Source organism: Spiribacter aquaticus, from assembly GCF_007625215.1.
Taxonomy (GTDB): Bacteria; Pseudomonadota; Gammaproteobacteria; order Nitrococcales; family Nitrococcaceae; genus Spiribacter; species Spiribacter roseus.
Genome location: NZ_VMKP01000002.1, coordinates 1 through 221,833 on the forward strand (window position 1 = coordinate 1; position 221,833 = coordinate 221,833).

General features: G+C 66.1%; 220 protein-coding genes, 6 tRNA genes and 3 pseudogenes (1 of these 229 cut by a window edge). 112 read left to right on the forward strand and 117 right to left on the reverse strand.

Annotation, left to right across the window (positions count from 1 at the left end; genetic code table 11):
- Positions 1-225: 225 nt before the first annotated feature.
- Positions 226-804: a hypothetical protein gene (locus FPL11_RS03280; RefSeq protein WP_144347286.1), complete on the reverse strand. Its 579-nt coding sequence runs from the start codon at positions 802-804 to the stop codon at positions 226-228.
- Positions 805-897: 93 nt separating this feature from the next.
- Here FPL11_RS03280 and FPL11_RS03285 point away from each other — a divergent pair, with 93 nt between their 5' ends.
- Positions 898-1,881, forward strand: coding sequence for a L,D-transpeptidase family protein (locus tag FPL11_RS03285; RefSeq protein ID WP_235011877.1), 984 nt, complete (start codon positions 898-900; stop codon positions 1,879-1,881).
- A gap of 46 nt (positions 1,882-1,927) precedes the next feature.
- Here the strand turns inward: FPL11_RS03285 and FPL11_RS03290 are convergent, their stop codons facing one another.
- The 3 genes from FPL11_RS03290 to FPL11_RS03300 all read right to left on the reverse strand — a co-directional run bounded on the left by FPL11_RS03290 (position 1,928) and on the right by FPL11_RS03300 (position 3,122).
- The gene (locus FPL11_RS03290; RefSeq protein WP_157809086.1) at positions 1,928-2,197 is read right to left on the reverse strand and encodes an Lpp/OprI family alanine-zipper lipoprotein; all 270 of its coding nucleotides are present in this window, start codon (positions 2,195-2,197) and stop codon (positions 1,928-1,930) included.
- Between the two features lie 120 nt (positions 2,198-2,317).
- Positions 2,318-2,527, reverse strand: a complete 210-nt coding sequence (locus tag FPL11_RS10275) for a L,D-transpeptidase family protein (RefSeq protein ID WP_144347289.1) — start codon at positions 2,525-2,527, stop codon at positions 2,318-2,320.
- A 367-nt stretch (positions 2,528-2,894) separates the two neighbouring features.
- Complete coding sequence (locus FPL11_RS03300; RefSeq protein ID WP_246085264.1) at positions 2,895-3,122, reverse strand: glutaredoxin family protein; 228 nt, start codon at positions 3,120-3,122, stop codon at positions 2,895-2,897.
- 62 nt (positions 3,123-3,184) lie between these two features.
- Between FPL11_RS03300 and dusA the strand changes: the two genes are divergently transcribed.
- Positions 3,185-4,192 carry a tRNA dihydrouridine(20/20a) synthase DusA gene (gene dusA, locus FPL11_RS03305; protein ID WP_144347888.1) on the forward strand — a complete coding sequence of 336 codons (1,008 nt, stop codon included), beginning with the start codon at positions 3,185-3,187 and terminating at the stop codon, positions 4,190-4,192.
- Here dusA and FPL11_RS03310 read toward each other — a convergent pair.
- Positions 4,128-4,976, reverse strand: coding sequence for a TatD family hydrolase (locus FPL11_RS03310; RefSeq protein ID WP_186295088.1), 849 nt, complete (start codon positions 4,974-4,976; stop codon positions 4,128-4,130). The two genes, dusA and FPL11_RS03310, sit on opposite strands and share 65 nt — an antisense overlap.
- Between FPL11_RS03310 and FPL11_RS03315 the strand changes: the two genes are divergently transcribed.
- The 4 genes from FPL11_RS03315 to fdxA are packed head-to-tail and all read left to right on the forward strand — an operon-like array spanning position 4,932 to position 8,221.
- Positions 4,932-6,584 carry a class I adenylate-forming enzyme family protein gene (locus FPL11_RS03315; RefSeq protein ID WP_235013444.1) on the forward strand — a complete coding sequence of 551 codons (1,653 nt, stop codon included), beginning with the start codon at positions 4,932-4,934 and terminating at the stop codon, positions 6,582-6,584. The two genes, FPL11_RS03310 and FPL11_RS03315, sit on opposite strands and share 45 nt — an antisense overlap.
- Entirely contained in the window at positions 6,581-7,402 is an 822-nt protein-coding gene (thiD, locus tag FPL11_RS03320; RefSeq protein ID WP_144347291.1) for a bifunctional hydroxymethylpyrimidine kinase/phosphomethylpyrimidine kinase, read from the forward strand. The genes FPL11_RS03315 and thiD overlap by 4 nt, the downstream gene beginning before the upstream one ends.
- Positions 7,403-7,418: 16 nt before the next feature.
- Positions 7,419-7,901, forward strand: coding sequence for an Rrf2 family transcriptional regulator (locus FPL11_RS03325; RefSeq protein ID WP_144347293.1), 483 nt, complete (start codon positions 7,419-7,421; stop codon positions 7,899-7,901).
- Positions 7,898-8,221 carry a ferredoxin FdxA gene (fdxA, locus tag FPL11_RS03330; RefSeq protein ID WP_144347295.1) on the forward strand — a complete coding sequence of 108 codons (324 nt, stop codon included), beginning with the start codon at positions 7,898-7,900 and terminating at the stop codon, positions 8,219-8,221. The genes FPL11_RS03325 and fdxA overlap by 4 nt, the downstream gene beginning before the upstream one ends.
- A gap of 14 nt (positions 8,222-8,235) precedes the next feature.
- Here the strand turns inward: fdxA and ispG are convergent, their stop codons facing one another.
- The gene (gene ispG / locus FPL11_RS03335; protein ID WP_144347298.1) at positions 8,236-9,477 is read right to left on the reverse strand and encodes a flavodoxin-dependent (E)-4-hydroxy-3-methylbut-2-enyl-diphosphate synthase; all 1,242 of its coding nucleotides are present in this window, start codon (positions 9,475-9,477) and stop codon (positions 8,236-8,238) included.
- 27 nt (positions 9,478-9,504) lie between these two features.
- Here ispG and FPL11_RS03340 point away from each other — a divergent pair, with 27 nt between their 5' ends.
- The 3 genes from FPL11_RS03340 to FPL11_RS03350 all read left to right on the forward strand — a co-directional run bounded on the left by FPL11_RS03340 (position 9,505) and on the right by FPL11_RS03350 (position 11,435).
- Entirely contained in the window at positions 9,505-10,197 is a 693-nt protein-coding gene (locus tag FPL11_RS03340; RefSeq protein ID WP_144347300.1) for a glutathione binding-like protein, read from the forward strand.
- Positions 10,194-11,018, forward strand: coding sequence for a nucleoside triphosphate pyrophosphohydrolase (mazG, locus tag FPL11_RS03345; RefSeq protein WP_144347302.1), 825 nt, complete (start codon positions 10,194-10,196; stop codon positions 11,016-11,018). The genes FPL11_RS03340 and mazG overlap by 4 nt, the downstream gene beginning before the upstream one ends.
- Before the next feature lie 84 nt (positions 11,019-11,102).
- Entirely contained in the window at positions 11,103-11,435 is a 333-nt protein-coding gene (locus tag FPL11_RS03350; protein ID WP_144347304.1) for a 4a-hydroxytetrahydrobiopterin dehydratase, read from the forward strand.
- Here the strand turns inward: FPL11_RS03350 and moaC are convergent.
- Positions 11,432-11,905: a cyclic pyranopterin monophosphate synthase MoaC gene (gene moaC, locus FPL11_RS03355; protein WP_144347306.1), complete on the reverse strand. Its 474-nt coding sequence runs from the start codon at positions 11,903-11,905 to the stop codon at positions 11,432-11,434. The genes FPL11_RS03350 and moaC overlap by 4 nt on opposite strands.
- Positions 11,902-12,600, reverse strand: coding sequence for a 2,3-diphosphoglycerate-dependent phosphoglycerate mutase (gene gpmA / locus FPL11_RS03360; protein WP_144347309.1), 699 nt, complete (start codon positions 12,598-12,600; stop codon positions 11,902-11,904). The genes moaC and gpmA overlap by 4 nt, the downstream gene beginning before the upstream one ends.
- A gap of 76 nt (positions 12,601-12,676) precedes the next feature.
- Here gpmA and FPL11_RS03365 point away from each other — a divergent pair, with 76 nt between their 5' ends.
- Genes FPL11_RS03365 through FPL11_RS03375 form a run of 3 tightly spaced genes read left to right on the forward strand, consistent with a single transcriptional unit; the run spans position 12,677 to position 14,790 of the window.
- On the forward strand, positions 12,677-13,162 hold the full coding sequence (locus FPL11_RS03365) for a L,D-transpeptidase (protein ID WP_110882837.1): 486 nt from the start codon (positions 12,677-12,679) through the stop codon (positions 13,160-13,162).
- Positions 13,162-14,169, forward strand: a complete 1,008-nt coding sequence (gene nagZ, locus FPL11_RS03370) for a beta-N-acetylhexosaminidase (RefSeq protein WP_144347311.1) — start codon at positions 13,162-13,164, stop codon at positions 14,167-14,169. Before FPL11_RS03365 ends, nagZ begins: the two co-directional genes overlap by 1 nt.
- 45 nt (positions 14,170-14,214) lie before the next feature.
- A complete protein-coding gene (locus FPL11_RS03375) occupies positions 14,215-14,790 on the forward strand; it encodes a hypoxanthine-guanine phosphoribosyltransferase (protein ID WP_144347313.1) in 576 nt (191 codons plus the stop codon).
- Here FPL11_RS03375 and FPL11_RS03380 read toward each other — a convergent pair.
- Both FPL11_RS03380 and mfd read right to left on the reverse strand, forming a co-directional pair.
- Positions 14,787-15,386: a CsiV family protein gene (locus tag FPL11_RS03380; RefSeq protein ID WP_144347314.1), complete on the reverse strand. Its 600-nt coding sequence runs from the start codon at positions 15,384-15,386 to the stop codon at positions 14,787-14,789. The genes FPL11_RS03375 and FPL11_RS03380 overlap by 4 nt on opposite strands.
- A complete protein-coding gene (gene mfd, locus FPL11_RS03385) occupies positions 15,383-18,853 on the reverse strand; it encodes a transcription-repair coupling factor (protein WP_144347316.1) in 3,471 nt (1,156 codons plus the stop codon). Before mfd ends, FPL11_RS03380 begins: the two co-directional genes overlap by 4 nt.
- 99 nt (positions 18,854-18,952) lie before the next feature.
- Between mfd and sfsA the strand changes: the two genes are divergently transcribed.
- From sfsA to FPL11_RS03435, 10 genes are read left to right on the forward strand one after another with little or no spacing between them, the layout of a single operon-like run.
- Positions 18,953-19,654 carry a DNA/RNA nuclease SfsA gene (sfsA, locus tag FPL11_RS03390; protein WP_144347318.1) on the forward strand — a complete coding sequence of 234 codons (702 nt, stop codon included), beginning with the start codon at positions 18,953-18,955 and terminating at the stop codon, positions 19,652-19,654.
- Positions 19,651-20,898 (forward strand): lipoprotein-releasing ABC transporter permease subunit, encoded by a 1,248-nt coding sequence (locus tag FPL11_RS03395; RefSeq protein ID WP_144347320.1) that lies wholly within the window; start codon positions 19,651-19,653, stop codon positions 20,896-20,898. The genes sfsA and FPL11_RS03395 overlap by 4 nt, the downstream gene beginning before the upstream one ends.
- Positions 20,891-21,577, forward strand: a complete 687-nt coding sequence (gene lolD, locus FPL11_RS03400) for a lipoprotein-releasing ABC transporter ATP-binding protein LolD (RefSeq protein WP_110882842.1) — start codon at positions 20,891-20,893, stop codon at positions 21,575-21,577. Before FPL11_RS03395 ends, lolD begins: the two co-directional genes overlap by 8 nt.
- A 46-nt stretch (positions 21,578-21,623) precedes the next feature.
- On the forward strand, positions 21,624-23,984 hold the full coding sequence (locus tag FPL11_RS03405; RefSeq protein WP_144347322.1) for a DNA internalization-related competence protein ComEC/Rec2: 2,361 nt from the start codon (positions 21,624-21,626) through the stop codon (positions 23,982-23,984).
- Positions 23,972-24,595, forward strand: a complete 624-nt coding sequence (locus tag FPL11_RS03410; protein WP_110882844.1) for a MotA/TolQ/ExbB proton channel family protein — start codon at positions 23,972-23,974, stop codon at positions 24,593-24,595. The genes FPL11_RS03405 and FPL11_RS03410 overlap by 13 nt, the downstream gene beginning before the upstream one ends.
- A complete protein-coding gene (locus FPL11_RS03415) occupies positions 24,592-25,014 on the forward strand; it encodes an ExbD/TolR family protein (protein WP_144347324.1) in 423 nt (140 codons plus the stop codon). Before FPL11_RS03410 ends, FPL11_RS03415 begins: the two co-directional genes overlap by 4 nt.
- The gene (msbA, locus tag FPL11_RS03420; protein ID WP_144347326.1) at positions 25,011-26,795 is read left to right on the forward strand and encodes a lipid A export permease/ATP-binding protein MsbA; all 1,785 of its coding nucleotides are present in this window, start codon (positions 25,011-25,013) and stop codon (positions 26,793-26,795) included. Before FPL11_RS03415 ends, msbA begins: the two co-directional genes overlap by 4 nt.
- Positions 26,788-27,780 carry a tetraacyldisaccharide 4'-kinase gene (gene lpxK, locus FPL11_RS03425; RefSeq protein WP_144347328.1) on the forward strand — a complete coding sequence of 331 codons (993 nt, stop codon included), beginning with the start codon at positions 26,788-26,790 and terminating at the stop codon, positions 27,778-27,780. Before msbA ends, lpxK begins: the two co-directional genes overlap by 8 nt.
- Entirely contained in the window at positions 27,777-28,544 is a 768-nt protein-coding gene (gene kdsB, locus FPL11_RS03430; protein ID WP_144347330.1) for a 3-deoxy-manno-octulosonate cytidylyltransferase, read from the forward strand. The genes lpxK and kdsB overlap by 4 nt, the downstream gene beginning before the upstream one ends.
- Positions 28,541-29,020, forward strand: coding sequence for a low molecular weight protein-tyrosine-phosphatase (locus FPL11_RS03435; RefSeq protein WP_144347332.1), 480 nt, complete (start codon positions 28,541-28,543; stop codon positions 29,018-29,020). Before kdsB ends, FPL11_RS03435 begins: the two co-directional genes overlap by 4 nt.
- Here the strand turns inward: FPL11_RS03435 and rne are convergent.
- The gene (gene rne, locus FPL11_RS03440; protein WP_186295089.1) at positions 29,017-31,632 is read right to left on the reverse strand and encodes a ribonuclease E; all 2,616 of its coding nucleotides are present in this window, start codon (positions 31,630-31,632) and stop codon (positions 29,017-29,019) included. The two genes, FPL11_RS03435 and rne, sit on opposite strands and share 4 nt — an antisense overlap.
- Positions 31,633-32,001: 369 nt before the next feature.
- On the opposite strand from rne, the gene FPL11_RS03445 reads away from it, so the two are divergent.
- Positions 32,002-32,934 carry an RluA family pseudouridine synthase gene (locus FPL11_RS03445; RefSeq protein WP_144347334.1) on the forward strand — a complete coding sequence of 311 codons (933 nt, stop codon included), beginning with the start codon at positions 32,002-32,004 and terminating at the stop codon, positions 32,932-32,934.
- Between the two features lie 34 nt (positions 32,935-32,968).
- A complete protein-coding gene (locus tag FPL11_RS03450) occupies positions 32,969-33,913 on the forward strand; it encodes a S49 family peptidase (protein ID WP_144347336.1) in 945 nt (314 codons plus the stop codon).
- A gap of 1 nt (position 33,914) precedes the next feature.
- Here the strand turns inward: FPL11_RS03450 and FPL11_RS03455 are convergent, their stop codons facing one another.
- Positions 33,915-34,493, reverse strand: a complete 579-nt coding sequence (locus tag FPL11_RS03455; protein ID WP_144347338.1) for a Maf family protein — start codon at positions 34,491-34,493, stop codon at positions 33,915-33,917.
- Between the two features lie 125 nt (positions 34,494-34,618).
- On the opposite strand from FPL11_RS03455, the gene FPL11_RS03460 reads away from it, so the two are divergent.
- From FPL11_RS03460 to FPL11_RS03520, 13 genes are all read left to right on the forward strand, one after another.
- On the forward strand, positions 34,619-35,146 hold the full coding sequence (locus FPL11_RS03460; protein WP_144347340.1) for a YceD family protein: 528 nt from the start codon (positions 34,619-34,621) through the stop codon (positions 35,144-35,146).
- A 27-nt stretch (positions 35,147-35,173) separates the two neighbouring features.
- A complete protein-coding gene (gene rpmF / locus FPL11_RS03465) occupies positions 35,174-35,353 on the forward strand; it encodes a 50S ribosomal protein L32 (protein ID WP_110882854.1) in 180 nt (59 codons plus the stop codon).
- An 81-nt stretch (positions 35,354-35,434) separates the two neighbouring features.
- A complete protein-coding gene (plsX, locus tag FPL11_RS03470; protein ID WP_144347342.1) occupies positions 35,435-36,463 on the forward strand; it encodes a phosphate acyltransferase PlsX in 1,029 nt (342 codons plus the stop codon).
- Positions 36,460-37,431: a beta-ketoacyl-ACP synthase III gene (locus FPL11_RS03475; protein WP_144347344.1), complete on the forward strand. Its 972-nt coding sequence runs from the start codon at positions 36,460-36,462 to the stop codon at positions 37,429-37,431. Before plsX ends, FPL11_RS03475 begins: the two co-directional genes overlap by 4 nt.
- 12 nt (positions 37,432-37,443) lie before the next feature.
- On the forward strand, positions 37,444-38,391 hold the full coding sequence (gene fabD, locus FPL11_RS03480; RefSeq protein WP_144347346.1) for an ACP S-malonyltransferase: 948 nt from the start codon (positions 37,444-37,446) through the stop codon (positions 38,389-38,391).
- Between the two features lie 2 nt (positions 38,392-38,393).
- Positions 38,394-39,137, forward strand: a complete 744-nt coding sequence (fabG, locus tag FPL11_RS03485) for a 3-oxoacyl-ACP reductase FabG (RefSeq protein ID WP_144347892.1) — start codon at positions 38,394-38,396, stop codon at positions 39,135-39,137.
- Positions 39,138-39,228: 91 nt separating this feature from the next.
- On the forward strand, positions 39,229-39,468 hold the full coding sequence (gene acpP, locus FPL11_RS03490; protein WP_023366518.1) for an acyl carrier protein: 240 nt from the start codon (positions 39,229-39,231) through the stop codon (positions 39,466-39,468).
- 17 nt (positions 39,469-39,485) lie between these two features.
- A complete protein-coding gene (fabF, locus tag FPL11_RS03495) occupies positions 39,486-40,730 on the forward strand; it encodes a beta-ketoacyl-ACP synthase II (RefSeq protein WP_144347348.1) in 1,245 nt (414 codons plus the stop codon).
- On the forward strand, positions 40,727-41,581 hold the full coding sequence (gene pabC, locus FPL11_RS03500; RefSeq protein ID WP_144347350.1) for an aminodeoxychorismate lyase: 855 nt from the start codon (positions 40,727-40,729) through the stop codon (positions 41,579-41,581). Before fabF ends, pabC begins: the two co-directional genes overlap by 4 nt.
- Complete coding sequence (gene mltG, locus FPL11_RS03505) at positions 41,578-42,597, forward strand: endolytic transglycosylase MltG (protein WP_144347352.1); 1,020 nt, start codon at positions 41,578-41,580, stop codon at positions 42,595-42,597. Before pabC ends, mltG begins: the two co-directional genes overlap by 4 nt.
- Before the next feature lie 3 nt (positions 42,598-42,600).
- A complete protein-coding gene (gene tmk, locus FPL11_RS03510) occupies positions 42,601-43,227 on the forward strand; it encodes a dTMP kinase (RefSeq protein ID WP_144347353.1) in 627 nt (208 codons plus the stop codon).
- The gene (holB, locus tag FPL11_RS03515) at positions 43,220-44,206 is read left to right on the forward strand and encodes a DNA polymerase III subunit delta' (RefSeq protein WP_159308475.1); all 987 of its coding nucleotides are present in this window, start codon (positions 43,220-43,222) and stop codon (positions 44,204-44,206) included. Before tmk ends, holB begins: the two co-directional genes overlap by 8 nt.
- A complete protein-coding gene (locus tag FPL11_RS03520; RefSeq protein WP_144347357.1) occupies positions 44,203-44,970 on the forward strand; it encodes a TatD family hydrolase in 768 nt (255 codons plus the stop codon). The genes holB and FPL11_RS03520 overlap by 4 nt, the downstream gene beginning before the upstream one ends.
- On the opposite strand, the gene FPL11_RS03525 is transcribed toward FPL11_RS03520, so the two are convergent.
- Positions 44,951-46,153, reverse strand: coding sequence for a TraB/GumN family protein (locus tag FPL11_RS03525; RefSeq protein WP_144347893.1), 1,203 nt, complete (start codon positions 46,151-46,153; stop codon positions 44,951-44,953). The genes FPL11_RS03520 and FPL11_RS03525 overlap by 20 nt on opposite strands.
- A gap of 153 nt (positions 46,154-46,306) precedes the next feature.
- On the opposite strand from FPL11_RS03525, the gene arsB reads away from it, so the two are divergent.
- The gene (gene arsB / locus FPL11_RS03530; protein ID WP_200833590.1) at positions 46,307-47,404 is read left to right on the forward strand and encodes an ACR3 family arsenite efflux transporter; all 1,098 of its coding nucleotides are present in this window, start codon (positions 46,307-46,309) and stop codon (positions 47,402-47,404) included.
- A 3-nt stretch (positions 47,405-47,407) separates the two neighbouring features.
- On the forward strand, positions 47,408-47,737 hold the full coding sequence (locus FPL11_RS03535; RefSeq protein WP_144347359.1) for a CC/Se motif family (seleno)protein: 330 nt from the start codon (positions 47,408-47,410) through the stop codon (positions 47,735-47,737).
- Here the strand turns inward: FPL11_RS03535 and FPL11_RS03540 are convergent.
- From FPL11_RS03540 to FPL11_RS03560, 5 genes are all read right to left on the reverse strand, one after another.
- Complete coding sequence (locus FPL11_RS03540; protein WP_144347361.1) at positions 47,725-49,101, reverse strand: GTPase/DUF3482 domain-containing protein; 1,377 nt, start codon at positions 49,099-49,101, stop codon at positions 47,725-47,727. The two genes, FPL11_RS03535 and FPL11_RS03540, sit on opposite strands and share 13 nt — an antisense overlap.
- A complete protein-coding gene (locus FPL11_RS03545) occupies positions 49,098-50,363 on the reverse strand; it encodes a DUF2868 domain-containing protein (protein WP_159308474.1) in 1,266 nt (421 codons plus the stop codon). Before FPL11_RS03545 ends, FPL11_RS03540 begins: the two co-directional genes overlap by 4 nt.
- A 140-nt stretch (positions 50,364-50,503) precedes the next feature.
- Complete coding sequence (locus FPL11_RS03550; RefSeq protein ID WP_235013442.1) at positions 50,504-51,268, reverse strand: SDR family NAD(P)-dependent oxidoreductase; 765 nt, start codon at positions 51,266-51,268, stop codon at positions 50,504-50,506.
- Positions 51,265-52,224 carry a D-2-hydroxyacid dehydrogenase gene (locus tag FPL11_RS03555; RefSeq protein ID WP_144347365.1) on the reverse strand — a complete coding sequence of 320 codons (960 nt, stop codon included), beginning with the start codon at positions 52,222-52,224 and terminating at the stop codon, positions 51,265-51,267. The genes FPL11_RS03550 and FPL11_RS03555 overlap by 4 nt, the downstream gene beginning before the upstream one ends.
- A 268-nt stretch (positions 52,225-52,492) precedes the next feature.
- Positions 52,493-53,155: a rhomboid family intramembrane serine protease gene (locus FPL11_RS03560; RefSeq protein WP_144347367.1), complete on the reverse strand. Its 663-nt coding sequence runs from the start codon at positions 53,153-53,155 to the stop codon at positions 52,493-52,495.
- Between the two features lie 98 nt (positions 53,156-53,253).
- Between FPL11_RS03560 and FPL11_RS03565 the strand changes: the two genes are divergently transcribed.
- Genes FPL11_RS03565 through FPL11_RS03575 form a run of 3 tightly spaced genes read left to right on the forward strand, consistent with a single transcriptional unit; the run spans position 53,254 to position 56,323 of the window.
- On the forward strand, positions 53,254-54,558 hold the full coding sequence (locus FPL11_RS03565) for a DUF3422 family protein (RefSeq protein WP_144347369.1): 1,305 nt from the start codon (positions 53,254-53,256) through the stop codon (positions 54,556-54,558).
- Positions 54,542-55,270: a TVP38/TMEM64 family protein gene (locus tag FPL11_RS03570; protein WP_159308473.1), complete on the forward strand. Its 729-nt coding sequence runs from the start codon at positions 54,542-54,544 to the stop codon at positions 55,268-55,270. The genes FPL11_RS03565 and FPL11_RS03570 overlap by 17 nt, the downstream gene beginning before the upstream one ends.
- A gap of 27 nt (positions 55,271-55,297) precedes the next feature.
- Positions 55,298-56,323 (forward strand): class I fructose-bisphosphate aldolase, encoded by a 1,026-nt coding sequence (locus FPL11_RS03575; protein ID WP_144347373.1) that lies wholly within the window; start codon positions 55,298-55,300, stop codon positions 56,321-56,323.
- Positions 56,324-56,404: 81 nt separating this feature from the next.
- On the opposite strand, the gene FPL11_RS03580 is transcribed toward FPL11_RS03575, so the two are convergent.
- The 3 genes from FPL11_RS03580 to FPL11_RS03590 all read right to left on the reverse strand — a co-directional run bounded on the left by FPL11_RS03580 (position 56,405) and on the right by FPL11_RS03590 (position 60,371).
- Positions 56,405-57,754, reverse strand: coding sequence for a DegQ family serine endoprotease (locus tag FPL11_RS03580; RefSeq protein ID WP_144347375.1), 1,350 nt, complete (start codon positions 57,752-57,754; stop codon positions 56,405-56,407).
- Positions 57,755-57,818: 64 nt separating this feature from the next.
- Positions 57,819-59,405, reverse strand: coding sequence for a peptide chain release factor 3 (locus FPL11_RS03585; protein WP_144347377.1), 1,587 nt, complete (start codon positions 59,403-59,405; stop codon positions 57,819-57,821).
- 81 nt (positions 59,406-59,486) lie between these two features.
- A complete protein-coding gene (locus tag FPL11_RS03590) occupies positions 59,487-60,371 on the reverse strand; it encodes a hypothetical protein (RefSeq protein ID WP_144347379.1) in 885 nt (294 codons plus the stop codon).
- A 380-nt stretch (positions 60,372-60,751) separates the two neighbouring features.
- Between FPL11_RS03590 and FPL11_RS03595 the strand changes: the two genes are divergently transcribed.
- The 4 genes from FPL11_RS03595 (at position 60,752) to fabB (ending at position 64,935) form a co-directional block, all read left to right on the forward strand.
- Positions 60,752-61,207 carry a YcgN family cysteine cluster protein gene (locus tag FPL11_RS03595; protein ID WP_200833589.1) on the forward strand — a complete coding sequence of 152 codons (456 nt, stop codon included), beginning with the start codon at positions 60,752-60,754 and terminating at the stop codon, positions 61,205-61,207.
- Positions 61,198-63,087, forward strand: coding sequence for a 1-deoxy-D-xylulose-5-phosphate synthase (dxs, locus tag FPL11_RS03600; RefSeq protein WP_200833588.1), 1,890 nt, complete (start codon positions 61,198-61,200; stop codon positions 63,085-63,087). Before FPL11_RS03595 ends, dxs begins: the two co-directional genes overlap by 10 nt.
- A gap of 90 nt (positions 63,088-63,177) precedes the next feature.
- The gene (fabA, locus tag FPL11_RS03605) at positions 63,178-63,696 is read left to right on the forward strand and encodes a bifunctional 3-hydroxydecanoyl-ACP dehydratase/trans-2-decenoyl-ACP isomerase (protein ID WP_069134433.1); all 519 of its coding nucleotides are present in this window, start codon (positions 63,178-63,180) and stop codon (positions 63,694-63,696) included.
- 12 nt (positions 63,697-63,708) lie between these two features.
- Positions 63,709-64,935 carry a beta-ketoacyl-ACP synthase I gene (gene fabB, locus FPL11_RS03610; RefSeq protein WP_144347383.1) on the forward strand — a complete coding sequence of 409 codons (1,227 nt, stop codon included), beginning with the start codon at positions 63,709-63,711 and terminating at the stop codon, positions 64,933-64,935.
- Here the strand turns inward: fabB and prpR are convergent.
- Complete coding sequence (prpR, locus tag FPL11_RS03615) at positions 64,930-66,837, reverse strand: propionate catabolism operon regulatory protein PrpR (RefSeq protein WP_144347385.1); 1,908 nt, start codon at positions 66,835-66,837, stop codon at positions 64,930-64,932. The genes fabB and prpR overlap by 6 nt on opposite strands.
- Before the next feature lie 215 nt (positions 66,838-67,052).
- Between prpR and prpB the strand changes: the two genes are divergently transcribed.
- The 4 genes and pseudogenes from prpB to FPL11_RS10180 form a co-directional block, all read left to right on the forward strand.
- On the forward strand, positions 67,053-67,946 hold the full coding sequence (gene prpB, locus FPL11_RS03620; protein WP_144347387.1) for a methylisocitrate lyase: 894 nt from the start codon (positions 67,053-67,055) through the stop codon (positions 67,944-67,946).
- Positions 67,943-69,094, forward strand: a complete 1,152-nt coding sequence (gene prpC / locus FPL11_RS03625; RefSeq protein ID WP_144347389.1) for a bifunctional 2-methylcitrate synthase/citrate synthase — start codon at positions 67,943-67,945, stop codon at positions 69,092-69,094. The genes prpB and prpC overlap by 4 nt, the downstream gene beginning before the upstream one ends.
- Before the next feature lie 24 nt (positions 69,095-69,118).
- Positions 69,119-70,546: a bifunctional 2-methylcitrate dehydratase/aconitate hydratase gene (locus FPL11_RS03630; RefSeq protein WP_069134429.1), complete on the forward strand. Its 1,428-nt coding sequence runs from the start codon at positions 69,119-69,121 to the stop codon at positions 70,544-70,546.
- A gap of 49 nt (positions 70,547-70,595) precedes the next feature.
- Positions 70,596-70,703, forward strand: a pseudogene (locus FPL11_RS10180) (acetyl-coenzyme A synthetase N-terminal domain-containing protein); the annotation flags it as partial.
- 119 nt (positions 70,704-70,822) lie between these two features.
- On the opposite strand, the gene folM reads toward FPL11_RS10180, so the two are convergent.
- The 6 genes from folM to uvrC all read right to left on the reverse strand — a co-directional run bounded on the left by folM (position 70,823) and on the right by uvrC (position 74,285).
- Positions 70,823-71,530 carry a dihydromonapterin reductase gene (gene folM / locus FPL11_RS03640; protein WP_144347410.1) on the reverse strand — a complete coding sequence of 236 codons (708 nt, stop codon included), beginning with the start codon at positions 71,528-71,530 and terminating at the stop codon, positions 70,823-70,825.
- A gap of 22 nt (positions 71,531-71,552) precedes the next feature.
- Positions 71,553-71,637 (reverse strand) — tRNA-Leu (locus FPL11_RS03645).
- A 7-nt stretch (positions 71,638-71,644) separates the two neighbouring features.
- A tRNA-Cys gene (locus FPL11_RS03650) sits at positions 71,645-71,718 on the reverse strand.
- 39 nt (positions 71,719-71,757) lie between these two features.
- Positions 71,758-71,833, reverse strand: a tRNA-Gly gene (locus tag FPL11_RS03655).
- 37 nt (positions 71,834-71,870) lie between these two features.
- Entirely contained in the window at positions 71,871-72,437 is a 567-nt protein-coding gene (gene pgsA / locus FPL11_RS03660; protein ID WP_144347412.1) for a CDP-diacylglycerol--glycerol-3-phosphate 3-phosphatidyltransferase, read from the reverse strand.
- Positions 72,438-72,464: 27 nt separating this feature from the next.
- On the reverse strand, positions 72,465-74,285 hold the full coding sequence (uvrC, locus tag FPL11_RS03665; protein ID WP_144347414.1) for an excinuclease ABC subunit UvrC: 1,821 nt from the start codon (positions 74,283-74,285) through the stop codon (positions 72,465-72,467).
- 48 nt (positions 74,286-74,333) lie between these two features.
- Here uvrC and FPL11_RS03670 point away from each other — a divergent pair, with 48 nt between their 5' ends.
- Positions 74,334-75,167, forward strand: coding sequence for a RibD family protein (locus tag FPL11_RS03670; RefSeq protein WP_144347416.1), 834 nt, complete (start codon positions 74,334-74,336; stop codon positions 75,165-75,167).
- Here the strand turns inward: FPL11_RS03670 and FPL11_RS03675 are convergent.
- Entirely contained in the window at positions 75,164-76,558 is a 1,395-nt protein-coding gene (locus FPL11_RS03675) for a class II fumarate hydratase (protein WP_144347418.1), read from the reverse strand. The genes FPL11_RS03670 and FPL11_RS03675 overlap by 4 nt on opposite strands.
- A gap of 56 nt (positions 76,559-76,614) precedes the next feature.
- Between FPL11_RS03675 and purB the strand changes: the two genes are divergently transcribed.
- Positions 76,615-77,997, forward strand: a complete 1,383-nt coding sequence (gene purB / locus FPL11_RS03680; RefSeq protein WP_144347420.1) for an adenylosuccinate lyase — start codon at positions 76,615-76,617, stop codon at positions 77,995-77,997.
- Here purB and FPL11_RS03685 read toward each other — a convergent pair.
- The 4 genes from FPL11_RS03685 to cysM are packed head-to-tail and all read right to left on the reverse strand — an operon-like array spanning position 77,921 to position 81,582.
- The gene (locus tag FPL11_RS03685; RefSeq protein ID WP_144347422.1) at positions 77,921-78,562 is read right to left on the reverse strand and encodes an NUDIX domain-containing protein; all 642 of its coding nucleotides are present in this window, start codon (positions 78,560-78,562) and stop codon (positions 77,921-77,923) included. The genes purB and FPL11_RS03685 overlap by 77 nt on opposite strands.
- A 22-nt stretch (positions 78,563-78,584) precedes the next feature.
- Positions 78,585-79,916: a 23S rRNA (uracil(1939)-C(5))-methyltransferase RlmD gene (rlmD, locus tag FPL11_RS03690; RefSeq protein WP_144347897.1), complete on the reverse strand. Its 1,332-nt coding sequence runs from the start codon at positions 79,914-79,916 to the stop codon at positions 78,585-78,587.
- Positions 79,917-79,921: 5 nt separating this feature from the next.
- The gene (locus FPL11_RS03695) at positions 79,922-80,692 is read right to left on the reverse strand and encodes a 3'-5' exonuclease (protein ID WP_144347424.1); all 771 of its coding nucleotides are present in this window, start codon (positions 80,690-80,692) and stop codon (positions 79,922-79,924) included.
- The gene (cysM, locus tag FPL11_RS03700; RefSeq protein WP_110883451.1) at positions 80,689-81,582 is read right to left on the reverse strand and encodes a cysteine synthase CysM; all 894 of its coding nucleotides are present in this window, start codon (positions 81,580-81,582) and stop codon (positions 80,689-80,691) included. Before cysM ends, FPL11_RS03695 begins: the two co-directional genes overlap by 4 nt.
- A 30-nt stretch (positions 81,583-81,612) precedes the next feature.
- On the opposite strand from cysM, the gene tsaA reads away from it, so the two are divergent.
- Complete coding sequence (gene tsaA, locus FPL11_RS03705) at positions 81,613-82,314, forward strand: tRNA (N6-threonylcarbamoyladenosine(37)-N6)-methyltransferase TrmO (RefSeq protein WP_144347426.1); 702 nt, start codon at positions 81,613-81,615, stop codon at positions 82,312-82,314.
- Here the strand turns inward: tsaA and FPL11_RS03710 are convergent.
- Both FPL11_RS03710 and FPL11_RS03715 read right to left on the reverse strand, forming a co-directional pair.
- The gene (locus tag FPL11_RS03710) at positions 82,311-84,311 is read right to left on the reverse strand and encodes a CocE/NonD family hydrolase (RefSeq protein ID WP_144347428.1); all 2,001 of its coding nucleotides are present in this window, start codon (positions 84,309-84,311) and stop codon (positions 82,311-82,313) included. The two genes, tsaA and FPL11_RS03710, sit on opposite strands and share 4 nt — an antisense overlap.
- Entirely contained in the window at positions 84,308-86,227 is a 1,920-nt protein-coding gene (locus tag FPL11_RS03715; RefSeq protein ID WP_144347430.1) for a mechanosensitive ion channel domain-containing protein, read from the reverse strand. Before FPL11_RS03715 ends, FPL11_RS03710 begins: the two co-directional genes overlap by 4 nt.
- 145 nt (positions 86,228-86,372) lie before the next feature.
- On the opposite strand from FPL11_RS03715, the gene FPL11_RS03720 reads away from it, so the two are divergent.
- From FPL11_RS03720 to FPL11_RS03730, 3 genes are all read left to right on the forward strand, one after another.
- Positions 86,373-86,741, forward strand: coding sequence for a phasin family protein (locus FPL11_RS03720; protein ID WP_110883447.1), 369 nt, complete (start codon positions 86,373-86,375; stop codon positions 86,739-86,741).
- Between the two features lie 107 nt (positions 86,742-86,848).
- Entirely contained in the window at positions 86,849-87,919 is a 1,071-nt protein-coding gene (locus tag FPL11_RS03725; RefSeq protein WP_144347432.1) for an efflux RND transporter periplasmic adaptor subunit, read from the forward strand.
- Complete coding sequence (locus FPL11_RS03730) at positions 87,916-91,059, forward strand: efflux RND transporter permease subunit (protein ID WP_144347434.1); 3,144 nt, start codon at positions 87,916-87,918, stop codon at positions 91,057-91,059. The genes FPL11_RS03725 and FPL11_RS03730 overlap by 4 nt, the downstream gene beginning before the upstream one ends.
- On the opposite strand, the gene FPL11_RS03735 is transcribed toward FPL11_RS03730, so the two are convergent.
- Together FPL11_RS03735 and FPL11_RS03740 are read right to left on the reverse strand one after the other, a co-directional pair.
- Positions 91,008-91,907, reverse strand: a complete 900-nt coding sequence (locus FPL11_RS03735; protein ID WP_159299894.1) for an AEC family transporter — start codon at positions 91,905-91,907, stop codon at positions 91,008-91,010. The genes FPL11_RS03730 and FPL11_RS03735 overlap by 52 nt on opposite strands.
- Before the next feature lie 51 nt (positions 91,908-91,958).
- Positions 91,959-92,426: an FxsA family protein gene (locus FPL11_RS03740; RefSeq protein ID WP_186295090.1), complete on the reverse strand. Its 468-nt coding sequence runs from the start codon at positions 92,424-92,426 to the stop codon at positions 91,959-91,961.
- Between the two features lie 78 nt (positions 92,427-92,504).
- Here FPL11_RS03740 and FPL11_RS03745 point away from each other — a divergent pair, with 78 nt between their 5' ends.
- From FPL11_RS03745 to FPL11_RS03755, 3 genes are all read left to right on the forward strand, one after another.
- A complete protein-coding gene (locus FPL11_RS03745; protein ID WP_144347439.1) occupies positions 92,505-93,716 on the forward strand; it encodes a lytic murein transglycosylase in 1,212 nt (403 codons plus the stop codon).
- A gap of 4 nt (positions 93,717-93,720) precedes the next feature.
- Positions 93,721-94,056, forward strand: a complete 336-nt coding sequence (locus tag FPL11_RS03750) for a helix-hairpin-helix domain-containing protein (RefSeq protein ID WP_159308472.1) — start codon at positions 93,721-93,723, stop codon at positions 94,054-94,056.
- Positions 94,057-94,143: 87 nt separating this feature from the next.
- Positions 94,144-94,869: a DUF3581 family protein gene (locus FPL11_RS03755; protein ID WP_144347443.1), complete on the forward strand. Its 726-nt coding sequence runs from the start codon at positions 94,144-94,146 to the stop codon at positions 94,867-94,869.
- On the opposite strand, the gene FPL11_RS03760 is transcribed toward FPL11_RS03755, so the two are convergent.
- Together FPL11_RS03760 and FPL11_RS03765 are read right to left on the reverse strand one after the other, a co-directional pair.
- The gene (locus FPL11_RS03760; protein WP_144347445.1) at positions 94,835-95,602 is read right to left on the reverse strand and encodes an FkbM family methyltransferase; all 768 of its coding nucleotides are present in this window, start codon (positions 95,600-95,602) and stop codon (positions 94,835-94,837) included. The two genes, FPL11_RS03755 and FPL11_RS03760, sit on opposite strands and share 35 nt — an antisense overlap.
- On the reverse strand, positions 95,599-96,864 hold the full coding sequence (locus FPL11_RS03765; RefSeq protein WP_144347447.1) for an MgtC/SapB family protein: 1,266 nt from the start codon (positions 96,862-96,864) through the stop codon (positions 95,599-95,601). Before FPL11_RS03765 ends, FPL11_RS03760 begins: the two co-directional genes overlap by 4 nt.
- A gap of 40 nt (positions 96,865-96,904) precedes the next feature.
- Here FPL11_RS03765 and FPL11_RS03770 point away from each other — a divergent pair, with 40 nt between their 5' ends.
- Positions 96,905-97,528 carry an NYN domain-containing protein gene (locus tag FPL11_RS03770; RefSeq protein WP_144347449.1) on the forward strand — a complete coding sequence of 208 codons (624 nt, stop codon included), beginning with the start codon at positions 96,905-96,907 and terminating at the stop codon, positions 97,526-97,528.
- On the opposite strand, the gene FPL11_RS03775 is transcribed toward FPL11_RS03770, so the two are convergent.
- On the reverse strand, positions 97,525-98,766 hold the full coding sequence (locus FPL11_RS03775) for a M28 family peptidase (protein WP_144347451.1): 1,242 nt from the start codon (positions 98,764-98,766) through the stop codon (positions 97,525-97,527). The genes FPL11_RS03770 and FPL11_RS03775 overlap by 4 nt on opposite strands.
- Before the next feature lie 78 nt (positions 98,767-98,844).
- On the opposite strand from FPL11_RS03775, the gene FPL11_RS10135 reads away from it, so the two are divergent.
- The 4 genes from FPL11_RS10135 to aceK are packed head-to-tail and all read left to right on the forward strand — an operon-like array spanning position 98,845 to position 103,700.
- A complete protein-coding gene (locus FPL11_RS10135; protein WP_200833587.1) occupies positions 98,845-99,348 on the forward strand; it encodes a methylated-DNA--[protein]-cysteine S-methyltransferase in 504 nt (167 codons plus the stop codon).
- A complete protein-coding gene (locus FPL11_RS03785) occupies positions 99,329-100,573 on the forward strand; it encodes an FAD-binding domain-containing protein (RefSeq protein ID WP_144347453.1) in 1,245 nt (414 codons plus the stop codon). The genes FPL11_RS10135 and FPL11_RS03785 overlap by 20 nt, the downstream gene beginning before the upstream one ends.
- Before the next feature lie 56 nt (positions 100,574-100,629).
- Positions 100,630-101,928 carry an NADP-dependent isocitrate dehydrogenase gene (gene icd / locus FPL11_RS03790; protein WP_144347455.1) on the forward strand — a complete coding sequence of 433 codons (1,299 nt, stop codon included), beginning with the start codon at positions 100,630-100,632 and terminating at the stop codon, positions 101,926-101,928.
- A 38-nt stretch (positions 101,929-101,966) separates the two neighbouring features.
- Complete coding sequence (aceK, locus tag FPL11_RS03795; RefSeq protein WP_144347457.1) at positions 101,967-103,700, forward strand: bifunctional isocitrate dehydrogenase kinase/phosphatase; 1,734 nt, start codon at positions 101,967-101,969, stop codon at positions 103,698-103,700.
- Here the strand turns inward: aceK and FPL11_RS03800 are convergent.
- A pseudogene (locus FPL11_RS03800) lies at positions 103,697-104,083 on the reverse strand (ATPase, T2SS/T4P/T4SS family); the annotation flags it as partial. The gene aceK and the pseudogene FPL11_RS03800 overlap by 4 nt on opposite strands.
- Positions 104,084-104,336: 253 nt before the next feature.
- Between FPL11_RS03800 and mshL the strand changes: the two are divergent.
- The 10 genes from mshL to FPL11_RS03850 all read left to right on the forward strand — a co-directional run bounded on the left by mshL (position 104,337) and on the right by FPL11_RS03850 (position 114,343).
- The gene (gene mshL, locus FPL11_RS03805) at positions 104,337-105,635 is read left to right on the forward strand and encodes a pilus (MSHA type) biogenesis protein MshL (RefSeq protein ID WP_235013480.1); all 1,299 of its coding nucleotides are present in this window, start codon (positions 104,337-104,339) and stop codon (positions 105,633-105,635) included.
- A complete protein-coding gene (locus FPL11_RS03810; RefSeq protein WP_144347463.1) occupies positions 105,632-106,342 on the forward strand; it encodes a tetratricopeptide repeat protein in 711 nt (236 codons plus the stop codon). Before mshL ends, FPL11_RS03810 begins: the two co-directional genes overlap by 4 nt.
- Positions 106,343-106,347: 5 nt before the next feature.
- Positions 106,348-108,072, forward strand: coding sequence for a GspE/PulE family protein (locus FPL11_RS03815; RefSeq protein ID WP_144347465.1), 1,725 nt, complete (start codon positions 106,348-106,350; stop codon positions 108,070-108,072).
- A 2-nt stretch (positions 108,073-108,074) separates the two neighbouring features.
- Entirely contained in the window at positions 108,075-109,304 is a 1,230-nt protein-coding gene (locus FPL11_RS03820) for a type II secretion system F family protein (protein WP_144347467.1), read from the forward strand.
- Positions 109,304-109,705: a pilus assembly FimT family protein gene (locus FPL11_RS03825; protein WP_144347469.1), complete on the forward strand. Its 402-nt coding sequence runs from the start codon at positions 109,304-109,306 to the stop codon at positions 109,703-109,705. Before FPL11_RS03820 ends, FPL11_RS03825 begins: the two co-directional genes overlap by 1 nt.
- Positions 109,702-110,337, forward strand: a complete 636-nt coding sequence (locus FPL11_RS10060; RefSeq protein WP_159308470.1) for a prepilin-type N-terminal cleavage/methylation domain-containing protein — start codon at positions 109,702-109,704, stop codon at positions 110,335-110,337. The genes FPL11_RS03825 and FPL11_RS10060 overlap by 4 nt, the downstream gene beginning before the upstream one ends.
- An 18-nt stretch (positions 110,338-110,355) precedes the next feature.
- Positions 110,356-110,793, forward strand: a complete 438-nt coding sequence (locus FPL11_RS03835) for a PulJ/GspJ family protein (RefSeq protein WP_186295091.1) — start codon at positions 110,356-110,358, stop codon at positions 110,791-110,793.
- A 6-nt stretch (positions 110,794-110,799) separates the two neighbouring features.
- Positions 110,800-111,519 (forward strand): hypothetical protein, encoded by a 720-nt coding sequence (locus FPL11_RS03840; protein WP_144347473.1) that lies wholly within the window; start codon positions 110,800-110,802, stop codon positions 111,517-111,519.
- A gap of 12 nt (positions 111,520-111,531) precedes the next feature.
- On the forward strand, positions 111,532-112,362 hold the full coding sequence (locus FPL11_RS03845; RefSeq protein WP_144347475.1) for a prepilin peptidase: 831 nt from the start codon (positions 111,532-111,534) through the stop codon (positions 112,360-112,362).
- Positions 112,363-112,432: 70 nt separating this feature from the next.
- Positions 112,433-114,343: a bifunctional diguanylate cyclase/phosphodiesterase gene (locus FPL11_RS03850; protein ID WP_159308469.1), complete on the forward strand. Its 1,911-nt coding sequence runs from the start codon at positions 112,433-112,435 to the stop codon at positions 114,341-114,343.
- Between the two features lie 63 nt (positions 114,344-114,406).
- On the opposite strand, the gene FPL11_RS03855 is transcribed toward FPL11_RS03850, so the two are convergent.
- From FPL11_RS03855 to FPL11_RS10070, 11 genes are all read right to left on the reverse strand, one after another.
- Positions 114,407-114,498: transfer RNA gene (locus FPL11_RS03855), tRNA-Ser, on the reverse strand.
- 59 nt (positions 114,499-114,557) lie between these two features.
- Entirely contained in the window at positions 114,558-114,764 is a 207-nt protein-coding gene (csrA, locus tag FPL11_RS03860) for a carbon storage regulator CsrA (RefSeq protein WP_144347479.1), read from the reverse strand.
- A gap of 135 nt (positions 114,765-114,899) precedes the next feature.
- Complete coding sequence (locus FPL11_RS03865; RefSeq protein ID WP_144347481.1) at positions 114,900-116,174, reverse strand: aspartate kinase; 1,275 nt, start codon at positions 116,172-116,174, stop codon at positions 114,900-114,902.
- 12 nt (positions 116,175-116,186) lie between these two features.
- Entirely contained in the window at positions 116,187-118,793 is a 2,607-nt protein-coding gene (alaS, locus tag FPL11_RS03870) for an alanine--tRNA ligase (protein WP_144347483.1), read from the reverse strand.
- Positions 118,794-118,805: 12 nt separating this feature from the next.
- Positions 118,806-119,288, reverse strand: a complete 483-nt coding sequence (locus FPL11_RS03875; protein WP_144347485.1) for a regulatory protein RecX — start codon at positions 119,286-119,288, stop codon at positions 118,806-118,808.
- Between the two features lie 5 nt (positions 119,289-119,293).
- Positions 119,294-120,337, reverse strand: a complete 1,044-nt coding sequence (gene recA, locus FPL11_RS03880) for a recombinase RecA (RefSeq protein WP_144347487.1) — start codon at positions 120,335-120,337, stop codon at positions 119,294-119,296.
- Between the two features lie 94 nt (positions 120,338-120,431).
- Positions 120,432-120,935, reverse strand: coding sequence for a CinA family protein (locus FPL11_RS03885; RefSeq protein WP_144347489.1), 504 nt, complete (start codon positions 120,933-120,935; stop codon positions 120,432-120,434).
- 6 nt (positions 120,936-120,941) lie between these two features.
- A complete protein-coding gene (locus FPL11_RS03890; RefSeq protein WP_110883281.1) occupies positions 120,942-121,409 on the reverse strand; it encodes a universal stress protein in 468 nt (155 codons plus the stop codon).
- A 20-nt stretch (positions 121,410-121,429) separates the two neighbouring features.
- Positions 121,430-122,188 carry a VIT1/CCC1 transporter family protein gene (locus FPL11_RS03895; protein WP_110883282.1) on the reverse strand — a complete coding sequence of 253 codons (759 nt, stop codon included), beginning with the start codon at positions 122,186-122,188 and terminating at the stop codon, positions 121,430-121,432.
- Between the two features lies 1 nt (position 122,189).
- Complete coding sequence (locus tag FPL11_RS10065; RefSeq protein ID WP_157809069.1) at positions 122,190-122,441, reverse strand: DUF2249 domain-containing protein; 252 nt, start codon at positions 122,439-122,441, stop codon at positions 122,190-122,192.
- A 4-nt stretch (positions 122,442-122,445) separates the two neighbouring features.
- Positions 122,446-122,685, reverse strand: a complete 240-nt coding sequence (locus FPL11_RS10070; RefSeq protein ID WP_159308468.1) for a hypothetical protein — start codon at positions 122,683-122,685, stop codon at positions 122,446-122,448.
- A gap of 60 nt (positions 122,686-122,745) precedes the next feature.
- Here FPL11_RS10070 and FPL11_RS03905 point away from each other — a divergent pair, with 60 nt between their 5' ends.
- Entirely contained in the window at positions 122,746-123,924 is a 1,179-nt protein-coding gene (locus FPL11_RS03905) for an MFS transporter (RefSeq protein ID WP_198515250.1), read from the forward strand.
- Here the strand turns inward: FPL11_RS03905 and FPL11_RS03910 are convergent.
- Positions 123,858-124,460, reverse strand: coding sequence for a class I SAM-dependent methyltransferase (locus FPL11_RS03910; RefSeq protein ID WP_235012800.1), 603 nt, complete (start codon positions 124,458-124,460; stop codon positions 123,858-123,860). The two genes, FPL11_RS03905 and FPL11_RS03910, sit on opposite strands and share 67 nt — an antisense overlap.
- 59 nt (positions 124,461-124,519) lie before the next feature.
- On the opposite strand from FPL11_RS03910, the gene FPL11_RS03915 reads away from it, so the two are divergent.
- Positions 124,520-124,816, forward strand: a complete 297-nt coding sequence (locus tag FPL11_RS03915) for an HlyU family transcriptional regulator (RefSeq protein ID WP_110883285.1) — start codon at positions 124,520-124,522, stop codon at positions 124,814-124,816.
- Between the two features lie 5 nt (positions 124,817-124,821).
- Here the strand turns inward: FPL11_RS03915 and phbB are convergent, their stop codons facing one another.
- Positions 124,822-125,544, reverse strand: coding sequence for an acetoacetyl-CoA reductase (gene phbB / locus FPL11_RS03920; RefSeq protein WP_144347497.1), 723 nt, complete (start codon positions 125,542-125,544; stop codon positions 124,822-124,824).
- A gap of 146 nt (positions 125,545-125,690) precedes the next feature.
- Between phbB and gshA the strand changes: the two genes are divergently transcribed.
- The 14 genes from gshA to FPL11_RS03985 are packed head-to-tail and all read left to right on the forward strand — an operon-like array spanning position 125,691 to position 138,420.
- Positions 125,691-127,277, forward strand: coding sequence for a glutamate--cysteine ligase (gene gshA / locus FPL11_RS03925; protein ID WP_144347499.1), 1,587 nt, complete (start codon positions 125,691-125,693; stop codon positions 127,275-127,277).
- A gap of 32 nt (positions 127,278-127,309) precedes the next feature.
- Positions 127,310-128,161, forward strand: coding sequence for a type II secretion system F family protein (locus tag FPL11_RS03930; RefSeq protein ID WP_144347501.1), 852 nt, complete (start codon positions 127,310-127,312; stop codon positions 128,159-128,161).
- On the forward strand, positions 128,151-129,044 hold the full coding sequence (locus FPL11_RS03935) for a type II secretion system F family protein (protein WP_144347503.1): 894 nt from the start codon (positions 128,151-128,153) through the stop codon (positions 129,042-129,044). The genes FPL11_RS03930 and FPL11_RS03935 overlap by 11 nt, the downstream gene beginning before the upstream one ends.
- On the forward strand, positions 129,041-129,415 hold the full coding sequence (locus FPL11_RS03940) for a DUF192 domain-containing protein (protein WP_200833586.1): 375 nt from the start codon (positions 129,041-129,043) through the stop codon (positions 129,413-129,415). The genes FPL11_RS03935 and FPL11_RS03940 overlap by 4 nt, the downstream gene beginning before the upstream one ends.
- Complete coding sequence (locus tag FPL11_RS03945) at positions 129,412-129,867, forward strand: tetratricopeptide repeat protein (RefSeq protein WP_144347505.1); 456 nt, start codon at positions 129,412-129,414, stop codon at positions 129,865-129,867. Before FPL11_RS03940 ends, FPL11_RS03945 begins: the two co-directional genes overlap by 4 nt.
- A 7-nt stretch (positions 129,868-129,874) precedes the next feature.
- On the forward strand, positions 129,875-131,491 hold the full coding sequence (locus tag FPL11_RS03950; RefSeq protein WP_144347507.1) for a hypothetical protein: 1,617 nt from the start codon (positions 129,875-129,877) through the stop codon (positions 131,489-131,491).
- 55 nt (positions 131,492-131,546) lie between these two features.
- The gene (locus FPL11_RS03955; protein WP_144347509.1) at positions 131,547-131,840 is read left to right on the forward strand and encodes a Flp family type IVb pilin; all 294 of its coding nucleotides are present in this window, start codon (positions 131,547-131,549) and stop codon (positions 131,838-131,840) included.
- Positions 131,827-133,053 carry a hypothetical protein gene (locus tag FPL11_RS03960; protein WP_144347510.1) on the forward strand — a complete coding sequence of 409 codons (1,227 nt, stop codon included), beginning with the start codon at positions 131,827-131,829 and terminating at the stop codon, positions 133,051-133,053. The genes FPL11_RS03955 and FPL11_RS03960 overlap by 14 nt, the downstream gene beginning before the upstream one ends.
- Positions 133,050-133,802: a hypothetical protein gene (locus FPL11_RS03965; protein WP_144347511.1), complete on the forward strand. Its 753-nt coding sequence runs from the start codon at positions 133,050-133,052 to the stop codon at positions 133,800-133,802. Before FPL11_RS03960 ends, FPL11_RS03965 begins: the two co-directional genes overlap by 4 nt.
- Entirely contained in the window at positions 133,747-134,517 is a 771-nt protein-coding gene (locus FPL11_RS03970) for a hypothetical protein (protein ID WP_144347512.1), read from the forward strand. Before FPL11_RS03965 ends, FPL11_RS03970 begins: the two co-directional genes overlap by 56 nt.
- Complete coding sequence (locus tag FPL11_RS10230; protein ID WP_255425104.1) at positions 134,514-134,642, forward strand: hypothetical protein; 129 nt, start codon at positions 134,514-134,516, stop codon at positions 134,640-134,642. Before FPL11_RS03970 ends, FPL11_RS10230 begins: the two co-directional genes overlap by 4 nt.
- Before the next feature lie 19 nt (positions 134,643-134,661).
- Positions 134,662-135,444, forward strand: a complete 783-nt coding sequence (gene cpaB / locus FPL11_RS03975; protein WP_144347513.1) for a Flp pilus assembly protein CpaB — start codon at positions 134,662-134,664, stop codon at positions 135,442-135,444.
- On the forward strand, positions 135,441-136,727 hold the full coding sequence (locus FPL11_RS03980; RefSeq protein ID WP_144347514.1) for a type II and III secretion system protein family protein: 1,287 nt from the start codon (positions 135,441-135,443) through the stop codon (positions 136,725-136,727). The genes cpaB and FPL11_RS03980 overlap by 4 nt, the downstream gene beginning before the upstream one ends.
- Positions 136,720-138,420 carry a TadA family conjugal transfer-associated ATPase gene (locus FPL11_RS03985; protein WP_144347515.1) on the forward strand — a complete coding sequence of 567 codons (1,701 nt, stop codon included), beginning with the start codon at positions 136,720-136,722 and terminating at the stop codon, positions 138,418-138,420. Before FPL11_RS03980 ends, FPL11_RS03985 begins: the two co-directional genes overlap by 8 nt.
- On the opposite strand, the gene FPL11_RS03990 is transcribed toward FPL11_RS03985, so the two are convergent.
- The 9 genes from FPL11_RS03990 to edd all read right to left on the reverse strand — a co-directional run bounded on the left by FPL11_RS03990 (position 138,413) and on the right by edd (position 147,142).
- Complete coding sequence (locus FPL11_RS03990; RefSeq protein WP_144347516.1) at positions 138,413-138,736, reverse strand: SUF system Fe-S cluster assembly protein; 324 nt, start codon at positions 138,734-138,736, stop codon at positions 138,413-138,415. The genes FPL11_RS03985 and FPL11_RS03990 overlap by 8 nt on opposite strands.
- A gap of 3 nt (positions 138,737-138,739) precedes the next feature.
- Positions 138,740-139,198, reverse strand: a complete 459-nt coding sequence (gene sufU / locus FPL11_RS03995; RefSeq protein WP_144347517.1) for a Fe-S cluster assembly sulfur transfer protein SufU — start codon at positions 139,196-139,198, stop codon at positions 138,740-138,742.
- 2 nt (positions 139,199-139,200) lie between these two features.
- A complete protein-coding gene (locus FPL11_RS04000; protein WP_327437315.1) occupies positions 139,201-140,451 on the reverse strand; it encodes an aminotransferase class V-fold PLP-dependent enzyme in 1,251 nt (416 codons plus the stop codon).
- Positions 140,448-141,776, reverse strand: a complete 1,329-nt coding sequence (gene sufD, locus FPL11_RS04005; RefSeq protein ID WP_144347518.1) for a Fe-S cluster assembly protein SufD — start codon at positions 141,774-141,776, stop codon at positions 140,448-140,450. Before sufD ends, FPL11_RS04000 begins: the two co-directional genes overlap by 4 nt.
- A 20-nt stretch (positions 141,777-141,796) precedes the next feature.
- Positions 141,797-142,552, reverse strand: a complete 756-nt coding sequence (gene sufC / locus FPL11_RS04010; RefSeq protein WP_144347519.1) for a Fe-S cluster assembly ATPase SufC — start codon at positions 142,550-142,552, stop codon at positions 141,797-141,799.
- A 62-nt stretch (positions 142,553-142,614) separates the two neighbouring features.
- Positions 142,615-144,072, reverse strand: a complete 1,458-nt coding sequence (gene sufB, locus FPL11_RS04015; RefSeq protein WP_110883304.1) for a Fe-S cluster assembly protein SufB — start codon at positions 144,070-144,072, stop codon at positions 142,615-142,617.
- On the reverse strand, positions 144,056-144,529 hold the full coding sequence (locus tag FPL11_RS04020; RefSeq protein WP_144347520.1) for an SUF system Fe-S cluster assembly regulator: 474 nt from the start codon (positions 144,527-144,529) through the stop codon (positions 144,056-144,058). Before FPL11_RS04020 ends, sufB begins: the two co-directional genes overlap by 17 nt.
- Positions 144,530-144,584: 55 nt before the next feature.
- Entirely contained in the window at positions 144,585-145,304 is a 720-nt protein-coding gene (eda, locus tag FPL11_RS04025) for a bifunctional 4-hydroxy-2-oxoglutarate aldolase/2-dehydro-3-deoxy-phosphogluconate aldolase (protein WP_144347521.1), read from the reverse strand.
- Entirely contained in the window at positions 145,301-147,142 is a 1,842-nt protein-coding gene (edd, locus tag FPL11_RS04030; protein WP_144347522.1) for a phosphogluconate dehydratase, read from the reverse strand. Before edd ends, eda begins: the two co-directional genes overlap by 4 nt.
- A gap of 129 nt (positions 147,143-147,271) precedes the next feature.
- On the opposite strand from edd, the gene zwf reads away from it, so the two are divergent.
- The 3 genes from zwf to FPL11_RS04045 are packed head-to-tail and all read left to right on the forward strand — an operon-like array spanning position 147,272 to position 150,402.
- The gene (gene zwf / locus FPL11_RS04035; protein WP_144347523.1) at positions 147,272-148,735 is read left to right on the forward strand and encodes a glucose-6-phosphate dehydrogenase; all 1,464 of its coding nucleotides are present in this window, start codon (positions 147,272-147,274) and stop codon (positions 148,733-148,735) included.
- Positions 148,722-149,447 carry a 6-phosphogluconolactonase gene (gene pgl / locus FPL11_RS04040; RefSeq protein ID WP_157809065.1) on the forward strand — a complete coding sequence of 242 codons (726 nt, stop codon included), beginning with the start codon at positions 148,722-148,724 and terminating at the stop codon, positions 149,445-149,447. Before zwf ends, pgl begins: the two co-directional genes overlap by 14 nt.
- A complete protein-coding gene (locus FPL11_RS04045) occupies positions 149,428-150,402 on the forward strand; it encodes a glucokinase (RefSeq protein ID WP_144347525.1) in 975 nt (324 codons plus the stop codon). Before pgl ends, FPL11_RS04045 begins: the two co-directional genes overlap by 20 nt.
- Here the strand turns inward: FPL11_RS04045 and FPL11_RS04050 are convergent.
- The 19 genes from FPL11_RS04050 to FPL11_RS10075 all read right to left on the reverse strand — a co-directional run bounded on the left by FPL11_RS04050 (position 150,399) and on the right by FPL11_RS10075 (position 165,883).
- A complete protein-coding gene (locus FPL11_RS04050; protein WP_144347526.1) occupies positions 150,399-151,112 on the reverse strand; it encodes a type 1 glutamine amidotransferase in 714 nt (237 codons plus the stop codon). The two genes, FPL11_RS04045 and FPL11_RS04050, sit on opposite strands and share 4 nt — an antisense overlap.
- Positions 151,113-151,155: 43 nt before the next feature.
- Positions 151,156-152,544 (reverse strand): SLC13 family permease, encoded by a 1,389-nt coding sequence (locus tag FPL11_RS04055; protein ID WP_159308466.1) that lies wholly within the window; start codon positions 152,542-152,544, stop codon positions 151,156-151,158.
- Positions 152,534-153,448 (reverse strand): histone deacetylase family protein, encoded by a 915-nt coding sequence (locus FPL11_RS04060; protein WP_144347528.1) that lies wholly within the window; start codon positions 153,446-153,448, stop codon positions 152,534-152,536. Before FPL11_RS04060 ends, FPL11_RS04055 begins: the two co-directional genes overlap by 11 nt.
- A 16-nt stretch (positions 153,449-153,464) precedes the next feature.
- Positions 153,465-154,823 (reverse strand): diguanylate cyclase domain-containing protein, encoded by a 1,359-nt coding sequence (locus FPL11_RS04065; protein ID WP_144347529.1) that lies wholly within the window; start codon positions 154,821-154,823, stop codon positions 153,465-153,467.
- A gap of 35 nt (positions 154,824-154,858) precedes the next feature.
- A complete protein-coding gene (locus FPL11_RS04070) occupies positions 154,859-155,905 on the reverse strand; it encodes a homocysteine S-methyltransferase family protein (RefSeq protein WP_144347530.1) in 1,047 nt (348 codons plus the stop codon).
- 72 nt (positions 155,906-155,977) lie between these two features.
- Positions 155,978-156,054 (reverse strand) — tRNA-Pro (locus FPL11_RS04075).
- A gap of 68 nt (positions 156,055-156,122) precedes the next feature.
- Complete coding sequence (locus FPL11_RS04080) at positions 156,123-156,479, reverse strand: MerR family transcriptional regulator (RefSeq protein WP_110883315.1); 357 nt, start codon at positions 156,477-156,479, stop codon at positions 156,123-156,125.
- Positions 156,460-156,759, reverse strand: coding sequence for an integration host factor subunit alpha (gene ihfA, locus FPL11_RS04085; RefSeq protein WP_110883316.1), 300 nt, complete (start codon positions 156,757-156,759; stop codon positions 156,460-156,462). Before ihfA ends, FPL11_RS04080 begins: the two co-directional genes overlap by 20 nt.
- Positions 156,760-156,765: 6 nt before the next feature.
- Entirely contained in the window at positions 156,766-159,144 is a 2,379-nt protein-coding gene (gene pheT, locus FPL11_RS04090) for a phenylalanine--tRNA ligase subunit beta (protein WP_144347531.1), read from the reverse strand.
- A gap of 9 nt (positions 159,145-159,153) precedes the next feature.
- Positions 159,154-160,173 (reverse strand): phenylalanine--tRNA ligase subunit alpha, encoded by a 1,020-nt coding sequence (gene pheS / locus FPL11_RS04095; protein ID WP_144347532.1) that lies wholly within the window; start codon positions 160,171-160,173, stop codon positions 159,154-159,156.
- Positions 160,174-160,250: 77 nt separating this feature from the next.
- Positions 160,251-160,607 carry a 50S ribosomal protein L20 gene (rplT, locus tag FPL11_RS04100; RefSeq protein ID WP_110883319.1) on the reverse strand — a complete coding sequence of 119 codons (357 nt, stop codon included), beginning with the start codon at positions 160,605-160,607 and terminating at the stop codon, positions 160,251-160,253.
- A 29-nt stretch (positions 160,608-160,636) separates the two neighbouring features.
- Positions 160,637-160,834 carry a 50S ribosomal protein L35 gene (rpmI, locus tag FPL11_RS04105; protein ID WP_110883380.1) on the reverse strand — a complete coding sequence of 66 codons (198 nt, stop codon included), beginning with the start codon at positions 160,832-160,834 and terminating at the stop codon, positions 160,637-160,639.
- A 76-nt stretch (positions 160,835-160,910) separates the two neighbouring features.
- Complete coding sequence (gene infC, locus FPL11_RS04110; RefSeq protein WP_425473427.1) at positions 160,911-161,471, reverse strand: translation initiation factor IF-3; 561 nt, start codon at positions 161,469-161,471, stop codon at positions 160,911-160,913.
- Positions 161,472-161,474: 3 nt separating this feature from the next.
- Entirely contained in the window at positions 161,475-163,400 is a 1,926-nt protein-coding gene (gene thrS / locus FPL11_RS04115; RefSeq protein ID WP_144347533.1) for a threonine--tRNA ligase, read from the reverse strand.
- Positions 163,401-163,461: 61 nt separating this feature from the next.
- A tRNA-Val gene (locus FPL11_RS04120) sits at positions 163,462-163,538 on the reverse strand.
- Between the two features lie 354 nt (positions 163,539-163,892).
- Positions 163,893-164,351 (reverse strand): DUF6998 domain-containing protein, encoded by a 459-nt coding sequence (locus FPL11_RS04125; protein WP_144347534.1) that lies wholly within the window; start codon positions 164,349-164,351, stop codon positions 163,893-163,895.
- A gap of 132 nt (positions 164,352-164,483) precedes the next feature.
- Positions 164,484-164,999 (reverse strand): PIN domain-containing protein, encoded by a 516-nt coding sequence (locus FPL11_RS04130; protein WP_144347535.1) that lies wholly within the window; start codon positions 164,997-164,999, stop codon positions 164,484-164,486.
- Positions 165,000-165,048: 49 nt separating this feature from the next.
- A complete protein-coding gene (locus FPL11_RS04135; RefSeq protein WP_144347536.1) occupies positions 165,049-165,501 on the reverse strand; it encodes a helix-turn-helix domain-containing protein in 453 nt (150 codons plus the stop codon).
- Positions 165,502-165,538: 37 nt separating this feature from the next.
- On the reverse strand, positions 165,539-165,883 hold the full coding sequence (locus FPL11_RS10075; RefSeq protein WP_159308465.1) for a hypothetical protein: 345 nt from the start codon (positions 165,881-165,883) through the stop codon (positions 165,539-165,541).
- Between FPL11_RS10075 and FPL11_RS10255 the strand changes: the two are divergent.
- A pseudogene (locus FPL11_RS10255) lies at positions 165,824-165,985 on the forward strand (integrase); the annotation flags it as partial. The gene FPL11_RS10075 and the pseudogene FPL11_RS10255 overlap by 60 nt on opposite strands.
- Before the next feature lie 521 nt (positions 165,986-166,506).
- On the opposite strand, the gene FPL11_RS04145 reads toward FPL11_RS10255, so the two are convergent.
- From FPL11_RS04145 to FPL11_RS04190, 10 genes are all read right to left on the reverse strand, one after another.
- Positions 166,507-166,809 carry a type II toxin-antitoxin system RelE/ParE family toxin gene (locus FPL11_RS04145; RefSeq protein WP_144347537.1) on the reverse strand — a complete coding sequence of 101 codons (303 nt, stop codon included), beginning with the start codon at positions 166,807-166,809 and terminating at the stop codon, positions 166,507-166,509.
- Positions 166,797-167,054, reverse strand: a complete 258-nt coding sequence (locus FPL11_RS04150; RefSeq protein WP_144347538.1) for a type II toxin-antitoxin system Phd/YefM family antitoxin — start codon at positions 167,052-167,054, stop codon at positions 166,797-166,799. The genes FPL11_RS04145 and FPL11_RS04150 overlap by 13 nt, the downstream gene beginning before the upstream one ends.
- Positions 167,055-167,495: 441 nt before the next feature.
- Positions 167,496-167,777 carry a type IV toxin-antitoxin system AbiEi family antitoxin domain-containing protein gene (locus FPL11_RS10080; RefSeq protein WP_222103841.1) on the reverse strand — a complete coding sequence of 94 codons (282 nt, stop codon included), beginning with the start codon at positions 167,775-167,777 and terminating at the stop codon, positions 167,496-167,498.
- Positions 167,761-168,801 carry a patatin-like phospholipase family protein gene (locus FPL11_RS04160; RefSeq protein WP_235013441.1) on the reverse strand — a complete coding sequence of 347 codons (1,041 nt, stop codon included), beginning with the start codon at positions 168,799-168,801 and terminating at the stop codon, positions 167,761-167,763. Before FPL11_RS04160 ends, FPL11_RS10080 begins: the two co-directional genes overlap by 17 nt.
- 59 nt (positions 168,802-168,860) lie before the next feature.
- Positions 168,861-169,421 carry a TlpA family protein disulfide reductase gene (locus FPL11_RS04165; RefSeq protein WP_144347540.1) on the reverse strand — a complete coding sequence of 187 codons (561 nt, stop codon included), beginning with the start codon at positions 169,419-169,421 and terminating at the stop codon, positions 168,861-168,863.
- The gene (locus FPL11_RS04170; RefSeq protein ID WP_144347541.1) at positions 169,418-169,912 is read right to left on the reverse strand and encodes a copper chaperone PCu(A)C; all 495 of its coding nucleotides are present in this window, start codon (positions 169,910-169,912) and stop codon (positions 169,418-169,420) included. Before FPL11_RS04170 ends, FPL11_RS04165 begins: the two co-directional genes overlap by 4 nt.
- Positions 169,913-169,930: 18 nt before the next feature.
- Positions 169,931-171,250 (reverse strand): FtsX-like permease family protein, encoded by a 1,320-nt coding sequence (locus FPL11_RS04175; protein WP_144347542.1) that lies wholly within the window; start codon positions 171,248-171,250, stop codon positions 169,931-169,933.
- The gene (locus FPL11_RS04180) at positions 171,243-171,935 is read right to left on the reverse strand and encodes an ABC transporter ATP-binding protein (RefSeq protein WP_144347543.1); all 693 of its coding nucleotides are present in this window, start codon (positions 171,933-171,935) and stop codon (positions 171,243-171,245) included. The genes FPL11_RS04175 and FPL11_RS04180 overlap by 8 nt, the downstream gene beginning before the upstream one ends.
- The gene (locus tag FPL11_RS04185; protein ID WP_144347544.1) at positions 171,932-172,369 is read right to left on the reverse strand and encodes a hypothetical protein; all 438 of its coding nucleotides are present in this window, start codon (positions 172,367-172,369) and stop codon (positions 171,932-171,934) included. Before FPL11_RS04185 ends, FPL11_RS04180 begins: the two co-directional genes overlap by 4 nt.
- Positions 172,370-172,453: 84 nt before the next feature.
- Entirely contained in the window at positions 172,454-173,947 is a 1,494-nt protein-coding gene (locus tag FPL11_RS04190) for an alkaline phosphatase (RefSeq protein WP_144347545.1), read from the reverse strand.
- A gap of 185 nt (positions 173,948-174,132) precedes the next feature.
- On the opposite strand from FPL11_RS04190, the gene FPL11_RS04195 reads away from it, so the two are divergent.
- From FPL11_RS04195 to FPL11_RS04225, 7 genes are read left to right on the forward strand one after another with little or no spacing between them, the layout of a single operon-like run.
- Positions 174,133-176,022: a putative bifunctional diguanylate cyclase/phosphodiesterase gene (locus FPL11_RS04195; RefSeq protein ID WP_159308464.1), complete on the forward strand. Its 1,890-nt coding sequence runs from the start codon at positions 174,133-174,135 to the stop codon at positions 176,020-176,022.
- Positions 176,019-176,669, forward strand: coding sequence for a DUF3047 domain-containing protein (locus FPL11_RS04200; RefSeq protein WP_144347547.1), 651 nt, complete (start codon positions 176,019-176,021; stop codon positions 176,667-176,669). The genes FPL11_RS04195 and FPL11_RS04200 overlap by 4 nt, the downstream gene beginning before the upstream one ends.
- A gap of 3 nt (positions 176,670-176,672) precedes the next feature.
- On the forward strand, positions 176,673-178,100 hold the full coding sequence (locus FPL11_RS04205) for a dihydrolipoyl dehydrogenase family protein (protein ID WP_144347548.1): 1,428 nt from the start codon (positions 176,673-176,675) through the stop codon (positions 178,098-178,100).
- A complete protein-coding gene (locus FPL11_RS04210; RefSeq protein ID WP_235011830.1) occupies positions 178,097-178,774 on the forward strand; it encodes a TVP38/TMEM64 family protein in 678 nt (225 codons plus the stop codon). The genes FPL11_RS04205 and FPL11_RS04210 overlap by 4 nt, the downstream gene beginning before the upstream one ends.
- 15 nt (positions 178,775-178,789) lie before the next feature.
- Positions 178,790-180,028: a bifunctional alpha/beta hydrolase/OsmC family protein gene (locus FPL11_RS04215; RefSeq protein WP_144347550.1), complete on the forward strand. Its 1,239-nt coding sequence runs from the start codon at positions 178,790-178,792 to the stop codon at positions 180,026-180,028.
- 4 nt (positions 180,029-180,032) lie between these two features.
- Entirely contained in the window at positions 180,033-181,928 is a 1,896-nt protein-coding gene (locus FPL11_RS04220) for a sensor domain-containing diguanylate cyclase (RefSeq protein ID WP_144347551.1), read from the forward strand.
- Positions 181,929-181,937: 9 nt separating this feature from the next.
- Positions 181,938-183,017 carry a sensor domain-containing diguanylate cyclase gene (locus tag FPL11_RS04225; RefSeq protein WP_144347552.1) on the forward strand — a complete coding sequence of 360 codons (1,080 nt, stop codon included), beginning with the start codon at positions 181,938-181,940 and terminating at the stop codon, positions 183,015-183,017.
- A 3-nt stretch (positions 183,018-183,020) separates the two neighbouring features.
- Here FPL11_RS04225 and FPL11_RS04230 read toward each other — a convergent pair whose 3' ends face one another.
- From FPL11_RS04230 to FPL11_RS04255, 6 genes are all read right to left on the reverse strand, one after another.
- Positions 183,021-184,094, reverse strand: coding sequence for an ABC transporter ATP-binding protein (locus FPL11_RS04230; RefSeq protein WP_144347553.1), 1,074 nt, complete (start codon positions 184,092-184,094; stop codon positions 183,021-183,023).
- A gap of 5 nt (positions 184,095-184,099) precedes the next feature.
- Positions 184,100-185,221 (reverse strand): ABC transporter ATP-binding protein, encoded by a 1,122-nt coding sequence (locus tag FPL11_RS04235; RefSeq protein WP_144347554.1) that lies wholly within the window; start codon positions 185,219-185,221, stop codon positions 184,100-184,102.
- 4 nt (positions 185,222-185,225) lie between these two features.
- Positions 185,226-186,068 carry a carbohydrate ABC transporter permease gene (locus FPL11_RS04240; protein WP_110883346.1) on the reverse strand — a complete coding sequence of 281 codons (843 nt, stop codon included), beginning with the start codon at positions 186,066-186,068 and terminating at the stop codon, positions 185,226-185,228.
- Positions 186,065-186,931 (reverse strand): carbohydrate ABC transporter permease, encoded by an 867-nt coding sequence (locus FPL11_RS04245; RefSeq protein WP_144347555.1) that lies wholly within the window; start codon positions 186,929-186,931, stop codon positions 186,065-186,067. Before FPL11_RS04245 ends, FPL11_RS04240 begins: the two co-directional genes overlap by 4 nt.
- Before the next feature lie 86 nt (positions 186,932-187,017).
- Complete coding sequence (locus tag FPL11_RS04250; protein WP_144347556.1) at positions 187,018-188,559, reverse strand: ABC transporter substrate-binding protein; 1,542 nt, start codon at positions 188,557-188,559, stop codon at positions 187,018-187,020.
- A gap of 41 nt (positions 188,560-188,600) precedes the next feature.
- Entirely contained in the window at positions 188,601-189,356 is a 756-nt protein-coding gene (locus FPL11_RS04255; protein WP_144347557.1) for an SDR family NAD(P)-dependent oxidoreductase, read from the reverse strand.
- A gap of 263 nt (positions 189,357-189,619) precedes the next feature.
- Here FPL11_RS04255 and FPL11_RS04260 point away from each other — a divergent pair, with 263 nt between their 5' ends.
- Both FPL11_RS04260 and FPL11_RS04265 read left to right on the forward strand, forming a co-directional pair.
- Complete coding sequence (locus FPL11_RS04260; RefSeq protein ID WP_159308463.1) at positions 189,620-191,425, forward strand: sigma-54-dependent Fis family transcriptional regulator; 1,806 nt, start codon at positions 189,620-189,622, stop codon at positions 191,423-191,425.
- Between the two features lie 18 nt (positions 191,426-191,443).
- Positions 191,444-192,394, forward strand: a complete 951-nt coding sequence (locus FPL11_RS04265) for an acetamidase/formamidase family protein (RefSeq protein ID WP_144347559.1) — start codon at positions 191,444-191,446, stop codon at positions 192,392-192,394.
- Here FPL11_RS04265 and FPL11_RS04270 read toward each other — a convergent pair.
- Complete coding sequence (locus tag FPL11_RS04270) at positions 192,364-193,410, reverse strand: serine hydrolase domain-containing protein (RefSeq protein ID WP_144347560.1); 1,047 nt, start codon at positions 193,408-193,410, stop codon at positions 192,364-192,366. The two genes, FPL11_RS04265 and FPL11_RS04270, sit on opposite strands and share 31 nt — an antisense overlap.
- A 106-nt stretch (positions 193,411-193,516) precedes the next feature.
- On the opposite strand from FPL11_RS04270, the gene FPL11_RS04275 reads away from it, so the two are divergent.
- Positions 193,517-194,404, forward strand: a complete 888-nt coding sequence (locus FPL11_RS04275) for a homocysteine S-methyltransferase family protein (RefSeq protein WP_144347561.1) — start codon at positions 193,517-193,519, stop codon at positions 194,402-194,404.
- A 20-nt stretch (positions 194,405-194,424) separates the two neighbouring features.
- Here the strand turns inward: FPL11_RS04275 and FPL11_RS04280 are convergent, their stop codons facing one another.
- The gene (locus tag FPL11_RS04280) at positions 194,425-194,922 is read right to left on the reverse strand and encodes a beta-class carbonic anhydrase (RefSeq protein WP_144347562.1); all 498 of its coding nucleotides are present in this window, start codon (positions 194,920-194,922) and stop codon (positions 194,425-194,427) included.
- 110 nt (positions 194,923-195,032) lie between these two features.
- Between FPL11_RS04280 and FPL11_RS04285 the strand changes: the two genes are divergently transcribed.
- Positions 195,033-195,701, forward strand: coding sequence for a DsbA family oxidoreductase (locus FPL11_RS04285; RefSeq protein WP_144347563.1), 669 nt, complete (start codon positions 195,033-195,035; stop codon positions 195,699-195,701).
- Between the two features lie 25 nt (positions 195,702-195,726).
- Here FPL11_RS04285 and FPL11_RS04290 read toward each other — a convergent pair whose 3' ends face one another.
- The 12 genes from FPL11_RS04290 to FPL11_RS04345 all read right to left on the reverse strand — a co-directional run bounded on the left by FPL11_RS04290 (position 195,727) and on the right by FPL11_RS04345 (position 207,604).
- The gene (locus FPL11_RS04290; protein ID WP_144347564.1) at positions 195,727-197,703 is read right to left on the reverse strand and encodes a dipeptide ABC transporter ATP-binding protein; all 1,977 of its coding nucleotides are present in this window, start codon (positions 197,701-197,703) and stop codon (positions 195,727-195,729) included.
- Entirely contained in the window at positions 197,700-198,518 is an 819-nt protein-coding gene (locus FPL11_RS04295) for an ABC transporter permease (protein ID WP_144347565.1), read from the reverse strand. Before FPL11_RS04295 ends, FPL11_RS04290 begins: the two co-directional genes overlap by 4 nt.
- Positions 198,502-199,455, reverse strand: a complete 954-nt coding sequence (locus FPL11_RS04300; protein ID WP_144347566.1) for an ABC transporter permease — start codon at positions 199,453-199,455, stop codon at positions 198,502-198,504. Before FPL11_RS04300 ends, FPL11_RS04295 begins: the two co-directional genes overlap by 17 nt.
- An 8-nt stretch (positions 199,456-199,463) precedes the next feature.
- Positions 199,464-200,864, reverse strand: a complete 1,401-nt coding sequence (locus FPL11_RS04305; RefSeq protein WP_235013439.1) for an ABC transporter substrate-binding protein — start codon at positions 200,862-200,864, stop codon at positions 199,464-199,466.
- Positions 200,865-201,014: 150 nt separating this feature from the next.
- Positions 201,015-201,464 (reverse strand): YaiI/YqxD family protein, encoded by a 450-nt coding sequence (locus FPL11_RS04310; RefSeq protein WP_144347568.1) that lies wholly within the window; start codon positions 201,462-201,464, stop codon positions 201,015-201,017.
- Positions 201,465-202,136 carry a haloacid dehalogenase type II gene (locus tag FPL11_RS04315; protein WP_144347569.1) on the reverse strand — a complete coding sequence of 224 codons (672 nt, stop codon included), beginning with the start codon at positions 202,134-202,136 and terminating at the stop codon, positions 201,465-201,467.
- 17 nt (positions 202,137-202,153) lie between these two features.
- The gene (locus FPL11_RS04320; protein ID WP_144347570.1) at positions 202,154-203,056 is read right to left on the reverse strand and encodes a cation diffusion facilitator family transporter; all 903 of its coding nucleotides are present in this window, start codon (positions 203,054-203,056) and stop codon (positions 202,154-202,156) included.
- Positions 203,040-203,768: a DUF3320 domain-containing protein gene (locus tag FPL11_RS04325; RefSeq protein WP_144347571.1), complete on the reverse strand. Its 729-nt coding sequence runs from the start codon at positions 203,766-203,768 to the stop codon at positions 203,040-203,042. Before FPL11_RS04325 ends, FPL11_RS04320 begins: the two co-directional genes overlap by 17 nt.
- Positions 203,765-204,769, reverse strand: coding sequence for a hypothetical protein (locus FPL11_RS04330; protein WP_144347572.1), 1,005 nt, complete (start codon positions 204,767-204,769; stop codon positions 203,765-203,767). Before FPL11_RS04330 ends, FPL11_RS04325 begins: the two co-directional genes overlap by 4 nt.
- Entirely contained in the window at positions 204,766-205,665 is a 900-nt protein-coding gene (locus tag FPL11_RS04335) for a Fic family protein (RefSeq protein WP_144347573.1), read from the reverse strand. The genes FPL11_RS04330 and FPL11_RS04335 overlap by 4 nt, the downstream gene beginning before the upstream one ends.
- A 104-nt stretch (positions 205,666-205,769) precedes the next feature.
- On the reverse strand, positions 205,770-206,687 hold the full coding sequence (locus FPL11_RS04340) for a VOC family protein (RefSeq protein WP_144347574.1): 918 nt from the start codon (positions 206,685-206,687) through the stop codon (positions 205,770-205,772).
- A 26-nt stretch (positions 206,688-206,713) separates the two neighbouring features.
- Entirely contained in the window at positions 206,714-207,604 is an 891-nt protein-coding gene (locus FPL11_RS04345) for an MBL fold metallo-hydrolase (protein WP_144347575.1), read from the reverse strand.
- A gap of 89 nt (positions 207,605-207,693) precedes the next feature.
- Between FPL11_RS04345 and tenA the strand changes: the two genes are divergently transcribed.
- The 7 genes from tenA to FPL11_RS04380 all read left to right on the forward strand — a co-directional run bounded on the left by tenA (position 207,694) and on the right by FPL11_RS04380 (position 213,743).
- Positions 207,694-208,374 (forward strand): thiaminase II, encoded by a 681-nt coding sequence (gene tenA, locus FPL11_RS04350; RefSeq protein ID WP_144347576.1) that lies wholly within the window; start codon positions 207,694-207,696, stop codon positions 208,372-208,374.
- A 23-nt stretch (positions 208,375-208,397) separates the two neighbouring features.
- Positions 208,398-208,664: a DksA/TraR family C4-type zinc finger protein gene (locus FPL11_RS04355; protein ID WP_144347577.1), complete on the forward strand. Its 267-nt coding sequence runs from the start codon at positions 208,398-208,400 to the stop codon at positions 208,662-208,664.
- 112 nt (positions 208,665-208,776) lie between these two features.
- Positions 208,777-209,712 (forward strand): sulfurtransferase, encoded by a 936-nt coding sequence (locus FPL11_RS04360; RefSeq protein WP_144347578.1) that lies wholly within the window; start codon positions 208,777-208,779, stop codon positions 209,710-209,712.
- Between the two features lie 14 nt (positions 209,713-209,726).
- Positions 209,727-210,920 carry a YeeE/YedE family protein gene (locus tag FPL11_RS04365; RefSeq protein ID WP_144347579.1) on the forward strand — a complete coding sequence of 398 codons (1,194 nt, stop codon included), beginning with the start codon at positions 209,727-209,729 and terminating at the stop codon, positions 210,918-210,920.
- 55 nt (positions 210,921-210,975) lie between these two features.
- Positions 210,976-211,983: a TRAP transporter substrate-binding protein gene (locus tag FPL11_RS04370; protein WP_144347580.1), complete on the forward strand. Its 1,008-nt coding sequence runs from the start codon at positions 210,976-210,978 to the stop codon at positions 211,981-211,983.
- A gap of 3 nt (positions 211,984-211,986) precedes the next feature.
- Positions 211,987-212,490 (forward strand): TRAP transporter small permease, encoded by a 504-nt coding sequence (locus FPL11_RS04375; RefSeq protein WP_200833585.1) that lies wholly within the window; start codon positions 211,987-211,989, stop codon positions 212,488-212,490.
- Positions 212,487-213,743, forward strand: a complete 1,257-nt coding sequence (locus FPL11_RS04380; RefSeq protein ID WP_144347581.1) for a TRAP transporter large permease — start codon at positions 212,487-212,489, stop codon at positions 213,741-213,743. Before FPL11_RS04375 ends, FPL11_RS04380 begins: the two co-directional genes overlap by 4 nt.
- Positions 213,744-213,924: 181 nt before the next feature.
- Here the strand turns inward: FPL11_RS04380 and FPL11_RS04385 are convergent, their stop codons facing one another.
- From FPL11_RS04385 to FPL11_RS04405, 5 genes are all read right to left on the reverse strand, one after another.
- Positions 213,925-215,499 (reverse strand): alpha/beta fold hydrolase, encoded by a 1,575-nt coding sequence (locus tag FPL11_RS04385; protein ID WP_144347582.1) that lies wholly within the window; start codon positions 215,497-215,499, stop codon positions 213,925-213,927.
- Positions 215,500-215,625: 126 nt separating this feature from the next.
- Entirely contained in the window at positions 215,626-216,789 is a 1,164-nt protein-coding gene (locus FPL11_RS04390; protein ID WP_144347583.1) for an ABC transporter substrate-binding protein, read from the reverse strand.
- Positions 216,790-218,988 (reverse strand): NHLP bacteriocin export ABC transporter permease/ATPase subunit, encoded by a 2,199-nt coding sequence (locus tag FPL11_RS04395; RefSeq protein ID WP_144347584.1) that lies wholly within the window; start codon positions 218,986-218,988, stop codon positions 216,790-216,792.
- 2 nt (positions 218,989-218,990) lie between these two features.
- Complete coding sequence (locus FPL11_RS04400) at positions 218,991-221,186, reverse strand: NHLP family bacteriocin export ABC transporter peptidase/permease/ATPase subunit (protein ID WP_144347585.1); 2,196 nt, start codon at positions 221,184-221,186, stop codon at positions 218,991-218,993.
- On the reverse strand, positions 221,186-221,833 hold the 3' portion of the coding sequence (locus FPL11_RS04405; protein ID WP_144347586.1) for an NHLP bacteriocin system secretion protein. 579 nt of this gene lie beyond the right edge of the window; the window shows 648 of its 1,227 coding nt (coding positions 580-1,227); its start codon lies beyond the right edge, outside the window; it ends in the stop codon at positions 221,186-221,188. Before FPL11_RS04405 ends, FPL11_RS04400 begins: the two co-directional genes overlap by 1 nt.

Genomic DNA, 221,833 nt, shown 5'->3' on the forward strand with positions numbered 1-221,833 from the left:
AATCCCTCCCTCTCCGCCAGACATAAAACAGGGGCCATCGGCCCCTTTTTTGTGTCTGATGCAGTGCTGGGGTTCGAGACCCCCGGAGCCAAGCAGATGTGGTTCGACCAATCGCCGGTAAGCGATTGGGACGCGTCGCGAAGCGATGCGCCCGAAGGGTGAGGCCCGGAGGGCCGAATCAATCCCTCCCTCTCCGCCAGACATAAAACAGGGGTCGTCGGGTAATCAGAAGCGGTATTCGAGTCCCGCCGATACGCTCGGGGTGTAGCGAAGGCTCTCGAACATGCTGCCCAGTCCGGTCTGATCGGAAAGATTCCGGGGCGTGTCGCCCTCCACCGTGTCGGTGCCGCGGACACTTTCAAAGGCAAGCCCCATGTCCAGCGATAATCCGAAACGCTCGTCGTCGGTGAAGTTGCTGTCCCAGCCAACCCCCAGATAAGTCTGGATGTTTTCTCGCTCGATCGCGGAGAACTGCCAGCTATCCTTTGCCGGATCCTGGTCGCCGTAGCGAGCGCCGCCGCGCATGCGCAGGCCCTCGTCGCTGAATGACCAGTCCACCAGTGCCGAGAAGGCGAACTCGTCGCTGAGGGCACCGAACCCGGATGAGGCGGGGCGCTCTGATGGCGTGCCGGAGTGGGTCACGCCAAACTGGATATCGAGTCGCTCATTGAGATGCGCAGTCAGCTCCTGACCGGCCGATGGCGCCAACTGCCAGTCGACGGGTTGCGCATAGGCTGGAGCCGCCATGGCAATGCATAGCGCCAATGCTCCGAATCCCCGCATTGTCATGGACTTGCCCGTCATGTCTCCATTATCACTCAATCGTCGGGCAAAGCGAACCCCTGTAGGCCTTCTTCCTACGGTAGACTGCCACTGAATTAACTGAGGATGACCGCAATGAGGCGTGTGCGCTCAATCGTCAAGGCAGGCTGCATGCTGGGATGCCTGGTGCTCTCCCCGGCGGTCACCGGCTTGACCTTCCCGCTGCCACCGGCCGGTACCGACGTCGTTGGACAGGTCCAGCGCATCGAAGCCGAAGCCGGCGATACGCTGCTGTCGCTTGGGCGGGAACACGGCATCGGGTATGAGGAGATGCGCCGTGCCAACCCCTCGGTGGATGTCTGGCTGCCCGGTGAGGGCACCGAGGTGGTCATCCCCAGTCGCTATATTCTTCCCCGCGGTGAGCGCGACGGGGTGGTGGTGAATGTCGCCGAGATGCGTCTCTACTACTATCCTGATGCCGAAGAGGCGGAGCAGGCGGTGGTGGAAACCTATCCCATCAGTGTCGGGCGGATGGACTGGAGCACACCGCTCGGCGAATCCCGGATCACCGAGAAAACCGAAGACCCGTACTGGTTTCCGCCGCAGTCGATTCTCACCGAGCGCCGGGAGCAGGGACGTCCTCTGCCGGATGCCGTGCCGCCAGGCCCGGATAATCCGCTGGGTCGGCACAAGATGCGCCTCGACATCCCCGGCGGCGCGTATCTCATCCATGGCACCAATGAGCCGCGCGGCATCGGCATGCGTGTGACCCATGGCTGCATTCGGATGTTTCCCGAGGACGTGGAATCGCTGTTCAATCGACTGCCGTCGGGTGCCTCGGTGCGCATCGTCAATCAACCGGTGAAAGCGGGCTGGGCGGCCGACGGATTGCTCATCGAGGCCCATCCGGTCCTGCCGGCGGAGGCCGAAAACGCCTACGACCCCATGAAACCCCCGCCGATGGAAAAGGCCGTGGAGGCGATTGCCCCGGTGCTCGATCGGCGGGCTGACCGCGTTGACCATCAGCGGCTGGCGCGTGCCATTGAAACGGCCGACGGAATGCCGGCACGGATTTCGCGCCGTGACGAAGTCGCTGGCTTTAATCTGAAGCGGCCATAAAAAACCCCGCATTAGCGGGGTTTGGTTCAGTCCGTTGCGAACGGGCTTACTTGTACATCGACTCCTCGAACATGCGATCGATCTTCTCGCTGTTCTCGTCGGCCTTGCGGTTGGCGTTGGCGGCGGAGGTCTCGGCACCCTCGGCGGTCATCATGGCCGTGCTGGCCTCATCCATCGCCGTGTCGGCGAGGCCGCGGACGTCGTCGATCTCGGCCTGCAGGTCGTCAATCGAGGTCTGCGACGCACAGCCCACCAGCAGGCCCATCGATGCGGCGGCGGCACTGAGTTTGAGCATGGTCTTCAGGGTCTGGCTCATTGGAAAACTCCTTCGTTTTTGTACAGTCATCATTCCGGTCGCGACATCACCAGCGATTTCGCGCCTCGAATGTCATCCGCATGATTGCGCGCCGTTCATCGACTTTCAACCCCCGGCGATTCACTCGATGATGACGGGGGTGCCGACGCGCACCCAATCCATGAGCGTTTCGATCTGCGCATTGGTCATGGCAACGCAGCCCTGGGTCCAATTGAATGCCTGGTGCACGCGGTGATCGCCGTTACCGATTCCGTGAAAACCGATGTGCCCCCGAGCGGCCCGTCCTGGGGGAACCGCCCCATCCGCAGACCGGCATCCAGGGTGTCCCAATAGGCCTCATCGCTGATCCTGCCCCGGGCGCGGGCCCGGTCGAGATGGCGCAGTGTCGGATAGTTGATGCCGATGAAACGGTGGAAACGGCTTTCCCGGTTGAAGTGCGTGATGCGGTATTCGCCGCGGGGTGTCGTCCCATCGCCATTCAGATGCAGGTCGGATACCCCACCGCGGCCGAACGCGATCTCCTCGAGTCGCAGGATGGACTCGTCGCCGCGCCGGATCTCGGTGATCCCGTCGCGGGTATCCACGTGCACCCAGATCCCCGAATGGGGTGCGGACGAGGCACCGGCAGCACTGCACGTCACAAGACCGAAAACCAGCAACAGGGTCATGGCGCGCCGCCGTGGCCCGGGTAATGCGATCATGGGAGATACCGGTAGAGCGAGGCGGTATCGAAGGGCCACCGGAGCACACCCTCGCGGGCATCGCACGCCACCACCGGGATGGCCGTTGCGTAGGCGGCCTCGGCGGCGGGGTCGTCCATGATGTCGATGCACTCGATGCGCAGGCCACGGCGCCGGGCCACTGGATCGAGTAGCGCCAGGGCCTGGTCGCAGAGATGACAGCCAGAAGTCGTGTAAAATCGCACCAATGACATCGCGTATCCGCAATCCTGAAGTCAGTGTCGATCATAGCGCGTCGCGCCCGGCGATGCGCACTACGCCGGGTCGAGCGCTCAGCGTGGCGCCAATGATGGACTGGACTGACCCCGCCTGTCGCTACCTGCTGCGGTTGATCACGCGGCGGACGCTTCTTTACACCGAGATGGTCCCCGCCCAGGCCCTCTGGTACGGGCGTGCCGAGCGCTTTCTCAAGGGTCATCCGACTGAGGCGCCGGTCGCGCTGCAGCTCGGTGGCAGCGACCCTGCGCAGCTCGCTTACGGCGCGGCACTGGCCAGCGAGTGGGGCTATGACGAGGTCAACCTGAACGTCGGCTGCCCGAGCGACCGCGTCCAGTCAGGGCGCTTTGGCGCCTGTCTGATGCGCGAGCCGCAGTTGGTCGGTGAGCTGGTCGCCGCCATGCGCGAGGCCACGCAGCTACCCGTGACCGTCAAATCGCGGATCGGGGTCGATGACATGGATGACTACGCGGCCCTGCAGGGGTTCGTCGCCGCGATTGTCGCGGCGGGCTGTGATGGACTCACGGTGCATGCCCGAAAGGCCTGGCTGCAGGGCCTGTCGCCCAAACAGAACCGCGAAGTGCCGCCGCTGCGCTATGCCCGGGTGAGCGCGCTCAAAGACGATTTCCCGGCGCTGCCGATTGTGCTCAACGGCGGCATCCGTGACCTGGATACGGCGGTTTCGTGGCTGGACCGGCTGGATGGGGTCATGATCGGGCGCGAGGCCTACCACAATCCCTGGCTGCTGGCGGCGGCCGATGCCCGGGTTTTCGGCGAGGCGGGGACCCCACCGCCCGAACGCGAAGCGGTGGCGCGCGCCTACCGGGACTACGTCGCCCGACACTGGCGCGACGGGGTGCCGGTCACGCGCTTCACCCGTCACCTGTCGGGGCTGTTCCAGGGGCTGCCGGGGGCGCGGATCTGGCGACGGGCGCTGAGTGAGGGGGGCGCGGTGACGGGTGCCGGCCCCGAGGTCATCGATCAGGCGCTGGCGGCGCGGCATCGGGCGGTGGGTGAGACGCCGGTGTCGGCAGGCTGAAAAAGCGCCGGGCGTTCGCGCTGGTCCAGGCCGCGAGGCAGGCGGGCGACTCATCGCGAAGCGCGGCGACCGCGTCCACCACATGGGGCAGATAAGCCGGTTCATTGCGTCGTTTGACCGCCGGCTGGCGCACCGGCTTCGGCAGGAGGAAGGGCGCGTCGGTCTCGACCATCAGGCGATTGGCGGGGATCTCCGCCACCCCCTCGCGCAGGGCCGCGCCGCGTCGCTCGTCGCTGATCCAGCCGGTGATGCCGAAATGCAGATCCAGCGCGCAGCAGGCTTCGATCATGGCGACGTCACCGGTAAAGCAGTGCAGCACCGCGCCCGGCAGGGCGGAACGGTGGTCTCTCAGGATGGCGAGAAAGTCGGCCTCGGCATCGCGCTGGTGTAGAAACACCGGGCGCTGGTGATCCACCGCCAGGCGCAGCTGTGCTTCGAAGGCGGCGCGCTGGTCGGTGCGGGGTGAAAAGTCGCGGTTATAATCCAGCCCGGTCTCACCGACCGCGACCGTGGCCGGGGCATCCAGCAGCGTCGCCAGCGCCTGACTGCTGGCATGGGACCAGTCTCGGGCATGATGGGGGTGAACACCGGCGGTCGCGGCCATGAAGCCCGGGTGGCGGGCGGCCAGCGCCGTCGCGGCGCGGGACTCGTCGAGGCTGACGCCGGTGAGGACCATGCCGCTCACGCCGGCGCCGATGGCGCGCTCGATCACTGCATCGCGATCGGTATCAAAGCGGGCGTGGGTGAGGTTGACGCCGATATCAATCAGGTCACTGTACTGCATGGCCGCATTCTGCTGGAATTTCGGGTGATGATGAACATGGATGAAGGGATGGACCGTCGGCCGATGAGCTGGGTCGGCGACTGGAGTGGACGCCGCCGCGCCCTGACGCCGGAACGGACTGCGCTGATCGACCCCGGCAGTGGCCGTCGGTTGAGCTATCAGCAGCTCGACGATCGCGCCCGCCTGTGGGCACGCTGGATGCGGGATGAAGCCGGGCTGGATGGCGGCGACACCGTCGTGCTGATCACCCGCAATCGGCTCGAAGCCGTAGAGCTGTTTCTGGCGGCGGGCAAGATCGGAGTGATCATTGCCCCGGTCAGTCATCGCCTGACCGCCGGCGAGGCCACCGCGCTGGTCGACCGGCTCGACCCGGCGTGGCTGGTGGTGGACGAGGCGCTGGCCGACTTCGCCGCTACGCTGGAAGGACGGGCTCAGCAGCGTCCCTGGCTGCGCTTTGGGGCCGCCAGCGGCCCAGCCGAGCAGGCCCTGGCCCGGCAGCGCTCGGAACCCGTCAATCGCCCCCTGGCACTGGCCGACCCCTGCCTGCGCGTGCACACCGGCGGCAGCACCGGGCTGCCCAAGATCTGCGAGGTCAGTCATCGGCAGATGGTCTGGAACGCCGTGGAACTGATGGTGGCTGCGGATGGCGCGCTGGCGCAGCGCCGCGAGCTGGTGCTGTTCCCGCTTTTCCATATTGGTGGCTGGAATACGGTTCTACCCATTCTCTATGCCGGCGGCTGCGTCGTGATGCCGGATGCCTTCGATCCGCCGGCGGTCCTGCGCGCCATCGACGAGCAGCGCATCAACCATTTCGGTGCCGTCGAGGCCATGCTCCAGGCACTCGCGGCCAGTCCCGGTTTTGCCGACCACCCGCTCACTTCGCTGGAGGCCATCACCACGGCGGGCGCCGCCTGTTCGGAATCCAGCATGACGCCGTTTCTCGAGCGTGGCATCACCGTGCGCCAGTCCTACGGCCTGACCGAGGCGGGGCCCTCCAATTTCGTCAATGCCGATGGCCGCGCCGACGAGATGACCGCCACTGACCGCGCCAGTATCGGGACCGCTTTCTTTCACACCGACTACCGCATCGTCGACCCCGAGCGTCTGACGCCGGTGGCGGTGGATACACCGGGCGAGCTGCAGTTGCGCAGTCCCCACGATTTCGATGGCTACCTCGACGACCCGGCCGCCACGGCAGCGCGCTGGACCCCGGATGGCTGGATCCGCAGCGGCGATCTGGCCCGCGAGGATGCCGCGGGGCGTGTGTTCATCGTCGGTCGGATGGACAACGTCATCGTCAGTGGCGGCGAGAACATCGCGGCCGAGGAGGTCGAGAGCACTCTGCTGCAGCACCCCGCGGTCACCGCTGCGCTGGTGTTCGGCGTGCCCGATCCGCACTGGGGCGCACGGCCGGTGGCGTGGGTGACCGGTCCCGGTCGCGTGCCCACCGATGAAGTCGGTGAATGGCTGCACGGCCGGCTTGCCCGGTTCAAGCACCCGGCCCTCATCGAGGCCGTCGGTGAGCTGCCGCGGACTGGCGCCGGCAAACTCGATCGTCAGGCCGCTCGACACCAATACGACCAGCAGACCCCGGGAGCCCTTTCATGAATCCATCGCGCATCCTGATCATCGCCGGCTCGGACGCCGGTGGAGGGGCGGGCATCCAGGCCGATATCAAGACCGTCACGGCGTTGGGCGGTTATGCGATGACCGCCGTCACGGCACTGACGGCGCAGAACACCTGTGGCGTTCAGGGTGTGGTCGGTGTCGAGCCGGCCTTCATCCGCGAGCAGATCCGCTCGGTGGTATCGGATCTGGGGGTGGATTGTGTGAAAACCGGGATGCTCCACGATGCCGCCGTCATTGATGCGGTGGCCGACGAGCTGCAGCGCGGCGCGGCGCATGTCCCATGGGTCGTCGACCCGGTGATGGTGGCGCAGAGCGGTGCGCGGCTGGTGGGCGAGGGGGCCATGGCCCGCCTGCGCAGCGCGATCATGCCGCAGGCGCGGCTCATCACCCCGAATCTGCCCGAGGCGGCGGCGTTGCTGGGCAGGCCCATCGACCACGTCGGCGATATGGAAGATGCCGCGCGGGCGCTGCTGGCGTTTGGGCCCAAGGCCGTGCTGCTCAAAGGGGGGCATCTTGGCGGCGGGCAGCTGACCGATGTGCTGGCCACCGCCGATGGCTGCGAGCGCCTCGAGCATGCCCGCATCGACACCCGCAGCGACCACGGCACCGGTTGCACGCTGGCGTCGGCCATCGCCGAAGGCCTGGGTCGGGAACTCCCGCTGGCCCATGCCGTCCATCGAGGCAGGAATTACCTGCAGCGGGCCCTGGCCACTGCCACGCCGCTGGGAGCAGGGCATGGACCGGTCAATCACGCCCACACCGTGGCGGCCTTCGGGCTGACCCCAACAGGACGATAGCGGTTACCATGGCGCCATGATCAGACTCTCCGCAAAAAGCCGTTATGCCGTCAGCGCCCTGTTGCACCTGGCGGTGCACAACCAAGCGGGGGCGGTTCCGCTGGCTGAGATCTCGGTCTGCCAGGGCATTTCCATGTCCTACATTGACCAGATCTTCTGGAAACTGCGCCGGGCCGGTTTGGTTCGCGGGACACCCGGACCGGGGGGCGGTTATCGCCTGGGTCGGTCACCTGAGTCGATCGCCATGGGCGAGGTCATTACGCTGATGGACGGGCAGGGCGGCCCCCGACGGGCTACCTCGGCGCTCGATGAGCGTCTCTGGGCGGGACTGGCCGAGCGCATCGAGACCTTCCTCAATGGCATCACCCTGGCGGACTTTGCGGCCCGCCCGGACGTCCGTGAAGCGCTGCTTGACCAGTATGCGGGTGGCAGCTGGCGCTGTGACGTCTGCGGTGCGCTCTCCACGCGCCAGCAGCCCATCGGGGGGTCGCAGGCATGACCTACGTGGTCACCGAATCCTGTGTGCGTTGCCGCTACACCGACTGTGTCGAGGTCTGTCCGGTGGATTGCTTTCATGGCGGGCCGACGATGCTGGTCATCGACCCGCAGGAGTGTATCGACTGCGCGGTTTGTGTCGCGGAGTGCCCGGTGGATGCCATCTATCCGGATGATGAGGTACCCGCCGATCAGCAGGACTTCATCGCCCTCAATGCCCGCCTGGCCCAGCAGTGGCCGGTCATCAACCGTCGTGAGGAGGCGCCCGCCGACGCCGCAGACTGGGAGTCGGTGACCGACAAGCGCGACCAGATCGAGGAGTAGGCCGTCGGGCGGGCCTAGCGATCCTCCGTCGTCAGGCCGTAGCGCCGTTCGACGTAGTCCTCGACGATCTTCTTGAACTCATCGGCGATGGCGTCGCCCTTGAGCGTGACCGTCTTCTCGCCATCGATATAGACCGGCGCTACCGGTTTTTCGCCGGTGCCCGGCAGGCTGATGCCGATGTCCGCCTGACGGCTCTCGCCGGGCCCATTCACCACGCAGCCCATCACCGCCAGGCTCATCGACTCGACGCCCGGATAGCGATCGCGCCATTCGGGCATGCGATCGCGGACGTGGGTCTGGATTTCGTCGGCCAGTTCCTGGAAGTAAGTACTGGTGGTGCGGCCACAGCCCGGGCATGCCGCGACCAGCGGGGTGAAGCTGCGCAGCCCCATGGTCTGGAGGATCTCCTGGGCGACCACCACCTCCTGGGTCCGGTCGCCACCCGGCTCGGGGGTGAGCGAAATGCGGATCGTATCGCCAATACCCTGCTGCAGGAGGACGGACAGCGCGGCGGTGGATGCGACGATGCCCTTGGAGCCCATTCCCGCTTCGGTGAGGCCCAGATGCAGCGGGTAGTCGCAGCGCGCGCCCAGGTCCTGGTACACGCTGATCAGGTCCTGCACCCGACTCATCTTGCAGGAGATGATGATGGCGTCGTGGGGCAGGCCAATGGCCTCGGCCCGCTCGGCACTCTCCAGCGACGAGACCACGACTGCGTCGCGGGTGACCGTCTCCGGGGGCTTGGGCTCGGCGCGGCGGGCGTTTTCGTCCATCAGCCGCGAGAGCAGGTCCTGGTCGAGGCTGCCCCAGTTCACACCGATCCGCACCGGCCGATTCATGTCGCGCGCCAGCTCTATGATCTCGGTGAACTGCGGGTCGCGACGGCTGCCCTTGCCGACGTTGCCGGGGTTGATGCGCCACTTGCCCAGCGCTTCGCCGCAGGCGGGCACGGCGCGCAGCAGACGATGACCATTGAAGTGGAAATCGCCCACCAGGGGCACGTCGATGCCCATGTCGTCGAGCCGCTCGCGGATCCGCGGGACGGCGCGCGCGGCGTCCTCGTTGTTCACGGTGATGCGCACCAGCTCGGAACCCGCGCGTGCCAGATCCGCCACCTGGATGGCCGTACGGATCTCGTCCACCGTGTCGGTATTGGTCATGGACTGCACCACCACCGGGGCATCGCCGCCGACCGTGACGTTGCCGACCTTGACCGGCACACTGTAGCGCCTGTGATATCCGGGTATCTCGTTCATATCGCCATCATAAAGGAAGGAAACCGCATGATCGACGTCTATAGCTGGCCGACACCGAATGGTCACAAAGTCCATATCGCCCTCGAGGAGATGGGGCTCGATTACACGGTCCACGGGATCAATATCGGTCAGGGTGACCAGTTCACCGAGGACTTCCTGGCCATCAGCCCCAACAACAAGATCCCGGCCATCGTCGACGCGCAGGGCCCGGACGGCGATTCGATCTCCGTGTTTGAGTCGGGAGCGATCCTGATGTATCTGGCCGAAAAGACCGGCATGCTTTTACCGACCGAGCCAAGAGCCCGCTATAACACACTGGAATGGTTGATGTTTCAGATGGGCGGGCTGGGGCCGATGCTGGGCCAGGCCCATCACTTCCGGCAGTACGCGCCGGAGCGGATCGATTACGGCATCAACCGGTACACCCAGGAAGCCAGCCGCCTGTACGCGGTCATGGACCGCCGTCTCGCCGACCACGAGTGGCTGGCGGCGGACACCTACACCATTGCCGATATCGCGAGCTATCCGTGGATCCGCCCGCACGACAACCAGGGCCAGTCGCTGACTGACTATCCCCACCTCAAGCGCTGGTATGACGCCATCAGCGAACGCCCGGCGGTACAGCGGGGGGTGGCGGTGCTCGCCGATTCCCGGCCTGCCCAACTGGATGACGCCGCCAAGGAGCAGCTCTTCGGCGCCAGCCAGTACCAGCGACGGTGAGGGGGATCGACGCACTGCTGGCGGTCATGGCGCAGCTGCGCGACCCGGTGGCGGGCTGCCCCTGGGATCGTGAGCAGGATCTGCGCAGCCTCGTGCCGCATACCCTGGAGGAGGCCTACGAGGTGGCCGATGCCATCGAACGGGACGATCCGGCGGCGATCCCCGATGAACTGGGGGATCTGTTGTTCCAGGTGGTGTTCTGCGCCGAGATCGGCCGCGAGACGGGACGGTTCGACTTCGACTCGATTGCCCGGGGCATGACCGACAAGCTCGTCCGCCGGCACCCGCATGTCTTTGCCGGACGCCAGGAGACCACCGCCAGCGGCCAGCGTGCCACCTGGGAGGCGATCAAGGCCGATGAGCGATCCGCCCGCGCCGCGGGTGAGGCGCCTCCCGGCGCTCTGGACGATGTCCCACTGGCCCTGCCGGCGCTCACGCGCAGTCGCAAGCTCCAGTCCCGGGCGGCTCGGGTGGGCTTCGACTGGCCCGAGCCGCACCAGGTCATCGACAAGCTGCGCGAGGAGCTCGCCGAGCTGGAGGAGGCACTTGACCACCAACCCCCGGATCAGCGCCATATCCACGAGGAAATGGGTGATCTGCTCCTCGCCTGCGTCAATCTCTCGCGGCGCATCGGTGTCGATGCCGAGCAGGCCTTGCGGGATGGCAACGCCAAGTTCGAGCGCCGCTTCCGCGGGCTTGAAGCGATCCTGGCGGCGGCGGACGAGCGGCCCGAGACCGTCGGGTTTGATCGACTGGAATCGGCCTATCAGCAGGCGAAGGCGCAGGACGGGCCCGGCCCGGGTGTCGCGGACGCCGACTGAACAGGGCCCGAGCGGTTGTTGTCAGGGTTGATAGCCGGGTCGGATCCCTGATCCGCTAAACATGAGCGAAACAAAGGAGTCATCATGAGTTTGACCGAAAAACACTGCACGCCCTGTCAGGGGGGGATCGACCCCATGACCCGTGAGGCCGCCGAGCGTTATCTGGCGGATGTGCCGGGCTGGACGCTCAACGACGATGCCACCCGGATCACCCGGTTGTTCAAGACCGGTGATTTCGCCAAGGCCCAGGCGGTGGCCAATAAGGCGGGTGACGTGGCCGAGCAGGAGGACCACCACCCCAACATCCGATTCGGCTATGGCTGGTGTGAGGTCGAAATCCACACCCACGCCATCGGCGGGCTGCATGAAAACGACTTCATCTACGCCGCCAAGGTCAACGAGGCGGTCGACGGCTAACGTGACCAGTCGCCGGACCGTCCACCGCGTTTGTGGATGAGTCGGACGCCCTCGATCGTCATGCCGCGATCGAGGGCCTTGCACATGTCGTAGACCGCCAGCAGTGCGACCTGCACCGCGGTCAGTGCCTCCATTTCGACGCCGGTCGCGCCCCGCGTGGCGGTTGTGGCCTCGGCACGGACCGCCGCTGCTTCGGTGTCGACGTCAAGCGCAACTTCGACGCGCGAGAGTGACAGCGGATGGCACAGCGGTATCAGCTCCGCCGTGCGCTTGGCCGCCATGATCCCGGCGATTCGTGCGGTGGCCAGTGCATCGCCCTTGGCCAGTTCGCCCTGCTGCAGCGCGGCGAGCGCCGGAGCGGCCATCCGGATCCAACCCTCGGCGATGGCCACCCGGTCGCTGGCGGCCTTCTCGCCGATATCCACCATGTGCGCCTCACCGTGGGCGTTGAGATGAGGCAGCTCGCTCACGCCGGCGCTCTCAGCGAGTACTTGCGCGAGACGCCCAGGTCATCGTCCAGCTCGTAGACCAGCGGATCGCCGGTGGCGATTTCGACGCCGGTGATGGCCTCGTCGGAGATCCCCTCCAGGTGCTTGACCAGGGCGCGCAGGCTGTTGCCATGCGCGGCGATCAGCAGCGTCGGGTACTGCTGCAGTGCGGGTACCAGATCGCTGCGCCAGTACGGCAGCACCCGGGCGAGGGTGTCCTTGAGGGACTCGGTGGCGGGCAGTCGACTCGGATCCAGATCGGCATAGCGGGGATCGTGGCGGGGATGGCGCTCGTCGTCGACCGCCAGTGCCGGCGGTGGCGTGGCAAAGCTGCGCCGCCAGACATGCACCTGCTCATCGCCGTACTGCTCGGCGGTCTCCGCCTTATCGAGGCCGGTGAGCGCGCCGTAGTGGCGCTCATTGAGACGCCAGTCCTTGACCATCGGGATCCACAGCCGCTCGAGCACATCCAGACTCATGAAGCCGGTGCGGATGGCGCGGGTGAGCACCGAGGTATACACCGCATCAGGCAGGATCCCGGCGTCGCGCATCAAGCTGCCGGCGGCGGTGGCCTCGTCGCGGCCCTTATCGCTCAGGTCGACATCATGCCAGCCGGTGAAGCGGTTCTCGAGATTCCAGACACTCTGGCCGTGGCGCAGCAGAATGAGACGTCGCATGGTCGGTTTGCCCCCGTTCGTCGTTGTCGTTGGCCGGGTAGGGTAGCATTGCAGACAGGGCAGAGAGGGATCCGCGATGCGTGAAGGGATAGCGATTTCGTTGCCGCAGCAGCAGCTCGTGGTACAGCGTGATGGCCGTACCCGACTGACGCTGCCGGTTTCCACGGCGGCGGCCGGCGCCGATGAGCGTGAGGGCAGCGGCGGCACACCGCGGGGCTGGCATCGCATCCGGGCCATGATCGGCGCCGACGCGGCCCCGGGAAGCGTATTCGTCGGGCGGCGGCCCACCGGCGAGTGTTATAGCGAGGCGCTGCGCCGCGCCCATCCCCGGCGTGACTGGATCCTGACCCGCATCCTCTGGCTGTGCGGCGAGGAGCCCGGCCGCAATCGCGGGGGCAACGTCGACACCCAGCGCCGCCTGATCTACATCCATGGCACGCCGGATTCCGAGCCCATGGGCGTGCCGCGCTCGCACGGTTGCATCCGGCTGCACAGCGCCGCCGTGATGACCCTGTTCGATCTCTGCCGGCCCGGCATGCCGGTGTGGATCGGGGCGCAGTGATGCGCGGGCCACTGATGCTCGGCGTTGAAGGCCTGGAGTTGCTCGGTGAGGAGCGCGAGCGACTCCGCCACCCGGCGGTGGGGGGCGTCCTGCTGTTCAGCCGTAACTTTGATAACCCCGCCCAGGTTACTGATTTGACGCGCTCCATCCGTGCGCTCCGCAGCCCCCCGCTGGTCATCGCCGTTGATCAGGAGGGCGGTCGGGTACAGCGCTTTCGGGAGGGCTTGACGCCGTTGCCCGCCATCGGCCGCCTCGGTCGCGCCGCCGCGGACGCCCCGGCTCTGGCGCGCGAGACCGCCCGCGCCGCTGGCTGGGTGATGGCGGCCGAGCTCCGCGCGCTGGGTGTCGATTTCAGCTTTGCCCCGGTGCTCGATCTGGACCGGGGCGTCAGTCAGGTCATCGGCGACCGGGCCTTTGGGGCGGATCCGGCGACGGTGGCGGCCCTCGGGCTTGCCTGGCAGCGCGGTGTGCGCGCGGCGGGATCGGTGTGTGTGGGCAAGCACTTCCCCGGTCATGGTGGTACCGCGCCGGACTCCCACGAACAGACCGTCGATGACCCGCGCCCGCTGCCGGACCTGGTGCATGCCGACCTGCTGCCGTTTCGCCGCCTGATCGACAACGGACTGGCGGCGGTCATGATGGCGCATGTGCGGTTTCCGGCCTTCGACGCCGAGCCGGCGGGGTTTTCGGCGGCCTGGATCGATTACCTGCGGCGTTCGCTGGGTTTTCAGGGGGCCATTTTCACCGATGATCTCGAAATGGCGGCGGCAGCGGCCGTCGGCGACCGGCTCGAGCGGGCGCGGCGCGCCATGGCGGCCGGGTGTGACATGGTGATGTTCGGCAACGCCGGCCGGGCGATCGACCCGATCCTCGAGCGTCTGCCGCGCCCCGATCCGCTCACGGCCCTTCGCCTGGCGCGTCTGCAGGGGCGCGATGGCCCCGATCTGGCGGGTTTTCATGCCAGCGCCGAGTACCGTCAGGCACGATCGTTGCTGGCGGCCCTGTAGGGGGCCCGCTATACTGGCGGGTTATCAATCACTGGAGCGATGACGATGACGCAGGGCGTGGAACTGACAGCGGAACAGTTGGCCGGGGTGCTCGAGCGGGCGGAATGCCTGCATGATGCCGCCGCCATCGAGACGGCACTGAACCATCTGGGTGAGCGGATCAGTGCCGATCTGGCCGACGCCCGGCCGCTGGTGCTGGGCGTGATGACGGGCGCTATCGTGCCCATGGGGCGTCTGCTCAACCGCCTCGACTTCCCGCTGGAGATCGACTATATCCACGCGACGCGCTATCACAAGACCACCACCGGGCGGGAACTGGTCTGGCTCGCGCGGCCGCAGACGCCATTGCGCGATCGGCACGTCCTGCTGGTGGACGACATCCTCGACGAAGGCCACACCTTCCGCGGCCTGATCGACGAATGCCGCGAGCATGGCGCGGCATCGGTTCACACGGCCGTTCTCGCCGACAAACCGAACGCCGCCCGGGTGCCGGGACTGGCCGCGGATTATGTCGGACTCACCGTGCCCGAGCGCTACGTGTTCGGCTCGGGAATGGACTACAAGGGTTATCTGCGCAACGTCGACGCAATCTATGCCGCCCATCCCGAGGATGAGGATTAATCCGCTTCGATGCGCTCGACGCGGACGATCACCCCAAGCGCCGGATGATCGAAGTAGTGCGGGTTGTCGCCGCGCAGGCGCTGACTCTGGCTGAGTGTCCAGTGCGTCTCGGGGTCGGGCGTCTGACGCAGTTCAACCCGGGCATGGAGAAAGCGCTCGCGATAGACCTGGATGATGCCATCGAATCCGGGCATTGAATCAATCCGCGGAAGGGCCACCCATTGGGCCGAATCCTCGCCGACTCCGGGCTGATCCCAGCCGCCATGCCAGAGGACCTTGTAGCCCGGCGTCCCATCAATGCGCCGCGCGGCGGCGCCGAGGGTCTCATCCGCGACGGGCAGGCGTGGATACCCCAGCTGCCCGACATCGGGATCGCGCAGCGGCCACGCCATTGCCGGGGGCAGGGGCGTCGGGTCACTGGCGGGCGCCTCGACCCGCTCCCCGTCCACCGGCGGCTGACTGAATACGACGACCTCCACCGCGTAGCGTGGCGGCTCGTCAGCGGCCTCCGCCGGGGCCTGTGACTGCGCCAGCACGGTGGGACCGGGCAGCGCCAGGGCGGCTGCCAGGGTCAGTGCACGCAGTGATCGATTCATGCCGCTTCCTTCATGGCCATGGCCTCCAGCAGCCAGTCCACCAGCTCGATCCGTGCCGCGGCGGTTTCGGTTTCGCGCTTGAAGCGTAGCCGCTCCTGGCCCTCCAGCCGGTAGATGGCGGGCTGCTCCTGGACCAACCGCACCAGGGCGCCGGCATCCACCTGCGGCGCATCGCCGAACTGCACCACACCGCCGCCGGGGCCCACTTCAAAGCGGGTGATGCCCATCGCCTGTACCTGCTGGCGGATTCGGGCGATCTCCATCAGGTTGCGCGCGGGTTCGGGCAGCAGCCCGAAACGATCGATCATTTCCACCTGCAGTTCGCGCAGCGCCTCGCCGGTCTCGGCATTGGCAATGCGTTTGTACATCACCAGCCGGGTATGCACATCCGGGAGGTAGTCCTCGGGGAGCAGGGCGGGGATATGCAGCTCCACATCGGCACTCTGCTCTAGGGGGGCTTCCAGGGCCGGTTCTTTGCCGGCCTTGAGGGACTTCACGGCGCGGTCGAGCAGATCACTGTAGAGGTTGAAGCCCACCTCGTGGATCTGTCCGCTCTGGCCTTCGCCGAGCAGTTCACCGGCGCCGCGGATTTCCAGATCATGGCTGGCGAGGGCAAAGCCGATGCCCAGGTCTTCGAGCGACGCGATCGCGTCGAGGCGCTTCACCGCATCGGCGGTCTGGCTACGCCGCGGGGGCGCGATCAGATAGGCGTAGGCCCGATGGTGGGATCGACCCACCCGGCCACGCAGCTGATGCAGCTGAGCCAGACCCAGACGATCGGCGCGATTGATGATGATGGTGTTGGCGGTGGGTACATCGATGCCGCTTTCGATGATTGTGCTGCACACCAGGATATTGAAGCGCTGGTGGTAGAAGTCGAGCATCACCCGCTCGAGGTCACGCTCGGGCATCTGTCCGTGGGCGATCGCGACGCGCGCTTCGGGCAGGAGCTCGCCGAGGGTCTCGGCAGCCCGTTGAATGCTCTCGACATCGTTGTGCAGGAAGTACACCTGCCCCCCACGATGCAGCTCGCGCAGGCAGGCCTCCCGGATCGTGGTGTCATCCCATTCGTTGACGAAGGTCTTGACCGCCAGCCGCCGCGCCGGCGGTGTCGCGATGATCGACAGGTCCCGCAGCCCCGCCAGCGACATGTTCAGAGTGCGGGGAATGGGCGTGGCGGTGAGGGTGAGGACGTCCACGTTGGCGCGCAGCCGCTTGAGTGCCTCCTTCTGACGCACCCCGAAGCGATGTTCCTCGTCAATGATCATCAGCCCCAGGCGCTTGAAGCGCACGGACTGCTGGAGCAGTTTATGGGTACCAATGACCACATCGACCCGACCCTCGTTGAGCGCTTCAAGGGTCTTCGCCTGCGCCTTGGCGGACTGAAACCGCGAGAGCTGCTCGATGCGGACCGGCCAGTCCGCGAATCGATCGATGAAGTTCTGATAATGCTGCTGGCAGAGCAGCGTCGTGGGCACCAGCACGGCCACCTGGCGGCCTGACTGGATGCCCGCGAACGCCGCGCGCATGGCGACTTCAGTCTTGCCAAAGCCCACATCACCACAGACCACGCGGTCCATCGGCCGGGACTGCTGGAGATCCTGCAGGACAGCATGAATCGCGGTCTGCTGATCGGGGGTCTCTTCAAAGGGAAACTGCGCGGCGAACTGCGCGTAATCGTCCGCTGGCACGACATGCGGCTCGCCCTGCTGCGCCTCACGCCGGGCATAGATGTCGAGCAGTTCGGCAGCCACATCACGGGCCTTCTGGGCGGCGCGCCGGCGGGCCTTCTCCCACTGCCCGCTGCCGAGTCGGTGGACGGGCGCCGCCTCGTCATCCGCGCCGGTGTAGCGGCTGATCAGATGCAGCGACGCCACCGGGACATAGAGCTTGTCGCCCCCCGAGTACTCAAGGGTGAGGAATTCGGTCTGCACGCCATCCACCGCCAGTGTCTGGAGCCCTTGGTAGCGGCCAATGCCATGCTGTTCGTGGACTACCGGTGCGCCGATCGACAGATCGGTGAGGTCGCGGATGATGGCGTCGGGGTCGCGGTCCGGGGAATGCTTGCGCCGTCGGCGCTGTTCCGCACGCTCACCGAGCAGGGCGGTTTCGGGGACGACGGCGAGGCCCGCATCGGGCAGGCTGAAGCCCTCGTCCAGCGGCGCGACGGTCAACGCCAGGGCGGGCTGCTCGGCGACAAAGGCGGACCAGTCACCGACTTCCCGGGGCTGCAGCCCGGCGGCCTGAAGACGCTCGCGAAAGGCCTCGCGCCGGCCGGCGGTCTCGGCGGTCAGGAGCACGCCACCCTCGAACCGCTCGATGAACGCCCGCAGTGCGGCCATCCCGCTGTCATCCCCGGGCGTGCTGCGCAGATCCGGCAACGCCCGGGCGGGCAGCGCACGATCGCGGCCATGCGTGGCCGTCCGCCCGGTCTCCACCGGCAGCGCCACCTGCGCGCGGTGATTCAGCCCCTCGCGCACGGCATCCGGGGACAGATAGAGCTCGTCCGGGGTGAGCAGCGGGCGCTCGCGATCATGCCGGCGCTGCTCGTAGCGCTCGCCAATCTGCGACCATTCCGACTCGAGCTGGTCATCCACCGAGCCCACGCGCATGGCCAGCGTGCCGGCCGGCAGGTAGTCAAACAGCGTCGCCGTCGACTCGAAGAAAAGCGGCAGGTAGGCCTCAATGCCGTTGGGGATGTGACCGTCACTGACCGACTGGTAGATGGGACTCGCTGTCGGGTCGCCCTCGAAGCGGGCTCGATATTCGCGCCGGAAGTGCCGGATACCCGCCTCATCGGTGGGGAATTCATGGGCGGGCAGCAGCTCGACATTTTCGAGCCGGTCGATGCTGCGCTGCGTCTCCGGATCGAAGCGGCGGATTGTGTCGATTTCGTCATCGAACAGATCGACGCGATAGGGGGCTTCGGCCCCCATCGGATAGAGGTCGAGAATCGCCCCGCGAACGGCGAACTCACCATGCTCGAGCACCTCGGAGACACAGCGATAGCCACTTGCCTGCAGCGATGTGCGCATCGCCTCGAGGTTGAGGGACTGGCCGGTGGCGAGCCGGATCACGGTCGCCTCGAGGAAGGTCGGCGGCGCGATGCGCTGCATGAGCGTCGCCGCCGGCACGATCACCACACCCTGGGTTTTGCGGGGCAGACGGTGCAGGGCCCGCAGGCGCTCGGAGGTAATGTCCTGATGGGGCGAGAAGATGTCGTAGGGGAGGACTTCCCAGTCGGGCATCAGCTCAATGTCATCGACACCGAAAAACCGCAGTCCGCGGCGCAGTTCCTCGGCCTCGACCATGCCGGGCGTGATCAGCAGCAAGGCGCTGTCATGCCGCTGGGCGGTCTCGGCGATGGCGAGTGCCCGCGCATCACCGGCCAGACCCAGCCAGTCCTGGCGGTCGCCGGCGCGCACGGGTCGGTCGTTGTGGATGAGCAGCGGATCGGTTAGGGCCATGAATATGCGGGTCACTGACGGTCGAATGCGAAGTCTACCCAATGCGGCGATCGCGGGAAACGGGATGATCGCCGGGCAGGCAGGGGTTAGACTGCCAACATGGAGTATCAAGCGCCGCTTATCGCCGGCACCCTGCAGCGTCGCTACAAGCGCTTCCTGGCGGATATCAGCCTCGACAGCGGCGAGTCGATCACCGCCCATTGTCCGAACACGGGGTCGATGCTCGGCTGCGCCGAGCCCGGCATGCGGGTGTGGGTGTCGCATACCGATCGGCGTGGCCGTAAGTACGCGCACACCTGGGAGCAGGTGGAACTGGGCGGGGGACTGCGGGTTGGCATCCACACCGGACGGACCAATCGCCTGGTGGCCGAGGCGCTGCTCGACCCGGCACTGATCCCGGAGGTGGCCGATGGCGGATCCCTGCGGGCCGAGGTGAATGTGCCGGACGAGCCCATGCGCGCCGATTTCCAGCTCGAGGGCGACGGCCGGTTCATTGAAGTGAAGAACGTCACCGCCGCCGTTGAGGCCGGCGTGGCGGTGTTCCCGGATGCACCCAGCAGCCGGGGCGTGCGCCATCTCGAAGTGCTGCAACGTCTGGCTGAACGCGGCACCGGCGGCATGCTGGTGTTCTGCGCGCAGCGCAGCGATGTCAGCGAGATCCGTCCCGCCGATGCCATTGATCCGGCCTACGGCCGCGCCCTGCGATCCGCACAGCACGCCGGTGTCGCGGTCATCGGTGTCGGCGCGAGTCCCGATGCCACGGGCATTCGCGTCAACCGGCGTATTCCGGTGGTGACATGATCTGGCCGCTGCCGCTGTTCATCGGCGTTCGCTACACCCGTGCCCGGCGGCGTAACGGCTTCGTCTCGTTCATTTCGGCCAGCTCCATGCTGGGTATTGCCGTTGGGGTGATGGCCCTGATCACGGTGCTATCGGTCATGAACGGCTTCGAAAAAGAGCTGCGCGAGCGCATCCTTGGCATGGTGTCGCATGCCACCGTGCAGGGCGGCGCCGATGGTCTCGAGGACTGGCAGTCGCTGCTGCCCACGCTGGACGAGCGCCCGGCGGTGATCGGTGCGGCGCCGTTCGTCAACGGCGAGGTCATGCTCACCCGGGGCTCGGCGGTGACCGGTGCGCTGGTGCGCGGTATCGACCCCGAGCGCGAGCCGGCCGTCTCGCGGATCGCCAACAACCTGGTCAGCGGCCAGCTGAGTGATCTCACCGACGGGGCGTATCAGATCATCCTGGGCAGTCGGCTGGCGGATGAGCTGGGCGTTGGGCGCGGCGATGCCGTCAACCTGATCACCCCCGAGGTGCGGGTGTCCGCGGCGGGGATCCTGCCGCGACTGCGGCGTTTTGAGGTCGCGGGGACCTTTGAGGTGGACATGGCGCAGTACGACAGCTCGCTGGCGCTGATCCATCTGGCCGATGCGCAGCGACTCCAGCGTCTCGGCGACGCGGTCACCGGGATCCGGCTCGAGTTCGACGATCTCATGACCGCGCCCAAGCGCGTGCGCACGATCGCCGGGGAGCTGCCGGGGCGCTATCGGGTCAGCGACTGGACCATGCAGCATCGCAATTTCTTCCGCGCCGTGGCGATGGAGAAAACCGTCATGTTCATCATCCTGATGCTGATCGTCGGGGTGGCCGCATTCAATATCGTCTCGACACTGGTCATGGCGGTCCAGGACAAGCGCTCGGACATCGCGATCCTGCGCACCCTGGGCGCGCGGCCGGCGACGGTGATGGGCATTTTCATCATCCAGGGCAGCCTGCTGGGCATTGTCGGCACGCTGATCGGCACCGGCGCGGGCGTCGCCCTGGCGCTGAATGTCGAGACGATCGTCCCCGCCATCGAGCAGCTCTTCAACGTCCAGTTCCTGTCCGGCGATATCTATCTGATCAGTGATCTGCCATCGGATCTGCGCGCCGGCGATGTCTGGCGGATCAGCCTCTCGGCGATCGGGCTGAGCCTGCTTGCCACGTTGTACCCGGCCTGGCGTGCCGCGCGCACCGCGCCGGCGGAGGCGCTGCGGCATGAGTGAGCGCGAAGCGGTGCTGGAATGCCGCGCGGTCGGCAAGGGATTCCACGAAGGGGGCCTGGATGTCGAGGTATTGCGGGGCCTCGACTTCCGCGTCGCCGCCGGCGAACAGATCGCCATCCTGGGGCGTTCGGGATCGGGCAAGAGCACACTGCTGCAGCTGCTTGGTGGGCTCGAGGACCCGGATGCCGGCGAGGTACGCATCGGCGGGCAGCCCGTGCACCGGCTGCGGGCCGCGGCGCGCGGGCGGCTGCGCAATCGGATGCTGGGCTTTGTCTATCAGTTTCATCACCTGCTCGGTGAGTTCACGGCACTCGAGAACGTGGCCATGCCGCTGCTCATCCGTGGCAGCGCGCTGGGTGAAGCGCGTGATTCGGCGGCGGCCATGCTCGAGTCAGTCGGCCTTGGTCATCGTCTGGGTCATAAACCGGGCGAACTCTCCGGGGGCGAGCGTCAGCGGGTCGCCATCGCCCGGGCGCTGGTGACCCGACCGGCCTGTCTGCTTGCCGACGAGCCCACCGGCAACCTCGACAATCAGACCGCCGAGTCGGTCCTGGCGCTGTTCCAGTCCCTCAACCGCGCCCATGGCACCAGCGTCGTGCTGGTCACTCACGATCAGGACGTGGCGGCACGGATGGATCGGCGGATGAACCTCGCCGACGGTCGGCTCCAGCAGGTCTGAGCGGCGCTGATAATCTGGCGTCTGACCCTCATCGGGAGACAGGCGCATGCCGCGCAGCGTGGGCGATGGGCTGGGAGCGCTGCTCGCGGGATTGATTCTGGCCGTGATGCTGCCGGTGGGTATGGCCCCCGCGCTGGCGATAGCGATCGTCCTGCTGCCCTGTCTGGCTTTACCGGGTCGGGGCCAGCTGCCCGGCTGGCTGGCGCTTGGCGTACTGGTGGCACTGCTCAGTCAAGCCGCAGCGCTTGAGCGCCGCCCGGCGGTGGATCGCGCCGAGACCGTGAATGCGGTGGGTCGCGTGGTAAGCCTGCCGCGGGCCAGCGACGGGCGCCAGCGTTTTCTCCTGCGGCCTGAATCCGTCGCCGGCGTATCCCGGGGACTGCCGCGGCGCATCCGCATCAGCCTCTACGCCGATGAGCCGGCAATCGGGGCCGGTGAGCGCTGGGAGCTGCCGCTTCGTCTGCGTCGACCCCGCGGGTTCATGAACCCGGTGCGTTTCGATTACGAACAGTGGCTCGCCAGCGAGCATATCGACGGCACCGCCTATGTGACCGAGCCGGATCAGGCGCGGCGCCTCGCTCCCGGGCGCGGACTGGTGGCCTGGCGGGCCTGGATGGCCGCGCATCTGAGCGAGCTGGCTGCCACCCCCGGGCCCGGCGGGGCGCTGCTGCGTGGGCTTGTCGTGGGCGATCGGCGCGGATTCAGCGAGACCACCTGGGATGTCCTCCAGGCGACGGGGACCAGTCACCTGATGGCCATTTCCGGCCTGCACATCGGCCTGGTGGCGGGCTTTGGCTACTGGCTGGGCCGCTGGCTCTGGGCGTTGGCCCGGCTGCCCGGCGAGCGCCGCCTCACCGCCTCGCTGATCGGGGTGGGCGCGGCCCTCGGTTATGCCGCCATGGCAGGCTTCGCCCTGCCCACCCAGCGCGCCCTGATGATGCTCGCGGTGCTGGCGCTGGCGGCACTGCTCGGCCGCCGCGTCGGCGCGGGACGGCTGCTATTGATCGCCGCCACCGGTGTGGTGCTGATCGATCCGTCGGCGTTGCTGGGCGCGGGCTTCTGGCTGTCGTTCGTGGCGGTCGCGGTGATCATCCTCGTGGTCCGGGGACGACGCACCGGGGCGGTGAGTGGACTGTGGCGCATCCAGCTGGCGCTGCTGATCGGCCTGGCGCCCCTGTCGGGGCTTTTCTTTGGCAGCTGGAGTCCGGCCGGGCTGCTCGTCAACCTGCTGGTACTGCCGCTTTTCTCGCTACTGATCGTCCCGCTCGCACTGCCCGCGGCGGTGATCAGTATTGGATTGCCCGGTCCGGGCGGTGCTGTCCTGCACGGGCTGGCCCGACTGCTGGATGCTCTGGTCGGGGCCGGCGAGTGGCTGCTGGACGCCGGCCTCGGCCCATGGTCCCTCAATCCGGTTGATCCGCTGACCGGGCTCGGCCTGGCCACTGGCCTTGCCCTGTGGATGGTCCCCGCGGGCCGGGCGCTGCGATTGCTGGGGGCCTGCCTGATCGGGGGCTTTTTCCTTGCGGGTCCCGAGCCGCCCGCTCCGGGGGCGGTGACGGTGACCTGGCTGGAGGTGGGGCAGGGCAATGCCGCGGTAATCCACACCCGGCGCCATACCCTGGTGGTGGACACCGGACCCGCCTGGTCCGGGGGCAGCAATGCCGCGGCGTTTTCGCTGATTCCGTATCTCGAACAAAGGGGCATCGAGCGTATCGACCGGCTGATCGTCACGCATGCCGATCGCGACCACCGCGGCGGGGTCCCTGCGCTCAGACAGGCGGTGCGCATCGACCGGGTGGATGCCGGCGAGCCACTGGCCGAGTTCGCTGAGGTGCGGCGCTGCCGGCGCGGGCAGTCCTGGGCGCTCGATGGCGTGCGGTTCGAATACCTCTGGCCGGATGCGCCGGGTGATGCGAGCGGGAATGCCGCCTCCTGCGTGCTGCACATGCGCTCGGCCGGCGGCGATGTCCTGTTCACCGGCGACATCGACCAGGCCATTGAGCGGCGCATTGCGCCGCGCATCGATGCTCCGGTGGTCGCGCTCGAGGCGCCCCACCACGGCAGTCGCACCGGCAGCAGTGCGGCACTGCTCGAGCGGGCGTCGCCGCGGCTCGCGGTCCTTGCCGCCGGCTACCGCAATGCCTACGGCATGCCTCACCCGGCGGTCATCCGCCGCCTGCGCTGTCGCGGCATACCGCTGCATGATACCGGTCGCCACGGCGCATTGACGCTCGAACTGCACCCGCAGCGCGCGCCCCGCTGGCGGGCGGCGCGGGGCCCCGGGCGGCGCCTGCTTCACGACTCGCCCCGGCGGCGTCGCTTTCCGGATGACCCGTCAATCCATTACCATCCACTGCCTTATCCCTTGTTACCGATGGAGTCGCGCCAACCAACGTGTGGGAACTGATGCGTATCGGTGGTTGGGTGATGGTGCCCATCGTGGGCTGCTCCATCCTGGCCATCGCCATTATGCTCGAGCGGGCGTGGATCCTGCGCGAGCCCCGGGTCGCGCCCGCGGATCTGGTCCCCGAGGTCTGGCGGCTGGTGGCCACTGACGCGCTGGGGCCGGTCAATCTGCGTCGACTGCGCGCCGGCTCGCCCCTCGGCCGGGTCATCGCCGCGGGGCTGACGCATGCCGGGCTTTCGCGGGCCGACCGGCTGGAGCGGATCGAAGAAACCGGGCGCGTCGAGGCCCTGCAGCTCGAACGCCACCTCACCACCCTGGGCACCATCGCCGCCGTCACGCCGCTGCTCGGTCTGCTGGGTACCGTGATCGGCATGATCGATGTTTTCGCCGGCATTGACGCCGAAGGACTGAGTGACCACCGGGCGCTTGCCGGCGGTATCGGCGAGGCCCTGATCACCACCGGGGCAGGGTTGACCGTGGCCATCCCCACGGTGGCTGCCCATCGCTATCTGCGTGGCCGCGCCAACCGCCTGATCGTCGCCATCGAGCGGGAAGCCCTCAAACTGGCCGATGTCCTCGACCGCAACCCGATGCCGGCGGGAAAGGCATGAAGCTGCCCACCCGCGAGTCCGAAGCGCCCGAGATCAACCTCACGCCATTGATTGACGTGGTTTTTCTCATGCTGGTGTTTTTCATCATCACCACCACATTCAGCGAGCGCGACGCGCTGGACGTAACGCTCCCCACTGCGGAGACCGCCGAGCCCATGGAGACCGCCCCCGTTGAGATCGTCATCGACGCCGCGGGCGCCATCCAGGTCGACGGGGAGACCGTGGCCGGCGGCGCGGCGGCACTGCGCCGGGTACTGACCGAGGCGCGCCGCGGGCGCCCCGCCGAGGCCCGGCAGGTGCTGATCCGGGCCGATCATCGCGTTCCCCATGGGCAGGTGCTGACCGTGATGGACCAGGCCGGGCGGAACGGTTTCACCGAGGTGGGGATCGCCACCACCGGCACGGATGACGGGTCATGAGTGCGACAGGACCCGGGAGTCAGTCGGCGAGCGGTCTGCAGATTTACCGCCGGCTGATCAGTTATGTGCTCATCCACTGGCGTGTCGCGGCACTGGCCGTTGTCGGCATGCTGATTACCGGCGCCAGCGAGGCGGGTTTTGCGTGGCTGATCAAGCCCATGCTCGACTCCGGCTTTGTCGAGCGTGACCCGGCCACGCTGCGGCTGATTCCGCTGGGGGTGCTGGGCATCTTCCTCGTGCGGGGCATCAGCAGTTTTGCCGCCCAGTACGGCACCGCCTGGGTGAGTCGACGGGTCATCGCGCAGTTGCGCGGCGAGGTGTTCGCCCGGCTGCTGACCCTGCCGCGCCGGTATTTCGATGATGTGTCCTCGGGCATGCTGCTGTCGCGGCTCACCTACAACGTCGAGCAGGTGGCCCAGGCCGGGACCAATGCCATGGTGATCATCATCCGTGACACCGCCACCGTGGTGTTCCTGCTCGCCTATATGGCCTGGCTCAGCGTCTCGTTGACCCTCACGTTCATGCTGCTCGGGCCGGTGGTCATCGGGGTCGTGCTCTACGTCAGCAAGCGCTTCCGGCGCCTCAGCCATACCATCCAGCAATCGGTGGGGAGCATCGCCTATGTGGCCGAGGAGGCCATCGAGGGCAGTGACGAGGTCCGCATGCACGGAGCGCAGGCGGTGGAGCGTGAGCGCTTCGAGGCGGCCAACCGCCGCAACACCGAGCAGTTCATGAAATTCGCCAGCACGCAGGCGTTGAGCACCCCGGTGGTCCAGTTCTGCGCGGCATTGGCGCTGTCCATCGTCGTCTGGCTGGCGACCCTCCAGGGCAGTGTGACCACCGTCAGTGTCGGCACATTCGTGTCCTTCATCACCGCCATGATGCTTTTGCTCCAGCCGCTCAAGCGGCTGACTCGCGTTCATGCCGAGATCCAGCGTGGCATCGCCGCCGGCGAGAGCATTTTCGAGATCATCGATGAACCCCCGGAGCCGGATACCGGCGGCTATGCGCCGGCCCGCGTTGAAGGCAGCCTGTGCTTTGACGATGTGAGCTTTCGTTATGCGAGCGGCGCTGACAGTGTCCTGGACGGCATCAACCTGGATATCCCGGCCGGTGAGACGGTGGCGATCGTCGGCCGATCGGGCAGCGGAAAGACCACGCTGGTCAATCTGCTGCCGCGTTTCTATCAGCCATCGGCCGGCGAGATCCGCCTGGATGGCGTATCCCTGAGCGATTATCGACTGGATGCGCTACGCCGGCAGCTGGCGCTGGTCGGTCAGCAGGTGGTGCTGTTCAACACCAGTGTCGCCGAGAATATCGCCTACGGTCAGGATCCCATGCCGTCGCGCGAATCCATCATGGCGGCGGCCGAGGCGGCCAATGCGCGGACGTTCATCGAAGCACTGCCGGCGGGATTCGATACGCTGATCGGCGCCGACGGCGTACAGCTCTCCGGGGGGCAGCGCCAGCGTCTGGCCATCGCCCGGGCGCTGCTCAAGGATGCCCCGGTGCTGATCCTCGACGAGGCCACCTCGGCGCTCGATTCGGAGTCGGAGCAGCATATCCAGTCGGCGCTGGAGCGCCTCATCCGTGGCCGCACCACGCTGGTCATTGCCCATCGGCTGTCGACCATCGAGCGCGCCGACCGGATCGTCGTGCTCGATGCAGGACGTGTCGTCGAGCAGGGAACCCATCGCGAGCTGATTGCCCGGGGCGGGCACTATGCCGCCCTGCATCGGCTGCAGTTCCGCCGCGAGACACCGCCGGCGGCCGATGACTAGGCAATGGCCGGCGTTCTGGTCGCGGACCGGGGGGCTGGCCACGCTGCTCCTTCCACTGGAGTGGCTGTTCCGTCAGGCGGCGGCCTGGCGGCGCCGGCGGCTGCAGCGCAACCCACCGTTCATCGCTGCGCCGGTGGTGGTGGTGGGCAACCTGATTGTGGGCGGTAGCGGCAAGACGCCGCTGGTGATCTGGCTGGTGGATCGGGCAGCGGCCCGTGGCTGGCGGCCCGGTGTGGTGATGCGCGGCTATGGGGGACACGCCAAGGGCATCGAGCGGGTCGGCCCCGAGACGGATCCCGAGCGGGTCGGGGATGAGGCCGTCCTCATCGCCCGGCGCACGGGTGTGCCGGTGATGGTGGGTCGCGATCGCCCCGCCGCCGCCCGGGCGCTGGTGAGCGGGGAGGGCGTCGATCTGGTCATCAGCGATGACGGCCTGCAGCACTACCGGCTGGTGCGCGATGCCGAAGTGGCGGTGGTGGATGTCCGACGGGGGCAGGGCAATGGGCATTGCCTGCCGGCGGGGCCGTTACGCGAACCGCTCAGCCGGCTGCGCGAGGTGGACTGTGTCATCGGCCGGGGCGGCGCGGCCGGCCCCCACGGGGACCGCTTTGACCTGCTCGCCGATCCGCTGGAGCCGCTGGGCGAGACGGCCGGTGTGGCGCCCGTTGCCGGAGACCGCGTCCATGCGGTCGCGGGGATTGGCGAGCCTGAGCGGTTTTTCGAGAGCCTGCGCGAATCGGGCCTCGAGGTGATCCCCCATGCGTTTGGCGACCACCATCACTACCGGGCCGGGGATCTGCCTGACAGTCGCGGCTATCCCCTTGTGGTCACGCAGAAGGATGCGGTGAAACTGAGTGGCCTCGCGCCGGCCGGTAGCTGGCAGCTGCCGGTGAGCGCCCGGCCCGACGCCGCCAGTGCAGAGCGTCTGGAAGGCCTGCTCGAGATTGCCCGGCACCGGTTTGAGCAACGCAGGAGAACGCCATGAACGCTTTTACGGTCGTCATTCCGGCGCGCTACTCGTCCACGCGGCTGCCCGGTAAGCCATTGCTGCCGCTGGGCGGGCGGCCGGTCATCGAGCATGTCTGGCAGCGCGCCACGGAAAGCGGTGCGCGCCGCGTGATCATCGCCACTGACCACGCCGATATCGCCGGATGTGCCCGCGCACTGGGCGCGGAGTGCTGCCTGACGGACCCCGGCCATGCCAGCGGCACTGAGCGGATTGCCGAGGTGGTGGCGACCTGCGCACTGGACCCCGCGGAGATCGTGGTCAATCTGCAGGGCGACGAGCCTTTGATGCCGCCCGCGCTGCTGGCACAGGTCGCCCACACCCTGGCAGGCAACCCGGCGGCGTCCATGGCCACACTGGCAACGGCCCTCCACGACAGCGACGAACTGCATGACCCGCATGCGGTCAAGCTCGTGGCGGATCACAGCGGGCGGGCGCTTTACTTCAGCCGGGCGGCCATTCCCTGGGACCGCGAGGGCCAGGGGGACCGGCTGCGCCGAGTGGCGCGCCGGCATCTGGGGATCTATGCCTACCGCGCGGGGTTTCTGCGCGAGTATGCCGCACTGCCGGTCAGTGCCCTGGAGGGCATTGAGCAGCTCGAACAACTGCGGGCGCTCGAGGCGGGCGTCCACATTCAGGTGGCCGACGCCGATGAGCCGCCGGGGCCGGGAATCGATACCGCCGCGGATCTGGCAATGGCCGAGGCCGCGATCGGTTCAACAGCAACAGGAGATCGCCAATGACGCGCCTGCTTTTTGTGTGCATGGGCAATATCTGCCGCTCACCGATCGCCGAGGGGATTGTCCGCGAACGCCTCCGCACGCGGGGACTGGCGGCGCACATCAGCACCGATTCCGCCGGCACCCACGACTATCACGTTGGCAGGGCACCGGACCGGCGCGCCCAGCGGCTGATGGCCGGGGAGGGGATCGACATCAGTGACCTGCGTGCCCGGCAGGTGGACGGATTCGATTTCGAGTTCTTTGACCACATCCTCGCCATGGACGAGGGCAACTACGCCTGGCTGCGGGCTGAGGCGCCCAGCGCCCATCGGGATAAGATCCAGCCAATGCTGAGCCATGCCGCGGCCCCGGGCGTGGACTGGGTGCCCGATCCCTATTATGGCGGCGATTCAGGCTTTCGCCGCGTTCATTCACTGATCGATGACGCGGCGAATGGCCTGATTGACGCGATCGCGGCGCGACCGGCCGACGACTAGTCGCCGGCGTTGTCGCCAGGCGAGGCCGCATCGGCCTCATTGGCGGGAAGCCGCGGACGCCCGGACCAGCGGCGCGGATCGTCCGTGCGCCCGGCGCCACCGGTTTCGGCAGCCGCGCCATTGCTCGGAGCCGATTCAGTTTCCTGCGCGTTGGTCTTGGCCTCGCCCTTGTCGGCCTTCCTGGATCGGGAGGCCGCCTTGGCCTTGGGCGCAGGCTTCTCCCCATCGCCCGGCGCTGCGGAGTCCGCTGTTTCAGTATCAGCACTATTCTCGGCGCCCGAACCTGTATCCTCAGCGCCTCCGCCGTTGCCGCCGTTACGACGCCGGCGGCGGCCGCCGCGGCGTCCCCGGCGGCTACGGGTGCTGCCACTGGCCGCCTCATTGGCGTCGCTGCCTTCCTCGCCATTGCCGTCTTTGCGCGCCTCGGTCTGCTTGGCACCGCCGGTCGCGGTGGATTCTGCCGCCGGCGTCTCATCCTTCGCGGCGGGTTTCGCCGCCGGCTTCGACGCGGGTTTTTTCGCGGCCGGCTTGTCTTCGGCAGCCTTTTTCTTGCGGGTGTTGCGGGCAGGCTCAGAGGCGTCTGACTCAGTGCTTGCCGCACTTGTCTCGGCGCCGCGCGGGGTGGCGTCGTCGTCACTGCCGTTGCCCCCGCTGCGACTGCGTCGCTGACCGCCCCGACGGTTGCCGGAGGATGACTGACCCCCGCCGCCGCTGCGGCGACGTCGGCCATTGCCACTGCGGTTACGCTGCCCCGTGCCCTCGCTGGTTTCGGTCTCGTCCGACTCCGTGCTCCGGGTGCCCGCCTCGCTCCGGTTCGAGTCGGTCATCGGTGAGTGTCGTGTGCCGTCATCATCACCACTGACCAGGCGTTTCAGCCAGCCGATCAGTCCGGGCGCACGCGGTGTGCCGGGCTCGGGCGTGGGGGCAACGGCGGCCGGTGTCGACTCGGCCGCGGGGCTCGCCGCCGGTGGTGCTTCAGCGGCGGGCTGCTGCGGGGTGGGTGCCGGGCGCCCGGCGCTGACCCCGCTGACGACGGGGCGTTCGGCGCGGGGCCGCTCGGCGGTGAGCAGCTCTTCGGCCCGGCTCGGGGCGGTGTCTTCGCTGCTCAGGTCGTAGCTGTTCTCCGCCGGCAGATCCTCGTCGGTGCGCACGCGCTGGAGTTCGTAGTGCGGCGTTTCGAACGCCCGGTTGGGAATGAGGATGACGCCGATCCCGTTGCGGGTCTCGATGGTCTCGAGGATGCCGCGCTTTTCATTGAGCAGGAAGGTCGCCACGTCCACCGGAAGCTGGGCGACCACCTTGCCCGTCTTGTCCTTCATCGCCTCTTCTTCGATGATCCGCAGCACCGACAGGGCGAGGGATTCGACGCTGCGCACGGTGCCCTGGCCGCTGCAGCGACTGCAGACCTCGAGCGCCGCTTCACCCAGCGACGAGCGCAGTCGCTGGCGCGACATTTCCAGCAGGCCAAACCGCGAGATGCGCCCCAGCTGGACGCGGGCGCGGTCCTGCTTGACCGAATCACGGACCCGGTTCTCGACCTCGCGCTGGTTGCGGTTGGGGCCCATGTCGATGAAATCGATGACGATCAGACCGCCGAGATCCCGCAGCCGCAGCTGTCGGGCGATCTCGTCGGCGGCCTCCAGATTGGTCTTGAGCGCTGTTTCCTCGATGTCCGCACCCTTCGTGGCGCGTGCCGAGTTGATGTCGATAGAGATCAGCGCCTCGGTGTGGTCGATGACGATCACGCCCCCGCTGGGCAGGCGCACCTCGCGCTGGAAGGCCGACTCGATCTGGCTTTCGATCTGATAGCGGCTGAACAGCGGCACACGGTCGTCGTAGAACTTGAGCTTCTGCAGGTTATGGGGCATGACCTGCTCGACGAACTCGCGGGCCCGCTCGTAGACATCCCGATCGTCGATGAGGATCTCGCCGATGTCGGCGCGCAGATAGTCGCGCAGGGCACGGATGATGACATTGCTTTCCTGATAGATCAGGAAAGGCGCCGCCCGGGTCTCCGCGGCCTTGCCCACCGCCGACCAGAGGTTACGCAGATAGTCCAGATCCCATTGCAGTTCTTCGGCGCTGCGGCCGACACCGGCGGTGCGCACGATCACCCCCATGCCGTCGGGGACTTCAAGCGCTTTCAAAGCATCCCGGATCTCGTTGCGCTCATTGCCCTCGATGCGCCGGGATACACCGCCCGCGCGGGGATTGTTGGGCATCAGGACCAGGTAGCGGCCGGCGAGGCTGACGAAGGTGGTCAGCGCGGCGCCCTTGGTGCCACGCTCCTCCTTTTCGACCTGCACCACGACTTCAAGGCCTTCGGCGATGACATCGGCGATGGAGACTTTGGCGGGATCAACGTCGCTGTCGCCAGAGAAGTACTCGCGTGCGATCTCCTTGAATGGCAGAAAGCCGTGGCGCTCGGCACCATATTGAACAAAGGCGGCCTCGAGGCTGGGCTCGACCCGGGTGATCCGGCCTTTGTAGATGTTGGCTTTTTTACGCTCCCGTGCAGGGGTCTCGATGTCGAGGTCGTAGAGGGACTGGCCGTCCACCAGCGCAACCCGCAGCTCTTCGGGCTGGGTTGCATTGACGAGCATTCTTTTCATGCGGTCTTAGTCTCCGGCGCCGGTCCGTGGCGTCCGCACACGCGTTACGCTGGCCGGCGCACCGCCAGAAAAATCTGGCGAGCGTCAACGGCAGGCAGCGGATTCGCAGGATCAAGAGACCCATCATGGGGCATCCATTATTGCGGGCGCCCGGGCAGGCGCGTTGTCAGTATTGATTGTTGGTTCCATCGGGCGCCAGTCCACGACTCGCGCCCACTCAGCATTCGTTTCCGGCTGGCGGGGAGCGCACCGATTCGCGCCTCTCTCACCCGTGACAGCTCTTGCACTATAGCAACCGGGCGGCAGGGCGTCCAAAAACCGGCGGGATCTGTGGCACTCTTGGGGTCTTTTCCACAGCGGAGACGCGGATTGCCCGGAGCAACGATTCACACGGTGGCGGCGGAACTGGCCGGCCAGCGCATCGATAATTTCCTGCTGCGTGAGCTCAAGGGCGTCCCGCGCACCCGCGTCTACCGGCTGCTGCGGCGGGGTGAAGTGCGCGTCAACGGCGGTCGCATCCGGCCCACTTATCGGCTCGCGGAAGGCGATCGGGTGCGACTGCCCCCGGTGCGCCAGGCAGCGGCGGGCGAGGCCATGGCGCCGTCGTCCGCCGTCATGGCGCGGCTGGAGTCAGCAATCATTCATGAAGACGACCGCCTGCTGATCATCGATAAACCGTCGGGTATGGCCGTGCATGGCGGCTCGGGCATCGCCTACGGCGTGGTCGAGGCACTGCGCCTGATGCGCCCGCGGGCGCCTTTCCTGGATCTCGCCCATCGGCTTGACCGGGATACCAGTGGCTGTCTGGTCCTGGCAAAACGACGCTCGGCGCTGCGGGCCCTGCACAGCGAGTTCCGCGACAACCGCGTCGACAAGCACTACCTGGCCCTGCTGCGGGGCCCATTGTCGCCGCCGCAACAGCGCATCGACGCCCCGCTGCGGGCGGAGGCCGGCAAGGGGGGTGAGCGGGTGATGCGCGTCCACCCAGCGGGTCAATCGGCGCGAACTGACGTCGCCCTGCTCGAGTCGTATGACGGGTGGAGCCAGGTTCGGGCCACGCTCCACACCGGGCGTACCCATCAGATCCGCGCCCATGCGGCCTCCATCGGTCATCCGGTGGCGATGGATGCGCGCTACGGCGACGATCGGGCTGACCGGGGGCTCCGCACCCTCGGGCTCAGGCGGCTGTTTCTACACGCCGAGCACCTGGGCTTCGAGCTGCCCGGTCATGGCCGGATCGATGTGACGGCGCCGTTACCCGACGATCTACAGGCGCTGCTATCGCGCCTCGAGCACCAATAACCGGCCGGAAGGCCGTGATGAACGGGAGTGAACGATGAGTGATGATGAGTCCTGGGCGCGTGAAACCCTTCGCGAGGTTGCCCTTGAGAGCGTTCGGGAGCGTCGGCGTACCCGCCGCTGGGGGATCTTCCTGCGCATCGTATTCCTGTTGATCATCGGCACGGCGGTTTTCTCGACTCTGGGTCCGCTGCTGACACTGGGAGAGTCCCAGCCCACCGGGCCCCATACCGCTGTGGTGCAGGTCAACGGACCGATCCTGGCCAGTCGCCCGGCGAATGCCGAGCGCCTCATCGAGGGTCTGGAGCGCGCCTTCGAGGCGGAGAACGCCGAGGGCGTCCTGCTGCAGATCAACAGCCCCGGCGGCTCGCCGGTGGCCTCGAGCCGCGTCTACCAGGCCATTGAACGGCTCCGCTCGGCTCACCCGGAGACACCGGTGCATGCGGTGGCCGGCGACATCATGGCCTCCGGTGCCTACTACATCGCCGCCGCGGCGGACGAGATCCATGTCAATGGCGCGTCACTGATCGGCTCCATCGGGGTGATCAATCGGGGGTTCGGTTTCTCAGAAGCCATCAATCGGCTGGGTATCGAGCGCCGTGTCTACACCGCCGGCGACGAGAAGGCCGGGCTGGATCCGTTCATGCCACCCGACTCTGATCAGATAGAGGAAATGCAGGGCATGCTCGACGCCATTCACGAGCAGTTCATCGAGGCGGTCGAGGCCGGCCGCGGCGATCGGCTGACCGGCGACCCGTCGTCCCTCTACTCGGGACGTATCTGGACCGGCGGCGAGGGCATCGAGATCGGGCTCGCGGACGCCTATGGCAGCCCCGAGAGTGTGGCCCGCTCGGTGATCGGTGCGCCCCGACGGGTCGACTACACGCCGCGCCGGCGGCTGCTCGACCGGGCGCTTGAGCAGGTCGGCAGCGCCATGGCCACCACCCTGAATCGCATGCAGGGCCCGACGCTGCGCCCCTGAATCAGGGGCGGATGATGCCGATCCGCCCGAGCAGCTGATTCAGCGCGATCAGCGGCAGGCCGATCAGGGCGTTGGGGTCGTCGGTGCGGATCGACTCGAACAGGCTGATTCCGAGCCCTTCGGCGCGGAATGCCCCGGCGCAGTCGAGCGGCTGATCGGTGTGCACATAGCGCTCGATGGCGGCGCGCGCCAGGCGTCGGAAGCGGACGTCCGTCGTCACGGCGTCGACTTCAATATGGCCGCTGGCGGGGTCATTGACCGCGACGGCGGTGGTCAGTGTCACCGGCTGGCCGGATGCGGCCAGCAACTGATCGATGGCCCGCTCCACCGTGCCCGGCTTGCCGAGGATCTCCCCCCGGCATTCGCTGCACTGATCCGAGCCGATGACCACGGCCCGGGGATGATCGGCGGCAACGGCCGCGGCCTTTTCCCGGGCCAGACGGCGGACGTAGGTCTCGGGGGTTTCCCCCGGGCGACGGGTCTCGTCGATATTCGGGGCAATCGTCGTGAAATCGATCTGCAGACGGCGCAGCAGCTCGGCGCGATAGGGGGAGCTTGAGGCGAGGATGATGGAGGCCATGCGCGGATCCCGGGTTGAAGGTCGATGGAATATGGTCGACGACGGCGCGGGCGGACGCAAACTGTTGTGGGCCGGTGTCAGCGCTTTTTGACAGCTTCCCCATGGCCCCCTAACATTCAACGGTTATGCACGGAAATGGCTTACCGCATCGCGTCGACATCGCCCGTCTGGGCGAGGGCGAGCACTCGTGGGCCGGGGCGCTGGCGGGCTGTCCGCTGCCACGCATGGATGCCCTGGATGCCCGGGTGGGCGATGTCAGCGCCACGCTGACGCTGACCATCGATCGCGGGCGGCCCCGGCTTCAGGGCAACTGCTCGGCCGTGGTCACACTGGTCTGCGAGCGTTGTCTGGCGCCGGTCGCGCTGGATACGGCGGGGGCGTTCGATCTGGTCGTCGTCGATCGGATTGAAGAGGCGGATGGCTACGGGGCCGATCAGCCCGTGGTGGTGGCGCCCAAGGGGCAGCTCGACATCGCCGCGCTGATCGAAGACGAGCTGATACTGGCGCTGCCGGTGATCCCGACCCATGACGATGCGGACTGCGACGGCGGACAACGGCAGTTCGGACCGGCGGGCGAGGCCGCCCCCGCGCGCGACAACCCATTTCAGGCACTCGAATCACTCAAGCGGGACGATTCGGGTGAGGTACACTGACCGACTCAGCAACAGGCAGGATCAACAATGGCCGTACAGAAATCGAAAAAATCCCCTTCGCGCCGTGGCATGCGCCGCAGCCACCACGCCCTCGAAAACCCCACGCTCAGTGTGGAGCCGACGACCGGGGAAACCCATCGCCGCCATCACATCTCCGCCGACGGCTACTATCGTGGACGCAAGGTGACCACCGGCAAGGACGACTAGCTGGGTGAGCAGTGAACCCATCGGCCGCGTCGGCGCTGCGCTGACGCGGTCATTTCGTTGTGGCGATGTGAAGCGGCACCCATGAGTGATACCTGTACCCTGGCCATCGACGCCATGGGCGGCGATCACGGCCCGGCGGTCACCCTGCCGGCGGCCGCCGCCATGCTGGGCCGTCACCCGTCGCTGTCGCTGATCCTGGTCGGGGATCAGGAGCGCCTTGAGTCCGCCGCCGCCTCGCTCGACCCGCCGGTCCGCCAGCGCCTGACCATCCAACCCGCCAGCCAGGTCGTCGACATGGACGAGTCGCCCTCCCAGGCACTCCGCTTCAAGCGCGACTCATCGATGCGGGTCGCCATTGATCTGGTGCGCAGCGGCGAAGCCGATGCCTGCGTCAGCGCCGGAAATACCGGCGCATTGATGGCTACCGCGCGCTATCGGCTGAAGACTCTGCCGGGCATCGACCGGCCGGCGATCTGCACGACCATTCCCTGCCGCGGCGGGCGGTTCCGGATGCTCGATCTGGGCGCCAATGTCGACTGCACCGCCGAGCACCTGTTCCAGTTCGCCGTCATGGGGTCGGTGCTTGTCGAAGCGGCCGGTGACAGCGACCATCCCCGCATCGGGTTGCTCAACCTGGGCGAGGAGGAGATCAAGGGCAATGATCAGGTCAAGCAGGCGGCCCAGCTGCTGCAGTCGAGCGGCCTCAACTACGTCGGTTACGTCGAGGGCGACCGCATGTTCCACAATGTCGCCGACCTGGTGGTCTGCGACGGTTTCACCGGCAACGTGGCGCTCAAGAGCAGCGAAGGGGTGGCGGCGATGATTTCGCAGTACCTGCGCGATGAGTTCCGGCGCAACGGCTTCACCCGCCTGGCGGGGCTTGTGGCGCTCCCGGTGCTCAAGGCCCTGCGCCGGCGCCTCGATCATCGCCAATACAATGGCGCCAGTCTCCTGGGGCTGCGCGGTGTGGTGGTCAAAAGCCACGGCAGCGCCGACGCGTGGGCGTTCGAGCAGGCCATCGAGACCGGATTCATCGAGGCCTCCGAGGCCATCCCTCAGCGGATCGACGCGCGTCTCGGTGAGATCTTCGGCGCGGGTCCGACGCAATGAGCCATTCCCGGATCAGTGGTACCGGCGGTTACCTGCCCGAGCGGGTGGTGACCAATGCCGAACTCGAGACCCTGGTTGAGACCTCCGATCGCTGGATCGTCGAGCGCACGGGCATCGCCCAGCGCCACGTCGCCGCCCCCGATCAGATCTGCTCGGACCTGGCCGAGGCGGCGGCCCTCGAGGCGCTTGCCAATGCCGGGATCGGCGCCGACGCCATCGACCTGGTGCTGGTCGCCACCTCGACGCCGGATCATGTCTTCCCCAGCACCGCCTGTCGACTGATCGAGCGCCTCGGTATCGCCTCCGGCGCCATCGCTTTCGATCTGGGGGCCGCCTGCTCCGGGTTCGTTTATGGTCTGGATGTGGCCGACCGGTTCATCCGCACAGGCGGTGCCCGCCGCGCGCTGGTGATCGGTGCCGAGGTGTTCTCGCGCATCCTCGACTGGTCCGACCGAAGCACCTGTGTGCTGTTCGGCGATGGCGCCGGAGCGGTGGTGCTCGAGGCCGGCGAGGCGCCGGGCATCCTCTCCACCCACCTGCATGCCGACGGACGGCAGACACCACTACTCAACGTGCCCTGGGGCGTCGCCCAGGGTTACGAGTCACTGCAGGGCAGTCATGGCAAGGTCAGTATGCGCGGCAATGAGGTGTTCCGCGTGGCGGTGCGCACCCTCGGCGCGCTGGTTGATGAAACGCTTGAAGCCAACGGGCTGGCCCGTGGCGACGTTGACTGGCTGGTGCCGCACCAGGCCAACATCCGCATCATGACAGCGACGGCGCGTAAGCTCGGACTGTCCACCGACCGGATGGTGAGCACCGTCGCCGAGCAGGGCAACACATCGGCGGCGTCGATCCCGCTCGCCCTGCACACGGCGGTGAGCGATGGCCGTATCCAGCGCGGTGATCTGCTGCTGCTTGAAGCCTTCGGGGCCGGTTTCACCTGGGGCTCCGCCCTGATCCGCTACTGAACGGAAATGACTATGCCGACGCGTACCGATCTTGCCTTCGTGTTTCCCGGTCAGGGCTCCCAATCACTGGGGATGCTCGCGGACCTGGCCGAGCGCCATGCCGTGGTCCAGAAAACCTTCATCGAAGCCTCATCCGCCATGGGCGAAGACCTGTGGGCACTGGCCAGCGAGGGGCCCGAGACGCTGCTCAACCGCACCGACCATACCCAGCCGCTGATGCTCACGGCCGGCGTCGCGGTCTGGCGGGCGTGGCGTGAGGGCGGCGGGGCGCTGCCGGCGCTGATGGCCGGGCACAGCCTGGGCGAATACACCGCGCTGGTCGCCGCCGGGGCGTTGGACTTTCCCGTCGCCGTTGAACTGGTGCGCGATCGTGGCCGCTACATGCAGGACGCCGTACCGGAGGGCGAGGGGGCAATGGCGGCGGTCCTGGGACTGGATGAGTCCACCCTCGCTGCGCTGTGTGAGCAGGCGGGCGATGGGGTGGTCGAGCCGGTCAACTACAACGCCCCGGGGCAGATCGTGATAGCCGGGCACCGCGCCGCGGTCGACCGCACCCTCGAGGCGGCCCGCGAGGCCGGGGCCAAACGGGCAGTGATGCTGCCGATGAGCGTGCCGGCACACTGCTCGCTGATGGCGCCCGCGGCTGAGCGACTCGCCGGGCGTCTGGCGGATGTGCCGGTCCATGCGCCGGCCATCCCCGTGGTTCACAATGTTGATCTGAGTCTGGGGACGGCGCCCGAGGCCATCCGCGAGCGCCTCGTCGAGCAGGTGCGCTCGCCGGTGCACTGGACCGGCTGCATCGAGACGCTCGCCGGCCAGGGTATCGAGCAGGTGGTCGAGTGCGGGCCGGGACGGGTCCTCGCCGGGCTCAACCGCCGAATCGACCGCCGGATGGGCATTCAGGCGATCCACGATCCGGATTCGCTGGCCAAGGCACTGAACACACTGGAGCTGACATGAATCTGCAACTCGACGGCGAGATCGCCCTGGTGACCGGCGCCAGCCGCGGCATTGGGGCGGCGATCGCCGAACAGCTCGGCCGCAGCGGGGCGACGGTGATCGGCACCGCGACCCGCGAGGTGGGGGCCGATCGCATCAGCGCCCATCTCGAGACGTTGGGCATCGCCGGTCGCGGAGTGGCGCTTGACGTCCAGGACCGCGCGGCCATTGATGCCTGCGTGCGCGATATCGCCGCCAACGAGGGCACGCCCGGGATTCTGGTCAACAATGCCGGCATCACCCGCGACAACCTCGCCATGCGCCTGAGTGACGAGGACTGGGATCAGGTCATCGACACGAACCTCAGTGCGGTGTTCCGCGTCTCGCGGGCGGTGCTCCGCGGGATGATGAAGGCCCGCCACGGGCGCATCATCAATATCGGCTCGGTGGTGGGGCTGATGGGCAATGCCGGTCAGACCAACTACGCCGCGGCCAAGGCCGGGCTGCTGGGCATGACCCGTTCGCTGGCCCGCGAGGTCGGGGCCCGCAATATCACGGTCAACGCCATCGCCCCCGGGTTCATCGAAACCGATATGACCGACGCGCTGGACGATGATCAGCGCGCGGCGCTGACCGCGCAGACACCCCTGCAGCGGCTGGGCCAGCCCGCGGATATCGCGGCGGCGGCCTGCTTTCTGGCATCCCCCGCCGGTGGCTATATCACCGGTGAAACCCTTAACGTCAACGGCGGGCTGCTGATGCCGTAGCCGGTTGCTGGCGCATTGTCACCGTATTCCATAGAATACGCCCCGGTTCGGGCCATAGCCCCACAATTGCAATCCGAGAGGTAGGAGCGAGATGAGTAGCATCGAGGAAAGAGTCAAGAAAATCGTGGTCGAGCAGCTCGGCGTCAAGGAAGACGAAGTGACCGCCGAGGCGTCGTTCGTCGACGACCTGGGCGCGGATTCGCTCGACACCGTTGAGCTGGTGATGGCGCTCGAGGAAGAGTTCGAGTGCGAGATCCCGGACGAGGAAGCCGAGAAGATCACCACGGTCCGGCACGCGTTCGACTACATCAACCGTCACCTCGAAGAGTAACGGCAGGGGGTTCGCGGGTGATCGGACGCAGGGTCGTAGTCACCGGGCTGGGTATCGTGTCGCCGGTGGGCAACACCACTGACAGCGCCTGGCAGAGCATTCGTGAGGGGCGCAGCGGCATTCAGCCGATCCAGCGCTTTGATACGACGCCGTTCGCGGTTCGCTTCGGGGGCGAGGTGCGTGACTTTGACGTCACGCAGTACCTCAGTCGCAAGGAAGCCCGCAAGATGGACCCCTTCATCCATTACGGAATCGCTGCGGCGGTGGATGCGCTGCGGGATTCCGGGCTTACAATCGACTCGGAGAACGCCGACCGGGTGGGCGTCTCCGTGGGCTCCGGCATCGGTGGCATTCACTCCATCGAGGAAGGTCACAAGACCTATCTTGAATCCGGCCCGCGCCGGATATCGCCGTTTTTCATCCCCAGTGCGATCATCAACATGGTCTCGGGCAACCTGTCGATCCTGCTAGGCGCCAAGGGGCCCAACGTCGCGACAGTGACCGCCTGCACCAGTGCCACCCACAACATCGGCCAGAGCGCGCGCATGATCGCCTACGGGGATGCTGATGCGATGATCGCCGGTGGGGCCGAGTTCTCCACCACGCCCACCGGGCTGGGCGGTTTCGCGGCGGCCCGGGCACTGTCCACCCGCAATGACGATCCCCAGGGCGCCAGTCGGCCCTGGGATCAGGGCCGGGACGGCTTTGTGCTGGGCGACGGGGCGGCGGTGCTGATTCTCGAGGAATACGAGCAGGCACGCCGGCGAGGGGCGCCCATTTATGCCGAAATCGCCGGCTTTGGGATGAGCGGGGACGCCCATCACATGACCCTGCCCGCCGAGACGGGCGAGGGGGCGCAGCGCTGCATGGACCGGGCGCTGGAAGACGCCGGCATGAACCCGGATGAGATCGACTACGTCAACGCCCACGGCACCTCCACCCAGGCCGGCGACCGCGCCGAGCTGCGGGCGGTGCAGGGCACCTTCGGCGAGCACGCGCGGCGCCTGCCGGTGAGCTCCACCAAATCGATGACCGGGCATCTGCTGGGCGCCGCGGGTGGGGTCGAGGCGGTCTTCACGCTGCTCGCCATGCGCGACGGCATCCTGCCGCCCACCATCAATCTCGAAACACCGGACGAGGATCTCGACATGGACCTTGTCCCCAATGTCGCGCGTGACCAACCGATCCGGGCCGCCCTGTCCAATTCATTCGGTTTTGGTGGCACCAACGGGACGGTGATCTTTCGCGCGCTTGACGCGTGAACGCCGCCCGCGACGCCTGTCGGGTCAACGGCGAGCCGGGCACCGTTGCCGGCATCGATGATCGCGGTCTGCGTTACGGGGATGGCGTCTTCGAGACTCTCGCCATCGTCGGGCATCAGCCACAGCTTTGGACACGGCATCTTGACCGGCTCGAGACCGGCTGCCGCCGACTCGGTCTGCCGGTTCCGTCCCGCGGGCGTTGGCAGGCCGATCTGGCAGCGCTGGCCCTGCCACGATTCGGCACGCTCCGACTGACCGTTACCCGGGGTGAAGGGGGGCGCGGCTATGCGCCGCCGACGGCGCCACAGACGACGACGATCACTCAATGCGGCGCGGTGCCCGAGCGCCCCGATGACTGGTGGCAGACGGGCGTCGCCGTGCGATTCTGTGAGACCCGGCTCGCGGTCCAGCCGGCGCTGGCCGGGATCAAGCATCTCAATCGGCTTGAGCAGGTCCTCGCGCGGGGCGAGTGGAGCGATCCGGGCACTGCCGAGGGCGTCATGGAGGCGATGGATGGACGCATCATCGAGGCGACCAGCAGCAATCTCATCATCGATCAGGGGGATCACCTCTGCGCGCCCGCTACCGATGACTGCGGCGTGGACGGTGTGATGCAGGGCTGGCTGCTCGATCGGGCGGCGGCCAGCGGCGCGTCGGTCAAGCGGACCGCCGTGCGGCGGGCGGATCTCTGGCAGGCCCGGGGCGTCATGCTGGTGAACAGCCTCGTCGGCCTGTGGCCCGTACGGACACTGGCCGGTCACCCCCTCCCGCGCAGTCCCTGGGCGGATCGACTCCAGGATGAGCTGGTCCGCGCAGGCACGGCGCTGCTGCCGGCGGTGGTCAGATCATGAGCCGGCGGCGTGTGGGCTTGATCGCGGCGGCACTGATGGCGACGCTGGCGGTGGTCGTCGTGGTTGTCGTGACCAGCAGCGTTCGACACCTCGAGACCGCCCCCATGGTCCGCAGCGATGCGGCGCCGCTCACCGTTGAACGGGGCAGCAGCTTTGCCCGGGTGGCCGATGAGCTGGCCGAGCGGGACCTCATCGACCATCCGCTGGCGCTGCGGCTTTACGCGCGCTGGCAGGATCTGGCCAATCGCATCCAGGCCGGGGAGTACGCCATCAGCGCCGGCCTGACCGCAGCCGGGCTGGTCCAGCGCATGGTCCACGGCCGGGTCATCGAGTACGAAATCACACTGGTTGAGGGCTGGCGCGTGGACGAAGTGCTCGCCGCCATCCGCCGCCACCCGCAGATCCGCCAGACACTGCCCGCCGGTGTCACCCATGCGGCGCTGATGAGCGCCATCGGTCGCCCCGGCGAGGCCGCGGAAGGCCGCTTCCTGCCCGAGACCTACCGCTTTCCGCGCGGCGAGACCGATGTCGAGATATTGCGACGCGCCAATCGGGATCTGGAATCGACCCTCGCATCGATCTGGGCGCAACGCGCGCAGCCAACGCCCCTGGACAGCCCCGATGAGCTGCTGACGCTTGCCTCGATCATTGAAAAGGAAACCGGACAGGCCGCGGAGCGTCGCCGCATTGCCGGTGTCTTCGTGCGTCGGCTGCGCCAGGGCATGCGCCTGCAGACGGACCCAACCGTGATCTACGGACTGGGCGAGCGATTCGACGGCGATCTCCTGCGGCGTCATCTGCGCACCGACAATCCGTATAACACCTACACTCGTCACGGTCTGCCGCCCACACCGATCGCCCTCGCCGGACGGGCGGCCATCGAGGCGGCGGCGGATCCGGCCGCCGGCGACAGCCTGTATTTCGTCAGCCGCGGCGACGGCAGCCACGTCTTCTCGGACACCCTCAAGGCGCATAATCGGGCGGTGCGCCGCTACCAGCTCGGGGAGGGCGACTGACCCATGGACACGGGCCGCCTGATCACCGTCGAGGGGACCGAAGGTGCCGGCAAGAGCTCGGCACTGGCGGTCATCCGTGATTGGGTGACCGCGCACGGGGGGGAGCCGGTGGTCACGCGGGAGCCCGGCGGGACCGCGCTGGGCGAGGAGCTGCGCGAGGTGCTGCTGGGCCATCGGGAGGCCGGGATGAGTGCCGAGGCGGAGGTGCTGTTGATGTTCGCCGCCCGCGCCGAGCATGTACGGACCGTCATCCAGCCGGCTCTGCAGGCCGGGCAGTGGGTGATCTGCGATCGATTCACCGATGCCAGTCTGGCCTATCAGGGCGGCGGGCGTGGTCTGGGCATCGAGCGGGTGAGGGCGCTGGCCGACTGGCTGCTCGGCGACCTGCAACCGGGACTGACCCTGTGGCTGGACCTGCCTGTGGCGACCGGGCTGGCACGGGCGGCGGGGCGCAGCGCGCCCGACCGGTTCGAGTCCGAACGGGCGCGTTTTTTTGAGGCGGTGCGGGCGGCCTATGCCGAGCTCGCGAACGCCGATCCCGCCCGCATCGCTCGGGTGGATGCCACGCAATCGCTGGCCCGGGTGGGCGCGGCCATCGAGACCCTCCTCGACGAGCACTATGATGACTGAGCCCGCTGGCGTTGATGCCCATACAACCCGCCCCATGCCCTGGCAGCAGCGCGCCTGGGAGCGATTCGCGGCGAGCATCGAGGCCAATCGCGTGCCCCATGCCGTGCTGCTCGGTGGGCCGGCGGGGACCGGCAAACGGGGGCTGGCCGAAGCCATGGCGGCGCGGCTGCTCTGCAGTCAGCCGGTGGACACCCGCGCCTGTGATGACTGCCGGGACTGCCGGCTGCGGCGGGCCGGCAGTCATCCCGACTATCAGATTGTCGAGCCCGCCGAGGGGGGCAGCGGCATCCTCAAGATCGAAGCCACCCGGGCGCTGACGGAATTCAGTCATCACACCAGTCAGCACAACCGCCGCCGGGTGGTGGTCCTGACCCCGGCTGAGGCGATGAACCGCCACGCGGCCAACGCGCTGCTCAAGACCCTCGAGGAACCGCCGGCTGGCATGGTGCTCATCCTGGTCAGCCATCAACCCGGGCGCCTGAGTGCGACCATCCGCAGCCGCTGCCAGTACGAGCGCCTCGGCATTCCGCCACAGGCAAGCGCCCGGGCTTGGTTGCAGGCGCAGGGCGTGAGCGCGCCGGAGGCATTGCTTGCATTGGCGGGCGGCAGCCCGCTCACCGCCCGCCAGCTGGCGGCCGAGAAGGGCATGCAACGCTTCGAGGCGCTGGCCGCTGCGCTGGCTGCCGTCATCCAGGGGCACCAGAGTGCGGTGGCGGCCGCCACTGACTGGCGCCCGGTGGGCGCGCTCGAGACCACACGGCTCATGCAGCAGCTCGCCATTCAATTGATGCGTGGCGCGACCGATCCCCGTCAGCGGCTGAGTGGTCACCCGGCGCTCGAGGGGCTTCAGACGCTGCTCGACAGCACACGTCTCGCCCGCATCCAGGGGGATCTCCTGCCACTGCGTGAAGCCGCCGAACAACCGCTCAGCCGCGAACTGTCCATCGAGGCCCTGTTCCTGACCTGGAGGCGACCATGATTGTGGATTCACATTGCCACTTCCATCTGCTCGAGCGACCGGAGAGCGCCGATGCCGCGCTGGCCGAGGCCCGGGCAGCGGGCGTGGATGCGTTCCTGAATGTGGCGGTCGCGGTGGAGGAACGCGACCGATTGACGGCCTTCAGCGAGCGCCATAATGACGTCTACACCTCGGTAGGGGTGCATCCCTGCGGCCGCGGCGAGGATCCGGATGCCCCGGCACTGGCCGCCATGGCCGATCACCCACGGGTGGTGGCGATCGGCGAGACGGGGCTCGATTATGGCGATGGCCCGGGGGACTACACCTGGCAGCAGGACCGGTTTCGCCGGCATATCGAGGCGGCGCGCCTCTCGGGCCGACCGATCATCGTCCACAGCCGCCAGGCGCCCGCGGATACGCTCGCCATTCTGCGCGAGAGCGGAGCGGAGACGGTGGGTGGCGTCATCCACTGCTTTGTCGAGGATGAAGCCACGGCCCGCGGGCTGCTTGATCTGGGGTTCTATCTCTCGCTATCGGGGATTCTGACCTTCCGGCGCGCGGAGTCGCTGCGCGCCACCGCCCGGGCACTGCCCATGGACCGACTGCTGGTGGAAACCGACTGCCCCTACCTGGCCCCGGTGCCGCACCGCGGCCAGGAGAACCGGCCCGCTTGGGTGCACTCAGTGATCGAATGCCTGGCCGAGCTCAAGGGCCTGTCGCCGGCGGCAGTGGCCGATCAGACCGCCGAGAACTTCTTCGCGTGCTTCACACGAGCTGCCCGATGATCCGAAAGCCCGCCAGATAGGTGCCCGCCGCCGAGCCGAGCGTTGCGAACAGAAAAACCAGCAGCGTCCGCGCGACCCGGTTGCGCCACCAGCCGCGCCAGTCCGCCACCGCTTCGCGCAGCCCACGAAAGTCCTCCACCCGCGGTCGGCGGCTCATCAGCTCAATCGCCGCGGCCACGAAACCCGCCCCGATGGTGGGGTTGAGCGATGTCAGCGGCGCGGCGACAAACGAACCGATCACCGTAAACGGATGACCCCGGGCGAGGGCGGTGCCCAACGCGCAGAGGCTGCCATTGATCAGCACCCAGTCGCCGACCAGTTGCCAGCCCAGTTCGCTGCTGCGGCCAAAGCCGATGGCGAAGCCGGTGAGAATGATCGCCACCACCACCCAGGGCAGGACCTTGGGCCAGCGTGACCGGGGCGGGACCTGCTCGAGTCGTCGGGATTCCGCGGCCGGATCGTCGATGTCGTCACTGAGCGCCTGCTCGAGCCCGCTCAGATGGCCCGCGCCCACCACCACCAGGACCGAGCGGGGTGTCGTCTCCGCGGCCTGGATGTTGGCCAGCAGCTGCGCGGCCATGTACCGGTCGCGCTCGCTGATGAGCGGCTCGAACAGGCGCGCCGAGCCGGCCGCGAACTCGCTGAAGGTCGACTCCAGCATGTCGCCCTGCTTGAGTCGCTCGATGTCATCCGCGCTGACCTGATCGCGCGAGAGCAGGCTGCCGATCAGACCCGTGAACAGCGACGGCCGCTGCCACCAGGGGACGTTGCGGTAAACCCGCTTGAGGGTCGTCCCGATGTCGCGATCGATGCGCCAGACCGGCAGGCGGCGACGGCGGCCACCGTGAATGGCGGCCTCGAGCTCAGCGCCGGGGCGGATATCAAACTGATCGGCGAGACGCTGCTGATAGGCCCCCAACGCCAGACTCGCGATCACCATGCCGGCCTTGCCGCTGCGCAGGATCTCAAACAGATCCATCTGCTCGACGGCCTGTGGGTCCATGAGGTTCTGATAGCGACTGTCGCAGAGTTCGACGGCGATCGTATCGTAGTCACCGCGGTCCACCTCGCGGCGCACATCCGCGATACTCTGTGGCGAGACATGGGCGGTCCCGAGCAGGGTGAAAGTCGTGCCGCCGACCCGCACGGTGCGGATCAGCGTGGTGTCGTCATTACTGGCCATGGGCGTCTCGGGCTGCATCAGCGGTGCATTATCGCGGGGTCGGCGGCCATTGGCCAGTCACGTCGGTCGGTCCGACGGGGTTTGCGATGACAGCGGCGCAGCGCTTAGACTTATCCGGACATACGCATACCAGCATATAAGGATAATTCCCGCATGAGTGCTGATCCGCAGGCGACGCCGTCGGCGCCGGATATCCGCGAGGGCATGGGTTTTTTCGAGCGCTACCTGTCGGTCTGGGTGGCGCTCGCGATCGCCGCGGGCGTGGCCCTCGGCCAGCTCGCACCCGCGGTGCCGGCCACGCTGTCGCAGTTCGAATACGCCCAGGTCTCGATCTCCATCGCAGTGCTGATCTGGGCGATGATCTTTCCCATGATGGTGCAGATCGATTTTTCGTCGATTCTGGGCGTGCGGCGCCAACCGCGCGGGTTGATCATCACCACCACCGTCAACTGGCTGATCAAACCGTTCAGCATGTTCCTGATTGCCGGTCTTTTTCTGCTGATCCTGTTCGAGCCGTTCATTGCCGCGGAGCGCGCCCGGGAGTATCTGGCGGGAGCCATCCTGCTGGGCGCCGCACCGTGTACGGCGATGGTGTTCGTCTGGAGCTACCTGACCCGCGGGGACCCGGCCTATACGCTCGTGCAGGTCTCGCTCAACGATCTGATCATGCTGGTGGCGTTCGCACCCATCGTGATGCTGCTGCTGGGCCTTTCAAGCATCGAGGTGCCCTGGGCGACGATGCTGCTCTCGGTGCTGATGTACATCGTCATCCCGCTGGCCGCCGGCTACCTGACCCGGGTGATGGTGATCCGGCGGCGGGGCCAGGCCTGGTTTGATGAGACATTCATGCGCCGGCTCGCGCCGGTCACACCCATCGGCCTGATCGCCACGCTGGTGCTGCTGTTCGCCTTCCAGGGTGAAGTCATCCTCCAGAACCCCCTGCATATCGCCCTGATCGCCGTCCCGCTAATCGTCCAGACCGTGCTGATCTTCGCCATCGCCTATCTGTGGGCGCAGCGCTGGGGTGTGCCGCATGCCATCGCCGCACCGGGGGCGATGATCGGCGCGAGCAATTTCTTTGAACTGGCGGTGGCCGCCGCCATCGGCCTGTTCGGCGTCCATTCGGGGGCGGCGCTCGCGACCGTCGTCGGGGTGCTTGTCGAGGTGCCGCTGATGCTGGCGCTGGTCAAGGTCGCCAACCGGACCCGGCCGATGTTCGAGCGTGCGGCGCCCGCCACGGCGACGTCCTAGGGAATGGACTCGGCAGGCGTTCGCATCGACCCGCGCGCCCGGCGCTGGCTGGCGGGGCACGGGGGCGCCGTCACGCTCCGGTCCGCGCCGCGGCATGGTTGCTGCGGCGGCACGGCACGGCTGCCGGTGGCCGAACCCGGGCCACCGGCAGCGGCCGACGCCGACGCCTACCGCCTGAAGACGGTGGACGGGATCCATGTTTACCTCGCGGCGCCCCTTGCGGAGGGCGTGCAAACGCTGACGGTGCGCCTCGAGGGCCTGCTCGGCTGGCACCGATTGTTCGTCGAAACACCGGATGCCGGCGGCCAGCCGCCGGACGGTCAATCGATGTAGAAGTCGGGCAGGCTCGCGCTGATCCGCGCGATCACCTCGTTGCGTCGCGCGGTATCGCGGAAGGCCGCATTCAGCGATGACCATTCCGGATGACGGCGCGCCTCGCGCAACAGTGCCACCCGCTCGCTGTTCTCGAAAAGCGCCGACTGCGCGCCGGCGAGGGTATCGGTGGTGGCATGCCCGCGGTGGTTGAGGGCGCTGATCAGATGCAGCTGGCGGGCGGTGAGCCGCTCGAGTGTCTCATCACTCACGCAGACCGGCTGCTGACCGTAGGACCGTCGCCATAACGGCGGGCCAAAGGCCACGGCCGCGCCGACCCCGGTGCCCACCAGCAGCCCCAGCAACAGCCCGGTCCGGGTGCCCATCAGGCCGGTGGCGAGCCCCAGGGCGCCACCCAGTACCACGCCAATACCCGCATAGATGGCGGTCTGGCGGGCGTAGCGCTTGAGCGAGTCGGCATTGAAGACATCATCCGGCCAGTAACCACTCGCCAGTGGCCAGTCCTGATCCTCATAGTCCTCGTCGGCGAACGCGTAGAGGCCCAGCAGCGTTTCGCTGCAGACCTGTTCGCGGGCCCGAATGGCCTCGCGGAGGGCCTCCAGCGAGGGGTCCGGGCCGTTGGGGTCAGTGGGCTGGATGGCGCGCTGGGCCGCGGCGGCATCCACCAACAGGGTGGCGATGGTCTCGCGGGCGGCGGCCCGGCAATGGGCTTCCTCGCTCTCACGGTGGGCGATCCAGGCCTCGATCGTCGGTTCAAAATCATTGAGTTGGCTGGCAATCTTACGGTAGAGCTGCAACTCGGTTTCAAAGCTCCGCACCCGCGCATCAAAAGCGACGACGGTGTGCAGCGTCACGCGGGCGAGGGCGTCGCGCCATTCCGACTCACGGCTGTCATCCGCCGCCACGAAGTTGAGCACGGCGATGATCGGACGCGCGCTGGCGGCGAGGACCGCGAGCTCGTCCTTGTACTTCTCGAGCACGGGTTCGCGGACGTCAATCACATAGAGCAGGCCATCGCAGCTCAGGGTCAGCTCGAGGACCCGGGTTTCCTCGGGAAACCGACGGACGATATCGGCATCGTCGAGTAGCCGGCGCAGGGCGGCCAGCCCGTCATGGCGCTCGGTGCTTGATTCATCGAGATGCTCGAGCAGCGCCGGCGCGTTCTCCAGACCCGGCGAATCCCACAGCCGCAGGCGGGTGGCCTCGCCATCATCCAGCGTTGCCGCCGACACCCGGCGGGTGGTGCCACCGCGGTCCTCGACCTCGCCGAAATTGCGGTTACGCGTGAGCGTGCGCACCAGTGAGGTCTTGCCGGCGTTGGTGTGCCCGACGATTCCGATGTCGAGGGGGTCGGCGTCGGTCATGAGGCCTCCGCGTCATGGGTCCATTGGCGAATGGAGGCAATCGCCGCCGGATCCGGTTGATGATGATCGAATACGACACAATCGGCGCCGATGGAATCAGCGAGCCGGTGCCAGTCGGCGATACGGGCGTCGGGATCGCCGCCGCGCTCCAGAAGCGCAAGGCGGTCGTGCAGCACAAGAATGAGCGGCGCGCCGGCCGTCTCGGCCATGTCGCCGAGGATCTGCGCCGTGCCGGTGTCGGGCGTGCGCAGCACCGAGCAGGTGGCGAGCAGCCCGGGTGGCGGGTGCGGGCGCTCACGCAACGCCGAGGCGAGGGCGCGGCGCTCGGATCGGGTATCCACCGATCCCAGGACCGCAGCGTCGAGATCGGGCACGGCGGCCTGAAGATCATCGGCGGTGCGCTCAGCGGCAAATACCCCCACTGGGCCGCTGGCGGTTTCATCGGCCTGACGCGGGGCGCGCGGCAGGGTCGCCATCGGCGCCTCGGACTGATTGGCCGGGACCGAGCCGGCATGCACCCGGTCGCGCAGCTGCAGGTAGCCCGGCAGCGTGACATCCAGCGTCATGCGCTGACTGTGATAGCCCGCGACAGCGGTGTAGCCCAGCATCAGGAGCAACCGCGGCAGCGCCGCGTAGAGCGCGATCTGAGTGGTCGGTGCCAGCCCGGAGCCGGCGCTGAGTAAAGCCGCGACGGCCGCGCCCGTATAAGCGAGCCATGTCGCATGCACCGCCGCCGCCAGGCACGCCTGACCGCCACGCGTTCGCAGCAGATAGACCCCGGCACGGGTCACATCCGCCGCCAGATCACCGCGCAGCCATCGTGGACCAAGGGATTCAAGGGCGATGCGCGCAACAGCCCCCGCAAGACCGCCGTTAAGGCCCCGTAGGCGACGAACGGTCGTCGCCGCAAGCCACCCCAGCAGGGCAAGGGTGGGAAGGCCCACAAGCGCCAGCTCGGCCGTCTGAGTGTCGATGCCTTCCGGCTGGAGACTGGATCGGGCAACCAGCATCCCCGCGAAGGCGGCGCCGATGATCACCAGGCTGACGGCGCCAGCGGCGCCAAGCTGCAGGCGCCGGACATCCGCGGCGGTACCCGATGCCAGCGGCAGTGTCGACGCGCGGGCCGCCAGCTGATCGGTCATTGCGCCATGGGTCGAGCGTGCCACGGCGTTGGCCGTTTCATCGTCGCGGCGGCGACCGTGCTGCTGCTCATGAAGTCGCACTGATTCGGTGAGCAGCCATTCGTGAAAATTGAGCGCCATGGCAGAACAGGTTAACAAGGTCGGGGCCGGCTCAGAAGCGGGCGAGGTTTTATCCCAGCCAACCATTAATGCGCATAATATATATTATGTTAAATATATGACACACCGGTAATGGCTCAACCCCCGTGCGACCGCCACTTTCAACCATCGACCACCTGATCCCAGTGCTCCCGGATGTCCCACTCCTGTTCGCTGAAACGCTCGCCCGGCAGCGCCAGGACCGCCGCCATGAACGTGGCCACCTGCGCGGGCGCCGTCAGGGCATCGTTGGCCTTGAGCGCGCGAAAGTTCTCTACCGCTGGAAAGTCATCGACGGATTGCGAGCGGATCAGCGACTGCATCGGCGTATCCACCACGCCCGGGCGCAGACTCCCGACATGCACCGCGGCGTTGCCCATCTCGGCCTTGAGCACCTGATAGGCCATATGCAGCGCGGCCTTGCTGATGCAGTACGCGCCCCAACCCGGCATGGCCCGGTGCGCGGCGCCCGATGACACGTGCAGGATGCGGCCATTGTTGGCCATTCGCCCCCGCAACGCCCGACTGAGCGCAATCGGGCCTTCCAGATTGATGGCCAGATGGCTGCGGAGCGCCTCGGCCGACTGCTCGAGCAGCGGACCCACCGGCTCCAGGACCCCGGCGTTATGAACCAGTGCGCGGATCGGCTGATCGCCCAGCGCCTCGATGATTGCCGCGCGGCCGGCATCGCTGGCCACATCCGCCGGCACGGCGCGGACCAGCGGATATTCATCCGCCAATGCCTGCAGCGGCGCCTCGCGCCGGCCGATGGCAAGCACCGGCTGGGCCCTGGCCGCGTAATGTATGGCCAGCGCCCGGCCGATCCCCGTGCCGGCGCCCGTGATCACGACAACGCCTTCGTGCATGTCGGCTCCTTTTGGGTTCATGTCACACACCTTATGGGCGCACCGGCCATCCAGGCGCGCAGGTTCTCGATACTCTGCTCGACGATCCGCTGACGGGCGCGCCGGCTGCCCCACGCACTGTGCGGCGTGATGATCAGGTTCGGCAGCCCGGGCGCGAGCAATGGATTGCCATTGACCGGTGGTTCAGCGGATAGAACGTCCAGCCCTGCCCCGCCGATCCCGCCCGTGCGCAGCGCATGCGCCAGTGCCGGCTCGTCAATCAGCCCACCGCGGGCGGTATTGATCAGAAGCGCGGTGGATTTCATGCGCCCGAGGACGCGGGCGTCGATCATCCGGTGAGTGGCGTCAGTCAGCGGACAGTGCAGCGTCAGGACATCGGCGCACTCGACCCCCGCCTCGAACGACAGCCGGCCCGGGCGCGGGTCCGCGACGCCCGGGCGTTCGGCAAGCTGGACGGTCATGCCCAGGGCTTCGGCCTTATGGGCCACCTCCGCCCCCAGATCGCCATAACCCACCACCACCAGCGTCTGCCCGGCAAGCTCGCGGATCGGGTAGTCAAGCAGGCAGAAGTCCGGCGACTGGGCCCAGCGTCCGCGCTGGACGGCCTGGTGGTAGTCCACCAGCCGGGTGGATAGCGCCAGCATGAGTGTGATCGCGTGCTGACTCACCGCTTCGGTGCCATAACCGCGGCAATGGGTCACGGTGACGCCGCGGGCCCGGGCGGCCTCGACGTCGATGTTGTTCACGCCAGTCGCCACCACATTGATCAGCGCAAGCTGCGGGCAGGCATCCAACGTGGGCGCACCAATCACACACTTATTGGTGATGGCGATGCGCGCCTCACCGATGGTCTCACTGAGCGCATCGGGCGCGGTACGGCCGACCGGGCGCCAGGCGTCGCTGAGGTCCGCCAGGGCACTCAGATCGAGGTCGCCGCGATCCAGCGTATCCCGGTCGAGGAAGACCGTTTCGCTCATGAGCGCCCCACCCCGCCGGCTTTTATGCACAGATCGCCGGGGCCGTCAAAGCCGATTGCAAACGGCTGGGCAAGACGGGAGGTTGCGGGATTGTGACGAGACGGATTCATCGGTTTATCCGGTAACTTACTGATATAAATGGAAAATGCAGTACTGGTGAATATTCAATCAATTTGTCGTGACACCGCATCTTACAAGGGGTTCCGACCGCTTATCGCGAAATCATCCACAGTCTTATCCACAGGTACTGTGGAAAACCGTCACGGGCTCAGCGCATGAGCCGACGCTGCGGTTTGATGGGCAATCGCCCCCGCCAGTAGGTGATCATGAGAAAGCCGAACGCCATGCCCCCAAGGTGCGCGAAATGCGCCACACCCGACATCGATCCGGTGACGCCGGCGTAGAGTTCGAACGCCCCATAAAACAGGACAAAGTACTTCGCCTTGATGGGGATGGGCGGGAACAGCAGCATCAACTGCTGCTCCGGGAACATCATGGCAAAACCGAGGAGGATGCCGAACACCGCGCCGGAGGCGCCGATGGTCGGATAGAGGTTGCCTGAGTCGGCCGCCAGCGTCGCGACCACCAGCTGAATCAGCCCCGCGCCGACCAGGCACACCAGATAGAACCCGAGAAACGGCCGCGATCCCCAGAAGCGCTCGAGGCTGGTCCCGAACATCCACAGCGCGAACATGTTCACGAACAGATGCAGCAGACCGCCATGCAGAAAGCCATAGGTCACGAGCTGCCAGATCTGAAAGCCGGGTACGCCGCCGACGTACTGCGCACTGAGCGCCTCGGTGCCGAGCGGCCACAGGCCGAGCCCGGCGATCATTCCCGGCCCGAACAGCATGGTCGCGAGAAAACCGACGCCATTGGCGACGAGCATCGACAGTACAACCGGGTTATCATTGAAGTTTGTGGGTCCCATGGCGTAAGGATACGTCGAGCGCCGGGGCCGACGCCACTTGCTTGTGACGCCGCTCGGCGCTAGCGTGCGCGCAGCTGCAGAAAAGGCCTCCGTCCAGCATGGTCAGTCAAACCGGCATCACCACGCACACCCTTCGGGACACCCTGCTCAAAGAGGCGCATGCGCGGCCGTTCGAGAGCCTGGAGGCCCCCCTTCGCGTCTCACACCTGCTGATGCATACCGGCACCAGCGGCCGCAGCGAGGAAGTCGCCCACCTCACCGCACTCTGCGAGCGGCTGCGGATCGACCCACCGGATGCCGAAGCGGGCCACTTCACCCTGGAAGCCCGGGGCTTTCGCCTGCGCTGGGAGCGGCACACCGAGTTTTCCACCTACACCATCTTTGTCAGCGGTGCGGAGTCCGAGCCATTCGCCGAGCCGGCGAGCACACAGCTGCCCACCCAGTGGCTGCCGCAACTGCCCGGCGAGCTGCTGGCGGCGACCCACGTCACCCTGGTGGGCGCCGATGGGGTGTCCACGAATATCGATTCACTGGGGCGGTACTTTCAGGCGGATAGCCTTGCCGGCAGTTACTGCAGTGGCGGTGCCGCATCGGTATGGACCGATTTCATGGCCGATCGCGACGGTTTTCTGCGCTTTCTGGTGGTCGACGAAAGCCTCAACCCCATGCAGGCCGGGCGGCTTGTCCAGCGCCTGCTCGAGCTGGAAACCTACCGTTTCATGGCGCTGCTCGGCTTCCCGCTGGCGCGGGAGCTCTCCCCGGAGATCACCGAGATGGAGACCCAGCTCGGGACGCTGATGGATCAGCTATCCGATGTCTCGGATCTGGCGGACGAACGCGACCTGCTGTCGGCCCTGTCGGATCTGTCCGCGCGGGTCGAGCGGCTCATGGCCCGGACCAACTTCCGCTTCAGCGCGACGGCGGCCTACGGCATGCTGGTCAGACGCCGCCTGCAGGTCCTGCGCGAGCAGCGCATCGAAGGGGTCAGCACCCTCGATGAGTTCATGGAGCGCCGCCTGGCGCCCGCCCTGGATACCTGTGTGCACATCGGCGATCGCCTTGAGCGCATCTCCAAGCGGGTCAGCCGCGGTGCCAATCTGCTGCGAACCCGGGTGGATGTGGCGCTGGAAGCGCAGAACCGGGATCTGCTGGAGTCAATGAACCGACGCGCCCGGCTGCAATTGCGCCTCCAGGAGACCGTCGAGGGGCTCTCGGTGGTCATCCTCAGCTACTACACGGTGTCATTGATCAGCTACGCCTTTGACGGGCTGGCCGGGGCCGGCATTCTCGCCAACGGGCGCATCGCCACGGCCGTGGCCATTCCCATCGTGATTGCCCTGGTGGCCTTCGGGATCCGGCGCTCTCGGGGCCGTATCCTGCGCGATGATGCCGACGCGGGCTGAATGGCGGGCAGCCATCCGGCGCCGCTGGCCACTGCTATGGCGGGCGATGGTGGCCGTCCTGATCCTGATCGGCGTGGCGGTTGCCTGGCAGGTCGGCGATCTCAGCGCCTACACCCAACTCGATCAACTGCTGCGCCTGGGCGCCGAGCTGCGCGCCCAGCCATGGGCGATCCCCGCCATTCTACTGTTATACATCGCCGCCGGCGTCGCCTTTGTGCCGCTGACCGTCATGGTGGTCGCAACGATCGTCATCTACGGGCCCTGGGGCGGGTTTGCGCTGGCAACGGCGGGCACCCTGTCGACGGCGCTTTTCAGCTACCTGCTGGGGCATCTGCTGGGCGCCGAGCCCATGCGGCGGCTGGGCGGGCGTACGCTCCGGCGCCTCAACGCCCAGGCAGGCCAGCACGGCACCATGATCGTGACGGCCCTGCGCGTACTGCCGGTGGCGCACTTCCATGCCGTCAGCCTGGTGGCCGGGGCCTCGTCCATCCGCTTCGGGGCGTATCTGAATGGGACACTGATCGGTACCGTCCCGGGCATTGCCGCCATCGCCGCGGTGGGCAATCAGACCAAGCGGTTTCTGATCGACCCGGATCTCACCGGTCTGATCGTACTAGCGGGGCTTGGCGTGCTCACGCTGGTGATGTTTGCGATGATCCGCCGGTGGATGCGCCGCTACGCCGGAACAGGCGATAATCACGATAATCTTTAGACTTGCCCCAAAAGGAGGATTGAGACCATGGATCGAATCGGACAGATGCAACACACCATCGAGCGGTTGACCCGCCCCGGACGCGGCATTCTGGCGGCGGATGAAAGCTACCCCACCATCACCAAGCGACTGTCCGATTTCGGCATCGAGTCCACCGAAGAGACCCGACGGTTCTACCGCAGCCTGCTCGCCACCACCCCGGGCATCGGCGAGTACGTCGGCGGCATCATCTTTTTCGAGGAAACCCTCGGCCAGCGCACCGATGAGGGCCAGCTCATCCCCGCCGCCTGCGAGGCGCAGGACATCGTCCCCGGGATCAAGGTGGATAAGGGCGCGGTTGAACTCGCCGGCAGCGATGGCGAGAAAGTGACCCAGGGCCTGGATAACCTGGGCGACCGGCTGGATGGCTATGTCGAACAGGGGGCGCTTTTTACCAAGTGGCGCAACCTCTATCAGATCACGCCGGAACTGCCGAGCCGCCAGGCCCTCGAGGCGAATGCCGAGGTGCTGGCCCGCTATGCCGCCATCGCCCAGTCGCGCGGGATGGTGCCGATCGTCGAGCCCGAGGTGCTGATGGACGGTGACCATGACCTGGCGCGCTGTGCGGCGGTCACCGAGGCCGCTCAGGCCACGCTGTTCGAGGCGCTGCGCCGTCATCGCGTGCTGCTCGAAGCCATCATCCTCAAGCCCAACATGGTCCTGCCGGGCAAGGGTCAGCCACGCCCGGCGGTGGAGACCTGCGCCGAGGAGACCCTGCGAGTGTTGCGACGGACGGTGCCGGCGGCGGTGCCGAGCATCAACTTCCTCTCCGGCGGGCAGACCAGCGAAGAAGCAACCGCCCATCTCAATGCGATGAATCAGGCCGAGGGGCCCAAACCCTGGGTGATGAGCTTTTCGTTCAGCCGTGCCCTGCAGAACCCGGTCCAGGCCGCCTGGGCCGGCGTCGCGCAGAATAAGGAGGCCGCCCAGCAGGCCTTCCTGCACCGCGCCAGACTCAATTCGCTGGCGCGGGAGGGGCGCTATTCCGCCACCATGGAGACCGATCAGGCCTAGGGCGGGTCGCCACCCTGGGCCCACAAAAAAGGCGGGTGCCCTGTGGGGCCCCGCCTTTTTCAGTGCCGGATCGTCGCCGGCTCAGCGGATCAGGACAAAGAATGCCCCGTTATTGCGGCGGACATTGAGCAGCAGCCGCTCGCTGCCCTCGACCTGCGCGCGGAATGCAGCCATGGAATCCACGGCCTCACGGTTGACCGATGTGATGACATCGCCCGGCTGCAGGTACTCCGCGGCGCGGCTGCCCTGGGCGACGTCGGTCACCAGCACGCCCTCGACCTGACCGAACAGCGGCGAGCGCTCGTCAAGCTCGCTGAACGTGGCACCGGCCAGACCCGGGTGCAGCGCATCGGCACTCACCTCCCCCGACTGGGGATCCGCCACGGTGGCCGTGGTGGTCTGCGTTTCCCCGTCGCGGACGTAGGTCATGCTGACCGCATCACCGATCCTGAGCAGTCCAATCGCGTTGGCCATGGCATTGGCATCGGGGATGCTCGTGCCATTCACCTCAATGACAATGTCGCCGGCCTGCAGGCCGGCCTCGGCCGCGGGCGAATTGGGGGTCACCTGGCTGATCAGGGCACCGTCGTTGCGGTCGATGTCAAAGGCCTCGGCCATCTCGGCGGTCAGGTCCTGGACGCGCACGCCCAGAATGCCGCGCCGTACCTCGCCATATTCAATGATCTGGTCCATGACCTGACGGGCCATGTTCATAGGCACGGCGAAGCCGATGCCGATATTGCCGCCGCTGCGCGAGAGAATCGCGGTATTGATGCCCACCAGCTCGCCGCGCAGATTGATCAACGCACCGCCGGAGTTGCCCGGATTGATGGACGCATCGGTCTGGATGAAGCTCTGCAGGCGCGCCCCGTTGTTGCCCGGCAGCGTCCGGTCAAGGCCGCTTACCACACCGGTGGTCACGGTGTGATCAAGGCCGAAGGGGTTGCCGATGGCCATGGTGTAGTCGCCCACCCGCAGGCTGTCCGAGTCCGCCATGGGCAGCGCGGTCAACTCCTCCGCGTCGATCTGCAGCACGGCGATATCCGTCTCCGGATCGGAGCCGACGATTTCCGCCGACAGCTCGCGGCCGTCATTGAACGCCACGGTAATCTCATCGGCCTGGGCGATCACATGATGGTTGGTCAGCACATAGCCCTGATCGGCATTGACCACCACACCCGAGCCCAGCGACTGCACTTCGCGCTGGCGCGGCTGTTCGGGGGCGTCAAAGAACCGCCGGAAGAATGGGTCGTTGAGAAGCGGGTTGGATTCGGCCTCGACCGTGCCGGATGTGGCGATGTTCACCACCGCCGGCGAGACCTCCTCGACCAGAGGCGCGAGGCTTGGCGTGTTGCCGTTCTCATCGACAATCTGTGTCTGGCCGGCCATTGGCAGCGCCAGCAGTAACAACATCAGCAGTGCACGTCGCATGTCGTTCTCCACGTTTTTGGTAACGCTTTAGACATGGCGGCATACCACCGCGATTTTCAAGGCCTTAGTGCTCGCGGGTTGCGCGGAACTCGATATCCGGCCAGCGTTCCTCGGTGAGCTGCAGGTTGACCCGCGATGGCGCGATGTAGGCCAGCGCCCCGGAGACATCCTCCGCCAGGTGCTCCAGCTGGCGCTCCTGAAAACGCGCCAGCTGGCGTGGGTCATCGCTATAGACCCAGCGCGCCGTGGACACATTCACCGGCTCGAACTGGCAGTCCACGCCATACTCCGTGCGCAGGCGATGAGCCACCACATCGAACTGCAGCGCACCGACCGCCCCGACGATCAGGTCGTTGCCCATCAGCGGGCGGAAGAGCTGTGATGCCCCTTCCTCGCAGAGCTCCACCAACCCTTTCTGCAGCGCTTTCATGCGCATGGGGTCCTTGAGCACCGCCCGGCGGAACAACTCCGGGGCAAAGTTGGGAATGCCCTCGAACTTCAGTGACTCACCCTGGGTGAACGTATCGCCGATGCGGATGGTGCCGTGGTTGTGCAGGCCGATGATGTCCCCCGGATAGGCGGTCTCAACATGCTCACGGTCCGAGGCCAGAAAAGTGATGGCGTTGGCGATTTTCACGTCCTTGCCGATCCGCGCATGGCGGACCTTCATGCCCCGCTCGAACGCCCCCGAGCAGACGCGCATGAACGCGATGCGATCACGATGATTGGGGTCCATATTGGCCTGGATCTTGAAAACAAACCCGGTCAGCGGTGTTTCCTCCGGGGCCACCGTGCGGGTTTCGGCGGCGCGGGGTTGCGGCGGTGGGGCATGCTCGACAAACCGGTCCAGCAGTTCCTGGAGTCCGAAGTTGTTGACCGCCGAGCCAAAGAAAACCGGGGTCAGCTCACCGGCGAGGTAGGCCTCACGATCAAATTCATTCCCCGCCTCGCGGACCAGTTCCACCTCGTCGCGAAGCTCCTCGGCCTGCTCGCCCAGGGCCTCATCAAGACGCGGATTATCAATCCCCTCGATGGTCTCCCCGGCCTCGATGCCGCCGGCATGCTGAGCGCCGAACAGGTGTACGCGGTCATCGAGCAGATTGAACACGCCACGAAACCGCTTACCCATGCCGATGGGCCAGGTGACCGGCGCGCAGCGCATGCGCAGGATCCGCTCGACCTCGTCCATCAGGTCCATGGGGTCGCGCCCCTCGCGGTCGAGCTTGTTCATGAACGTCATGATCGGTGTCGTGCGCAGGCGGCAGACTTCCATCAGCTTGATGGTGCGCTCCTCAACGCCCTTGGCGGCATCGATCACCATCAACGCCGAATCCACCGCGGTCAGCGTGCGGTAGGTGTCCTCGGAGAAGTCGGCATGGCCCGGCGTGTCGAGCAGATTCACCATGCGATCCCGATAGGCGAACTGCATGACCGATGAGGTCACGGAAATCCCGCGTTCCTTTTCCATCTCCATCCAGTCGGAGGTCGCATGACGACTGGACTTGCGCCCTTTCACCGTCCCCGCCAGCTGAATGGCACCGCCAAACAGCAGCAGCTTTTCAGTGACCGTGGTTTTACCCGCATCGGGGTGCGAGATGATGGCAAAGGTCCGGCGGCGGGCCGCCTCGGCGGCAATGGTCTTGTCTGGCATTCGTATCCGCGTTGTCTGAATTGAAAAGGCGCACGGGGCGTGATGTCCGCCGTGCGCCTCAAAAGATCGGATTGCGTTCGGCTAGTCGAGCGAGCGGATTTCCAGATCCCCCGAGGGGGCTCGATTGACTGCTTCAACGGGGCCGACGGTGCTCGAGAGAACCGTGCCGGTATTGCCGAAGTCATCGACAACGTTGGCGCGCGCCCGGATCTGCTGACCCGCAAGCTGTCGATCAAGGGGCAGCGAGCGCGTCGCTGATTCCGCCGCCTGACGCCATGTTCGACCGTCTTCCGAGGCCTCCCAGACCAATGAGATGTCAGCGATACCGTCGCGATCGCTGATGCGACTGGTGTCGGCACGCAACGTGTCTCCGACCCGGGTGGGTCCGTCAATCAAAAGTTCGCCTTGGACCGGATCATTGACGTTTCGAATCGGGTCAGTGGCCGCGCTCTCGATGCGCTCTTCGGCGCCGAAACCGTCGACATAGCTGACGACTGCACGCAGGTACCGACCAACCTCGTCCTGGGTCAGCGTAATGGTGTCGCCCCGCCAGTCATTCCCCCGGTAGCGCTGCCACGTGCTGCCGTCGCTGGAAATTTCCCAGCGGTAATTCAGCGGACCAATCCCATCAACGTCACGGATCGCGCTGATGTCGGCGCGCAAGGTCTCATTCTGCGCCTGAATGCCCCGCAGCTGCAGTTGCCCGGTCGGCACGTCGTTTACGTTACGGACCGGTGAGGTGGGCTGGGTAGTGATCGATTCGAGCGTACCGCCGCCATCAACGTACTCGATCATGACGCGCAGGCGGCTGCCCACATGGGTTTGGCGGGGGGTGAAGGTCTGGCGCGTAGCGCCATCGATTTTCCGCCAGCTACCCCGCTCCGCATTAAAGGCCTGCCACTGGATCGATGGGGTGCCGAGCCCATCCGGGTCGCTGAGGTCGGATAGGTCAATGACCAGGGGCACATTTTGTAGAGGGCCATCAGCGCGGGAGCTCACCGAGCCACTATCGCCTGCCGCGGGCTGGGCAGTCTGCGAGGCCTCAGACGTCGTCTCCCTATCCATCCGCGTCTCGGCTGTCATCCCTGAAGACGGCTCGGCGACGTCGTCGGGGTTGCCCCCGGCGAGCGTGACGCACGCCGTTAATAATGGGACCAACGCAAATGCCCGGCCCACCGTCCTTGTCGTTCTCATAATTCCCATCCAATCGGCCAAATGCGGAATTCCACTCATAACTGCCGTTGGCTGGAGCATAATCACATTAGGATGACGCCGCCACCCCTGGGGCTGCATTGGTGCGGTGGCTGGCATCGCCGTCGCCGGGCCAGTCGCGGTACACTCAAGGAATGACAGTGTTCACAACACCGTTCTGGCAGCGCAAGTCCCTCGCCGAGATGTCCTGGCCCGAGTGGGAGGCCCTCTGCGACGGTTGCGGGCAGTGCTGCCGCCATAAGCTGGAGGACGCCGATTCGGGCGAGGTCTACCCCACCCGGGTGGCCTGTCAGCTGCTTGACTCTCACAGTTGTCAGTGCAGTGATTACGCCGATCGCCACGCAACGGTTCCGGACTGCATACAGCTGACGCTTGCCAAGGTGGCAGCCTACGAGTGGCTGCCCACAACCTGCGCCTATCGCCGGCTTTACCACGGCGAGGACCTGGACTGGTGGCACCCGCTGGTCTCAGGCGACCCAGAAACCGTGCATGCTGCGGGGATATCGGTGCGCGGTCAGCTGGTCAATGAAAAAGAACTACCCGCCAGTGCCGAGCTGGAAGACTATCTCGAGGAGAGCCCATGGACATGAGTGCTTACCCGCTGCTGGAAGGGATTGATGAGCCGGCCCATCTGCGCGAGCTGCCCCAGACGCAGCTGCCGCGCCTGAGCGAGCAGTTAAGGGATTACCTGCTCAACAGCGTGGCGCGCTCGGGTGGTCACCTCGCCGCCGGTCTGGGGGCGGTGGAGCTCACCGTCGCCCTGCACTATGTGCTCAACACCCCCTATGACCGGCTGGTCTGGGATGTCGGGCATCAGTGCTATCCCCACAAGATCCTCACCGGCCGGCGGCAGGAGATCAGCCGGGTGCGAAAGATCGACGGGCCCGCCGGTTTTCCGGTGCGCGATGAGAGCCCCTACGACACGTTTGGTGTCGGGCATTCCAGCACCGCGATCAGCGCGGCCCTCGGCATGGCCCTTGGCAGCCGCAACCGCGATGACGGGCGCAAGACCTGTGCGGTGATCGGCGATGGCGGCCTGACCGCCGGCGAGGCGTTCGAGGCCCTCAACCATGCCGGCGACGTGCGCCCCGATCTGCTGGTGGTGCTCAACGACAATGAGATGTCCATCTCGGAGAACGTCGGCGCGCTCAACAAGACCTTCGCGCGACTGCTCGCCGGGGGGGTGTACGGCAACATGCGCGCCGAGGCCAAGAATGTGCTCGAGCGCATGCCGGGTCCGATGCGCGACTTCGCCAAACTCGCGGAGGAGCACGTCAAAGGCATGCTGGTGCCCGGCACGTTCTTCGAAGAGCTCGGCTTTCAGTACTTCGGACCGGTGGACGGTCACGATGTCGACGAACTGGTCACCGTCCTCGGCCGGCTGCGTGAGATGGACGGCCCGCGCATCCTTCACTGCGTGACCCGCAAGGGCAAGGGCTACGCCAAGGCCGAAGCCAATCCCATTGCCTACCATGGCGTGAAGGCATTCGACCCGGCCGCCGGTCTCAAGGCCGCCACCGAGGCCGCGCCGCTCACCTACACCGATGTGTTCAGCCAGTGGCTCTGCGACATGGCCGAACAGGAGCCGCGGCTGTGGGGCGTAACCCCCGCCATGCGCGAGGGCTCCGGGCTGGTGGCCTTCGCCGAGCGCTTCCCCGATCGTTATCTCGACACCGCAATTGCCGAGCAGCACGCCGTGACGCTATGTGGCGGGCTGGCCTGCGAGGGCGAGAAGCCGGTGCTCGCCATCTACTCGACCTTCCTCCAGCGCGGTTATGATCAGCTGATTCACGACATCGCGCTGCAGAACCTGCCGGTGGTCTTTGCCCTGGATCGGGCCGGATTGGTGGGCGCCGACGGGGCCACCCATCACGGCATGTTCGACTTCAGCTACATGCGCTGCCTGCCCAATGTCACCGTTATGGCACCGGCGGACGAGCGCGAGTGCCGGCAGATGCTCTCCACGGCCCTGGCCATCGAAGGCCCGGCCTCGGTGCGCTACCCGCGCGGACGTGGCCCGGGCACAGTCCCCGAGACCACCCTCGAGACCCTGCCGGTGGGGCAGGCGCAGATCCGGCGCTGGGGTCAGGGCATCGCCCTGCTCGCCTTCGGCACGATGGTGGCCCCGGCAGAGACGGTGGCTGAAGAGCTCGATGCCACGCTGGTCAACATGCGCTTCGTCAAACCGCTGGATGAGGCGTGCATCCGCGAAATGGCCGAAACCCACGACGCCATCGTGATCCTCGAGGAGAACATGGTGGCCGGTGGCGCCGGCTCGGCCGTCGCCGAGACGCTGGCGCGCCTGGACCTCAGGCCTCGCCTGCTGCAGATCGGTCTCGCCGATCACTTCGTCGATCATGGCGAGCGTGATGAGCAGCTCGCGCTGGTGGGGTTGGATACCGACGGCATCCGTCAGCGGATTCACGATTGGCGTGATCGCACGGTTGCGAGTCCGGCCACCAGTGAGTAGTGTCAGGCGGCTGGAACAGCCCTTTCCCCAACGCCGCCGCGCTTCGACATGTCAGGGCCATGTCACCGAAGCTGCGGCTTGCGGATATTCATGAATCAGAAATCCAGTTATAGCTACGATGAACTCCTTGCCTGCGGCCACGGCGAGCTGTTTGGCCCGGGCAACCCGCAGCTGCCGGTCCCGAACATGCTCATGTTCGATGCGATCACGCACATCGATGATCACGGCGGTGGTTATGAAAAGGGCCAGGTCGAGGCCGAACTGGCCGTCAAGCCCGATCTATGGTTTTTCGGCTGCCACTTCCCCGGCGATCCGGTCATGCCGGGCTGCCTCGGCCTGGATGCGCTCTGGCAGCTGCTGGGCTTTTACCTGGGCTGGATCGGCGGCGAGGGCAAAGGCCGGGCATTGGGCTGCGGCGAGGTGAAGTTCACCGGCCAGATCCTGCCGGACAACGCGCTGGTCCACTACCGGCTTGACGTCAAACGCATCATCCGGCGGCGGCTCAACATGGGCATCGCCGATGGCTTTGTGACCGTTGATGGCGAGGAGATCTACCGCGCCATGGACCTGCGCGTCGGTCTGTTCCAGAATCCGCAGAGCAATCTCTAAGGGAGTCGAAACGTGCGGCGAGTGGTAGTCACCGGCATGGGCATCGTCTCTTGCCTGGGCAACGATGCGGCAACCGTCACCGAGGCCCTGCGAAACGGGCGCTCGGGGATCCGTTTCAGTGATGAATACGCCGAGCGTGGCCTGCGCAGCCAGATCGCGGGGCAGCCTGATATCGATCTGGAGGCCGCCATCCCACGGCGCGCGCGGCGCTTCATGGGCGATGCCGCGGGCTTCGCCTATGTCGCCATGCAGCAGGCCATCGATCAGGCCGAACTGCCCGACTCGGTGGTGTCGAACCCGCGCACCGGCCTGATCGTCGGCTCCGGCGGTGCTTCCACGGAAAACGTCGTGCGCTCGGCGGATATCCTGCGCGAGCGTGGCGTGCGCAAGATCGGCGCCTTCGCCGTGCCCAAGGTCATGGGCAGCACGACCTCCGCCTGTCTGGCGACGCCGTTCGCCATCAAGGGCATCAACTACAGCATCTCCTCGGCCTGCGCGACCAGCGCCCACTGCATCGGCGCAGCCATGGAGCAGATCCAGCTTGGCAAGCAGGACGTCATGTTCGCCGGCGGGGGCGAGGAAGAGCACTGGTCGCTGACCATGCTGTTCGATGCCATGGGCGCGCTGTCCACCGGCTACAACGACACCCCTGAGCGTGCCTCGCGGCCCTTCGACCGGGATCGCGATGGGTTCGTGATCGCCGGCGGGGGCGGCATGCTGGTGCTCGAATCGCTCGAGCATGCCGAGGCGCGCGGCGCCCCGATCCTTGCCGAGCTGGTGGGCTACGCCGCCACTTCGGATGGCTATGACATGGTGGCGCCCTCCGGCGAAGGCGCCGAACGCTGCCTGGGTCAGACACTGGAGATGGCGGGCATCAATGCGGACCGGCCCGTGGATTACGTCAACGCCCACGGCACCAGCACCCCGGCCGGGGACATCACCGAGCTGCGGGCGCTGGAAGCGGTCTTCGGCGCCGAGCGCCCGCCGGTGAGCTCCACCAAGTCGCTGACGGGTCACTCCCTGGGGGCCGCCGGCGTGCAGGAGGCCATCTACTCGCTGCTGATGATGCAGGCCGGCTTCATCGCCGGGACCCTCAACGTCGATCACCTCGACGCCGAGGCCGGCGACTACCCCGTGGTCACCGAGACCCTCGAGAATCGCCGCCTCGACCGGGTGGTCAGCAACAGCTTTGGGTTTGGTGGTACCAACGCCAGTCTGGCCTTCGAGCGCTTTTCATGACGCGCCGGACAGGCGTCGCCAGAGCGTACTGCGGCTGATCCCCAGCTGACGGCAGGCGGCACTCCGATTGCCGTCGCATTGGGCAAGCACCCGATGGATCGCGTCGATGTCATCAACGGCGGCCCGGGGCGGCGTCGTATCGCTGAAAAGCTCCGGGACCAGGCGCTCGAGCCGCTGCTGATCCATGGGCCCGGATTCAAATCCCGGGGCAAAGATCGCCAGGCGCTCGATCAGGTTTTCCAGTTCGCGGATATTGCCCGGCCAGTGATAGGCTCGGCAGTACGGTATCACCTGCTCGAGCATCGCCGGCATGGCGCTGGTCCGGCCCTGGCGGGCAAGTGCCCGGCCGGCAATGCTGCGCGCCAGTGCGGGCAGATCATCAAGCCGCTCGCGCAGCGGCGGCACGTCGAGCCGCAGGATGTTGATGCGGTAGTAGAGATCCTGCCGGAAGGCCCCCTCCGCCACCGCGGCCGCCAGGTCGCGATGGGTGGCGGCAATGACGCGCACATCCACCGGTGTCGGTTGGGTGGCGCCCAGCCGGATCACCTCATGTTCCTGTAGGACCCGCAATAGCCGGGTCTGGAGCGTAAGCGGCATCTCCCCGATCTCATCAAGAAAGATCGTGCCGGTGTGGGCCGATTCAAACAGCCCGGGTTTGCCGCCGCGCCGCGAGCCGGTGAAAGCGCCCTCCTCAAACCCGAACAGTTCGCTCTCCAGCAGGCTCTCGGGGAAGGCCCCGCAGTTGAGGGCGACAAATGCATGCCCCCGCCGGGCACTGGCGTTGTGGATGCCCTGGGCGAGCAGCTCCTTGCCGGTGCCACTTTCGCCGAGGATCAGCACGGTGGTATCGGTGGCGGCATACTGGGCCGCCAGCGTGCACGCCTCGCGCAGTGGCTGCGAGTCGCCGATGATCCCGTCGAGCTCGTAGCGGGCGGCGAACTGCCGGGGCTTGTTGGTGGAGCGCAGGCTCCGGTCCACCCGCTGGATGGTCGCCGAGTCCTGAACCGTGACGACCGCCCCGGTCTGCACACCCTGCTCGCGGATCGGGATGCGGTTGGTGACAACGGTCCGGTTGCCGATGCGCTGGACGCCCCCCAGCTCCGTCACCCCGTGCGCCAGGGTGTCATGCAGGGCCAGCTGGCTTGCCACCTGGCTCAGCCGCCGCCCCTCGACCGCGTCGGCATCCACCCCCAGCAACCGGGCCATGGCGGGATTGAACGACTGCACCCGCTCATCCATGTCCACCGCCACCACGCCCTCCTCGAGCTGCTGGAGGATGGTATCGAGACGCTCACGGCGCGCCGCCTCGATCCGCCCGATACGGCTGATCTCAATGGCGCTGTCGAGCGCCTGCTCCACGGAGGCGCGCGAGTAAACGAAAATGCCCGCGAGGCCCGCCTGTTCGGCCAGGTCGGTGACCAGCCCCGGTCCGATGATCGCCCCCACCCCGCGGCCCGCCAGGGCACTGACGCGGCGTTCGGCATCGGCGGCCGTCTCGTAGGCGTAGTGCTCCAGTTCAAGTCCAAAATGCTGTTTGAATTCAATCAGTTCAGGATGAGTGGTGCCATGGCTTATCAAGGCGATGCGGCGGGCCGATCGGCGCGCCGTCGCCAGTGCGTTGAGCACATCAAAGCCGGTGAGGGTCACGAGTATCACCGGCAGGGCCAGGTGCCGCCGCAGAAACGCCCCGTTCGAGCCCGCGGCCACCACCGCGTCCACGCCGCGGGTCTGTTGATAGCGGCGGATTTCGGCCAGCGCGTCGTCAAAACCGCGATCGACGATATGCACATCGGCCTGCGCGGCGTAACTCGGGACGATCACCCGAAACACCTCCTTGAGGCGGCTGAAGCCCACCGCAAGGATCACCGGCCGATCCTCGCCCCGCACTGATTGATCCGCCATCGCCCCTCCCCGATCGCCCGGTCCCGAGCGTTTCATTATTCGTTTCAGGGTAGTTCACTGCGACACGCAATGAAACACTGCGGGCCGGGGCCGAACCCATCCAATCGCCCCCAACGCCCGCGAAAACCGCGCGTTGGACCCGATGTCAGGCGATTCCCGGCGCGCTGGCACGCGGCTTGCAGTAAGTTTAATAACAACGAGGAGGAGACCCCGCCATGTCGACATCATCCGAGTCGCCCGGTCGGCGCTTTCGCGCCGCGGTCGAAAACGAAAACCCCCTGCAGGTCATCGGCGCCATCAACGCCTATCACGCGGTCATGGCGACCCAGGTGGGCTATAACGCCCTGTATGTCTCCGGTGGCGGTGTGGCGGCCGGGTCCATGGGCCTGCCGGATCTGGGCATCACCACGCTCGACGATGTCGTCACCGACGTCAATCGCATCACCGATGCCGTCGATACCCCGCTGTTGGTGGACGCGGATACCGGCTTTGGCGGCGCGTTCAACATCGCCCGGACGGTGCGCTCGCTGATCAAGGCGCGGGCCGCCGCCTGCCATATCGAAGACCAGGTCCAGACCAAGCGCTGCGGCCACCGACCGGGTAAGGCCATTGTCTCGAAGCAGGAGATGGTCGATCGCATCAAAGCGGCGGTGGACGCCCGGACCGATCCCGACTTCGTCATTATGGCCCGCACCGATGCCCTCGCGGTGGAGGGCCTGGACGCCGCCGTCGACCGCGCCGGCGCCTACATCGAAGCCGGTGCCGATATGCTGTTCCCCGAGGCCATCACCGAGCTCGGCATGTATCGCGCCTTCAGCCAGGCGGTGGATGTGCCGGTGCTCGCCAATATCACCGAGTTTGGTTCGACGCCACTGTTCGACCGCGACGCGCTGGGCGGTGCCGGCGTGGGGCTGGTGCTCTATCCGCTCTCGGCGTTCCGGGCGATGAATGCCGCGGCACTCGATGTCTATCGCCGTGTGCGCGCCGACGGCACCCAGGCCGGTGTGGTCGATCGCATGCAGACCCGCGCGGAACTGTATGAATTTCTTGACTATCACGCCTATGAGGCGAAGCTCGATCAACTGTTCAGCATGGAGAACGGACAATGAGTGACACCCCGTCAGCCCCCAAGCCCAAGAAATCCGTTGCCCTTTCCGGTGTCACGGCCGGCAATACCGCGCTCTGCACCGTCGGCCTGACCGGCAATGACCTGCACTACCGCGGCTACGACATTCTCGATCTCGCCGAGGGCTGCGATTTCGAGGAGACCGCCTATCTGCTGGTGTACGGGCATCTGCCCAATGCCGGCGAACTGCGCCGCTACAAGACCGATCTCAGGCGCCTGCGGGGCCTGCCGGCGCCGGTCAGGGCCGCCCTCGAGCAGCTCCCCGCCGCCACCCATCCCATGGACGTCATGCGCACCGGTGTGTCCCTGCTCGGTTGCTGCCTGCCCGAAAAAGACGACCACGCCGAGGCGGGTGCCCGCACCATCGCCGATCGACTGCTCGCCTCGCTGGGCTCGGTCCTGCTCTACTGGTATCACTTCAGTCACAACGGCCGGCGCATTGATGTGGAAACCGATGACGATTCCATTGGCGGCCATTTCCTGCACCTCCTGCATGGCGAAGCGCCGTCGGCGGCCTGGGAACGCTCGATGCATACCGCGCTCACCCTCTACGCGGAGCACGAATTCAATGCCTCGACGTTCACCGCCCGGGTGGTCGCGGGCACCGGGTCGGACATGTACTCGGCGGTGACCGGGGCGATCGGCGCACTGCGCGGGCCCAAGCATGGCGGCGCCAACGAGGCGGCGTTCGAGATCCAGCAGCGCTATCGCAGCGCCGATGAGGCCGAGGCCGACATCCGCGAGCGCATCGCCAACAAAGAGGTGGTCATCGGCTTCGGTCATCCCGTCTACACCATCAGCGACCCGCGGAACGAGGTCATCAAGCGCATCGCCCGCGATCTCACCGACCGCAATGGCAACACCCGCCTTTTCCAGGTGGCCGAGCGCATCGAGTCGGTGATGGCCGACGCCAAGAAGATGTTCCCCAACCTGGACTGGTTCTCGGCGGTGGCCTTCAACGCCATGGACGTCCCCACCGCCCTGTTCACCCCGCTGTTCGTCATCGCACGCACCAGTGGCTGGGCGGCGCATGTCATCGAGCAGCGCCAGGACAACAAGATCATCCGCCCGAGTGCCAACTACATCGGCCCCGACAATCTGAAATTCGTGCCGCTGGATGCGCGCGACTGATCCATGACCCACGGAGAACAGCCCATGAACAACGCCGATACCGTCCTCACTGACATCGTCGACTATGTCAGGGACTACCCCATCGACCGCGATGTGGCCCTTGAAACCGCCCGCAACTGCCTGATCGACACCCTCGGCTGCGGCCTTGAGGCACTGGAGTATCCGGCCTGCACCAAGCTGCTGGGCCCCGTCGTGTACGGCACCACGGTCCCCAACGGCACCCGGGTACCGGGCACCCAGTTCCAGCTCGATCCCGTCCAGGGCGCGTTCAATATCGGCGCCATCATCCGCTGGCTCGATTTCAACGACACCTGGCTGGCCGCCGAGTGGGGGCACCCTTCGGATAATCTGGGCGGCATCCTCGCCACCGCCGACTGGCTGTCGCGCACGGCCGTCGCCGAAGGCCGCGCACCGCTGACCATGCGCGAGGTGCTGATCGCCATGGTCAAGGCCCACGAGATCCAGGGCGTGATCGCGCTTGAGAACTCTTTCAACCGCGTCGGCCTGGATCATGTGGTGCTGGTCAAGGTGGCGACCACGGCGGTGGTGGCCGACATGCTGGGCCTCTCCCGCGAGGAGATCCTCAACGCCGTGTCACTGGCCTGGGTGGACGGTCAATCGCTGCGCACCTACCGCCACTATCCCAACGCCGGCAGCCGGAAGTCCTGGGCGGCCGGTGATGCCACCGCCCGCGGCGTGCGCCTGGCGTTGATGGCCAGAACCGGCGAGATGGGCTATCCCACTGCGCTGAGCGCGCCGACCTGGGGGTTCTATGACGTCCTCTTCAATGGCGAGCCGTTCTCGTTCCAGCGCGGCTATGGCAGCTATGTCATGGAAAACGTGCTCTTCAAGATCAGTTTTCCCGCGGAGTTCCACGCCCAGACCGCGGTGGAGGCGGCCGTCACGCTGCATCGCCGGCTGGCCGAAATGGGCCGCTCGGCGGCGGATATCAAGCGCATCAGTATCCGCACCCACGAGGCCTGCATCCGCATCATCGACAAGCAGGGGCCGCTCAACAACCCCGCGGACCGCGATCACTGCGTGCAGTACATGGTGGCCGTGCCGTTGATCTTCGGTCATCTCACCGCCCGCGACTACGAGGACAGTGCCGCCGCCGATCCGCGCATCGACGCCCTGCGCGAGAAGATCGTCTGCGTTGAGGATGCCGGTTTCACCGCCGACTATCACGACCCGGCCAAGCGCTCGATCCCCAACGCCCTGACCGTCGAGCTCAATGACGGCACGGTCCTTGACGAGGAGGTCGTGGAATACCCCATCGGCCACAAGCGCCGGCGCGAAGAAGGCATCCCGCTGCTCGAGGACAAGTTCCGGACCAATCTGGCGCGGCGTTTCCCGGCCCGTCAGCAGCGGGCCATCCTTGATGTCTCGCTGGATCAGGCGCGTCTCGAATCAATGCCGGTGCACGAGTATGTCGATCTGTATGTGATCTGAGCGGCGCGCACACCGCGTCGCGACAATAATAATCCGGGAGGAGAGTCCCATGAATTACGCAGCGATTTATCAGCGATCCATCGATGATCCCGCCGGCTTCTGGCGCGATCAGGCCGCCGAGCTCGACTGGTACCGGTTTCCCGAGACCATCCTCGGCCGCGACGAAGCGGGCCACGACCGCTGGTTTACCGACGGCGAGCTTAACCTGTCGCATCTGGCCCTCGACCATCACGTTGAACAACGCCAGACGCTAGCACGATCGCGGGGGCGGTCGACTCAGACCAGGTTCCGCCCCCCATCAAGGCCAATGCGCCGACCGGTGATGTACGGATTATCCAGCAGAAACTGCAGGGTCTGCACCGCCGCCGTCTCGCCCGGGGCGATTCCGAGCAGCGATTTCTTCAGGGTTTTCTCGCGATACGCCTCGCTGTCGCCCTCGTTGAACATGATCAGCGACGGGGCGATGCTGTTGACCTTGACCCCGGGTGACAGCAGCCGGGCAAAGGACAGGGTCAGATTGTCCAGCGCGGCTTTGCTGGCGGCATAGGCGATGTGCTTGGCACTGCCCTTTTCCACCACATAGTCGGTCATATGGACGATATCGGTGGGGGTGTCGCTGTTCTCAAGCAGATCCCGGCAGGCCAGGTTGATGCGGTAGGGCGTCGTGCTGTGGATCTGCATCATGGCCGCCATGACATCCGCCGGATCCGTATCCGGGCTCTCCGGAAGCCAGTCCGAGGCATTGTGGATGATCGCCCGCAGCGTGGGGGTCTGCGCCCTGAGGGTATCAATGAACGCGTCGACGCCGGCGTTACTCGCGAAGTCGGCGTGAAGGCACGTCGCGCCGGCCTGCACCAGGTCATCCACCGCGGGTCGATGGGTGCGATAGGTGGCGATGATCGGGACGTCGCGCTCGAGACAGTGCTTGGCGAACGCAAGCCCGATACGCTGACTGGCACCGGTGATGAGGATGGGCGCGGTCATTACATGCTCCGGCTGATGGAGATGGTGCCCGGAGTGGGACTCGAACCCACACGGCCAAAGCCCCGGGATTTTAAGTCCCGTGCGTCTACCAGTTCCGCCATCCGGGCGGATAGATGGAGGCTAGGGCCGGAATCGAACCGGCGTTCACGGCTTTGCAGGCCGCTGCATCACCATTCTGCCACCTAGCCATAAAAAACCCCGACCGTGACCGGTCGGGGTCGCCTGTTTGGAGCGGGAAACGAGATTCGAACTCGCGACCCCAACCTTGGCAAGGTTGTGCTCTACCAGCTGAGCTATTCCCGCGTCACAGCCCGTTATTCTAGTCAGGGCGCTGTATGTGTCAACCCTGCTCGACCCGGTCGAGGGTCCGCAGCGCCGCCGACAGATAAAGCACCATGGAGTACAGCGTAAGCCCGGCGGCGGCATAAAGCATCACGAGCCCCACCGGCCAGGTGGGGATGCCCTCGATCTGATGGCGATAAAGCAGGAACACGATAGCGATCATCTGCAGCGCCGTCTTGACCTTGCCGGTCATGCCCACCGCCACGCTGGCGCGCTGGCCCAGCTCGGCCATCCACTCGCGCAGTGCCGACACGGCGATCTCGCGGCCGATGATCACCGCCACCGGGATGGCCACAAGGGCGGTGGGCGACTCGACGAGCACGATGATCAGCGCGATCGCCACGATCAGCTTATCGGCCACCGGGTCCAGGAATGCGCCAAACGGCGATGCCTGGTCCCAGCGCCGCGCCAGAAAGCCATCCAGCCAGTCGGTCACGCTTGCAAGGGCGAACACGAAGGCGGCCGCGCCGTTGGACCAGGGGGCCGGCAGCAGGAACAGCAGACCCAGCACCGGGATCATGACGATCCGCAGCCAGGTCAGGATATTAGGGAGCGTCATTTCCATGATTGCGAGCCTACCATCGCCTGATTGTCAGCCATTCAAATGCCCGTGGATCCGCTCCGCCAGCGCGGTGCTGATGCCCTGCACGCGACTCAGGTCCTCGACCCCCGCGCGCTTGATGCCCTTCAGCCCGCCGAACTGCTTCATCAGTGCCTGACGCCGCTTCGCGCCCAGTCCCGGGATTTCCTCCAGACTGGACTGCTGACGCGACTTGCCACGCCGGTTGCGATGCCCGGTGATGGCAAACCGATGGGCCTCGTCGCGGACCTGCTGGAGAAGATGCAGCCCCGGTGACTCGGGTGCAAGCCGGATCTCAGCCGATCGACCCGACACCAGCAGTACTTCCTCGCCGGGCTTGCGGCGTGGCCCCTTCGAGATCCCCACCGCCAGGACGCCCTCGATGTCGAGCGCCTCAAGGACCGCCTCGGCCTGCCGGAGCTGGCCCAGACCACCGTCGATCAGCAGCACATCGGGCGCGGTGCCCTCGCCGTCGCGCAGGCGCTGAAAGCGACGGGTCAGTGCCTGGTGCATGGCGGCGTAGTCGTCACCGTCGGTGATGCCGTCAATGTTGAAGCGTCGATAGTCGTCCTTGATCGGCCCTTCGCGCCCCATGACCACGCACGACGCCACGGTGGCCTCGCCGCGGGTATGACTGATGTCAAAGCACTCGATGCGCTCGGGGATCGCCTCGAGCGACAGCGCCTGCTGGATATCGTCAAAGCGCCGCTCCATCAGCGCCTCGCCGCTCATGCGGGCACTCAGGGCGTGATCGGCGTTGCGCTGTGCCATCTCCATCCAGCGCCGCCGCTCGCCGCGCAGCCGGGCACTGATCCGCACCCGATGGCCGGCATCATTGCTCATCGCTTCTTCGAGCACCTCGCCGTCTTCAAGCTCATGGCTGACCAGCAGTTCCGCCGGCGGCGACTGACCCAGATAGTGCCGCGCGATGAATCCATAGAGGATTTCCTCTGGTCCCGTCTCGGGGGGCACGCGCGGAAAATACGTCTGATTACCGAGATTCTGACCGTCACGGATGACGAAGACCTGGACACAGGCCAGGTTTTCGCGCAGCCGGCAGGCGATCACGTCGACATCACCGCGCGCCCCCGAGACGTACTGGCGCTCCTGGATACGCCGCAGGCTGGTGATGCGGTCGCGCAACCGCGCCGCCTGTTCAAAATCCTGATCCTCGGCCGCCGCCTCCATGCGGCGGACCAGTTCGTCGACCACCTCGTTGCTCTGCCCCGAGAGGAACATCTCGACGTGGCGGACATCGTTCGCATAGTCCTCCTCGCTGATATAGCCCACGCAGGGTGCCGTACAGCGGCCGATCTGGTATTGCAGGCAGGGCCGCGTGCGATGCCGGTAGAAGCTGTCACGGCACTGCCGCACCGGGAAAACCTTCTGCAGGTGGTTGAGGGTCTCGCGCACCGCACCGGAGGAAGGAAACGGGCCAAAATAGCGCCCCTCGCCGCGGCGCTGGCCGCGGTGGAAACCCAGACGCGGGAAGTCCTGCTGGGTCGAGAGGTAAATGAACGGATAGGTCTTGTCGTCACGCAGCAGGACGTTGTAGCGCGGCCGATGCTCCTTGATCAGGTTGTTCTCAAGGATGAGCGCCTCGGCCTCGGTGTGCGTGACGGTCACCTGAAGGTCGGCCACCTGCCCCACCAGGGCCTGGGTCTTGGCATTATGCGCGCCCTTGCGGAAGTAGCTGCTCACGCGGCGCTTGAGATTGCGGGCCTTGCCCACGTAAATCACCGCCCCCGCGTCATCGAACATGCGATAGACGCCGGGCGCCGTTGGCAGGGTCTTGAGGACCGGATCCGGGTCGAAGGGCTTGGTCTGGCTCATGCCCCCATTCTAGCGCGCCTGAGGGCTTTGCCGTATCGTCCCGCGGGCATGAACGCACCCATTACTGCCTGTTACCCCGACCCCGGAACGGCGCGCCCGCTCACCGGCCTTTATCTGGACCATGCCCTGCCCGACCGCGGTCGTCATGGGCCGTTCATCTACGCCAACTACATCGCAAGCCTGGATGGGCGCATCAGCGTCCCCGCAGACACAGGCGGCCAGGGGGTGCCGGAGAGCATCGCCAATGCCCGGGACTGGCGGCTGTTCCAGGAGCTCGCCGGGCAGGCGGACCTGCTGCTGAGCTCGGGCCGATATCTGCGCGACCTCGAGGCCGGCACCGCCCAGGACAGCCTGCCCATCGGCATCGATGACGCATTCAGCGACATCCGCGCCTGGCGCGTTCGCCACGGGCTGGCTCCGCAGCCGGACGTCGCGGTACTCAGCGCCGGACTCGATTTTGCCGTTCCGAGGCGTCTGCTCGACCAGGGCCGACGGGTGATTGTGATCACCGGCGAATCCGTGCCTGACAGCCGCGTGCAGGCCCATGAGCGGGCTGGCACTGAAGTGATCGTTCTGCCAAATGTCGCGCGCCCGGGCGGCGCCGCGCTGGTCACCGCCCTCCAGGCACTGGCCTATCGGCGCATTTACACCGTGGCCGGCCCGTTCGTCCTGCATACCCTGCTGAGCGCGAATCTTCTCGACTCGCTATTCCTGACCACCGTGCATCGGCTGATCGGCGGCCAGCCGTTCGCGAGCCTCTGCGAGGGCGATCTGCTGGCCGAGACCGGCGATTTCCAGTTGGCGTCGATGCATCTCGACGCCCACGGCCCCGGCGGCTGCACGCAGACGTTCAGCCGCTACGACAGGACGCCCGGCCCTTAATCCGCGCCCGGGATGCCCCCGGCGGTCAATGCCCGGGGATCGAGCAGCCGTTCAAGCTCATCGTCGGAGAGATCCGTCATCTCCCGGGCAAGGTCCATCAGCGGCCGACCCTCGGCGTAGGCGCGCTTGGCGATCTTCGCACCCAGTTCATAGCCAATCTCGGTGTTCAGCGCCGTCACCAGGATGGGGTTGCGGCCGAGCGCCGCTTCAAGCCGCTCGCGATTGACACTGAATCCGGCCACCGCCCGATCCGCCAGCGCAGTGGACGCATTGGCCAGCAGCGAGATGCTCTCGAGCAGATTATGGGCCACCACCGGCAGCATCACATTGAGCTGGAAATTCCCCGACTGGCCGGCAATGGTGATGGTGGTGTCGTTACCGATCACCTGGGCGCAGACCTGCGCGACCGCCTCCGGGATCACCGGATTGACCTTGCCCGGCATGATGCTGCTGCCCGGCTGCAGCGCCGGCAGGGCGATCTCGCCCAGTCCCGCCAGTGGCCCGGAGTTCATCCAGCGCAGGTCGTTGCTGATCTTCATCAGGCTGACGGCCACGGTCTTGAGCTGCCCGGAGAGCTCCACGGCGGCGTCCTGGGTGCTCAGGCCCTCGAACCGGTTGGGCGTGGGGTAAAAGCTGACGCCGCTCCGCTCGGTGAGCGCCGCCGCCACCGCATCGGCAAACTTCGGGCGGGCGTTGATGCCCGTGCCCACCGCCGTGCCGCCCTGGGCCAGGGCACGCACCCGTTCCATCGCCGAACGGATCCGCACCTCACCCTGACGGATCTGAAACGCCCAGCCGCCGATCGACTGGCCGAGTGTCACCGGCATGGCGTCCATGAGATGCGTGCGGCCGGTGGTGGTCACGTCATTGAGGTCTTCGGCGCGGCGCTCAAGCGTCGCGGCCAGGTGATCCAGCGCCGGCAGCAGCTCCTCGGCACAGGCAAGGGTGGCGGCGACGTGAATGGCGGTGGGGATCACGTCATTGCTGCTCTGGCTCATGTTGACGTGATCGTTGGGGTGCACGGGCGAGCCCAGCGATTCGGTGGCGAGGCGCGCGATCACCTCGTTGGCGTTCATGTTGCTGCTGGTCCCGGAACCGGTCTGGAACACATCCACCGGGAACTGGGCGTCGTGTTCGCCCTCGGCTACGCGCTCCGCGGCCTGGGTGATGGCCCCGGCGATGGCCGCATCAAGATCCCCCAGGGACTGGTTGGCCTGCGCGGTCGAGGCCTTGACCCGCCCCAGCGCCTGGATGAACCGCCGCGGCATGGGCAGCCCGCTGATGGCGAAGTTATCGACGGCCCGCTGGGTCTGGGCGCCATAAAGGGCCTCGGCGGGCACCTGCAGCTCGCCCATGCTGTCCGATTCGGTCCGAAATCCCTGCTCACTCATCATCGTCTCTCCGGTTCTTGTAAACTATGTGCTCAATTTCAAGCGCGTTGGAGCCCATGGAACTCAGTCAGCTTACCGCCATTTCCCCCATCGACGGTCGCTATGGCCGCAAGACCCAGGCCCTGCGCTCGCTGGTCAGTGAGTATGGGTTGATCCGCCATCGCGTGCTGGTCGAAGTCGAATGGCTCAAGGCGCTCGCCGCCGAGGATGCCATCGCCGAGGTGCCGCCCCTGTCGGACAGCGCGGCGCGGGCGCTGACCCGCATCGCCACGGATTTCGACGAAGCGGATGCCGAACGGGTCAAGGCCATCGAGGCCACCACCAACCACGACGTCAAGGCGGTGGAGTACTTCATCAAGACCGCCATGGCCGGGCATGCGGAGCTGGCTGCGATCACCGAGTTCGTGCATTTCGCCTGTACATCCGAGGACATCAACAACCTGGCCTACGCGCTCATGCTGCGCCGTGCGCGCAATGATGTATTGCTGCCGGATGCGGATCAAATCATCCAGCGTCTGCGCGCGCTCGCCCACGAGCACGCCGATGTGGCGATGCTGGCCCGCACCCATGGTCAGCCCGCCTCGCCGACCACCCTCGGCAAGGAATTCGCCAACGTCGCCGCCCGCCTTCAGCGCCAGCGCGACCAGTTGGCGGCGGTGCCGATCCTCGGCAAGATCAATGGCGCGGTGGGCAACTTCAACGCCCACCTGAGCGCCTATCCGACGGTGGATTGGCCCCGTTTTTCAAAGCATTACGTCGAAAACCTGGGACTGGACTACAACGCCTACACCACCCAGATCGAACCCCACGACGGCATCGCCGAACTGTTCGACACACTGGCGCGGTTCAACACCGTGGGCATCGATCTGGTGCGCGATCTGTGGGGCTATATCGCCTTTGGCTATTTCCGCCAGCGCACCGTCGAGGGCGAGATCGGCTCGTCGACCATGCCGCACAAGGTCAACCCCATCGACTTCGAGAACGCTGAGGGCAACTACGGCATCGCCAACGCCCTGCTCGAGCATCTCGCCCGCAAGCTGCCGGTGTCGCGCTGGCAGCGGGACCTGACCGACTCCACGGTGCTGCGCAACGTCGGCGTGGGGCTTGCCCAGACGGGTGTCGCCAATGCCTCGCTGATCCGTGGCCTGGACAAGATCGCGGTCAACCACGCGCGCATCGCCGCCGATCTGGACGATAACTGGGAGGTCCTCGCCGAGGCGATCCAGACGGTGATGCGGCGCTACGGGATCGACGAGCCCTACGAAAAGCTCAAGGCCCTGACCCGCGGCAAGCGCGTGGACAGCGCCGCCCTACAGGCGTTCGTCGACGAGCTGGCACTGCCTGAGGCCGTGCGCGACGAGCTCAGGGCGTTGACGCCGGCCCGTTATACGGGGCTCGCGGCATCGCTTGCCAGCGATCTCGGACAACCGCGCGATTGAGCGCAAGCCACTGCAGGGCAATGATCGGCATGGCGGCGGTGAGCGCGCCGCTGTCGAGCATGGCAATCGCCTCGTCCGCCGGCACCACATGGACCCGGATGTCCTCGCCCTCGTCGGGATGGCCATGGCCTTCGCGGCGCAGATCGCGGCTGTCCACCGGCGCACAGTAGACCCGGGCCGTCTGGGAACTGCCCCCGGGGCTGACCAGATAGTGGGCGATGGGCATCAGCTCGCCCAGGGCGCAGTCCGCCTCCTCGCGGGTCTCCCGGTGGGCGACATCCTCGTCCCGTTCGCCCGGCTCGATGATGCCGGCGATGGTCTCGAGCACCCAGGGGCCAAACCCCGTCTCGAGGGCGCCGACCCGGAACTGCTCGACCAGCACCACCTGATCGAGCCACGGGTCATAGGGCAGGACGGCGACGGCGTTGCCCCGTTCAAGGCGCTCACGCACCAGGACCTCGCTCTGCCCGCCGGCGAACAGGGCATGGCGCAGGGTGAAGCGGCTCACCTGAAAGAACCCGTCATGGACGGTCTCGCGAGCGATGATTTCGTAGTCTCGGGGCATGACGATGGCTCCAGGACGGGGGTCAGCGGCTGAAAACCGCCATTGCCTCGGCGTGGCCGGTATGCGGGAACATGTCCATCAGCCCGGCCGCCTCAAGCCGATAGCCATAGCGGTGCACCAGTTCACCGGCATCGCGGGCAAGGGTCGACGGCCCGCAGGATACGTAGACGATGCGCGACGGGCCGAGCGCGTCCAGGCTGGGCAGCACTTCGAGGGCGCCCGAGCGGGGCGGATCAAGCAGGGCCCGATCAATGCCCTCGCCCAGCCAGTCGGCATCCGGCGGGATACGGGTCAGGTCGGTGGCGGCGAAGCGCGCATTATCAATGCCGTTGATCGCGGCGTTCTCACGGCCCCGCTCGACCAGCGGCTCATCGCCCTCGACACCGATCACCGCCGCAGCATTCTGGGCGATGGGCAGGGTGAAGTTGCCCAACCCGCAGAACAGATCCAGCACCCGGCTGTCCGGCTCGAGAGCGAGCTGCTCGATGGCCTGCGGGACCATCTGTCGGTTGATCGCGGCGTTGATCTGCGTGAAGTCGGTGGGCGCAAAGGCGAACCGCAGATCGAATTCCGGCAGCCGGTATTCAAGTCGTGACTGATCATGTCCCAGCGGCGCCACGGTGGACTCATTGCCGGGCTGCTCAAAGATCAGCACATCGTGGGCGTTGCCAAACGCGATCAGCGCTTCGCGGTCTTCCGGCGTCAGGGCGCGCAGGTTGCGGAACACCAGCCCCACCGCCTCATCACCGGCGGCCACTTCGATCTGGGCAATGCGATCGGGCATGCTCAGTGCCCGGATCAGCTGCGCCAGTGCGGGGATCAGGGGGCCGACCCGCACATCCAGAACATGGCAGGATTCAATGTCGGCGACAAACGGGCTGAAGCGCTCCCGAAACCCCACCAGCACCCGGTCGCCCTTGCGCGGTACATACTTCACCCCCAGCCGGGCCCGCCGTCGATAGCCGGCAGTGGGTCCGGTGAGCGGTGGCAGCCAGCGCGCCGGCGACACCCGACCGGTGTGCTCGAGCAGCTCAGCGAGGGTGCATTCCTTATGCCGGACCTGGGCGGCGGGATCCATATGCTGCAGGCTGCAGCCGCCGCAGACGCCGAAGAACTCGCACGGCGGGGTCACGCGATCGGTCGCCGGCGGGCCGACCACCGAGACGGCCTGACCCTCCTGCTGGCGGCGGCGCTGGCGGCGGATATCCGCCGTGACCCGCTCGCCGGGCAGTGCGCCCTGGATGAACGCGGTCCGGCCGTCGTTGACACCGATGCCGCGCCCCTCGTGGCTGATGCGATCGATATCCAGCTCGACCGGGGTCTGGGGCAAGCGTCGGCCGCGTCGTCCTCCCATGCCGGTCAGCCCGTCCACGCGTTGAGAAACTGCTCGAGATGGGGCTTGTCGGCCTCGGTCAGCGCCTCGCGGACGCGGGCACACTCCCGATCGTAGTCGGTGGCGTCGAGCTCACCGCGCAGGCGCCGGAACCGCAGCCAGAGCAGGTAGGTGTTCAGCACATCGTGCTCGCAGTAGTCCCGCACGGCGGCGAAGTGGCCGGCATCGATCTGGTGGCGCACGTCCGCGCCGCTCATCCCGAGTTTGCCGGGCAGTCCGCAGAGCGTGGCGACCTGATCCAGTGGCGCCACCGCCCGCCCCGAATAGCCGGCCAGCACATCCATCAGATCGGTGTGCCGGTCGTGAAAGCGGTTGTGGTAGTTGTTGAAGCGGAAGTCGCGGTCGGTGGCCCCCGTCTCCCAGTAGCGCGGCGCGCTCAGGCCGTGCATCAGCGCCCGGTAGTGCAGGACCGGCAGATCGAATCCGCTGCCATTCCAGCTGATCAGACGTGGCACATAGCGCTCGATCCCATCGAAGAACCGGTCGATCAGGCGCGCCTCATCATCGCCGCCCTCGCCCAGCGAGAACACGGTGAACCGGTCACCAATCAGCGCCGCCACCGAGATCACCACCACACGGTGCAGCGGCAGGCGCAGAAAATCCGAACCGGTCTCTTCGCGGCGCATGGCGAGCAGCGCCTCGGCGGCATCGTGGTCATCCAGCCCGTCCAGGCCGTGCAGGCGACGGCCACCGGCCACATCCGGCACGGTCTCGATATCAAAGGCGAAGACGTTCATTGATCGGGGAACACGCCGCTCGACAGATAGCGGTCTCCGCGATCGCAGACGATGCTCACGATGGTCGCGTTCTCGACCTCTTGCGCGATCTGCAGCGCGGCCCACAGGGTGCCACCGCTGGAAATCCCGGCGAAAATGCCTTCCTCGGCGGCCAGGCGGCGGGTCATCGTCTCGGCCTCGTCCTGCGCCACCTCGACCACCCGATCGACGCGGTGTGACTCGAAGATCGCCGGCAGATACGCCTCGGGCCATTTGCGGATGCCGGGGATGCTCGCCCCCTCGCGGGGCTGGGCGCCGACGATCTGTACCCCGGGGTTCTGCTCCTTGAGATACCGCGATACCCCCATGGTCGTGCCGGTCGTGCCCATGGAGGCCACGAAATGGGTCACCGCGCCGCCGGTGTCACGCCACACCTCAGGGCCGGTGCCATTGTAGTGAGCGCCCCAGTTATCGGGGTTGGAGAACTGATCAAGGACCCGGCCCTTGCCCTCGGCCTGCATGCGCAGCGCCACGTCGCGGGCGCCCTCCATGCCCTCGGCCTGGGTGACCAGCACCAGTTCGGCCCCGTAGGCACGCATCGAAGCGCGCCGCTCGACGGTCATGTTCTCGGGCATGATCAGCACCATGCGATAGCCCTTGACCGCCGCCGCCATGGCCAGCGCGATGCCGGTGTTGCCGCTGGTGGCCTCGATCAGGGTATCGCCGGGGCGGATCTCGCCCCGTCGCTCGGCCTGGGTGATCATGTTCATGGCCGGCCGGTCCTTGACCGAGCCGGCCGGGTTGTTGCCCTCGAGCTTGAGCAGCACCGTGTTCGAACCGGTATCCGCAAGCCGCTGGAGGCGCACCAGCGGGGTGTTACCGACGCATTGATCAACGCTTGGATATGTCATGCCCGGATTGTAACGCAGTATCCTTGCCGCATGGATATCCACCCCATCGCCTATCTGCGCAGTGATTTCGAGGGCCGCTTCGGCACGCCGCGTCAGCCCGGTCTGGTCCCCGCCGCGCGCGCCGAGCTGCGCCTCGAGCCGCCTTACAACGACGCCAGCGCGCTGCGCGGCCTCGAGACCTGCTCGCATTGCTGGCTGGTGTTCGGCTTCCATGCCATCCGCCCGGGGCCCTGGCGACCGACGGTCCGCCCTCCCCGACTGGGCGGCAATCAACGCCTTGGGGTGTTCGCGACGCGCTCGCCGTTTCGGCCCAACGGGCTGGGTCTGTCGCTGGCGCGCATCGAGGCATTGCTGAGCCCACCCGGTCGGGGGCTCGCCCTGAGGGGCTGTGACCTGATGGACGGCACCCCGATTTTCGATATCAAGCCCTACCTGCCCGCCATCGAGTCACGGCCCGACGCCCGACCGCCGGCGGGTCTGGGCGAGACGGGCCCGGGCTTGCCGGTGGAATGGGAGGCCGAGGCCCAGGCGGCGCTGGCGAACGCCCCGGCGCACCTCGGTGCGCTGATCGAGCAGACCCTGGCGGCGGATCCGCGACCGGCCTACCACCAGCAGCGCGGGCGCGGCAGCTATGGCATGCGCCTGTCAGGCCACGAAGTGCGCTGGACGGTGACGGACGCCTACGCGCGGGTGATCGCCGTCACGCCGCTTGAGGAGCGTGGGGGCGATTAGCCGTCGCGACGCGGGATCCGCCGCTGCCAGTTGCGGGAGAACACCCGGCGGTCCGACTCCCAGGCATCCAGCTCGGCGCTCAGATAAAAGGCCTCGGCGTCGGCCTCGAGCCGGGTCCGGGTGCGCGTGGCGACCTGCCAGTCACCGCGGCCGAGCTGAAAGTCGGCCACCACCTCGCCACTGACCCGGGCCGGATCGCCTTCCACCTGGTGATAGACCTCGCGGGTCGCGTCACCCAGGGTCAGATCGACGTCCTCCAGCGTGCGCGTGCCATTGTCCTGGATCACCTCGAGGCTCGCCGCGTTGCCGCCCAGTTCGTGATGCACCCGCCAGGCCTGCGTGGGAGCGACCCGCTGGACGGCGCGCAGGGGGGCATAGTCGGGCGCCGCTGGGAACACCGGCGAATGGTCCGGGCCGGTCGGCGCCCGCACCGGCAGCTCGAGGCCCGTCGCGGCGGGATCGATCGAGAGCGGGCCGGCCTCGGGCTCGGGCCAGATGAGCGGCCAGTAGGCCGTCGACAGCGCCATCTGCAGCCGATGACCGACGGCGAACCGGTGGCCGAGGTGGTTCAGCGGCACACTCACGTCATAGTCACTGCCCGCCACCAGGTCCTGCGGCCGATCGTGGCCCTCGCGGTGACGCAGGTTGAGCACCCCATAGCTCACCCGGGTGGTTGCGCCATCCGGCGCCGTGTCACAGAGCCGCACGATGATCTGGCCGCATGGCTGTTCGGCGCGCAGGCGGATCCGCAGCCGTGGCGCGCCCAGCAGCTCCAGTGGCGCCTCCAGGGGCTCGGTCTCAAACACCAGCCCGCCGCTCATCTCCTTGCGCTGATCATCGGGTAGGTCCGGTCCATCGGCGTAGCTGCACCATTTGCCCGCGAACAGCCCCAGTCCCAGCGGCGAGTCAAGGCGCAGGCGCCCGGCGCTGTCGTTGGCGGGCGTCTGCGCCAGCGATCCGTCGCCGTGGGGGTGGAGCGTGCGGACCTGCACCGCGGGCGTCGGCCAGTGCGCCTCGGCCACCCAGCGCCCGGGGCGCTCGCCATAGGCCGTCGCCGGCGGGTCGGCATCCTGGATCCAGGCGCGCAGCCGCGGCGCCTCATCGACGCCGTTGCGCTCGCCTTTCAGCCAGCGATCCCACCAGTCCGTGACCAGCGACTGAAACCCGATCGCCGGGCCGGGCTCGCCGAGGTGCGGATAGCGATGACTCCAGGGGCCGACGATGCCCTGACACGGCACTTCGAGATTGGCCAGCAGACGGAACACGGCATTCGTATAACCATCCGCCCAGCCACTCACCGCCAGCACCGGGCAGCGGATCGCCGCATAGTCTTCGCACACCGAGCCATGCCGCCAGTAATCATCGCGCTGCGGGTGTTCGAGCCACTCCATCAGCCAGGGCGCATTGGCCTCGAGCCGTTGCTGCCAGATCGATCGCCACGCCTGCCCCCTAAGCTGAGGATCCGGCGGCAGGCTGTTGAACGCGAACATCACCGATGACCAGGACAGATTGTCACTCAGCAGGCACCCGCCCATGGTGTGAATGTCATCGGCGTAGCGGTCATCGGTGGAGCAGACGGTAATCACCGCCTTGAGCGCGGGCGGCTGCATGGCGGCGACCTGCAGACCGTTGAACCCTCCCCAGGAGATGCCGATCATCCCCACCCCGCCGTCACACCAGGCTTGGGCGGCGAGCCACTCGATGAGCGCGTAGCCGTCCTCGAGCTCACGGGCCAGATACTCGTTTTCGAGCACGCCACCGGACTCGCCACTGCCACGGATGTCCACCCGCACGCTGGCATAGCCCCGTTCGGCCAGCCAGCGATGCAGCGTCTCATCACGCGGGCGGGTGTGATCGCGCTTGCGGTAGGGAATGGTCTCGAGAACGACCGGTACGGGCTGACCGTCGGAGCTCAGCGGCCGCCAGATTCGGGCCGAGAGCGTGACCCCGTCACTCATCGGGATGCGCACATCCTCGTCGATACGGATGTCGGTCATTGCTCGCCCGCCCCGAAGTAAACCGTGCGGTGCGGATAGGGGATCTCGATGCCGGCAGCGTCGAACTGCTCTTTCACGCACCGGTTGTAGGCCCGACCCACGGCATACTGCATGCCGGCGGTGGTGCGGATGCGCACGCGGATCAGCACGGCGCTGTCCGCCAGCGCGCTGACTCCGTCGACTTCCAGCGGGCCGGTCACCTCGGCGCCGATCTCCGGCATTGCCTGCAGTCGGGCGTAGGCGCTGTGCAGCGCATCGATGGCATCGCCGACGCTCTCACGATAGGCCATCCCGTACTCACCGAGGTGATAGCCGAAGTCGCGGGTGTAGTTGGAGACGGTATCCACCGAGGAAAACGGCACCACATGCAGGACGCCTGAGAGGTCGCGCAACCCGAGCGAGCGGATGCTCAGCCGCTCCACCGTGCCGCTGATCCCCGCGGCGGTCACGAAGTCGTCCTGATGGATCGCGTCCTCGAGCTGGATGAACACGCCGGTGATGATGTCCTGGACGAGCTTCTGCGCGCCAAACCCGATGGCCAGACCGATGACACCGGCGCCGGCGAGCAGTGGGCCGATATCAATACCGACCTCTGAGAGCGCGACCATCCCCGCGAGCACCAGAATGGCAATGGCCACGGCATTGCGGAACAGCGCCAGCAGCGTCTTCTCGCGGGCACCCGGCTCGCCGGTCCCGGTATCGGGATTGAGCCGATCCTCGATCCAGCTGGCCGCGATCAGCCAGCCACTGACCGCAAGAATGCCAATGGCAAGCAGGGCGACGATGGAGTGGATCAGCGTCTGACCGCCGGGCGTGCCCAGCCAGTCACCGACCTCGACGACCCCCCAGATATCCAGCAGTGATCCCACCAGCGCGGCCACCAGAAGCCAGTGGATGACACCCACAAACCGCGGCACCCAGGCATCGATCCGCCCGGCGAGCATGGGCAGGCGCGCCCGCAGGCGCTGGGGCAGGTAGCGCCCGACCCGGCGCAGGCTCGCGAGTGACGTGCCGATGAAGCCGGCCGCCAGAATGATCAGCAGGCTCAGCCCACTGGCCTGGCTGACAAAGATCAGCGCGCTGGCGGGCCCGGTGACGATCAGCACGGCATAGGCGGTGACGAAAGCGCCGGCGAGCCCATGCCAGATGCCGGCCAACGGCCCCAGCACCGGGCCATAGAAACTGCCCGGGTGATGGGCGGCGCGACCCAGCATCCACTGCTGCACCGGCCGGCGGGCCGCCCGGATCACCTTGAGCACGCCCAGCAGGACGATCACGGTGATGATGGCCTGCGCCAGCCCGGCCAGCGCCGGGGCGACGCTGGCGAGCGTCGGTGTCACCCAGAGCAGGCCATAGATGGCGACCTGAACCAGGCGCGAGAGCTGTGCCTCCCAGCGCCGGGCCGCGGCATCGGCGACCGGCAGTAGACGCGCCGCGCTGGCCCGGGGTTCAAGAAAGGCATTCACCACCAGGCGCAGCGACTCGGCGATCACGAACGCCAGCACAAACCGCCCGGCAATGGCGGATGCCTCGGGGCCGGTGGCGATGCCCAGGACGATGGCGGCATAGCCGACGGCGGCCACCAGCGCTACTTTGATGCCATGCAGGCCGATCACCAGCGCGATCACCACCAGGCGCCGCAGCGGACCCAGCCCCGGGGCGGCCCGCTGTTGCCAGTCCGCCAGCCGCTCAATCAGCGCCCCGCCACGATCACGGATCAGGCGCCTGACCACCAGCATCAGAACAACAAGCAGCGCGATGCGGCCCGCCGCGATGGCATTCTCCGGCGTCGCCGCCGCGACCATCGCGGCGGGCATCGCGGACAGCTCCGCGGCAAGCTGTACGGCCCACGCCGTCACCGCCTCCCGCGCCCCCGCGATCCAGTCCAGCAGCCCGAAACGGTTGACACTCAGCATTGATAGTTCCTTTGATGGCAATGCGCGCACGATAACAAACGTCGTTGCGAAAATTTTTGTTGCAATGCACCAAGGGCATTGCTATATTGCACTGCAACAAGGCCAGAATGCCTTGGATTGAAACGGCAACCAGAGGAACGACACCATGGCGAACGACAACTTTGACAAGATGAACGACCAGGCCGAGAAGCTTTTCATGGGCCCGACCCGTGACTACGCCAAGCTGGCCATGGACTATGCCGAGAAGATGATCGACGCGCAGATGGAAGCGGCGAAGACCTACACCGACATCGGTATGCAGCAGGCCCGCGCGGCCCTCGAGGTCAAGGACACCGAGGCGCTCAAGACCTATGCTGAAGAGCAGCAGAAGGTCGCCCGTGAGATGACCGAGCGCGCCAAAAATGATGCCGAGAAGGTGGCCGCGATGAATCAGGACTTCGTCAACGAAGCCCGCAAGCTCGTCGAGACCAACGTCAAGTCGGCGTCCGAGGCGGCCACCAAGTCGACCAAGTAAGGTCGATCGCCGTCGCAACGGATCAAAAGGCCGTCGGTGCGGAACCGGCGGCCTTTTTCTGTGTCGACGTGCCAGCAATAGCGCGTAAGACACGATACCCTCATTGAATGAACGCAATCCCCCGGATTTTCGGCCGACTGACTGTCTGCCTCATGATGCTACCCGCCGTGGCGTGGGCCCAGTCCGATGCGGCACCGGTGCGCCTGAGCGCGGTCGAGGCCGGCCAGCAGCGTGACCGCATCGAGGCGGTGGGCGAGGCGCGCGCCGCCCGCTCGGTGACGCTCTACCCTGAGAGCACCGGCATCGTGACCCGCCTCAACGTCGCCGCCGGTGAGCGGGTGGAAGCCGGTGAGACACTGGTCGAGCTCGAGTCCGCTCAGGCACGGAACGCGCTTGAGCGCGCGAGCGCCGAGCTGCGGGATGCCCGCAACCGCCTCGAGCGTTACGAATCCGGCAAGGGCGCGGGCACCTTCTCGCCGACCACCCTGGAAAACGTCCGCCGCGAGGTCGAGATCGCCCGCCTGACCCGCGAACAGGCGCAACTCGACCTGGCTGACCGCTCCCGTCAGGCGCCCTTTGCGGGGCATCTTGGCCTGACCGATCTGGAGGTGGGCCAGCGCGTCGATCCCGACACGCCCATCACCACGCTGGATGACCGCCAGACCCTGCGGGTGCGCTTCCGGCTCGCGGGCCACTACCACGGCCAGCTGGCCGTCGGCGACCGCATCACCCTGACCGCCTGGGCCCGGCCCGAGAGCCCGGTCAGCGCAACCATCCAGGCCATCGACAGCCGCATCGACCGCGATACCGGCACATTCCAGCTCGAGGCGCGACTGGATAACCGCGATGACCGCTTTCGACCGGGCATGCGCTTTCGCATCATCCGCGAGCTGGCCGGCCCGCGCCACGCCTCAATCCCGGCCACCGCCCTGCAGTGGGGGGATAACGGCGCCTACGTCTGGCGCGTCGAGGCGGGCACCGCCGAGCGCGTGAACGTGACGCTGGTCGCGCGCCAGGCCGATCAGGTACTGGTGGACGGCCCACTCGAGATCGGCGATGACGTCGTCAGCGAGGGTGCTCAGCGGATGCGCCCGGGCATCGAGGTGCGGATCATCGACCCCGCCACGCTTGATGACTATCCGCGCATCGACGCGGTCCGGGACACCCCGGCGCAATGAGGGAATCGCCCCGCGGCCTGCCCGCCCTCGGCATCCGTCGCCCGGTGCTGGTGGCGGTGATCAACCTGATCATCGCGATTGCCGGCACCGCCGCACTGCTGGGCGTTGAGGTGCGCGAACTGCCGGATATCGACCGCCCGCGCATCACCGTCAGCGCCCAGTACCCGGGGGCGGCGCCCGAGACCATGGACGCCGAGGTGACCCGTGAGATCGAGGGGGCTGTCGCCCGCGTCTCGGGTGTGCGCCGGATCAGCGCCTCCAGCGAGGAGAGCAGCACCCGGGTGGTGGTCGAGTTCAGCGCCGACGCCGATCTCGATAGTGCGGCGGCGGACATCCGCGAGGCGGTGAGTCGCATTGAGCGCAATCTGCCCGACAACGTCGAGCAGGTGAACGTCATTAAAGCCGATCAGGACGCCAGTCCCGTCGTGCGGGTCGCCGCGCGGGGGAACGGTCTGAGCCTCGACGCCCTCACCCGCCGGGTCGAAAACGACATCATCCCGGCGCTGATCTCGCTCCCGGGCGTGGCCGATGTCCGCCTCTACGGCGATCGCCAGCGGCAGCTGCGTGTGGCGGTGGACCCGCTGCGCCTCACCGCCCATGGCCTGACCATCGAGTCGCTGCGAACGCGCCTCGAACAGGCCGACCTGGACATTCCCGCCGGCAGTTTCCGGGCCTCTGAGCTGGAGCTGCGGGTGCGCGCCAATGCCGTGCTCGAAACGCCGGAACGGGTCGCCGCCCTTACCCTCGCCCCGGGGCTGCGACTGGGCGATGTGGCCAACGTGTTCTTCTCGCCGGCCGACGCGCGCAGCCAGGTGCAGCTCAATGGCGAGCCGATCCTCGGGCTTGGCATCGTGCGCCAGGCCCAGTCCAATACCCTCGAGATCAGTGCCGCCGCGGACGCGGCGATCGCCGAGCTCAACCGCCGATTCGACGCGGTCGAGGTGGTCAAGACCTCGGATGACGTCGTATTCATCCGCGGGGCCATCACCGAGGTGCTCATCACGCTGGCCGCGGCCACATTGATCGTCATCGCCACGATCTGGCTTTTCATCGGCTCACCGCGCGCCACGCTCATCCCGGCGATCACCATCCCACTGGCGTTGACCGGGACGGTCGCCGCGATCTGGCTGCTGGGCTTTTCCATCAATCTGCTCACCCTCCTGGCGCTGGTGCTGGCGACGGGGCTGGTGGTGGACGACGCCATCGTCGTGCTCGAAAACATCCAGCGCCGCCAGCGCATGGGCCTGGGCGCCGGCGCGGCCGCCCTGCTGGGCACCCATCAGGTGTTTTTTGCGGTCGTCGCCACCACCGCCGTGCTGGTGGCGGTGTTTGTGCCCATCTCGCTGCTGCCGAGCACCGCCGGGCGCCTGTTCAGGGAATTCGGTGTGGTGCTGGCGGTGGCGGTCACCCTGTCATCGTTCATCGCCCTGTCATTGGTCCCGGCCCTCGCCGCGCGATTCCTGCGCCCGGACGATGGCAGCGCCGGGGCATCGGGCGGCGGCGCGGGCACCCGCCGCCTGCGCCGCCTGGGCCGCGGCATCGCTGACTTCTATGCCGCCAGTCTGGGCCGTGCCCTCGCCCACCCGTGGCTCATGGGAGCGGTGGCGCTGCTGGTGCTGGGACTGGCGATCCAGCAGTTCACCCGCATCGATCAGACCCTGCTGCCCGAAGAGGACCGCGGACTGATCTATGTGGTGGGGAACGGTCCCGACGGCGCCGGGCTCAAATACAGTCAGGATCAGGCCTGGCGCATGCAGGAGCGCCTGCAGCCGCTGATCGAGCGCGGCGAGGTGACCCGGCTTTTCACCATTGCCGGTCGCTGGGACCCCAACCGCATCCTCATCGTCGCCCCGTTGGCGCCCTGGTCGGAGCGTGAACGCAGCGAACAGGCCATCGCCGCCGACGCCCGGGCCGCACTGGCCGATCTGCCCGGCGTCAATATCCGCGTCGGCAGCCCCAACAGCCTGGGCCTGCGCGGGGTCAGCAGCGGGCTCGAGGTCTCGCTGCTCGGCAGTGACTACGAGCGCCTCTACGCCGCGGCGCAGGCGTTCAGCCGCGCGGTCGAGGACGAGGTGGACGGTCTGGGGCAGGGTCGCATCGATTACTCGCCCACCCAGCCGCAGGTGCGGGTGGACATCAACCGCGAGCGCGCCGAATCACTGAACGTGCCCGTTGAAGACCTTGCGGCCACGCTGGAGGCGATGATCAGCGGCCTTGAGATCACCGACCTCAACATCGACGACCGCGCCATCCCGCTGCGCCTTGAATCCACCAGCGGCCGGGTCAACGAATCCGCCGATCTCGGCAACCTGCGCATCCGCTCCGAGGACGGCGACTTCGTCGCCCTGTCATCGCTGGTGAGCCTGCGCGAGGAAGGCGTCGCCGCCGAGCTCGACCGGGAGGCGCAGCGGCGCGCGGTGAGTATCGATCTGGCCGTGGAGGATGGCTATCCGCTACAGGCGGCGGTGTCGGACCTGCGCGCGCTGGCCGACGAGACGCTGCCGCCGGGCATCGGGCTGATCACCCGGGGCGAGGCCGAGACCCTCGAGGAAACCCGTCAGGAAGTCATGATCACCTACGCGCTGGCGCTGCTGATCGTGCTGCTGGTGCTGGCCGCGCAGTTCGAAAGCCTGATGAGCGCGCTGGTGGTAATGCTGACCGTCCCCTTTGGTCTCGCCGCCGCCGTGTTCGCGCTGGTGCTGAGCGGCACCTCCATCAACGTCTACTCGCAGATCGGATTGATCCTGCTGATCGGGCTGATGGCCAAAAACGGCATCCTGCTGGTGGAGTTCGCCAACCAGCTGCGGGATGAGGGCCATGGCCTGCGCGCCGCGGCACTGGAAAGCGCCCGTGTGCGCCTGCGGCCCGTGTCCATGACCATCCTTGCCACGGTGCTTGGCGGATTGCCGCTGATCCTGAGCACCGGCGCCGGCGCCGAGTCACGCGCGGCCATCGGCTGGGTGGTGTTCGGAGGGCTGGGGCTGGCGGCGCTGTTCACGCTCTACTTCACCCCGGCGCTCTATGTGCTGTTGGCCCGCTTTGCCCGCTCACGCGCCGCCGCCGAGGCCGCGCTCGAGCGCGAGCTTGATCAGCCGGTGAGCGAGAGCACCAGCGCCATCGATGGCAGCGCCAGGGGATAGCTGATCACGATGGCGCCCGCCATCAGGGCGTCATCGCCGTCCATTTCGCGGACCAGGACATAGGCGGCGGAAGCGGTCGGACAGGCGAGAAAGATCAGCGCGAGGCGCGTTTCCCCGGCATCCAGTCCCACCCCGAGCGCCAGCGCGGCACCGATCAGCGGGGTGATCGCGGTTTTCAGCAGCGCCGCCCCCAGCGCCCAGCGGCGATGCCCCACCAGCCGGGTGGCGTGCAGCCCACCGCCGATGCCGATCAACGCCAGCGGCAGGGCCATCTGCCCGATCGCCGACAGGGTGCGATCCACCGATACGGGCAGGGGCCAACCACTGATCGCGATCGCCATCCCGACGCCGGTCCCGATGAGGATGGGATTGCCCAGCAGGCGTCGCATCAGGCGGGCCGTGGCCGCCCCCAACCCTGCGCCCACCCGGGGTTGCATGATGACGACCGCGACCACGTTGTAGACGATCACCAGCGGCGCGAACGCGATCAGCGCGGCGGATTCCACCGCCGCCGGGGCCTGGCTGCCGGCAAATGCGTAGATCACCACCGGTAGGCCAATGAACGTGAGGTTGCCGCGGTAGGCGGCCTGCACGAAGGTGGCGAGGGACCCCGCCGGCAGCCGCCCGGCGCGCCCGATCAGCGCACCGATCAGTACCACCGCGGCGGTGGTGCCGATCAACACCACCAACAGACTCCCGACCCGGTCATAGGCCGGCGTGGCCGCGCCGATCCGGCTGGCCAGCAGGGCCGGCAGGCCGACCCAGTACGTCAGGCGGTTGAGTTCAGCGAGGGTTGGCGCGGATAGGAACCCGGTCCGGGTCAGCAGCCAGCCAAGGCCGATGACCACCACAACGGGGGCAAGGATCTGGGCGACGGCAACCAGGACGGACCTCGGCGGTCAGCGCCGCGGATCGTCGTCGCGGCGCTCGTACTCGCCTTCGATGATGTGGCGATCATCCGATCCGCCCGCCGACCCCGATCCCGACCCGGGTGGCGGTCCGGCCGGCCCGACGCGGACCGCCATGCGCGCCAGTGCCAGACGCACCAGCCAGCGCCGCGTCGGCGGGATCAGGCACAGAAAGCCGATCACGTCGGTCACCAGACCGGGGGTGAGGAGCAGCGCGCCACCGATGATCAGCGCCGCGCCCTCGAGCAGCTCCACCGCCGGCAGCGAGCCCCGATCGAGGTTGTTACGCGCCCGGGCGAGTGTCTGCAGCCCCTGCTGGCGCAGCAGCGCCGCGCCCATCATCGCGGTCAGCAGACACAGGCCGATGGTTGGCAGTGCGCCGATCCAGCTGCCGACCTCGATCAGCAGAAACAGCTCGGCCAGGGGAATGGTCACGAAAAGGACAAGAACTGTGGGCACGGTCGCTCCAGACTGGGATTCCTTGAATGCAGAGGGTAACATTCCCAGTAATCGCGGTCAGATCGGGGGACAACACCGATGAACCGACTCATTCCGGGGCTCCTTGCCATCGCCCTGCTGCCAGCGCCTGCCATGGGCGCCATCCCGCCGGACGATTTCGCCGCCTGCCTGGATGGCATCCGCGATACGGCGCGGGCCCGGGATATCGCCCCCACCACCATTGATACGCTGCTGGACGGCCTCACGCCCAGCGAACGGGTCATTGAGCTGGACCGACGCCAGCCCGAATTCACCACGACGCTGCATGACTACCTGAACGCCCGTGTCGATCGCGGCCGCATTCAGCGCGGCCGGCGACTGCTGCGCGAGCACGCCGATCTACTGGCCCGTATCGAGGCTAAATACGGGGTCCCCGCCCGCTATCTGGTGGCCTTCTGGGGATTGGAGAGCAACTTCGGCCGCACCACCGGATCGATGTCCACCGTGCGCTCGCTGGCCACCCTCGCCTGCGACCGCCGCCGTGGCGAGTTCTTTGAATCGCAGCTGATCTCCGCCCTGCACCTGGTCGATGACCGGACCGTCAGCGCCGATCAGCTGCGTGGCTCATGGGCCGGCGCCCTGGGTAACTTCCAGTTCCTGCCCAGTGTCTATCGCGACCATGCCGTTGATGCCGACGGCGACGGACGGATCGATCTGTGGGACAGCCTGCCGGATGCCGCCGAGTCCGCCGCCAACTTCCTGCGTGCCCGCGGCTGGGAGCCCGAGCAGCGCTGGGGGCGGGAAGTCCGCCTGCCCGATGGGTTCGACTACCGGCTGGCCGAAACCGAGCAGTCGGTCGCCGACTGGGCGCGGGCCGGCCTGCGCCGGGCCAATGGCGGGGCGCTGCCAGCGGCCGATCTCAACGCCCGCCTGATCGTACCGGCGGGGGCCGAGGGCCCGGCGTTCCTCGTCTACCGCAATTTCGATGTCATCATGCGCTGGAACCCGTCGCGGGCCTACGCCCTGTCGGTGGGCATCCTCGCTGATCGGCTGGTGGGCGCGCCGCCGCTGGCCAACCCGCCACCGGACCGCCCGGCCCTGCCGGTTGACACCATCAAGGCCGTGCAGACAGCGTTGCGGACACGCGGCTTTGACGTGGGGCCCGTGGACGGCCGAATGGGGCCGCAGACCCGTCAGGCCATACGATCGTTTCAGGGCCAGCAGGCCATGACCCGCGACGGTCATCCCGACCGTGCCCTGCTGCGCGCACTCGGCATAGAGCAATCGGAGGACCCGGACCATGTGGAATAACCTGATGCGCCGTTGGCTGGAAATGGCCACCTGGTGGCTGCCCCGCGAGGAAAACGATACGACCCACGCCCCCCGTCAGGCGGCGGAACCCGCCGACTCCCGGGCAGAGGCACCGGCACCCGCCGAGGCCCCGGTGGCCGACACTCCGGCTAGCGATGATCTGACCGAGATCCGCGGCATTGGCCCGGCCATGCAGCGGCGTCTCACCGGGCTCGGCATCTACAGTCGCGCTGATCTGGCGGCCGCCGACCCGGAGACGCTGACCGAGCGGCTCAAGGCCGACCGCGCGGTGGTCTCGCAGGCGCAGGTGGCGGCCTGGATCGATTCGGCGGGGCACTGACCCGGCGCGGCGCGGCTCGCCTCCGCCCCGGCGGAGGCGGTAGACTGGTGGGCTTGGGATGGGTGACAAAAGGAATCGCGCAGTACCATGCCTGCGAGCACCGCGCCGGCCACCGACTGGCTGGACGACTTCTACAACGCCGACAGCGACCAGCTGTGGGTGACCGCCGATCAAGGTAGCCGCTTCGCCAAGGAGATCGCCGGCGATCACAACCCCCTGCACGACGCGGAATCGTCACGGTTCTGTGTGCCGGGGGATCTGCTGTTCGCGCTGATCGTCCGGCGCTATGGGCTGGCGCGCCACTTTGCCCTGTCCTTCCGCGGCATGCTGCGCGCCGGCACAAGGCTGAGCTTTCCATCGCAGCCGGCACAGGCGTTCACCATCGCCGATGAAAACGACCGCGACACCGTCGAAGTCCAGTATGACCGGCCGGTAACCACTGACCCTGCCGCGCTGCTGGTCCTGATCGAGGCCTATGTCGCCTCATCCGGGGAAACCTTCCCGGACCGGCTCGGCCCCCTGCTGGCGGAAGCCGGTGTCATGTTCAACCCCCAGCGCCCGTTTCTGGTCTATGACGGCATGGCACTCGATATCCAGCGCGCCCCGGGCACGGATGTCCGCGTGACGCCGGCGGATGCCTCACTGGCGGTCAACGGCAAGCGCGCCGACGTGCAGTTCGACTACCGAATCGCTGACGGCGATGGCGCGCTGGGCGAGGCCTCGAAGCGCATGGTGGTCAGTGGCCTGCGCCCCTACGATGCCGAGGCGATGACGGCGGTCATCGCTGCCTACCACGCGCGTCGGGCCCGGTAAGTCGCGCATAGACATCGCCGGACCCGGCGGTCTGCGCCGGGCCGCCCAGCCACTCGACAAGGCCCTGCGCCGTCTGCCAGGCGGTGAACTGCAGGCGACGCTGCTCACCGACCGTGACGTTGTAGCGGTAATCTCCCAGCGCCTCGAGGCGGTCCACGCAGGCGCGGGCCCGCGCCAGGCTGCCTGCTACATACTCAAAAGAGAGCGCCGGCAGGGGCTGCTGCAAGCCATCAAGGACGGCCTCCTCGGCGCCTTCCACATCGATCTTGCAGAACCCGGGGACGCCATGGCGGGCGATCAGCGTCTCGAGGGTGATCATCGGCACGGTCACCGTCCGCTCCCAGGCGACATGGGCGAATGAGGCATTCCGCTGGCCGATCTCCGCGCGCCACTGGGCATTGACGCTGGCAAGCGTTGGATGGCGATCACTCAGCGCCAGCGTCGCCTCGCCGGTGTGATCCCCCACCGCCTCGCCGCTGACCTGCGCCCGGGGATAGCGTCGCAGCCGCCAGGCGAGCAGCGGCCGCAGGGCCGGTTGCGGCTCGAGCGCGACCACCGGCGCGCCCAGCGCGGCGAACGCCAGGCTGCGATCGCCCAGATGCGCTCCGATATCAAAGACCGGGCGATCCGGATCAATCAACGGGGCATAGAACCGCCGCAAGCCCGGCTGACGCCAGGGCGCGGCATAGATCAGCAGCGAGCGCGACAGCCCGATCAAACGGCGCGGATTCATAGCCAGAATGTACTCCCCGTCCACAGGGCACCGGCGGCAATCACCGCGCCCAGCCCCATGCTCACTAGTGCCCCCATGCGACCCCGGGCAATGGCCAGCGCCAGGCCGAGCTTGACCAGGGTATTGGCCAGGGCGGCCATCACCACCCCGCGTTCGGCCACGGTGGTGTCGAGCCCATCCCCCACCATGCCCGAGAGCGACAGGGTGATCGCATCGACATCGGTCAGCCCCGAGACCAGCGACAGCGCGTAGACACCGGCATCACCGGCATACCGGCGCAGGGCTTCGCCCGCCACCATCACCGCCGCGAGCAGCAACGCGAAGCGCAGGGCAGTGGCAAGCTCGAAGGGCCGTTGCATGGGCGGCTGCGAAGCGCCTCTGCCGCCATCCCGGGAGCGCCAGGCGAGCACCGCGGTCGCCAGCGCCCCGACGCCGGTCATCAGCGCCACCGGCGTGATCAGCCCGGCGAGCATGGCCGGCTGGATGGCGCTCACCAGTACCAGCATGCGCGGGAACATGGTGGTGCTCGCCATGACCACCGCCGCGGCGAACAGGGGCTGATAGGCCCGCTGGCTGCGCCCGGCGCGGGACAGGGTCAGGGTGAGTGCCGTCGACGAGGCCAGTCCCGCGAACAGCCCGGTCAGAAGGATGCCCCGGCGTGGCCCGGTCACGCGCACGGCAAAATGGCCGACAAAACCGATGGCGCTGATCAGGACCACCATGGTCCAGAGCGTGCGCGGATTGAGCGCCTGCCAGGGCCCGTAGCCCTGGTCCGGCAGTAACGGCAGGATCACCGCGGTGATCAGCGCGAGCTGCAGGATGGCGCGCATTTCAACGCCGTCCACCCGGCGCAGCAGCGCGTGCAGACGGGGTTTGAAGCCGAGCACCGTGGCCGTGATCACCCCACCGGCGGTGGCGAGCAGTGGCGTCGCGGCGGTGGTCATCACCCCCAGCAGAAAGGTCACCAGCGCGGCGATTTCGGTGGTGATGCCGCGATCCGCTTCGTCCTGCGAGCGGCGTCGATAGCCGATCACCAGCAGCGTTGCCAGTGCCGCCAACGCCACGCCCACCAGCAGACGCCCGGTCTGCTCGGCGAGCACCCCGGCCAGTCCGCCGGCGAAGGCGATCAGGATGAACGTGCGCAGCCCCGCCACGCGGCCGCCCTCAGCCACCTCGCGTCGCTGCCAGCCACGCTCGAGCCCAATCACCGCCCCGATGGCCAGTGCCGCGGCCAGCGACAGCCAATGCCCGCTGTCTGTCATTGCGTTAACCTGTCACGCTTTCCCACGACGGATGCCCCTGATGCGACGACTCTGGCTGATCGATGCCGGCTACATTCATGCCAACAACCTCGCGCTGCTGGGCAGCCAGCGGCGCATCGACTACCTGCGGCTGCGCGAGCTCATCGAGCATGAGCTCGGCGCACTGTGGCGCGGCTATTTCCTCAACTCCGCGCAGGATGAACCCAACGAGGGCCGGGACCGCTTTCACAATTGGCTGCAGACCGCGGTGCCCCACGGCCCCAACCTTATCGTCAAGCTCTACGGACTCAAAAGCGAGCGGGTGCGAAGCGCCTGGTGCGCCGACTGTGGCACCAAGGTCGATCTGCGCTGCCCCCAAGGCGATGGCCGCCATCGGCTGTTCAACCAGCGCCAGATGGGCGTTGACGTCGGCCTGGCCTCGCTGGCGCTGATCCATCGCGAGCGTTATGACAGCCTCGTCCTTTCCTCCGGCGACGGCGATCTGCTGGATGCCGTGGAGCACCTCTCGGAGGCCGGCAAGCGCATCGAGCTGGCGGTGTTCAGCACCGGGGTGGCCACCGATCTGCAGGCCCGCTCGGATCGCGTGCTCTGGCTCGATGACCACCTGCCGGCACTGACAGGGGAGGACGGAGCGGCCGGCCCACCGACCGCCCCGGGCGGCTAGGCCGAGCCGGGATGGCGCTTCGGCGTCGCCTGGTCAAGCCGCGGGTGCTGGTCGCGGAAGCGCGCAGCCAGCGTGCCCGGTGCGGTTTCCTCGGCATCCAGCGCCTTCAGGGTCTCCGCCACGGCGTGGGTGCAGGCCAGCACATCCCGGGTGCAGCCGCTCTCCGAGATGGTGTGCATGTTGCGGATCGGCATCCCCACCGAGGTCGCCGCACAGTCGACGTTGCCAAGCACACCGGCCATGCCGTCGGTGCCGGTATCCGGGCCCACGGCATCGCGCTGGATGGGGATGTCGTGCTCGCGGGCGACGGTCTCGATGCGCTGGTTGAGCTGCTCGCTCACGATGGCACCGACACTCATAGTGAAGCCCTTGCCCATGGTCACCGGCGACATGCGCTTGTCGCCGATGCCCGGCGCGGCCACAAAGTCGTGATTGACGTCGACGCCGATGATGGCGTCGGGGCGCATCTCGCTGACCAGGACCCGGCTGCCGAAACGGCCGATCTCCTCGTAGGTGGCGGCGGCGAACAGCACCCGGATATTCGACGGCCCGCCGGCCTCGGCCATCAGGCGCGCCGATTCCGCGGCGACAAAGCAGCCCAGCCCGTTATCCAGGTACGCGCCATAGAAGGTATCCGGGCTGAACCCGCGCCGGATCGGGCGGTTCATCAGCACGCTGTCACCCGGCCGGATGCCGAGGTCCTCGACCTGTTTTTTCTTTTCATCGCCGTGGATCTGCAGCTCGATGTAGAGCTGCTCTTTTTTAACGCCCTGATCGCCGGAGCGCACCTTGGGATCGGCGAAATGGATGGCGCCCAGCGCCTCGACCGTGCCGCCGTCAAACCGCCGGTACGACCCGGGTGCATCCGGATCCTCGCTGAAAATGCTGACCTCGTGGCCGATCAGCGTGGTGGGCAGGAATGAATCGCTGTTGATCCAGATCTTGCCGTCCTCGCCAATGCTGCGGACCTGCATGCGGATCTTGTCCGCGTGGCCGATGACCATCACGGTAAAAAGGTCATCGCGGCCGGGGTGCGTATCCAGTACGACGCCGGCATGCCCCATGAAATTGCGCACCGCGGCCCCCTTGGGCGCATGCTTTTCCATATGCGGGCGCAGCACGCCCTGGGTCATGGCCGCCTCGAGGCCGATCGGGCTGGGCGCGGCCAGAATGTCGTGGATGAACGTAAACTGCTCATCAGGCATGGACTCGGTCCACGGCTTGGCGTGATCGGCCATAGAATAGGCTCCCTGTCGTTGTTTCACGCGGATTTTTCAGGCGCTAGCATAACGTGTTCAAGCCACAAGGAGCAGCCCGTGGGCCTGCCTGCCATTGAGATCACTGCCGTCGACCGGCGCCCCGCCAGCCCGCACCGGGCGCTGTGGCACGGGCCGTGGGGGACGCTGCTGCTGGTGGGACATGCCGAATGGCTGACCGCGGCGGTGTTCCAGGGCCCGCCGCCCGGCCGGCCGGGTACGGCGCATCCCCTGCCCGTTCCCTGGGGTGGCCGCAGGCGACTGCGACTGGCCCTGCATGGCAGCGCTTTTCAGATGCAGGTCTGGCGCGCGCTGGCCGAACTCCGCGCCGGCGAGCCGGTCAGTTACAGCGAGTTGGCCACACGCATCGGCCGACCCGGCGCCGCGCGGGCCGTGGCCTCGGCGGTGGCGGCCAACCCGGTCCCGGTGCTGCTGCCCTGTCACCGGGTCATCCGACGCAATGGCCAGATCGGTCAGTACATTGGCGGCGCGTCGCGCAAGCGCGACCTGCTGGCCCACGAGCGCATTGAAAGGAGCAATCCCCATGTTCGCGAACGTCCCTGAGGCCAGTCACCCGGCGGGACTCGCCCGGCTCGAGGCCTTCATCCCCCATGCCGGGGCCGACTACGCCCGCGGCCGCAACCATGACCTAGGGCCCGAGGGCGATAACGCGGTCTCCGCGCTGTCACCGTGGCTGCGGCATCGCCTGCTGCTCGAGGAGACGGCCATCGACGCCGCCATCGCCGCCCATGGCCTGGATGGCGCGGAAAAGTTCATTCAGGAGGTCTGCTGGCGGACCTACTGGAAGGGCTACCTCGAGCGCCGGCCGGTGCACTGGCACGACTACCGCGCCGCCTGTGACGAGGCGCACGGGCAGGTGGCCAAGGACCGTCGACTGGCCGCCGACCTGCGAACGGCGCTGGATGGCGACACCGACATCGACGCCTTCAACTTCTGGGTGAACGAGCTGCGCGAGACCGGTTACCTGCACAACCACGCCCGGATGTGGTTCGCGAGCATCTGGGTATTCACCCTCGAGCTGCCCTGGGCGCTGGGCGCGGATTTCTTCCTCCGCCACCTGCTCGACGGCGATCCCGCCTCCAACACGCTTTCCTGGCGCTGGGTGGCCGGGCTGCACACGCCGGGCAAGCCCTACATCGCGCGCTCATCGAACATCAACAAATACACCCAGGGCCGCTTCAACCCCGGCTATCGGATCAATACCCAGGTCGAGGCGCCCGAGGGCGTCGAGCGCCCGCCGGTGGGTCCCTCACCGCTTGCGGTTGACTGGCAGGCAACCCCGACCACCGGGCTGCTGATCACCGAGGATGACCTGCTGCCCGAGTCGCTGTTCGGTGAGGGGGACTGGCCGCTGGTCATCGCCGTGCAGAGTACGGACTGGCGCAGCAGCGGGCCGGTGGCGGCGCGGGTTCGGGATTTCGCCCACGCCGGGCTTGCCGATGCGCTGGCCCGCAATCCGGGCGCGCGGGCCATCGGCCCCATCGACCTGGCGAGCGCCGACGGGCTGACGGCGGTGCGCGAGGCCGCCACGGCGGCGGGCGTCGATCGGCTGCTGACCCCCTATGTACCCACCGGCCCGACCGCTGATGCGATGGCCGCCCTGGATCCGGTCCTCGCCGCTGACGGGATCGAGCGCCAGGCCGTGCCGCGGGACTGGGACGTCCTCCACTGGCCGGCGTCGACCCACGGGTTCTTCCGTTTCTGGAAGGCAGCACGGCCGATGATCATGGAGCGGGCCGGGTCCGGGTCTCTGTCCCGCGGGGGGTGAATGTGAAAGAATGCGGCCGATAACAACGACTCGCACTGCAAGAGAGAGGCCCAATCATGAGCACCTATCAGGTCCCCGCCGACGGCGCCCCGGTCACCCTGGATAACGGCGTCCTCAATGTCCCCGACAACCCCATCATCACCTACATCGAGGGGGATGGCATCGGCGTCGACATCACCCCCGTGATGCAGCGCGTGGTGGATGCCGCGGTTGAAAAGGCCTATGGCGGCAGCCGCAAGGTGCACTGGATGGAAGTGCTCGCCGGCGAGAAGGCCAACAACGAGGTCGGCGCCTGGCTGCCCGATGAGACCGTCGATGCCATCCGCAAGTACCTGATCTCGATCAAAGGGCCCATGACCACCCCGGTGGGCGGCGGCATCCGCTCGCTCAACGTCGCGCTGCGCCAGGTGCTTGACCTGTATGTCTGCCAGCGCCCGGTGCGCTGGTTCAACGGCGTGCCCTCGCCGGTCAAGCATCCCGAGCAGGTCGACATGGTGATCTTCCGCGAGAACACCGAAGACATCTACGCCGGGATCGAGTTCGAGGCCGGCTCCGAGGAGAACGAGCGCTTCAAGCAGCTGCTCGCCGAGCATTTCCCGTCGGCTCACGCCAACATCCGCTTTCCCGATGACTGCGGCTTCGGCATCAAGCCCATCTCGCGCGAGGGCACCGAGCGGCTGGTGCGCGGCGCGATCCGCTATGCCATCGACAACAAGCGCCAGTCGGTGACGATTGTCCACAAGGGCAACATCATGAAATACACCGAAGGCGCGTTCCGCACCTGGGCCTACGAACTGGCCGAGCGCGAGTTCGCCAACGAGACCTACACCTGGGCGGAGTGGGAGCGCACCGTGGCCGAAAAGGGCCAGGAGGCAGCCAACGCCGAGCAGGACGCCGCCGTCGCCGCCGGCAAGATCCTGGTCAAGGATTCCATCGCCGACATCACCCTCCAGCAGGTCCTGACCCGGCCCACCGACTTTGAAGTGATCGCCACCATGAACCTGAACGGCGATTACCTCTCCGACGCGCTGGCGGCCCAGGTCGGCGGCATCGGCATCGCCCCGGGCGGCAACATCAACGAGCAGACCGGCCACGCCGTGTTCGAGGCCACGCACGGGACGGCGCCGAAGTACGCCGGTCGCGACATGGTCAACCCCGGCTCGCTGGTGCTCTCCGCCGAGATGATGCTGCGGCATCTGGGCTGGTTCGAGGCCGCGGATCTGATCCTCACCGGCATGGACTCGGCCATTGCCAGCAAGCATGTCACCTATGACTTCGCCCGTCTGATGGACGGCGCCACCAAGGTGAGCTGCTCGCAGTTCGGCGAGGCCATGATCAAGCGCATGCAGGCCTGAGCCACCCCGTCCGGTGAACCACGACCGCGGAGCATCCCATGACCGATAGCCCCTCCCGCTATCAGCGGGTTGCCACCGCGGCGCGGTGCATCCACGACGGCTTTCTCGACTACAACCGCGCCTTCCGCGAGATCACGGCCCGCGCGGGGCGGCGCTTCGAGGAGCGCGACTGGAAGGGTCAGATGGCGGATATCGCCGCCCGGGTCGAGCTCTACGAGCTCTGGGCCCGGCGCACCGTCGAGACCCTGCGCACCGAGCTGGGCGAGGATCTGGCCGGGCACGCCTTCTGGGCCGAGGTGCGCGAGTGCTTCGGTCTGCGGGTCGAGGCCGTCCCCGATGCGGGATTCATGAAGACCTTCTTCAACTCCATCACCCGGCGTGTGTTCGGCACCCGGGGGGTGGATGCGGCGGTGGAGTTTGTCCAGCCACCGCCCGAGGAAGGCATCGAGTCGCTGACCATGCGCCGCTATCCGTGCTGGAACGACCTCGACCAGGCCTGCCAGCGGGTGCTCCAGGACTTTGCCTTTGAGCGCCCCTATGTGAACCGCGACGCCGATGCGCGTGACATGGCGGCCACCATCCGCGAGCAGCTCGGCGGCGGGGAGGCCGATGCCGACTGCCTGCGCTTTGAGTTCATCGACTCGCATTTCTTCCAGGGCACGCGGGCCTACCTGGTCGGACGGATGCGCCTGACCGACCAGGTCCGCCCCATCGTGGTGGCGCTGCGCAACGACGACGAGGGCATCGCCGTCGACGCCGTCCTGCTCACCGCCGAGCAGGTGGGTGTGGTGTTCTCCTACACCCGCTCGTACTACTTTGCCGATCCCACCTCCGTGGTGGCGGCAGTGCAGTTCCTCCACGGACTGCTGCCGGACAAGCCCATCGACGAGCTCTACACCGTGCTGGGCCGCCTGCGCCAGGGCAAGACTGAGCGCTATCGCCAGCTCATGCACCACCTGGATCGCACCGATGATGCGTTCGTGCATGCCGCCGGTGACGCCGGGCTGGTGATGATCGTGTTCACCCTCCCCTCGTTCAATCTGGTGTTCAAGATCATGCGCGATGTCTTTCGGCCGCCGAAGACCACCACGCAGGAGGACGTGCACCAGAGCTATCGCCTGGTCTCGCGCCACGACCACGCCGGGCGGCTCATCGACACGCAGTTCTTCCGAAACCTCGAGCTGCCGCGGGCGCGCTTTTCCGAGGCCCTGATCGACGAGCTGATGCAGGAGGCCCCCCGCACGGTGGCGGCCCATGGCGACCGGCTGGTCTTTGGCCATGCCTATGTCGAGCGCCGGGTGCGCCCGCTCAACTTGTACATCCGCGAGGTCGAGGAGGCGGAGGCCAAGCGGGTCATCCTCGATTATGGACGCTGCATCAAGGACCTGGCCGCCACCAATATCTTTGCCGGCGACCTGCTGCTGAAAAACTTCGGCGTCACCAGTTCGGGCCGGGTGGTGTTCTATGACTACGACGAGGTCATGCTGGTCAGCGACTGCCGGTTCTACGAACTGCCCGAGCCCGATGAAGACTTCCCGTTAATGGAGCATGCCACCACCCGCTTTGTCGGCGCCCATGACATTTTCCCCGAGGAGTTCATCCGTTTCCTGGCGATGCCGGCCTTCCTGCGCCAGACGTTTCTGAGCGAACACAGCGACCTGCTGACCGCTGAGTACTGGCGCGACGTCAAACGCCGCCGTGTGGCGGGTGAAGTCGCCGAGATCGTGCCCTACGCCCGCCAGAGCATCGCGCCCCAGCAGATCAGCCTCTAGCTGTCGGTCACCGTTTTCGCCACTTCGGGGCTGATCTCGCCCTGGCGCTGGAGCTGCTGGAGCGACTGCGCCATGGTCTGCATGCCGTGGGCCTGGCCGGTCTGAAGGGCGTTGGGGATCTGGGCGAGATTGCTCTCGCGGATCAGGTTCCGGATCGCGGGCACTGCCATCATGATCTCGAACCCGGCGACGCGGCCCCCGCCTTCGCGCTTTAGCAGCGTCTGCGAGATGACCGCGAGCAGCGACTCGGCGAGCATCGCCCGCACCTGCGCCTGCTCGTCGCCGGGGAAGGTGTTGATGATGCGATCGACACTGCTGGCGGCGGTGCGCGTATGCAGCGTGCCAAACACCAGATGCCCGGTCTCCGCCGCGGCCAACGCCATGCTCGAGCCACCGCCGCTTGACGGCGAGATGCCCGCCCCCGTGACTGAGCCGCGCTTCGATATCAGTGCGGATGCGGTCCCGGTGGCGAACTTCTACCACGGCCTCGTCGCCGACACCCCGTACAACGTCCTTGTGCACCCCGAGGTCGAGGGCAGTATTTCGCTGGAACTGAGCGACGTCTCCGTCCCGGAGGTGATGGAGATCCTGCGCGAGGGCTATGGCTATCACTACCGCCGCAGCCAGGGGGCTTACATGGTCCTGCCCTCGGTGCTCGAGACCCGCGTGTTCCAGCTGCACTACATCAATGTCCAGCGCGAGGGGCTCTCGGGGACCAGTATCGCCGGCGGCGAAATCGAGTCGTCCGAGGAAACGGACGAATCCGATAACAATCAGGTGAGTGGCAGCAACCTGACCACGCGAAGCAGTTCGCGGCTGTGGAGCGACGTCGAAGCGGCCATCGAGGAAATCATCACCGGCCAGGCCCAGGACGGTGAATCGGCCAATGCCGACAGCGTGCCTGCGGCGGATGCCAATCCCAATGCCAATGCCGGGCAAGGCACCGCCCTGCCGCCACTCGCCGGCCCGACCAACGGGGAACCGTCCAGTCCGGCGCCTGCAGCGGACACCGGCGACCGCGCCCGCGTAGTGACGAGCCCCGAGGCCGGCGCCGTCGTGGTCCGGGCGACGCCCGAGGCGCTCGAGCAGGTGGAGACCTTCATCGATGGGCTGCAGACGACCGTCAACCGCCAGGTCATCCTGGAGGCGCGGATCGTTGAGGTGACGCTGGATGACGAGTTCGAGGCGGGCATCGACTGGGAGGTGCTCTCGCGCGACAACAGCGCGGAGGACGCGGGCGCCGGTGACACCGAGGTGGACGTCTCCCTGACCTCTCCCACCGATATCGGCGGCCTGTTCGAGCTGGGGATCCTTCGCGATGGATCGTTTGATGTGACCATCGATGCCCTCGATGAGCAGGGCGACGTCATGGTGCTCTCCTCGCCCCGGGTATCGACGCTGAACAATCAAAAGGCGCTGATCAAGGTGGGCACCGACACGTTTTTCCAGACGGGGGTCGACCTCGATACCACCACCACCGATGGCACGGCGCAGACCACCGTCGATCCGGAGTTCCGGTCGTTTTTCTCCGGCATCTCGCTGGATGTCACTCCAAGCATCGATGGCGATGGCTCGGTCACCATGCATGTCCAGCCATCGGTGACCAGCGTCACAGACGTGCCGCGCACGGTGCAGACCGCCGAGGGCGAGACCGTGACCTTTGATCTGGCGAGCAGTGATGTGCGCCAGTCCGATTCCATTGTCCGCGCCGAAGACGGTGATTTGATCATTATCGGTGGGCTCATGGAGCAGCGCGAGGAAAGCACTGATGCCTCGGTGCCGGTCCTGGGCGACTTTCCGCCGCTGGACCTGCTGTTCAGCCGCCAGCGTCAGGTCTCGCGAAAGGTCGAACTCGTGATTCTGCTGCGCCCCACCGTCATCGGCGATGACACCTGGCAACGCGCCCTCGAGCGCCAGCGGGAGGCCATGCTATGAACGCCCGCTGCTACGCAATGGCCTTGATGGCCGCCCTGACGGCCCTGGGTCTCGTCACGCCCGCGCTAGGTCAGAACGGTGATATGCAACGCTCGCCGTCCACCGTCTCCGCCGAAGCCCGGGCGCTTGAGCGCTATCACGACGGCCAGCGGGCGCTTGACGGCGACGAACTGCTCGCCGCCGCACGGCACTTTCGTGAAGCGCTCTCCCTCGACCCCACATTGCTCGTCGCGCGACGCGGATACGCCCGGATCCTGATCGTGACCGATCGGCTGGACCGGGCGCAGGCGGTGCTCGCCACGGGCCTGGAGCGGGTGCCCGATGATCTCGCCACGGCGCGCATGCTGGCACGGGTGGCGCAGCAGAATGACGATCCCGCCACGGCCATTCGTGCCCTCAAGGCGATCCGCCCGCCGGCAGACGCACCAACCACCGACATCCCCGCCAATCTGGCCGCACTCTACCGTCAGACCGGGCAGTATGCGGAGGCGGCAGCCGTTTATGCCGATCTGCGCCGTGTCGAGCCGGACAACCCCACCTGGGTCCTCGGCGAGGCCGTCTGTCTGGATCGCCTCGGGCGCACCCAGCCTGCGCGAAGCGCCTGGGGTGATCTGCTTGAATATCCCGATGTCGATCAACGCATCCTCGACTATGCCCGCAACCGGCACCAGGCGCTCCGGGACTTTGCCCTGCCCTATGGAGACTGACGGCCATGGCCACCGCCCGACCTGAACGCCCGCAACGGCTGGGGGATCAGCTCATTGAACGCGGGCTGATCTCCGAAGCGGATCTGAAAGCGGCACTCGATGAGCAGAAGCGCTCCGGCCTGGCCGTGGGCGAGGCATTGGTGCAGATGGGGCGGCTCGCCGAGAGCGACCTCAATACCGTGCTCGCCGAGCACTACGGCGTGCGCACCGCCGACCCGGCAAAGTACTGGGTGGACAAGGAGGTCGCCCAGCAGCTGCCCGAGAACGCGGCGCGGCGCTTCGGGGCTCTGATCCTCGAGGAGACCGGCGAGAAGTTCGTGGTGGCCACCGACGACCCGGGCGACATCATGGCCCTCGACGAGGTGGAGCGAATCCTCCCGAAACCCGTGGAGTTCCGGCTCGCCGGCCGGCAGGAGATCATCGATACCATCAACATGGTCTACGCCCGCACGGATGAGCTCGAGAGCATTGCCGACGAGATCACCGAGGAGATCGAAAGCAGCGACGAGATCGATCTCACCAACCTTAACGTCGGCACCGGGCGCGCCAGCTCGCCGGCCGTGCGCCTGCTGAAAACACTGATGGAAGACGCCATCCAGCGGGGCGTCTCGGATATCCACATCGAGCCGGAAGAAAAGGAACTGCGGATCCGCACACGCAAGGACGGCATCCTCCATGAGCGGCTCGTGCGACAGGGCAATATGCAGAACGCGCTTGTCTCGCTGCTCAAGCTCATGGCCGGTCTCAACATCACCGAGCGGCGCCTGCCCCAGGACGGGCGATTCCAGTCCCGCGTCCAGGGCCGGCGGATCGACGTGCGCCTGTCCACCCTGCCCCAGCAACATGGCGAGAGCGTCGTGATGCGCCTGCTCGACCAGAGCGCGGCGGTTTCATCGCTCGATCAGACCGGGATGGCAGAGGACCTGCGCAAGCGCTTCCGCTCACTGATGACCATCCCCAATGGCCTGATCCTGGTCACGGGGCCCACCGGATCGGGCAAGTCCACCACGCTCTATGGCGCCCTTAGCGAGATGAACACGGCTGAGGTCAAGATCATCACCGTGGAAGACCCGGTGGAATATGCCCTGCACCGGGTCACCCAGGTGCAGGTGCGCGAGCAGATCGGCCTGAGCTTCTCCCGCGTGCTGCGCACCTCGCTGCGTCAGGACCCCGATATCGTCATGGTCGGTGAGATCCGCGATGGCGAGACCGCCGATATCGCCATGCGCGCCGCCATCACCGGCCACCGCGTGCTCTCGACCCTGCATACCAACGATGCCGTCTCAAGCGCCAACCGCCTGCTTGATATGGGCATCGAACCGTTCATGCTCGCCGCCGCGCTGCGGGGTGTGCTTGCTCAGCGCCTGCTCCGGCGCGTGTGTAGCCAATGTGCTGAGACGCGGCCCGCCAACGAGGAGGAAATCGCCTGGCTGACAAGGGCGGGCCACTCAGACCCCGACGGGCTGGTGATCCACGAAGGCCGCGGTTGCCCCCTCTGCGAGCAGTCGGGTTACAGTGGCCGCATCGGGCTGTTCGAGCTCGTGGAGGTGGACGCCGGCATGCGTCAGGCGCTGCGCCAGCGCGACGTGGCGGCGTTCGCTGAACGCGCCCAGTCCGCGGCCGGCTATGTCCCCCTGGTGGGCATGGCGCTTGAGTTCATCGAGCACGGTCAAACCAACGTCGCCGAGGTCGTGCGCGTGCTCGGCGAGCGCATCGGCGAGGCGGAATAACCATGCCACGCTTCAACTACCGGGCCCGCACCAGCGAGGGCCAGCTCATTCAGGGCGAGGTCGACGCCGAGGACCAGTCCCACGCCGCCGCCTATGTCCTTGATCTGGGTGCGACACCGCTGTCGCTGCAGCAGTCGGACAGCCAGAAGCTGAGTGCGAGCACCGACGTCGGACAGCTCATTGCCCGCTATCTCAAACGACCCATTCCGCTCAATGATCTGATCATTTTCGCCCGCCACTTCCGCTCGCTCCTGCATGCCGGCGTCCCGGTGATCCGCGCTTTGCGCGGTCTGGCGGAGAACGCCCAGCAGGAGCGGCTCAAAGAGGCGCTTAACTCCGTCGCGGGCAGCCTCGAGGGCGGTACCGCACTGGCCGACAGCATGAACGAGCACAGCGATGTGTTCCCGCCGCTTTTCATTCATATGATGCGCGTCGGCGAGCAGTCCGGGCAGCTCGAGAGCGCGCTCACCCAGATGGCGGACAACCTCGAGCAGGAACGCCAGACCCGCGAGCGCATCAAGTCGGCATTGCGCTATCCCACGTTCGTTCTGATCGCGATCCTCGGCGCCTTTGTGGTGGTCAATGTCTTCGTGATTCCGACCTTCGCCGATCTGTTCGAAAGCCTCGATACCCAGCTGCCGTTCGCCACCCGCGCGCTCCTCGCCACCTCGTCGTTCACTCAGCAATACGGCGTGGCGATGCTGGTGGCTGCCGCGGCCGGCGTCCTGCTACTGCGCTACTACCTGCGCGGCGACACCGGACGCCTGCAGTGGGATCGGTTCAAGCTGCGCATCCCCATTGCCGGCCCGGTCATGCGCCGGGCCCTGCTGGCGCGGTTCACCCGCACCTTCGCCATGGCGCTGCGCGCCGGCGTCCCGCTGCTCACCGCCATCGACACCGTGGCCGATGCCACGGATAACGCCTATGTCAGCCAGGGCATCCGCGGGCTGCGCAGCGGCATCGAGCGTGGCGAGAGCCTGCATACGGTCTGCGAGCGCAGCGGGCTTTTCACCCCAATGGTTTTACAGATGCTTGCCGTGGGAGAGGAGACCGGCCAGCTCGCCGACCTGATGGACCAGGTCGCGGACTTTTATGAAAGCGAAGTGGATGAGGACCTGAAGCGCCTGCCCTCATACATTGAGCCCATCATGATCGGGTTCATCGGGCTGCTGGTGCTGGTGCTGGCGGCGGGCATATTCATGCCGATCTGGCAGATGAGCTCGGCATTCTGATGGGCCGCCAGGCGGGACTGACGCTGATCGAGATCGTTTTCGTGATTGGTGTGCTGGGGGTGTTGGCGACGCTGGGGTTCAGGCAGTTCGGTTTTGCCGGAGACGCCCTCGCCGATCGCATTGAGGCACGGGATGCGGTCATTGCTGAACTCCGCCGTGCCCGTGCGGAGGCACTCTATCGGCTGCCGCCAGAAGATGCATCGACAGTGACCGCCGATCTAGCCTCCGCAGCCGCGCCTTTAACGGTAACCCCCGAAGAAGTGGCCTTTTCGTACCAGCAGGATGATGGCTCAGAGGCGCCCGACGACGATGTTGAAATTGAGGTGGGCGATGGCGATGCCGTCCTCATGGTCTGCGTAACATCAGAAACGCGCCGGATTTCCGAGGGCCCCTGCCCATGAAAGAGCGGTTGACGGGCCGTCGACGCCACGCGGGTGTGACGCTTATCGAAATTGTGATCACGCTTGCGCTGATCGCGCTGGGTGCCGCCGCCATCTCATCCCTGCTCGTCGGGGGGCTGAATATTAACGAGACAAACCGTGGATTCGCGGCCGATGTCCGACAGGCGACCAGCTGTTACGAGACCATTCTCGCGATCCACGAAACAGAGGGTTGGGCCACGACGGATGATGGAGAACCCGAGCCCTATGAGAGCTGCTCCGATAACTGGCAATCGATCACCGACTCGAGCACGCTGGATGGTTGGTCGCCGAATGACGACATTGGAGCGCTTCTCCGTAGCGGTTGCCCGGTGGCAGAGCAGTCACCTTTCACGCTCGAGTGCCGGAATGTCGAAGTGGATGATGAACCGGCAACGCAGTTCCGATTTACCGTCAGAGGTGAGCGGACGATCTCCGTGGTCTTACCAATGCGCGATTCGTCGGAGGAAGACGGCGATGGCGATGGCGATGGCAATGGCGAACAAGAGGATCAGGGAGGGGAAGAGGGAGATGGGGATGGAGATGCGGACGGGGATAACGGCAACGGACGTGGTCCACCTGAAAACCCCGGGCAGGGGCGCGGCCCGCGTTAGAGCACAAGTCCGATGTTTATGAACGCGAACTCCGAAAACCCCTCTCGCGGGTTTACACTCATCGAGGTGGTGATCACATTGTTACTCCTCGGCGTTTTGAGTGCATTCATCGCACGGCCACTCATCAGCCTGATACAGGCCCGCGCGGACGTCAGCGATGCGGCTGCGCAGCACTCCGAAATCGAGCACGCACTCAGCCGAATGGCCAGGGACATCCGGCTGAGTGACGACAGCACCGAGATCAGTGGTTGTGGGGAAGGTGTATTAACCTTAAACCGGGATGGCGATGAGCGCGTGTATGAACGCAATGAGAATGGAACGCTTATGTTGGATGACAACGTTATTGCCTCGGACGTGCGTATATTCGAGTGCGAAGCCCTGGAACCCGCAGACCTGCGCCTGTACGAACTGATCCTGAATAACTCAGAGGTTCGGGCGTTCAAAAGGGACGGCTGATGACTGATGCCTGATCGATCGCAACAGGGTCAATCCACCCAACAAGGCAGCATCCTGCTGATGGCAGTGGTGGTGATCGCCGGTATTGGCGCCGTTACCGCGGGCCTTCTGGCCATCCTGCAACAGCAGACCGTAAGTCTGACCGAGGCAGTCCAGATGGACCGCGGCATTGGCGTTGCTGACTCCTACCGACTCGCACTGATCGATGGTCGCGATTCCGAGGACAGCAGGGAAGACCTTAGGTTACTAATTGACGAAGCTGAATTGACGGACAACGGCTCAAATAGCTATACCGCTACCGTTGATCGGGCGGATGGCCGCTGGGGATACCGATTCATTTATGATTCAAGCGGTATTTCGACCGGGGGAGATCTAGACAAGAAGAAAAACATCGCACTAAGTGGGAACGAAACAAAGTCTTACACGAATGTCGAACTCGTAAATCCGGCTGTCAGTGGTAAGGTAGTTATACTTATCACAACCGAAACGACTGTTATAATGACTAATCCGGGCCTCTCCGGGACTGTTGATTTGATTGTTGAAGACGGCGCTTACCTTGAGTTGGTTAATCCGGGTATCAGTGGCAATGTCAGATTCGATATCAAAGAGAACGCAAACGTCTGCATTAGAGGAAATCCTCAGATCAGCGGCAACGTTAGCGGCTTAAACGATACACAATGTTCGGGGTCAGGCAATGAAGTATGGACATTTCAGCTCGCCAATTGAGTCCCGGGTAGCATGCTTACTTTGATAATCGCCGCGGCGCTGGTCGGCGCTCTCATCGGCAGTTTCCTCAATGTGGTGATTGCCCGCCTGCCGGCGCAGGTCGAGCATGAGGCCCGCCAGACCGATACCGCGCCTGCCGGCGACGATCCGACCCCGCCCGGCATCGCTTGGCCGGGGTCGCACTGCCCGCACTGCCAACACGCCATCCGCATTCGCGACAATATTCCCATCATCAGCTGGCTGATCCTGCGCGGGCGGTGTCGGGACTGCGGCAATCCGATCTCGGCGCGGTATCCATTCACCGAGGTACTCACCGCGCTTGTCACCGCGTGGATCGTCTGGCGTTTCGGCGTCGAGCCGCTCACCGGCGCGATGCTGGTCCTGAGCTGGCTGATGATCGCTATGGCCGTCATCGACTTCGAAACGCATCTGCTGCCGGACCGGCTCACGCTGGGTGGGCTATGGCTGGGGCTGCTTGTCAGCGTAGGCACCGACTTCATCCCCCCTACCATGGCCATCCTGGGCGCGGCGTTGGGGTATTCGTCCCTCTGGATGATCAACATGGCCTATCGATGGCTGCGTGGCATCGATGGGCTCGGTTACGGCGACTTCAAGCTCTTTGCACTGATTGGTGCCTGGGGCGGTCCCGAGGCATTGGTTACGACGCTGCTGCTGGCTCCCATCGCCGCGCTGGTCGTCTTATTGATTCAGGCGCCGTTCAAGGGCATCGACGGCCAGCGCGAGATCCCCTTCGGCCCTTATCTGGCCATTGCCGGCTGGCTGGCGATCACCGCACCCCCTGCCGTCGCCGCCTGGCTCCCACCGTGGTCCGGTAGCATTTAATTTAGATATTTATCTGCGACACCGGCTGACCGTACCGGCAGACTGCGATACGCTCGGCGCCCATCCAATGATGGCAGCCAATCAAGGCGACACCCGAGTGCTCGATTTCCTTCGAACCTGCTGGCGTCATATCCGCCATCTGCGCTGGGTGCAGATGCTCCTGCTGGGGCTGATCCTTTTACTTGGGTTCGGCGTTACAGGCGCCTTCTACGACAACTACCGCGATTCGGTGGACACCGAGAAGCACAACGTCCGCTCATCACTCGAGCGGACCACACAGCTTCTCAGCGAACGGATCGGCCAGAGCGTGCTGCTGAACAATCGCAGCAACATCGAGCAGCGCCTGCGCCTGCTGGAAACGATGCCGACCATCGGGGTCGTGGTGGTCGCTAATCACCAGGGTGATGTACTGGTCAGGGCACGCAAGCAGGATCAGACCCTCGTTTTCACTGATCCCACAGGCCCTCAGAGCGCCAGCGGCGATACCGGCTTCAGCGGGCGCTTTCCGGCGCTGGGGTACACCAGTTCGATTACCTTTGGGACGCGGACGGTGGGCAGCATTACCCTGCGGACCGACGCCCCCCACGTGCAGGCCAGCACCGACGCGCGGTTCCGGCAGTTCCTGCTCGAGTCGTTCGTGATGTGGTGTGTGCTCGGCATCTTCGGCGGCTATCTGTTCATCCAGACCCGTTTCGAGAACCGCCTGCGCAGACAACTCCACGTCGATCCCGTGACCGGCGAACTGTCACGGTTCGGGTTCAATGAGCGATTCCGCGACCGCGATCGATTCCTCCACCAGGCCTTGTTGCTGGTCGATCTCTACGACATGAAAGCGATCAACGCCGGCCATGGCCTGGCGATCGGTGACCGAATCCTGCAGATCGTCGCCCGGACGCTGCGGGCAACGCTCGGGCCGCGCGCAGCCGTGGCACGCCTAGACGGCGACGACTTCGCCATCATGATCCCCGCGACGCAGTGGGCATCGGTCCAGCAGATCGGCCATGCCGTCACCACGGCCCTGCATGCCGTGCGCTTTGACGAGATCGATGAGCTCGAGAAGATCAAGGTGTGCGGCGGGGCTGTAATCGTCGGCCCGGAGGATTCGCTTTCGCAGCGGCTCTCCGAGGCCGACCTGGCTCTCAAGCATGCAAAACAGCGTGATTGGGGACGCATCGTTTGCGCCGACGCCGAGTTCATCGCCCATTCGCAGAGCACCGGCGCGTTCGTGACCGATCTGCGGATCCGTCAGGGGCTTAAAACCCACGAGTTCGAATATCACATCCAGCCCATCGTCAACGTCGGCACCGGCGAGACACTTGGTTACGAATCGCTGATCCGCTGGAACTGCGAGGGCGAGATGCGTCCGCCCGCGATCTTTCTTGATCGATTCCGCGAGGTGATGAAGGATGACGAGTATTACGCCTATGTGGTGGCCATGCGGCGTGCCTTGACCCAGCAGGCCGCGCGCTCCGGCGTTGGGTTTCTCACCTTCAACATCGGGCTGGAGGATCTCAACAACCTGCAGAATCCGGACCAGTTCGCCTACGATTTCGGTGCGGATTGCCCCAATGGCCCCGAGGTGATCATCGAGGTCACCGAGCGCGGGCTGCCGCAGCATTTCGGCGATGACCTTACCGGTCTCAAGACCGCCTGGGAGGAACTGCGCAGCCGGCACACGACACTCGCGCTGGACGACTTCGGGGCACTGGAGAGCAACCTATACCGACTGCGTGAGCTCGACATCGAGTACGTCAAGATCGACAAGACCCTCATTACCGCAGTGATTGATGATCCCAAGTCACGGGCGATCGTCCGCTCCATCGGGATGCTGTGTGAGGCGCTGGATATCCATGTCGTCGCCGAGGGGATCGAGACGGAAACGCTCAGCGAGACGGTCCTGTCACTGGGGATTCCGATTCAGCAGGGGTTTTTACTCGGAAGGCCGCAGCCGCCGGCGCACTACTTTGGAGGGGGGAATTGAGTGGGTTCGAAGCCCTAGGTCTATCAGACACAAAAAAGGGGCCTGCGGCCCCTGTTTTATGTCTGGCGGAGAGGGTGGGATTCGAACCCACGAAGGGCGGTCAAGCCCTTACTCCCTTAGCAGGGGAGCGCCTTCAGCCGCTCGGCCACCTCTCCAATTGCACGCGTAGGATACGGGAACAGGCCGGCCGGCGTAAACCGGCCCGGTTCGGTGATCAGCGATCCTCGGAGCCCGCATCGCCGGCGGCATTGCCCTCGTCTTCTTCGCGGATGCGCTCGTAGATCTCCTCACGATGGACCGTGACGTCTTTCGGGGCCTTCACGCCGATGCGGACCTGATTGCCCTTCACGCCCAGCACCGTCACGGCGACGTCGTCGCCAATCATCAGGGTCTCGCCCACCCTGCGGGTCAGAATAAGCATTCCGACGACTCCTCGTTGTTATTGCGGCCACCTATACGTCGGACTCGCATAGCCTTGCGATGATTCCCTTCCGGTCGGACTACTTAGGCCAAAGCATAATTGTATATTCTGAGGCGGGGGCTGTCTCCCCCGCATTCAGTCGGACTGGCCTTCAACCCGCACGGTCTTGCCGCTGCGGTCACCCAACTCAAAGGCCTTGTGAAGCGCCCGGGTGCCGAGCTCGAGGTATTTTTCGTCGGTGACCACCGAGATCTTGATCTCGGAGGTCGAGATCATCTGGATATTGATGCCTTCGGCGGCCAGCGCCTTGAACATCAGACTCGCCACGCCGGCATGCGAGCGCATTCCTACGCCCACCAGCGAGAGCTTGACGATGCTGCTGTCACCGAACACCTCGCGTGCACCCAGCACCTCGGCCTGTCGGCGGAGAATCTCCAGTGCACGGTCATATTCCGACTTGTTGACCGTGAACGTGAAGTCGGTCAGGCCATCATTGCTGATGTTCTGTACGATCATGTCCACTTCAATGTTGGCATCCGCCACCGGCCCGAGGATCTGAGTCGCGATCCCCGGCGTGTCCGGCACGCCGATCATCGTCAGTTTGGCTTCATCGCGGTTGAAGGCGATGCCGGCGATCAGGGGCTCTTCCATACTGCCCTGCTGCATATTCTGTCCCTCCATCGTGATCAATGTCCCGGGGCCATCCTCAAAGGACGACAGCACCCGCAGTGGCACCTGGTACTTGCCGGCAAACTCCACCGCCCGAATCTGGAGCACCTTGGAGCCCAGACTTGCCAGCTCGAGCATCTCCTCGAAGGTGACCTGTTCAAGGCGCCGCGCGGTGGGAACCACCCGCGGATCGGTGGTGTAGACACCGTCCACATCCGTATAGATCTGACACTCGTCGGCCTCCAGGGCGGCGGCCAGCGCGACAGCGGTGGTATCCGAGCCGCCCCGGCCGAGGGTCGTGATCGAGCCGTTCTCGTCGACGCCCTGGAACCCCGCCACCACGACGATCCGCCCGGCGCCCAGGTCCTCGCGGATCGATTCGGCATCAATGTCCTGGATCCGCGCCTTACTGAAGGCGCTGTCGGTCAGGATCCGGACCTGCGCGCCGGTGAGACAGCGCGCCGGGGCGTTCATGCGCTCGAGCACCATGGTCAGCAGTGCAATGGTGACGGTCTCGCCGGTGGACAGCAGCAGGTCGAGTTCACGCGGACGCGGCGTGGTGTTCTGCGCGGCCCCGTAGGCCAGTTCGTTGAGCCGATCGGTTTCGCCTTTCATGGCGGAGACCACCACGACCACGTCATGACCGGCATCGCGCGAGGCGATGGCCTTGCGGGCGACGTTTTCGATTCGCTCAATGTTGGCGACCGACGAGCCCCCGAATTTCTGGACAACTAGCGACATTCCGTTCCCTTGTTATGACTGAAGCTGTGACTGCACCCAATCGGTGACGGAATCGAGCGCAGCCGGCAGGGCCGCCGCATCACTCCCGCCCGCCTGGGCAAAATCGGGCCGCCCGCCACCGCGGCCCCCCACCTGGGTGGCGACGTGGTTGACGAGATCCCCGGCCCGCACCTGCCCGGTCAGATCACTGGTGACCCCGGCCACGAGACGGACCTTGCCGTTACCATCCTCGGCGGCGATCACGATCACGGCCCGCCCGAGCTTGTTCTTGAGCTGATCGACGGTGTCCCGCAGTGACTCGCCCGCGTTCTCCACCCGGGCGGCCAGGACCTTGACGCCCTCGATGTCGGTGGCGGCATCCGCCAGCTCGTCGCCGGCCTGGCTGGCGAGCTTCTGCTTGAACCGGCCGAGCTCGCGCTCCAGCGAGCGCTGCCGATCAATGTCCTGATCCAGCCGCACCAGCAGATTATCCGGCGAGACCTTCAGGCGCTCAGCCGCGGCGTCGAGGGTCTCGGCGTCGGCCTGGACCCGGGCCACCGCGTCGGCGCCGGTGATTGCCTCGATGCGCCGCACCCCGGCCGATACACCGCCCTCGGCGATCAGACGGAACAACCCGATGCGTCCGGTCGCCGCAACGTGGGAGCCTCCGCAGAGCTCGGTGGAGACATCACCAAAGCGCACCACGCGCACCCGATCCCCGTACTTTTCACCGAACAGCGCCGTTGCGCCCAGGGCGATGGCCTCGTCATAACCCGTCTCGAAAATCTCGGCATCCTGATCGCGCCGGATCCAGGCATTCACAAGGGCCTCGATCTCGCGGCGCTGCTCGGCGGTGATCGGCTCGAAGTGCGCAAAGTCGAATCGCAGCCGATCCGGCGCCACCAATGACCCTTTCTGGTGGATATGCTCGCCGAGGACCTCACGCAGTGCAGCATGCAGAAGGTGGGTCGCGGTGTGATTGAGGGTGGTGCGATCGCGGCGCGCGCCGTCGATTCGGGCGTCCACGGCATCCCCAAGCCGCAGCTCACCGCTTATCATGCGGCCGATGTGCCCGCGCGCCTGGGCGTAGCGTTGGGTGTCGTCGACCGCAAACTCGACACCATTGGCAACAAGATGACCGCTATCCCCCACCTGGCCGCCGGCCTCGGCGTAAAAAGGCGTGCGATCGAGGATGACCATGCCGGTGTCCCCCGGGGCCAGGGCGTCCACCGCCCCACCGTCGCGGTACAGCCCGATCACCTCGGCCGCGTCCTCATAGACCGCGTGGCCACTGAACTCGGTGGTGCCGCCAAAATCGGCCGCGCCGCCGTATTCGGCACGGAACACGCTGGCCGCCCGGGCGCGTTCGCGCTGGGCGGTCATCGCCGCCTCAAACCCTTCCATGTCCAGATGCAGCCCCTGCTCGCGGGCCACATCCGCGGTCAGGTCCACCGGAAAGCCGAAGGTGTCATAGAGTTTGAACACGGTCTCGCCGGGCACGGTGTCGCCCTCGAGATCCTTGAGATCGGTCTCAAGCAGCCGCAGCCCTTGCTCGAGGGTCTCGCGGAAACGCTCTTCCTCGAGTCGCAGGACGCGCTCCACCAGCGCCTGATGCTCGGCCAGTTCTGGATAGGCCTCGCCCATTTCACCGACCAGTGGCTCCACAAGCCGCCAGAAAAACGGATCGCTGACCCCCAGCTTGTAACCATGCCGCACCGCCCGTCGGATGATCCGCCGCAGCACATAGCCGCGGCCTTCATTGCTCGGAAGCACGCCATCGACCACGAGGAACGAGCAGGCGCGGATATGATCGGCGATCACGCGCAGCGAACTCGACGCGCGGTCATCGGTACCGACAAGCCCGGCCGCGGCGTCCACCAGCCGGCGGAACAGATCGATGTCGTAGTTGTTGGTCACCCCCTGGGCGACGGCGGCCATGCGCTCGAGCCCCATGCCGGTGTCGATGGAGGGTTTGGGCAGCGGCGACAGCGCCCCGTTGGCGCCGCGGTCGTACTGCATGAACACCAGGTTCCAGATCTCGACATAGCGATCGCCGTCTTCGTCCGGACTGCCCGGCGGGCCCCCGGGCACCTCGGGGCCGTGGTCGTAGAAGATCTCGGAGCAGGGTCCGCAGGGACCGGTATCCCCCATGGACCAGAAGTTGTCGGACGAGCTGATCCGCACGAAACGCGCCGGGTCCACGCCGATTTCATCGAGCCAGATTCCGGCCGCCTCATCGTCATCGGCATAGACGGTCACCCACAGCCGCTCGGCGGGCAGCTCGAGGGTTTCGGTGAGAAACGCCCAGGCATGGCGGATGGCATCGCGCTTGAAATAGTCGCCGAAACTGAAATTGCCCAGCATCTCGAAAAAGGTGTGATGCCGGGCGGTATAGCCGACATTCTCGAGATCGTTGTGCTTGCCGCCGGCGCGCACGCAGCGCTGGGCACTGACCGCGCGGTTGTAGGGGCGCTGTTCGCGGCCGAGGAACACATCCTTGAACGGCACCATCCCCGCGTTGGTGAACAGCAGGGTGGGATCGTTGGCGGGGACCAGCGAGGCGCTGGGCACGATTTCGTGACCGCGCTCGGCAAAGAACTCGTGGAAGGCCCGACGGATGGCTGCACTGCTTTTATTCATGCCGATTCGCTTTCAAGTGTCTGTGTTGTCATCGTCGCCCGCCGCCGCATCGAGAACGCGACGCACGAGTTCGCCTCCAAACCCGCGGCCGGCCAGAAACCGGGCCTGCCGGGCCCATTCGCGCCGATCCGCAGGCGCGCGTCCGAACCGCCGCTGCCAGGCGGCACGACAGTGTTCAAACCACGTATCGTCGACAAGTTCGAGTGAGCGGTCAATGTCTGCGCCAGTGATGCCGCGCGCCTGCAGATCCGCACGGATCTTGAGCGGGCCCTGGCCATTTTCCGAACGCGTTCTCGCGAACATCTCGGCAAAGCGCTGATCGCTCAGGAGATTCTCCGCCGCAAGGGCGTCCAGCACGGGAGGGATATCGGCGCGTGGGAAGTCACGCGCCTCGAGCTTTCGTTGTAGTTCGGCCCGCGAGTGCTCGCGGCGGGCCAGAAGCCGGATGCAGCACTCGCGGATCGATTCGGCGGGGTCGCCGGCGCCGTCGCTCATGGTGCTCAGGCGTTCGCCCCGCCCTCTTCGGTGGTCGTCGACGCCGTATCATCCGAGGGGAGATCGAGGAGCTTCTGGCGCAGCGCCTGCTCGATGGAATCGGTGATCTCCGGATGCTCCTTGAGGAAGTTGCGGACGTTGTCCTTGCCCTGACCGATACGATCGCCGTTGTAGCTGTACCAGGCGCCGGACTTGTCGACGATGCCGTTCTTGGCGCCCAGATCGATCAGCTCGCCCTCGCGGGAGATGCCCTCGCCGTAGAGGATCTCGAACTCGGCCTGCCGGAACGGCGGCGCCATCTTGTTCTTGACCACCTTGACGCGGGTCTCGTTGCCGATCACCTCGTCGCCCTTTTTGATCGCCCCGATGCGGCGGATGTCCATGCGCACCGATGAATAGAACTTGAGCGCATTGCCGCCGGTGGTGGTCTCCGGGCTGCCGAACATCACGCCGATCTTCATGCGGATCTGGTTGATGAAGATCACCGTGGTGTTGGAGCGCTTGATGTTGGCGGTGAGCTTGCGCAGTGCCTGGGACATGAGCCGCGCCTGCAGGCCGACATGCGAGTCACCCATCTCGCCCTCGATCTCGGCCTTGGGCGTGAGGGCGGCCACCGAGTCGACCACGACGACATCCACGGCACTCGAGCGCACCAGCATGTCGGCGATCTCGAGGGCCTGTTCGCCGGTGTCTGGCTGCGAGACCAGCAGCTCATCCACGTCCACGCCAAGCTTGCGGGCGTACTCCGGGTCGAGGGCATGCTCGGCGTCGACAAACGCCGCCGTGCCGCCGGCGCGCTGCGCCTCGGCGATGGCCTGCAGGGTCAGTGTGGTCTTGCCGGACGACTCCGGGCCATAGATTTCCACCACCCGGCCGCGCGGGATGCCGCCAATGCCAAGCGCCACGTCCAGGGCCAGCGAGCCGGTGGAGATGACCGGGACGTTGCCCACGGCGCGGGCATCACCCATGCGCATGACCGCCCCTTTGCCAAACTGCTTTTCGATCTGGCCGAGGGCCGCGCCCAATGCTTTCTTGCGATCTTCGTCCATGCTCAACCCCTGGGTTTACAAGCTGTCGATAATGCGTTGATTGTCCCATAGTCCCGGCCAACCGCCCACCCCGGCCGTCGGCCAGACCGCCGCGTCAGGCGGTGGGAAAACGCATCAGCAGCCCATCGAGGGCATGCACCACACTCTGATGGCGAATGGCATCACGATCGCCTTTAAAGGTCACCGCCTCACTGACCACCTGCCCCTCGGGCAGGCCCCAGGCAAACCAGACAAGCCCCACCGGCTTGTCGGCCGTACCACCGCCCGGACCCGCGACGCCGGTGGTGGCGACGGCGACCCGCCCGGCGATACCGGCCTGCGCGCCCCGGGCCATTGCCTCGGCCGTGGCGGCACTCACCGCGCCGTGTCGGGCCAGGGTCTCAGCCGGCACCGCAAGCCGCGCCTGCTTGGCGGCATTGCTGTAGGTGACGAGTCCTTCCTCGAACCAGGCTGAGCTGCCGGGCTGATCGGTACACACCTTGGCGATCCAGCCCCCTGTGCACGACTCGGCCGTCACCAGTCGCTGGCCGGCGTCGCCAAGACCGGTGGCGAGACGCCTGACGCGTTGCGCCAGACCGTTGTCGGTTGGGACGGCCACGCCGGGTCAGCGCACCACGGTGACCGGGCAGTCGGCCTGATGCAGCACGCGCTGACTCACGCTGCCAAGGAGAAACTCCTTGAAGCCACTCAGGCCGCGGCTGCCGATGACCACCTGAGGCTGATCCTCAGCGGCGGCATGGGCGACGATGGCCTCGGCGGGATGCCCCGAGACGATCTGCTCCTGGATCTCGACAGCCGTCTCCCCCAGCACCTCCCGGGTGGCGGCGAACGCCTTCTCGGCGCTCTGATCGCGCAGGCGCTCGAAGGCTTCGGGCGAGAAGTATTCCAGCTCCTCCGGGCCGGGCGCCTCGGTGGGAATGCCGAACATGTCGACCGGATCGCGGGGAAAGGCATAGAGCAGGCGGACCGGCACATCCAGTGCCTGCGCCAGACCGAGCGCGTACTCGGCCGCCGCACTGGCGCCTTCGGAGCCATCCACCGGAACGATCAGGATCTTGGGTTGACGGGACATGATGCTCTCTCCTTGTCGATTTAACCCGATATGGCCAATCCCATCTCAGTCATCATCGGCTCGAAAATGCCGCCGACGAGATAGGCGATCACGGCCGCGCCACCGCCCATGAAAAGCGTTTCGATGCCGGCGCGCCAATGGCCGTCACCCAGAATAACGCCTTTGACAAAGCCGATGCCGAAAAAGGTGATCGCCGTCAGGACGCTGCTCACGGCGAACGCGACGTCAACGCCCACCAGCGGCAGCATGAATGGCAGCAGTGGAATGGCGCCCACGATGACGAAGGCGCCGAACGTCCACAGCGCGGCGCGGAGCGGCTCCGCCCCCTCGAGGTCAAGCCCGTGCTCCTCGCGCAGCATGGTCTCCACCCAGAGTGATTCGTCGGCGGAAATGGTGTCGACGATCTCCTCGAGCACCTCGCCCTCGAAGCCCTTGCGGGCGAAGATCTGGCGGATCTCTTCGCGCTCGCCGTCCGGCACCTCGCGGATGTGGCTGTTTTCCGTGGCCCGGGCCTGCTCGACGGCATCGCGATCGCTTTTCACGCCCTGGTAATTGCTTACCCCCATGCTGAAGCCATCGGCGATCAGGCTCGACAGCCCCAGGCTGAACGCGATCAGGCCGGGCAGCCCGGCGCCGGCGACGCTGGCCACCACGGCGAAGGTGGTGACGCAGCCATCGATGCCCCCCAGAATGGCGTCTCGCAGGTAGCTGGTGCGCCGGCCCGACTCCAGGCGATGGCGGATATCCTCGGGCCGATGGCTGTGTTCGAGCTCTCGCATCTCAGGCGTCCGTGTCGAGGGGGTGGACGCGCAGGCTCCAGACTTCCGGGCCCGTGTCGACGGCGGTCACCTCGAAGCGATCCGGATACTGGGCGCGGATATAGTCGGGCAGATGCGCGGGGCGCTCGCGGAACACCAGCAGGATGTCCTCGCCCGGCTGCAGCGCGGCGAGGGTCTGCTCAACCAGCATCAGCCGGGTCTGCGGGCGATGCAGGCGCAGGTCGATGACGCCGCCGGGATAGCCCCCGTCCATCGCGCTAGAACCCCAGCGGCGAGGTTTCGTTGAAGTCGGTGGAATCGGCCAGCGCGGCGACGAGCGCCGCCTCATCCATGGCGTCCAGCGCGGCCGCCGCCTCGCGCTGCGAGTCCGCGGCAATGGCCAGCTTGCGCGGCTGCCCAGAGTGCTCGCCCGGCCCGGGGCTGAACATGAGGTAATAGGTCCCGTAGGAACCGAACAGCACGTCGACACTCCACTGGATACCATTGGAATCACTCAACCACCGCATGAAAGACCTCCTTTCGGTGCTAGAGTCTAGCGTTTAATGCCCGGGGAATGCATGGACACCGACGCGTCGAAAACACCATCAACGCCCATCGTCATGCTGTTGCTCTGGTTGACCGGCCTGTATCTGCGCCTGACCGTGCTCGTCGCCCCGCCCCTCGCGCCCCGCATCGCCGATGATCTGAATCTGGGTCAGGCGGCCACCGGCGCGCTCACCACCCTGCCGATCCTGATGCTCGCGGTGGCGGGGCTTGGCGCCTCGTGGCTGATCAGCCGCATCGGGGCGCGCCGCACCCTCATCACCGCCCTGCTTCTGGTGGTCCTGAGCTCATCCGCGCGGGGGCTGGGTGGCGTGCCAACGCTTTTCATCGCCACCGCCGTGATGGGCATCGCCATTGCCGGCATCCAGCCGGCGCTGCCGACGCTGCTCACCGAATGGTGGCCATCGCGGATTGCCATGGGCACCGCCATTTACATGAACGGCATGCTGATCGGCGAGGTCATCGGCTCCACCCTGACGCTGCCGGTCATGCTCCCCCTGGCCGGCGGCGACTGGCGCCTGACGCTGCTGTTCTGGTCGCTGCCCGCGCTGATCCCGGCGCTCAGCATCCGGCTGCTGAGCCGTCCCTCGCGGGCCTTTGAAAACGACACCGGGCATTGGCTGCCGGACTGGCGCCGGCCGCTGGTCTGGAAGCTGGGGATCCTGCTGGGGGCGAGTGGATCGGTGTTCTTTGGCGTCAATGCCTACATGGGCACCGTGCTCGAGGGCCGCGGCGAGGCCGAACTGCTGCCCCTCGCGCTGACGCTGTTCAACACCACGCAGATCGCGGCCTCGCTGATCATGTTCACCGTGGGCCGGCGCTGGATCGGCCACCCGAGGCCACTGCAGGTACTGATGCTCGTCAGTCTGCTGGGACTCAGCGGCTTCCTGTTCCTGGCGGGCTGGCCGGCGCTGACCGCGCTCATCCCGACGGGTCTGTCGGTCGGCCTGCTGCTGATCCTGCTGGTCGCCCTGCCGCCGCTCTATACCCGCGGCAATGCCACAGCCGCGCTGGCCGCCGGCATGTTCGCCGTCGGCGCCATCACCAACTTCTTTGTCCCGCTGCTGGGCGGTCTGGTCGGCGACTGGTTGGGGGCGGCGCGCTATTCGGTGGTGCCGATCCTGATCTACGGCGCGGTGGCGCTGCCACTGGCGCGACGCCTGCCGGCGCGCTCTGGCTTGTCCCACGAATAGAAATGCATGGGCGGCAGATTCACCCATTCGCACTCCACCAGCGGCTCGCCCATCACCCGGCGTCCCTGCCGACACACGGCATCGCGGAACTGATAGGCGGTGAACCGCCCGCCCGGTGCGAGGGCGGCCCAGACCGACTCGAGTATGCCGTCCGCCACGGCCTCCGGCAGGGTCGAGAAGGGAATGCCCGAGAACACGATATCCGGCGCCGTCAGCCCGTGCTGGCGGATCAGCGTGGCCAGGTCAGCGGCACTGCCCTCAGCCACATGCAGGCGCGGGTCACGGATCCCCGCCAGTTCGCGGACGAACGCGGGGTTGGTGTCGATGGCGAGCAGCCGGGCATCCGCCGGCAGGGCTTTCAGCACGGCGCGGGTGGTCCCGCCGGTACCGGGCCCCAGTTCCACCAGCGTCCGGGCATGGGCGGCGTCAATCACGCGAAGCAGGCGCTGTTCGAGAAAGCGCGAGCTGGGCACCACCGATCCCACTTCACGGGGTCGCTGGAGAAATCCCTTCAGAAACGTCAGTCGATCCGCCATGGTCGTCATCCGCGCGTCGCTCCCTTGATCGCCACCGTTGTGATGGGCATTGTCGGGTCATGATCATACGATTTATGCGCAGCATGATGGGTCGCAACGGCGGCGACAATCCCCCCAGGGTGGTCGCCGAGACCACCTATCAGGGCTACACGATCACCGCGACGCCGCGTGAGGATCCCGGCGGCTGGCGGGTCAGCGGACAGATTTCAATGGATCGGGACGGCACCACGCTGACGACCACGTTCGTGCGCGCGGATGTCCATGGCAGCCAGGAAATGGCCGCCGAAGTGACGCTGGAGAAGGCACGGCGCCTGATAGACGAACAGGGGCCGAGCCTTTTCAACGCCTCACACTGAGGCGATCAGGCCATCCACTGGCCGCCGTTGATGCTCAGCGTCGAGCCGGTGACGAACCCCGCCCCGTCGCTCGCCAGGTAGGCCACCGCCTGGCCAACTTCCTCGGCCTCGCCGAGGCGGTTGACCGGGATCTGGCCGACGATCTTCTCAAGGACGTTCTCCGGCACCGCCGCCACCATCTCCGTGCTGATATAGCCCGGTGAGACGACATTGGCCGTCACACCCCGACGGGCATTCTCCTGGGCCACCGATTTGGTGAAGCCGATCAGCCCGGCCTTGGCCGCGGCATAGTTGGCCTGCCCCATCTGGCCCTTCTGGCCGTTGATCGACGCAATCGAGATGATCCGCCCGAAGCCGGCTTCGCGCATCCCATTGATGACCGCCCGGGTCATGTTGAACGCCGAGTTCAGGTTGGTGGTGATGACCGCGTTCCAGTCCGCCTCCTCCATTTTGTGCAGGGTGGCGTCCCGCGTGATGCCGGCATTGTTGACGAGCACATCGACGGAGCCATAGGTCTCCACCACGTCAGCCACGCCCTGCTGACAGGCGGCGAAGTCGGAGACGTCCCACTTGCGCGCCGGGATGTCGGTATCGCGTGTGAACGCCGCCGCGGCCTCGTCATTGCCCTGATAGGTCGCGATGACCTGATGGCCCGAGTCTCGCAGCGCCCGCGCAATGGCGGCCCCAATGCCCCGGGTCCCTCCGGTTACCAGTGCCGTTCTCGTCATGCCGTGATCCTCCGAATATCGCACAGTGAATGGCTGCACGGTACCCGCCGCCCGCGCCCTATGGCGATACGCACCGCAACATGCCATTCCAAATGACGCTCGACATCGGCACAATCGCGGCTTTCGGAATCGAGTAGTCCAACACCATGAACCGTAGCGCCGAGCGTCGCGTGAAACGATTGCAGGCCCATGGCGAGCGCGGTCTGCTCGCCGGCAGCCGCCATGGCCTGGAAAAGGAAAGCCTGCGGGTGACGCCCGCCGGCCACATCGCGCAGACGCCGCATCCCGAGGGGCTCGGCTCACCGCTGTGTCATCCGGAGATCACCACCGATTACTCCGAGGCGCTGCTCGAGCTGGTCACCCCCGCCTACACCCATGGCGAGGCGGCGCTGCAGCATCTCGCCGATCTGCATCGCTACACCGTCGATCAGATCGGCGACGAGTTGCTCTGGGCCACCTCCATGCCCTGCATCGTCGGTGGCGATAAAAGCATTCCCATCGCCGATTACGGCGACTCGAACATCGGTCGCATGAAGCATGTCTACCGCCACGGCCTGGACTGGCGTTACGGGCGGACCATGCAGGCAATCGCCGGCATCCATTTCAATTACTCGTTCAGCGAGGCGTTCCTGCGCTCGGTCCAGGCGCGCGAGGACGACCGGCGCGACTTCGCCACCTTCCGCTCGGACTTCTACTTTCGGCTGATCCGCAACTTCCAGCGCTATGGCTGGCTGGTGCCGTACCTGGTGGGCGCCTCACCGGCGATCTGCAAGTCGTTCACCGGCGGTCGCAACCTGGACTTCGAATCGTTCTCGGCGAACACCTTCTACACCCCGTATGCGACGTCCCTGCGCATGAGCGATATCGGCTATAAGAACAACGCCCAGGCCGCCCTCGAGATCGACTACAACAACCTCGACGCCTACGTGGCCAGCCTGCGGGCGGCGATCAGCACCCCCGATCCGGAATACGCGCGCATCGGCACGCTCGTTGATGGCGTCTGGCGCCAGCTCAACACCAACGTGCTGCAGATCGAGAACGAGTACTACAGCTTCGTCCGACCCAAGGCGGTCGCCCAGTCCGGCGAGCCGCCGACCTGCGCGCTCAACCGGGCCGGCGTCGAGTATGTCGAGATCCGTGCGCTGGATCTCAACCCGTTCAACCCGATCGGCATCGACGCCGATCAGATCGGCTTTCTCGAGACCCTCCTGGTGTTCTGTCTGCTCGAGGACAGTCCACCGATCAACGCCCTCGAGCAGCACCACATCAATGCCAATCAGGGCCTTGTCGCCCGCCACGGGCGGGACCCGAACCTGACCCTGCATCGCGGCGATGGCGAGCGGGTCGGCCTGCGGGACTGGGCGGATGAGTTACTCGGCGCGATGACCGGCCCGGCGGAACTCCTCGACGAGGTGCACCAGGACGGCCGCTACAGTCGCATCCTCGCCGATTACCGGGCATCGGTGGCCGACGCCGCGCGGACTCCCTCCGCGCAGGTGCTCGCCGCCATGCGGGCGCACAACGAGGAATTCGTCGAATTCGCCCTGCGCACCTCGGCCGAGCATGTCGAGACCATCCGCCAGTGGCCACTGGACGAATCGGTGCGCGCGCGCCTCGCCGACGAGGCGATCCGCTCACGCGCCGAGCAGGCCGACATGGAGGCCCGCGACGAGCCCCCGTTCGAGGCGTTCGTCGATCAGTATTTTGCCCAGGAATCGACCAACGGTCGTTGAACCCGCCCCGGGGCCCCGGCAGTGTCGGGGTCATGATGTCTTTCGCACTGCTCGCGCTGATCGCCGCCTGTCTGGCCGCCGGCCTTGCCCTGATGGCGCTGGTGAGTGGCCTGGTACCGGCCATTCAGCGCTATCGCTCGCATATTCAGGCGACCGCGCAGGATGATCTGCGTGCGCAGTTCATCGATCTGCCCGCCCGCCGTCTCCTGCAGATCGCCGTGGGGCTTGGGCTGGTGCTCGCCGCCCTCACTGCCATTGTCCTGCCCTGGCCCGTGGCGGTCGCCGCCGGGCTGACCGGACTGGCCCTGCCGCGCATCGGCGTGCACCGAATCCGCGAGCGCCGCCGCCGGGCGATCATCCGCCAGCTGCCCGATGCCCTGCAGACCCTTGCCAGCTCACTGCGCGCCGGGACGAACATCGGTCGGGCCATGGCCCTGGTATCGCGCCGCCAGCCCGCTCCGCTCAGCCAGGAGTTCGGCCTGATGCTGAGCCGCCAGCGCCTGGGTGAAGAGCTCGAGACGGTGCTGGGTGGGTTCGCCGAGCGCGTGCCCGCCGAGGAGACCGCGCTGTTTCGAAACGCCATCATGATCTCGCATCGCGTGGGCGGCGATCTCGCCCATACCCTCGATACGCTTTCCATCACACTGCGTGAGCGCGCCCAGGTCGAAGAACGCATCACCGCACTGACGGCCATGGGGCGGATGCAGGGCCGGGTGATGATGGTGCTGCCGTTCGGCATCGGCGGCATGCTCTACCTCCAGCAACCGGCAATGATGGCGCGGCTTTTCACCGAGCCGCTCGGCTGGGCGGTGATTATGATCGTGGCCGTCGCCATGGCCCTGGCGATGGTCTGGATCCGCCGGGTGGTCGCCATTGATATCTGAAGCGGGCGCGCAATGGACGGCGGGCCTGCTGGGGCTCGCGGCGGCGGGCGGCGTGGCCGGCATCGCCGAGCTTGCGCGAGTACGCCGCGGCCCGGCGGTGGATCGCTGGCGGGATCCCTCGCCGCGGCTGTTCCGACTGCTGCTGCCGCTGGCCCGGCTCATTCACGCCGAGGTCGATCCCACGCGCTGGTTCCCGCCCCGGAGCCTGGCCGCGCGACTCGACCGGGCCGGCATGGGCTATGCAGTGCTGCCCGGCGAGTGGATGGTGCTGCGGGGGCTCACGGCCGTGCTCACCATGGTGGCCGCGCTGGTCCTGCAGCCGGCACTCGAGTCGCTGGACGCCGGCGGGGCCGGCTCGGTACTGGCAGGGTTGGTGCTGGGCTATGCCTATCCGGCGATCTGGCTGCGCGATCAGGGCCAGCGGCGACAGCGCCTGATCGCCCGCCAGTTCCCGGCACTGCTCGAGCTGCTCGGGCTTTCGGTCCGCGCCGGGCTGAGTTTCAGTGCGGCACTGCCGCAGTGCACCCGGCATCTCGAACCGGGGCCGCTGCGCGCGGAGATGCAGCGCATCGACCGCGATACGCGCACGGGAGTGGCACGCCTCGAGGCGCTCGAGCGCATGGCCCGGCGGGTGGACCTGAGTGCCGTGCACGGCTTCGTGGCGGCCATCGCCCAGGCCGAGGAGACCGGCGCGGCGATCAGCCAGACGCTCAGTGACCAGGCCGCCCAACGCCGGCGTGAACGCTTCGCGGCCGCCGAGAAAAAGGCCAACGAGGCGCCGGTGAAAATGCTCGCCCCGTTGGTGGGGCTGCTGTTTCCGGTCACGTTTTTGATCATCGGTTTCCCGATTGTCCTTCAGTTCATGGAAGGCGGGCTGCTATGAAGCATCGCGACGCCGTGCCCACCTGCCTTTTCATGCCCCCGCCCGGCGGGCCGTGGCGCATCCGGGTCGAGGTGGCCGACCGCTTCGTGCCCCGTCTCATCGGACTGCTCGGGCGGAGCGACGCGCCCGCCAGCGACTGCGGCCTGCTGCTGATCGCGCGGGGCGGGGTGCACACCCTTGGCATGCGCTTTGCGATCGATATTGCCCAGCTTGACCGCGAGCTCAGGGTGCTGCGGGTGACATCGCGGGTGCCGCCGGGCCGCTGGATCACGGCGCCGCGGGGCACCCGGGCCACCCTCGAAATGGCCGCCGACACACTGCCACCCCCACTCGCGGGCCGGCGCTTTTACTGCAACAGGGATTACCCATGAGCCGCATCCGGACCTCAGTCCGCCTGTTGGCGGTCGCCGCACTGCTCCAGGGCTGTGTGGCCCTGCCCAGCAACAATGCCCCATCGGTGATCGAGCGCCTTGCCCGCGCCGATGCCGCCCTGGAGCACGGCGATCCCGAACGCGCCCGGCAGGGCTATGAAGCGGTGATCGAGCGCTCCCCCGAGCTCGTGTCACCGCACTTCCAGCTCGGACTGATTGCCTACGGCGCCGGTGATTCCCATAACGCCATCGAGCACTTCGAGGCCGCGCTCGCCCGCGACCCGGGTCATGTCCTCGCCACTTACAACCTCGCGGTCGTCCATCTCCAGCAGGCCCGCCGACGGCTCGGGCAGCACGAACGACTGGCCCCGGTCAGTGCCGGCCGGCCGGCGCTCGTGGACCTGCGCCGGGCGATCGACGCCCTCGGCGAGGCCCCGCCCGCACCCGAGTAACGCCGCAATGACGGGGCTCCTCGCCGGCCTGCTCGCCGTGGCGGCACTGCCACCGGTGGGTTTCGCGCCCGCAGGACTGGTGTGGCTGGTTCCGTGGCTGATGGGCATGCGCCGGTCGCGACGGGCGCGGGTGCTCAACACCCTGATCGCACTGGGACTGCCGATGGGGGTGGCCCTGGGCCCTGTCGCGGGCCAGGAGCCGGCCCTCGCGATCGCCGTAATCGTCACGGTTCTTGCGGCGTTCATCGTCGTGGCCCTGGCGGCGGCGGATCGCCACGGCGTCACCCATTCCTGGCGTCTTGTGGGTGCGATGGTGGGGCTGATCGGCCTGCTTGCGGCGCTGCGGTCGGTGGGGATCCCGATCTCGCTGAGCCTTTTCCTGCCGCCATCGGTGGTACCGTTCCGTATTGTGGACGCGGGCGGTGTGATCGCAGCCGATGCGGCCCTGGGGCTGTGGCAGACCGGGCTGGCCGTCGCCCTCATGGCCGGCGGAATACGCACGCGGCCCCGAAGCTGGCTGATGCCAACCGCGATCGCGCTGGGCCTCGCGGCCGTGATCCTGATCCCGGTGGATCCGCCGCCCGACGCACCGTCCGAAGCGCCGCGCATCGCCATTGTCCAGACGCTTGACGACGACCCGGGCACATCAACCGCCCTCGCCCACGCCGCGCTTGCCCGGATCGAGGCACGCTGGGTCGTCTGGCCGGAGGCGGCGTCCCCGGTCCTGCTGCCGCCGCCCTGGCAGCGGCCGCCCGGCGGCATGATCCACCTGCGGCATGGGTATCGCTACCTCGCACCCGGAAAGCTTCGCAGCGAAGTGTCGATCACCCCGGGCGTCAAGGCGCGCAACGCCCCCACCGGGCGATGGACCAAGGCCTTTCCCCTTCCGTTCGCCGAAGCGGCCCTTAGCACGACTGACGGGCCGGACCGGAACGACCTGCAAGCCCTCGAAGTGCTGATCTGCTCGGATGCCAGCCACCCCCGCGCCGTGGACCGGGCCGTCGCCCGCGGGCCACGCCTGATCGTCAACCCGGCCCACCTGCCGACAGCGGGATTGGCGAGCCTCGCGGGACTGCATCGGCGCAGCGTGCATCTGCAGGCCGCGCGCAGCGGTGTGCCGATCCTTGTCGTCGCCCACGGCGGGCCGAGCATGGTGTTGCACCCGGACGGCCGCCGACGCCGCCTCGCCCCCGCGGGTGTGCAGGCGGTGGCCACATTGCCCCTGCCCGCGCCACCAGCGGCTGACGATGTCGTCGCCGATGTGGCCGACGGACCCATCGCCCCGGATGAGGGTGCCTCGCACCGCGCCGCCATCGCCCGACTCACCCGGGCGTACGGCCTTGGCCACAACGCCGACGCCGTCCCGGCGGCCCGTGACCGGGCGCTGGTATGGCTCTGCGAGCAGACCGGATTAATGGCGATGAACGCCTCGGTCAATGGCATCCGCCCGCCGGCTTACGGCTTGCAACCCACTCCCCACGGCCTACGTGCCATCCGGTGGCTGCCCGGTGAGGCGGCGGATGCGCCCGGGATCCGCTGGCTCGCCACCGTTGATCGCCCCGAGCGCTGCCGCTCGGCCGGATCCCTGCACCCCCCGACCAGCGGTACTTCGCGCCTTCGGTGATTGTTTCTAGGCTGATCGATACACGGCCTTTTCAACGCCCAGTCAAGGAGGCGCCATGCCCATCCAACGCCCACACCCGCCGGTCCGCCCGTCCACCCGTCGCACTCAACGCCAACGCGGTCAGGGGATGTCGGAGTACATCATCATCACCGCACTCATCGCGGTGGCCGGTATCGGCATTTTCTCGGCCTTCGGCGACACCATTTCCAGCCAGGCCGCCGCCATGGCCCGGGAGATGGCCGGTCAGGATGGCAGCGACCAGATCGACCAGGCCGACAACAACTCACAGCGCGCGGCCGACCGGGCGGGTCAGGAAGACACGCTGCAGAATTTCAATGAGCAGAACTGACCGACAGGGTGGCCAGATCCTGCCCGTGGTTCTGGCCACCCTCGCCCTCGCGGCCGCCGCGATCGTGCTGACGCACCGCTCGATCCGCGGCATCGGGCAGGAGTCGGCGGTGGTCAATGCCGCCGACGCCGCTGCTTACAGCGGTGCGAGCTGGACGGCCCGGCGACTCAACCTGATCGCCTACACCAACCGCAGCCTGATCGCGAGTCACATCGCCGTGGGCCATCTGGTGGCCACCATCAGCTGGCTGCGCTACAGCGGTGAGGCGTCGCGCCAGATCTCCCGTTACGCCCAGTTCCTGCCCTATGTCGGCGTGGCCGCCCGCGAAGCGCAGCGCCTCATCGACGCCGCGATCAAGACCGCATCGATCGCGGCTGGCGGCTACATCGTCAGCGCCGACCGTTACATGGATCTGCTGTCGCTTGCGCAGTACGGAGCGCGCAACGGGCTCCGGCCCGGGCGGGTCGATGCGGTCATGCAGCGTGTGGTGGAGCGCTACGGGGACGATTTCCAGGTCAATGAGCGAAGCGCCATCGATGCCATCCCCCGCCCCTACGCCACGGCCATGGACGCCCGCCTCCTCAGTCGGCAGGTATCGGCCTACCTCAAACTCGAAGGCGTCACTCCGGGGCGGGACGACGGCTATTTCCAGCGCGTGCTGCGATCCACAATCAACCACGACCGCCGCCTGAGCCGCTGGCTTCGGGGCCCCGCCCGGTCCGGGCGGCCGCGGTTCGGTGCCGGCGGCCGGGACTGGGATCGCTCCATTCTGCGGGTGGTGCGGTTCCGCAAACAGGGCGTGACCCAACAGCCCCCGCGTACCGATGCCGGCGGCTGGCGCTCCGGCGATCGTCTGCAGGTCAGCTTTTTCGACTGGCGCAAGATGAGCTGGGAGTCATGGTCCACCCTGGCGCGCGGTCGTGCCGATGCCGATCGGCTGGCCGGGAATTACATCGGCGTCAGCCGCTACACACGGCTTCGCCAGCCGCCGCGGGACAAAAGCCTGGTCCGGATTCCCGCGCTGGTCACCGCACCGCTACCCGGCGACGCCGACGGCGAGTCGATCAACGCCCACATCAGCATTGGCGAGGTGCGCTATCGCGTCCCGGATGACTGCGGCCGGCACTGCCCCGACCGGCAGCGCCCGGCCACGCTTTTCAATCCCTTCTGGGAAGCGTCGTTGACCCGCCTTGAAGCACCGGGCCTGCCATGAGCCGTCAATCGGGGAGTGCGATCACCGAATCGCTGGTCGGCCTGGTGGCGCTGATCCCGGCGTTTGTGGCGATGGACTACCTGGGCCGACTCGCCGACATGGACCGCGCCACCCATGCCGCCGCCCGCTACACCGCCTGGCAGAGCCTCGCCGGCGATACCGCCGCTGCCGAAAGCGACCTCGCCATCGAGGATCGGGTGTTTGGCAATGACCATGCCCCGCTGTTGGCCATCGAGCCACTGCGGCGCCAGGGGCCGAGTCGCAATCCACTCTGGCGGGATGCCGGGGGCGCATTGCGCATCGACGATGACGCGCACCACTCGCGGCCGACCGGTCAGACGCCATCCCGCCTGCCGGTGGCAGGCCGTGCCGTGCGCAGCCTCGCCTACGGCGCGTCAACCCCGTCAATCGCCTCCTTTGTCGGACTCTCGGGGAACATGCTCGGTCTTGAGCGCACCGGCCTGCGCGGTGATCGGGTCACCCTGCAGGTCCGCCCGGTCCTCGAGTCGGGCGACGACCGCCCGCCGGTCGCCCTCACGGCCATGGGCGGGCTCTCGCCCCGGGTCTGGCAGGCCGCTACGGACGATGAGTTTGAGCAGCGCCTGCAGCAGATCGTCGCCAGCGAACCGGTTGATGCGCTCTCCAGACCCGCCCAGATCCTCGGCCGATTTTTTGTTTTCAAGGAAGGACGTGATGCCAGCGCAACCGATTTCATTCCCCCGCCGGCCCGCTTGCCAACGCGGCGCTGAGCGTCGTCAGCGGTCACGACGGCCGCGCTGGCACTGGCTCGGCATGCTGCCCGGTCTGCTGCTCGCGGCCGAGATCGATGCGCGCAACGCCTGCGCCGGCGAGCTCGACGGCCTGAGCATGACCGCCGATGCCAGCGAGGTGCTGCGGGATGCCCGCGTGATGATCGGCGGACTCCCGATGTGCACGCTCGCCTATACCACCGAGACCGGGCTCGATGCCCTCATGGCGCGATATCGTCAGGACTGGCAGGCCCATCCGGGTGTCCTGCAGGCGACCGATTCCAATGGGGACGGACGTGACGACACGGTCTGGCAGGCCAGCGACACATTCTCCCGGCGCCTCGCCGTCAGGTCGGACGGTGCCGGGCATGCCGTCATGATCAGCCTGATGCCCCTCGACACCGCCAAGCCGCCCGCCCCCAGGCCCTATCTGCCCCTGCCCGCAGGGCTCGAGATCGAGTTCCAGAGTCGCAATGCCGCCGGCGCCTCGGTTCACGCCCGTACCGCCCTCGGGCCCGCGTCGGCCGCCCAGGCATTGACCCGGACGCTTGAAGCCGCCGGCTGGCGGGGATCCGATGTCGACGACCCGGGCATTGCCGGGCGCCGGCGCATACGGCTGCATCGCGACGGGGAAGCGATCCGGGTTGAGCTGCTACGCCGCTCCGGTCAGACCCTCGTACTGGCGCAGCGGGTCACGCCAGGGGGCACACCATGAGCAGCGCCGAGTATCTGGCGGTCATCGCCGGGCTGATGGGCATCTGGTCGGGCATTGATCGGTTGATCGAGGCGTTTGCCACCCACACCGACCAGGCCCTCTGGTCGCTGGCCATTCCGTTATGAACCGTCCCGGGAGAAGGCCATGATCATGACTCCCCTCAAACGCGGCGTCCTGCTGGTGACCGGGGCGTTGCTGGCCGGTGGTGCCGGTGTCTGGGCCGGCGACCGCCATCTCGCGCAACGCGCTCAGGCGATCGAAGCCGAACTGCGCTCAACGCATGCCACCCGGGCGGTGATCGTCGCCCGCGACGATCTGCCCGAGGGCACCCGTCTGACCCAGGATCATGTCGCCGTGCGCGAGATGCCGGTGCGCTTTGTCCACGAACGCGCCATCGCTGACAGCGCCTGGGGGCGCATCGCCGGGCGCACCCTCACCCATGACCTGAGCGCGGGTCGGGCGATTCTGCCGGTGCACGTCGCCGACTCGGACCGCGCCCGACTGGCCGATCAGATCACCCCCGGCGATCGGGCCATTACCATTCCGGTGTCCGGCGGCGCGGAGATCGCCGGGCTGCTGAGCCCCGGTGACCGCGTCGACCTGATGCTCACCCATCGCGAGGACGGCGAGCGCGCCACCCTGCCCCTGCTCGCGGACATCCCGATCCTCGCCACCGGCGCGCGGATTGCGGCCCGCGAGGACCGTGCCCGGCGCCCCGGCTATGACGACCTCACCCTCGCCGTCTCACCGGTGGAGGCCGCCCGCATCACGCAGGCCCTCGCCATTGGCAGCATTCATGTCGTCCTGCGCGCTGGCCGCGACGACGCACCGGTGGCCGGCTATCGCATCGATACCGAAGCGATCACCCGGACCCAGTCGGGCGAAGCGACTCCCGCGGTGGAACTGATCATCGGCGGTGAGCCGTGAGACCGGGGCTTATCAGGCACTGGTGCCGGGCCATCGCCACGGCCCTCGGGTTGATGGTCATACTGCCCGCCGCCGCGGTCAGCGTGGATGTCGGGCACTCACGGCTCATTGAGGCGAGCGATGTGGTCCGCGTGGCGCTTGGCGACGGCGAGCTCGCCGAAGTCGAGGTGCTCGGCGACGGCGATGGCATCCTGTTGATGGGCCGCGCCGTCGGCCAGACGGATCTGCGCATCTGGTCCCGGGACGCGCCGCCGCGGCATCTGCCGGTCACGATCCAACCCGCTCCGGACACCCCGCGCGACCGCCAGCTTGAGCAGCTCGCCGGGCGCATTGACGGCATCCACCTCGAGCGGATCGATGCCGCCTATTTCGTGACCGGACGCCCGGCCACCGATCGCGACGCGGCGCGTTTCAAGCGCCTGGTGGAAGCGTATCCGCAGCTCGGTGACTTCACTGATCCGGCGACCGCGGGCGACACCCCCAGCGTCCAGGTCAAGGCGCGGTTCGTGGAACTGCGCACCTCGACCCTGCGCGAAATCGGCCTTGACTGGACCACGCAGTCCCCGGCGATCAGCTTTGCCTATGCCGCGGACCTGAAGACCAACGATGTCTTTCGCGGCGCGCTGGGCGATTTTCTGCCCAACCAGTCGCTGCCGCTCGATATCGGCAAGGGCAACGGTTACCTCGGCGTGGGCCTGAGCCTGACGGCGATGATCGACCTGCTTGGCCAGGCGGGCGAGGCCCGGGTGATCGCCGAGCCCATGCTCTCGGCTCTGAGCGGGACCGCCGCCGAATTCCAGGCCGGCGGCGAAGTGCCCATCCCCATCCAGAACGGCGAAGGGGATCCCACGGTGGTGTTCAAGGATTACGGGATCCTGCTCAAGGTGGCCCCGGTGGTCGGCGATGACGCCCATATCCGCACCCGCATCGAGGTGGAGGTGAGCGACGTCGATGAGTCCGTCACTGTGCTCGGTGTACCCGGCTTTTCGGTCCGCAACGCGATCACCGAAATGAGTGGACCGAGCGGCCGGACGCTGTTGATCGCCGGTCTGATCGACGAGCAGCAGTCGCGGGCGGTCAGTCGCGTGCCGGGGCTGGGGAAACTGCCGGTGATCGGTGGCCTGTTCCGCTCGGAGCGATTCCAGAACGAGCAGACCGAACTGGTGGTGCTCATCACCCCCACCCTGCAGGACGATCCGCGGGCCGACTCGCCAGAGCGGGCCGACCCGAGCCGCTCCACCCCCGTCCCGCGCCTGCCCCTCCAGGAGATCCGTTATGAATAGACTCGAACTCCTCCAGCACCGGGGTCGGGAACATCCCACCCCGGTGATCCTCGACCCCGGCCGCCGATACACCATTGGCGGCGGGCGCCGCTGTGACCTGCGCATTGCCGGTGAAGGGATCGCCCGTCGGCATGCCGAGCTCCGGGTCGACACCGACGGGGTGCACATCCGTCTGCTGGCGGGACGGCGTGAGATCGACTTCAATGGCGAGCCGGTCCGGCAGGCCGGTCCGCTGGCCGTTGGTGATGCGCTGCGCCTGGGCGACACCTGCTGGCAGGTCCGCCCGGCGGACGCGGCGGACGTAGCGGACGCGCCCGACGTGCCCCAATTGCCCGATACGCCCGGGATCACCGACACCCCCGAAACACCGGCTCCATCCGCCCCCGAGCCCGATCCACCCCCTGCAGCGACGCCAGAGCCACCGGTGACGGCCGCCACACCCCGGATTGCCCCCGAACTGGTGCGCCGGTTTCAGGAGCGCATCAGTCAGCGCCTCGATCTCTACCGGCGGGATATCCTCCAGACCCTGTCCGCACAGCGACTGCGTGACGAGGCGCGAACCACGGCCTGGCAGCTGATCGAGGAAGGCGAACTGTCCATCCCTGATGACCTGGACGGCGATACCGTAGTGGCTGCAGTCGTGGCCGAAACCGTCGGACTCGGCCCCATTGAGTCGCTCATGGCCGACGCCACGGTCAGCGAGATCATGGTCAACGGGCCGGCCAGCATCTATGTCGAGCGTCAGGGCCGACTGCAGAAGACCGCCCTGGCATTCAGTTCGGCGGCCTCCCTCGACAGTGTCCTCGACCGGATCGTCTCCCCCCTTGGTCGGCGCCTTGACGAGGGCTCGCCGCTGGTGGACGCGCGATTGCCTGACGGCTCGCGGGTCAATGCGATCATCCCGCCGCTGGCGCTCAATGGCGCCACACTCACCATCCGGCGCTTCAGCGACACGCGGATCGGGATCGATGATCTGGTCGGCTTCGGGGCCCTGGATGCCACCATGGCCGCCTTCCTGCGCCTGTGTGTCCACCGCCGCCGCAATATCCTGATCGCCGGCGGTACGGGCACGGGCAAGACCACGGTCCTCAACGCCCTGTCAGAGGAGATCGACGAGTCCGAGCGGATCGTGACCATCGAGGATTCCGCGGAGCTGCGACTGCAGCAGGATCATGTCGTGGCGCTGGAATCACGCCCGCCCAACATTGAGGGCAGCGGGGCGATCAGCATTCGTGAGCTGGTCCGCAACGCACTGCGCATGCGCCCTGATCGCATCCTGGTGGGGGAATGCCGGGGCGGGGAGGCCCTCGACATGCTCCAGGCAATGAACACCGGCCACGACGGCTCGCTGACCACCGCACATGCCAATACACCGCGCGATGCGCTCGCCCGACTCGAGGTGATGACGTTAATGGCGGGGATGGATCTGCCGGCGCGGGCGATCCGGGATCAGATCGCCGCGGCCATCGACATCATCGTCCAACTGACCCGGTTTGGCGACGGGGCGCGGCGGATAACCGCCATCACGGAGGTCGCGGGCATGGAAGGCGAGCGCATCCTGCTGACGGATCTGTACCGCTATGACGACGGTTTCAGCGCCACCGGCCAGCGTCCCGCATTCATCGAACAGGGCCCGGCGCTCGACCCGCCAGTGGATCCCGGTCTGTTCAGGCCCGCTGCCGCGGCTACATGAACCCCAGTTGCAGGCGCGCGCTCTCGGACATCCGATCCTGACTCCAGGGCGGGTCCCAGGTCAGCTCCACCTCGGCGGCCTCGACACCCTGGACCTGCTCAACCGCGGCCTTGATCATGATCGGCATCTGCCCGGCGACCGGGCAGGCCGGCGAGGTCAGCGTCATCAGCACGTCGACGAAGCCATCCGCATCCACTTCGATCTCATAGATCAGACCCAGCTCGTAGACGTCCACGGGGATCTCGGGGTCGTAGACGTTGCGCAGGGCGCTCACCACGCCTTCACGCATTGTCTCAACCGGGGGCCGTTCCACCATGCGCTACTCCGAATCCGCTGAGGCAGGCGCTTCAATCGCCGCCTGCAGGGTGTGCCAGGCAAGGGTGGCGCACTTCACCCGCATGGGGTAATCACGTACGCCCGCCAGTGCCAGGAGTTTTTCGAGGTCGGGATCATCCGCCGCCGGCAGCGGCGCCTCGCGATCGGTCACCAGATGCTGGAACCGCTCACCGATCCGGCGCGCCTCATCGAGGGTGCGCCCTTTCAACACCTCGGTCATGATCGACGCCGAGGCCGTCGAGATGGCGCAGCCTTCGCCATTGAAGCCGATGTCCTCAATGCAGCCCGCCGGGTCCAGGCGGAACTCGACATGCACCCAGTCACCGCAGAGCGGGTTGTTGCCGTCGGCCTCGCCGTCATGGGGCTGCACCTCATGACGATTGCGCGGAGCGCGGTTGTGGTCAAGCACCACGGCCTGGTAGAGCGCCGATAGTTCGGTCATGGTCAGCCGAGCAGCGACTTCACCTTAAGCAGGCCATCCACTAGCGCATCGACATCGGCGCGGTCATTATAGAGGCCGAACGAGGCCCGCACGGTGGCCGGCACATCAAAGCGCTCCATCAGCGGCTGGGTACAGTGATGCCCCACCCGGACGGCGACGCCCTCCATGTCGAGGATCGTCCCCATGTCATGGGGATGGATCCCATCGATCACGAACGAGATCACGCCTGCCTTGCCGGGCGCGGTCCCAATGACCCGCAGGTCATCCCACTCCGCCAGCCGCTCGTTGGCATACGCCAGCAGCGACTGCTCGTGGGCGAGGATGCGCTCGCGGCCCACCGCTTCCATATACTCAAGCCCGACGCCGGTGGCGATCACGCCGGCAATGTTCGGCGTGCCCGCCTCGAAGCGCTGCGGCGGCTCGGCATACTCCGAGCCCTCGAAGCGCACCGTCCGGATCATATCGCCACCGCCCTGATAGGGCGGCATGGCCTGGAGATGGGCCAGCCGGCCCCAGAGGATGCCTGAGCCGCTGGGGCCGTAGGTCTTGTGGGCCGAGAACGTGTAGAAATCCGCCCCCATGGCCTGCACGTCCACGGGCATATGCGGCGCCGACTGCGCGCCATCGATCAACACCGGGATACCCCGGGCGTGCGCCAGCTCGGTGATGGTCTCCACCGGGTTGATCGTGCCCAGCGTGTTCGAGACATGCACGACGCTGATGAAGCGGGTGCGCTCGCTGATCCGCGCGCGCAGCCCATCCATGTCCAGCGAGCCGTCATCGAGCACCGGCGCCACCACCAGGTGGGCGCCGGTGGCCTCGGTGACAAGCTGCCAGGGCACGATGTTGGCATGGTGTTCCATGCCGGTGATCAGCACCTCATCGCCGGGCTGGAGCATCGGGCGCACGAACGACTGGGCCACCAGATTGATCGCCTCGGTCGCACCCCGGACGAACACCACCTCGCGCTCGTCCGGCGCGTTGATGAAGCGCTGGACGATCCCGCGGACGTTCTCGAACGCCTGAGTCGACTGCTGCGAGAGCTGATACACACCGCGATGGATATTCGCGTAGTAGCGCTCGTAGCAGTCTCGTTCGGCATCGATCACGCACTGCGGCTTCTGTGCGCTCGCCGCACTGTCCAGGAAGGCCAGCCGGCGGTCGTTCATGGGCCGCTGCAGCACCGGGAAATCCGCCCGATACGGCGCCAGATCGGCGCCGGGCCGGGCTTCATGCATAGGATATGCGCTCAAAGAATCTCCCCAATGTCCGCGTCTTCCACGTTGAGCCGGCGCATCAGCACCCGCCGGACGTGGTCACGGACGCCGGTGACCCGAAACATGTCGACGATCTCGCCGGCGAACGCCAGGGTCAGCATGCCCTTGGCGCCCTCGGCACTGATGCCACGGGTCCGCAGGTAGAAAAGCGCCTGCTCGTCGAGCTCGCCGACCGTCGATCCATGGGTGCACTTCACGTCGTCAGCGAAGATCTCCAGGCGCGGGTTGGAATGCGCCAGGGCGCGCTTGCCCAGCACCAGGTTGCGGTTTTCCTGTACGGCGTCGGTTTTCTGCGCGCCCTCGAACACCTTCACCAGGCCATCGAACACGGTCTCGGAGCGATCCTGGAGGATGCCCTTGAAGCGCTGCCGGCTGAAGCAGTTCTCGCTGCGATGATTGAACCAGGTGTGGAAGTCCACGAACTGCCGCTGCTCGGTCAGATAAATGCCGTTGCAGTCGATCTCGCCGCCTTCGCCTTCCAGATCGGCGATCAGATCGACCCGGCCGAGCCGTCCGCCGTCGGCGACGAAGGCACCCCGCAGCGACGCGTTGCGCTGAGCGGCCAGGTTGACCGTGCCGATGTTCATCACCCCGGCGCCGTCTTCCTGCAGACGGCTGTAGTCGAGAACCGTATTCTCGCCCGCCGACAGCTCACTGACCGGGCAGACCAGCGTGCTGGCGGCATCATCGCCGATGAAGCGCTCGACCACGCGCACCTCGGCGCCATCCTCGGCCTCGACCACCAGCCGCGGGTAGACGGCGTGCTGATCGGCCTCGGCGGTGATGATATGCGTGACGGTGATCGGCTTTTCAATCATCGCGCCGCGCGCCACATGCACATAGGCGCCATCGGCAAAGAACGCGGTGTTGAGGGCCGCGAACGGATGCCAGTCGATGTCCACCCGCCGACCGAGGGCCGCGGTCAGCCGCTCCGGCGGCTGATTGGCATACTCACTGAACGGGGTCACCGTCAGGCCTTTCGCCAGGTCGGCCAGATCGGAGAGATCCGCGGCGAGGCGGCCATCCACAAACACGAGTCGATAGCTCTCGCCCAGCTCGCCGAGGCGCTCCACCAGCTCCTTGGGTGCTGCGCCCTGGGAATCGGCGACGGGAAAATCCGTCTGGGTGACCGGGCGCAGGTTGGTCTTGCGCCACGCCTCCTCGCGCGGACCCGGAAATCCGCGGGCCTCGAACGCGTGGATGCCCCGCTCATGCAGCGGGCGGAGCCACTCGGGTCCGGTCTGCGTGAGCTGCTCGAATGCCTCGAGATAGACGCTCTTGGACTGCGCTACTGCTTCCATCACTGATGCTCCTCGCGAATTCAGGCCGCAGCCTCGTCAAAGCCTTCGTAGCCCTTGTCCTCAAGCTCTTGGGCAAGCTCCTTGCCCCCGGTCTTGACGATGCGGCCGTTCACCAGGACATGCACCACATCGGGCACGATGTGCTCGAGCAGGCGCTGATAGTGGGTGATCACCATGAACGAGCGCTCGCCATCGCGCATCGCATTGACGCCCTCGGAGACGATCCGCAGCGCATCGATGTCAAGGCCTGAGTCGGTCTCATCGAGAATCCCCAGCTTGGGCTCAAGGACCGACATGTGGAAGATCTCGTTGCGCTTTTTCTCACCGCCCGAAAAACCCTCGTTGACCGGGCGCTGGAGCAGTGACTCATCCAGCTTCACGCGCTTGGCGCGCTCGCGCACCAGCTCGAGGAACTCCATCGCGTCGATCTCACCCTCGCCGCGGTGCTTGCGCATGGCATTGACCGCCGCCTTGAGGAAGTAGGTGTTGGAAACGCCAGGAATCTCCACCGGGTACTGAAAGCCCAGGAACACGCCCTCACGGGCCCGCTCCTCGGGATCCATCTCAAGCAGGTCCTTGCCGTTGTAGAGGACTTCGCCTTCGGTGATCTCGTAGGCCTCATCGCCCACCAGCGCCTTGGCCAGGGTGCTCTTGCCCCCGCCATTGGGGCCCATGATCGCGTGCACCTTGCCGGTGTCGATGGTCAGATCGACGCCCTTGAGGATCTCGGTACCCTCGACGTTGACGTGCAGATTGCGGATTTCCAGCAATGCCATTGGTTGCGACTCCTGAAACAGATTCGTTACGTGCTGTGCGTTGACAGGGGATCGGCCGGCGATCAGCCGACCGAATCCTCCAGCGTGACCTCGAGCAGCTTCTGCGCCTCGACCGCGAACTCCATCGGCAGCTCGCGGAAGACTTCCTTGCAGAAGCCGTTGACGATCAGCGATACCGCGTCCTCGGGGGAGATGCCCCGCGACGTGCAGTAGAGGATCTGATCCTCGCCGATCTTCGAGGTGGTCGCCTCATGCTCGAGCTGCGCCGTGGAGTTGTTGACGTCGAGATAGGGGAAGGTGTGCGCGCCGCACTCCGAGCCCATCAGCATCGAGTCACACTGCGAGTAGTTACGGGCGTTCTCAGCGGTCGGCGTGATCCGCACCAGCCCACGATAGACCTGCTCGCCCTCCTGGGCGGAAATGCCCTTGGAGACGATGGTGCTGCGCGTGTTCTTGCCGATGTGGGTCATCTTGGTGCCGGTATCGGCCTGCTGGCGCAGCCGCGTCACCGCCACGCTGTAGAACTCGCCCACCGAGTTGTCACCGCGCATCACGACACTGGGATACTTCCAGGTGATCGCCGAACCGGTCTCGACCTGCGTCCAGGAGATCTTGGAGTTGTCGCCGGCACACAGCCCGCGCTTGGTGACGAAGTTGTAGACGCCGCCCTTGCCTTCCTTGTCGCCGGGGTACCAGTTCTGGACCGTCGAGTACTTGATCTCGGCGTCGTCCAGCGCCACCAGCTCGACCACGGCGGCATGCAGCTGGTTTTCGTCGCGCATGGGCGCCGTGCAGCCCTCAAGGTAAGACACGTAGCTGCTGTCCTCGGCGATGATCAGCGTGCGCTCAAACTGCCCGGTGTTGGCCGCATTGATGCGGAAGTAGGTCGACAGCTCCATCGGGCAGCGCACGCCCTTGGGGATGTAGACGAACGATCCGTCGGTGAACACCGCCGAGTTCAGTCCGGCGAAGTAGTTGTCGTTGTACGGGATCACCGTCCCGAGGTACTTCTGCACCAGCTCGGGGTGGTTCTGGACCGCCTCGGACATCGAGCAGAAGATGATGCCCTGCTCCGCCAGCTTTTCCTTGTACGAGGTCGCCACCGATACCGAGTCGAACACCGCGTCCACCGCCACGTTGGCGACACCGGCGAGCTGCTCCTGCTCGTGCAGCGGAATGCCGAGCTTGTCATAGGTCGCCTTGATCTCGGGGTCGATGTCGTCAAGGCTCTCCGGCCGGTCCTCGTCGCGCTTCGGCGCGGCGTAGTACGAGATCGCCTGGAAGTCGATGGGATCGTAGTGGACGTACTGCCAGTCCGGCTCGCGCATGGTCAGCCAGTTGCGATAGGCCTTGAGCCGCCACTCGAGCATCCACTCAGGCTCGTTCTTTTTGGCCGAGATCTGCCGGATGACATCCTCGTTCAGGCCCGGCGGGACCCGGTCCTCCTCGACCTCGGTAACAAACCCGGCCTCGTAGCCCTTCTGGGTAAACCGTTCAATCGTCTCAGTGCTCGCGGACATGACGCACTCCGGTAAATTCAAGCGTATGAATAGGGTTTTGACCGCCGCCATTCGGCTCCGTTGCGGTCTCCGCCAACGTAATCTCAGACAGCGCCTGCAGGACCACATCGTTGATCCGGCCCCAGACGTTGCTGATGTTGCACTGGCTGCCGTACTGACAGGCGCCACGCCCGTCCTCGATGCAGTCGGTCAGTGCAATCGGCCCTTCCAGCACGGTGATGATCTCCGCCACGGAGATTTCATCGGGCGAACGGGCCAGCCCGTAGCCGCCCTTGGCGCCCCGATAGGAGACCACCAGGTCACTGCGGGCAAGGTGCTTGAGGATCTTGCTGACAATGGGCTGGGGCAGCCCCCGCACTTCCGCCAGGGACGCCGCGCTGTGGCGCGCCTGAGGGTCACTGGCCATCAGCGCCAGAATGCCCACGCCGTAATCGGTTTCGCGGTTCAGCTTGATCATGGTTGAGGATTATAACCGAAACAGGACTGCTTTGGTACATTTTAAACTGGAAAATTCACCGCAACGCCTCGTCGGCGCTGCCCGGGTCCTCCTCGCCGGCCCAGGACTGCCAGCCCTCATCCGCGGTCAACGGGCGACCGGCGGCGGTTTCCCGGCGCCGGGCCGTCACCGCATGGGCGGCCAGTGCCTCGATGTGCGCCCAGTCACCCGACTCGATGGTCTCCACCGGCGTCAGCCAACTGCCGCCGACACAGGGGACATTGGCGAGCTGCAGAAAATCCAGATAGTTGCCGGAGTGCACACCCCCCGTGGGACAGAACCGCAATGCCGGGAACGGGCCGGCGAACGCCTCCAGCGCGGCGATTCCCCCACTCGGCACCGCGGGGAAGAACTTCAGCTGCTTAAAGCCATCCGCCTGGGCGCGCATCAACTCCGTGGCCGTGGCCACCCCCGGCAGCAGCGGCAGCGCCGCGCGCTCGGCCGCGGCATTGACGGCGTCCGCATAGCCCGGGCTGACCAGGAACCGCGCGCCGGCATCGTGGGCCTGCTGGACCTGATCGGGGGCGGTGACGGTGCCGGCCCCCACCGCCATGTCGGGGACATCGCGGGCGATCGCCGCGACCGCCTCGAGCGCAGCGGCGGTGCGCAGTGTCACCTCGATCACCGACACGCCGCCGGCCAGCAGCGCCCGCGCCAGCGCCGGTGCCCGGGACGCGGTCTCGATCCGAACCACCGGAATGACCGGCGAGCGGGCCATCAGTGATTGCATGGTCATGACGCACCCTCATTGTCCGTGGCCGGTGAAAAGCTGATGGCGCCGGTCTCGGCACTGCCGGCCATCGACCGGAAACCGGCGAACATATCCCGGCCGATACCGTGCTGAACGGTGGTATCCGGTGGTGCCGATTCCCGCGCGGCCCACTCCGCCTCGGGCACATCGACGTCAAGCCGGCCGGCATCGGCGTCGAGAGTGATCCAGTCACCCTCGCGGATGCGGCCGATCGCCCCGCCCCGCACCCATTCCGGATGCAGATGGATGGCGGCGGGCACCTTGCCCGAGGCCCCCGACATGCGCCCGTCGGTGACCAGCGCGACCCGCTGGCCGCGCGACTGCAGCACACCGAGTTCGGGCGTCAGCTTATGCAGCTCGGGCATGCCATTGGCCCGTGGACCCTGGCCCCGGACGACGCAGACGAAATCCCCTTCGAGCGCGCCGGCCCGGAACGCCGCCAGCACCGCCTGCTGGTCGTCAAACACCCGGGCCGGGCCCTCGATGCGACGGTGATCCGGATGCACCGCCGAGGTCTTCATGACCGCCCGACCGAGGTTGCCGTCGAGCACCCGCAGTCCGCCGTCGGTATCGAAGGGATCGGCCACCGGCCGCACCACCTGGGCGTCACCGCTCCGGGCGGGTGCCTCGCCCCAGGCAACGCCGCCGTCCGCGAGCATCGGCTCGCGGGCATAGGCACGGAGCCCCTCGCCACTGACGGTCAGCACATCCTCGTGAAGCAGGCCGGCGTCGAGGAGTTCACGCACCAGAAACCCCATACCGCCGGCGGCATGGAAATGGTTGATGTCGGCCTGACCATTGGGGTAGATGCGCGTCAGCAGAGGCACCACCCGCGAGAGCGTATCGAAATCGCTCCAGTCGATATGCAGGCCGGCCGCCCGCGCGATCGCCACCAGATGGATGGTGTGATTGGTCGACCCGCCGGTCGCCAGCAGGCCGACGATACCGTTGACGATGGCGCGTTCATCGATGACCCGGCCCACCGGTGTGTACTCATCGCCGTGCGCGGTCAGCTGGGTGATGCGATGGCCCGCCGCGATCGTTAGGGCATCGCGCAGCGGGGTATTGGGATTGACGAATGCCGCGCCCGGCAGATGCAGGCCCATCACCTCCATGAGCATCTGATTGGAGTTGGCGGTGCCATAGAACGTACAGGTGCCGGGGCCATGATAGGACTGCGCCTCGGATTCCAGCAGCGCGTCGCGCCCGACCCTGCCCTCGGCATAGAGCGCGCGGATACGGGCCTTCTCGTCATTGGGCATGCCCGAGGTCATGGGACCGGCGGGCACGAAAATGAATGGCAGATGACCAAAATGCAGCGCACCGATGAGCAGTCCCGGGACAATCTTGTCGCACACGCCCAGACACAGCCCGCCGTCAAAGGTGTTGTGGGACAGCGCCACGCCGGTGGCCATGGCGATCACATCGCGACTGAACAGCGACAGCTCCATGCCGGGCTGGCCCTGGGTGACGCCATCGCACATGGCGGGCACACCGCCGGCGAACTGGGCCGTTCCGCCGGCCTCACGCACCGCCTGTTTGAGCAGCCCGGGAAAGCGCTCCAGCGGCTGGTGGGCGGAGAGCATGTCGTTGTAGGCCGAAACGATCCCCACGTTGGCCTTCTGCAGGCCCTTGAGGCGCGCCTTATCGCCATCGGGGGCGGCCGCAAACGCATGGGCCAGGTTGGTGCACGACAGGCTGGTGCGGACCGGGCCATCCTCGGCGGCCGCCTTCAGGCGTTCGAGGTAGGCGGCGCGATCGGTCTCGCTGCGCGCCCGGATGCGCTGCGTGACTGCTACCACGGCGGAGTTGAGTGCTGACATAGAGCCTCCCTCATCAATTCGGGCGCCAGTCTATCGCACTCGCCGGGGGCGAAGGGCGGCGGCTTATGCTCAGGTCGGTGAAGGCGGTATCCTGTCTCATCATTCAAGCGTCCACATGCAGGAGGTGGGGTGAAAACAACCAACCCCTTTGACCTGGTGCTATTCGGGGCCACCGGCGACCTGGCGATGAGCAAACTGCTGCCGGCGCTCTATCGCCGTGACCGCGCCGGTCAGTTACCCGCCGACGGGCGCATCATCGCCACCGCCCGGCGGGCCCTCGACCGCGAGTCGTTCATCGCCCGCATCGATGCCGCTTTCGAGCAGTATCTGGAAGCCGACGAGCGCACCGCCGCCGACTGGGACCGCTTTGTCGCCCGGCTCGAATTCGTCTCGGTGGATGCGGACACCGCAGCGGGATTCGACGACATGGCCGCCGTGCTGCGCGGTCGCGAGGATCACAACCGGGTGTTCTACCTGGCGGTGGCGCCCGCCTATTTCGTCGGGATCTGCCAGACCCTGAATCAGCACGGACTGGTCACTGACCGCTCCCGGGTGGTGCTGGAAAAACCCCTCGGCCACGACCTGGAATCGGCCCGGGCGATCAGCGAGCAGATCGGTGCGATCTTCACCGAGGACGCGATCTATCGAATCGATCACTACCTGGGTAAGGAAACCGTCCAGAACCTGATCGCGCTGCGCTTTGGCAATATGCTCTTCGAGCCGCTATGGCGCCGGGAATGGGTGCGCGACGTGCAGATCAGCGTCAGCGAGCAGCTGGGTGTCGGCGGTCGGGCCGACTTTTATGACCGCACCGGCGCGCTGCGCGACATGGTCCAGAACCACATGCTCCAGCTGCTGTGCATCATCGCCATGGAGCCGCCCACCGACATTGGTGCGGACGCGGTGCGCGATGAAAAGCTCAAAGTGCTGCGGGCGCTGAAGCGCCTGGAAGGACAGGATGTCCTGCGCAACACGGTCCGCGGGCAGTACCGCGCCGGCGCCATCGCCGGTCAGCCGGTGCAGGGCTATCTCGAGGAAGAAGGGGTGCCGGCGGACAGCCGCACCGAGACTTTCGTGGCCATGCGCACCGAGCTGCAGAACTGGCGCTGGGCGGGCGTGCCGTTCTATCTGCGCACCGGCAAGCGCCTGCAGGAGCGCGGCGCCGAGATTGTCGTCAATTTCCGCGACGTCCCGCATTCCATCTTTGGCGTGACCTATGGCGCGGGCCAGCCCAACCGGCTGGTGATCCAGCTGCAGCCGGACGAGGGCGTCAAGCTGCATATGATGGCCAAGTCCCCCGGCGACCGCATGCAGCTGCGGCCGGTCGCGCTCAACCTCGACTTTGCCGAGGCCTTCCGCCAGCGCCCGCCGGATGCCTATGAGCGCCTGCTCATGGACGTGCTGCGTGGGCGGCTGACGCTTTTCATGCGGCGCGACGAGCTGTACGCCGCCTGGTCATGGATTGAGCCGATCCTCGAGGCCTGGAACGACGCCGGCGATGCGCCCAAGCCCTATACCGCCGGGACCTGGGGGCCCGCCGCCTCGAGTGCCCTGCTCGCCCGCGAGGATGCGACCTGGCATGAAGAGCGCTGATCAGGCCGGCCGCATACTGGCCGCCGCCCAACGCTTTCCAGCTCCCGCACGGGCCGCCTCCGCGCTGGCGGATCGGCTTACCGAGGTGATTGATCACGGCGCGCGACGCCGCGACCGCGCCAGTCTGCTGGTGCCGGGCGGCCGCACGCCGGTGGCGCTGTTCGAGGCGCTCTGCAGCCGTGACCTGCAGTGGGACCGGGTGCATGTCAGCCTGACCGATGAGCGCCGGGTGGCGGCCGATGATCCGGCCAGCAATGCCGCCATGGTGCGCGCGCACCTCATTCAGGATCGCGCGGCGGCGGCGCATTTCCACCCGCTCTACCAGGGCCATACCGGCGACCGCGGCGACGAGGCCGCCTGCAGCGCGGCGCTGGGCCTGCTGCCACGGCCCTTCGATGCCGTGGTGCTGGGCATGGGGGGCGACGGGCACATCGCCTCGATCTTTCCGGACGATCCGGCCCTGCCCCGGGCGCTCAGCACCACCACCGAGTCACGCTGCGTCGTCACCCGCGCGCCGGATCCGCCCCACGACCGGCTGTCATTGACGTTGATGACACTACTGCAGAGCCGCTGGATCGCCCTGCACATCAACGGCGCGGCGAAGTGGGCCACGCTTGAGCAGGCGATCGCGACGGCCGATCCCCAGCGCTATCCGGTCTACGCACTGCTCAGCCAGCGCCGCGTGCCCGTGCATGTCTACTACTCGGCCTGACAACCGCCCGGTGCTGGTCGCCGACATCGGTGGCACCCACGCCCGGGCGGGGCTGGTGACCGAGCCCGGCCGTGCGCCGGCCCGGATCTTCCGCCGCCCGACCCGGTCGTTCGATGGGCTGGCCGGGTTTCTGGCCGCGGCCCGGGACGACCTGGCCCCCGATCCGGCGCCGTGGCGGGCGGTCTGCGCGGTCGCGAGCCCACTGGATGATGATCCCGTCGAGCTCACCAACGCGGGGTGGCGGTTTTCCCCCCAGGCCGTTGCGGGCGATCTGGGCCTCGCGCAGGTCGACCTGCTCAACGACTGGGTCGCACAGGGCTGGGCGGTCACCGCGCTGGAGCGGCGCGATCAACAGGTCATTCACGCGGGTGTCCCGCGCACCGATTCACCACGCCTGGCACTAGGCCCCGGCACCGGACTCGGCAGCGCGGTCATCGTCCCCTGCGGCACACGCTGGCAGGTCTTTGCCAGCGAGGGCGGGCACATCAGCTTTGCCCCGCAGACCGGCCGCCAACAGGCCATCGCCGAGCAGATCAGCCAGCGCTTTGGCCACTGCAGCGCCGAGCGACTGGCCTCGGGCATGGGGATCGAGGCGATCTACCGCGCGATCCAGGCCATCGACGGGGGCGAGCCGGTGCTGACCACGGCCGAGGCGATTGCCCGCGCCGGCATGAATGGGGACCGGGTCGGGCGCGAGGTGCTGGAGCACATGACCGATGCCTTGGGCAACGTGGCCGGCGACCTGGCCCTGGCGACCGGCGCGCGTGGCGGTGTCTATCTGGGTGGCGGTGTGATCCCGGCACTGGGCGCGGCCTTCGACTGGCAGCGGCTGCGTCGCGCCTTTCTGGCCAAGGGCCGGTTCGGTACCTACCTCGCCCCGGTACCGATGATCGCGATCAATCACCCGTCCGCCGCGCTGCTGGGCCTGTCCGCGTATCTGCAGGCGAACGGCTAGCCGCGCAGCCAGTCCCGCATGGTCGCCCGCACCGCGGCGGTATGGTCATCCGCCGGCAATGCAGCGAGGGCCTGATCCACGGCCGCGTCACCCGCCTTGCCGCGCACCCGCCCCATGAGCGCCTGAAAGAACTCGCGATCAAACTCCGGATGCCCCTGGAGGGTCAGCGTGCGGCCGCGGCGCATCGCATACCAGGGGCACTGTTCGCTGGTCGCGATGCGCTCGAACCCCGGCGCCGGCTCGACCACCTGATCCTGGTGGACGGCCAGCAGCGACAGTGTCTCGCCGGGCTGGCGGCCGGCGAAAGCCGTTTCGCAGACCACCGGATAGGCACCAAGATGCCAGCCGAGCGACGAGCGCTGCGTGCGCCCACCCAGCGCCGCCTGGATGAGCTGATGACCAAAGCAGACCCCGATCAGCGGCTGACCGAGCGCTTCGGCGCGACGCACAAAGGCCTGCAGCTCGACCACCCAGTCGGGTGACTCGTGCACGCTCGCGCGGCTGCCGGTGATCAGCCAGGCGTCCGCGGAGGCAGGACTATCCGGCCACTCATCATCGTGCACCCGAAAGCCGCTGACCTCGATGTCGCCCTGCTCGTCGGCCAGCAACGTCTCAAACAACGCCCGATACGAGGACCACTCCGTCTGGAGCTCTTCGTGGAGGTCGTCGCACAGCAGGACACCCACGCGCGTTCTGGTCATCGTTTCCATGGACTCAATCCTACCTCACGTTGCGTTGCAGCACAGGATAAGCTCAGCCGGCCAGTACGCCAATGATCCGCAGCCACAGATAATGAAGGGGAAAGATCAGAATGATGCTGAGCAGCGCAAAACCCAGCGTAAAGCGCACCAGCGCGCGGTACGGGATCTGGCCGAGCTGGGCACCGATCAGGATCGGCGGCGCCTGATAGGGCAGAAGATAGGTCGAATAGCTCGCCGCCAGGATGGTCAGCACCGATTCCACCGGCCAGCCGGTGGCCGTCGCCAGCGTATCCCCCAGCGGCACCCCGATCGCCGGCACACCGGGCATGGCAGTCAGCACCGCCAGCGCCGTCCCGCCCAGACTGACCAGCGCATAATTGCGGGCGCCCTCCCCCGGCTCGAACGGCAGCATGGGCAGGAGCTGCTTGAACGCCGCCTCGCCAATGCCGGTATACGCGAGCACTGCCCCCAGCCCGAGGATGCCGGCGAGCAACAGCAGCGGCCCCATGTCGAGGGCGGCGAACGGCCGGGCGGGGACCAGCCGCGGGGCATTGAGCAGATACACCAGCGCCGCCGCCAGCGCCACCCACGCCGGGCCAACCCCATGCACTGCATCGGAGGCCCACATCGCGAGGGCCCCCAACAGCACAAAGGCGGTCAGGCGCTGATCACGGTCAAGCGGTGGCGCACCCGCGGGGGTTTCGGTGCGCGGGCCAAGCCGATCAGGAAACGCGTACACCAGCACCACCACCAGCAGCACCGAGCGCAGTATCCCCAGCACCGGGAAATGCCAGGCCAGATACTCCATATACCCCACCTCGAGCCCATGCACCGAGGCCATGGCACCGGACCAGACCACATTGGGCGTGTTCGAAGGCAGGATCGCGAACGATCCCACATGGGTGCCGAAAATCGCCGCCAGCACCACCGCAATCCGGCCGTTGGCGGCCTCGCCAAAGCCCGCCCGATCCGCCACCGCCACGGCGATGGGAACCAGCAGCACCATCCGTCCCATGGCGCCCGGCATGAGAAACGCGAACAGCAGCCCCACCGTGACGGTCCCGGCGATGAGCGCGCTGTAGCGTCCCGGCAGTCTCGCGATCAGCCGATCCGCAATCTGCTGCCCCAGCCCGGTATGGCGGATCGACATGCCGATGATCAGGCCGCCGAAGATGATCCAGAACGCACTCGAGGAAAACCCCGAGAAGACCACATCGGCCGGGGCGATGGCGAACAGCATCGCCGCGAGAAAGAACACCAGCGAGGTCATCGCCTCGGCGATGAAGCCGGTGGCGTAGAGTCCGATGGTGATTAACGCGATGGCAGTGGTCAGCGCCGTGCCCTCGGGGAGCCATCCCGGCGGGTTGAAAACGATCAGACCGGCGGCGACAACCACGATGGCCATGACCGCAACCGGCACGTTCAGGCGCTCACGTATCATTCGGTCTCCTTTGTAGGTGGAGGGCGGCACGGAACAGCTGCGCGTGCCGCCGACACAGGGCATCAAGGTCTCGGTCGTAGCCACCGCCGATCACGCCGGCAAGCGGGATCCCCTGCGAGCGCACCGCCTCGATGACCCGGCGGTCACGCTCGTAGAGGCCCGCATCACTGAGCCCGCAATGGCCGAGTCGATCGGCCTGGTGAACATCGACACCGGCGTCGTAGATCACCAGATCAGGCGCGCACTGATCAATCAGCCGCGGCAGCACATCCGCCAGCGTCTCCAGATACGCCGTGTCGTCGAGCCCGCTCGCCAGCGGCACATCCCAGTCGCTATGGGCCTTGCGCGCCGGGAAGTTGCGGGCGACATGCATCGAAAAGGTCATCGCCGCCGGCTCGTCGGCCAGCAACCGCGCGGTGCCATCGCCCTGATGCACATCCAGATCAATGATCAGTAAGCGCCGGACTTCGCCCGTCGCGAGCAGTGTCCTTGCGGTGACGGCCAGGTCATTGAGCAGGCAATAGCCACTGGCCGAGTCGGCGTGGGCGTGGTGGGTGCCGCCCGCTGCGTTGAGCGCCAGCCCCTGCTCGAGCGCCAGACGGGCGGTCAGCACTGTCCCCCCGGTCTCGAGGCGGACCCGCTCCACCAGCGCTTGCGACCAGGGAAAGCCACTGCGGCGCTGCGCGGCGCGGTCGAGATGCCCGCCGATCAGCGCATCCAGATACGCCGGCGTGTGCACACGCTCAAGCTGCGCCCGCGTCGCCCTGGAAGGCCGGTTCCAGGTAATCGCGTCGCCCCAGGTGCCCAGCTGGTCGCGCAGCACGCGGAACTTCGCCATCGGGAAGGGATGGCTGGCCGGCAGGTCGATGGTATAACCGGGATGGTGGACAGCGGCGATCGGCATGACGGTGTTCGATGCGTTACTCGGTATCCGGGCCGGAGAAGAACCGGTAATCGTGCCCCCCGCGCGATTTGACGCGATAGGCCGCCTGATCCGCCTGTCGCAGGAGCTGATCGCCGTTCAGTGGTGTGGTGGGCTCAAAAAGACTGACGCCCAGACTACCGCGCACCTCAACCGTGGCCTGCGAGGCATCCAGTTCAATGGGGCCCGCCAGGGCATTGAGAATGCGATCGAAGACCACCGGGTCGCGTTTGTAGTGCCTGATCACGATGACGAACTCATCACCGCCCACCCGGGCCACGGTATCTTCCCCACGCAGGGTGTCGCCCAGACGCTCGCCCACCGCTTTGAGCACCTGATCGCCGGCCTCATGACCGAACCGGTCATTGACCGGCTTGAAGTCATCCAGATCGAGCATGCACACCGCGAATACCTCACCGGTTCGCTGCGACTGCGCAATGGCCTGATCAAGCCGATCACTCAGAATCCGCCGGTTGGGTAATCCGGTGAGGGCATCAAAACTGGCGAGCCGCTCAAGGCGCTGCTGATAGCTCAGTCGCTCGCTGATGTCGTGCAGCACTGAGATATGGCGCACCGTCCCCATCGCCTCATTGCGGATTCTTGCTACAAAACAGTCGATGTCGATCGCGCTGCCGTCGCGTCGCTGCATCTGCACGTCGCCCTGCCAGCGACCGGCCCCGGCGTCGAGTGCATTGAGGATGTCCTGATACGCCGCATCCCGGTCGCGGGACGAATACAGCATGGCCGGCGTCTTACCGCGGAGCTCTTCACTCGAATAGCCAAGCATGCGCTCAAGGGCGGGGTTGATCCGGACGATCCGATGCGACTCGTCGGCGATAAGAATGCCCTCACGCATCACCTCGAAGACCTTGTCCGCCTGTTCGAGCCGATCCTGGGTGGCCCGCTCCTCGGTCACGTCCTCGAGATAACCATGCCAGGTGAGCGTGCCGTCATCGCTGCGCGAGGGCGTAGAGCTTGCCTCAAGCCAGCGGGTACCGTGCTTGACATGCTCGAGGCGAAAGGTGACCTCAAAGGTCTCGAGGGCTTCTTTCGAATCTTCGATCGCCTTGAAGACGGCCGCCCGGTCATCGCCATGGATGCGCGAGAAGATCACTTCGGCATCCGCCATGACGGCGCCAGCGGTGCAGCCCGTCAGGGATTCGATCCGCTCCGACACAAACGGAAACCCCATCGTGCCCTGCGGATCGATCCGGAATTGATAGAGCACGCCCGGGACGTTGCGGGCGAATTCCTCGAAGCGCGCATAGCGATCACGCTCGGTGTCGGTGAGCCTCCGGCCGTTCAGGCCGTAAATCGCCAGGGCCGCGAGAGCGACGAGGGCCAGTAACCAGACCATACCGTGATCCAACCCGCGCCCGAGGCGCCGGGTGGTCAGGCCCTGTCGCCGAGCGCGCGGATGTGGGCGGGCAGGCGTTCATGAGAGCCATACATGAAATGATTTTCCATGCGCTCGGCGAAACGCGCTGCTTCAGGTTCGCGCCCCACTGCCATCGCCACCTCCCGAATATGCATGGGTGCCGCGCCGCAGCACACTCCCAGATAATTCACGCCCATGGCGTAGGCGCGATGGGCGAAATCACCGATTTCGTAGCGGTTGCAGTACAACGGGTCCAGCGCCGTTGGAAACGGCCGCCCATGGGGGGACGGGCAGGCGCACGTCGGCGAATCGCTCAGGTTGAAAAAGGTCGGTTCCGCCTCGCTGGTGCGATAGGTCACCGGCAGCGCGGCCACGTGGCCGGTCACCGCCGCGCGGATCCGCTCGATCCACGGCAGCATGGTATCGGGACCGCGAAAGCAGTTCATACCCACCACACTGGCGCCGGCCTGCTCAAGTGCCACGCAGGTCTCGACGATGCCCGGGCCGTCCATCATCCGGTCCTCGGCCATCGGCGCCAGGGTAATGACCGCCGGCAGCCCGTGGGCGCGGATCGCATCGAGGGCCGCATGAGCCTCGCCGGCGTAGTAGAAGGTCTCGCCGATGATCAGATCGGCGCGTTCTTCGACCGACCAGCCGGCCATTTCGTCAAACATTGCCCGCGCCGCAGCCTGTGCCTGCGGATCATCCGGATCCCAGATATTGGTATTGGAGATATTGCCCGCCATCAGGTTGCCGGGCCGGTCATCGGCCACCCGCCGGGCGATCTGCAGTGCCGAGCGGTTGAGCGGCTCAAGCCGATCCTCGCGACCGATGACGCGCATCTTCTCGCGGTGGCCGTTGTAGGTGAACGCCTGGACGATGTCCGAGCCGGCATGCTGGAAATCGCGATGCAGGGTCTCGAGGGCGTCGGGCCGAAGCAGCGCGACCTCGGGCACGAACTCACCGGCGGACAGGTAACCCCGCCGCTCGAGTTCGAACAAAAACCCCTCCGCACATATGAGCGGCCCCTCGTTGAGGCGCTCGACGACAACATCGCTCATGCGAGTCGTTCCTTTGCATCGCTTTAAGGTTATTAAGCCCCGGACAGACGGGTGCTGGCCGGTTGGAAGATCTGGTCGGGACGGCAGGATTTGAACCTGCGACCCTCTGCACCCCATGCAGATGCGCTACCAGGCTGCGCTACGCCCCGACGAACCGAGATGTTACAACAGCTCGCCCATCACGCCAATCATCCAACCGCATTCATGCGACTGGCGTTCAGCGCTTGAGTTCGCTCAATAACGCCTCGAGCTCGCTGCGGATCTGGCGCACCACTTGCTGGCGCTGGGTGGAATCATCGCGGGCCGGTGCGCCGGCAAGCTGCTGGCGGGCGCCCCCGATGGTGAATCCCTGGGTGTAGAGCAAGCCACGGATCTGGCGGATCAGAATGACGTCCTGGCGCTGATAGTAGCGGCGGTTGCCGCGGCGCTTGACCGGGCTGAGCTGACTGAACTCCTGCTCCCAGTAACGCAGGACATGCGGCTTGACGGCGCACAGCTCGCTGACCTCACCAATGGTGAAGTAGCGCTTGGCCGGGATCGGCGGCAGCGCCTCGTTACTGCTCGTGCCCGGCATAGGCCTCTACCCGGGCCTTGAGCTTCTGCCCCGGCCGAAACGTCACCACCCGCCGCGCCGAGATGGGGATCTCTTCGCCGGTTTTGGGATTGCGGCCAGGCCGCTCGCTTTTATCGCGAAGGTCGAAGTTGCCAAACCCGGAGAGCTTGACCGGCGTGCCCGTCTCGAGCGCCTGACGGATCTCCTCGAAAAAGCTCTCGACAAGGTCTTTGGCCTCGCGTTTATTCAGCCCCACCTCTTCGAAAAGCCGCTCAGCCATATCGGCCTTGGTCAGCGCCATGCCGCCCTACTCCCTCAGTCCAGCGTCGAGTGTGTCACTCAGTGCGCGCATCACGGCGGTCATCACCGCTTCCACGTCCTGATCCGTCAGAGTGCGGGAATTGTCCTGCAATATCAATCCCATAGCGAGACTTTTGCACCCATCACTAACACCTTTGCCGCGATAGACGTCAAACAGCTCCACCGACTCCAGGGCCTCCCCCGCCGCCGCGGCGATCACGTCACGCACCGCATCGGCGGACACCGACTCATCGACCACGATCGCCAGATCGCGGCGAATGGAGGGGTAGCGCGACAGTGGCGCGAACGCCGGCAGGGCCCGGGCTGAGAACACCGCCTGATCGATTTCAAACACATAGACAGCGCCGTCGAGATCCAGCTGACGGACGGTGGCCGGATGCAGCGCCCCCACCCAGCCGCAGGCAACGTCGTCGCAGAGGATCCGCGCGGATTGGCCTGGATGGAGCGCCGGATGCGGTGTCGACTCAAACCGACAGTCCCGATCCGCGCCCAGCGTGGCGAGCAGCGCTTCGACATCCCCCTTGATATCGAAAAAGTCCACCGGGCGCTCGGTATGGTCCCAATGCTTGGGTGCCGCCGGCCCGGTGACTACCCCGGCGATCCCCGGGGTCTGCTCGAGATCCGGCAGGGCACCGCGGAACCGCAGCCCGGTCTCGAACAGCCGCACGCGGCTCATCTGCCGATTGCGGTTATGCGCCAGGGCCCGGATCAGCCCCGGCCACAGCGATGTCCGCATGACGGCCATGTCCGCCGACAGCGGATTGGCGAGGGCGGGCGCGGTATGGTCAGGATCGAGTTGTGCGTCCAGATCCGCCGGCACAAAGCTGTAGGTGATCGCCTCGTGATAGCCGCGATCCACCAGCAGCGCGCGCAGCCGCCCGAGTGCCACCCGTGACTCGGACTCGGCCGGGATCCGGGCGGGCAGCGCCGAGCGCCGCGACGGCAACCGGTCATAGCCGTGAATGCGCGCGATCTCCTCGATCAAGTCCACCTCGCGGGCAATATCAAACCGCCAGCTGGGCGCCGTGACATGCAGAGCCTCGCCATCGACCAGCGACGGCATGCCCAGGCGGGTCAGCATCTGCTGCATGGTCTCGGCCTCGATGGCTGTGCCCAGCACCGCGTTGACCCGTGCCGGGCGCACACTCACCGCCGGCGTTGTCGGCAGGTGCGCGACCTCCACCGACTCGCTGACCGGGCCGGGCTCGCCCCCGGCGTGCGCGCAGATAAGCGCCGTTGCACGCTCGATGGCCTCGACGCAGCGTTGTGGATCGACGCCGCGCTCGAAACGGTGTGACGAATCGGTGTGCAGGCCGTACTGCCGGGCACACCCGGCCAGCGCCGACGGTGCGAAGAACGCCGACTCCAGAAAGATATCAACGGTGGTATCGCTGACCGCCGTGGCCTGCCCACCCATCACGCCGGCAATGGCGACCGGCTTATCATGATCGGCGATGACCAGCGTCCCCGCCGTCAGGTCCACCGTTTCGCCATTCAGCAGGGCCAGCGACTCCCCCTCCGCGGCGCCCCGGACCCGGATGCCACCGGAGAGCGTCGCCCGGTCGAAGGCATGCATGGGTTGGCCCAGCTCAAGCATCAGGTAATTGGTGATATCCACCGTCAGGCTTAACGGCCGGATGCCGGCCCGACGCAACCGCTCGGCGAGCCACAGGGGCGTCGCCGCCCGCGGGTTGATGCCGTGGATGACGCGGCCGCAGTAGCGTGGACATGCCGCGGGCTTTTCCAGCTCAGTGGGCAGCGTCGATTCATGGACGGGCGCAACGGGCTCGATGGTCGGGCGTGTCACCGGCTGACCGGTCAGCACCCCGACCTCGCGGGCCACCCCCTGCATGCTCAGGCAGTCACTGCGATTGGGGGTGAGTTCGACGTCAATCACCGCGTCGTCCAGATCCATCCACTCACGCAGATCCGCCCCCACGGGGGCATCCGCCGGCAGGGGCATCAGCCCGGCGCTTTCCTCGGAAAGCCCCAGCTCTTTGGCCGCACAAAGCATGCCGTGGGACTTGACGCCGCGCAGCCGCGTCGCCTTGATCTTCATGCCCTCGGGCAGTCGCGCCCCCACCTGGGCGAAGGGCGCCCGCAGCCCCGTCGCGGCATTGGGCGCGCCGCAGACCACGGTCTTCGGCTCGTCGGTGCCGTCGGCAACGGTGCACACGCTCAGCCGCTCGGCATCGGAGTGTGGCGCACAGTCGATGATCTCGCCCACCACGACGCCACTGAATTCGGGGGCGGCGGACTCCACCGCATCCACCTCAAGGCCGGCCATGGTCAGCCGATCCGCCAGCTCGCGGGTCGAATCCGGCAGCCCGACCCACTCACTCAACCAATGTTCGCTGATTCTCATGCGGCGCTCCTAGCGGAACTGGCGCAAAAAGCGCAGATCGTTCTCAAAAAAGATTCTCAGGTCATTGACGCCGTAGCGCAGCATCGCCAGCCGCTCGACGCCCATGCCAAAGGCATAACCGGTGTAGCGTTCGGCATCGATACCGGCGGCCTCAAACACCGCCGGGTGGACCATGCCGCAGCCCAGGATCTCGAGCCAGCCGCTGCCACTGCACACCCGGCAGCCCTCGCCGTGGCAGAACATGCACTCGACATCGACCTCCGCCGACGGCTCTGTGAACGGGAAATACGACGGCCGGAAGCGCAGCGCCAGGTCGGCTTCAAAGAACCCGCGCACGAAGTCCTCGAGCACCGCTTTCAGATCCCCGAAGGTCACGCCCTCATCCACCAGCAATCCCTCGACCTGGTGGAACATGGGCGTGTGGGTGAGATCGGAGTCGCAGCGGTAGACCCGCCCCGGCGCGATCACCCGCACCGGCGCGCCGTCGGCTTCGAGCACGCGGATCTGCACCGGCGAGGTGTGCGTGCGCAGAAGATGACGGGCGTCGAAGTAGAAGGTGTCATGCATCGCCCGCGCCGGATGATCGGCGGGAATGTTGAGCGCTTCGAAATTGTGATAGTCATCCTCGACTTCCGGGCCCTCCGCCACCGCGAAACCCACCCCACGAAACATCGATTCGATGCGCTCGAGGGTGCGCGTGATCGGGTGCACCCCGCCCGGCGGCTCGCCGCGGCCCGGCAGAGTGACATCCACCCGATCGGCTTCAAGGGCGGCGTTCAGTTCCGCCGCTTCCAGCTGGCGGCGGCGGGCTTCAAGCCGCTCACTCACCCAGTGTTTGGCGGCGTTGATGGCCTGACCCGCGGCCGGTCGCTCATCGGCCGGCAGCTGCCCAAGCGCTTTGAGCTGTTCGGTGATCTCGCCTTTCTTGCCCAGATAGGCGACACGGACCGCGTCGAGTTCAGCGACGCTGGTGGCCGCATCCACGGCCTGCTCGGCCCGCTCGGTCAATGACTGGAGCGCGTCACTCATTGGTTATTCCCGCTGGCAGACAAAAAAAAGGGGAAGACAACGGCCTTCCCCTGCTGGCCGTCCCCGTGCAGGGACGTTTACGCCAGTGCCGCTTTCGCGCGCTCGGCAATCGCGCTGAAACCGGCGGCATCGTGCACCGCCATGTCAGCGAGCACCTTGCGGTCGACCTCGATCTCGGCCTGCTTGAGGCCGTTCATGAGCCGACTGTACGACAGCCCGTTGAGCCGGGCTGCGGCATTGATGCGCTGGATCCACAGGGCGCGGAACTCGCGCTTGCGGACCCGGCGATCCCGGTAGGCGTACTGGCCGGCCTTGATGACCGCCTGGTTGGCTACCTTGAACGTCTTATGACGTGCGCCGTAGTAACCTTTCGCCTTCCCGAGGACCTTCTTGTGGCGGCGGCGTGCAGTGACGCCACGCTTGACTCTGGCCATCTTCAGAATCCTCTCTATTCAGGTTGTGTTCAGCCGTAGGGCATGAGCCGCCGAATCGCCGGCGTATCCTGCTCTGCGACCAGTGTGGTGGCACGCAACTTGACCTTCCGCTTGGCATCCTTTTTGGTCAGGATGTGGTTGTGGAAGGCATGCGCCCGCTTATAACGACCGCTGGCGGTCTTGCGGAAGCGCTTGGCGGCGCCACGGTTCGTCTTAATCTTGGGCATGAACCGTTTCTCCGTTGCCACAAAAAAGAACACCCGGCCGACCGGGTGCTCACCCAATGGAGGCCATGAGCCTCCGCTATTTCCCCTTGCGGGGAGACATCGTCATCACCATCAACCGGCCTTCCATCTTGGGGCGCTGGTCGACGGTGGCATCGTCCTCGAGATCTTTTTCGACGCGCTGCAACAGCTCGAGTCCGAGCTCCTGATGCGCCATCTCGCGACCGCGGAATCGCAGGGTGACCTTGACCTTGTCGCCGTCCTCAAGGAATTTCCTGAGGTTGCGCAGCTTGACTTCGTAGTCACCCGAGTCGGTCCCGGGCCGGAATTTCACTTCCTTGACTTGGATCTGCTTTTGTTTCTTCTTGGCCGCCTGCTGCTTTTTGGACTGCTCGAACTTCCATTTGCCGAAGTCCATGACCCGGCAGACGGGCGGATCGGCGTTGGGGTCGAGCTCAACCAGATCGAGATTGACGCCGGCGGCGCGCTCAACAGCCTCGGTCGTATCGACAATACCGACCTGCTCGCCGTTTTCATCGATCATCCGGACCCGCGGGACCTGGATGTCTTCGTTGATCCGCCGGTTTTCACCGGCGCCGGGCTGCTGGCGACGTGCCCCCGGCTTTCTGCGTATAGCGATGCTTCAATCCTCCACAAGCGTTCGGCCCAAACGGGCCACGTCACGGTCCAGCCGGTCAATCAGTGCCTCAAGCGACATCGACCCCAGGTCCTCACCGGTGCGGGTGCGGACCGCCACAGCGCCGGTGTCCCGCTCCTGATCGCCGACAACGACCATATACGGTACCCGCTGAATCGTATGTTCACGGATCTTAAAGCCGATCTTCTCGTTCCTCAAGTCGGACTCGGCGCGAAAACCCCGGTCCGTCAGATGTTTCCGGATGGTCTCCGCATAATCCGCCTGGCGATCGGTGATATTGACCACCTGCACCTGGGTGGGGACGAGCCAGACGGGCCAGTCACCGCCGTAGTGCTCGGTCAGCACGCCGATGAAGCGCTCGAACGAGCCAAAGATCGCCCGATGCAGCATCACCGGGACGGCGCGATCCCCACTCTCGGTGACGTACTCGGCATCCAGTCGACCGGGCATTGAGAAGTCGACCTGCATGGTCCCGCACTGCCAGACCCGATTCAGGCAATCGCGCATCGACAGTTCAATCTTGGGCCCATAGAACGCGCCCTCGCCCGGGTTGACGGTAAAGCCCATGTCCTTGGCGTACAGGGCCTGTTCGAGGGCCGCCTCGGCACGATCCCACAACCCGTCCTCGCCCACGCGCTTGGCCGGGCGGGTGGACAGGGCTACCTGGACATCATCAAAACCGAAGTCGCGATAGACGCTGAAGGCCAGGTCGAGGAACGCCGACACCTCGGCCTGGAGCTGGTCTTCGGTACAGAATATATGGGCATCGTCCTGGGTGAAATTGCGCACCCGCATCAGCCCATGGAGCGTCCCCGATGGCTCATTGCGATGACAGTTGCCGAATTCCGAAAGCCGCAGCGGCAGATCGCGGTAGCTTTTCAGGCCCTGGTTGTACACCTGCACATGGCAGGGGCAGTTCATGGGCTTGACGGCGTAATCACGATGCTCGGAGTGCGTCGTGAACATGTCCTCGCGGAACTTCTCCCAGTGCCCCGAACGCTCCCAGAGACTGCGATCCACCAGCTCGGGCGTACGGATCTCCTGATAGCCATGCTCAGAGAGCCGTCCGCGCAGATAGTCCTGCAGGGTGGTGTAGATCCGCCAGCCATTGGGGTGCCAGAACACCATCCCCGGCGATTCTTCCTGGATATGGAAAAGATCCTGACTGCGGGCGATGCGCCGGTGGTCGCGCTTCTGCGCCTCTTCCAGAAACTTCAGATGCGCCTTGAGCGCCTTGCGATCGGCAAACGCGGTGCCGTAGATGCGCTGGAGCATCTCGTTGTTGGCATCGGCGCGCCAGTAGGCGCCAGCCAGCTTCGTGAGCTTGAATGCCTTGAGGAATCGTGTGTTGGGCACATGCGGGCCCAGGCACATGTCGACGTATTCCTGATGATGGTAGAGCGCCATCGAATCGACGTCGGTGAGGTTCTCGATCAACTCGACCTTGTAATTCTCGCCGCGCTCACGGAACAGCTGCAGCGCCTCGAATCGCGGCGTGACATGCTTGATGACGTCGTATTCCTGATCGATCAGCTCTGCCATGCGCTGTTCGATGCGCTCGAGATCCTCCGGATGAAAGCCGGCGTCGTAGCGGATGTCGTAGTAGAACCCGCCCTCCACCACCGGGCCGATCGCCATCTGCGCCTCGGGGTAGAGCTGCTTGACCGCCTGACCCAGCAGATGGCAGCAGGAGTGGCGGATGATCTCGAGGCCTTCGGCGTCGCGCGGGGTGATGATCTGCAGCTCGGCGTCGTCGTCAACAAGGTCGACGGCGTCAACAAGCGTGCCATTGACGCGACCGGCAATGGTCGCCTTCGCCAGGCCCGCACCGATATCGCTGGCAATATCGAGGACGGACAGCGCCTCGGCATACTCGCGTTGGCTGCCGTCAGGAAGAGTAATGAGGGGCATTCAGGACTCCACAGTGGTGACCCATACCAGAGGCCACTTGCATTGGTGAGCGGACAGGATGTGGTAGGCGCGAGTGGATTCGAACCACCGACCCCCACCATGTCAAGGTGGTGCTCTAACCTACTGAGCTACGCGCCTATCGTCAGGGGCGAGAGTATAGCGGGATTGGGCGGCGTTGCCAAAGGGGGATTTTAAGTTGCTGTTTTTGCGATTGAATCAAGGCCTGGTCGCGAACCTGGAAGATGGGTGCAGAGCAATACGGAGCTATCCATTTACCGTAGACCGAAGGCCCGCATAACCAGTCATAGTCGCCTCTGCGCCTTGTATGTGCCATAGATGTGCCATGACCGGCCAAAGTCCGCTGTACCGATGCCGAGTCCAGCAGGCGAATTTCGAGTACCACCTGGTCAGCCTGTATAGCTTAGCTGCAGGCCGACGCTCAATCTTCGAGACCTATCCACGTCCTGATCTCCCCGGATATAGATGCAGGACTTAGTCGTTCGGATTCTCCATTGCCAGCCGACTCTCACTAGGTACTTGCTCCATCAAGACAGAGAGCCTGGATAAGGCGATGCGATACTGCCCATTGCTTGGTTTAGGCTTCCCATCGAACTCTTTCCAGACGATATCGCCCGGGCCGTTATAGACCTCCTCGAAGCCACCCAGTTGGTCCAATTTCAGGACCAGCAGATGCTCCGGCTGGTACCGCAACCCGACCGCTTTCGCTTGGGTTGCCTTGATCTCGATCCTTAATCCTGCTTTCAGCGCATCGCCACCGATTGTAGAGGCCGGGAGCAGATCGAAACCGTAGTGGTATGCCGCCAGACATTCCCCGAGACTACCAACGAGATGGCCATCGGGTGTGAAGTGTCTGCCCGGGAACATCGCCTCTAGGTTACGTACGATCCCATACAGGTCATTAACTAGCTTCGGGAAGTTTTCTTTATCCATTTGGCGCCCCCAATCTCGAATGCATTCCCCTCACCCTGGGGTTCTACCCCATCGCCCGGAGTCACTGCGGGGTTCTACCCCACCAACACGGACGGTTTCGTTAAGCGTCCTTTGGCGGCAAGAGTCATGAGATTAGAGGACGTCTGCGAATTGGCGCAGTCTATCGGCTGTGACGACAAACCCTTGAGCGGCGAGCGTCTCAAGGTATTCGTCAACGGATTTCGGAGGGTTGCGCAGCGCACCGCGGTGGCGTTTGGCGGTGGTCACCACCGCACCCTCATGAAGATCGAGCTGTTGCTCCACAAACGTGTCCGGATGAACAGCCTCGATCCCGTACGGCGCGAGAGACGATGCCGGAAGATCCTTGATATTGATGGTCACGATGGACTGCGCACCAGCGCGAATTGCTGCAGCGAGAACATGCCTGTCATCCGGATCTGGCAGAGATAATCCCTCAATCAGCGGCTCGTAGCCTTCAACCAGGCAGTCGTGTACCGCGTGATCCATCAGTGAGCGGGTGCGCTCCAGCGCACCCGCTAAGTCGGGCCGCTGTGCAAGCAGGTTCCTTGTCCACTCGTCGTGAATCCGGTCGGTCCACTTCGCCGCGAAAAGCCCGGCCGTGGCAAGCCGGATCAGGAAATCCCGCATGGGTGCCGGGTAGAGGACGCACGCATCGAAAACGACGACAAAGCGCACCTCAGTACCCCATATCCAGGTCCTGTGCCTGCTCGGTCAGCGCATCCAGAGCTTCCTGGCTAGCACGATCGCACTCCGCCTTGTAGGCCAGCAGGTCTTGGTATCGGATGCGGCGATGGGTGCCCACCTTCGAGAAGGGGATCTCGCCCCGCTCCAGCAGCTTGACGAGATGGGGGCGGGAGACGTTGAGGATGTCCGCCGCTTCCTGCGTTGTCAGCTCTGCGTGCGTTGGCACGATCGTCACCGCATTGCCCTGGGCCATCTCGGCAAGCAGGTCACGCAGTAGCGCGAGCGCCTGGCGCGGCAGCACGAGATCGGTGCCGTCGAGTTGAACGCGGGCCCTATCGGATTCCGGTTGCCGGGATAGGAGCTTGCTTAGCTCTGTGGCACTGGCACGCGCGAGTGCAGTGGCCTCATGATCCGGGAGTTCGTTATCGCCACTGGGTGTTTGCATAGCTGCTCCGAGGATGCATGTGTCTACTGACTCGATACTAAGCGTAATAATCGAAAAACGCAAAAAACGAAACGGGCAGACCTGTCCAGGCAAGGCGGTGCACGTCGTCATGTTCAATGCTTAATCTCCCCACCTGAACCGGAGATACCGAGCCATGACCATCATTGCCCCGAACCCGCACCCCTCGATCGCGCACTCCCCGTGCAACAAGGGCCACCTGATCGGCCAGAAGCCACCTCTGAAACTCCCGGAGGTCTCGGGCATCCGCATCCGCCTCCAGCTCTAGCACAACACGCGCCAGCTCGCCCTGTTCAACCTGGCGATCGAGAGCAAACTCCGAGGCTGCGATCTCGTCAGCCTCCAGATTCCCGATGTCGTCCACGGCAGTTGGGCCGTCAAACGGGCCGCCGTCATCCAGAAGAAGACCGGCCGCCCCGTTCAGTTCGAGCTCACCCCGCAGACGCGACAGGCCTTAGAAGCCTGGGTGAGCGAGGCCCACCTGCAACCCCGAAACTACCTCTTCCCGAGCCGGGAGCACGACTCGCCTCACATCTCCACCCGCCCCAGCGCCATGCGTTCGCTCACCGACACCGGCAGGTCGAGCATCGCCTGAAGCGATACCACCGCCTGCTCCCAAGCAAGGGCCATTATCCACCGGCCGGACGGTGACCTGGATCCAATGCCAGGCAACCACGTTTGCGCACAGAAATGTTCGAAGTGCTTGTCACTGTATTGACAATTAATTCTGTGCGCTCGGCGCAAAATCGAGTGGTACTCAGCACGAGCTTGTCGCGAGGGCTTTGGATTTTGTGCCTTAAACGGAGGCACATATGATGCGAAAAGTGGCGCCATATGGCGCTTTCTGCTCTTTAAGTGATTGATTTCACTATGTGGGGAGGTCTGACAAATGTGCGAACACACTATGTCAAGGTGGTGCTCTAACCTACTGAGCTACGCGCCTGTCGTTGAGGACGAGGGTATAGCGGGATTGGGCGGCGTTGCCAATTAGCGGACCCCAAGCATGTATGCACGAAGCTCCCGCTCTCCCCGCATGAAATAGAGGACCAGAACGTCGCCCCCATCCTCGCGATAAAAAATGCGACACGGTGGCAACACCAGTTCTCTGTATACCGAATCAGGGAGCTCCGGAGGAATTCGCCCGGATTGAGGGAAGTCTCCCAAGCGCTTGGTCTTATTGAAAAATTCCTGGACCAAACGACTTGCGGCAGCAGGACTATCCAGAGCAATATACTCAACGATCGCATCCAGCCCCCAAAGGGCAGGCTCCGTCCAGACTACTTCAGCCATCTACCCATTTTTTCCCTGGCCTCACTCTGGCTGTACGTTCTTCCCTCAAGTACGGCACGCTCTCCCCTCGAGAGCCCCTCAAGCAGTTCAAGTCGGCGCTGCATGAACTCGTAATCCTGCACATCGACAAGGTACGCCGATGGCTGGCCGTGCTCGGTGATCAGGACCGGCTCTTTTGACCCGTGAAGCTCAGCCAGGATCTTTGTCGCTTGGCGCTTGAGGTTCGTAACAAGTTCAACTTTCATGGGATGACCCTCAATCAGGCTATAAGTGACACTCTAGTATTACTTCCTGGGCGAGGGAACTACCTATCAGCTCTTTGGTGACCGCCAGCGCCCGTCCCTCATGCGTCGTTTGCTTACGTGTCACGTCCCGGATGATGCTGTCTCCCCGATACCCCGCGCCATTCCACCCGCGAGGCCATCAGCCCTGATGCGTTGGAGGCCCGGATAGTCGGCTAATCGAGTGTCCACTGTTAATGGGCAAGATCACGGGCCTCCTTGCCCATCTTCATCGGACAGTGCACGAACCGCCTCCACGGTGATTGGAGCACTGTGACGGCGGTCACTCCCCACACCGATCTTTGCCGTGCGGCGCTTACGTGACTTGACGAGGTTACCGCGGCAGGACCGCACGAGGCCACCGAACCAGTGAACACGCCAGAGCGTCCACGCCAGCGATGAACCTCACCAAATGGCATCCATGTCCTCCGGTATCGTTATGTTGTATTTACGATCCAGGCGTCCACCTTTGGCCAGCGCGCGCTTGCCCTTGCCAAGCGTGATCCGGTCCGGGTTGAGATGCGCGGCCCACTGATGGCGGTGGCGGTCGGCAAAATACAGAAACAGGCGTTTGACCTTCACGATCCTCGCCTGCGCAAGCAGCGGCTGTAGCCGCCGCCGACTCAGATTGACAAGTCCTTCCACGATCATATCGACATCGTGAAAGGTCTCACGGGTCTGCACCACCGGGCCTGTAAGCCCCAAAATCACTGAGCGGCCGGGAGCTTCGTCGGCCAATGCTGCCGGCATGCGCCTCCAACCAGTGCCGCGCGGCCGTTTGACCCGCATCATGAAGGGCATCAAGCGACCCGCTATCCGTATCCAGTGGACTTGCGCCCGATTGACCAGTCACTGCAGCGCCACCATCCAGGTGATGAAAACGGAGGCGGGCCACCCGCCGGCGCCGCCGGGAGATCGACCAACGCCCAAGCCACCCTGAATCCGATTGCATGACGGCCAGCCATTCAAGCTCTCTGAGCAGATGCGCGCTGAACCCCAGCTCCCGACTGCGCTGCAGGATACCTTCAACGCGTCGGGGCGGCATTCCCGGGGTGTATTCCGGCAGCAACTGAACCAGCATCAAGTCACTCGAAGGCGCTGTCTCGATCAGGGGTAGCAACGCCGGATTGGCGGCGAAGCCACCGTCCCAGTAAAAACGCCCGTCAATTTCAACCGCCTGAAACAGCGTGGGAATACAGGTGGAGGCGAGAAGCGCATCCACGCTCAATTCGTGGCGCTGGAACAATCGCAGCCGGCCGGTCGCCACTTCGGTCGCTGCAATGAATAATGGCCACTGATCCGCTGCACGCAGCGCTTCCCAGTCCAGACACTCTCCGAGTAACCGGCGTAGCGGATTGAACCCCGTGGGATTGAACTGATAGGGCGACACCATCTGCGTGACCGCCTTCAGCGTCTGGCCTTGAAACGCCCCATCGGACCGCCAGGGTGACGGCAAGGGCGCATTAATCTGCCCAATGCCCTCCCACAGCGCCCGCAATGACGCGCGCGCGCTCTTTTTACCGCCTGCCGCCCAGCCTGCGGCAAGGGCGGCGGCGTTCAGGGCGCCCGCGCTGGTCCCACTCATCCCCGCCGGCCGCATGCCCGCGCTCAGCAAGCCGTCAAGCACACCCCAGGTGAATGCCCCGTGAGATCCACCGCCCTGCAGAGCAAGGGCGAGTGGCGCATTCAGGCCCATTGCGCGAGCGCCCATCGACTTGTACGCATCATCCTCACAGGCTCACAGCGCCGATCCGCCCCTGCAACCGTATCTCATTTCTTTATGAGGTAGCGCACCAGCTCAAACGCCTCCGGGCTTGCCCAATCGGCCGCGCCCTGAAACCGCGCAAGTTCCTGACTATCGGGGTTGACGAGCACGGACACCGGCAGAGCCAGTACGCCCATGGCGCCCGACAGGTCGCCGCCCGGATCGGTATGGAGCGGCAGGTTCTGCGCGCCCACCTCCTCCAGAAAGCGGTCCATGGTACCGGCGCGATTGCCCCCCACCGCGATGGTCACGACTTCGAACGCCTCGCCACCCATTTCGGCCTGCAGGTCCGACAAGTGCGGCATCTCCTCGCGGCAGGGAGTGCACCAGTGTGCCCAGAAGTTGACCAGGACATATTTGCCCGCAAAGGCCCCGAGCGTCATCGGCGTACCGTCCGCACCATTAAAGGCAACGTCCGGCACGGACCGCGCCTGAACCTGGAGCTGAGCCATCTCGCCGACGAGCAGGCCATCCAGTCGCGCCCCCTCGTCAACCGGCTGCGCCCCGGCGGGTAGCGTGATTAGCACCAGCGCCAGAAGCGCGATCCGCCATGCCCAACCGATCAATGCGCGTGACCCGCGTGACCGTGCTGAGTCGCGTCCGCGGCCTCAACCTCGACCGTCAACTCCGCCTCGGTCTCGGCAAAATCAAGCGTCAAGTCGAAGCGATCGCCCTCAGTCAAATCCCGCGACAGCCCGTCGAGCCGCAGCGCTACACCCTGTGGGGCCAGCACCATCTGGGTACCGGGCGCCACCGGCAGGCCCGGCAACTCGGGATAGCTGGGCTTACCGTCCGTGAGCGTGAAGCCCACCAGAGCCGCGCTCTCTGCCAGTTGCGTCGCACCACCGCTCAGAGTGACGGGCGTGCTGCCGGTGTTCTCGATTTCGACGAATACGAGCGCATTGTCGGCTGTGGTCGCCCGAGTCCACCCGTGGAGCAGGCGGACATCGCCCACCGTCGACAAATGGTCGTCTTCATGGTCGTCCTCAGCCGCCTGGGCAGAGAGCCCGACCAGTCCGGAAACGAGAGCAAGAGAAATCAGAAACTTCCGAGGCATCGGTAACTCCCTCTGTTATCAGCCGCGTAGGTCGCGCACGACGGGTCGGGTCATCGTCAGCCACGCCGGGATCAGCGCCAACAGAGCCGTCAGACTCACGAAGGCGCCGACCAGGTGCAGTTCGGACCAGCCCAGCGATGCGGTCACAAGGATGTCCGTCCGTTCCGTGATCACGCTCGAGATGACCCGCGTCAGCAGGCTGCCAAGCGCAAGCCCCAACGCGGCGCCCACCACAATCAACGTGACAGCGTAGGACCAGGTCAGGGCGAAGTTGAATCGTCGGGGCGCGCCCAGTGCCCGCAGAAGCGCAAGGCGGCGCGATAGCAGCCGCGTCAGCATCATTAACCCGGCCAACACCCCCACAGTGACAAGCACCTGCGTCACCGCGGCCAGGATCGACATGACCTGCCGGATGTCGCCCATCAACGCATGTAGCTGCGACAGAACCGTGCCCGGGAACAGGGCCATGGTGCGATCGGTGTTGAACTCGGCCTGCATCACATAGGCCCCGCCCAGCGTATCGGCCTTGACGATCGCTGCCGGCGTGCCGGGAAAGTAGGCGGGATCGAAGGGTGCGCCGACGGACCCGTCCCAGTCGGGGGTATGGCCATTAGCCAGGCCATGCACCGACCAGACGGATTCGGCAGGCACAATATAGGCGCGATCCCAGGGCGAACCGGTCATTGGCATGCGCCCCACGACCTGATATTCAAAGCCCCCGTGCGCTCCCTCAGTCGCATCGCCACGCCCGTGCTGGGGCGCAAAACGATCGCCGACGCCAAGCGGCGTTCGTGCGCCCGCGATGGCCTCGGTCTCGGTGGCGAAGACACGGCCATCGGCCAGCCCTTCAGAGAGATACTCAACGAAGGCAGGCGTCGACCCCACGACAGGCGCGTTCTCATAGCTATCGCCGAAGGCCAACGGTGCCACGAGGTCGGCATTGGGATGTTCGGCCACCCGTGCATAGGTCGGCCCATCGATCAGCGGGATCGACGAAGGCTGCAGATAGACAGCGGCCAACATGGCGGTGATCTCGCTCCCCGGAGCGGCGATGATGACTTCAAACTTATCGGCGGCACGCGCACTGCCCTCGCGCAGGCCGCGTTCCTGCGCGATCAACCCGACGCCTATCCCGATGGAGATCGCGATCAGCGCGGTAAACACGACGCTCACCCAGACCTGCCGCCGTAGGAGCGCTGACAGGAGCGGACCCACAGCGAAACCGCGCAGCACCAGCGCCCCGATCACGACCACCGGCAGCAACGCCACCACCAGAAGTAGGGTGTCCTCCATCCACAGTGGCAGACCGAACAATAAGTCGGCGATGAGGTCAGGCATCGTGCAATTCCTCTGGGCCTTCGACACGGCCGTCGACGACGTCGATGACGTGATCGGCGCGCTCGTGCAGCGCGGGATCGTGGCTGACGGCCACCAGTGTTCGTCCATCTTCGCGCGCCAGCCGCATCAGGTCGTCCGCCAGCGCATCGGCATTGGGTCGGTCGAGGCTGGCAGTGGGCTCGTCGGCTAATATCACGGGGGCGGCCCCCGCCAGCGCCCGGACAACCGCAATCCGCTGACGCTCACCGCCCGAAAACGTATCGGACCGCCGCGCAGCGCTTTCACTCAGGCCAATACGGGCGAGCAGGCCGTTAGCGCTTTCACGGATTCGACGCCGGTCGCGGCGGGGCGCGTAGAGGGCGGTGATCGCCGCGTTGCCCAGCGCCGAAAGTTCCTCGAACAGCAGATGTTCCTGGAAAATGAAGCCAACGCTCGCGCGCCGAAAGGCGGCCCGGCCGCGGTCATCCCGTCCGGCAATGTCCGTATTGCCCCACCAGATGCGCCCCTGCGCCGGGGCGATGATCCCGGCCATGGCGTAAAGCAGCGTCGACTTGCCGGCCCCCGAGGGCCCGCGCACGACCACGACCGCGCCGGCGGGCACCTCCAGGTGCGCTACAGACAGAATGCTGCGGCCGCCCTGGCCCATGACTTCCAGCCCGGATATGGCCAGTGAGATACCGGTCATCCGTAACTGAACCGCGCGTTTTCAATCCTCACCATGCTCAGGAACCCGGTCTCGGGGTCACGCTTAGGGCCGAGCGCTAGTTCCCCGGTCACCTCGATGCCCCGGTTGAAGGGCACGACGTCGAAGCCGCGGCGGGTGTAGACGGCGAGGATGTCATCCGGCCACTCAGCCTCCGTCTCACAGAACGGGCAGACCGACATGGGCTTTTTGGTCAGCACGAAGAATTCGATATCCGCCTTGAGGGGCGGCGCCATGAACCCCTCAACCTTGACCGTTGTGCCCTGCAGCTCTTTGGCGAGTGCACTGAAATCCTGGTTCGCGTCGTAGAGCTCGCGTAGCTTGAGGATGTCTTTTGCGTTGGCGTTATGAGCCAGGCCCGCGACAAAACCGGCTGCGAGCCCGATGACAACGCGACGGCGTGTGAAACTGGTCATCGTAATTGCCTCTCGGTTTTTCCCAGGGCCAGAATGGCGGAGGGGGACGCAGCCGCCCCCCTCCGCATCCTGCTGGCCGCCGCGTCACTCGGCGGTGAACGCGTGGTGCATCACGTGGAAGATGTAGTTCTGCTCGAGGGTGCCCTCAAACAGGTGGGCATAGGGCCCCTTGGCGTAGACGGCGACGTCCTCGGCCGAGTGGCTTTCCGACGACCTCGGCACCAACGCCTGCTGGACGTAGTCGATGTCCTGCGCTTCCTCGTTGGTCACCACCGGACGCGAACCGAAGTACTCGCCACCGGGCTGCTCGAGCAGGACCGAGCTGGAGCCATTGGTGTACATACCAACGGTGTAGGGCTTGCCATCCGCACCAAGCAGCGGCTCATCCGTGTGCTCGACACCCTGGTTGTTGATCCCCATGCACAGGCCAAGGATATCCGAGCCGCGCCCGCAGTAGCCGTTCAGCGCGAAGGAATGCTCATGGTCGGCGGTGACGATGAGCAGCGTATCCTCATCGTTGGTCATCTCGTCGACCATCTCGATGGTGCGGACGAACTCGGCGCCGTCGGTCACGGTGCGGGCCAGGTTGTTGCCATGGTGGGCGTGGTCGACACGGCCCGCCTCGACCTGCATGAAGAAGCCGTCATCACCTGCCTTCGCCTGCAGATTACGCAGCGCGATCTCGGTCATTTCTGAAAGCGAAGGCTCGTCGCCGCGATCGGCTTCGTAGGACATATGGCTGTCCTCGAAGATGCCGAGGATCGGCGTGGAACCGTCTGTTGGCAGCTGACCAGCCGTATCGGTGTTCCAGGCGTAGGCAACGCCGTTTTCCTGAGCCTCCGCGATGAGATTGCGGCCATCCTCCCGGTTGCCCGAATCGCCCTCGTTATCGGTCATGTCGCCGGTGATGAAGTTGCGACGACCGCCGCCCATCGCGACGTCGACACGGCCCTCGTACATCGCTTCGAGCAGCTGCTCGGCGATGGTCTTCTGGGTATCGCAACCCTCGGGCAGGGTCGCGGCGAAATTACGGTCGACACTGTGGGCATAGGCGGCACCCGGCGTCGCGTGGGTGATCCGTGCGGTCGAGACGATGCCGACTTCCTTGCCCATCTCGGTGAAGACCTCGGAAGCATTGGCCACCTCGTTACCCGGGAGGGTCGAGCAATCGCCGCGGTCGACGTTGGCATTAACGCCCAGAACACCGATGTCAGTCTTCACGCCGCTCATCATGGCGGTGCCGGTGCCCGCCGAATCGGGCGTCTGCGAGTTGACGTTGTAGGTCTTGACCAGGCCCAGGGACGGGAAGGTTTCGTGATGCATCACATGGTCGTCGCCGAAACCGCCGGCCTTCTGGCCCATGAACATGCGCGTCGCGTAGTTGGTGCCGACGCCGTTGCCATCAGCGATCAGAATCACGACGTTCTTGGCGGTATTGGTATTCGGGGCCTTGGCCAGTTCGGCCTGCAGGCGCTCCTGCCCGGCGGTGAACCAGTCACTGTTGGCCTGCGGTAGATCCTGGGCCATCGCAGCGGTCCCGATGAAACCGGCAACGATAGCAAGCATTGAACGTTTCATGTGGCCTCCTGAATAACTTGAGCATTGAAAGCTATCCGCGCCGGATTACAACGCCTTTACAGCGAACCCGCGATTCTGGTTCTCCGATGCTTGGGCGTTACACTGGCGTAACAGCCACAAGGGAAATCCATGCCGGCACGACAAGCCTCACCAACACGTCGCGAACCCCGGCAGCCGGCCACGCTATGATTGTCCCGGCGCTACCGGCCGCCGTGCTCGGTCTGGTCACCTTTGCCGCCGTCGCCCTGATCTATCATCACCACCTGCGCGACCGGCTCCATAGCGATAACAAGCGCTCGATCGCGCTGGGCGCCATGCTGGGTGCAGGCACTATCCTGCTGATGGTCCAGCCGGTGGAAATCCGGCCCGGCGTGCTGATCGATGCCCGTGTCCTGCTAATGGGATTCGCCGGGTTGCTGGGCGGCTGGCGGGGTGCCGGCGCGGCGCTGGTCGTGACACTGCCCGCGCGGATCATGCTCGGTGGCACCGGCATGTTCGTGGGTATGGCGACCCTCACGCTCGCCGCACTCGTCGGACTGATCTGGCGGGTCATCGAGTCGCGGATCGACCTGCGCCCACCGTGGAATTATTTTGGCTTTGGCGCATTCCTGTCACTGGCGCTGGTGACGATCCTCCTGTTCCCGGCCGAAGCCCGCGCCGACGCGCTGGCGACCGTCCCGGCGCTGGTCGGGGTCAACCTCCTCGGCGCCGCCCTTGCGCGCTGGATGGAGGTGGGCGTCGGCCAGTCCATCGAGCAGAAAGAACGCCTCGAGCGCCTGTCCATGACCGACACGCTGACCGGCGTCGGCAGCCGCCTCAGCCTGACCGAGGCCGTCGAGGCCCGCCTCGCCAACGCGCAGCAGAGCGGCCAGTCGTTCGCGCTCATTTCGATGGACATCGACAATCTGAAAAACATCAACGGCACGCTCGGTTACGCTGCGGGGGATGCGGTACTGCGCTCGCTGGCCCGGCGCCTGTCATCGGCCACCCGGCCGTCGGAGGTCATGGCCCGTGTGGCCGGGGACGAATTTGTGATCGTCCTGCCGCCTGCCGGCCGGGCCGATGTCATGTCCCGGGCGGATGAGTTGCTCAAGGCAGCCAGGGAACCCCACGGCATCGACTCCTACGTGGTGTTGACCACGGTGAGTGCCGGCGTGGTGTGGGCGCCCGGCGATGGGGTGACGCCGCGGGAGCTGATCCAGAACGCGGAGATCGCCGTGGAGTCGGCCAAGCATCAGGGGCGCAATCAGGCAATCAGCTTCGATACGCAGATGCGCGACATCTTCAGCCGCCGGGCTGGACTGACCCAGGCCCTGCACCGCGAGCTTGATACGCCCACCGGCCTCTCGCTCGCCTACCAGCCCCAATGCCGGCTCAGCGACGGCCGCCTGTGGGGCGCCGAGGTGCTGTTGCGCTGGGATCACCCCGAATTCGGCCGCATCAGCCCCGGTGAATTCGTCCCCGTCGCCGAGGCCGCCGGCCTGGTGCGCAAGCTCGATGGCTGGGTGTTTGACCAGGCGGCGGCGCAGCTCGCCGACTGGCAGCGTCAGGGCTACGATCTGAAGCTCTCGGTCAATCTCTCGGTCCTCAGCCTGATGATGGAGGGCACGGCCCGGGAGATCCTCGACCGGCTCGCGGCCCATGACGCCGATCCGTCCATGATGACCGTGGAGATCACCGAGTCTGAGGCGCTCGAGGACTCGGAAACGTGCCTCGAGAACCTGCAGATCCTGGATGCCGCGGGCATCTCGCTGGCCCTGGACGACTTTGGCACCGGCCACTCATCGCTGCGGTATGTGCAGAACCTGCCGCTCAGCACCCTGAAAATCGATCAGAGTTTCATCCGCTCGATCGACGGCGACGTCGCGAAGGCCCGCGCCATCCTGCGCGCCACGCTTGAGCTGGCGCGCCAGCTCAACCTGACGGTGGTGGCCGAGGGGGTGGAGACCCAGTCGCAGTTCGACTGGCTGCGTGACCGCCGCTGCCAAGTGGCGCAGGGATTCCTCCTGGCCCGGCCGATGACCGCCAGCGACTTCCAGACCGACTGGCTGGAACAACGCCTCGAGGCGACATGAGCGGCGTCATGCGTTGCATCGCACTCGCCCTGGGCGCTGTCATCGCGCAGACCGCGGATGCCGACATGCGCCTGACACCCGAGGCCATCATCGACTGGCAGGCGCATTCGTTCGCCGGCGAAACTGACTATGCGCTGACAGAAACCCGTCATGGCACAGCGGTGCGGGCGGTCTGCGAAAACGGCACGGCCTCGGGCCTCGTCTACACAAACGGCGTCGACCTGAGTGAAACCCCGGTCATTGAATGGCGCTGGCGGGTGGTTGATGCGGTGGAAACCGGCGATCCGCGCCGCCAGTCCGGCGACGACTATGCCGCCCGACTCTACGCCGTCGACGAACATGCCATCCTTCGCTGGCGGACCCGCGCCATCAACTATGTCAGCAGCACCCGCGCCCGGCCCGGCGCACAGTGGCCCAACGCCTTCGCCGGCCAGGCGCAGATGGTGGTCGTCGACTCACTCGATGGCTCGCGCACCGGCAAGGACGGCTGGCACGTCCACCGCCGCAACCTTCGCAAGGATTTCCAACAGCTGCATGGTCGTTCCGTCAAGCGTATTAATGCACTGGCGCTGATGACCGACTGTGATAACACCGGCGATCGCGCGGAAGCGCTCTACGGCACAATTCGACTACTACCGGAGTCATGAATCATGCGTAACGCCCACGATCTGGTGATCATCGGCGGCGGCGTCGGTGGACTGGTCACCGCCAGCGTCGCCGGCCAACTGGGGCTGGATGTGGTGCTGATCGAGCGCGAACCCGCACTCGGCGGTGACTGCCTGCACGCGGGCTGCGTGCCCAGCAAGGCCCTGATCCGCAGCGCCTCCATCGCCCACGCCGTGCGTCACGCGGAGGCGTTCGGCATCAAGGCGACAGCGTCATCCACCGATCTGAGCGCGGTCATGGATCGGGTGCGCAGCGTCATCGACCGCATCCAGCAACATGACGACCCGGCGCGCTTCCGCGGTTACGGGGTCGATGTGCGCTTCGGTGAGGCGGCCTTTCGCGATCAGCAGACCGTCGTCGTCAAGGGCCAGGCGGTCCGCGGCCGTCGATTCGTGATCGCCACCGGCTCGAGCCCCACGATTCCCCCCATCCCCGGGCTGGAGACAATCGACTACCTGACCCATCACAATGTGTTTGATGTTCGTGATCTGGCCGAGCGTCTGGCCGTAATCGGCGGCGGACCCATCGGCACGGAACTCGCGCAGGCCTTCGCCCGACTCGGCAGCCGGGTGACCCTGATCGAGGCTGGTCCCCGCATCCTGCCCCGTGACGAGCCAGCGCTTGCCGATAGGCTGGGCGCCCACCTGCGCGACGAAGGGGTCGACCTGCGTCTGGAAACCAACGTGACCGGGGCGCGGCGGGATCAGGACTGCGCCCTGCTCGACCTCGTGGCCGATACCGGGCCCGAGACACTGGCTTTTGATCGGGTGCTCGTGGCCACCGGGCGACGCGCGAATACCGCGTCCCTCAACCCTGAGGCGGCGGGCCTCGCGATCAACGCCGATGGCACCCTCGAAGTGGATCGACGCCTGCGGACGCGCCAGCGACACATCTACGCCATCGGCGACTGCGCCGGGCCCTACCCGTTCACCCATATGGCCGAGTACCAGGCCGGGATCATCATCAGCAACGCGATCTTTCGGCTGCCACGAAAGGTCGATTACACCGCTGTGCCGTGGGTAACGTATACCGACCCGGCGCTCGCTCAGGTCGGGATGACCCGGGCCGCGGCCGATGCCGCGGGCCTGCGCTACGAGCGCGCCTGTTTTGCCTTGGCCGATGTCGATCGCGCCATCGCCGATGGTGAATCCACCGGTGAACTGCAGCTGCTGATCCATCGCGGGCGGATCATCGGCGCCAGCCTGCTCGCTCCCCACGCCGGCGAGATCATCCACGAGCTGGGCCTCGCCATTGCCGAGAAGGTGCCGCTGCGGCGTCTCGCCGGGATGGTGCATGCCTATCCCACGCTGGCCCAGATCATCAAACGCGCGGCGGGCGCTTACTACGCCCCGTCATTGTTTTCGCCGCGCACCCGGCGGGCGGTGCGATGGATTCACCGGGTGCTGCCATGACCCGGCGCTGGCTTCTGGTGGGTGCGGTCGTCGCGGCTATCGCCATCGGGCTGAGCGTCCGCGACCAGATCAGTCGCGAGGCCATTGCGGCCTGGGTCAATGGAATGGGGCCCTGGGCGGGCCTCGGTTTTGTCGCCGCCTATGCGCTGGGGACCGTCGCGTTTCTGCCGGGCCTGGTTTTCACCATCAGTGGCGGCGCGCTGTTCGGGCCGCTCTGGGGCACGCTCTACAGCCTGATGGGTGCCACTGTCGGGGCAACCCTCGCCTTTGCGGCCGCCCGTCACGGCCTGGGGCCCGCCATCGAGCGGCGCAGCGGCGCCCGGCTCAACCGCCTGCAGGCCGGGATTGATCGGGAGGGCTGGCGTTTTGTGGCGCTCATGCGGCTGGTGCCGCTGGTCCCCTTCAACCTCCTCAACTACATGCTCGGGCTGACCCGCATCAGGCTGCGCGTCTATGTCTTGACCTCAATGGTCGCGATGGCCCCCGGCGCGCTGGCCTATGTGTGGATCGGGCATGCCGGCCGCCAGGCACTGATTGGGGGTGGCAATGTGGTGCAGGCAGCGCTGATCGCCATCGCGCTGGTCGCGGGACTGGCCTTCCTTCCCCGCCTGGTGCGCAGCCTGCGGGGCGGTCTGCCCGCCGTTGATGATCCACCATCGAATGATTCGCACTGACCGGGAGCATCACTGATGAGCACACAGAAAGTCACCTTCACCGGCCATGACGGTACCCGCCTGAACGCCCGGCTCGACTGGCCGGATGGACCGGTGCGGGCGGTGGCGCTGTTCGCGCACTGCTTTACCTGCTCCAAGGACATCCCCGCCGCGCGACGCATCGCCGGTCGCCTCGCCGCCCAGGGCATCGCGGTACTGCGCTTTGATTTCACCGGCCTCGGCCACTCCGACGGGGAGTTCGAGAACACCAACTTCACCTCCAATGTCGACGACCTGCGCTATGCCGCCGACTACCTCCGCGAGGCGGTGGGTGTCCCGCAGCTGCTCATCGGCCATTCACTGGGCGGCGCCGCCGTGATCAAGGCCGCTCCACAGATCGAAGGCGTACGCGCGGTGGTCACCATTGGCGCGCCGGCCGATCCCAGCCATGTCTCCAGACTTTTCGCCGAGCAGCTCGAGACCATCCGCGAGACCGGCGAAGCCAAAGTCGACCTGGCGGGGCGCGCGTTCACCATCCGGCGGCAGTTTCTCGATGACATCACCGAGGCGAAGATCGACGATGCGCTCAAGCATCTGGACGCGGCCCTGCTGATACTGCACTCCCCCCATGACACCACGGTGGGCATCCGCAATGCCGCGGAGATCTTCCAGGGCGCGATGCATCCGAAAAGCTTCATCACACTGGATCATGCCGATCATCTGATCACCGACGCCGACGACGCGGAATACGCCGCCGATGTCATCGGGGCCTGGGCCGTCCGCTATCTGTCACTGACCGAGGAGCGCCCGCCTGCCGCGGCGCCCGAGGGGGTGACGCGGGTTTCGGAAGTCAGTGCAAAGGGCTTTCGCCAGTCCATCAGTGTCTCCGGCAAGCATCTGCTGACCGCCGACGAGCCCACCAACCTGGGTGGCACCGATCGCGGCCCCTCGCCCTATCAGCTGGTGGCCGCCGGCCTTGGCGCCTGCACCAGCATGACCCTGCGGATGTATGCCCGGCGCAAGAACCTGCCGCTCACGCATGTCTACACGGATGTCACCCACGACAAATCCCATCGCACCGACTGCGAACACTGCAGCGAGAGCGGCTCACGCGTCGACGTGTTCCATCGGCGCATCCACCTGACTGGCGACCTCAGCGACGAGCAGCGTCAGCGATTACTTGAAATCGCCGATAAATGCCCCGTTCATCAAACGCTCGAATCAGATATCGTAGTGGAGACGGCATTGATGAACCGGCGGGGAGAGCCTGACTGAGCGCATGGACCAATCGCGACTGATCCTCAAGGATGCGGCGGATGAGCTGCCCAGCCCCAATGGGGTGGCGCTGGCGATCATGCAGCTGTGGAATAGCGACACGCCGTCGATCACTCAGATCGCCAGGCTGGTCGAGACCGATCCCGCTCTCAGTGGGCGCCTGCTACGCCTGGCCAATGCGGCCTCCAGGGCCGGCCGCCCGGTGGTCTCCATCCGCGAGGCCGTCGCCCGCCTGGGGCTCGAGACGGTCAAGCAGGTGGCGGTGGCCTTTTCCCTGGTCGACCCCGAGCAGGAGCGACAGTGCGAAGCCTTTGACTATGCGGGCTTCGCCTCGCACTCGCTGCTGGTGGCGATGCTCGCCCGCCAGCTCGCCAGTCAATCCAACACCGCACCTCCCGAGGATCTGTTCGCCTGCGCGTTGCTGGCGCGCGTCGGCTGCCTGGCGCTCGCGACGGTCTATCCGCAGGAATACACACAGATCCTGACCGGCTCAAGCCCGAGCCTTGTTGCCGAGGAGCGCCACCGCTTCGGCTTTGATCACAACGACCTGTCCTACGAACTGATGCGTGATTACGGCGTGCCCGAGCCGCTGGCCCGGCCCGCCGTCCACCACGAGTCACTGGATCGAGTCGGCGACGTCGCTGACGGCCGCCGGTTTCGCATTGCCGCACTGCTTCATATCGCCTACCGACTGGCCAATCAGGGGTTTCAGACCCGTGATGCCGCACTCGATGACGAGACGCTTGATCGCGTGACGGCGCTGGCACATGACGCCCTGGATATGGATAGCCAGAGACTCCGCGCCCGGTTCGCCGACGCCATCAACGAATGGCTCAGCTGGTCGCAGGTATTCAGCCTGCCCGAATCGCACCCGGTCGGGCCTGATTCCGCCCCCGAGACGCAGGCCGCCGATCGCCATGACGACCCCCATGAGGATGGGCGCAAGCGGGCACTGGTCCTGCAGACGCCCTCGGATCCGCCACTGACCGAACCGCTGGAGGCAGCGGGGTTCGGCACCTGTCACCGCGATGATCAGGAGCAGATGCTGCGTACCGCCGTTGAACACCAGCCCGATCTGCTGGTGATCGACCAGGCGGCGATTACCGGATCCGCGGAGAGACTGCTGCGCCTGATCCGCTCCACCGAATGGGGACGCGCCGTTTATATCGTGCTGATCGGCGATCATCTTGATGAGCCGGCACAGGCGCCGTTGTATGCAGCCGGCATCGATATGTACCTCGAAAGGGAAATGGCCGCTGAGTCTCTGGCAGACCGGCTGGCCCCGGCGCATCGGCTGGCCGAGCTTAAATCGCTCTGGCTCTCAGACCGGCGTGATCTGCGGCGCACGGCGAACCAGCTGGTGATCAGCCGCCGCAAGTTCGAGACCCTGTCCATGACCGATACGCTGACCGGCCTGCCCAATCGCCGCGCCGGAATGGCCGAGCTGGAGCGGGCGTGGGCGCAGTGGTCCCGCGGTGGCCCGGCGGTAGGGATCATTGCCCTCGATCTTGACCATTTCAAGCGCATCAACGACCACCATGGCCACGCCGCCGGCGACCGCCTGCTCGCCGAAGTCGCGAGCGTCTGGTCGGGCGTCATCCGTCAGGGCGAAACGCTCTGCCGCTCCGGGGGCGAGGAATTCCTGGTGATCACCACCGGTATCGACCTCGCCGCCATGAAGCGCATCGCCGTCCGCCTGCAACAGGCGACCCGCGATATCACTGTCCCATGGCGGGACTCGGTCATTGGCATCAGTGTCAGCATGGGCCTCGCCCACAGCAACGACGCCACTGATCAGGAAGCGCTCCTCAATCGCGCCGACAAGGCGCTGTATGCCGCCAAGGAAGGCGGTCGCAACCGCATCTGCTTTCGTGATAACGACACCTACCTGGCAGTTTGAGAGGCCGCCTTGGAACCGAAAGCCCAGACCAGTGAGCGGCTCAGTGAGGGATTGCGACTCAGTATGGAGATCGTCAACGATCTCCTGAGCGCGCGTCCCGACGAACTTGACGCCGCCATTCATGATGCACTGGGGCGGCTCGGCCGGTTTACCGACTCCGACCGCACCTACATCTTCCGCATTCGTGACGGTCACGCGCTGGATAATACCCATGAGTGGTGCGCGGCGGGCGTCGATCCGGTCATTCATATGCTCCAGGACCTGCCTGTCGACATTGCAGAGGACTGGTGGTCGGCTTTTGATGAACACGGCGTCGTGGAGATCCCCGACGTCGACGCCCTGCCCGATCGCCGTCCCGAAAAGGCCACGCTGCAGGCCCAAGGCATACGGTCACTGCTGGCCGTGCCCATGGTCATGAATGGCGAGGTGGCGGGGTTCATGGGCTACGACTCGGTGCATTCCCATCGCCATTTCCTGACCGGCGAGATTGATCTGATCCGCAATGTCGCCAATGTGGTCGCGTTCACCCTCGATAAACGCGACCTCGACCGGCAGGCGCGCCGCGCCCTGTACGACCCGGTCACCCAGATGCCCAACCGCCACAGCCTGCACATGACCATGGCGCGGACAACCGGACCGGGACGCGGCACCGACGCCCACCCGCCCTCTCACGCCGCCCTTATCTTCATTGATCTGAACCACTTCAAGGAGATCAATGACAGCCACGGGCATCCGGTGGGTGACCGCGTCCTGTCACGGCTCGGCGAGCGCATCAACAGCCTCCAGCGCCCTGATGATGCAGGCTACCGTTACGGCGGCGACGAGTTCGTCGTCATCGCCCGCGACCTCGACAGCGATGCGGACACGGCACGTGAGGAGGCCGGCATTATCGCCAACCGGCTGATTGAGGGCATCAGCCAGCCCATGACCGTGAGCAGCGGCCACCGGCAACTGACCTTTCGGGTCGGCGCCAGTGCCGGGATCGTCGTCACGCCCAGCGAGGACAGGGACTGGGATGCGCTCGTGCGCCGCGCCGATCGGGCCATGTACAAGGCCAAGGAGGCCGGTCAGGCCTACGGGTTCGGCTGACTCTCAACGGCTCTCCACCAGACTCCCATCACAGAACACCCGCAGGTGGCGATCCATCACGCGCAGCTCGATGTCATCGCCGAGTACCCCGCGCCAGTCGTCGAGCCGCGCCCGAAACCGGGTGCCGCCGCTGTCCAGCTCGAGGACCTGATCCAGCCCCTCGAACCAGACCCGCTCCACGCGGGCCCTCACGCGATGCCCTTCGCCACCGAGGTTGACATGCTCGGGGCGGAAGGCGATTTTCAGATCATCACTGCCCGCCATGGCCGGGGTCATCGGTACCTGCAGCTGACCACCCAGCACGCCCAGCGCATCGGCTTGCCTCACCGCGGGGAGGAAGTTCATCGCCGGTGAACCGATGAAGTAGCCGACATGCTCGGTGCGCGGATTATCAAACAGGGTCTGCGGATCGCCCTGCTGCACGATCTCGCCATGGTTCATCACAATGATGCTGCGCGCGAAGGTCAGCGCCTCGTTCTGGTCGTGGGTGACCAGGACCATGGTGATGTTGAAGGCCTGATTGACGGCCTTGAGCTTGCGGCGCAGCTCGAACTTAAGCTGCGGATCGATGACCGTGAGCGGCTCATCGAGCAGCAATGCACTGACATCGTCACGCACCAGTCCCCGCCCCAACGAGACGAGCTGCTTCTGATCGGCGGTGAGCGCCACCGCTGGGCGGTTGAGCACATGTTCCAGCCCCAGCAGCTCGGCCACATCGCCCACCCGCCGATCAATCTCCGCGCGTTGACGACGCCGGCAGACCAGTGGAAACGCCAGATTCTGGCGCACCGTCATGGACCGATAGATGACCGGCACCTGAAAGACCTGTGCGATGTTGCGGGCCGCTGTGCCGCGCGTGGTGACATCCTCGCCATCGAACAGCACCCGCCCGTGGCTGGGCTGGATCAGGCCGGAGATGATGTTGAGCATGGTGCTCTTGCCGCAGCCCGAGGGGCCAAGCAGCGCGTAGGTCTCGCCATTGCGCCAGGTCATATCGAGCGGTTTGAGCGCGTACTCCGGCGACGCCGCCGCCGGGTCGTAGGAATGCGCAAGGGATTCGAGGTGGATCTCCGCCATGGGTGTTACTGCCTTGAGTCCGCGCGCTGACCGGGGTGCGCGACATGCACGCGCCGGCCATTGCGATCGAATACGAATACCGTCGAGAGCCGCGGCCGGATGTGGATCTGGCTGCCCACCGGATGATTGACCACCGCCCGCTCGTGCAGCACCAGATGACAGCCGGCCATGTCCAGATGGGTGACGGTCTCCGAGCCGCTGACCTCGGTGAGCGTGACCACCGCCGGGCGGCCTTCGGGCGCGAGCGCCAGATCGCTGGCGCGCAGGCCCAGATAGTACTGTCCGGGGGACAGGCCCTGATCCCCCAGCAGCCCGAGGCGTTCGACGCCGAACAGGGTCTCGAGGGAGAACCAGCCCAGGCTTTCCACCTCCGCGGCGTCGCTATCCAGCGTCATTGATAGGATATTGACCGGTGGGTCGTTGACGACCCGCGCGGCGCCCACGCTCGCCGGCGCGTCAAAGACGGCGCGGGGCGGGCCCTCCTGGACGACCCGCCCCTCTTCCATGACCAGCAGCCGGGCGCTCATCTGCAGCGCCTCGGACGGCTCGGTACTGGCATAGATCACGATGGTCGAGCGTCGCCCCTCAAGCAGCTCGACCAGATCCTCACGCATCTGCTCGCGCAGCTTGTAGTCAAGGTTGACCAGCGGCTCGTCGAGCAACAGCACCGGGGCATCCTTGGTCAGCGCCCGGGCGATGGCGACCCGCTGCTGCTGCCCGCCGGACAGCGCACCCGGACGGCGGTCCGCCATGGCTGCAAGCCCCACCCGCTCGATGGTCTGCCAGGCCCGCTCACGCGCGGGCGCGGCGGCGACACCGGCACGACGCAGCGGGAACGCCACGTTGTCGAGCACCGAGAGATGCGGGTAGTTGATGAACTGCTGATAGACCATGGCCACCGGGCGGCGCCAGGGGGCCAGACCGTCCCAGCGCCTCCCGCCATGCTCGATGTGTCCCGCATCCAGCGTCTCGAGACCGGCAATGGCCCGTATCAGACTGGTCTTGCCGGCCCCCGTGCGCCCCAGCAGGGTGTAGAGCGCGCCCGGTTCAAGATGCAGCGAGATGTCATCCAGCCAGGTCTCGTCCCTGACGCTTAAGTTGATGTTCTGCAACGTCAATGCCGACATGGGACTACCTCACAGCACCGGCCAGGCCGCCCCGCGACAGGAAACGCTCGACCACGAAGGCCAAGAGGATCAGCGGAGCGACGGAGATGAGAGCGGACGCCGACAGCGACCACCACGGCGTGACCGACGAGTTGAGCGCGACGATCGCCACCGGCAGCAGCTGGGTGTCGGTGAACGTGAGCGTGAAGGCGAAAAAGAAGTCATTCCAGCCAAAGATCAGGCAGAACATACCGGCGACGATCAGCCCCGGTACGGAATTGGGCAGGATCACCCGATAGAACGTCGTCAGCGGCGTACAGCCGTCCAGCCATGCCATCTCATCGAGCTGGCGCGGCACGTTGTTGAAAAAATCCACCATCACCCAGACCGCGATGGGCAGCAGCAGCGCGATGTACACCAGAATCAGCCCGGCCAGCGTATCCAGCAGCCCCAGCTGGCGCAGCAGCAGAAAGAACGGAATCGCCAGGACGATCGGCGGCATGATCCGCTGCGAGATGAAAAAGAAGGTGATATCGGCATTGCGGATGAAGCCGGCCCGGAAGGTGAACCGCGACAGGCCGTAGGCGGCGAGCGTGCCGAGGACAATGCTGATCAATGACGCCGAACCGGTGACGATGATGCTGTTCAGATACGGTCCGCTGATATCCGTGCCGCCCGAGCCGCCAAACAGCGACTGCCAGCCCTGCAGGCTCGGCTTGTACTGCAGCCAGGGGATCCAGGTCGCGCCGCCGGTCACGCCGTTGGCGGTCTTGAACGAGGTCGTCACCGCCCAGAGAAACGGGAACAGGACAAAACACGACCACAACAGGATCGCGAGGTACTTGATCGCCAGATAGAGGGTTTTCATGTTCGATCCTTCACGAAGAGCCTCACGAGCACCTTGGCGATGATCGTCAGGCTGATGATCATGATCACCAGATAGGTCACTGACAGCGCCGACGCGTACCCCAGCTGAAAGTCGCGCAACCCGCGGATGTAGATGTAGTAGGTGGAGGTCTCGGTCGCGGTGCCCGGCCCGCCCGAGGTCATGACATACACCGACTCCATGATCTTCGAGGCCTCGATCAGCCGGATCAGGATGGCCGCGATGGAGATGCCCGCCATGGCCGGGAAGGTCACGGCAAAAAATGTCCGGATCGGGCCCGCACCATCGATCCTGGCCGCCAGATACGGCTCGCGCGGCAACGACACCAGACCCGCCAGCAGCAACAGGAACATGAACGGCGTCCACTGCCAGATCTCGACCATCATCACGCTGGCGAATGCCAGCGCCGGCTCGGACAGCCAGGGCACGCCCTGCAGCCCCAGCGCCTGGAGCAGGCCATTGAGTGGGCCGATGCTTTCATGGAACACGGTGCGCCAGATCACCGACATGACCACTGGCGTTGTCATCATCGGCACCAGAAACAGCACCCGGAAAAACCGCCGTGCCTTCAGATCGCCCCAGACCAGCAGGGCCAGGCCAAAACCGAGGACGTACTGGATCAGCACCGTCCCCACCGCCATGACCATCAGGCGTCCCAGCGCACCCCAGTAGCGCGCGTCCTCGAGCAGCCGGCCATAGTTGCCACCGGCGATCCAGTCCAGCTCGGGCTGGAAGACGTCCCAGCTGGAAAAACTGACCCGGATGGTGAACAGCAGCGGAAAGATGATGATCGCCACCAGCACCAGCAGACCGGGCAGGAGAAAAAGATGTTTCTGTCGGTACATGGGCCCCCGCTCCGCACGTCGAAACCGTCATCGACTCGGTCAGAAGGGGCGGCCCGACCGCGCCGGACCGCCCCCGGAATGACGAGCTAGCGCGCGTCCTCGATCTCGACCACGTTGGCGTAGGCCTCGCGGACACGGTCCTTGCCGATCCGATCGACAATCCGCGACCACTCCTCGGCAACCCCATCCAGCGCCGCCTGCGGCGTCGCCTGACCGGCGACCGCCTCGGCCACACCGGCCGCGAGTGAGGTCATGAACTGGCCGACACCCGGGACACGCAGGTCAAAGACCCGATTGTCGTAGCTGTCGATGCGCTCGAGCGTTTCCACATACTGCTCGGCCATGTCCCGATCCCAGCCCAGATCGTCCGCCCAGAAGTCGGCGTCGAAGTGATCGGTGCGGTAGGGATTGACGCCGAATCGCCCGATCTGCAGATCGTGACGGGTATTGGCCTCATTGGAGAAAAAGCACAGATAGTCGAACGCCATGTCCTTGTTCTCACTCGACTGCGCCACGGCGCTGGTCCAGCCCCAGGTAATGTAGGCCGCGCGGTTGGGTTCCTCGAAGGTGTCCCACTCGCCGGTCTCACGGTTCCACACCTCGCGGGCGCCCGGCAGCATCTGGGTGCGGACATCGTTACGGATGGGGCTGTCGGCCTGCTGCGCCTGGATGAGTGCGTCATCCCAGCTGTAGCTCATCAGCGTCTCGCCACCGCCGAACGAGAAGATCTCGTCACCCAGGCCAAAGTTGGTGCCGCCCGGGGGGAATGCGTCCTGCGCCTCGACAAACAGCTCAAGCCCGCGGACCCAGCCCGGGTTGTTGATGAGCGGTTCCATGGTCTCGAGATCAAAGAAGAACCCGCCGCCGACATCGGGATGCTTGGCGTACGGCGCCGCACGGCTGATGAACGCCGAGAACATCAGATCGTCACGCTTGACCACCTCGGCCGAGCCATAATTGGGATCGCCGTCGCCATCCCAGTCCCAGCCGGTGAACACGCGCGCGACTTCGTTGTACTCCTCCCAGGTCTCGGGCACGGCCAGCTCACGGCCGGTCTCCTCGAGGAACCGCGCCTGCATGTCCGGATCACTGAAGATATCCTCGCGATATTTCAGGTAATGGCGGTCACCATCCATGATGTACTGCTTCATCTCACCGCCCCACATCCCCACATCGCGGGTGGTGTCGGTGAGGCCCTGCATACCCGCGGTGGACTGATACTCCTCGGGCACATTGGCCAGATAGGGGTTGTAGTCACCCAGCCACAGCGAGGCGTAGAACAGCACGTCGTAGGCGTCCTGACCGGTCTGGAACGGGATCATGATGCGCTGGAACAGGTCCCCGAACGGCACATGCACCACTTCGACGTCGGCGCCGGTCAGCTCCGAGAACTGCTCGGCGTGGAGCTTGGTGGGCTCACCGATGACCGGAATCGCATGGGTGATCACGGTCAATTCGCGACCGCTGTAGTCCTTGGCATCAATGGACTCGTAGCTGCACATACCGGGGACGTCCTGCTCGATGCCGAACCGGGTGTAGTCCTCGGCCGACGCCATGCCGGCCGCAAGCCCCAGTGCCGACGCCGCGGTCAGGACCTTGGCTGAACGCAACAGTTTTTCACTGTGCATGATTCTCTCCTCTTTTCTCTCTTTTTTAGACTGCTCCGCGATCAGAGCATGACTTCGCCACCGTTGGGCGAGATGCAGGTGCCGTGGAAAAAGCTGCCGTCATCCGAGGCGAGCAGCAGCGCCGAGGGCGCGATCTCCTCGACCTCGCCGAACCGGCCGATCGGAATCGCCGCTTTCAGGCCGTCGAGGACTTCCTGCGCGAGCGGTGTCAGCAGGTCGGTGTGGGTGACCCCGGGGGCGACCGCATTGACCCGCACGCCGGTGTCGGCGCACTCCAGTGCCAGGGCCCGGGTGAACGTCATGTTCGCGCCCTTGGCCGAGCAGTAATGGGTCAGGGCCGGGGCGCCCTTGTAGGCAAGCTGCGAGGTCACGTTAATGATCCGCCCTTCGCCGCGGGGCTTCATGTCGCGATACACCGCCTGGGTCATGAAGTAGGTGCCCTTCACATGCACCGACCACATGCGGTCGAAGCTCGCCTCGCTGATGTCCTCAAACGGCTCGGTGATGTTGTGACCGGCGTTATTGACCAGGATGTCGATCTGGCCGAGCGCGTTCTTGGCATCGGCATAGAACGCCTGCACGTTGGCGGGCTGGCTGACATCACACTCGGCGGAGTAGACCCGACGCCCCATCGCCTCGATCTCGTGGGCGGTCTCGCTGGCGCGCTCCGCATCGTTGTAATGGCAGAACGCCACATCCGCGCCATGCTCGGCGAAAAGCGTGGCGATGCCCTTGCCGATGCCCCTTGAGCCACCGGTGATCAAGGCGCGCTTGCCCGCTAGTTTCTGTGCACTCATTGTCGATCTCCTCCTGTTTTTGTCGCGATCGACATCATCAATACAGGAGCCTGGGATGCAATTGCAAGTACCTGATTATAAACGTTTTTTGTGTCCACAAACTGAACACTCCAAAGCGACCGTCCAATCTCTGGACACTCCTGTGCGTTCCGGTCGCGATGACTTGATCGCCCCCGTAAAGCGGGGTAATTTCAAAGTCGTTACGTCAGAACCCCATGGCCTTTGCGTTCACTAAAAATCGGGGTCGGCGCGAGGAGGACAATATGGCTATCCAGTCGCGGGAGATCTCGAGGGCCCGGCAATCCCTCGAGCGGCGGGGGCGTGTCTCCACCGCGTCGCTGCCGCCGGATATCGCCGAGAGCTGGCAGCGTTGCGTTGACCTTGGACTCGATCCCCTGGGACCGGCCCGCCTGGCGGACCTTGATGCCGACGCACTGCGCGATGCCTGCGAATCCCACGACGACCTCATCCGCTTTGCGCGGCCCGAGATCGAGCTGCTCTACGACCAGATCGCCGGGTCCAACTTCATGATCGCGCTGGGCAGCTCGGATGGTCTGATTCTGCAGACACTGGTGGACCATCAGTTCGCCGACAACGCCGCCGCCCATACGGTGGTGCCCGGATCAGACTGGACCGAGGTGGTGCGCGGCACCAACGCCCTCGGTATCGCGCTCAAGACCGGCCGGCCCGCGCACGTCTATGGGGAGGAACACTACCTGCGTGCCAACGCCGGGGTCTCGTGCATCTGCACGCCGATCTTTGACGGGCGCGGCGCCATTGCCGGGCTGCTTGACGCCTCCACCACGGCCGCCCACCGCCAGGAGCACACCGCCGCGCTGCTGCAGATGTCCGCCGGCAATATTGAAAACTGCCTGATCCGCTCGCGTTGCGAGGATCAACTGATCCTGCTGTTCCACCCCCGCCCGGAATATCTGGACACCCTGAGCGTCGGGGTACTGGTGCTGGACCGGGACTACCGCATCGTCGCGTTCAATCGCCGCGGCGGTATTTTTCTGGCCGGGCTGAGCGATCTGATCGGCCGCTCATTTTCAGCGGTCTTCGAGGAACCCCTCGAGAGTCTGGCGAGCCGCCTGGGCCGGGGCGAGACAGTGCGGGTGCGCGACCGCTTCGGCTCCGCTGCCTCGATGCGCTGCCTGTCAAACCGCGCCAGTTTCGCCCTGTCCGCCCGGGCGGTCCCCGTGGCGACCCGGCCTGTCACCGATGACGGCGCCGCGCAGGCGGCGACCCCCGCACTGATCCTCGAGGACCCGGTCCTCGCCGAGCGCCTCACGGGATTGCCCCAGGCCGCTCACCGTGGCCTCTGCATCAGCATTGACGGCGAGACCGGCACCGGCAAGACCGCCCTCGCCGGCTTCATCCACGCCAGCGCCGGCCGTCAGGGCGCCTGGCACTGCCTACGCCCCGGCGACTCGCCCGAGGCGATCACCCCCGCGATGCTCGAAGGCGGCACCCTGTGCATCGACGCCCCCGGCGAATTCGATCCCACCACCCAGGCGGCCCTGCTGCGACTGGTCGAGCGGCTGCAGGACAACGATGTGCTGCTCATCAGTACTGGACTGGAGGGCCCCGCCCAGGAAGCCAGCCAGGGACGACTGCGCACCGATCTGGCCTATCGACTGGCCGGCTTTCGCGTCGCCGTGCCGCCACTGCGCGAGCGCGATGACCTGGATGAACTGATCGAACACTGCCTGGCGGAGATCCAGCCCGATCTGCGCCTTACTGCCGCCGCCCTTAAAGCGCTGCAGGGGCATCACTGGCCGGGCAACCTCCATGAACTCAGATCCCAGCTGCAGCATGCCAGCGTGCGGACGGCCGGCTTTGAACTGGGGATTGAAGACTTCCCCGATCTTGCGACCGCGGTGGACCCGCCGATCACCGCCGGCCGGATCGCCGAGGCGTTGATGCAGCTCACCGACAATGGCTTGAAGTGGCGAGACGTCCACGGTCAGACCATCGCCCTGATGGTCGAACAGTGCGAGGGCAACGTCGCGGATGCGGCCCGGCGTCTGGGCCTGTCCCGCACCACCGTCTACAAATACCTGCAATAGCCACCGGAGTGCGCCTGAATGCCCGCCCCCCATCATCTGACCGCCACGCCGGATACCGTCGCCTGGGGTTATCTGGACGCCGCCCGCCGCGCCGTTCTGCAGGTCCAGTCGGGCGACGAGGTCGTCATCGACACCCTCTCGGGTGAGCCCGAAAACCTGCCCGCCGACCCGGCGCGCGTCCTGCCCGATCACCGCGCGGTGCTCGAGGCGCAGCGCAAGGAGCGGGGTGAGGGCGTGCATCACCTCACCGGCCCGATCCACGTCGACGGCGCGCGACCCGGGGATTGCCTGCAGATCGACATCCTCGCGGCCACCCCCCGCCAGGACTGGGGCTTCTGCGAGATCCTGCCCCTCAAGGGGATCCTGCCGGCCGAGTTCACCGACTATCAGCAGATACTGATCGACATCGACCGCGTTCGGAATCAGGCCACCCTGCCGTGGGGACAGTCCATCGCGCTCGACCCGTTCTTTGGCATCATGGCCGTCGCGCCACCGCCGGAGTGGGGGCGCCTCGCCTCCCCCGTGCCCTGGGCCTTTGGCGGCAACATCGATAACCGGGCCCTGGTCCCGGGGACGACGCTCTATCTGCCGGTATTCAACGACGGCGCGCTGTTCAGCGTCGGCGATGGGCATGGCCGCCAGGGCGATGGCGAGGTCTGCATCGATGCGCTGGAGACCGCACTGCAGGGACGCTTCCGCCTGACGGTCCGCCGCGACATCCCTGAATCTGCGCCCTTCGCAGAGACCCCCAGCCATTGGATCAGCATGGGCCTGCATCCCAGCCTCGATCAGGCGGCGGAGCAGGCGGTCCGGCAGATGGTGCAGCTACTGACCACACGAACCGGGCTCGATCGCAGTCAGGCCTTCATGATGACCAGCATGCTAGGCGACCTACGCATCACCCAGGTGGTCGACGGCAATAAAGGCGTCCACATGCTCTATCCAAAAGATGCCACGCAGGCCCCCTGAAGCGCTGCGACACGATCCGCCAGTCGGTTGACGAAACCATGCAGCGCATCCCGATAGCCGGTCCGGCCGGAGGGCTTGTTGGGGTCCGAGGTGATCACCACGGTCATGGCGAGCTCGGGAATCACATAGAGCATCTGCCCGCCATAGCCCCAGCCGTAGTAACCGGGATGGCCGGCGAACGAGCGGATGAACCAGCCGTAGCCGTACCCATCGTTGGTCCAGCGTGAGCGACCGCGCACCTGCCAGCTTGCCCTCACCCAGCCCTCGGGGAGCAGCCGCTCGCCGTCGGCGGTGATGCCACCGCGCCGATAGAGCTCCCCCAGTGACAGCAGCGCCGCCGGCCGCATGGCCACCTGATTACCACCCAGTGCGACGCCCTGCGGGTCGGTGATCCAGTCGGTCACCTGGACACCCGCCGGGGCGAGCCAGCGGTTGGCGAGCGCGTACGCCGAGGCACCGGTCCGCCGCTGGAGAATGGCCGACAACAGATGAGTGTTGCCGGTGGAGTAGCGCATCTCGCCGCCTGGCTCGCCTTTCATGGGCTGGTCGAGGACGGCCTTCACCCAGTGGTCACTGGCCACCCAGGCCCCATAATGCTCGCCGGAGGTGCGCTCCAGCCCCGCCTGCATGGACAACAGATGTTCAAGCGTGAGGTGGCGGAGGGGCTCGGGCGCCTGGGGCGGCATCGCCTCCGGCAACGCGTCGGCGACCCGTTCGTCCACGCCGCGGATCACGCCCTGCTGGATCGCCGCGCCGACCACCGCCGCCATCAGCGTCTTGGACGCCGACTTGACATTGGTGGCCACCTGCGGCGACGCCCCATGAAAACCTCGGCCAACCACCGGCTCACCCGCCACCGCCACATGCAGCGTGCGTAGCGTCTTGAACCGGTCAGCCGACGCCGCCAGCGCGCTCAGTCCGCTGTCATCGATGCGACAGTCGGCAGCGCCGATGGCCGGGATGAGCAGCACCGCCACGAGCAGTGCCAGCAGATTGCGACGGCGTTGTAACCCCATCGCCCGACGATAGCAGACAACGCGGCTGGAACGCGGCTCAACTTCTGCGCCACCGCACTGTCTCAGCCGCAGATACCTTAACGCGCGACCACACCGGGGACTCGGCATGATCACTCTTCTCGACGGCGGTATGGGACAGGAACTGCGCAAGCGCAGTCAGAAGCGGGCCTCGGCACTGTGGTCGGCCCAGGTCATGATGGATGAGCCCGCGCTTGTCACCGCCGCCCACCGCGATTACATCGATGCCGGGGCGGACATCATCATCACCAATAACTATGCCGCAACGCCCCTGCGTCTTGCCCGGGACGGTGACTCGGCCTGGTTCGAGCCCCTGCATGAATCCGCCCTTGACGCAGCGCATCGGGCGCGGCGTGACAGTGGTCGGGCGGTGCGCATCGCCGGCTGCCTGCCGCCCCTCGTGGCGAGCTACCATGCGGACGTCGTCCCGGATGACGCCACCTGCCGGCGCGATTATGAGCGCCTCGCCGCGACCCAGGCGCAGGGCGTGGACCTTTTCATCGCCGAGACCATGACACTGACCCGCGAGGCGGTAGCGGCCACGCGCGCCGCCAGGGCGCACGGCCATGCCGTCTGGGTCGCCTTTACAGTGGATGACGCGGACGGCGGCAGGCTTCGATCCGGTGAGCGACTGGCCGACGCCGCGCAGGCGGTGGTCGCCGAGGGGGCGGAAGCCGTTCTGGTCAATTGCTCGGCACCCGAGGCACTGACGCGGGCCATGGCCGACCTCGCCGGTCACGATGTGCCGTTTGGCGGTTATGCCAATGGCTTTGAGGCGGCCGCCGAGCTCAGGCCCGGCGGCACGGTTGAGTCATTGGCCGCCCGCGAGGGCCTGACACCCGAGGCCTACGCCCGGCATGTCCAGCAGTGGATTGACGCGGGCGCCACGCTGGTGGGCGGATGCTGCGAGATCGGCCCGGCCCATATCCAGCAGATCGATGCCCTGCGCCGGGGATTCCAGACCCCGGATGACTGATCACGCGTGGCTCATCGATTTTACGCTTCGCGCACGGGCTCCAGCGTTCCATGAGCGACGTTATAGACAAATCCACTAATGGCCTCGCCATTGGGCAGATAGGGGACGGCCTTCAACCGGCGGATCGACTGGCGGACATCGGCATAGGGGTCGTCGAACGCATCGAGCGCGAACGCCGGCCGATGGCCCGTCTCCTTTTCGACATCGGCTTTGACCGCATCATCCTTGAAGGTCAGCATGCCGCAGTCGGTGTGGTGGATCAGGACGATTTCCGTGGTCCCCAGCAGGCGCTGCGAAATAAGCAACGAGCGCACCACATCGTCGGTGACGACGCCGCCGGCATTACGGATGACGTGTGCCTCGCCGAGGCCAAGGCCCAACAGGCGATAGACATCCAGCCGGGCATCCATGCAGGCCACCACGGCGACCTGACGCGCGGGGGGCATGGGCAGGCCGCCCTGCGTGAACTGGCTGGCGTACTGCCGGTTAGCTTCAATAAACTCGTCGGCTCGACTCATGGTGATCTGCTCCTGCGATAGTTCGGAGCTGGAGCGTATCAGCCAGCCTGTCAGGCCAGTAATACCGAGTATTCATGGGCTTATTCCAGACTCATCTAAGGAGATGGATCATGCAGAACCTTCGCATCGATCTGGTTTCTGACATCGCCTGCCCCTGGTGTGCGATTGGCTACCGACGCCTTGAGCAGGCGCTGGAGACGCTCGCCGGCGAGATCGAAGTCGAGCTCGCATGGCAGCCGTTCGAGCTGAATCCGGACATGCCACCCGAGGGCGAGCCGATACTCGAGCATCTATGCAATAAATACGGCCAGGATGCCGAGCGTGTTGAGCGCACCCAGGGGGAAATGATCAAGCTCGCCAGCGACCTGGGGCTGAATTTCGATGGTGCGAGGGCGCGTCGTGCGCACAATACGTTTGATGCCCACCGCGTGCTCGCCTGGGCCGCCGAACAGGGCCGCGAAACCGCGCTGCAGCAGGCGCTGTTCGATGCCTACTTCGGTGAGGCGAAGCGTCCATCAGATCCGATGGTCCTGCGCGAGGCGGCCCAGCAGGTTGGCCTGGACGGTGAAGCGGCCGAGGCGGTCGCCCGATCCGATCGCTATGCGGAGACCGTCCGGGCGGCCGAGCAACGATTCATGCAGGCGGGCGTCAGTGCCGTGCCGGGTTTCGTGATCGACGGACGCTATCTGATCTCGGGCGCTCAGCCCGCCAGCAGCCTCGTCGATGCAATCCGACAGATTGCCGATGAGACCCGCGATCGTGCACCCGAGCACGCCTGATATCGATCAGGGTCAGGCGATTTTTTTACTGGGCCGCACCCGGTAGCGACTCGACCGGCAGATGACAATGCACCACCCGACCCGGTGACGGTTCACGGGCCGGGGGCGGCGTTTCAGCGCAGTGCGGCATCACATAGGGACACCGGGCGGCAAACGGACAGCCCGACGGCCGTGCCTCCGCACCGGGATTCTCGCGTTGCGGCTGGGTGACCGGCGGGCCATCACCCACCCCGGGAATCGCGGCCAGCAGCTGGTCGGTGTACGGATGACGCGGGCCCTCGAACACCCCTTCCACGGGTCCCGACTCCATGATGCGACCGAGGTAGAGCACCGCAATGCGATCGGCGATATAGCGCACCACCGCCAGGTCATGGGAGATGAATAGATAGGCCGTGCCACGGCGCTGCTGCAGGTCGATCAACAGATCAAGGACTGCCGACTGAACCGAAACATCCAGCGCCGAAGTGGGCTCATCGAGGATGATCGCTCGCGGGTCACCGGCGAAGGCGCGGGCGATCGCGACCCGCTGGCGCTGCCCGCCGGACAACTGCCCGGGGCGACGGTCGGCCGTATCGACTTCCAGCGCAACCTGACGCAATCGGTCGGGCACTGCCGCCCGTGCCTCGGCCCGACTCAGTCCACCCAGCCCCCGTATAGCCCGGGCAAGCGCAGGGCCGATGCGGTGACTCGCATTCAGGGTGTTCTCGGGGGACTGGAACACCATCTGCAGCGCGCGACGCGCGTTAAGGCCGCGTTGGCGCTGCTGTCGCGACAGCGGATGCCCTTCAAGCAGCGCTTTACCCGCCACCGGCTCGGTCAGTCCCGTCAGCCCCCTTGCCAGCGTGCTTTTGCCACTCCCTGATTCACCCACCAACGCCACCGTCTCCCCCTCGCGCACATCGAGGCTGACCCGGTCGAGGATACGAATGCCGCCGTATTCCATCACCAGGTCTTCACAGGCCAGAACGGGCCCGCCAATGGATCGCCTGATGGGCTCGGCGGGCGGCCGGTTACCGCCCGGTGGCGCGGTTTCCTCCGGGAAAAGACAGCGGCTGCGATGCGTTTGATCAAGCCTGCGCAGCGGAATCGCCTGATGCCGACAGGCATCGCGGGCGATCGGGCAGCGGGGCGCGAAGGCACAACCCATGGGTCGATCATCCAGAGCCGGCGGATTACCCGGGATCCACGCCAACCGCCCGGATTGCCAATGCGCCTCACCCCTCGGGATACAGTCCATCAGCGATGCGGTGTACGGATGTCGCGGTTGCTCGAACAACTGCCTGACCGGTGCCGACTCAACGATTTCACCGGCATACATTACGGCCACTCGATCGCACACCGAACGAACGACGGCCAGGTCATGGCTGATCAGCAGCATGGCCAGTCCCAGTTCCGCGCGCAGCGTCTCGAACAGCGCGAGAACCTCCGCCTGGATACTGGCATCAAGCGCCGTTGTCGGCTCATCGAGCACCAGCAGGTCCAGCGAACCCGCCAGAGCCATCGCAATCACCACCCGCTGCTGCATGCCACCGGAGATCTGATGGGGATAGGCATCGAGTAGCTGTGTCGGCTCGGCGATGCGCACCTGCTCGAGCAGGCGAACGCTCGCGCGCCGTGCCTCTTTGACGGATTGTCCCTGCTGGTACTCAAAAATCTCAGTCAACTGGCGGCCGATCGTCAATGCAGGATTGAGTGCGGTTGCCGGGTTCTGGTAGACCACCGCGACCTGGTTGCCGCGTCGATCCTGCAGAGCCGCCGGGGTCAGCTCGGCGAGATCCTCGCCCGCAAGGCGGACACGGCCCCTTGGTATCCGGGCGTTTTCCGGCAGATACCCGAGCGCTGCCATGGCGAGGGTCGATTTACCGCACCCGGACTCCCCGACCAGACCGACCGTCTCGCCGGGCCCGATGACCAGATCCACGCCGCTGACCGCCTCAAGCCACTGCCCCTTGCGACGGAACGACACACACAGATCTTCAAAGGCAAGCAGAGGTGTGCTCATTGCGTTTCGAGATCCCGCAGGCCATCAGAGATCAGGGAAAACCCGATGACGACAAAGGCAATCGCCATTGCCGGCGCCAAAACCGCCCAGGGTGCCGTCGTGAGCAGGGATCGGCTACTCGCGACCATCAATCCCCAATCCGGCGCGGGCGGCTGGACGCCCAGCCCCAGAAACCCGAGCGTCGCCGAGGTGAAAACCGCATAGCCAAGACGAATGGTTCCCTCCACCATCAGGGGACCACGGATATTGGGGGCGACCTCGACCATCAGCACCCGAAAATAACCCTCGCCGCGAAGCCTTGCGGCCTCGACATACTCCTTGCGGACCTCAGTCAGTGCGGCGGCCCGGGCGGTCCGGGCGATGAGCGGTGCGAAGACCAGTCCGATCACCAGGATGACATTCAGCGTTGAGCTACCCAGCGCTGTCAGCGCCAGCAACGCGAGCACCACGATCGGGAACGCCATGACCGCATCCAGAAGGCGCATGATGAGCTCATCAAGCCAGCGGCCATTGTAGGCGGAGATCAGTCCCAACAGCGTCCCAATGACAAGCCCCAGCAGGGTCGATGCCGGTGCGATCGCAAGCACATAACGGCCACCGTAGATAACGCGGCTGAGGATATCCCGCCCATACTCATCCGTACCCAACCAGTGCGCCAGGGACGGCGGCGCCGTGGTTGGCCCGATGCCCATCGCGGTCGGCGCATGAGGGGCCACCCAGGGCGCCAGTGCCGCGGTGACGACCCAGAGCCCCACCATGACGAGCCCCACGGTGAGCCCCGGCGAGCGGCGCCAGAGACTACTCAGCGACGGCATCGCGCACCCGCGGGTTGAGCAGGCCATAGACCAGATCAGCGGTCAGGTTGGCAAGGGAAAACACCAGCGTGACCAGCAGCGTGCAGCCTGCGAGTAGCGGCACGTCCTTGTTGGAGGCCGCGTTGTGGAGCAGGCTCCCGATGCCCGGGTAACGAAAGAGGCTCTCGACAACAACCAGTCCACCCACCAGCCAGCCGAGCTGCGCGCCGATCACGGTCACCGTCGGCAGGAGCGCGTTGCGAAGGACATGACGTCGAAGCACGATCCGCTCGGGCAGACCCTTCAGCCGTGCCGTGCGCGTGTAGTCCGCCTCGAGCGCGGCGATCATGCCGGCCCGGGTCATTCGAAAGAGATAGGCAAACAGCAGCAGCACCAGACACATCGCCGGTAGCACTAGGCCATGGAGCATCGCCCAGAACCCGGCACCGGAGCCTGTCACGGCCTGCACCGGGAACCACGGAAGAGCAATACCAAAGGCCACGATGAGCACAACGCCGGTGACGAACTCCGGCATGGCCCCCAGCGCCAGACCCATAATGGAAGCCACCCGATCGAGCGCCCCACCGGGACGACGCCCGGCCGCAACCCCAACGCCAATGGCCAGCGGGATCAGGATGCCGATCGCCAGGGCGGCGAGCACCAGCGAGCGGCCGAGCCGCTCCAACGCGAGCGGCAGCACCGGCGTATTCAACGACAGCGACTCACCCCAGTCGCCCTGCAGCACGCCCCCTATCCACTGGAGATACCGCACGACGATGGGTTGATTCAGTCCCAACTCCTCATTCAGCGCCTCAACGGCGCTCTCCTGGGCGAAGGGACCCAGAATGATCCGGCCGACGTCGCCCGGCAGCACGGTCGTCATCGTGAAGATGAGCACCGATGCAACGAGCAGCGTCAGGCCAAGCAGCATCAGCCGCCGGGCGGTATAGCGCAGCATGGACGCGTTCAGGTCACCCAGGTGCGAGTCAGATCAAGGAAGTTCGACATATTACCGGGCAGATTCATCACCCGCTTATTGACCGGTCGGAAGCCGTCCTTGAAATAACCGATCACCGCCGGGACCTCCTCCTGCAGGATTGCCGCGAGTGAGTCGGCGATCTCGGCACGCGCCGCCGGATCCGGCTCGCGCTCGAAATCATCGAGCAGCGCGTCGAAACGGGCATTCGTCCACTTCGGTGCATTCCAATCAGCGCCGCCGCGGAATGCCGCATTGAGGATCTGCCCCGGCGTCGCCCGACTCGCCCAGTCCGTCACACCAAACGTCACCTCGGTCCAATGATCGTAATAGACGTTCAACGGCTCGATCTTCAGATCAACCTGAATACCGACCTGACTCAACATCTGCTGGAGCATCTCGGCGTACTGCGGGAGCTCGGCAAGACGACCGACGTGGAGATCGATCGGGAAGCCATCGGGATAGCCCGCCTCGGCGAGTAGCGCCCTCGCCCGTTCGAGGTCTTTCTGACGCTGATCCAGCTCCACACCGACTGGATAGATCGGCGCGAGCGGGTGGTCATTGCCGATCGCCGCATTGCTACCCAGCAGCACCTCCATCGCCCTCGGTCGATCAACCGCCAGGGCGACGGCCTGCCGGACCCGCACGTCATCAAAAGGTTTCTGATCCGTGCGCATGGTGACCTGCGCGTGCGTCGCGGTGGGCTGGGTGACCATGCGCACGTTGTCGGCCTCGAAAAGGGGCCGGATATCGATATAGCCCGCCGAGAGCATGGCATCCGCCTCGCCGCCCTGCATGGCGAGCACCTGCGGCTGTGAGCCGTCGTAGAAGTCCATCTCGACGCGGTCCAGGTAAGGCAGCGGATCGTTCCAGTAACGCGGATTGCGCTCGAGGCTGGCGCCCTCCTGCGGGCGATAATCGGTCAGCCGGAAGGGGCCCGTGCCAATCGGATTATTCGCAAAGTCGCCGTCGTAATCGGCCGGCAGGATCACTGCGTTGTACACGTGTGTGTAGTACGGGAAGGCGCCCACTGGACGATCCAGGGCAAAGCGCACCCCATAGCGTCCATCCGCGGTGACGTTCTCGGGCTTGAGGAAGTCGAGCTGTGCCGCACCGGAGGAGCCACTGTCAGGCTGGACCATGCGCCGGAAGCTGGCCACGACATCCGCGCTCGTCATCTCCTGGCCGTTATGAAACTCAACGCCTTCCCGAAGCTTGAAGTGCCAGATCCGGGCGTTGTCCTGCGATGACCAGTCGGTCGCGAGCACCGGGCGAAGGCTGAGGTCATCCTCCGCCCAGACCAGATACTCCGCGACCTGCTGGACGATGGCGATGACACCGCCACCACTCATGGTCACCGGCTCGAGATTCTCGGCGAGCGGCAGCGCCATGCGGAGTGTTCCCCCGCGAGTCGGGTTCTGTGCATGACCAAGCATCGGCCACGTCCCGGTCGCGGTCACCGCACCGGCAACCCCCAATCCATGCATGAGTCGCCGACGGCGACGATCGATCAAATCCATGGCATCGTCTCTTCTGAAATTTTAACGGTTATTGTGCGCGAGATAGCGATCCAGTGCATCCGCGAAGCGTTTACGATCGGCCGCCGTCAGGCCCGACGGGCCCCCGGTGTGGATGCCGCTGCCGCGCAGCGTTTCCATGAAATCACGCATCTGCAGCCGGGCGCGGATATTCTCGCGCGTCTGCGCCTCGCCTCGGGGCGTCAGGACCAACGCATCCCGATCGATGACCTCTGCAGCCAGTGGGACATCACTCGTCACCACTAGATCCCCGGCACCTACCCGACGGACGATTTCGTCATCGGCCACATCAAAGCCTGAAGCGACCTGTACGGTGTCGATAAGGGGCGACGGGGGCACGGGGATCGGTTGGTTGGCGATCAGGGTGAGCCGCACGCCGGTTCGCTGCGCCGCCCGAAACAGGATTTCCCGAACGGCGACCGGACAGGCATCGGCATCAACCCAGAGACGCATTCAGGCAGCGACCAACGTTGCGACCAGCGTCTCGAGATCATCGGCGGCAAAGTCGGGTCGAGGGAGATCCGCGAGCCGGATTTCGGCGTTGCCCGCGCGCTTGATAAACGCGGCCTGACAGCCCGCCGCCTGGGCACCGATGGTATCCCAGCCGTGGCAGGCCACCAGCAATAGATCCCGCAGCGGCACCCCCAGTGCCGATGCCACCTGGCGGTAGCAGGCCGGCGCGGGCTTGAACTGGCCCACTGGATGGACGCTGTAATGCGCCTCAAAGTACTCGGCGATCCCCGCCCGCTCGAGCGGTGTCGGGGATGCGGACGGCGGCGAGTTGGTCAGCGTCACCAGCCGGTAACCGCTGGCCCGCAGACGCTCGAGTGCCGGGACGACATCTGCATGGGCCGGCATGGAGCGGATCAACTCGCCCAGTGCCTGTTCATCCGTGGCTGTAAGCCGAGCGCCCATCACCTCGGCGCGCATGCGCAGCGTCGCGATGGCCAGCTCGCTGAATGGCACATAGCGCCCGGCGAGCGTGACGGTCTGGGAGTAGAGAATCAGCTCGGCAAACCAGTCCCGCATGGCGCGGCGGTCACCCAGGCAACGCTCGAACAGCGGTTCGAGCGTTGTCAGGTCGAGCAGTGTCTCATTGACGTCGAAAACGATGATCGGCTTCATGACGAGCACGTTATCACTCAACAACCGCCACCGGTCGGACACTGTTGATGGTCCCGCTCGTACTGGATGGTGGTGTGCTGAATATTGAAGTCCTCGGCCAGCATGGCTGAAGCCTCGCTGATGAGGCTGTCGTCGCCCTCGGGATCGGGTTTGACGAGATGGACGGTCAGCGCGTTCTCGGTCGTGCTCAGCGCCCAGATGTGCAAATGATGGGCGGAGCTCACACCGGGCAGCGCCTCAAGACGGGCCCGCACCGCGGCTGGATCAATGCCCCGGGGCACGGCGTCGGTGGCGAGCGCCAGCGAATCCTTGAGCAGCTGCCAGGTGCCGATGAAGATCACCGCCGCAATGACGAGGCTCACCACAGGGTCGATCCAGGCGAGCCCGGTCAGCACCAGCATCGTGCCCGAGACCACGACACCAACCGATACCGCCGTATCGGCGGCCATGTGCAGAAACGCCCCACGGATATTGATGTCGCCCCGCTGGCCCTTGAGGAACAGCAGCATGGTGATCGCGTTGATCACCACCCCGATCGCCGCCACGCCGATCACGGTGAGACCGGCGACATCAGCCGGATCAGCCAGCCTTCGGACGGCCTCCCAGGTGATCCCGCCGACCGCGGCGATGAGGATCAGCGCATTGAACAGCGCCGCCAGAATCGTGGTCTTTTTCAGGCCATAGGTCCGGGCGTCGGTGGCGGCCCTGCCCGCCATCCAGCTGGCCGCCCAGGCCATGATGAGCCCCAGGACATCACTGAGGTTATGACCGGCATCGGCGATGAGCGCGAGCGACCCCGCCATCACGCCGTAAACCGCCTCAATCACCACGAACAGCGTATTGAGCACCACGGCGATGGCGAATGAGCGGTTATGGGCAGCGAAATGCGCGCTATGGTCGTGGCTATGATCGTGTGTCATCGACTGGACAGGGTAACGTTGCCACCCGAAGCCCGTCGCCCACCGCCTCCAGTATTCCCGCATCGAGCAGCGCCGCCAGTGGTCCCTGTAGCCGATCGCGTGCGTTCTCCGTCAGCCGCGTGAATCCGATGGCGTGGATGCCCGCATTCATCGCGGTCTCAGCATCGTTGGTGTTGCCGTCGAGTACCGCGCGGAAGAGCGCGAGCATGAGCTCCTCATCACTGACGGCTTCCAGCCGCCGGGTTTTCTCCGGCGCCTCACGCCAGTCGCGATAGGGCGGCTTGAGAAACTGCGCGGGACGGGCGACGAACCCGCCCCGCTGGCTTAGATCGGGGGTTGCCGACAGGGCCTGGAGGCGTGCCTCGATCCGCTCGCGGATGCGCGAGCCGAGCCGCCCCACGTCGGCGGCCGCCAGCAGGCGGTCGGCCAGGGTATCGAAATGCACCGGCCCCTCGGCGTCGACAATCCCTTCAATTGCCGCGTCAAGGGGCGCGTCCGGAATGGCGTGAAAGTCGTCATACCCCGCCAGTGCCAGCCGGGTCAGGTCGATCGCCTGATAGGCGCGTATCGGATGAAGATCGGCTGTCCACCGGGTTGGCGGATCAAGCCGGCCGGGGCACAGCTGCGCCGCAGCGGCCTCCGGGTCGGGTCGTCTCAGGAGCTGCTCATGCAGGCATACCGCTGCCTCAAAGCCGCCGAGGTCGTCGGTCATTCCCGCTCTCCGATCAACTGGAGTTCGACACCCAGGGATTCCACCAGCCGGTCGAGCAGCGCATCCTGCAGGATGGTGCGCGGCCCCAGGGCCAGGCAGGCGTCATCGATGGCGAACACCGCCTCGGTACGGAGGGCCTCATCGACGCGCGCGGCGAAAGCGCCCGCCAGATGGTGGATCACGCCGAGGATCGCCGCGGGGTATTCGGCGGCCGGACGATCGGCGAGGGCCTCCTCGAGGACCTCACCCGCTGCATTGACATCCGTCACCAGCACCGCGGTGAACGGGTTGTCGGGGACATGGGCGTCAACAATTGCCGCATCAAGCGCCCGATCACCCCGCCCCATGACGGCGGCCAGATAAACGAGTGCGGCGAACAGATCGCGGACCGGTTCGGCGGATGGGACGATGCCATGTGCCCCGAGCACAGCCTCGCCAGCCGCCGCCGCGGTGTCAGTATCCACGGCAATGCGCTCCCGGGCCTGGCGGGCCTGCTGCCAGCGCCCGACGGCCCATTGCAGGGCACTGGCCAGCAACCGCACGCTCCACCCCGCGAGCCGGAAGAGCGCCCCGGTCAGACGCGCCAACCCCATCAGCGCCAGATAGATTGCATTGGCGGCCGCCGCTTTCTGACCCCGGAACTGCACGCCGGCGAACTTTGCCGACGAGGCGCCCGGGCGCAGCCAGTTGATGGTGCCGAGCCCCACCTTGCTCGAAACGCTCACGCCGCTTTTTGATAGATTGACCTTGGCGATATCGGGTCCGTAGCGACCCCGGAGCACGAACCGGCCGTTCTGCATGGCGACCTGGGTGTTCTTCGCCAACCGGGTGGAGACACGAAAGCCATGGCTGGTGTTGCCGGTCAGGTTGATTCCGGCGGCCTTGACATGGGCGCGCAGCGCCACCCCACCGGTGCGGCTCGCCCGCAGGTAGCGGCCTGAGTAGTCAATGCGCTTCTGCCGCCCATCGCGGTCCTGTTCACCGACCTTGAAGGTTGTCATGACGATCGCGCCGATGGTGTGTCGGTGTCCTCCAATGCCGGCAGGTTGAATAGCAGCGAAACCAGATCGCGGTTGACATAGTAGTTCTCGCGACCGAGCTTTTGTTTGGCGAGGATGCCATCCTCGGCCAGCGCGTCGAGATATCGTGTCGCCGTCGCCCGGGAGACCCCCAAGTCGCGCTCCAGAAAAGCAACCTTGGTGTAGGGGTGCCGAAAAATATTGTTGATCAGATCCTGACTGTAGAAACGATGACGGTCACGGATGATGTGCTTATGGGTATGCAATAGCCGACCGATCATCTCCACAAGCCATGTCGTGTGCCTTGCCGTAAGCGCGACACCCTCGAGCAAGCCCTCACGGACCAGTGCGAGGACATTGATGATCCGACCGGTCTCTTCGTGGAGATAGCGCTCAAGTCGTGACATCAGGTCAGGGACTCGCTCGGGCGATGGTGGGTGATAGACGACCTCACCGGTCCGCTCGTTTTCCAGCACCGTCCCGGGCGTTCTCCGAAATCCGGCGCTATTCCCCTCAAGAACGGCTTGAACCTCGCAGACAACATTGGTCGTAAGCAGCCCTGTCCGGCGTACGGCCTGCAGACCGACCTGCAATCCATCAGCATAACGCGCCACTTCTTTACTCGCCGGGTCGGCCTGGGTCGGCTGGACCTGATAGCGATAGAGGGCATCCTGCGTAGTGATGATGTTCTCTATCTCAGAGCTGCTTTGCGCCTCCTGCAGGGAAAGCGTCGACAGGAGGAGGCCCTCGTTGGGTATCGTTTTAGCGACGCCCTTCAGCTCCGCCAAATGCCGATGGGCCGAGACAAGTGCCTGCATGACGGGAAGTGTCTCGAGCGGCCCTCGCGGTGGAAAGTAGTCGTCAATCGACGATGCCATGACCGGCTCCTGTCACGCGCCTGAAGTTCTCAAAAACCGCGATATTTGAGCACGTCGCCCCTAACGTTCTCACAAACCGCCCGGTGTGAGCACTGTCTGTGTTGTCATCGGGGCCGACTTACAAGCCCTGGCAAATGCGCCTCGATGGTGGCGCGCATCGGCTCATGCGCCGGCGGTAGCTTGAGGTCACTGCCCAGTGATTCCACCGGCTCGTCCACATCAAACCCCGGATCATCCGTGGCAATCTCGAACAGCATGCCACCGGGTTCGCGAAAGTACACCGAGCGGAAATAATACCGATCGACCTCACCGGAACATGGCAGCTGCCAGGCGCGGATGCGCTCGAGCCGCTCGAGCAGCGCCGGGCGATCCGCGACCCGAAACGCGACATGATGGACGGTACCGTAGCCCGCCTGCCCCGGTGCAACGTCCTCCACCAGGTCGATGTGTCGGGCGAGCGGCGCGTCAAGGCTGACAAACCGCGTGCCGCCCACGCCGGCGCCCGACTCGACATAATCCAGCAGCCCGGTCAGCACTCGCGCAGTGGCGACCGGCCGGTGACTGGCAAGACTCATGCCCGAAAACCCTCGAATGGCGGTTTCGCCGCGCGTGTCAGCGGCAATGGACGAGGGGGCATCACCGATCAGCGCCAGCGGCAGACCATCGGGATCGTGAAACTGCAGCATTGGGACATCGGTATGACCCGGCGTGACCGTGATACCGGCGTCGGCGAGCTGTGACTGCCAGGCGGCAATGGCACCAGCCGGCACCGAAAAACGCGTCTCGAGGGGCTGACCGCGGCCCGCTTGGCCCGCCGGCACTCCCGGAAACGGGAAGAACGTCATCGCCGTGCCGGGACGGCCGCGATCATCCCCGTAGTAGAGGTGATAGCTGGACGGATCGTCCTGATTGACGGTCTTTTTGACCAGACGAAGCCCCAGGACCCGCGTGTAGAAATCAGCGTTGCGCTGCGGGTCCGCGGCGACGGCGGTGATGTGGTGCAGGCCCTGAACGGTCGTCATGCCATCACGATATCAGAGCGCTGCGGTCAGTGTTCGCGCGGTTGCCAGTGGGCGCCGAACTCATCCACCGGGATTTTGAGATAGCGCAGCCCATTGGATTCCGCCGGCGGGAAATGCCCGGCGCGGATATTGACCTGCACCGCCGGCAGGATCAGCACGGGCATGGGCAGTGTGGCGTCCCGGGCCTCGCGCATCGCCACATAGTCATCCTCGCCAACGCCTTCCGCCACATGGATATTCGCCTGGCGCTGCTCGCCAATGGTGGTCTGGCACGCCGGCTCGCGGGTGTCGGTGCCGTAGTCATGGAGCAGAAACACGCGCTGGTCATCATCGAGCGCGGCAAACAGACGGTGGATCGAGCGATACAGGGCCCGCGCCGAGCCGGCCGGGAAGTCGCAACGCGCTGTCCCGGCATCGGGCATGAAAAGCGTATCGCCAACAAACACGGCGTCCCCGATCACATAGGTAATGTGATCGCTGGTGTGCCCGGGCGTGTGGAAGACCTGCGCAGGGAGATCGCCCAGCGCAAAAGTCTCCTCGTCGGTAAAGCAATGATCGAACTGCCGGCCATCGGTCGCAAAATCCTCCCCCAGATTGAAAAGCCGGGCAAAGCGGGCCTGCACCTCGGTGATGCGCTCGCCGATGGCGGTGGGGGCGTCGAAGCGGGCTTTAAGAAAGGCGAGCGCACTCATGTGATCGGCATGGGCATGGGTCTCGAGCAGCCAGTCCACACGCAATCCTTCGGCCTCGACCACCGCGATCAGCTGCTCGGCGGTCTGCGTGCCGCTGCGGCCCGAGTGCGGATCGTAATCGAGCACAGGGTCGATGATCGCCGCCCGGCGGGTTGCCGCGTCCCAGACCACGTACGAAAAGGTATGGCTGGGCGCATGAAAAACCGATCGAACGATGGGCTGCACGACTGGGCCTCTCCTTTTGACGAGGGATTGAGTCTATCAGTCTGCCAAAGCGTGGCGCCCACCACCCACCGCGTGCGAGGATTCAGTCCATGAGTAATGGTTCACGCTATCGTTTTGATGACCTGAAAGCGGTCTGTGCCAACGACTGGCAGGCCTACATCCAGCATGATTTTGTCGCCCAGCTCGGCGACGGCACCCTGCCTAGTGACTGTTTCCAGCACTACCTCAAGCAGGACTATCTGTTCCTGATTCACTTCGCGCGGGCCTATGCGTTGGCTGCCTACAAAAGCCGCACGCTTGCCGAGCTGCGCCAGGCCCACGAGGGGCTGAAGGCCATCGTCGATCTGGAGCTGGGTCTGCACGTTGACTACTGCCGCAAATGGGGCATCAGCGAGGCCGAGCTCGAGGCATTGCCCGAGGCCCGCGCCACCATGGCCTATACCCGCTATGTGCTCGATACCGGCCATCGCGGCGATCTGCTCGATTTGCATGTGGCGCTTGCCCCCTGCGTGATCGGCTATGGCGAGATCGCCAACTGGATCAACCGCCGGCCTACCACGGTCCGCGGGGGCGATAACCCTTTTGATGCCTGGATCGCGATGTATGAAAGCGACGAGTTTCAGGCGGCCATGGCGGCCGAGCGCACCTGGGTCGACGCCCGTCTTGTCGATGTAACCCCGGCACGTTTTGATGAACTCGTCACCGTGTTTCGGGATGCGACACGGCTTGAAATCGACTTCTGGCAAATGGGACTCGAACGGCGGAGCTGAGCGCCGTCACGGATAATTGCACCATGGCGAAAGGATTTGGCAGCGAAGACGCCGCACAGGACGAGATCGAGGGGGCCGTCAACGACGCAGTCCGACGGGCCCAGGACGCCCTGCCCCACGGCGAGAGCCTGACCCACTGCGAGGACTGCGACAGCGTCATCCCCGAGGGCCGTCGCAAGGCGCTGCCCGGCGTGCGCCTGTGCGTAGAGTGCCAGCAAGCCCACGATCAGGCCCGCACCCACCCATCGGCCTATAACCGCCGTGGCAGCAAAGACAGTCAGCTACGCTGAGTCGCCGCATATACTTAATCAGCATTAACGTATCTCTATAAATTCTTTCCAGTTTTAAAAGGCGCTGTCTAGACTCCGATAATCCGCAGCGACAATTCATCGGAGGCTTGACATGATTTCCACCCCAACCATCCGTCATATCGCCGGGGGCATCGCCCTCGCCCTTTTCACCGGGCTGGCGACCGCCAACCCCAATACCGACGCGCTCGTGACCACCGACTGGCTGGCCGACAACCTGGATCGTGATGACCTCACCGTCATCGAGGTCAGCGTCAATCCGGGCAAGTTCGAGCGCGGCCATATTCCGGGTGCGGTCAATTTCCGCTGGCACACGGACCTGGTCGACACGGTCCGCCGCGACATCATTGACCGGGCGTCATTCCAGACCCTGCTGCGCGATGCCGGCGTCTCCGGTGACGACGAAATCGTTCTCTACGGCGACACCAACAACTGGTTTGCCGCCTGGGGCGCGTGGATCTTTGATATCTACGGGGTCGACAGTGTCCGCCTGCTGGATGGCGGTCGGGACAAGTGGGAGGCCGAGGGCCGCCCCCTGAGCCTGCGTCCGGCAAGCCACCCACCGGGCGACATCGAGGTGAGCGAGGCCGATGAGTCCATCCGTGCATTCCTGCCGGAAGTGGTCGAGGTCGCGAGTCGCGAGGCCGCTAACACCCAGCTGGTGGACATCCGCTCGGCCGCCGAATACGAGGGCCGCATCATCGCCCCGGACGGCGTCGATGAGCTCTCGGTGCGCGCCGGGCATATTCCGGGGGCGGTCAATGTGGGCTGGGGCAACGCCGTCAACGAGGATGGCACCTTCAAGTCAGCCGACGAACTGCGCGCGATCTATGCCCAAGCCGGCGTTGATGGCAGCAAGCCGGTCATCACCTACTGCCGCATCGGTGAGCGTTCGAGCCACACCTGGTTCGCGCTCTCGAAGATCCTCGGCTACGACGTGAAAAACTACGATGGCTCGTGGACCGAGTATGGCAACTCAGTCGGCGTCCCGGTCACCAACCTGGCCGGCACGGTCTGGGGTGGTCAGTAACACCGGGCCATAAGATGGAGAACATCACTGCCGCCGTTACAGCGCCGGCCTTACGCCGGCGCCTCCTGTTCTCTACGGTGCTGCCCACGCTCATAGCCGCCGGGCTCATCGTCGGGTCCTGGCAGCTCAGTGTGAGCAATGGCGATCCGCTGGCGCTCAGTCTGCTGCTCGGCGCGACATTCGGTGTACTCCTCCAACGGGCCCGATTCTGCTTTTTCTGCGTGACCCGGGACTTTCTGGACCATCGCGACGCCCGCGGCCTGCTGGGTATTCTTGCCGCCCTGGCGGTGGGCACACTCGGCTATCACCTGATCTTTGGTCTGTTTGTCCCCGACCCCGCGGGTGGACGCCTCCCGCCCGATGCGCATATCGGGCCCGTAAGCTGGGTACTCGCCCTGGCAGCGTTCACCTTCGGCAGCGGTATGACCCTGTCGGGTTCCTGCATCAGTGCCCATCTGTATCGGCTGGGCGAAGGCGCCATCGGGTCGGTGGCTGCGCTCGGCGGTGTGCTGATCGGATTTGGGCTTGGCTTTGCCACGTGGAACACGCTTTATCTGGCGGCTATCGATCAGGCACCTGTCATCTGGCTGCCCGACCTCGCGGGCTATGGCGGATCGATTCTGATACAGCTCGGCGGGCTCGGCCTGCTGGCCCTTGCGCTCATGCGCTGGCATCGACCGGCGGGTCCTGCCAAAGCGGCAGGGCCAGCCAGCTTTCGCGGGCGACTGATGGGGCAGCGTTGGCCCACCTATGTGGGCGGTCTGTTGATCGGCGCGCTTGCCGTGATGGCCTACCTGCGAGTCGCGCCACTGGGCGTCACCGCCGAGCTTGGCAGTCTGGCGCGCACGGCCGGTAGCGGCCTCGGAGTGCTACCCGATCGATTACAGGGACTCGATGGCTTCTCCGGCTGTGCGACGGCGCTCAAGAACGTCCTCCTGTCAGAGAATGGTGCCTTCATCATCGGTCTGATCCTTGCCTCCCTGGCGTCGGCGCTCGCGGCCGGCGACTTTCGCCCGCAGCGGGTGACGGTCGGTAAGGCTGCAGGCAGTCTTGCCGGCGGCGTCCTCATGGGCTGGGGGGCCATGACCGCGCTTGGCTGCACCGTCGGCACGCTGCTCTCGGGCATCATGGCTGCCGCGGTTTCGGGGTGGGTATTCGCGCTTTTCTGCCTGCTCGGCCTTTGGCTGACCTGGAGGATCAGGAATTGACTGACCCCGCCTGAGAAGGAAAACTCAGGCACGCAGTCAACTGGAGGAGAGATTGATGGCGAATTTTCGTAACACGCTGCGGGCGATGGTGCTCGGGCTCGGATTGGTTCCGCTCGTCGCGGGTGCCCAGAGCGAGGCCGATTTCAGCGAAATCGAGCCGATTGAGCTGCGCCTTGCACATGTCGTCAACGAGCAGGACGGCTTCCATATCGCCGCGGAGAAATTCAAAGCGCTCGTTGAAGAGCGCTCCGATGGGGCTGTCTCGGTGGAGATATTCCCCAACGCTCAGCTCGGCGACGAGCGAACGCTACTCGAGAGCATGCAGATCGGCACGGTCGATATGGGCGTGATCACGAACGGCCCGGTCGCCAACTTCGTCGAAGAGATCGCGGTTTTCGAGCTGCCTTTCCTGTTCCCTTCCCGCGAGGCGGCCTACCAGGTCCTTGATGGCCCGGTTGGTCAGGATCTTCTGGATGAGCTCGAGCGCGTCAATCTCAAGGGCCTGGCCTACGCGGAGCGCGGTTTCCGTAATCTGACCAACAGTCGCGGCCCGGTGACCGAGCCGTCTGATCTGGATGGCCTGAAGCTGCGCGTCATGGAAAACCCGGTCTACGTCGATACCTTCCGGGAACTCGGCGCAAATGCCGTGCCGATGGCCTGGACGGAGGCGCTGACCGCCATGCAGCAGGGCACCATCGATGGTCAGGAGAACCCGGTCAACGTCATCCACTCCTTCGAGCTGAACGAGACGCAGACGCACATGACGCTCAGCCGTCATACCTATGCGCCGGCGATCTTCGTCATGGGCATGCCGGTCTGGAGCGAGCTCCCGGAGCCGGTCCAGGGCGTGATCGAGGCGGCGGCCCAAGAGGCGGCCGAATATGAGCGCCAGGTCAACGAGGAAATGGAAGCCGAACAGCTCGCCGAACTCAAGGCCTCTGGCATGGAGGTCGTCGAAGACCCTGATCTCGAGGCCTTCCGCGCGGCGGTCGATCCGGTCTACGACGAATACAGCGACCGCTTCGGTGAGTATCTGAGCCGCATCCGCGAGCAGCTGGACTAGGCCTTGCTTCGGTCACTGCGGGCGATCGAAGGCGCCATTGATGCCGTGCTGCAACGCGTTGCCGTCGCCGGCATCGTGGCGCTTATCGCCGTCATGTCACTGCAGATCGTCTCGCGGGTCCTTTTCACGGCGACAAGCTGGAGCGAGGAGACCGCCCGCTATCTGCTCATCTGGCTGACCTTCCTCGGCGCCTGCCTGGCCTACCACCGCGGCCGGCATATCGCCGTATCGGTTCTTGCCGATGCCCTGCCCCCGCACGGGCGGCGAATCTGCCAGGGCCTGATCGCCCTGGTCACGATTGCATTCATGTCGGTGCTGCTCCAGGTCGGGCTGGAGTACATGGCGTTGCAGTCATTCCAGCAATCGGCGGCTCTGCGCATTCCCATGTCGGTGGTCTACGCCGTCATGCCGCTCAGCGCCGCCATCATGGCCTACATGGCGCTGACCGACCTGCTTGACGCCATCCTCGGGCAGCCCGGCGATGCGACCGGCGGGCGCCGCCCGTGACGCTGCTGCTGTTCGGGGTTTTCTTCGCCCTGCTCATCCTCGGCGTGCCGGTGGCGATCGCCATCGGCGCAAGCACCACCGCCGCGCTGTGGGCCGACGGGCTGTCCCTGATGGTCCTGCCCCAGCGGCTTTTCGCCGGCATCGACTCATTCGCACTGATCGCCGTTCCGCTGTTCATTCTCGCGGGCGACATCATGGCCGGCGGGCGCGTCAGCGAGAAGCTCGTGGCATTCGCCGACGCCCTGTTCGGCTTTCTCAAAGGCGGGCTTTCCATTGTCTCGGTGCTCGCCGGCATGTTCTTCGCGGCCATCTCCGGCTCCGGTGCGGCGACCACCGCGGCCATTGGATCCGCCCTGGTGCCGGAACTGCGCCGCAAGGGCTACGAACCCGCATCGGCGGCCAGCCTGATTGCCGCCAGCGGCACCATCGGGGTTGTCATCCCGCCCTCGGTGCCACTGATCATCTATGCAGTGATCGCCCAGGAGTCCGTCACCGAGTTATTCGTCAACGGTCTCCTACCGGGCGTCGTCATGGGCGTTGGGCTGATGGCCGTCGCCATCACCGAGGCCTATCGGCGTAACTACCCGCGCGGCTCTGCGTTCAGAATCGGCAATGTGCTGCGCACGCTGAGGGATGCGTTCTGGGGGCTGATGACGCCGGTGATCATCCTCGGCGGCATCTTCTCAGGCGTTTTTACGCCCAGCGAGGCGGCGGTGGTGGCAGTCAATTACGCCTTGCTGGTATCGCTTTTCGTCTACCGTGACCTCGGCCTGCGCGACATCTACCGGATCATGCTGCGCTCGGTGATCACCACCGCGGTCATCATGTTCGTGATCGCGACATCGGCGGTCCTCAGCTGGACACTGGCGAACTGGAGCATCCCCGGCACCCTTGCCGAGGCGACCCTGTCGCTGTCCACCAACCCGTACGTGATCATGCTGCTCGTGGTGGCGGTCATTCTGCTCACGGGCGTGTTCATCGAGACGGCCAGCGCGCTGATCATCCTTACTCCCGTGCTCCTGCCGCTGGTGACACAGCTTGGCATTGACCCGATCCACTTCGGGCTGATCATCGTGGTGGGCCTTGCCATTGGCATGATCACCCCACCGGTGGCGATCAATCTGTATGTGGCCTCCTCGGTCACGGAGCAGCCGCTCGAGCGTATCGCCCGTTCGGTTCTGCCCTATCTGGCATGCCTCATCACGGTTTTACTGGGCGTGGTCTATCTGCCCATGCTGCTGGGCGTCGGTTGACCCCCAACTCATCCCGTCGATCAGACCCAAGGTTTTCATCGCAAACGCCTGGCATATGGGTTCCGGTCATCCCAGACTGGGCATGATCATGTCATGCTCACCCCCATCGCCCCATCCGGTATTTTTTCGGTGCCCCCGCTCAGGTGCACCTCGCGCATCTCGAACTGGACGACCGGTGACCTCACTCAAACCTCGGTCCAACATCAGAAACACAGCTGCGATCGATGGGTTCGTTCGGCGCATCCAGGAAGTTCGCGACCACACTCCGGCCGCACAGCAGATTCAGATGGACGTCGTGGCCCATGCCATGGAAACTGACGAACTGCGCGTTCGGCAGGCGTTCTGCCAGGCGTCGGGCCACCGCATGCGGGATAAGGCCATCGGCATCGCCGCTCAGCACCAGGACCGGATGTTCCGGCTGGATCGGCTCCGAGAAGGCGGCTGGCGCCTGCCCGACCTCCCAGATCGGGCAGGTCGTCCGGTAGACCTGAAGATCATCGCCGGCCGGATAGTAAAGCGGGTTGGATTCAACGACGGACTCAAGCGCCGCCGCATCGTCCACCGGAAAGTCTTCCCGACACTTGACCGACAAGTGCTGACCCAGAGTCAGCCCGGCAATGACGTCGTTGAGTGCCGCCGAAAAGATCGCTGAGACCTCGCGGTCATTGAGGGAGAGCCGACCTTCCGCCACTTCGTAGAGCTCGACAATGAAGCGCGGGACCCGCGTCGCCGACTCGCTGAAAGCCAGATGTCCGGAAAGCGCTTCAACGACATCGGCCCACACAACGGTTTCTCGAACCGGCTCCCCGGAGGCTGGATCCTCGAACTGCAACACCACCGGCTTGTCCTGAAAATGCTCCGCGATGGCTTTGAACTTGCGCTCAAGATCGCCATATCGCTCGACGCAGGATGCATCCGCCGCGCAGGCCGCAAAAAGCCCTTCGAAGCGCCGGGGACGCTCGGCGATGAACTCGGCCGTTGCCTGCGACTGCAGCGTGAGCGGTGAGTTGAGGACCACGGCCCGGATCCCGGCCGGGTCAACTCGCATAAGGTCGAGTGCCAGGCGTCCACCATAGGATGTGCCCTGGACGTTCCAGTGCCGAAGGCCCAGCGCCTGGCGAATCGCCCGCAGGTCCAACGCCGCGGCCCGCGTGTCGAACTGCGCGAGGTCGACGTCCTCATTCACCCATTGGTCATGGCAGGCGGTAAAGCGCTCCACCAGCGCCTGGTCGGGATCGCGTTCGCGATCAGACTCGGCGGCTGAATCAACATCCGCCCCGTCGTTGAAGGGATTCCGGTCGAGCTCGGGCGGCGATACCTCTGGGCAGTGCAGCGCCGGCTCGGACAATCCCGTGCCGCGCTGATCAACGAGGATCACGCCGCGGTTGCGCCGCAACTCGACGGCGCCACCAAAGCCCGCGATGGCGTCCGAGCCAGCCTGTCCGGGGCCGCCACTCAAAAAGACGACGGGATCAGGATCGGGGCTGGACGAGAGGTTGGAGAGTAGCGTGAGATGGACGCCGATGGTCCGAGCTTGCGGCGGCAGGCTGCCATCGGCTTGCACGTCGCCGTGATCCATCGGCAGCTCGGCCATCAGGCAGGTCGGTGTCTCACCCAGCGGCGGTGTAAAAGGACACTCGACCACCTCGAGTGCAACATCGGGAACGGGGGGCAGAGCCGGCGTCGCCGCCAGCGCCATTGCCGGCAGCGCCGCGCACAGCCCCGCGAGCAGCGGGCCGGGATTCCCTCTGGGCATGGAAAGATCCGTATTCAGCGTGCGGGTAACCGATACATTTGCAGCCAGCGGGGACCGCGGCTTGTCCTGTTGACGCGAATCCTTTGCCGTTCGTCCAGCAGCCGGCGCCTTGGCCGACCCTCCACACTAGTGCGTCAGGTACTGCAGTGAGCCCTCGGCAACCTGCTGGAAAATCACCGGTTTATCAATCAGTTCACCATGCGGGTCGAAGCGGTAGAGACCACTGACGCCCGAATAGCCCATCGGCGCCCGCAGCGCCTTGGCAATAGCCGCCGGCTGAACCGACTCCGCTCGCTCCATCGCCGCCGCCAGCAGATAGACCGCGTCATACCCCTGCGCCGCCGCGGCGTCGGGACGTTGCCCCGTTTTCTCCTCGTAGGCGGCCACGAATTCAGCGACCCGCTCGCCCGGCATGTCCGGGTGAAACACCGTGGTCACCTGAACGCCGCCAACGGCGTCACCGCCCAAGCGCACCAGCGCCGGGGAGTCTAGCCCGATACCCCCATGGATGGGTACATCGACACCCAGCGCACGGATCTGCCGAATGATCGCCGCCCCCTCGGGCAGCGACCCAGCGATAACTATGGCGTCAAACGCTAAGAAATCCCGCCAGTCGCGAAAGCGCCTCGCGTGATTGCTGCCGACGCCGTCATACCCGCGCCGGTCAACAACCTCGAGACCGCGCTCGGCCGCCCGCGACTCGAACTGTCGGGCCAGATCCCGACCGAAGGGATTGTTCAGGTAGTAGACAACCACCCGCTCATGGCCCTGCGAAACCAGCCGATCCGCCAGCTGCCGGCCGCTGTGCGCGTTGTTCACCATGGTGCGGAATACCCACTGGTACCCGCGCTCGGTCAGATGCACATCCGTCGCGCCGGGCGTCAGCATGGGCAGCTCCGCCTGCTCGTAGGCGGGCGCAGCAGCAAGGGCGAGGCTCGAGTCAAGATGCGCAATCACCGCGGAGAGCCTCGGATCGGCAGCGAAAGACTCGGCAATCCGCATCGCTTCATCCACCGAGCGCTCGTCGTCGCGCAGTTGCAGGGTAAGCGGCCGCCCGAGCACACCACCATCGGCGTTGATCTCGCCGACGGCCAGCTCCGCGCCCTCCACCAGCGTTCGTTTGGGATGATCGAGTGGCCAGGCAAGTCCAAGCGTTATCTGCTCAGCCACGGCCAGATGCCGGGTGCGCTCCCGGGCGGGCTCCTGCTCCAGACAGGCTGTCAGGAGGCCCGCCAGCACGAGCAGAAACGCCGCTCCCCGGCCCTGCCAGGAGAATCTCACGTCCGGCATTCAGCTCACCTGCCGCTCGGCCATGCGAGCGAATAGCCCGTGGTTTTTAATCAGTGACTCGTAATCCCCCGCCTCGACCAGCCGCCCGCCGTCGAGCACGAGGATCCGGTCGGCGTTTTTAACGGTGCTCAAGCGGTGTGCGATGACGATACGCGTCGAGTTCATCTGCTCCAGGCTCTCGCTCACCCGGGCCTGGCTGGCATTGTCGAGGGCACTCGTGGCCTCGTCGAGGATCACGACCCGTGGTCGGTCGACAATGGCCCGAGCGATCAGCAAGCGCTGGCGCTGTCCGCCCGAGAGCGTATGGCCGCCATCATCCAGCAGCGTATGCAGCCCCATGGGCCATCGCGCGATGTCCTCCTCCAGCCCCGTATGTCGGGCGGCCGCCTCGGCATCGGCGCGCGTACAGCCCGTGTTCCCGACGATATTGCTGAAGATATCGCCGGCCATCACGCGTTGCTGCTGCAAAACGACACCGAGTCGCCGCCGCACCGCGCTCACGTCAAGCCCGGCCAGATCCTGCCCGTCGTAGTAGACTCCGCCGCTTGCGGGCCGCTCAAAGCCCAGCAGAAGGCGTAACAACGTGGATTTGCCCGACCCCGATTCCCCCACCACGGCAATGAACTCGCCGGGGCGCGCGCAAAATGACACGCCATCGAGGACCGACGGCCCATCGGGATCGTAGCGAAACCGCAGATCACTGACCTCGAGCGCCCCTTTCAACCCGCCCGGATCGGCCTTGCTGGTATGGAACTCGGGCTCTGCCTCCAGAATGGGCCGGGCCCGCTCGTAGAGCGGCACGACGTTGAGGATACCGACCAGCGTCTCGCTCAGGCCCAGCATGCCGCCGAGGAAGATTCCGAACGCGGCATTGAATGCCAGGAACGCACCGGTACTGATGGCCTCCGGCCCGAGCAGGAAGGCGACGCTGGCAAATAGCATCACGCTGCCAAGGATCGGGTAGACGGCCTTGATTGTGCCGGTGACGTTGTGGATGCGACCGGCCGCGATGACATGGCGCTGCTGGTAACTGAAGGCCTTCACCCAGCGCATGAAGGCACGGCGCTCGGCATTCGCCGCCTGCAACTTGCCCAAGCCGCCCAGCAGTTGCAGCAGCAAGCCATCAATGCGACCGGCGGCACGCGCCAGCGCGCGCTCGTGACGCAGTGCCGCCGAGGTGAGCATGGCGCTGACGCCGACCAGAACGATGACAAGCCCAAGCCCGACCATTGCCAGCGAAGGGCTGTAGACGATCATGACCGCGAGGCTGAGGAGCGCGAGGAGCGAGGCGAGTAGGCTACTCAGTGTCGTGCCGGACAGTGTCTCGCGGATCTGCGAGATCCCATTCGCCCGGCTTGCCAGGTCCCCTGCCGTGTAGTCACGGAAGAACGTCGCTGGCAATCTCAGCAGCCGATCCCAGACCGCCGACTGCAACTGTCCATCGGCCTGCCCCTCGAGGCGCAACTGCGCAAAGCGCTGGGTTAACTGGAACAGCGCCGAAGCGACGGCAATCCCGATCAGACCCATGCCGAGCTGCAGCAGTTCGCGGCGGCCCGCGCCGGGGATGACGGAATCGATGAGATAGCCCGTGGCGACCGGAATAACCAGCCCGAGCAAGCCGATCGTAAGCGCAAGCCCACCGATCACACCGAGGTCTACCCGCCGGCCCTCCAGGGCGAACCCGAGGACCGCGAACATGCCGGAAAGGCGTCCACGCAAAGGCCGATAAACCTGGAAGGCGGTGCCGTGGAGTGCCTCGACATCCCGCGCCGTGAGCCGTCTCGGCGGTTCGCCCGCGACATGAATCCGCCACGTCGGACCAACGCCCTGGCCAGGCACCAGGGCGACGGGTTCTGCCGCCTCACCCAGAAAGCCCAATAGTGGCGCTCCCCCGCCGGCATGCCAGCACCCGATGAGCTGCACCCGACGCGCGCGGCAGCCGGAGGCGAGCATCATGGCTCGCAGCCTGGCCGTTAAGTCATCACCGTCGGCCTGGCGGGCGCTGCGTGCTGGCGGCTCCCGGAGCTCGAAGCCGAGCACTGATGCGATCACCTCGAGTGCGGCACGGAGCGGATCCTCGCTGGCATGACCGGCCGCCGGCAGCGGTCGCACGAGCTCGGCGAGCTCCCGCATCCCCTGTGCCATCCCGGCACGCTCACGCGCCATCCGCCAAGCCAGCCGATCGCGCTCATCAAGCACCACTACATTGTCCCCACGAGTTCAGCGTAGGCACCTTTCCGGGCCAGCAGCCCCTCATGGGTGCCACGCTCCACCACACGGCCGGCCTCGAGCACGATGATTTCGTCGCAGTCACGAATGGTGCTCAGGCGATGGGCCACCACAAGGGCCGCGCAGCCGCGACGGCGGAGGTTGCGCTCAACATCCGCCTCGGTTAGCGGGTCGAGAGCGCTGGTGGCCTCATCCAGCACCAGGATCGTCGGATCATTGACCAGCGCCCGGGCAATCTCCAGACGCTGCAACTGTCCGCCACTGAAATTACTTCCACCCTCTCGCAGCGGGCTCTCATAACCGTGAGGCCGCGCCGCTACGACCTCGTGAATCAGGGCATCATGCGAGGCACTGACCATCTGCGCCTCCGGCAGCGTGTCATCCCAGAGGGTCAGGTTGTCACGGATACTGCCATCGAACACGGCGACATCCTGATCCACCATGGCGAGCGAATTGGCCAGTACCGCCCGCGGCCAGGCGTTCCGGGGTCGGCCATCGAGTAGAATCTGGCCGGACCATGGCGAATAAAGCCCCATCACCAGCCGCGCAATCGTCGACTTGCCACATCCCGAATGACCGACGAGCGCCACCCGTCGACCCGGCTCGAGCGAGAGATTGAAACCCTCGAGCAACGGCGCTTCATGCAGGCTATAGCCAAAAGTGACATCACACAGCTCGAGATGACCCGCGAGGCGTATGGGCCAATCCTCGCTCGGCTGCGAGCGCGTCGACGCCGCGTCGCCATCATCGTCCCGCCCCGGTGAGCACGGATAGTCGAACACGTCATCCAGTCGGCGCATATCGCCGCTCATCTTCTGGATGCGCCCGGCGCTGTCCACCAGGTCGTTCACCGGTTGAATGAACGCCGTTGAAAGCGCCTGGAAAGCCACCAGGCCACCAATGGTCAATGCGCCTTCCATCACCCGAAGCCCGCCGAGGGATAGGATCAGCGCCGCATTCAGCGCCATGAGAAAAGGCGGTGCCGAGAGCAGCACCCCGTTCGCCGCCCCCAGCGCCTGCCGGGCATTGAGCACCCGCGCGTGCTGTCCGGCCCAGCGGGCGAAGAAATCCCCTTCGGATCCGGTCGCTTTCAGCGATTCGATAGCCTGCAGCCCGCTCATCGATGTCCCGATCAGCCTGCCCTCATCCATGAGAAGCCGCTGGTTACCATCCTTGCGCCGACGCGCGACGGCGCGCAGGGTCACCAGGTTCAGCGCGGCGATCAGCATGGCCACGACCGTCAGCACCGGATCGAAAAACACCATCAGACCGGTGTAGAAGACCACCGTCATAATCGCGAGCAGGCTCCTCGCGAGATCATTCGCCAGCGCGTCGGCAACGCTGTCATTGAGGGTGATGCGGTTGGCGATCTCACCGGCCGAACGCTGATTGTGAAAACCCAGCGGCAAGTGCAGGACATGCCAGAGAAATCGTGCGGAGTTACTGATCGATAGTTTGCTGCGCAATCGCAACAGTGCCTGGAGCTGCAACCAGTACAGCATGGCCATCACCACCAGGGTTGCCGCCATGAGTGCGATGAGTGGGGCCACCCACGCCTCGAGCCCGCCCACCAGGACATGGTCGACGAAGACCTTGCTGAACACCGGCACCAACAGACCCGGGATCACCAGCGCCAGACCGACCAGCACAAGGAAGGCAACACTCCCCCAGCTGCCCGGCAGGCGCTCGCGTACCGCTTCGCGAATACCGCGGACACGGCCGCCCCGCTCAAAGCCCTCGCCCGGGGCCATTTCCAGCGCCACGCCGGTGAACCCGGCATCGAACTCGTCGATCGTCACGACCCGTGGCCCCGTCGCCGGGTCGTTCAGATAGACGCGCTCCCCGCGGAATCCCTCCACCACCACGAAGTGGTTGAACTGCCAGAAAACGATGCAGGGCCGGCCATGAGCACGAACGGCCTCGGGTTGCCAGCGCCGCCCCCGTGCCTCCATGCCGAAGCCGCGGGCCGCCCGCACGACGTTGCTTGCCTTGCTGCCGTCACGCGAAACCCCGCAGAGGATGCGCAGACGCTCGAGGGGGACAAAGCGGCCGTAATAGCCCAGGAGAATGGCCAGTGCTGCCGCGCCACACTCCACCGCCTCCATCTGCAGGATGGTGGGTGTTCGTACCCGCCAGTTCGAGGCCTTGCGCGTTGCCGACGTCGCCATTACGCGGATAATCCCAGCCAGCGGCGGAGGGCCGGGATGACCAACGTAATCGGCCGGCGCTCGGCTACGGTCACGCGCACGGTGGCCATCCCTCCGCTGCGGATGACCTCGTCAGGTCCCTTGCCGGAGGTCCAGCGAAATCCACTGGGCGTGGCGGCATCCGGAATCAGGTCCACCTGCGCCTCAAACACCGAACCTTCGGCCATCAAGCCACGAACCAGCGATTCATTGTCCAGCAGGCGCATCAGGCCGTTGAAGGTGACGGGATAGTCGGAGACGCGCGTAATTCGCCCCACCAGGTAGCCATGCTCCTCACGTCGGATAGCCGCCGGCGAGATCAGCGCCGTCATGCCCGGCTCAAGCTGTTTGCCATCCGACGCCGGGATGAACATCGCCACCTCGAGGCGTTTGATGTCCCGCCCGGTGCGCTCCATGCTCAGAAGCTCAGCGCCGGCACTGACCGCCGCACCGGTATTGTGCTTGACCTCCACTACCCGGCCAGTGTGGGGAGACAGGACCTGCACCGAGTTGCGGTAGCGTGAGACCAGCCTCTCGAGTTCCGAGCGGGCCTGATCAAGCGCGAGTCGGGCCGTCTCGAGTCGATTGACCCGGTCCTGCTCGCGCTGCGCATCCTCCAGCGCCAGCGC

What these genes read in the sequence shown, in the direction of transcription:
- FPL11_RS04305 (WP_235013439.1), bottom strand. Translation starts at nt 200,864, where the DNA reads ATGGCGCTGCCGCTCGCCGAGAATCTCGAGCCGGTGACCATGAGTGGT.
- edd (WP_144347522.1), bottom strand. Translation starts at nt 147,142, where the DNA reads ATGTCAGCACTCAACTCCGCCGTGGTAGCAGTCACGCAGCGCATCCGG.
- FPL11_RS04260 (WP_159308463.1), top strand. Translation starts at nt 189,620, where the DNA reads ATGGCTATCCAGTCGCGGGAGATCTCGAGGGCCCGGCAATCCCTCGAG.
- FPL11_RS04230 (WP_144347553.1), bottom strand. Translation starts at nt 184,094, where the DNA reads ATGGCGGAGATCCACCTCGAATCCCTTGCGCATTCCTACGACCCGGCG.
- FPL11_RS03895 (WP_110883282.1), bottom strand. Translation starts at nt 122,188, where the DNA reads ATGCGAGAGCTCGAACACAGCCATCGGCCCGAGGATATCCGCCATCGC.
- FPL11_RS03955 (WP_144347509.1), top strand. Translation starts at nt 131,547, where the DNA reads ATGCCCATCCAACGCCCACACCCGCCGGTCCGCCCGTCCACCCGTCGC.
- FPL11_RS04335 (WP_144347573.1), bottom strand. Translation starts at nt 205,665, where the DNA reads ATGGCATCGTCGATTGACGACTACTTTCCACCGCGAGGGCCGCTCGAG.
- FPL11_RS03525 (WP_144347893.1), bottom strand. Translation starts at nt 46,153, where the DNA reads ATGGCCAGTAATGACGACACCACGCTGATCCGCACCGTGCGGGTCGGC.
- FPL11_RS03710 (WP_144347428.1), bottom strand. Translation starts at nt 84,311, where the DNA reads ATGACCGACATCCGTATCGACGAGGATGTGCGCATCCCGATGAGTGAC.
- FPL11_RS04200 (WP_144347547.1), top strand. Translation starts at nt 176,019, where the DNA reads ATGAGCGGCGTCATGCGTTGCATCGCACTCGCCCTGGGCGCTGTCATC.
- FPL11_RS03815 (WP_144347465.1), top strand. Translation starts at nt 106,348, where the DNA reads ATGGCCACCGCCCGACCTGAACGCCCGCAACGGCTGGGGGATCAGCTC.
- sufD (WP_144347518.1), bottom strand. Translation starts at nt 141,776, where the DNA reads ATGGAAGCAGTAGCGCAGTCCAAGAGCGTCTATCTCGAGGCATTCGAG.
- dusA (WP_144347888.1), top strand. Translation starts at nt 3,185, where the DNA reads ATGCGCACTACGCCGGGTCGAGCGCTCAGCGTGGCGCCAATGATGGAC.
- FPL11_RS04325 (WP_144347571.1), bottom strand. Translation starts at nt 203,768, where the DNA reads ATGACCGACGACCTCGGCGGCTTTGAGGCAGCGGTATGCCTGCATGAG.
- mshL (WP_235013480.1), top strand. Translation starts at nt 104,337, where the DNA reads ATGGTCCTGCCCTCGGTGCTCGAGACCCGCGTGTTCCAGCTGCACTAC.
- FPL11_RS03990 (WP_144347516.1), bottom strand. Translation starts at nt 138,736, where the DNA reads ATGGTGGAACGGCCCCCGGTTGAGACAATGCGTGAAGGCGTGGTGAGC.
- FPL11_RS03565 (WP_144347369.1), top strand. Translation starts at nt 53,254, where the DNA reads ATGGTCAGTCAAACCGGCATCACCACGCACACCCTTCGGGACACCCTG.
- FPL11_RS04190 (WP_144347545.1), bottom strand. Translation starts at nt 173,947, where the DNA reads ATGAAACGTTCAATGCTTGCTATCGTTGCCGGTTTCATCGGGACCGCT.
- gshA (WP_144347499.1), top strand. Translation starts at nt 125,691, where the DNA reads ATGAACCGTAGCGCCGAGCGTCGCGTGAAACGATTGCAGGCCCATGGC.
- FPL11_RS04365 (WP_144347579.1), top strand. Translation starts at nt 209,727, where the DNA reads ATGGAGAACATCACTGCCGCCGTTACAGCGCCGGCCTTACGCCGGCGC.
- lolD (WP_110882842.1), top strand. Translation starts at nt 20,891, where the DNA reads ATGAGTGAGCGCGAAGCGGTGCTGGAATGCCGCGCGGTCGGCAAGGGA.
- FPL11_RS03840 (WP_144347473.1), top strand. Translation starts at nt 110,800, where the DNA reads ATGCCTGATCGATCGCAACAGGGTCAATCCACCCAACAAGGCAGCATC.
- FPL11_RS04320 (WP_144347570.1), bottom strand. Translation starts at nt 203,056, where the DNA reads ATGACACACGATCATAGCCACGACCATAGCGCGCATTTCGCTGCCCAT.
- folM (WP_144347410.1), bottom strand. Translation starts at nt 71,530, where the DNA reads ATGACCGCGCCCATCCTCATCACCGGTGCCAGTCAGCGTATCGGGCTT.
- FPL11_RS03685 (WP_144347422.1), bottom strand. Translation starts at nt 78,562, where the DNA reads ATGCCCCGAGACTACGAAATCATCGCTCGCGAGACCGTCCATGACGGG.
- FPL11_RS03820 (WP_144347467.1), top strand. Translation starts at nt 108,075, where the DNA reads ATGCCACGCTTCAACTACCGGGCCCGCACCAGCGAGGGCCAGCTCATT.
- FPL11_RS03695 (WP_144347424.1), bottom strand. Translation starts at nt 80,692, where the DNA reads ATGAACGTCTTCGCCTTTGATATCGAGACCGTGCCGGATGTGGCCGGT.
- fdxA (WP_144347295.1), top strand. Translation starts at nt 7,898, where the DNA reads ATGACCTACGTGGTCACCGAATCCTGTGTGCGTTGCCGCTACACCGAC.
- FPL11_RS04315 (WP_144347569.1), bottom strand. Translation starts at nt 202,136, where the DNA reads ATGAAGCCGATCATCGTTTTCGACGTCAATGAGACACTGCTCGACCTG.
- FPL11_RS03810 (WP_144347463.1), top strand. Translation starts at nt 105,632, where the DNA reads ATGAACGCCCGCTGCTACGCAATGGCCTTGATGGCCGCCCTGACGGCC.
- gpmA (WP_144347309.1), bottom strand. Translation starts at nt 12,600, where the DNA reads ATGCGACGTCTCATTCTGCTGCGCCACGGCCAGAGTGTCTGGAATCTC.
- FPL11_RS04385 (WP_144347582.1), bottom strand. Translation starts at nt 215,499, where the DNA reads ATGCCCAGAGGGAATCCCGGCCCGCTGCTCGCGGGGCTGTGCGCGGCG.
- FPL11_RS03845 (WP_144347475.1), top strand. Translation starts at nt 111,532, where the DNA reads ATGCTTACTTTGATAATCGCCGCGGCGCTGGTCGGCGCTCTCATCGGC.
- cpaB (WP_144347513.1), top strand. Translation starts at nt 134,662, where the DNA reads ATGATCATGACTCCCCTCAAACGCGGCGTCCTGCTGGTGACCGGGGCG.
- FPL11_RS04370 (WP_144347580.1), top strand. Translation starts at nt 210,976, where the DNA reads ATGGCGAATTTTCGTAACACGCTGCGGGCGATGGTGCTCGGGCTCGGA.
- FPL11_RS03290 (WP_157809086.1), bottom strand. Translation starts at nt 2,197, where the DNA reads ATGAGCCAGACCCTGAAGACCATGCTCAAACTCAGTGCCGCCGCCGCA.
- pheS (WP_144347532.1), bottom strand. Translation starts at nt 160,173, where the DNA reads ATGAGTGACGCGCTCCAGTCATTGACCGAGCGGGCCGAGCAGGCCGTG.
- tenA (WP_144347576.1), top strand. Translation starts at nt 207,694, where the DNA reads ATGAGTAATGGTTCACGCTATCGTTTTGATGACCTGAAAGCGGTCTGT.
- FPL11_RS03365 (WP_110882837.1), top strand. Translation starts at nt 12,677, where the DNA reads ATGCGTGAAGGGATAGCGATTTCGTTGCCGCAGCAGCAGCTCGTGGTA.
- FPL11_RS03890 (WP_110883281.1), bottom strand. Translation starts at nt 121,409, where the DNA reads ATGTCCCGTCAACCCAAGATCCTGATCGTTCCGGTGGATGGCTCCGAA.
- FPL11_RS04215 (WP_144347550.1), top strand. Translation starts at nt 178,790, where the DNA reads ATGAGCACACAGAAAGTCACCTTCACCGGCCATGACGGTACCCGCCTG.
- fabA (WP_069134433.1), top strand. Translation starts at nt 63,178, where the DNA reads ATGAATCAGAAATCCAGTTATAGCTACGATGAACTCCTTGCCTGCGGC.
- FPL11_RS04045 (WP_144347525.1), top strand. Translation starts at nt 149,428, where the DNA reads ATGTCTACTACTCGGCCTGACAACCGCCCGGTGCTGGTCGCCGACATC.
- FPL11_RS04065 (WP_144347529.1), bottom strand. Translation starts at nt 154,823, where the DNA reads ATGGTCTGGTTACTGGCCCTCGTCGCTCTCGCGGCCCTGGCGATTTAC.
- FPL11_RS03750 (WP_159308472.1), top strand. Translation starts at nt 93,721, where the DNA reads ATGCGCCGTTGGCTGGAAATGGCCACCTGGTGGCTGCCCCGCGAGGAA.
- mfd (WP_144347316.1), bottom strand. Translation starts at nt 18,853, where the DNA reads ATGGCCCTAACCGATCCGCTGCTCATCCACAACGACCGACCCGTGCGC.
- FPL11_RS03905 (WP_198515250.1), top strand. Translation starts at nt 122,746, where the DNA reads ATGGACACCGACGCGTCGAAAACACCATCAACGCCCATCGTCATGCTG.
- FPL11_RS03760 (WP_144347445.1), bottom strand. Translation starts at nt 95,602, where the DNA reads ATGAATCCGCGCCGTTTGATCGGGCTGTCGCGCTCGCTGCTGATCTAT.
- FPL11_RS04145 (WP_144347537.1), bottom strand. Translation starts at nt 166,809, where the DNA reads ATGGCTGAAGTAGTCTGGACGGAGCCTGCCCTTTGGGGGCTGGATGCG.
- FPL11_RS04285 (WP_144347563.1), top strand. Translation starts at nt 195,033, where the DNA reads ATGCAGAACCTTCGCATCGATCTGGTTTCTGACATCGCCTGCCCCTGG.
- FPL11_RS03375 (WP_144347313.1), top strand. Translation starts at nt 14,215, where the DNA reads ATGACGCAGGGCGTGGAACTGACAGCGGAACAGTTGGCCGGGGTGCTC.
- FPL11_RS04150 (WP_144347538.1), bottom strand. Translation starts at nt 167,054, where the DNA reads ATGAAAGTTGAACTTGTTACGAACCTCAAGCGCCAAGCGACAAAGATC.
- FPL11_RS04195 (WP_159308464.1), top strand. Translation starts at nt 174,133, where the DNA reads ATGATTGTCCCGGCGCTACCGGCCGCCGTGCTCGGTCTGGTCACCTTT.
- FPL11_RS03285 (WP_235011877.1), top strand. Translation starts at nt 898, where the DNA reads ATGAGGCGTGTGCGCTCAATCGTCAAGGCAGGCTGCATGCTGGGATGC.
- aceK (WP_144347457.1), top strand. Translation starts at nt 101,967, where the DNA reads ATGACCGATAGCCCCTCCCGCTATCAGCGGGTTGCCACCGCGGCGCGG.
- rplT (WP_110883319.1), bottom strand. Translation starts at nt 160,607, where the DNA reads ATGGCCAGAGTCAAGCGTGGCGTCACTGCACGCCGCCGCCACAAGAAG.
- csrA (WP_144347479.1), bottom strand. Translation starts at nt 114,764, where the DNA reads ATGCTTATTCTGACCCGCAGGGTGGGCGAGACCCTGATGATTGGCGAC.
- FPL11_RS03825 (WP_144347469.1), top strand. Translation starts at nt 109,304, where the DNA reads ATGGGCCGCCAGGCGGGACTGACGCTGATCGAGATCGTTTTCGTGATT.
- pgl (WP_157809065.1), top strand. Translation starts at nt 148,722, where the DNA reads ATGAAGAGCGCTGATCAGGCCGGCCGCATACTGGCCGCCGCCCAACGC.
- FPL11_RS10060 (WP_159308470.1), top strand. Translation starts at nt 109,702, where the DNA reads ATGAAAGAGCGGTTGACGGGCCGTCGACGCCACGCGGGTGTGACGCTT.
- FPL11_RS04160 (WP_235013441.1), bottom strand. Translation starts at nt 168,801, where the DNA reads ATGGGCGCTCGCGCAATGGGCCTGAATGCGCCACTCGCCCTTGCTCTG.
- FPL11_RS03415 (WP_144347324.1), top strand. Translation starts at nt 24,592, where the DNA reads ATGAAGCTGCCCACCCGCGAGTCCGAAGCGCCCGAGATCAACCTCACG.
- FPL11_RS03630 (WP_069134429.1), top strand. Translation starts at nt 69,119, where the DNA reads ATGAACAACGCCGATACCGTCCTCACTGACATCGTCGACTATGTCAGG.
- FPL11_RS04130 (WP_144347535.1), bottom strand. Translation starts at nt 164,999, where the DNA reads ATGCGGGATTTCCTGATCCGGCTTGCCACGGCCGGGCTTTTCGCGGCG.
- FPL11_RS04135 (WP_144347536.1), bottom strand. Translation starts at nt 165,501, where the DNA reads ATGCAAACACCCAGTGGCGATAACGAACTCCCGGATCATGAGGCCACT.
- FPL11_RS04210 (WP_235011830.1), top strand. Translation starts at nt 178,097, where the DNA reads ATGACCCGGCGCTGGCTTCTGGTGGGTGCGGTCGTCGCGGCTATCGCC.
- FPL11_RS03960 (WP_144347510.1), top strand. Translation starts at nt 131,827, where the DNA reads ATGAGCAGAACTGACCGACAGGGTGGCCAGATCCTGCCCGTGGTTCTG.
- FPL11_RS03915 (WP_110883285.1), top strand. Translation starts at nt 124,520, where the DNA reads ATGATCATACGATTTATGCGCAGCATGATGGGTCGCAACGGCGGCGAC.
- FPL11_RS03340 (WP_144347300.1), top strand. Translation starts at nt 9,505, where the DNA reads ATGATCGACGTCTATAGCTGGCCGACACCGAATGGTCACAAAGTCCAT.
- dxs (WP_200833588.1), top strand. Translation starts at nt 61,198, where the DNA reads ATGGACATGAGTGCTTACCCGCTGCTGGAAGGGATTGATGAGCCGGCC.
- FPL11_RS04310 (WP_144347568.1), bottom strand. Translation starts at nt 201,464, where the DNA reads ATGCGTCTCTGGGTTGATGCCGATGCCTGTCCGGTCGCCGTTCGGGAA.
- FPL11_RS04295 (WP_144347565.1), bottom strand. Translation starts at nt 198,518, where the DNA reads ATGCCGTCGCTGAGTAGTCTCTGGCGCCGCTCGCCGGGGCTCACCGTG.
- FPL11_RS03875 (WP_144347485.1), bottom strand. Translation starts at nt 119,288, where the DNA reads ATGAGCGACGGCGCCGGCGACCCCGCCGAATCGATCCGCGAGTGCTGC.
- rne (WP_186295089.1), bottom strand. Translation starts at nt 31,632, where the DNA reads ATGAAAAGAATGCTCGTCAATGCAACCCAGCCCGAAGAGCTGCGGGTT.
- FPL11_RS04330 (WP_144347572.1), bottom strand. Translation starts at nt 204,769, where the DNA reads ATGACAACCTTCAAGGTCGGTGAACAGGACCGCGATGGGCGGCAGAAG.
- FPL11_RS03405 (WP_144347322.1), top strand. Translation starts at nt 21,624, where the DNA reads ATGCCGCGCAGCGTGGGCGATGGGCTGGGAGCGCTGCTCGCGGGATTG.
- msbA (WP_144347326.1), top strand. Translation starts at nt 25,011, where the DNA reads ATGAGTGCGACAGGACCCGGGAGTCAGTCGGCGAGCGGTCTGCAGATT.
- FPL11_RS04255 (WP_144347557.1), bottom strand. Translation starts at nt 189,356, where the DNA reads ATGAGTGCACAGAAACTAGCGGGCAAGCGCGCCTTGATCACCGGTGGC.
- FPL11_RS03675 (WP_144347418.1), bottom strand. Translation starts at nt 76,558, where the DNA reads ATGAGTGAGCAGGGATTTCGGACCGAATCGGACAGCATGGGCGAGCTG.
- plsX (WP_144347342.1), top strand. Translation starts at nt 35,435, where the DNA reads ATGAGTGATACCTGTACCCTGGCCATCGACGCCATGGGCGGCGATCAC.
- FPL11_RS03755 (WP_144347443.1), top strand. Translation starts at nt 94,144, where the DNA reads ATGCCTGCGAGCACCGCGCCGGCCACCGACTGGCTGGACGACTTCTAC.
- fabD (WP_144347346.1), top strand. Translation starts at nt 37,444, where the DNA reads ATGCCGACGCGTACCGATCTTGCCTTCGTGTTTCCCGGTCAGGGCTCC.
- FPL11_RS03835 (WP_186295091.1), top strand. Translation starts at nt 110,356, where the DNA reads ATGAACGCGAACTCCGAAAACCCCTCTCGCGGGTTTACACTCATCGAG.
- FPL11_RS04275 (WP_144347561.1), top strand. Translation starts at nt 193,517, where the DNA reads ATGATCACTCTTCTCGACGGCGGTATGGGACAGGAACTGCGCAAGCGC.
- acpP (WP_023366518.1), top strand. Translation starts at nt 39,229, where the DNA reads ATGAGTAGCATCGAGGAAAGAGTCAAGAAAATCGTGGTCGAGCAGCTC.
- FPL11_RS03910 (WP_235012800.1), bottom strand. Translation starts at nt 124,460, where the DNA reads ATGGCGGATCGACTGACGTTTCTGAAGGGATTTCTCCAGCGACCCCGT.
- FPL11_RS03730 (WP_144347434.1), top strand. Translation starts at nt 87,916, where the DNA reads ATGAGGGAATCGCCCCGCGGCCTGCCCGCCCTCGGCATCCGTCGCCCG.
- ispG (WP_144347298.1), bottom strand. Translation starts at nt 9,477, where the DNA reads ATGAACGAGATACCCGGATATCACAGGCGCTACAGTGTGCCGGTCAAG.
- FPL11_RS03580 (WP_144347375.1), bottom strand. Translation starts at nt 57,754, where the DNA reads ATGCGACGTGCACTGCTGATGTTGTTACTGCTGGCGCTGCCAATGGCC.
- sufB (WP_110883304.1), bottom strand. Translation starts at nt 144,072, where the DNA reads ATGTCCGCGAGCACTGAGACGATTGAACGGTTTACCCAGAAGGGCTAC.
- FPL11_RS04235 (WP_144347554.1), bottom strand. Translation starts at nt 185,221, where the DNA reads ATGTCGGCATTGACGTTGCAGAACATCAACTTAAGCGTCAGGGACGAG.
- FPL11_RS03535 (WP_144347359.1), top strand. Translation starts at nt 47,408, where the DNA reads ATGGACTCGGCAGGCGTTCGCATCGACCCGCGCGCCCGGCGCTGGCTG.
- FPL11_RS03550 (WP_235013442.1), bottom strand. Translation starts at nt 51,268, where the DNA reads ATGAACCCAAAAGGAGCCGACATGCACGAAGGCGTTGTCGTGATCACG.
- sufU (WP_144347517.1), bottom strand. Translation starts at nt 139,198, where the DNA reads ATGACCGAACTATCGGCGCTCTACCAGGCCGTGGTGCTTGACCACAAC.
- FPL11_RS03435 (WP_144347332.1), top strand. Translation starts at nt 28,541, where the DNA reads ATGACGCGCCTGCTTTTTGTGTGCATGGGCAATATCTGCCGCTCACCG.
- ihfA (WP_110883316.1), bottom strand. Translation starts at nt 156,759, where the DNA reads ATGGCGCTGACCAAGGCCGATATGGCTGAGCGGCTTTTCGAAGAGGTG.
- FPL11_RS03545 (WP_159308474.1), bottom strand. Translation starts at nt 50,363, where the DNA reads ATGGCGCTCAATTTTCACGAATGGCTGCTCACCGAATCAGTGCGACTT.
- kdsB (WP_144347330.1), top strand. Translation starts at nt 27,777, where the DNA reads ATGAACGCTTTTACGGTCGTCATTCCGGCGCGCTACTCGTCCACGCGG.
- rpmI (WP_110883380.1), bottom strand. Translation starts at nt 160,834, where the DNA reads ATGCCCAAGATTAAGACGAACCGTGGCGCCGCCAAGCGCTTCCGCAAG.
- FPL11_RS03765 (WP_144347447.1), bottom strand. Translation starts at nt 96,864, where the DNA reads ATGACAGACAGCGGGCATTGGCTGTCGCTGGCCGCGGCACTGGCCATC.
- FPL11_RS03715 (WP_144347430.1), bottom strand. Translation starts at nt 86,227, where the DNA reads ATGCTGAGTGTCAACCGTTTCGGGCTGCTGGACTGGATCGCGGGGGCG.
- uvrC (WP_144347414.1), bottom strand. Translation starts at nt 74,285, where the DNA reads ATGAGCCAGACCAAGCCCTTCGACCCGGATCCGGTCCTCAAGACCCTG.
- FPL11_RS04340 (WP_144347574.1), bottom strand. Translation starts at nt 206,687, where the DNA reads ATGACGACCGTTCAGGGCCTGCACCACATCACCGCCGTCGCCGCGGAC.
- recA (WP_144347487.1), bottom strand. Translation starts at nt 120,337, where the DNA reads ATGGACGAAGATCGCAAGAAAGCATTGGGCGCGGCCCTCGGCCAGATC.
- FPL11_RS03940 (WP_200833586.1), top strand. Translation starts at nt 129,041, where the DNA reads ATGAAGCATCGCGACGCCGTGCCCACCTGCCTTTTCATGCCCCCGCCC.
- lpxK (WP_144347328.1), top strand. Translation starts at nt 26,788, where the DNA reads ATGACTAGGCAATGGCCGGCGTTCTGGTCGCGGACCGGGGGGCTGGCC.
- FPL11_RS04170 (WP_144347541.1), bottom strand. Translation starts at nt 169,912, where the DNA reads ATGCCTCGGAAGTTTCTGATTTCTCTTGCTCTCGTTTCCGGACTGGTC.
- FPL11_RS03280 (WP_144347286.1), bottom strand. Translation starts at nt 804, where the DNA reads ATGACGGGCAAGTCCATGACAATGCGGGGATTCGGAGCATTGGCGCTA.
- FPL11_RS04205 (WP_144347548.1), top strand. Translation starts at nt 176,673, where the DNA reads ATGCGTAACGCCCACGATCTGGTGATCATCGGCGGCGGCGTCGGTGGA.
- sufC (WP_144347519.1), bottom strand. Translation starts at nt 142,552, where the DNA reads ATGGCATTGCTGGAAATCCGCAATCTGCACGTCAACGTCGAGGGTACC.
- FPL11_RS03325 (WP_144347293.1), top strand. Translation starts at nt 7,419, where the DNA reads ATGATCAGACTCTCCGCAAAAAGCCGTTATGCCGTCAGCGCCCTGTTG.
- pheT (WP_144347531.1), bottom strand. Translation starts at nt 159,144, where the DNA reads ATGAGAATCAGCGAACATTGGTTGAGTGAGTGGGTCGGGCTGCCGGAT.
- FPL11_RS03520 (WP_144347357.1), top strand. Translation starts at nt 44,203, where the DNA reads ATGATTGTGGATTCACATTGCCACTTCCATCTGCTCGAGCGACCGGAG.
- FPL11_RS03720 (WP_110883447.1), top strand. Translation starts at nt 86,373, where the DNA reads ATGGCGAACGACAACTTTGACAAGATGAACGACCAGGCCGAGAAGCTT.
- FPL11_RS04220 (WP_144347551.1), top strand. Translation starts at nt 180,033, where the DNA reads ATGGACCAATCGCGACTGATCCTCAAGGATGCGGCGGATGAGCTGCCC.
- FPL11_RS04240 (WP_110883346.1), bottom strand. Translation starts at nt 186,068, where the DNA reads ATGAAAACCCTCTATCTGGCGATCAAGTACCTCGCGATCCTGTTGTGG.
- FPL11_RS03850 (WP_159308469.1), top strand. Translation starts at nt 112,433, where the DNA reads ATGGCAGCCAATCAAGGCGACACCCGAGTGCTCGATTTCCTTCGAACC.
- FPL11_RS04070 (WP_144347530.1), bottom strand. Translation starts at nt 155,905, where the DNA reads ATGAGCGATGTTGTCGTCGAGCGCCTCAACGAGGGGCCGCTCATATGT.
- FPL11_RS03350 (WP_144347304.1), top strand. Translation starts at nt 11,103, where the DNA reads ATGAGTTTGACCGAAAAACACTGCACGCCCTGTCAGGGGGGGATCGAC.
- mltG (WP_144347352.1), top strand. Translation starts at nt 41,578, where the DNA reads ATGAGCCGGCGGCGTGTGGGCTTGATCGCGGCGGCACTGATGGCGACG.
- phbB (WP_144347497.1), bottom strand. Translation starts at nt 125,544, where the DNA reads ATGACGAGAACGGCACTGGTAACCGGAGGGACCCGGGGCATTGGGGCC.
- FPL11_RS03965 (WP_144347511.1), top strand. Translation starts at nt 133,050, where the DNA reads ATGAGCCGTCAATCGGGGAGTGCGATCACCGAATCGCTGGTCGGCCTG.
- FPL11_RS04060 (WP_144347528.1), bottom strand. Translation starts at nt 153,448, where the DNA reads ATGCCGATCGCCGCTGTCCACCATCCCGGTTATACCATCGACCTGCCG.
- FPL11_RS04360 (WP_144347578.1), top strand. Translation starts at nt 208,777, where the DNA reads ATGATTTCCACCCCAACCATCCGTCATATCGCCGGGGGCATCGCCCTC.
- prpR (WP_144347385.1), bottom strand. Translation starts at nt 66,837, where the DNA reads ATGGCGGATCAATCAGTGCGGGGCGAGGATCGGCCGGTGATCCTTGCG.
- FPL11_RS04185 (WP_144347544.1), bottom strand. Translation starts at nt 172,369, where the DNA reads ATGACCAGTTTCACACGCCGTCGCGTTGTCATCGGGCTCGCAGCCGGT.
- FPL11_RS03785 (WP_144347453.1), top strand. Translation starts at nt 99,329, where the DNA reads ATGTTCGCGAACGTCCCTGAGGCCAGTCACCCGGCGGGACTCGCCCGG.
- FPL11_RS03865 (WP_144347481.1), bottom strand. Translation starts at nt 116,174, where the DNA reads ATGTCGCTAGTTGTCCAGAAATTCGGGGGCTCGTCGGTCGCCAACATT.
- FPL11_RS03560 (WP_144347367.1), bottom strand. Translation starts at nt 53,155, where the DNA reads ATGGGACCCACAAACTTCAATGATAACCCGGTTGTACTGTCGATGCTC.
- FPL11_RS04300 (WP_144347566.1), bottom strand. Translation starts at nt 199,455, where the DNA reads ATGCTGCGCTATACCGCCCGGCGGCTGATGCTGCTTGGCCTGACGCTG.
- FPL11_RS04400 (WP_144347585.1), bottom strand. Translation starts at nt 221,186, where the DNA reads ATGGCGACGTCGGCAACGCGCAAGGCCTCGAACTGGCGGGTACGAACA.
- FPL11_RS04280 (WP_144347562.1), bottom strand. Translation starts at nt 194,922, where the DNA reads ATGAGTCGAGCCGACGAGTTTATTGAAGCTAACCGGCAGTACGCCAGC.
- FPL11_RS03725 (WP_144347432.1), top strand. Translation starts at nt 86,849, where the DNA reads ATGAACGCAATCCCCCGGATTTTCGGCCGACTGACTGTCTGCCTCATG.
- FPL11_RS04265 (WP_144347559.1), top strand. Translation starts at nt 191,444, where the DNA reads ATGCCCGCCCCCCATCATCTGACCGCCACGCCGGATACCGTCGCCTGG.
- FPL11_RS04125 (WP_144347534.1), bottom strand. Translation starts at nt 164,351, where the DNA reads ATGGATAAAGAAAACTTCCCGAAGCTAGTTAATGACCTGTATGGGATC.
- FPL11_RS04020 (WP_144347520.1), bottom strand. Translation starts at nt 144,529, where the DNA reads ATGATCAAGCTGAACCGCGAAACCGATTACGGCGTGGGCATTCTGGCG.
- FPL11_RS03945 (WP_144347505.1), top strand. Translation starts at nt 129,412, where the DNA reads ATGAGCCGCATCCGGACCTCAGTCCGCCTGTTGGCGGTCGCCGCACTG.
- FPL11_RS04080 (WP_110883315.1), bottom strand. Translation starts at nt 156,479, where the DNA reads ATGCCGGGCACGAGCAGTAACGAGGCGCTGCCGCCGATCCCGGCCAAG.
- FPL11_RS03985 (WP_144347515.1), top strand. Translation starts at nt 136,720, where the DNA reads ATGAATAGACTCGAACTCCTCCAGCACCGGGGTCGGGAACATCCCACC.
- icd (WP_144347455.1), top strand. Translation starts at nt 100,630, where the DNA reads ATGAGCACCTATCAGGTCCCCGCCGACGGCGCCCCGGTCACCCTGGAT.
- thrS (WP_144347533.1), bottom strand. Translation starts at nt 163,400, where the DNA reads ATGCCCCTCATTACTCTTCCTGACGGCAGCCAACGCGAGTATGCCGAG.
- FPL11_RS03745 (WP_144347439.1), top strand. Translation starts at nt 92,505, where the DNA reads ATGAACCGACTCATTCCGGGGCTCCTTGCCATCGCCCTGCTGCCAGCG.
- alaS (WP_144347483.1), bottom strand. Translation starts at nt 118,793, where the DNA reads ATGAATAAAAGCAGTGCAGCCATCCGTCGGGCCTTCCACGAGTTCTTT.
- eda (WP_144347521.1), bottom strand. Translation starts at nt 145,304, where the DNA reads ATGACCATGCAATCACTGATGGCCCGCTCGCCGGTCATTCCGGTGGTT.
- nagZ (WP_144347311.1), top strand. Translation starts at nt 13,162, where the DNA reads ATGCGCGGGCCACTGATGCTCGGCGTTGAAGGCCTGGAGTTGCTCGGT.
- arsB (WP_200833590.1), top strand. Translation starts at nt 46,307, where the DNA reads ATGAGTGCTGATCCGCAGGCGACGCCGTCGGCGCCGGATATCCGCGAG.
- FPL11_RS03380 (WP_144347314.1), bottom strand. Translation starts at nt 15,386, where the DNA reads ATGAATCGATCACTGCGTGCACTGACCCTGGCAGCCGCCCTGGCGCTG.
- rpmF (WP_110882854.1), top strand. Translation starts at nt 35,174, where the DNA reads ATGGCCGTACAGAAATCGAAAAAATCCCCTTCGCGCCGTGGCATGCGC.
- FPL11_RS04270 (WP_144347560.1), bottom strand. Translation starts at nt 193,410, where the DNA reads ATGGGGTTACAACGCCGTCGCAATCTGCTGGCACTGCTCGTGGCGGTG.
- FPL11_RS04180 (WP_144347543.1), bottom strand. Translation starts at nt 171,935, where the DNA reads ATGACCGGTATCTCACTGGCCATATCCGGGCTGGAAGTCATGGGCCAG.
- prpC (WP_144347389.1), top strand. Translation starts at nt 67,943, where the DNA reads ATGAGTGACACCCCGTCAGCCCCCAAGCCCAAGAAATCCGTTGCCCTT.
- prpB (WP_144347387.1), top strand. Translation starts at nt 67,053, where the DNA reads ATGTCGACATCATCCGAGTCGCCCGGTCGGCGCTTTCGCGCCGCGGTC.
- FPL11_RS03950 (WP_144347507.1), top strand. Translation starts at nt 129,875, where the DNA reads ATGACGGGGCTCCTCGCCGGCCTGCTCGCCGTGGCGGCACTGCCACCG.
- FPL11_RS03555 (WP_144347365.1), bottom strand. Translation starts at nt 52,224, where the DNA reads ATGAGCGAAACGGTCTTCCTCGACCGGGATACGCTGGATCGCGGCGAC.
- FPL11_RS03930 (WP_144347501.1), top strand. Translation starts at nt 127,310, where the DNA reads ATGATGTCTTTCGCACTGCTCGCGCTGATCGCCGCCTGTCTGGCCGCC.
- pgsA (WP_144347412.1), bottom strand. Translation starts at nt 72,437, where the DNA reads ATGGAAATGACGCTCCCTAATATCCTGACCTGGCTGCGGATCGTCATG.
- FPL11_RS03540 (WP_144347361.1), bottom strand. Translation starts at nt 49,101, where the DNA reads ATGACCGACGCCGACCCCCTCGACATCGGAATCGTCGGGCACACCAAC.
- FPL11_RS04050 (WP_144347526.1), bottom strand. Translation starts at nt 151,112, where the DNA reads ATGGAAACGATGACCAGAACGCGCGTGGGTGTCCTGCTGTGCGACGAC.
- FPL11_RS03310 (WP_186295088.1), bottom strand. Translation starts at nt 4,976, where the DNA reads ATGCAGTACAGTGACCTGATTGATATCGGCGTCAACCTCACCCACGCC.
- FPL11_RS04355 (WP_144347577.1), top strand. Translation starts at nt 208,398, where the DNA reads ATGGCGAAAGGATTTGGCAGCGAAGACGCCGCACAGGACGAGATCGAG.
- FPL11_RS04175 (WP_144347542.1), bottom strand. Translation starts at nt 171,250, where the DNA reads ATGCCTGACCTCATCGCCGACTTATTGTTCGGTCTGCCACTGTGGATG.
- FPL11_RS03450 (WP_144347336.1), top strand. Translation starts at nt 32,969, where the DNA reads ATGAGTGATGATGAGTCCTGGGCGCGTGAAACCCTTCGCGAGGTTGCC.
- cysM (WP_110883451.1), bottom strand. Translation starts at nt 81,582, where the DNA reads ATGACATATCCAAGCGTTGATCAATGCGTCGGTAACACCCCGCTGGTG.
- FPL11_RS03970 (WP_144347512.1), top strand. Translation starts at nt 133,747, where the DNA reads ATGCCAGCGCAACCGATTTCATTCCCCCGCCGGCCCGCTTGCCAACGC.
- FPL11_RS03570 (WP_159308473.1), top strand. Translation starts at nt 54,542, where the DNA reads ATGCCGACGCGGGCTGAATGGCGGGCAGCCATCCGGCGCCGCTGGCCA.
- FPL11_RS04390 (WP_144347583.1), bottom strand. Translation starts at nt 216,789, where the DNA reads ATGCCGGACGTGAGATTCTCCTGGCAGGGCCGGGGAGCGGCGTTTCTG.
- tsaA (WP_144347426.1), top strand. Translation starts at nt 81,613, where the DNA reads ATGGATATCCACCCCATCGCCTATCTGCGCAGTGATTTCGAGGGCCGC.
- FPL11_RS03770 (WP_144347449.1), top strand. Translation starts at nt 96,905, where the DNA reads ATGCGACGACTCTGGCTGATCGATGCCGGCTACATTCATGCCAACAAC.
- tmk (WP_144347353.1), top strand. Translation starts at nt 42,601, where the DNA reads ATGGACACGGGCCGCCTGATCACCGTCGAGGGGACCGAAGGTGCCGGC.
- FPL11_RS03670 (WP_144347416.1), top strand. Translation starts at nt 74,334, where the DNA reads ATGAACGCACCCATTACTGCCTGTTACCCCGACCCCGGAACGGCGCGC.
- sfsA (WP_144347318.1), top strand. Translation starts at nt 18,953, where the DNA reads ATGGAGTATCAAGCGCCGCTTATCGCCGGCACCCTGCAGCGTCGCTAC.
- purB (WP_144347420.1), top strand. Translation starts at nt 76,615, where the DNA reads ATGGAACTCAGTCAGCTTACCGCCATTTCCCCCATCGACGGTCGCTAT.
- FPL11_RS04245 (WP_144347555.1), bottom strand. Translation starts at nt 186,931, where the DNA reads ATGTACCGACAGAAACATCTTTTTCTCCTGCCCGGTCTGCTGGTGCTG.
- FPL11_RS04250 (WP_144347556.1), bottom strand. Translation starts at nt 188,559, where the DNA reads ATGCACAGTGAAAAACTGTTGCGTTCAGCCAAGGTCCTGACCGCGGCG.
- FPL11_RS03775 (WP_144347451.1), bottom strand. Translation starts at nt 98,766, where the DNA reads ATGGCCGATCACGCCAAGCCGTGGACCGAGTCCATGCCTGATGAGCAG.
- thiD (WP_144347291.1), top strand. Translation starts at nt 6,581, where the DNA reads ATGAATCCATCGCGCATCCTGATCATCGCCGGCTCGGACGCCGGTGGA.
- FPL11_RS03575 (WP_144347373.1), top strand. Translation starts at nt 55,298, where the DNA reads ATGGATCGAATCGGACAGATGCAACACACCATCGAGCGGTTGACCCGC.
- FPL11_RS03585 (WP_144347377.1), bottom strand. Translation starts at nt 59,405, where the DNA reads ATGCCAGACAAGACCATTGCCGCCGAGGCGGCCCGCCGCCGGACCTTT.
- holB (WP_159308475.1), top strand. Translation starts at nt 43,220, where the DNA reads ATGACTGAGCCCGCTGGCGTTGATGCCCATACAACCCGCCCCATGCCC.
- FPL11_RS03475 (WP_144347344.1), top strand. Translation starts at nt 36,460, where the DNA reads ATGAGCCATTCCCGGATCAGTGGTACCGGCGGTTACCTGCCCGAGCGG.
- FPL11_RS04290 (WP_144347564.1), bottom strand. Translation starts at nt 197,703, where the DNA reads ATGAGCACACCTCTGCTTGCCTTTGAAGATCTGTGTGTGTCGTTCCGT.
- FPL11_RS03455 (WP_144347338.1), bottom strand. Translation starts at nt 34,493, where the DNA reads ATGGCCTCCATCATCCTCGCCTCAAGCTCCCCCTATCGCGCCGAGCTG.
- FPL11_RS03460 (WP_144347340.1), top strand. Translation starts at nt 34,619, where the DNA reads ATGCACGGAAATGGCTTACCGCATCGCGTCGACATCGCCCGTCTGGGC.
- rlmD (WP_144347897.1), bottom strand. Translation starts at nt 79,916, where the DNA reads ATGGGAGGACGACGCGGCCGACGCTTGCCCCAGACCCCGGTCGAGCTG.
- FPL11_RS10230 (WP_255425104.1), top strand. Translation starts at nt 134,514, where the DNA reads ATGAGCAGCGCCGAGTATCTGGCGGTCATCGCCGGGCTGATGGGCATC.
- FPL11_RS03395 (WP_144347320.1), top strand. Translation starts at nt 19,651, where the DNA reads ATGATCTGGCCGCTGCCGCTGTTCATCGGCGTTCGCTACACCCGTGCC.
- FPL11_RS04055 (WP_159308466.1), bottom strand. Translation starts at nt 152,544, where the DNA reads ATGATACGTGAGCGCCTGAACGTGCCGGTTGCGGTCATGGCCATCGTG.
- FPL11_RS03595 (WP_200833589.1), top strand. Translation starts at nt 60,752, where the DNA reads ATGACAGTGTTCACAACACCGTTCTGGCAGCGCAAGTCCCTCGCCGAG.
- FPL11_RS10065 (WP_157809069.1), bottom strand. Translation starts at nt 122,441, where the DNA reads ATGGACGGGGGCTATCCCGGCGGCGTCATCGACCTGCGCCTGCATCGC.